The 230,686-nt window shown below is 56.8% G+C and carries 206 protein-coding genes, 3 tRNA genes, 4 pseudogenes and 2 riboswitches (1 of these 215 cut by a window edge); of the genes and pseudogenes, 103 read left to right on the top strand and 110 right to left on the bottom strand.

The window, feature by feature from the left end; genetic code table 11:
* Positions 1–325: 325 nt before the first annotated feature.
* The 11 genes from AO242_RS28045 to AO242_RS28090 all read right to left on the bottom strand — a co-directional run bounded on the left by AO242_RS28045 (position 326) and on the right by AO242_RS28090 (position 12,802).
* On the bottom strand, positions 326–1,096 hold the full coding sequence (locus tag AO242_RS28045; protein ID WP_099271250.1) for a 3-hydroxybutyrate dehydrogenase: 771 nt from the start codon (positions 1,094–1,096) through the stop codon (positions 326–328).
* A 10-nt stretch (positions 1,097–1,106) separates the two neighbouring features.
* Complete coding sequence (locus tag AO242_RS28050; protein ID WP_099271251.1) at positions 1,107–2,498, bottom strand: GntP family permease; 1,392 nt, start codon at positions 2,496–2,498, stop codon at positions 1,107–1,109.
* Between the two features lie 564 nt (positions 2,499–3,062).
* Complete coding sequence (locus tag AO242_RS28055; RefSeq protein ID WP_099271252.1) at positions 3,063–4,478, bottom strand: sigma-54 interaction domain-containing protein; 1,416 nt, start codon at positions 4,476–4,478, stop codon at positions 3,063–3,065.
* Positions 4,479–4,531: 53 nt separating this feature from the next.
* Positions 4,532–6,115 (bottom strand): ABC transporter ATP-binding protein, encoded by a 1,584-nt coding sequence (locus tag AO242_RS28060; protein WP_099271253.1) that lies wholly within the window; start codon positions 6,113–6,115, stop codon positions 4,532–4,534.
* Position 6,116: 1 nt separating this feature from the next.
* A complete protein-coding gene (locus tag AO242_RS28065) occupies positions 6,117–7,139 on the bottom strand; it encodes an ABC transporter permease (protein ID WP_099271254.1) in 1,023 nt (340 codons plus the stop codon).
* On the bottom strand, positions 7,139–8,209 hold the full coding sequence (locus tag AO242_RS28070; RefSeq protein WP_099271255.1) for a microcin C ABC transporter permease YejB: 1,071 nt from the start codon (positions 8,207–8,209) through the stop codon (positions 7,139–7,141). The genes AO242_RS28065 and AO242_RS28070 overlap by 1 nt, the downstream gene beginning before the upstream one ends.
* Positions 8,210–10,078 (bottom strand): extracellular solute-binding protein, encoded by a 1,869-nt coding sequence (locus AO242_RS28075; RefSeq protein ID WP_099271256.1) that lies wholly within the window; start codon positions 10,076–10,078, stop codon positions 8,210–8,212. It abuts the gene before it with no gap.
* A 301-nt stretch (positions 10,079–10,379) separates the two neighbouring features.
* Positions 10,380–10,661, bottom strand: a complete 282-nt coding sequence (locus AO242_RS28080) for a peptidylprolyl isomerase (RefSeq protein ID WP_027898593.1) — start codon at positions 10,659–10,661, stop codon at positions 10,380–10,382.
* A 126-nt stretch (positions 10,662–10,787) separates the two neighbouring features.
* Entirely contained in the window at positions 10,788–11,870 is a 1,083-nt protein-coding gene (locus tag AO242_RS28085; RefSeq protein ID WP_099271257.1) for a 3-deoxy-7-phosphoheptulonate synthase, read from the bottom strand.
* A 318-nt stretch (positions 11,871–12,188) separates the two neighbouring features.
* Positions 12,189–12,332 (bottom strand): hypothetical protein, encoded by a 144-nt coding sequence (locus tag AO242_RS29510; RefSeq protein ID WP_176560712.1) that lies wholly within the window; start codon positions 12,330–12,332, stop codon positions 12,189–12,191.
* Between the two features lie 236 nt (positions 12,333–12,568).
* Complete coding sequence (locus AO242_RS28090) at positions 12,569–12,802, bottom strand: DNA-binding protein (protein WP_027898591.1); 234 nt, start codon at positions 12,800–12,802, stop codon at positions 12,569–12,571.
* Positions 12,803–12,883: 81 nt separating this feature from the next.
* Here AO242_RS28090 and AO242_RS28095 point away from each other — a divergent pair, with 81 nt between their 5' ends.
* The 6 genes from AO242_RS28095 to AO242_RS28120 all read left to right on the top strand — a co-directional run bounded on the left by AO242_RS28095 (position 12,884) and on the right by AO242_RS28120 (position 16,757).
* Positions 12,884–13,237, top strand: coding sequence for a helix-turn-helix domain-containing protein (locus AO242_RS28095; RefSeq protein WP_027898590.1), 354 nt, complete (start codon positions 12,884–12,886; stop codon positions 13,235–13,237).
* Positions 13,238–13,435: 198 nt separating this feature from the next.
* Positions 13,436–14,080: a response regulator transcription factor GacA gene (gacA, locus tag AO242_RS28100; protein ID WP_176560713.1), complete on the top strand. Its 645-nt coding sequence runs from the start codon at positions 13,436–13,438 to the stop codon at positions 14,078–14,080.
* A gap of 1 nt (position 14,081) precedes the next feature.
* A complete protein-coding gene (gene uvrC / locus AO242_RS28105; protein WP_099271428.1) occupies positions 14,082–15,905 on the top strand; it encodes an excinuclease ABC subunit UvrC in 1,824 nt (607 codons plus the stop codon).
* Positions 15,906–15,937: 32 nt separating this feature from the next.
* Positions 15,938–16,498 (top strand): CDP-diacylglycerol--glycerol-3-phosphate 3-phosphatidyltransferase, encoded by a 561-nt coding sequence (gene pgsA / locus AO242_RS28110; RefSeq protein WP_027898587.1) that lies wholly within the window; start codon positions 15,938–15,940, stop codon positions 16,496–16,498.
* A 63-nt stretch (positions 16,499–16,561) separates the two neighbouring features.
* Positions 16,562–16,637, top strand: a tRNA-Gly gene (locus AO242_RS28115).
* 46 nt (positions 16,638–16,683) lie between these two features.
* Positions 16,684–16,757, top strand: a tRNA-Cys gene (locus tag AO242_RS28120).
* Positions 16,758–16,911: 154 nt separating this feature from the next.
* Here the strand turns inward: AO242_RS28120 and AO242_RS28125 are convergent.
* Positions 16,912–17,214 carry a hypothetical protein gene (locus AO242_RS28125; RefSeq protein WP_164706066.1) on the bottom strand — a complete coding sequence of 101 codons (303 nt, stop codon included), beginning with the start codon at positions 17,212–17,214 and terminating at the stop codon, positions 16,912–16,914.
* Positions 17,215–17,299: 85 nt separating this feature from the next.
* Positions 17,300–17,590, bottom strand: a complete 291-nt coding sequence (locus AO242_RS28130; RefSeq protein ID WP_099271259.1) for a hypothetical protein — start codon at positions 17,588–17,590, stop codon at positions 17,300–17,302.
* A gap of 131 nt (positions 17,591–17,721) precedes the next feature.
* Here AO242_RS28130 and AO242_RS28135 point away from each other — a divergent pair, with 131 nt between their 5' ends.
* Both AO242_RS28135 and AO242_RS28140 read left to right on the top strand, forming a co-directional pair.
* Entirely contained in the window at positions 17,722–18,036 is a 315-nt protein-coding gene (locus AO242_RS28135; RefSeq protein ID WP_141562250.1) for a hypothetical protein, read from the top strand.
* 364 nt (positions 18,037–18,400) lie between these two features.
* A complete protein-coding gene (locus AO242_RS28140) occupies positions 18,401–19,114 on the top strand; it encodes a hypothetical protein (RefSeq protein ID WP_373562268.1) in 714 nt (237 codons plus the stop codon).
* A gap of 31 nt (positions 19,115–19,145) precedes the next feature.
* Here AO242_RS28140 and AO242_RS28145 read toward each other — a convergent pair whose 3' ends face one another.
* Positions 19,146–19,580, bottom strand: coding sequence for an Sbal_3080 family lipoprotein (locus tag AO242_RS28145; protein ID WP_099271260.1), 435 nt, complete (start codon positions 19,578–19,580; stop codon positions 19,146–19,148).
* Between the two features lie 219 nt (positions 19,581–19,799).
* Here AO242_RS28145 and AO242_RS28150 point away from each other — a divergent pair, with 219 nt between their 5' ends.
* Positions 19,800–20,432 (top strand): LysE family translocator, encoded by a 633-nt coding sequence (locus tag AO242_RS28150; protein WP_027898582.1) that lies wholly within the window; start codon positions 19,800–19,802, stop codon positions 20,430–20,432.
* A 49-nt stretch (positions 20,433–20,481) separates the two neighbouring features.
* Here the strand turns inward: AO242_RS28150 and AO242_RS28155 are convergent, their stop codons facing one another.
* A complete protein-coding gene (locus tag AO242_RS28155; protein WP_099271261.1) occupies positions 20,482–21,381 on the bottom strand; it encodes an SDR family oxidoreductase in 900 nt (299 codons plus the stop codon).
* A gap of 97 nt (positions 21,382–21,478) precedes the next feature.
* On the opposite strand from AO242_RS28155, the gene AO242_RS28160 reads away from it, so the two are divergent.
* Complete coding sequence (locus AO242_RS28160) at positions 21,479–22,312, top strand: helix-turn-helix transcriptional regulator (protein ID WP_099271262.1); 834 nt, start codon at positions 21,479–21,481, stop codon at positions 22,310–22,312.
* A 273-nt stretch (positions 22,313–22,585) separates the two neighbouring features.
* Here the strand turns inward: AO242_RS28160 and AO242_RS28170 are convergent, their stop codons facing one another.
* The gene (locus AO242_RS28170) at positions 22,586–22,828 is read right to left on the bottom strand and encodes a hypothetical protein (protein ID WP_099271263.1); all 243 of its coding nucleotides are present in this window, start codon (positions 22,826–22,828) and stop codon (positions 22,586–22,588) included.
* A 350-nt stretch (positions 22,829–23,178) separates the two neighbouring features.
* Positions 23,179–23,442: a hypothetical protein gene (locus AO242_RS28175; RefSeq protein ID WP_099271264.1), complete on the bottom strand. Its 264-nt coding sequence runs from the start codon at positions 23,440–23,442 to the stop codon at positions 23,179–23,181.
* 234 nt (positions 23,443–23,676) lie between these two features.
* On the opposite strand from AO242_RS28175, the gene AO242_RS28180 reads away from it, so the two are divergent.
* Positions 23,677–23,859, top strand: coding sequence for a hypothetical protein (locus tag AO242_RS28180; protein WP_027898577.1), 183 nt, complete (start codon positions 23,677–23,679; stop codon positions 23,857–23,859).
* 141 nt (positions 23,860–24,000) lie between these two features.
* Here the strand turns inward: AO242_RS28180 and AO242_RS28185 are convergent, their stop codons facing one another.
* Entirely contained in the window at positions 24,001–24,270 is a 270-nt protein-coding gene (locus AO242_RS28185; protein WP_027898576.1) for a superinfection immunity protein, read from the bottom strand.
* 215 nt (positions 24,271–24,485) lie between these two features.
* On the opposite strand from AO242_RS28185, the gene AO242_RS28190 reads away from it, so the two are divergent.
* On the top strand, positions 24,486–24,743 hold the full coding sequence (locus tag AO242_RS28190) for a DUF1652 domain-containing protein (protein WP_099271265.1): 258 nt from the start codon (positions 24,486–24,488) through the stop codon (positions 24,741–24,743).
* A gap of 31 nt (positions 24,744–24,774) precedes the next feature.
* Here AO242_RS28190 and AO242_RS29350 read toward each other — a convergent pair whose 3' ends face one another.
* The 4 genes from AO242_RS29350 to AO242_RS29910 form a co-directional block, all read right to left on the bottom strand.
* The gene (locus AO242_RS29350) at positions 24,775–25,077 is read right to left on the bottom strand and encodes a DUF2388 domain-containing protein (protein ID WP_141562251.1); all 303 of its coding nucleotides are present in this window, start codon (positions 25,075–25,077) and stop codon (positions 24,775–24,777) included.
* Between the two features lie 523 nt (positions 25,078–25,600).
* A complete protein-coding gene (locus AO242_RS28200; RefSeq protein WP_099271267.1) occupies positions 25,601–26,512 on the bottom strand; it encodes a PhzF family phenazine biosynthesis protein in 912 nt (303 codons plus the stop codon).
* Positions 26,513–26,746: 234 nt separating this feature from the next.
* Positions 26,747–27,634, bottom strand: coding sequence for a T6SS immunity protein Tli4 family protein (locus tag AO242_RS28205; RefSeq protein WP_257153532.1), 888 nt, complete (start codon positions 27,632–27,634; stop codon positions 26,747–26,749).
* Between the two features lie 234 nt (positions 27,635–27,868).
* A complete protein-coding gene (locus tag AO242_RS29910) occupies positions 27,869–27,997 on the bottom strand; it encodes a hypothetical protein (RefSeq protein ID WP_257153533.1) in 129 nt (42 codons plus the stop codon).
* A gap of 429 nt (positions 27,998–28,426) precedes the next feature.
* Here AO242_RS29910 and AO242_RS28210 point away from each other — a divergent pair, with 429 nt between their 5' ends.
* Positions 28,427–29,260, top strand: a complete 834-nt coding sequence (locus AO242_RS28210) for a putative phage abortive infection protein (protein ID WP_141562252.1) — start codon at positions 28,427–28,429, stop codon at positions 29,258–29,260.
* Positions 29,261–29,278: 18 nt separating this feature from the next.
* On the opposite strand, the gene AO242_RS28215 is transcribed toward AO242_RS28210, so the two are convergent.
* A complete protein-coding gene (locus AO242_RS28215) occupies positions 29,279–30,010 on the bottom strand; it encodes a LexA family protein (protein WP_099271430.1) in 732 nt (243 codons plus the stop codon).
* A 375-nt stretch (positions 30,011–30,385) separates the two neighbouring features.
* On the opposite strand from AO242_RS28215, the pseudogene AO242_RS28220 reads away from it, so the two are divergent.
* From AO242_RS28220 to AO242_RS28230, 3 genes and pseudogenes are all read left to right on the top strand, one after another.
* A pseudogene (locus tag AO242_RS28220) lies at positions 30,386–31,117 on the top strand (phage tail protein).
* Positions 31,092–31,298: a tail protein X gene (locus AO242_RS28225; RefSeq protein ID WP_099271270.1), complete on the top strand. Its 207-nt coding sequence runs from the start codon at positions 31,092–31,094 to the stop codon at positions 31,296–31,298. Before AO242_RS28220 ends, AO242_RS28225 begins: the two are co-directional and overlap by 26 nt.
* A 63-nt stretch (positions 31,299–31,361) precedes the next feature.
* Positions 31,362–32,018 carry a hypothetical protein gene (locus tag AO242_RS28230; RefSeq protein WP_099271271.1) on the top strand — a complete coding sequence of 219 codons (657 nt, stop codon included), beginning with the start codon at positions 31,362–31,364 and terminating at the stop codon, positions 32,016–32,018.
* A gap of 457 nt (positions 32,019–32,475) precedes the next feature.
* On the opposite strand, the gene AO242_RS28235 is transcribed toward AO242_RS28230, so the two are convergent.
* The 3 genes from AO242_RS28235 to AO242_RS28245 form a co-directional block, all read right to left on the bottom strand.
* Positions 32,476–32,561, bottom strand: a tRNA-Leu gene (locus AO242_RS28235).
* A gap of 162 nt (positions 32,562–32,723) precedes the next feature.
* Positions 32,724–35,279 (bottom strand): excinuclease ABC subunit UvrA, encoded by a 2,556-nt coding sequence (locus AO242_RS28240; protein ID WP_099271272.1) that lies wholly within the window; start codon positions 35,277–35,279, stop codon positions 32,724–32,726.
* A 60-nt stretch (positions 35,280–35,339) separates the two neighbouring features.
* Positions 35,340–35,537, bottom strand: coding sequence for a hypothetical protein (locus AO242_RS28245; protein ID WP_099271273.1), 198 nt, complete (start codon positions 35,535–35,537; stop codon positions 35,340–35,342).
* Between the two features lie 425 nt (positions 35,538–35,962).
* Here AO242_RS28245 and AO242_RS28250 point away from each other — a divergent pair, with 425 nt between their 5' ends.
* Complete coding sequence (locus AO242_RS28250; protein WP_099271274.1) at positions 35,963–36,337, top strand: helix-turn-helix domain-containing protein; 375 nt, start codon at positions 35,963–35,965, stop codon at positions 36,335–36,337.
* 52 nt (positions 36,338–36,389) lie between these two features.
* Here the strand turns inward: AO242_RS28250 and AO242_RS28255 are convergent, their stop codons facing one another.
* The 6 genes from AO242_RS28255 to AO242_RS29515 form a co-directional block, all read right to left on the bottom strand.
* A complete protein-coding gene (locus AO242_RS28255) occupies positions 36,390–37,442 on the bottom strand; it encodes a DNA topoisomerase IB (protein WP_099271275.1) in 1,053 nt (350 codons plus the stop codon).
* 68 nt (positions 37,443–37,510) lie between these two features.
* Positions 37,511–38,599 carry a molybdenum ABC transporter ATP-binding protein gene (gene modC / locus AO242_RS28260; RefSeq protein ID WP_099271276.1) on the bottom strand — a complete coding sequence of 363 codons (1,089 nt, stop codon included), beginning with the start codon at positions 38,597–38,599 and terminating at the stop codon, positions 37,511–37,513.
* A gap of 3 nt (positions 38,600–38,602) precedes the next feature.
* The gene (gene modB, locus AO242_RS28265; protein ID WP_099271277.1) at positions 38,603–39,283 is read right to left on the bottom strand and encodes a molybdate ABC transporter permease subunit; all 681 of its coding nucleotides are present in this window, start codon (positions 39,281–39,283) and stop codon (positions 38,603–38,605) included.
* Between the two features lies 1 nt (position 39,284).
* Positions 39,285–39,989, bottom strand: coding sequence for a molybdate ABC transporter substrate-binding protein (gene modA, locus AO242_RS28270; RefSeq protein WP_373562269.1), 705 nt, complete (start codon positions 39,987–39,989; stop codon positions 39,285–39,287).
* A gap of 164 nt (positions 39,990–40,153) precedes the next feature.
* The gene (locus tag AO242_RS28275; protein ID WP_099271279.1) at positions 40,154–41,230 is read right to left on the bottom strand and encodes an NAD(P)H-dependent flavin oxidoreductase; all 1,077 of its coding nucleotides are present in this window, start codon (positions 41,228–41,230) and stop codon (positions 40,154–40,156) included.
* Complete coding sequence (locus tag AO242_RS29515; protein ID WP_164706067.1) at positions 41,214–41,369, bottom strand: hypothetical protein; 156 nt, start codon at positions 41,367–41,369, stop codon at positions 41,214–41,216. The genes AO242_RS28275 and AO242_RS29515 overlap by 17 nt, the downstream gene beginning before the upstream one ends.
* On the opposite strand from AO242_RS29515, the gene acuR reads away from it, so the two are divergent.
* Positions 41,368–42,000: an acrylate utilization transcriptional regulator AcuR gene (gene acuR, locus AO242_RS28280; protein ID WP_099271280.1), complete on the top strand. Its 633-nt coding sequence runs from the start codon at positions 41,368–41,370 to the stop codon at positions 41,998–42,000. The two genes, AO242_RS29515 and acuR, sit on opposite strands and share 2 nt — an antisense overlap.
* A gap of 46 nt (positions 42,001–42,046) precedes the next feature.
* Positions 42,047–43,030: an acrylyl-CoA reductase (NADPH) gene (gene acuI / locus AO242_RS28285; protein ID WP_099271281.1), complete on the top strand. Its 984-nt coding sequence runs from the start codon at positions 42,047–42,049 to the stop codon at positions 43,028–43,030.
* Positions 43,031–43,202: 172 nt separating this feature from the next.
* On the opposite strand, the gene ada is transcribed toward acuI, so the two are convergent.
* The 3 genes from ada to copC all read right to left on the bottom strand — a co-directional run bounded on the left by ada (position 43,203) and on the right by copC (position 45,668).
* Entirely contained in the window at positions 43,203–44,315 is a 1,113-nt protein-coding gene (gene ada / locus AO242_RS28290; protein WP_099271282.1) for a bifunctional DNA-binding transcriptional regulator/O6-methylguanine-DNA methyltransferase Ada, read from the bottom strand.
* Positions 44,316–44,402: 87 nt separating this feature from the next.
* Positions 44,403–45,275, bottom strand: a complete 873-nt coding sequence (copD, locus tag AO242_RS28295; RefSeq protein WP_099271283.1) for a copper homeostasis membrane protein CopD — start codon at positions 45,273–45,275, stop codon at positions 44,403–44,405.
* Between the two features lie 3 nt (positions 45,276–45,278).
* Positions 45,279–45,668 carry a copper homeostasis periplasmic binding protein CopC gene (gene copC, locus AO242_RS28300; protein WP_099271284.1) on the bottom strand — a complete coding sequence of 130 codons (390 nt, stop codon included), beginning with the start codon at positions 45,666–45,668 and terminating at the stop codon, positions 45,279–45,281.
* 912 nt (positions 45,669–46,580) lie between these two features.
* On the opposite strand from copC, the gene AO242_RS28305 reads away from it, so the two are divergent.
* From AO242_RS28305 to AO242_RS28355, 10 genes are all read left to right on the top strand, one after another.
* Positions 46,581–46,973 carry a cupin domain-containing protein gene (locus AO242_RS28305; RefSeq protein ID WP_099271285.1) on the top strand — a complete coding sequence of 131 codons (393 nt, stop codon included), beginning with the start codon at positions 46,581–46,583 and terminating at the stop codon, positions 46,971–46,973.
* Entirely contained in the window at positions 46,966–48,465 is a 1,500-nt protein-coding gene (locus AO242_RS28310) for a methionine--tRNA ligase (RefSeq protein WP_099271286.1), read from the top strand. Before AO242_RS28305 ends, AO242_RS28310 begins: the two co-directional genes overlap by 8 nt.
* A 15-nt stretch (positions 48,466–48,480) precedes the next feature.
* Positions 48,481–49,617 carry an NAD(P)/FAD-dependent oxidoreductase gene (locus AO242_RS28315; RefSeq protein ID WP_099271287.1) on the top strand — a complete coding sequence of 379 codons (1,137 nt, stop codon included), beginning with the start codon at positions 48,481–48,483 and terminating at the stop codon, positions 49,615–49,617.
* Positions 49,614–50,582 (top strand): ABC transporter substrate-binding protein, encoded by a 969-nt coding sequence (locus AO242_RS28320; RefSeq protein WP_099271288.1) that lies wholly within the window; start codon positions 49,614–49,616, stop codon positions 50,580–50,582. The genes AO242_RS28315 and AO242_RS28320 overlap by 4 nt, the downstream gene beginning before the upstream one ends.
* A 32-nt stretch (positions 50,583–50,614) precedes the next feature.
* Entirely contained in the window at positions 50,615–51,931 is a 1,317-nt protein-coding gene (locus AO242_RS28325) for a SidA/IucD/PvdA family monooxygenase (protein WP_099271289.1), read from the top strand.
* A gap of 10 nt (positions 51,932–51,941) precedes the next feature.
* Positions 51,942–53,951, top strand: a complete 2,010-nt coding sequence (sbnB, locus tag AO242_RS28330; protein WP_099271290.1) for a 2,3-diaminopropionate biosynthesis protein SbnB — start codon at positions 51,942–51,944, stop codon at positions 53,949–53,951.
* 11 nt (positions 53,952–53,962) lie between these two features.
* Positions 53,963–55,699 carry an FAD/NAD(P)-binding protein gene (locus AO242_RS28335; RefSeq protein ID WP_099271431.1) on the top strand — a complete coding sequence of 579 codons (1,737 nt, stop codon included), beginning with the start codon at positions 53,963–53,965 and terminating at the stop codon, positions 55,697–55,699.
* 46 nt (positions 55,700–55,745) lie between these two features.
* Positions 55,746–56,378, top strand: coding sequence for a LysE family transporter (locus tag AO242_RS28340; RefSeq protein WP_099271291.1), 633 nt, complete (start codon positions 55,746–55,748; stop codon positions 56,376–56,378).
* Between the two features lie 229 nt (positions 56,379–56,607).
* Positions 56,608–57,762: an iron-containing alcohol dehydrogenase gene (locus AO242_RS28350; RefSeq protein WP_099271292.1), complete on the top strand. Its 1,155-nt coding sequence runs from the start codon at positions 56,608–56,610 to the stop codon at positions 57,760–57,762.
* On the top strand, positions 57,759–58,901 hold the full coding sequence (locus AO242_RS28355) for a serine hydrolase domain-containing protein (protein ID WP_099271293.1): 1,143 nt from the start codon (positions 57,759–57,761) through the stop codon (positions 58,899–58,901). The genes AO242_RS28350 and AO242_RS28355 overlap by 4 nt, the downstream gene beginning before the upstream one ends.
* Before the next feature lie 4 nt (positions 58,902–58,905).
* Here the strand turns inward: AO242_RS28355 and ftrA are convergent, their stop codons facing one another.
* Positions 58,906–59,859 carry a transcriptional regulator FtrA gene (ftrA, locus tag AO242_RS28360; RefSeq protein WP_027902353.1) on the bottom strand — a complete coding sequence of 318 codons (954 nt, stop codon included), beginning with the start codon at positions 59,857–59,859 and terminating at the stop codon, positions 58,906–58,908.
* 133 nt (positions 59,860–59,992) lie between these two features.
* On the opposite strand from ftrA, the gene AO242_RS28365 reads away from it, so the two are divergent.
* The 4 genes and pseudogenes from AO242_RS28365 (at position 59,993) to AO242_RS30360 (ending at position 62,660) form a co-directional block, all read left to right on the top strand.
* Positions 59,993–60,598, top strand: a complete 606-nt coding sequence (locus AO242_RS28365; RefSeq protein ID WP_027902354.1) for a DJ-1/PfpI family protein — start codon at positions 59,993–59,995, stop codon at positions 60,596–60,598.
* A 361-nt stretch (positions 60,599–60,959) separates the two neighbouring features.
* Positions 60,960–61,271 carry a helix-turn-helix domain-containing protein gene (locus AO242_RS28370; protein ID WP_049827161.1) on the top strand — a complete coding sequence of 104 codons (312 nt, stop codon included), beginning with the start codon at positions 60,960–60,962 and terminating at the stop codon, positions 61,269–61,271.
* Positions 61,241–61,813 carry a LysR family transcriptional regulator substrate-binding protein gene (locus tag AO242_RS28375; RefSeq protein WP_080238320.1) on the top strand — a complete coding sequence of 191 codons (573 nt, stop codon included), beginning with the start codon at positions 61,241–61,243 and terminating at the stop codon, positions 61,811–61,813. The genes AO242_RS28370 and AO242_RS28375 overlap by 31 nt, the downstream gene beginning before the upstream one ends.
* 602 nt (positions 61,814–62,415) lie before the next feature.
* Positions 62,416–62,660: pseudogene (locus tag AO242_RS30360) on the top strand (hypothetical protein).
* Between the two features lie 259 nt (positions 62,661–62,919).
* Here the strand turns inward: AO242_RS30360 and AO242_RS28390 are convergent.
* From AO242_RS28390 to AO242_RS28400, 3 genes are all read right to left on the bottom strand, one after another.
* Positions 62,920–63,819, bottom strand: coding sequence for a hydroxymethylglutaryl-CoA lyase (locus tag AO242_RS28390; protein ID WP_099271294.1), 900 nt, complete (start codon positions 63,817–63,819; stop codon positions 62,920–62,922).
* A 40-nt stretch (positions 63,820–63,859) separates the two neighbouring features.
* Positions 63,860–64,249: a MerR family transcriptional regulator gene (locus tag AO242_RS28395; protein WP_027899355.1), complete on the bottom strand. Its 390-nt coding sequence runs from the start codon at positions 64,247–64,249 to the stop codon at positions 63,860–63,862.
* 256 nt (positions 64,250–64,505) lie between these two features.
* Positions 64,506–65,435 (bottom strand): LysR family transcriptional regulator, encoded by a 930-nt coding sequence (locus AO242_RS28400; RefSeq protein WP_099271295.1) that lies wholly within the window; start codon positions 65,433–65,435, stop codon positions 64,506–64,508.
* Positions 65,436–65,606: 171 nt separating this feature from the next.
* Between AO242_RS28400 and AO242_RS28405 the strand changes: the two genes are divergently transcribed.
* Complete coding sequence (locus AO242_RS28405; protein WP_099271296.1) at positions 65,607–66,830, top strand: acyl-CoA dehydrogenase; 1,224 nt, start codon at positions 65,607–65,609, stop codon at positions 66,828–66,830.
* An 883-nt stretch (positions 66,831–67,713) separates the two neighbouring features.
* Here AO242_RS28405 and metH read toward each other — a convergent pair.
* On the bottom strand, positions 67,714–71,421 hold the full coding sequence (gene metH / locus AO242_RS28410) for a methionine synthase (RefSeq protein WP_099271297.1): 3,708 nt from the start codon (positions 71,419–71,421) through the stop codon (positions 67,714–67,716).
* A 165-nt stretch (positions 71,422–71,586) separates the two neighbouring features.
* On the opposite strand from metH, the gene AO242_RS28415 reads away from it, so the two are divergent.
* From AO242_RS28415 to nfuA, 3 genes are all read left to right on the top strand, one after another.
* Positions 71,587–73,890, top strand: coding sequence for a fatty acid cis/trans isomerase (locus AO242_RS28415; RefSeq protein WP_099271298.1), 2,304 nt, complete (start codon positions 71,587–71,589; stop codon positions 73,888–73,890).
* 378 nt (positions 73,891–74,268) lie between these two features.
* Entirely contained in the window at positions 74,269–75,294 is a 1,026-nt protein-coding gene (locus AO242_RS28420) for an acyltransferase family protein (RefSeq protein WP_099271299.1), read from the top strand.
* Between the two features lie 70 nt (positions 75,295–75,364).
* A complete protein-coding gene (gene nfuA / locus AO242_RS28425; protein ID WP_027902653.1) occupies positions 75,365–75,958 on the top strand; it encodes a Fe-S biogenesis protein NfuA in 594 nt (197 codons plus the stop codon).
* Between the two features lie 232 nt (positions 75,959–76,190).
* Here the strand turns inward: nfuA and cobM are convergent, their stop codons facing one another.
* From cobM to AO242_RS28445, 4 genes are all read right to left on the bottom strand, one after another.
* Positions 76,191–76,937: a precorrin-4 C(11)-methyltransferase gene (gene cobM / locus AO242_RS28430; protein ID WP_099271300.1), complete on the bottom strand. Its 747-nt coding sequence runs from the start codon at positions 76,935–76,937 to the stop codon at positions 76,191–76,193.
* A 37-nt stretch (positions 76,938–76,974) separates the two neighbouring features.
* On the bottom strand, positions 76,975–77,388 hold the full coding sequence (locus tag AO242_RS28435; protein WP_241154092.1) for a cobalamin biosynthesis protein: 414 nt from the start codon (positions 77,386–77,388) through the stop codon (positions 76,975–76,977).
* 209 nt (positions 77,389–77,597) lie between these two features.
* On the bottom strand, positions 77,598–78,305 hold the full coding sequence (locus AO242_RS28440; protein WP_099271301.1) for a CbtA family protein: 708 nt from the start codon (positions 78,303–78,305) through the stop codon (positions 77,598–77,600).
* A gap of 11 nt (positions 78,306–78,316) precedes the next feature.
* Complete coding sequence (locus AO242_RS28445) at positions 78,317–78,502, bottom strand: CbtB domain-containing protein (RefSeq protein ID WP_027897887.1); 186 nt, start codon at positions 78,500–78,502, stop codon at positions 78,317–78,319.
* 97 nt (positions 78,503–78,599) lie between these two features.
* Positions 78,600–78,823: riboswitch (cobalamin riboswitch) on the bottom strand.
* Positions 78,824–78,880: 57 nt separating this feature from the next.
* A riboswitch (cobalamin riboswitch) is annotated at positions 78,881–79,119 on the top strand.
* A 111-nt stretch (positions 79,120–79,230) separates the two neighbouring features.
* On the opposite strand from AO242_RS28445, the gene cobW reads away from it, so the two are divergent.
* From cobW to AO242_RS28465, 4 genes are read left to right on the top strand one after another with little or no spacing between them, the layout of a single operon-like run.
* Positions 79,231–80,295 (top strand): cobalamin biosynthesis protein CobW, encoded by a 1,065-nt coding sequence (gene cobW / locus AO242_RS28450; RefSeq protein ID WP_099271302.1) that lies wholly within the window; start codon positions 79,231–79,233, stop codon positions 80,293–80,295.
* 3 nt (positions 80,296–80,298) lie between these two features.
* Entirely contained in the window at positions 80,299–84,060 is a 3,762-nt protein-coding gene (cobN, locus tag AO242_RS28455) for a cobaltochelatase subunit CobN (RefSeq protein ID WP_099271303.1), read from the top strand.
* A 20-nt stretch (positions 84,061–84,080) separates the two neighbouring features.
* On the top strand, positions 84,081–85,115 hold the full coding sequence (locus AO242_RS28460; protein ID WP_373562270.1) for an ATP-binding protein: 1,035 nt from the start codon (positions 84,081–84,083) through the stop codon (positions 85,113–85,115).
* Between the two features lie 26 nt (positions 85,116–85,141).
* Positions 85,142–85,780, top strand: coding sequence for a vWA domain-containing protein (locus AO242_RS28465; protein ID WP_099271305.1), 639 nt, complete (start codon positions 85,142–85,144; stop codon positions 85,778–85,780).
* Positions 85,781–85,935: 155 nt separating this feature from the next.
* Here the strand turns inward: AO242_RS28465 and AO242_RS28470 are convergent, their stop codons facing one another.
* Positions 85,936–86,202 (bottom strand): hypothetical protein, encoded by a 267-nt coding sequence (locus AO242_RS28470; RefSeq protein WP_027901210.1) that lies wholly within the window; start codon positions 86,200–86,202, stop codon positions 85,936–85,938.
* Between the two features lie 378 nt (positions 86,203–86,580).
* Between AO242_RS28470 and AO242_RS28475 the strand changes: the two genes are divergently transcribed.
* The gene (locus tag AO242_RS28475) at positions 86,581–87,909 is read left to right on the top strand and encodes a sigma-54 dependent transcriptional regulator (protein WP_099271306.1); all 1,329 of its coding nucleotides are present in this window, start codon (positions 86,581–86,583) and stop codon (positions 87,907–87,909) included.
* An 11-nt stretch (positions 87,910–87,920) separates the two neighbouring features.
* Here the strand turns inward: AO242_RS28475 and AO242_RS28480 are convergent, their stop codons facing one another.
* On the bottom strand, positions 87,921–88,448 hold the full coding sequence (locus tag AO242_RS28480) for an AAA family ATPase (RefSeq protein WP_099271307.1): 528 nt from the start codon (positions 88,446–88,448) through the stop codon (positions 87,921–87,923).
* A 377-nt stretch (positions 88,449–88,825) separates the two neighbouring features.
* Between AO242_RS28480 and AO242_RS28485 the strand changes: the two genes are divergently transcribed.
* Together AO242_RS28485 and AO242_RS28490 are read left to right on the top strand one after the other, a co-directional pair.
* Entirely contained in the window at positions 88,826–89,656 is an 831-nt protein-coding gene (locus tag AO242_RS28485) for an undecaprenyl-diphosphate phosphatase (protein ID WP_099271433.1), read from the top strand.
* A 5-nt stretch (positions 89,657–89,661) separates the two neighbouring features.
* Positions 89,662–90,093 carry a DUF1294 domain-containing protein gene (locus AO242_RS28490; protein ID WP_099271308.1) on the top strand — a complete coding sequence of 144 codons (432 nt, stop codon included), beginning with the start codon at positions 89,662–89,664 and terminating at the stop codon, positions 90,091–90,093.
* A 20-nt stretch (positions 90,094–90,113) separates the two neighbouring features.
* Here the strand turns inward: AO242_RS28490 and AO242_RS28495 are convergent, their stop codons facing one another.
* Positions 90,114–90,458 (bottom strand): MmcQ/YjbR family DNA-binding protein, encoded by a 345-nt coding sequence (locus tag AO242_RS28495; protein WP_099271309.1) that lies wholly within the window; start codon positions 90,456–90,458, stop codon positions 90,114–90,116.
* Positions 90,448–91,389, bottom strand: coding sequence for a LysR substrate-binding domain-containing protein (locus AO242_RS28500; RefSeq protein ID WP_099271310.1), 942 nt, complete (start codon positions 91,387–91,389; stop codon positions 90,448–90,450). The genes AO242_RS28495 and AO242_RS28500 overlap by 11 nt, the downstream gene beginning before the upstream one ends.
* A 129-nt stretch (positions 91,390–91,518) precedes the next feature.
* Between AO242_RS28500 and AO242_RS28505 the strand changes: the two genes are divergently transcribed.
* The 5 genes from AO242_RS28505 to AO242_RS28525 all read left to right on the top strand — a co-directional run bounded on the left by AO242_RS28505 (position 91,519) and on the right by AO242_RS28525 (position 97,401).
* Positions 91,519–92,130 (top strand): FMN-dependent NADH-azoreductase, encoded by a 612-nt coding sequence (locus tag AO242_RS28505; protein ID WP_099271311.1) that lies wholly within the window; start codon positions 91,519–91,521, stop codon positions 92,128–92,130.
* A 225-nt stretch (positions 92,131–92,355) separates the two neighbouring features.
* Positions 92,356–94,422 carry a maltose alpha-D-glucosyltransferase gene (gene treS / locus AO242_RS28510; protein ID WP_027901217.1) on the top strand — a complete coding sequence of 689 codons (2,067 nt, stop codon included), beginning with the start codon at positions 92,356–92,358 and terminating at the stop codon, positions 94,420–94,422.
* A 95-nt stretch (positions 94,423–94,517) separates the two neighbouring features.
* On the top strand, positions 94,518–95,852 hold the full coding sequence (locus tag AO242_RS28515) for a sensor histidine kinase (RefSeq protein ID WP_099271312.1): 1,335 nt from the start codon (positions 94,518–94,520) through the stop codon (positions 95,850–95,852).
* A 57-nt stretch (positions 95,853–95,909) separates the two neighbouring features.
* Positions 95,910–96,335: a DUF3830 family protein gene (locus AO242_RS28520; RefSeq protein WP_027901218.1), complete on the top strand. Its 426-nt coding sequence runs from the start codon at positions 95,910–95,912 to the stop codon at positions 96,333–96,335.
* Between the two features lie 10 nt (positions 96,336–96,345).
* A complete protein-coding gene (locus AO242_RS28525; RefSeq protein ID WP_257153534.1) occupies positions 96,346–97,401 on the top strand; it encodes an aminoglycoside phosphotransferase family protein in 1,056 nt (351 codons plus the stop codon).
* Positions 97,402–97,423: 22 nt separating this feature from the next.
* Here AO242_RS28525 and AO242_RS28530 read toward each other — a convergent pair whose 3' ends face one another.
* The 5 genes from AO242_RS28530 to AO242_RS28555 all read right to left on the bottom strand — a co-directional run bounded on the left by AO242_RS28530 (position 97,424) and on the right by AO242_RS28555 (position 103,547).
* Positions 97,424–97,816: a YkvA family protein gene (locus AO242_RS28530; RefSeq protein WP_099271313.1), complete on the bottom strand. Its 393-nt coding sequence runs from the start codon at positions 97,814–97,816 to the stop codon at positions 97,424–97,426.
* A gap of 98 nt (positions 97,817–97,914) precedes the next feature.
* On the bottom strand, positions 97,915–99,069 hold the full coding sequence (locus AO242_RS28535) for an ABC transporter substrate-binding protein (RefSeq protein WP_164706177.1): 1,155 nt from the start codon (positions 99,067–99,069) through the stop codon (positions 97,915–97,917).
* 262 nt (positions 99,070–99,331) lie between these two features.
* The gene (locus tag AO242_RS28545; protein WP_099271315.1) at positions 99,332–100,114 is read right to left on the bottom strand and encodes an ABC transporter ATP-binding protein; all 783 of its coding nucleotides are present in this window, start codon (positions 100,112–100,114) and stop codon (positions 99,332–99,334) included.
* Positions 100,111–101,148, bottom strand: a complete 1,038-nt coding sequence (locus tag AO242_RS28550; RefSeq protein ID WP_176560719.1) for a FecCD family ABC transporter permease — start codon at positions 101,146–101,148, stop codon at positions 100,111–100,113. The genes AO242_RS28545 and AO242_RS28550 overlap by 4 nt, the downstream gene beginning before the upstream one ends.
* Before the next feature lie 17 nt (positions 101,149–101,165).
* Positions 101,166–103,547: a TonB-dependent siderophore receptor gene (locus AO242_RS28555; RefSeq protein ID WP_099271317.1), complete on the bottom strand. Its 2,382-nt coding sequence runs from the start codon at positions 103,545–103,547 to the stop codon at positions 101,166–101,168.
* Positions 103,548–103,887: 340 nt separating this feature from the next.
* Between AO242_RS28555 and AO242_RS28560 the strand changes: the two genes are divergently transcribed.
* The gene (locus AO242_RS28560) at positions 103,888–104,838 is read left to right on the top strand and encodes a LysR family transcriptional regulator (RefSeq protein WP_099271318.1); all 951 of its coding nucleotides are present in this window, start codon (positions 103,888–103,890) and stop codon (positions 104,836–104,838) included.
* A complete protein-coding gene (locus AO242_RS28565; protein ID WP_099271319.1) occupies positions 104,835–105,845 on the top strand; it encodes a GlxA family transcriptional regulator in 1,011 nt (336 codons plus the stop codon). The genes AO242_RS28560 and AO242_RS28565 overlap by 4 nt, the downstream gene beginning before the upstream one ends.
* Before the next feature lie 318 nt (positions 105,846–106,163).
* On the opposite strand, the gene AO242_RS28570 is transcribed toward AO242_RS28565, so the two are convergent.
* From AO242_RS28570 to AO242_RS28585, 4 genes are read right to left on the bottom strand one after another with little or no spacing between them, the layout of a single operon-like run.
* Entirely contained in the window at positions 106,164–107,393 is a 1,230-nt protein-coding gene (locus AO242_RS28570; RefSeq protein ID WP_099271320.1) for a Zn-dependent hydrolase, read from the bottom strand.
* A 23-nt stretch (positions 107,394–107,416) separates the two neighbouring features.
* Positions 107,417–108,346, bottom strand: a complete 930-nt coding sequence (locus AO242_RS28575; protein ID WP_099271321.1) for a 2-hydroxyacid dehydrogenase — start codon at positions 108,344–108,346, stop codon at positions 107,417–107,419.
* A complete protein-coding gene (locus AO242_RS28580; RefSeq protein ID WP_099271322.1) occupies positions 108,343–109,098 on the bottom strand; it encodes a class II aldolase/adducin family protein in 756 nt (251 codons plus the stop codon). The genes AO242_RS28575 and AO242_RS28580 overlap by 4 nt, the downstream gene beginning before the upstream one ends.
* A complete protein-coding gene (locus tag AO242_RS28585) occupies positions 109,095–110,405 on the bottom strand; it encodes an MFS transporter (RefSeq protein WP_099271323.1) in 1,311 nt (436 codons plus the stop codon). The genes AO242_RS28580 and AO242_RS28585 overlap by 4 nt, the downstream gene beginning before the upstream one ends.
* 152 nt (positions 110,406–110,557) lie before the next feature.
* Between AO242_RS28585 and AO242_RS28590 the strand changes: the two genes are divergently transcribed.
* Entirely contained in the window at positions 110,558–111,523 is a 966-nt protein-coding gene (locus tag AO242_RS28590; protein WP_099271324.1) for a LysR family transcriptional regulator, read from the top strand.
* A gap of 11 nt (positions 111,524–111,534) precedes the next feature.
* Here AO242_RS28590 and kdgR read toward each other — a convergent pair whose 3' ends face one another.
* Entirely contained in the window at positions 111,535–112,314 is a 780-nt protein-coding gene (gene kdgR / locus AO242_RS28595) for a DNA-binding transcriptional regulator KdgR (RefSeq protein WP_099271325.1), read from the bottom strand.
* Between the two features lie 150 nt (positions 112,315–112,464).
* Here kdgR and AO242_RS28600 point away from each other — a divergent pair, with 150 nt between their 5' ends.
* The 6 genes from AO242_RS28600 to uxuA all read left to right on the top strand — a co-directional run bounded on the left by AO242_RS28600 (position 112,465) and on the right by uxuA (position 119,804).
* Complete coding sequence (locus tag AO242_RS28600; protein WP_099271326.1) at positions 112,465–113,472, top strand: sugar kinase; 1,008 nt, start codon at positions 112,465–112,467, stop codon at positions 113,470–113,472.
* Positions 113,472–114,683 carry a D-mannonate dehydratase ManD gene (gene manD, locus AO242_RS28605; RefSeq protein WP_027901233.1) on the top strand — a complete coding sequence of 404 codons (1,212 nt, stop codon included), beginning with the start codon at positions 113,472–113,474 and terminating at the stop codon, positions 114,681–114,683. Before AO242_RS28600 ends, manD begins: the two co-directional genes overlap by 1 nt.
* Before the next feature lie 60 nt (positions 114,684–114,743).
* Positions 114,744–115,775, top strand: a complete 1,032-nt coding sequence (locus AO242_RS28610; RefSeq protein WP_099271327.1) for a Zn-dependent oxidoreductase — start codon at positions 114,744–114,746, stop codon at positions 115,773–115,775.
* Positions 115,776–115,842: 67 nt separating this feature from the next.
* Positions 115,843–117,141, top strand: a complete 1,299-nt coding sequence (locus AO242_RS28615; protein WP_099271328.1) for an MFS transporter — start codon at positions 115,843–115,845, stop codon at positions 117,139–117,141.
* Between the two features lie 11 nt (positions 117,142–117,152).
* Positions 117,153–118,610: a mannitol dehydrogenase family protein gene (locus AO242_RS28620; RefSeq protein ID WP_099271329.1), complete on the top strand. Its 1,458-nt coding sequence runs from the start codon at positions 117,153–117,155 to the stop codon at positions 118,608–118,610.
* A gap of 18 nt (positions 118,611–118,628) precedes the next feature.
* Entirely contained in the window at positions 118,629–119,804 is a 1,176-nt protein-coding gene (uxuA, locus tag AO242_RS28625; RefSeq protein WP_099271330.1) for a mannonate dehydratase, read from the top strand.
* A gap of 178 nt (positions 119,805–119,982) precedes the next feature.
* Here the strand turns inward: uxuA and AO242_RS28630 are convergent, their stop codons facing one another.
* From AO242_RS28630 to AO242_RS28640, 3 genes are all read right to left on the bottom strand, one after another.
* Complete coding sequence (locus AO242_RS28630; protein WP_099271435.1) at positions 119,983–120,696, bottom strand: FadR/GntR family transcriptional regulator; 714 nt, start codon at positions 120,694–120,696, stop codon at positions 119,983–119,985.
* 98 nt (positions 120,697–120,794) lie between these two features.
* Positions 120,795–122,318 (bottom strand): UxaA family hydrolase, encoded by a 1,524-nt coding sequence (locus tag AO242_RS28635; RefSeq protein ID WP_099271331.1) that lies wholly within the window; start codon positions 122,316–122,318, stop codon positions 120,795–120,797.
* Between the two features lie 23 nt (positions 122,319–122,341).
* The gene (locus AO242_RS28640) at positions 122,342–123,352 is read right to left on the bottom strand and encodes a zinc-binding alcohol dehydrogenase family protein (protein ID WP_027900911.1); all 1,011 of its coding nucleotides are present in this window, start codon (positions 123,350–123,352) and stop codon (positions 122,342–122,344) included.
* 316 nt (positions 123,353–123,668) lie between these two features.
* Between AO242_RS28640 and AO242_RS28645 the strand changes: the two genes are divergently transcribed.
* Both AO242_RS28645 and AO242_RS28650 read left to right on the top strand, forming a co-directional pair.
* The gene (locus tag AO242_RS28645; RefSeq protein WP_099271332.1) at positions 123,669–124,811 is read left to right on the top strand and encodes a glycerate kinase; all 1,143 of its coding nucleotides are present in this window, start codon (positions 123,669–123,671) and stop codon (positions 124,809–124,811) included.
* 369 nt (positions 124,812–125,180) lie between these two features.
* Complete coding sequence (locus AO242_RS28650; RefSeq protein ID WP_099271333.1) at positions 125,181–126,521, top strand: MFS transporter; 1,341 nt, start codon at positions 125,181–125,183, stop codon at positions 126,519–126,521.
* A 109-nt stretch (positions 126,522–126,630) separates the two neighbouring features.
* Here the strand turns inward: AO242_RS28650 and AO242_RS28655 are convergent, their stop codons facing one another.
* The 3 genes from AO242_RS28655 to AO242_RS28665 all read right to left on the bottom strand — a co-directional run bounded on the left by AO242_RS28655 (position 126,631) and on the right by AO242_RS28665 (position 130,086).
* A complete protein-coding gene (locus AO242_RS28655) occupies positions 126,631–127,962 on the bottom strand; it encodes an MFS transporter (RefSeq protein ID WP_099271334.1) in 1,332 nt (443 codons plus the stop codon).
* A 100-nt stretch (positions 127,963–128,062) separates the two neighbouring features.
* Complete coding sequence (locus AO242_RS28660) at positions 128,063–129,403, bottom strand: amidase (RefSeq protein WP_099271436.1); 1,341 nt, start codon at positions 129,401–129,403, stop codon at positions 128,063–128,065.
* A 5-nt stretch (positions 129,404–129,408) separates the two neighbouring features.
* Positions 129,409–130,086, bottom strand: a complete 678-nt coding sequence (locus AO242_RS28665; protein WP_027900361.1) for a DUF2848 domain-containing protein — start codon at positions 130,084–130,086, stop codon at positions 129,409–129,411.
* A 323-nt stretch (positions 130,087–130,409) separates the two neighbouring features.
* On the opposite strand from AO242_RS28665, the gene AO242_RS28670 reads away from it, so the two are divergent.
* From AO242_RS28670 to AO242_RS28680, 3 genes are all read left to right on the top strand, one after another.
* Positions 130,410–131,099 (top strand): GntR family transcriptional regulator, encoded by a 690-nt coding sequence (locus AO242_RS28670; RefSeq protein WP_241154090.1) that lies wholly within the window; start codon positions 130,410–130,412, stop codon positions 131,097–131,099.
* 114 nt (positions 131,100–131,213) lie between these two features.
* Positions 131,214–132,149: a LysR family transcriptional regulator gene (locus AO242_RS28675; protein ID WP_099271336.1), complete on the top strand. Its 936-nt coding sequence runs from the start codon at positions 131,214–131,216 to the stop codon at positions 132,147–132,149.
* A 129-nt stretch (positions 132,150–132,278) separates the two neighbouring features.
* On the top strand, positions 132,279–132,842 hold the full coding sequence (locus AO242_RS28680; protein ID WP_099271337.1) for a hypothetical protein: 564 nt from the start codon (positions 132,279–132,281) through the stop codon (positions 132,840–132,842).
* A gap of 49 nt (positions 132,843–132,891) precedes the next feature.
* Here AO242_RS28680 and AO242_RS28685 read toward each other — a convergent pair whose 3' ends face one another.
* Positions 132,892–133,548: a DUF2625 domain-containing protein gene (locus tag AO242_RS28685; RefSeq protein ID WP_099271338.1), complete on the bottom strand. Its 657-nt coding sequence runs from the start codon at positions 133,546–133,548 to the stop codon at positions 132,892–132,894.
* A 380-nt stretch (positions 133,549–133,928) separates the two neighbouring features.
* Positions 133,929–134,873, bottom strand: a complete 945-nt coding sequence (locus AO242_RS28690; RefSeq protein ID WP_099271339.1) for a LysR family transcriptional regulator — start codon at positions 134,871–134,873, stop codon at positions 133,929–133,931.
* A gap of 476 nt (positions 134,874–135,349) precedes the next feature.
* Here AO242_RS28690 and AO242_RS28695 point away from each other — a divergent pair, with 476 nt between their 5' ends.
* The 8 genes from AO242_RS28695 to argE all read left to right on the top strand — a co-directional run bounded on the left by AO242_RS28695 (position 135,350) and on the right by argE (position 143,281).
* On the top strand, positions 135,350–136,870 hold the full coding sequence (locus AO242_RS28695) for an amino acid ABC transporter permease/ATP-binding protein (protein ID WP_099271340.1): 1,521 nt from the start codon (positions 135,350–135,352) through the stop codon (positions 136,868–136,870).
* 32 nt (positions 136,871–136,902) lie between these two features.
* Complete coding sequence (locus AO242_RS28700; protein ID WP_099271341.1) at positions 136,903–137,775, top strand: phytanoyl-CoA dioxygenase family protein; 873 nt, start codon at positions 136,903–136,905, stop codon at positions 137,773–137,775.
* 49 nt (positions 137,776–137,824) lie between these two features.
* On the top strand, positions 137,825–138,658 hold the full coding sequence (locus AO242_RS28705; protein ID WP_099271342.1) for an ABC transporter substrate-binding protein: 834 nt from the start codon (positions 137,825–137,827) through the stop codon (positions 138,656–138,658).
* Between the two features lie 162 nt (positions 138,659–138,820).
* Positions 138,821–139,552 (top strand): class II aldolase and adducin N-terminal domain-containing protein, encoded by a 732-nt coding sequence (locus AO242_RS28710; RefSeq protein ID WP_027900369.1) that lies wholly within the window; start codon positions 138,821–138,823, stop codon positions 139,550–139,552.
* Between the two features lie 127 nt (positions 139,553–139,679).
* The gene (locus tag AO242_RS28715; RefSeq protein WP_099271343.1) at positions 139,680–140,969 is read left to right on the top strand and encodes a flavin-containing monooxygenase; all 1,290 of its coding nucleotides are present in this window, start codon (positions 139,680–139,682) and stop codon (positions 140,967–140,969) included.
* 55 nt (positions 140,970–141,024) lie between these two features.
* Positions 141,025–141,441: a RidA family protein gene (locus tag AO242_RS28720; protein WP_027900371.1), complete on the top strand. Its 417-nt coding sequence runs from the start codon at positions 141,025–141,027 to the stop codon at positions 141,439–141,441.
* Between the two features lie 11 nt (positions 141,442–141,452).
* Positions 141,453–142,130 (top strand): DUF1028 domain-containing protein, encoded by a 678-nt coding sequence (locus AO242_RS28725; protein WP_099271344.1) that lies wholly within the window; start codon positions 141,453–141,455, stop codon positions 142,128–142,130.
* The gene (gene argE, locus AO242_RS28730) at positions 142,127–143,281 is read left to right on the top strand and encodes an acetylornithine deacetylase (RefSeq protein WP_099271345.1); all 1,155 of its coding nucleotides are present in this window, start codon (positions 142,127–142,129) and stop codon (positions 143,279–143,281) included. The genes AO242_RS28725 and argE overlap by 4 nt, the downstream gene beginning before the upstream one ends.
* 24 nt (positions 143,282–143,305) lie before the next feature.
* Here argE and AO242_RS28735 read toward each other — a convergent pair whose 3' ends face one another.
* Together AO242_RS28735 and AO242_RS28740 are read right to left on the bottom strand one after the other, a co-directional pair.
* On the bottom strand, positions 143,306–143,599 hold the full coding sequence (locus AO242_RS28735) for a hypothetical protein (protein WP_099271346.1): 294 nt from the start codon (positions 143,597–143,599) through the stop codon (positions 143,306–143,308).
* Positions 143,600–143,853: 254 nt separating this feature from the next.
* Positions 143,854–144,228, bottom strand: a complete 375-nt coding sequence (locus tag AO242_RS28740) for a winged helix-turn-helix transcriptional regulator (RefSeq protein ID WP_099271347.1) — start codon at positions 144,226–144,228, stop codon at positions 143,854–143,856.
* A 108-nt stretch (positions 144,229–144,336) separates the two neighbouring features.
* Here AO242_RS28740 and AO242_RS28745 point away from each other — a divergent pair, with 108 nt between their 5' ends.
* The 5 genes from AO242_RS28745 (at position 144,337) to AO242_RS28760 (ending at position 150,127) form a co-directional block, all read left to right on the top strand.
* On the top strand, positions 144,337–145,086 hold the full coding sequence (locus tag AO242_RS28745) for an SDR family NAD(P)-dependent oxidoreductase (RefSeq protein ID WP_027900375.1): 750 nt from the start codon (positions 144,337–144,339) through the stop codon (positions 145,084–145,086).
* A gap of 251 nt (positions 145,087–145,337) precedes the next feature.
* Positions 145,338–145,499, top strand: coding sequence for a hypothetical protein (locus tag AO242_RS29520; RefSeq protein ID WP_161628588.1), 162 nt, complete (start codon positions 145,338–145,340; stop codon positions 145,497–145,499).
* Between the two features lie 108 nt (positions 145,500–145,607).
* Entirely contained in the window at positions 145,608–147,011 is a 1,404-nt protein-coding gene (locus AO242_RS28750; RefSeq protein ID WP_099271348.1) for an MFS transporter, read from the top strand.
* A 543-nt stretch (positions 147,012–147,554) separates the two neighbouring features.
* Positions 147,555–149,540, top strand: coding sequence for a glycoside hydrolase family 3 protein (locus AO242_RS28755; RefSeq protein ID WP_099271349.1), 1,986 nt, complete (start codon positions 147,555–147,557; stop codon positions 149,538–149,540).
* Between the two features lie 182 nt (positions 149,541–149,722).
* Positions 149,723–150,127 (top strand): DUF2251 domain-containing protein, encoded by a 405-nt coding sequence (locus tag AO242_RS28760; RefSeq protein WP_099271350.1) that lies wholly within the window; start codon positions 149,723–149,725, stop codon positions 150,125–150,127.
* Between the two features lie 6 nt (positions 150,128–150,133).
* Here the strand turns inward: AO242_RS28760 and AO242_RS28765 are convergent.
* Positions 150,134–150,265, bottom strand: a pseudogene (locus tag AO242_RS28765) (monooxygenase); the annotation flags it as partial.
* A 238-nt stretch (positions 150,266–150,503) separates the two neighbouring features.
* Between AO242_RS28765 and sfnG the strand changes: the two are divergent.
* Entirely contained in the window at positions 150,504–151,604 is a 1,101-nt protein-coding gene (sfnG, locus tag AO242_RS28770; protein ID WP_099271351.1) for a dimethylsulfone monooxygenase SfnG, read from the top strand.
* A gap of 713 nt (positions 151,605–152,317) precedes the next feature.
* Here sfnG and AO242_RS28775 read toward each other — a convergent pair.
* The 4 genes from AO242_RS28775 to AO242_RS28790 all read right to left on the bottom strand — a co-directional run bounded on the left by AO242_RS28775 (position 152,318) and on the right by AO242_RS28790 (position 164,573).
* The gene (locus AO242_RS28775) at positions 152,318–158,944 is read right to left on the bottom strand and encodes a DUF3320 domain-containing protein (RefSeq protein ID WP_099271352.1); all 6,627 of its coding nucleotides are present in this window, start codon (positions 158,942–158,944) and stop codon (positions 152,318–152,320) included.
* A gap of 201 nt (positions 158,945–159,145) precedes the next feature.
* The gene (locus AO242_RS28780; RefSeq protein WP_099271353.1) at positions 159,146–160,150 is read right to left on the bottom strand and encodes a hypothetical protein; all 1,005 of its coding nucleotides are present in this window, start codon (positions 160,148–160,150) and stop codon (positions 159,146–159,148) included.
* A 622-nt stretch (positions 160,151–160,772) separates the two neighbouring features.
* On the bottom strand, positions 160,773–162,548 hold the full coding sequence (locus tag AO242_RS28785) for a DUF262 domain-containing protein (protein WP_099271354.1): 1,776 nt from the start codon (positions 162,546–162,548) through the stop codon (positions 160,773–160,775).
* 570 nt (positions 162,549–163,118) lie between these two features.
* Positions 163,119–164,573: a toxin-antitoxin system YwqK family antitoxin gene (locus AO242_RS28790; RefSeq protein WP_099271355.1), complete on the bottom strand. Its 1,455-nt coding sequence runs from the start codon at positions 164,571–164,573 to the stop codon at positions 163,119–163,121.
* 556 nt (positions 164,574–165,129) lie between these two features.
* Between AO242_RS28790 and AO242_RS28795 the strand changes: the two genes are divergently transcribed.
* Positions 165,130–166,191 (top strand): SDR family oxidoreductase, encoded by a 1,062-nt coding sequence (locus tag AO242_RS28795; RefSeq protein ID WP_099271356.1) that lies wholly within the window; start codon positions 165,130–165,132, stop codon positions 166,189–166,191.
* A 446-nt stretch (positions 166,192–166,637) separates the two neighbouring features.
* Complete coding sequence (locus AO242_RS28800; protein ID WP_099271357.1) at positions 166,638–167,609, top strand: carbon-nitrogen hydrolase family protein; 972 nt, start codon at positions 166,638–166,640, stop codon at positions 167,607–167,609.
* A 114-nt stretch (positions 167,610–167,723) separates the two neighbouring features.
* On the opposite strand, the gene AO242_RS28805 is transcribed toward AO242_RS28800, so the two are convergent.
* The 6 genes from AO242_RS28805 to AO242_RS28830 all read right to left on the bottom strand — a co-directional run bounded on the left by AO242_RS28805 (position 167,724) and on the right by AO242_RS28830 (position 172,170).
* On the bottom strand, positions 167,724–168,488 hold the full coding sequence (locus AO242_RS28805) for an IclR family transcriptional regulator (RefSeq protein WP_099271437.1): 765 nt from the start codon (positions 168,486–168,488) through the stop codon (positions 167,724–167,726).
* Positions 168,489–168,698: 210 nt separating this feature from the next.
* Complete coding sequence (locus AO242_RS28810; protein ID WP_099271358.1) at positions 168,699–169,088, bottom strand: RidA family protein; 390 nt, start codon at positions 169,086–169,088, stop codon at positions 168,699–168,701.
* 45 nt (positions 169,089–169,133) lie between these two features.
* Entirely contained in the window at positions 169,134–169,940 is an 807-nt protein-coding gene (locus tag AO242_RS28815) for an amino acid ABC transporter ATP-binding protein (protein ID WP_099271359.1), read from the bottom strand.
* Positions 169,937–170,599, bottom strand: a complete 663-nt coding sequence (locus tag AO242_RS28820; protein WP_099271360.1) for an amino acid ABC transporter permease — start codon at positions 170,597–170,599, stop codon at positions 169,937–169,939. The genes AO242_RS28815 and AO242_RS28820 overlap by 4 nt, the downstream gene beginning before the upstream one ends.
* Before the next feature lie 8 nt (positions 170,600–170,607).
* On the bottom strand, positions 170,608–171,270 hold the full coding sequence (locus AO242_RS28825) for an amino acid ABC transporter permease (protein ID WP_027900389.1): 663 nt from the start codon (positions 171,268–171,270) through the stop codon (positions 170,608–170,610).
* Positions 171,271–171,321: 51 nt separating this feature from the next.
* Positions 171,322–172,170 carry a transporter substrate-binding domain-containing protein gene (locus AO242_RS28830; protein ID WP_099271361.1) on the bottom strand — a complete coding sequence of 283 codons (849 nt, stop codon included), beginning with the start codon at positions 172,168–172,170 and terminating at the stop codon, positions 171,322–171,324.
* Positions 172,171–172,779: 609 nt separating this feature from the next.
* Here AO242_RS28830 and AO242_RS28835 point away from each other — a divergent pair.
* Positions 172,780–173,250 (top strand): SMI1/KNR4 family protein, encoded by a 471-nt coding sequence (locus AO242_RS28835; RefSeq protein ID WP_099271362.1) that lies wholly within the window; start codon positions 172,780–172,782, stop codon positions 173,248–173,250.
* A 124-nt stretch (positions 173,251–173,374) separates the two neighbouring features.
* On the opposite strand, the gene AO242_RS28840 is transcribed toward AO242_RS28835, so the two are convergent.
* Positions 173,375–174,319 carry a GlxA family transcriptional regulator gene (locus AO242_RS28840; protein WP_099271438.1) on the bottom strand — a complete coding sequence of 315 codons (945 nt, stop codon included), beginning with the start codon at positions 174,317–174,319 and terminating at the stop codon, positions 173,375–173,377.
* 194 nt (positions 174,320–174,513) lie between these two features.
* Here AO242_RS28840 and AO242_RS28845 point away from each other — a divergent pair, with 194 nt between their 5' ends.
* From AO242_RS28845 to AO242_RS28860, 4 genes are all read left to right on the top strand, one after another.
* Positions 174,514–175,458 (top strand): choline ABC transporter substrate-binding protein, encoded by a 945-nt coding sequence (locus AO242_RS28845; RefSeq protein WP_099271363.1) that lies wholly within the window; start codon positions 174,514–174,516, stop codon positions 175,456–175,458.
* Positions 175,459–175,531: 73 nt separating this feature from the next.
* Positions 175,532–176,419 (top strand): 3-keto-5-aminohexanoate cleavage protein, encoded by an 888-nt coding sequence (locus AO242_RS28850; protein ID WP_099271364.1) that lies wholly within the window; start codon positions 175,532–175,534, stop codon positions 176,417–176,419.
* Between the two features lie 182 nt (positions 176,420–176,601).
* Positions 176,602–177,567 (top strand): L-carnitine dehydrogenase, encoded by a 966-nt coding sequence (locus AO242_RS28855; RefSeq protein ID WP_099271365.1) that lies wholly within the window; start codon positions 176,602–176,604, stop codon positions 177,565–177,567.
* 162 nt (positions 177,568–177,729) lie between these two features.
* Positions 177,730–178,206, top strand: coding sequence for a thioesterase family protein (locus AO242_RS28860; RefSeq protein WP_099271366.1), 477 nt, complete (start codon positions 177,730–177,732; stop codon positions 178,204–178,206).
* A gap of 31 nt (positions 178,207–178,237) precedes the next feature.
* On the opposite strand, the gene AO242_RS28865 is transcribed toward AO242_RS28860, so the two are convergent.
* The 9 genes from AO242_RS28865 to AO242_RS28905 all read right to left on the bottom strand — a co-directional run bounded on the left by AO242_RS28865 (position 178,238) and on the right by AO242_RS28905 (position 186,413).
* Positions 178,238–178,654 carry an immunity 22 family protein gene (locus AO242_RS28865; protein WP_099271439.1) on the bottom strand — a complete coding sequence of 139 codons (417 nt, stop codon included), beginning with the start codon at positions 178,652–178,654 and terminating at the stop codon, positions 178,238–178,240.
* 57 nt (positions 178,655–178,711) lie between these two features.
* On the bottom strand, positions 178,712–179,578 hold the full coding sequence (locus AO242_RS29525; protein ID WP_176560714.1) for a hypothetical protein: 867 nt from the start codon (positions 179,576–179,578) through the stop codon (positions 178,712–178,714).
* Positions 179,579–179,603: 25 nt separating this feature from the next.
* Positions 179,604–180,560 (bottom strand): DKNYY domain-containing protein, encoded by a 957-nt coding sequence (locus tag AO242_RS28875; RefSeq protein WP_099271367.1) that lies wholly within the window; start codon positions 180,558–180,560, stop codon positions 179,604–179,606.
* A gap of 42 nt (positions 180,561–180,602) precedes the next feature.
* Positions 180,603–183,068, bottom strand: a complete 2,466-nt coding sequence (locus AO242_RS28880) for an alpha/beta fold hydrolase (RefSeq protein WP_099271368.1) — start codon at positions 183,066–183,068, stop codon at positions 180,603–180,605.
* Between the two features lie 42 nt (positions 183,069–183,110).
* Positions 183,111–183,593, bottom strand: coding sequence for a cell division protein (locus AO242_RS28885; RefSeq protein WP_099271369.1), 483 nt, complete (start codon positions 183,591–183,593; stop codon positions 183,111–183,113).
* A gap of 127 nt (positions 183,594–183,720) precedes the next feature.
* A complete protein-coding gene (locus AO242_RS28890; RefSeq protein ID WP_141562253.1) occupies positions 183,721–184,542 on the bottom strand; it encodes a hypothetical protein in 822 nt (273 codons plus the stop codon).
* A gap of 85 nt (positions 184,543–184,627) precedes the next feature.
* Positions 184,628–185,059, bottom strand: coding sequence for a hypothetical protein (locus tag AO242_RS28895; protein ID WP_049826948.1), 432 nt, complete (start codon positions 185,057–185,059; stop codon positions 184,628–184,630).
* Positions 185,060–185,112: 53 nt separating this feature from the next.
* Complete coding sequence (locus AO242_RS28900; protein WP_257153535.1) at positions 185,113–185,805, bottom strand: DUF6891 domain-containing protein; 693 nt, start codon at positions 185,803–185,805, stop codon at positions 185,113–185,115.
* Between the two features lie 77 nt (positions 185,806–185,882).
* Positions 185,883–186,413, bottom strand: a complete 531-nt coding sequence (locus AO242_RS28905; RefSeq protein WP_257153536.1) for a hypothetical protein — start codon at positions 186,411–186,413, stop codon at positions 185,883–185,885.
* Between the two features lie 358 nt (positions 186,414–186,771).
* On the opposite strand from AO242_RS28905, the gene AO242_RS28910 reads away from it, so the two are divergent.
* Positions 186,772–188,466, top strand: a complete 1,695-nt coding sequence (locus AO242_RS28910; protein WP_099271372.1) for a molecular chaperone HscC — start codon at positions 186,772–186,774, stop codon at positions 188,464–188,466.
* Positions 188,467–188,469: 3 nt separating this feature from the next.
* Complete coding sequence (locus tag AO242_RS28915; RefSeq protein WP_099271373.1) at positions 188,470–190,065, top strand: J domain-containing protein; 1,596 nt, start codon at positions 188,470–188,472, stop codon at positions 190,063–190,065.
* A gap of 10 nt (positions 190,066–190,075) precedes the next feature.
* Here the strand turns inward: AO242_RS28915 and AO242_RS28920 are convergent, their stop codons facing one another.
* A complete protein-coding gene (locus AO242_RS28920; RefSeq protein WP_257153537.1) occupies positions 190,076–190,462 on the bottom strand; it encodes a hypothetical protein in 387 nt (128 codons plus the stop codon).
* A 165-nt stretch (positions 190,463–190,627) separates the two neighbouring features.
* On the opposite strand from AO242_RS28920, the gene AO242_RS28925 reads away from it, so the two are divergent.
* The 8 genes from AO242_RS28925 (at position 190,628) to AO242_RS28960 (ending at position 194,980) form a co-directional block, all read left to right on the top strand.
* Entirely contained in the window at positions 190,628–191,077 is a 450-nt protein-coding gene (locus AO242_RS28925) for a DUF7832 domain-containing protein (protein ID WP_099271374.1), read from the top strand.
* A gap of 63 nt (positions 191,078–191,140) precedes the next feature.
* Positions 191,141–191,722, top strand: a complete 582-nt coding sequence (locus AO242_RS28930) for a hypothetical protein (protein ID WP_099271375.1) — start codon at positions 191,141–191,143, stop codon at positions 191,720–191,722.
* Positions 191,723–191,786: 64 nt separating this feature from the next.
* A complete protein-coding gene (locus AO242_RS28935) occupies positions 191,787–192,161 on the top strand; it encodes a hypothetical protein (RefSeq protein WP_099271376.1) in 375 nt (124 codons plus the stop codon).
* A gap of 10 nt (positions 192,162–192,171) precedes the next feature.
* A complete protein-coding gene (locus tag AO242_RS28940) occupies positions 192,172–192,717 on the top strand; it encodes a hypothetical protein (RefSeq protein ID WP_099271377.1) in 546 nt (181 codons plus the stop codon).
* A 61-nt stretch (positions 192,718–192,778) separates the two neighbouring features.
* Positions 192,779–193,108 (top strand): DUF7716 domain-containing protein, encoded by a 330-nt coding sequence (locus AO242_RS28945; protein ID WP_099271378.1) that lies wholly within the window; start codon positions 192,779–192,781, stop codon positions 193,106–193,108.
* 40 nt (positions 193,109–193,148) lie between these two features.
* A complete protein-coding gene (locus AO242_RS28950) occupies positions 193,149–193,667 on the top strand; it encodes a DUF4303 domain-containing protein (RefSeq protein WP_099271379.1) in 519 nt (172 codons plus the stop codon).
* Between the two features lie 46 nt (positions 193,668–193,713).
* Positions 193,714–194,304 carry an SMI1/KNR4 family protein gene (locus AO242_RS28955; protein WP_099271380.1) on the top strand — a complete coding sequence of 197 codons (591 nt, stop codon included), beginning with the start codon at positions 193,714–193,716 and terminating at the stop codon, positions 194,302–194,304.
* Positions 194,305–194,392: 88 nt separating this feature from the next.
* A complete protein-coding gene (locus AO242_RS28960; protein WP_099271381.1) occupies positions 194,393–194,980 on the top strand; it encodes an SMI1/KNR4 family protein in 588 nt (195 codons plus the stop codon).
* Between the two features lie 7 nt (positions 194,981–194,987).
* Here AO242_RS28960 and AO242_RS28965 read toward each other — a convergent pair whose 3' ends face one another.
* Positions 194,988–195,611: a DUF7716 domain-containing protein gene (locus AO242_RS28965; protein ID WP_099271382.1), complete on the bottom strand. Its 624-nt coding sequence runs from the start codon at positions 195,609–195,611 to the stop codon at positions 194,988–194,990.
* Positions 195,612–195,835: 224 nt separating this feature from the next.
* On the opposite strand from AO242_RS28965, the gene tspO reads away from it, so the two are divergent.
* On the top strand, positions 195,836–196,276 hold the full coding sequence (gene tspO / locus AO242_RS28970) for a tryptophan-rich sensory protein TspO (RefSeq protein ID WP_099271383.1): 441 nt from the start codon (positions 195,836–195,838) through the stop codon (positions 196,274–196,276).
* Positions 196,277–196,411: 135 nt separating this feature from the next.
* Here tspO and AO242_RS30005 read toward each other — a convergent pair whose 3' ends face one another.
* Entirely contained in the window at positions 196,412–198,436 is a 2,025-nt protein-coding gene (locus AO242_RS30005) for a M10 family metallopeptidase C-terminal domain-containing protein (RefSeq protein WP_099271384.1), read from the bottom strand.
* 537 nt (positions 198,437–198,973) lie between these two features.
* Here AO242_RS30005 and paoC point away from each other — a divergent pair.
* The 3 genes from paoC (at position 198,974) to AO242_RS28990 (ending at position 203,992) form a co-directional block, all read left to right on the top strand.
* Entirely contained in the window at positions 198,974–201,184 is a 2,211-nt protein-coding gene (gene paoC / locus AO242_RS28980; protein WP_099271385.1) for an aldehyde oxidoreductase molybdenum-binding subunit PaoC, read from the top strand.
* Positions 201,185–201,220: 36 nt separating this feature from the next.
* On the top strand, positions 201,221–202,135 hold the full coding sequence (locus AO242_RS28985; RefSeq protein ID WP_099271386.1) for a LysR family transcriptional regulator: 915 nt from the start codon (positions 201,221–201,223) through the stop codon (positions 202,133–202,135).
* Between the two features lie 537 nt (positions 202,136–202,672).
* The gene (locus AO242_RS28990) at positions 202,673–203,992 is read left to right on the top strand and encodes an ammonium transporter (RefSeq protein ID WP_099271387.1); all 1,320 of its coding nucleotides are present in this window, start codon (positions 202,673–202,675) and stop codon (positions 203,990–203,992) included.
* Between the two features lie 715 nt (positions 203,993–204,707).
* Here the strand turns inward: AO242_RS28990 and AO242_RS28995 are convergent.
* The 7 genes from AO242_RS28995 to AO242_RS29025 form a co-directional block, all read right to left on the bottom strand.
* Complete coding sequence (locus AO242_RS28995) at positions 204,708–207,053, bottom strand: DUF1989 domain-containing protein (protein ID WP_099271442.1); 2,346 nt, start codon at positions 207,051–207,053, stop codon at positions 204,708–204,710.
* A gap of 7 nt (positions 207,054–207,060) precedes the next feature.
* Positions 207,061–208,443 (bottom strand): flavin-containing monooxygenase, encoded by a 1,383-nt coding sequence (locus tag AO242_RS29000; protein ID WP_099271388.1) that lies wholly within the window; start codon positions 208,441–208,443, stop codon positions 207,061–207,063.
* A 101-nt stretch (positions 208,444–208,544) separates the two neighbouring features.
* Entirely contained in the window at positions 208,545–209,405 is an 861-nt protein-coding gene (gene purU / locus AO242_RS29005; protein WP_099271389.1) for a formyltetrahydrofolate deformylase, read from the bottom strand.
* A 33-nt stretch (positions 209,406–209,438) separates the two neighbouring features.
* Positions 209,439–210,569, bottom strand: coding sequence for an aminomethyltransferase family protein (locus tag AO242_RS29010; RefSeq protein WP_099271390.1), 1,131 nt, complete (start codon positions 210,567–210,569; stop codon positions 209,439–209,441).
* Between the two features lie 60 nt (positions 210,570–210,629).
* The gene (locus AO242_RS29015) at positions 210,630–211,646 is read right to left on the bottom strand and encodes a heme-dependent oxidative N-demethylase family protein (RefSeq protein WP_099271391.1); all 1,017 of its coding nucleotides are present in this window, start codon (positions 211,644–211,646) and stop codon (positions 210,630–210,632) included.
* A gap of 15 nt (positions 211,647–211,661) precedes the next feature.
* Entirely contained in the window at positions 211,662–212,591 is a 930-nt protein-coding gene (locus AO242_RS29020) for a PDR/VanB family oxidoreductase (protein ID WP_099271392.1), read from the bottom strand.
* Positions 212,588–213,133, bottom strand: a complete 546-nt coding sequence (locus tag AO242_RS29025) for a dimethylamine monooxygenase subunit DmmA family protein (RefSeq protein WP_099271393.1) — start codon at positions 213,131–213,133, stop codon at positions 212,588–212,590. The genes AO242_RS29020 and AO242_RS29025 overlap by 4 nt, the downstream gene beginning before the upstream one ends.
* Positions 213,134–213,315: 182 nt before the next feature.
* Between AO242_RS29025 and AO242_RS29030 the strand changes: the two genes are divergently transcribed.
* On the top strand, positions 213,316–213,957 hold the full coding sequence (locus AO242_RS29030; protein WP_099271394.1) for a LuxR C-terminal-related transcriptional regulator: 642 nt from the start codon (positions 213,316–213,318) through the stop codon (positions 213,955–213,957).
* A 600-nt stretch (positions 213,958–214,557) separates the two neighbouring features.
* Here AO242_RS29030 and AO242_RS29035 read toward each other — a convergent pair.
* Complete coding sequence (locus tag AO242_RS29035; protein WP_099271395.1) at positions 214,558–215,052, bottom strand: DUF2269 family protein; 495 nt, start codon at positions 215,050–215,052, stop codon at positions 214,558–214,560.
* Between the two features lie 3 nt (positions 215,053–215,055).
* Entirely contained in the window at positions 215,056–216,183 is a 1,128-nt protein-coding gene (locus tag AO242_RS29040; protein WP_099271396.1) for a saccharopine dehydrogenase family protein, read from the bottom strand.
* A gap of 234 nt (positions 216,184–216,417) precedes the next feature.
* On the opposite strand from AO242_RS29040, the gene AO242_RS29045 reads away from it, so the two are divergent.
* The 3 genes from AO242_RS29045 (at position 216,418) to AO242_RS29055 (ending at position 219,010) form a co-directional block, all read left to right on the top strand.
* Complete coding sequence (locus tag AO242_RS29045; RefSeq protein ID WP_099271397.1) at positions 216,418–217,200, top strand: hypothetical protein; 783 nt, start codon at positions 216,418–216,420, stop codon at positions 217,198–217,200.
* 236 nt (positions 217,201–217,436) lie between these two features.
* Positions 217,437–218,567 carry a metallophosphoesterase gene (locus AO242_RS29050; protein ID WP_099271398.1) on the top strand — a complete coding sequence of 377 codons (1,131 nt, stop codon included), beginning with the start codon at positions 217,437–217,439 and terminating at the stop codon, positions 218,565–218,567.
* 2 nt (positions 218,568–218,569) lie between these two features.
* Complete coding sequence (locus AO242_RS29055) at positions 218,570–219,010, top strand: thiol-disulfide oxidoreductase DCC family protein (protein ID WP_164706178.1); 441 nt, start codon at positions 218,570–218,572, stop codon at positions 219,008–219,010.
* Between the two features lie 44 nt (positions 219,011–219,054).
* Here AO242_RS29055 and AO242_RS29060 read toward each other — a convergent pair whose 3' ends face one another.
* The 5 genes from AO242_RS29060 to AO242_RS29080 all read right to left on the bottom strand — a co-directional run bounded on the left by AO242_RS29060 (position 219,055) and on the right by AO242_RS29080 (position 223,830).
* Positions 219,055–219,453: a RidA family protein gene (locus AO242_RS29060; RefSeq protein ID WP_099271400.1), complete on the bottom strand. Its 399-nt coding sequence runs from the start codon at positions 219,451–219,453 to the stop codon at positions 219,055–219,057.
* A gap of 119 nt (positions 219,454–219,572) precedes the next feature.
* The gene (locus tag AO242_RS29065) at positions 219,573–220,658 is read right to left on the bottom strand and encodes an aromatic ring-hydroxylating dioxygenase subunit alpha (RefSeq protein WP_099271401.1); all 1,086 of its coding nucleotides are present in this window, start codon (positions 220,656–220,658) and stop codon (positions 219,573–219,575) included.
* Between the two features lie 122 nt (positions 220,659–220,780).
* The gene (locus tag AO242_RS29070; RefSeq protein ID WP_099271402.1) at positions 220,781–221,893 is read right to left on the bottom strand and encodes a DUF2817 domain-containing protein; all 1,113 of its coding nucleotides are present in this window, start codon (positions 221,891–221,893) and stop codon (positions 220,781–220,783) included.
* Positions 221,894–221,916: 23 nt separating this feature from the next.
* A complete protein-coding gene (locus AO242_RS29075; RefSeq protein ID WP_099271403.1) occupies positions 221,917–222,690 on the bottom strand; it encodes an ABC transporter substrate-binding protein in 774 nt (257 codons plus the stop codon).
* 207 nt (positions 222,691–222,897) lie between these two features.
* On the bottom strand, positions 222,898–223,830 hold the full coding sequence (locus AO242_RS29080; protein WP_099271404.1) for a LysR substrate-binding domain-containing protein: 933 nt from the start codon (positions 223,828–223,830) through the stop codon (positions 222,898–222,900).
* A gap of 298 nt (positions 223,831–224,128) precedes the next feature.
* On the opposite strand from AO242_RS29080, the gene AO242_RS29085 reads away from it, so the two are divergent.
* Entirely contained in the window at positions 224,129–224,755 is a 627-nt protein-coding gene (locus AO242_RS29085) for a pyridoxamine 5'-phosphate oxidase family protein (protein WP_099271405.1), read from the top strand.
* An 80-nt stretch (positions 224,756–224,835) separates the two neighbouring features.
* Here the strand turns inward: AO242_RS29085 and AO242_RS30415 are convergent, their stop codons facing one another.
* The 4 genes and pseudogenes from AO242_RS30415 to AO242_RS29100 all read right to left on the bottom strand — a co-directional run.
* Positions 224,836–225,699: a methyl-accepting chemotaxis protein gene (locus AO242_RS30415; protein WP_406643937.1), complete on the bottom strand. Its 864-nt coding sequence runs from the start codon at positions 225,697–225,699 to the stop codon at positions 224,836–224,838.
* Positions 225,694–226,476 (bottom strand): annotated as a pseudogene (locus AO242_RS30420) (MCP four helix bundle domain-containing protein); the annotation flags it as partial. The gene AO242_RS30415 and the pseudogene AO242_RS30420, both read right to left, overlap by 6 nt.
* Before the next feature lie 180 nt (positions 226,477–226,656).
* Positions 226,657–229,557: a bpX6 domain-containing protein gene (locus AO242_RS29095; protein ID WP_099271407.1), complete on the bottom strand. Its 2,901-nt coding sequence runs from the start codon at positions 229,555–229,557 to the stop codon at positions 226,657–226,659.
* A protein-coding gene (locus AO242_RS29100) for a hypothetical protein (RefSeq protein WP_099271408.1) crosses the window boundary here: on the bottom strand, positions 229,550–230,686 show its 3' portion. Its footprint extends 702 nt past the window's final position; the window shows 1,137 of its 1,839 coding nt (coding positions 703–1,839); its start codon lies off the right edge, out of view; the stop codon is at positions 229,550–229,552. Before AO242_RS29100 ends, AO242_RS29095 begins: the two co-directional genes overlap by 8 nt.

Consider the following 230,686-nt stretch of genomic DNA (forward strand, 5'->3'; position numbering starts at 1 on the left):
CTGCCACCCAGGCGTAAGCGAGCTTACCCCCGAGTGGTCAAACCAAGGCCGGTCAAATATCCAAAGAAAAAACCAACGGAGCTTAACTGACAGGCATTAGGGCAAGCCCAGCTCCCACAGGGTTATGTGCTGGCAGCGAGATAGCCTCTCTGAAGTCAGCTGTCGCGGCCAGCGTTGCTTTGACAGGCGAGCGCTTTCTCCTGTGGGCGCCGGGCTTGCCCGCGATGCAGACGCCGCGATTTTGCAGTGGAACCGAGTTGCCTTTTACGCGGGCAAGCACCGCTCCCACAGGACTGCATTTCAAGTTTTGAGTGGCCTGATTACCTCACCGCGCCAGCCACCCGCCATCCACATTCCACGCCGCGCCACGCACTTGGCTGCCGGCCTCGCTGGACAGGAACAATACCAGTTCGCCCAGCTGTGACGGTGTGACGAACTCAAGCGACGGCTGTTTCTCGGCCAGCAGGTCATGTTTGGCCTGATCGGCATCGCCACTGGCCGCTGCCCGGTCATCAATCTGCTGTTGCACCAGCGGCGTCAGCACCCAGCCTGGGCAAATCGCATTGCAGGTGACATTCGTCGTGGCGGTTTCCAGGCCCACGACTTTGGTCAGCCCGATCACGCCATGCTTGGCGGCAACATAGGCCGCTTTACCGGTGGACCCCACCAGACCATGCACCGAAGCAATGTTAATGATTCGCCCCCAGTTTTTACTGCGCATGCCCGGCAGGCACAGGCGCGTGCCGTGAAAGACCGAGGACAGGTTGATCGCAATGATCGAATCCCAGCGCTCAACGGGGAAGTCTTCGACAGCATCAACGTGCTGAATGCCTGCGTTGTTGACCAGAATGTCGACCCCACCAAACTCGCACTCGGCGTAATCGATCATCTGCGCGATCTGCTCGGGTTTGCTGACGTCGGCGGGATGATGACCCACCTTGCCGCCGAACTTCGCAACTTCGGCAATGACTGCCGATGCATCGCCGAAACCATTGAGGATCAAGTCAGCGCCAGCCCTGGCAAGCGACAGAGCGATGCCCAGCCCGATACCGCTGGTAGAACCGGTGACCAATGCCGTTTTACCTTTAAGACTCATACGTTGCGCCTCACACAATGCCAGTAGCGTAAAAAGTGCCGATCACCACAAACACCGCCAGTGTCTTGATGATGGTGATACCGAAAATATCTTTGTAAGCCTCGCGATGGGTCAATCCGGTGACGGCCAGCAAGGTAATCACCGCGCCGTTATGCGGCAGCGTGTCCATGCCGCCGCTGGCCATGGCCGCGACCCGATGCAGCACCTCCAACGGGATGTTGGCGGCATGAGCTGCATTGATGAAAGTTTCCGACATGGCCGCCAGTGCGATGCTCATACCGCCTGACGCCGAGCCGGTGATCCCGGCCAGCAACGTCACGGTGATGGCTTCGTTGACCAGCGGATCTGGAATGCCTTTGAGCCAGTCAGCCAGCACCAGAAAGCCTGGCAGGGAGGCGATGACTGCGCCAAAGCCATATTCCGAAGCTGTATTCATCGCCGCGAGTAGCGCACCGTTAACCGCACTTTTGCTGCCTTCCGCCAGACGACTTCGAATGGCCGTGAAGCCGAACGCGAGCACCATCAGAATCCCGATCAACAACGCGGCTTCGACTGCCCAGATGGCGGTGAGCTTGGCAATCTCGGTCTGGACCGGTGTCGCCATGCCCGGCAGGGCGAGGGTATGCGTCTTGCCGTACCACTGAGGGATCCACCAGGTGAACAGCAGGTTCATCACGCCAACCAGCAGCAAGGGCGAAATCGCGATCCACGGATTCGGCAGCTTGATGTCTTCCGGCGTATCCGGTTCGTTGCGCAGCTCAGTGCCGTAACCTTCACCGGCGCGCTGGGCTCTATTGCGCTGGCGCTGCAGGTAAAGCATGCCTGCGCAGAATACGAAAATAGTGCCAATCACACCCAGCCACGGCGCGGCCCACGCGGTGGTATTGAAGAACGTGGTGGGAATGATGTTCTGGATCTGCGGGGTGCCGGGCAGGGCGTCCATGGTGAACGAAAACGCACCGAGGGCGATGGTCGCCGGTATCAAACGCTTGGGGATGTCGCTCTGGCGGAACATCTCAGCAGCAAATGGATAGACTGCGAATACCACGACGAACAGCGAAACGCCGCCGTAAGTGAGCAGGGCGCAGACCAGTACGATGACCAGGATGGCCTGGCGCGTACCCAGCACGCCGATGGCTGCCGCGACGATAGCCCGGGAAAATCCGGACAACTCGATCAGCTTGCCAAACACGGCACCCAGCAGAAACACCGGAAAGTACAGCTTGATGAAGCCGACCATCTTGTCCATGAACACCCCGGTAAAGGCCGGGGCGACGGCGGACGGATCTGTCAGCAGCACTGCGCCTAGGGCGGCTATGGGGGCAAAGAGGATAACGCTGTAACCGCGATAGGCAGCAAGCATCAACAGCCCGAGGGCTGCCAGGGCGATGATTACACTCATTGAGTGTCTCCTGGCCTGGGAATCCGGCGAACTCAGAGGCTGCCGATAGCGCTCTGCATGGCTCGGTGGATCCTGTCGGCATATTGTTATTGTTTTCGGCTGCGGGAGTGCCGCTTGAGTGATTTAGCGGGAATCGTGCCAGCTCTTCAATGCATTGATTTTTATGATCTTTATGTGAATCAGTTGAGGCGAGGATTAGATTCCGTCTCCGAATCGAGACTTTTTATTTTCTCTGGCAACATTCGATCTATGTAGGAGCTGCCGAAGGCTGCGAATCGGTCATTCCTGACACGCCGCAAAGATGGATCTGCAGGAGCGCGCTTGCCCGCGATAGCGTCAGCACAGCCGATAAATTTTTCACTGATAGACCGGATCGCGGGCAAGCGCGCTCCAACGGGTTCTATGTCATTCCGTAGGACCGGCCGGGCGGCGTTCCGCTTTAGCCGGGAGGGCGTCGGGACATTCACCAAACTTTCTTCGCTAGAAACACCGCTCTCCCGGCTAAAGCCGGTCCTACGGGATTGCAAGTCAGAACAGAGTCTCCATCCAGAGACGCAAGTCTCTCTATTGAGACTCGGCAATCCCCAGCGCCGCCATTTTCTTGTAGAGCGTCGAGCGGCCGAGTCCCAGTTGACTCGCGGCTTCCACGACATTCCCTGCGCATTGCACCAGTGCCTGCTCAATCAACTGCCGATCAAAGCGTTGTCGGGCCTGGCTGAAGGTTTCGAAGCACGCAGGATCAGACGATTCACTTGCCAGGCTATTGACCGGGACCAGGCTGCCAATCGAGGCTCTGATCTCTTTAGCATTGAGCACGAGGTCATCACTGAGCAAGGCTGCACGCTCCAGAACGTTGCGCAGCTCGCGAATATTGCCCGGCCACGCATGCTGGGCGAGCAGCGCCTGTGCGCCCGGTTCGAGTTCGTGCTGGCTGCGCAGCTCTTCGAGGATCGATTCGCTGAGCGCTGGCAGGTCATCCAGCCGATCGCGCAACGGCGGCACCTGAATGGGCAAAACGCTCAAGCGGTAATAAAGGTCCGCGCGAAACTGGCCACGTTTGATGGCCGCTTCAAGGTCAGTAGAAGTCGCAGCAATCAGGCGGATATCGCTCTTGTGCACTTGATTGGAACCGACAGGCTCGTACTCTTTTTCCTGCAGGACGCGCAGCAGTTTGCTTTGCAAGGGCAGTGGCATATCGCCGATTTCATCGAGAAACAACGTGCCACCCTGGGCGATCTGCAGTTTGCCCGGTCGCCCTTTGCGGTCAGCGCCGGTGAAGGCACCCGGCGCAGTGCCGAAAAACTCCGCTTCCAGCAATGTTTCCGGAATGGCCGCGCTGTTGATGCTGACAAATGCTTTGTGTGCCCGTGGTGACGCGTTGTGAATCGCGTGGGCCAGCAGTTCCTTGCCGGTGCCCGTTTCACCCAGCAGCAGAACAGGGGATTCAGCACTGGCGCTGCGTCGCGCCCGGCGTTTGACTTCCAGGCTGGCCGCGCTGGTGCCAATGAAATGCGCAAAACTGTATTTGGCCTGACGGGCACGCAACAAGGAACGGGTAGAGGCCAGTTCCTCTTGCATGCTCAGGTAACGCTTGAGTAGCGGCGAAAGCGCCTGAAGCTCATCAAACAGAGCGAAACCAATGGCCCCGATCAAATCACCGGTGTCATCGTGAATCGGCAAGCGCATGACCACCAGCGGGTCCTTGGCGGTATCCATCATGTCCAACAGAATCGGCCGTCCATTAGTGGCGACCTGGCGCAGCAGACTCCCGGGGATGACCTTTTCGCAGGGTTGGCCCAGCGCCAGACTGGAGTCCTGCAGCCCGAAGCGGCGGGCATAACGTTCGTTGATCCAGACAATCTTTGCGTCTTTGTCGACAATCACGGTGCCCTCGCTCGACTGCTCGATGATTTCGAACAGCGAGCGAATCGCCAGTTGGCGAACCCTGCGGTAATCGTTGAGGCTATGGCTCTCTTTCATGGGGTGTTCCGTTGTGCGTCACCGGCGTCTGGCCGTACAGAATGCCCTTTTTTTCAACTGAATCCAGGGTGTGCCGCCGCCAGCAATTCCTTGGTGTAAGGATGTTGGGGGGCGTCGAACAGATCGTGACTGGCGCCACGTTCGACAACCTTGCCGTCTTTGACCACGATCACGTCGTGGGCCAGTGCTTTGACCACGGCCAGATCGTGACTGATGAACAAATACGTGAGCCCGTGCTTTTCCTGCAACTGACGTAGCAAGGCCACGACTTGTTTCTGCACCGTTCGGTCCAGCGCCGAGGTCGGTTCATCCAGCAGTATCAATGCCGGCTTGAGGACCAGGGCCCTGGCGATGGCTATCCGCTGGCGCTGGCCGCCGGAAAACTCATGGGGGTAACGATGCCTGCTTTGCGGGTCGATACCGACTTCTTCCAGCACGCGAATGACTTCGACCTCACATTGCGTCGCGTCCATTTCGCTATGAACTTCAAGCCCTTCACTGATGATTTGCGCCACGGACATACGCGGGCTGAGGCTGCCATAAGGGTCCTGGAAAACCACCTGCATCTGCTTGCGCCAGGGACGCATTTGCTTCTGATTCAGGTTGTTCAGGCTTTGCCCCTGAAAACGGATACTGCCACGCGATTCAAGCAGGCGCAGGATTGCCTGACCAAGTGTCGATTTTCCCGAGCCCGACTCACCCACGATGCCGAGGGTTTTACCGCGCTCGATGCTCAGGCTGATGTCATCCACCGCCTTGAGGTATTCCTTGTGCTGACGGAAGATCCCGCCACCCAACGAGAACCAGACACGCAGGTTCTCCACCTCCAGCACTTTCTCTCGACTGTCCCGGGGCAGCGGTTCGCCAGCAGGCTCTGCGTCGAGCAGCAGTTTGCTGTAGGGGTGCTGTGGTTGTTTGAACAATGAGTGGCAATTGGATTGCTCGACGATTTCCCCGGCGCGCATCACGCAGACACGCTGGGCAATGCTATGCACCAGATTGAGGTCATGACTTATCAGCAGCAGCGACATGTTCAAGCGCTGTTGCAACTCTTTGAGCAGCAGCAGGATCTTGCGCTGCACCGTCACATCCAGGGCCGTGGTCGGCTCGTCGGCGATCAGCAATTCCGGCTCGCAGGCCAGCGCCATGGCGATCATCACCCGCTGGCGCTGACCACCTGACAATTCGTGGGGATAGGCTTTGAGACGCTTCTCCGGTTGCTGGATACCCACCAGTTCGAGCAGTTCAACAATGCGTTTTTGCGCGGCCCGGCCTGTCAGGCCCTTGTGCAGCAGAAGAGTTTCACCGATTTGTTTGGAGACCGTGTGCAGCGGGTTCAGCGAGGTCATCGGTTCCTGGAAAATCATCCCGATCTGATGACCCCGCAAGCGGCGCAAGGTACGGCTGTCTGCGCCAAGCAACTGCTGGTCTCGATAGAGAATGCTGCCGGTGCTAACCGTGCCTTTGGCGGGCAGCAATTGCAGGATCGAATGGGCGGTGACTGACTTGCCGGAGCCGGATTCGCCCACCAGCGCCAGGCATTCACCGGCGCGGATATCCAGGCTCAGGTTCTTGACCACCGTTTGACCGCTGAAGGCGACACTGAGGTCACGGATTTCAATCAGGTTGTCCGACATATCAAGACCTCGGGTCGAAGGCATCACGCAGCGCCTCGCCAATGAATACGAGCAGTGACAGGATCAGCGCCAGGGTGAAGAACGCGGTCAGCCCCAGCCAGGGTGCTTGCAGGTTCTGTTTGCCCTGGGCGATCAGCTCCCCAAGCGAAGCGCTGCCAGCGGGCATGCCGAAGCCCAGAAAATCCAGCGCGGTCAGGGTGGAAATCGCACCGGTAAGGATAAACGGCAGGTAACTCAGGGTCGCATTCATCGCGTTGGGCAGGATATGCCGGGTGATGATCTTGCGGTCGCTCATGCCCAGTGCGCGAGCCGCCTTGACGTACTCAAGGTTGCGGCCGCGTAGAAACTCGGCGCGCACCACATCCACCAGGGCGAGCCATGAAAACAGCGCCATGATCCCCAGCAACCACCAGAAATTGGGTTCGACGAAGCCGGACAAAATGATCAGCAGATAAAGCACCGGCAACCCTGACCAGACTTCCAGCAAGCGCTGACCGATCAGGTCGACCCAGCCGCCGTAATAGCCTTGCAGCGCACCCGCTGCGATACCAATCAGGGCACTGATGGTCGTCAATACCAGGGCGAAGAGAATCGACACCCGGGCACCGAATATCACTCGGGCCAACACGTCCCGCGCCTGATCGTCAGTGCCCAGCCAGTTTTGCGCTGTCGGCGGGCTGGGGGCAGGGCGATTGAGGTCGTAATTGGGGGTGTTGTCGCTGAACGGAATGGGCGGAAACAGCATCCAGCCATCACCCTTTTTGATCAGATCCCGAACGTAGTCACTGCGATAGTCCGGCTGGAACGGCAATTGGCCGCCGAACTCTTGCTCGGTGTAACGCTTGAGTGCCGGGAAATACAGCGAGTTCTGATAACTGAGGACCAGCGGCTTGTCATTGGCGATCAACTCGCCACCCAGCGTCAGCAGGAACAGACCGCAGAACAGCCACAGTGACCACCAGCCTCGGCGATTCTTGCGAAAGCGGTCGAGCCGTCGTTGGGCCAGCGGAGAAAGTCTGCTCATCAGGCATTCCTCGCGCTGAAGTCGATTCGCGGATCGACCAGGGTGTAGCAGATATCTCCGACCAGTTTTATCAGCAAGCCAAACAGGGTGAAGATGAACAGCGAGCCGAATACCACGGGATAGTCCCGTGAAACCGCAGCTTCATAGCTCATGCGACCCAGACCATCGAGGGAGAAAATGACTTCGATGAGCAGCGATCCCGCAAAAAACACGCTGATGAATGCCTGCGGAATACCCGCTACCACCAGCAGCATGGCGTTGCGAAACACATGGCCGTACAACACGCGGCGCTCGCTCAAGCCTTTGGCCCTGGCCGTTACTACGTACTGGCGGGTGATTTCATTCAGAAACGAGTTCTTGGTCAGAATCGTCAGCGTGGCGAAACCACCAATGACCAATGACGAAACAGGCAGCACCAGATGCCAGAAGTAGTCCGCAATCTTGCCCACCGTGCTCATCTGCTCGAAGTCTTCGGACACCAGCCCGCGTACCGGGAACCAGTTGAGTGACGTGCCCCCGGCGAAGAGCACCACCAGCAGCATCGCAAACAGAAACGCCGGCATTGCGTAGCCAATGATGATGGCGGTGCTGCTCCAGATGTCGAACTGACTGCCGTGCCTGACTGCCTTGCGAATGCCCAGAGGGATCGAAACCAGATACGTGATCAGCGTTGCCCAAAGCCCCAGCGAAATGGACACTGGCATCTTTTGCAGAATCAGGTCAGTGACCGTCGCGCCCCGGAAGAAGCTGTTACCGAAGTCCAGCCGCGCATAGCTTTTCAGCATCAGCCACAGGCGCTCGTGCAGGGGCTTGTCGAAACCATACTGGTGTTCGATGTCCTTGATCAATTTGGGATCGAGGCCGCGAGACGCACGTGACGGGTTGGCATTGATTGACTCGCTCGCTGCGCTGCCCGCACTGGAACTGGCACCGCCGATACCTTGCAAGCGGGCAATGGCCTGTTCAACAGGGCCCCCGGGGGCTGCCTGAACAATGAAGAAGTTGACCAGCAAAATGCACAACAGCGTGGGAATGATCAGCAACAGACGTCGCAATAAATAGCCGAGCATTCACTTCATCTCCGAGGCGACGGCGGAAGCGCCGCGTTTTTCAGCGAACTGCTCGTTGGTCAGCGGAACAGGGCTGACCTCCCACCAGGTTTCAATCGCCTCCCCATTACTGGCCTGTACTTTAGGAATGCCGAAACGATTCCACCACAACGTCGAGGCACCCGGCGGGTAATAGTTGGGAATCCAGTAATAGCCCCATTGCAGCACCCGATCCAGGCAACGGGCGTAATCCACCATGGTAGATTTCTGATCGGCGCTAACCAGTCCGGCGATCAGGGTGTCCACGGCAGGGTCCTGCAGCACCATGTAGTTACTGGAGCCGGGGTCGCGGGCGCCTTTGGAGCCGAAACTGTTATACAACTCCATCCCGGGCGAGGTTGAGACCGGGTAGCCGGTCACGATCATGTCGTAATCACGGGCCATGACCCGATTCAGAAACTGCGCCGAGTCAATGCGGCGGATCTCGAAGTCGATACCTATCTGCGCCAGCGTGCGCTTGTACGGCAGCAGGATTTTTTCAAACCCGGCCTGGCCGTTGAGAAACGTAAAGGTAAACGGCTCACCTTTGGCGTTGACCAGATGATCGCCCTTGGGCGTCCAGCCAGCGTCTTCCATCAGCTTCAGCGCCTCAAGCTGCTTATCCCGGATGTATCCCGTGCCATCTGTTTTCGGGGTGTGGAATACCTTGTCGAACACTTCCGGCGGCACGTTGGCACGCAAAGGCTCAAGAATTTTCAGTTCGGCTGGGGTCGGCAGCTCAGTGGCGGCCAGTGATGAGTTGGAGAAGTAGCTGTTCTGGCGGATGTACATGTTGCGCATCATCTGCCGGTTGGTCCATTCGAAGTCCCAAAGCATGGATAGCGCCTGACGCACCCGGCGATCCTGAAAAATGGGGCGATCCAGGTTGAAGACAAAACCTTGAGAACTCTGCACGGCGCCTTTGGCCAGATGGGCCTTTTGCAGGCGGCCGTCGGTCAGCGCCGGGCTGTCGTAGAGAATCGAATAGGCCGTGGCGGAGTACTCGCGGTTGTAGTCGTAAGCGCCGCCCTTGAGGACTTGCCGGGCCACGTCAATGTCGCCGAAGTACTCGACGCTGAAGGTGTCGAAGTTATAGGAACCGCGGTTTACCGGCAGATCCCTGGCCCACCAGTCCGGGTCACGGGCGAAGGTGATGCTGCGTCCTGGGTCCACCTTGGCGACTTTGTAGGGGCCGCTGCCCACCGGAATCTCAAAGCCGCCACCGCCAGCGAAGTCGCGACTCTTCCACCAGTGTTCCGGAAAAACCGGAAGGGAAGTGAGGTCCAGCGGCAACGTTCGACTTTCACTGGACTTGAAGTCAAAGCGGATCCGGGTTGGGGATTCAACCTCAATGCCTTTGACGTCCTGAAATTGTGTCCGGTATGACAGGCTGCCCTGCGTCATCAGCAGGTCGTAGGTGTAGCGCACGTCTTCTGCGGTAATAGGCACGCCGTCTGCGAAGCGGGCTTTCGGATTGATATAGAAGCGCAGTGACAGGCCATCATCGCTGCGCTCGATGCGCTCAGCCACCAGACCATAAACGGTGTAAGGCTCGTCCAGCGATCGTACAGCGAGAGGTGAATAGAGCATGCCATTGATTTGCGATACGCCGGTGCCTTTGTCGAGATAGGGCATCAGGTGGTCGAACTGACCAATTTCCTGAGCCGAGCGACGCATGCTGCCACCTTTTGGCGCGTCCGGATTTACGTAGTCGAAATGCTTGAAATCCGCAGGGTAACGAGGCGCTTCGCCATAAACCGTCAGAGCGTGTTGCGGCGCAGCGGACAATAGTTGAGGGCCAGAGAGCAGGGCCAGCAGTGCCACGATCAGCGATGAAGAAACAAAACGCATTACTGGGATCCTGACTGACGTCGGCGGGCGAACATCAGGGTTAAGGGTGGCGATGATTAAAGTCATACGACAGGCACGGTCAGGCAACGTTCTTGACCGGTCAATGCAGGCTTCAACAAGGTACCGGAACCCGGGCTGGTTTGTAACTGGATGATGCGCGGTGCAAGTAGGGGTTATGCGCTAAACCCCAGCCTCGCGGGGCTCGTGCGCTCCTACAGGGAGGCATGGCGGTTTCTCTAGCGCCATAAACACAAACGGCCCGCCTTGAGGCGAGCCGTTTGTGAGCATCAGCAGCGAGGAATCAATCCTGGCGGCTGGTCACTTCCAGCAGGTGGTAACCGAACTGGGTTTTCACCGGGCCTTGCACGACGTTAACGGGCGCGCTGAACACGACAGTGTCGAATTCCTTGACCATCTGGCCTGGGCCGAAAGAACCCAGATCACCGCCTTGGCGGCTGGAAGGGCAGCTGGAGTTGGATTTGGCGACTTCCGCAAAATCAGCACCGCCTTCGATCTGCGCTTTGAGCTCGTTGCATTTCTCTTCGCTGGATACAAGGATGTGGCGGGCAGTGGCTTTAGCCATGGGGAATTACTCCTGTGAAAAAAAAAGAAAGAGCCTACCGGATTAAGGAAGGCATTTCTCGATAAAGTTCAGAGCATTAACCATCAAGCGAGTTGAGCGGCGTTGTCCGCCGCTCTTTTTCGCTTGTTACCTGTAACGCAGTTTGCGGACGGCTTCGCGCAGCAGATGCTCTGTGGCGTCCCAACCCAGACACCCGTCGGTAACCGAGACACCGTAACGCATCGAGCCGCTGAGCGGCTGGCAGCCTTCAAACAGATGACTTTCGATCATCATGCCAACCAGTGATGAGTCACCCTGCAAGCGCTGCGCGAGTACATCGTTGAATACTTCCGGCTGGCGCAACGGGTCTTTGCCACTGTTCGCGTGACTGCAGTCGACCATGATGCGTTCGGCAATTTGCTGTTTCGCGAGGCTCTCACGTACTTGCGCCACGCTACTACGATCGTAGTTAGGACCTTGGTGTCCACCGCGAAGTACGATGTGAGTGTCGGAGTTGCCCTGGGTTTCGATGATCGCCGGATGCCCCTGGCGATCCATGCCGAAGTGACGATGCCCATGAGCAGCCGAACGCATGGCGTCACAGGCAATGGCGACGCCCCCGTCAGTCCCGTTCTTGAAGCCCACTGGCATAGGCAGACCGCTGGCCATCTCCCGGTGGATCTGCGATTCAGTGGTGCGAGCACCAATGGCGACCCAACTGAGCAGGTCGTCAAAATAACCGGCTGCCATGGGTTGCAGGATCTCTGTCGCAACAGGCAGACCCAGGCGCAGCATCTCGCGCATCAGATGACGTGAGAGTGTGAGGCCTGCGGCCATGTCATCACTGCCGTCGAGTTGTGGATCATAAGCCAGGCCCTTCCAGCCAACCGTGGTGCGGGGCTTCTCTACGTAGGCGCGCATCACCAGCAGCATCTGATCGCTGACTTCACCGGCAAGGGCCGCCAGGCGTTCGGCGTATTCAATGGCTGATTGTGGATCATGGATGGAGCAGGGGCCTACCACCACCAGCAGGCGAGAGTCCTGGCCATTGAGGATGGCGCGAACGGCGCGGCGTTGTGCGGCAACCTGTTCAGTGAGGGCAAGATCCAGCGGCAACTGCGATTTCAGTTGCAGGGTACTTGGCAGGCGTTGCGGGGCGGGAATGCTGTCGAGCACGGTCAGGTTGCGGGACGACAGGTCAGACGGTTTTACGGCGATAGACGAATTCATGGTTCTGCTTCCTGGGCCGGCGGGTGTGGCCCGCTCGAGCCCTACTGGGGTGTTCGACAATTTGCCGGGTTGGCGTTCTGTAACGGGTTGCCACCTGTCAGTGACCGAACGGAGGCGGCTTGCTGTCCCGAACGGAGGCTGCTAAATCGCCAGGCAGTGCAAATGTCGGTGCGGTAATAAGTGCTGTAGGTCATGTCGTAATCCTCGATTCAATTAAATTTTCAGGGGCGCTAAAAAACAAAACCCCCGGTCGGGTAGCCGACCGGGGGTAGAGAATTCTCTGGTTGGCGTCCCCTTGATGTGGGCGCCGGATGGGTATCAGGCGCGCCAGTGGCTAAACCAATACCCAAAATAAGAAGTGTTTTGCGGAGCAACGTCTGCCAACTGACCACACACGGCCGCGCGCGCTACCAGGCGATCAACGCTGGTCTGCAACAGTGGCTGTGAAGTGGATGGCAACATGATACGTCTCCGTTAAGTGCAGCGAGCTTACTTCAGCCGTGCTGAGCATTTCAATCAGAAATATCAATGGCAGGCATAGGCGGGCCAAGCAAAATCAGTCGAGTGGAATCGCGCTTTTTTCGTTCGACGAGTTCGAAACAAGATGTTTAAGGCGAGGGATGAATGGAGAAAGCTCCTACAGGCGACTGTCCATTAATCCCGTGTATTCCATCCGCAATTTCTCACCTGGAAGAATCTCAATCAGCTGCTGCTTCAACTTGACGTTGTGGCTCGGCGGGAATGATGCCGTCCTTCATGCCCAGTAAAACCGCCACTTTATGGGCCTCTCCGCGCCGACCTTTCTTGCGGCCAGCCAAAACCTGATAAGTGGTTGCCGGATCAATGCTGTGCTCGCGGGCAAACTCTTGAACAGATTTACCTTGATGTTCAAGCCATGCTTTGGCTTGTGCGGCGGTACGTATTCCGGGCATAGTTCAAAACCGTTCAAATCAGTTTAATTTAACTCGATTCTACCATTCGTAAGGATGGGGTCAACAGGATTACGCATTCAAATGAGTGGAATAGGTTCCCGACTGAGAAAAGAAAGAGAACGCCTGGGTTTATCTCAGCGTGCTTTTGGAGAAATCGGAGGCGTGGAGGCCAACGCTCAGGGCAAATATGAAAGTGGTGATCGTGCCCCCAAGGCCGATTACCTCGCAGCCATCGCCGCAAAGGGCGTGGATGTATTGTTTGTTCTGACCGGAAGCGCTACGCCTATCCTTGTCGAAAATCTAAGCAATGCTGAGGAGAAAGTTCTGGGTAGCTACCGTACCCTTACCAAGGAAGATCAGGATGCCATCAGGCGATTGACCATCACCATGGCTGAGCTGTCAGCTTCATATGCGATCCAGAGCAAGGCGCGTTAATCGCAGGGAAGGCTGAAACTCCACTGCGTTAACGATTAGCGGCGCAAATAATTTCATCATTTGAGGGCATCGGTGATAGCGTGTCCTCAGCGCCATATCAAAATCATTGTGGGCCAGACCTTGCGTGACGCTAGGTCTGGCCCTTTGTTTTTGCTATGGTGATCCGTATTCGTTATGACCGTTTTGCGAGGTGTCTGCTTGATTAAGGTGCTAGTTGTCGATGACCATGATCTTGTCCGGACAGGCATTACGCGCATGTTGTCTGATATAGACGGTCTTCAGGTGGTCGGCCAGGCGGACTCCGGCGAAGAATCGCTCAAGAAAGCGCGCGAGCTGAAGCCTGATGTGGTGCTGATGGATGTCAAGATGCCCGGCATCGGCGGCCTCGAAGCGACTCGCAAAATGCTGCGCAGCCATCCTGAAATCAAGGTTGTGGCGGTTACGGTTTGTGAGGAAGATCCTTTTCCAACTCGGCTGTTGCAAGCCGGTGCTGCGGGTTACATGACCAAAGGTGCTGGCCTGGCAGAGATGGTGCAGGCCATTCGTCTGGTCTTTGCCGGACAGCGTTACATCAGTCCGCAGATTGCGCAGCAACTGGCCCTCAAGTCTTTCCAGCCGCAAGTCAACAACTCGCCCTTCGATCTGCTGTCGGAGCGTGAGATCCAGATTGCCCTGATGATCGTTGGCTGCCAGAAAGTCCAGACCATCTCCGATAAGCTGTGTCTGTCCCCGAAAACCGTAAATACCTACCGTTACCGTATCTTTGAGAAGCTGTCGATTGGCAGCGATGTCGAGCTGGCTTTGCTGGCGGTACGTCACGGCATGGTCGATGCCAGCGCCTGAAATGAACCCATCGTTTGACCCGAGTGCCTTTCTTGCAACCTGTAGTGGCCGTCCTGGCGTGTATCGCATGTTCGATACCGAGGCGCGGCTACTGTACGTCGGCAAAGCCAAGAATCTGAAAAACCGCCTGGCGAGTTACTTTCGCAAGACCGGCCACGCGCCAAAGACCAGTGCATTGGTCTCGCGGATCGCCCAGATTGAAACCACGATCACCGCCAACGAAACCGAGGCGCTGCTGCTTGAGCAGACGCTGATCAAAGAATGGCGTCCGCCTTACAATATTCTGCTGCGCGATGATAAGTCCTATCCCTACGTCTATCTGTCGGATGGCGACTTTCCTCGCCTGAGTATTCATCGCGGCGCGAAGAAACCAAAAGGTCGTTACTTCGGCCCTTACCCCAGTGCCGGAGCGGTGCGGGAAAGCCTGAGCCTGATGCAGAAGACCTTTCTGGTTCGTCAGTGTGAAGACAGTTTCTACAAGAACCGCACCCGACCGTGCCTGCAATACCAGATCAAGCGCTGCAAGGGGCCGTGCGTCGGTCTCGTCGAGCCTGAGGTTTACGCGGAAGATGTGCGCCACTCGGTGATGTTCCTCGAAGGTCGCAGTAACACGCTGACTGACGAGTTGAACGCACTGATGGAAAAAGCCGCCATGAGTCTGGATTTTGAACAGGCTGCCGAGTTGCGTGACCAGATTGCGTTGCTGCGCCGGGTTCAGGATCAACAGAGCATGGAAGGCGGCACGGGTGACGTCGACGTCGTCGCTGCCTTCGTCAACCCCGGCGGCGCTTGTGTGCATCTGATCAGCGTGCGCGGGGGCAGGGTGCTGGGTAGCAAGAACTTCTTCCCTCAGGTCGGTATCGAGGAGGAGGTGGGCGAGGTCATGTCGGCCTTCCTGTCGCAGTATTTCCTTGGCGGCGTTGATCGTGAGTTGCCAGCTGAAATCATCGTCAATGTGCTGCATGACGACTTCCCGACCCTGATCGACGCCATTGAAGAGTCTCGAGGTCGTGAACTGGTGATCAGCCACCGGGTTCGTGGCACACGTGCCCGCTGGCAGCAGATGGCAGTGACCAACGCGGAACAGGCATTGGCGGCGCGGCTCGCCAATCGTCAGCATGTAGCAGCTCGATTCGATGCACTGCAGAAGGTTCTGAAACTCGATGAGCCGCCGCTGCGCCTTGAGTGCTATGACATCAGCCACTCCAGTGGTGAAGCTACAGTGGCTTCCTGCGTGGTATTTGGTCCTGAAGGGCCGATCAAGTCGGATTATCGCCGCTACAACATTGAGGGCGTTACGGCGGGGGACGACTACGCTGCCATGCACCAGGCATTGACCCGACGTTTCAGCAAGCTGAAAGACGGCGAGGGCAAGTTGCCGGATATTCTGCTGGTTGACGGCGGTAAAGGGCAGATGTCCATGGCCCGGGATGTATTGAATGAGCTGGCAGTGCCTGATCTGATCCTGTTGGGTGTTGCCAAAGGTACGACCCGTAAGGCAGGCTTTGAAACCCTGTATCTCAACGATTCCGCTCACGAATTTACCCTGCCGGGGGATTCCCCGGCGCTGCACCTGATTCAACAGATTCGCGACGAAGCTCACCGTTTTGCAATTACTGGACACCGGGCACGACGCGGCAAGACACGGCGCACTTCTAGTCTTGAAGGCGTTGCCGGAGTAGGGCCGACACGGCGTCGGGACCTGCTCAAGCACTTTGGTGGTTTGCAGGAATTGTCCCGCGCCAGCATCGAAGAAATCGCAAAAGCGCCCGGAATAAGTAAAAAGCTTGCAGAGTCGATTTATGCGAACCTGCACAGCGAGTAGAATGCCCGCTCACCTCGTAGCAAGTTGTGCCGATGAATATCCCTAATCTGATCACCGTTCTACGTGTCCTCCTGATTCCGATCTTCATTCTGCTGTTTTATCTGCCTTACCACTGGAGCTACATGGCAGCCAGTAGCGTCTTCGCTTTTGCAGCGGCGACCGACTGGCTCGATGGTTATCTGGCTCGCCGTCTGGAGCAGAGCACGCCGTTTGGCGCGTTTCTCGATCCCGTCGCGGACAAACTGATGGTTGCAGTGGCGCTCGTGTTGCTGGTTCAGGCCCACGCCAATCTATGGCTGACGTTGCCTGCGGCGGTGATTATCGGCCGTGAGATCGTTATTTCCGCTTTGCGCGAATGGATGGCCGAATTGGGTGCCAGGGCACAGGTGGCGGTGTCAAACCTGGGCAAATGGAAGACTGCCGCGCAAATGCTGGCGCTGGTCATCCTGCTGGCTAATCCACCCGCGTTCACATTCTGGGTGGTGCTGGGTTACGTGTTGCTGATTCTCGCTGCAGGCCTGACTTTGTGGTCGATGCTGCAATACCTGAGAGCTGCATGGCCGCATCTGAAAACCACCGCTGATAAAAAATAAGTTTTTAAAACAAAGGGTTGACGGCGCGGTTTGAATGTATAGAATAGCGCCCGTCACCAAGATGCGGGAATAGCTCAGTTGGTAGAGCACGACCTTGCCAAGGTCGGGGTCGCGAGTTCGAGTCTCGTTTCCCGCTCCAAGTTTGTACACATTGAGTGTTTGTTGTTTGAGCACTGGATGTTTGAGGCCGAGTAGCAAAATGGTTATGCCGCGGATTGCAAATCCGCTTACGCCGGTTCGATTCCGACCTCGGCCTCCACTATTAAAGAACCCGAAGATTAACGTCTTCGGGTTTTTTATTGTGTGCGAATTGGCGAACCCATCACCGCCACCAGAGCTGGTTTCTCTATCTCGCCGTCATCGACCTGATCGTGGTGCCCCAGGGCACGTTCAGTATGATGTCTCTGCCGTCTTTATCTTTCGAGTTTGTCGAGCGCTTCGTTGAGGCCCGAGATTGCAGATAGCGCCCACACGTGGTGCTGCTCTGTACTGTGCCCGACAGTGATGTCGTATCCGAGCATCGCTGATGCGTGAGCGCGCAGCCGTTCGATGTTTTCGGCAGCGTATGGAGCGCGCTCCTTAAAATACTCATCCAGTCCTTTCGTGAGGATAGATATCGCGCTGAATGCCGCAGCATGCAGAAACAGGTCGTCTGTCCCGCGTGCAGCGCTGAGAAGATCCTCTATTTTGTTGAGAGCCTGTTTCGGGTTAATCATCAGTAACCTCGATCAATAAGGATTGGGTGAAGCCAGAAGCTGCTACTCGACCTGCATGACTGCCACTGGCATTCCGTCCCTATGTTTAGTGCCAGGAGGCCTGAATGGCTGCGTCGAACAGAGGGCCCGTGATCCGGCGGTCACTGTATTCGCTGACGAAATAATTGATTCGGTTAGCCAGGTGCTGAATGGATAGCCAGCCCAGGCCATGGTAGTCCCGCAATTCCTCGTCGTTGAGCTTAATCAGGGATTCGTAACTCAAGAAGGACGCCTCGCAGTTGACGAGGACATAGATTGAGCCATCTCCCGCGCGAAGAAGCTGCCAGTAGCCATCCGTAATGTGATGTGTCGCAGGCGTCAGGTGAATCAGATCCATGTTTGATTTTCGTCCGTTACCTTGTAGCGACTCACCATAACATGGCTGCGAGCGACGATCCTGTAGTGTCCGCTCCTGGCCCGAAGGTGGACGTTTTTTAACCTGTTCATCGCTCGAAATGTGCTCGCGCCATGACCAGTCGTCTGAATCTAAGAAATTCGAGTGCAGAGTCCGTTTTTTGTGGTCTCAGTTGTTTCATTTTTAAGAAAAAACCAAAAATGGTCCTTAAAAGAAAATTTGCTGAAGACAGCCGGGACCTTTTATCCCAGCTCAACCTTGCCACGGCGGAAATGATGTCATTGCCGATCAGTAGCATTGGCAGCTGCGAGTGGCGGATTGCTCAATCACGCCAGGAGCAGGCGTTTTTGAGGTGGCACTGCTACATAAGCAATGAAAATGTAGTGAGGCTCAAAGAGCCTCGCTTAGCCACCGCATGCGTGGCCTGATTTTAAAAACGGCTCTGATGCGCACAAGCATTTCTGCATCTGGTACGCGCTGATGGCGTGCGCCGGACTGGCGCGAATGCTGAGGCGGTCCGAGAGGTATAACTCCACCGTAGCGGCCTTTGGATTGGTTACCGCTGGGTAGGGTGGTCACGTCTCTCAGATGCATTTTTTGCAGAAAGTGCATTTCAATCGTTTCAGGCGCACGCCTGATTCGCGGGGTTGTTCCAAGAATCTCGCCCCCATATCGCACTTTTCTTGATTTTCCCGATCTATGTCTGTCCCGACCGCGCTGATTTCCCGCGCGGACAGCGAATCAGACCTGGTGCCGATGGATCGCACGTTACCTGCATGTTTCATTCGATGGATGCGCCAGCCGCTCGTGCTGGCGGTGGTTTTTCTGCTGGGTGTCTGCGGTTGTAGCCAGCAGCAGGGCCGCGATATCGCAAATCAATTCAGCAAAGGCAAACCTGACGAGATCTTCCAGACCAGCGTTGACCGTATGGCTACGTTAGGCATGCACGATAATCTGCAAAGTCTGTATTTGCTGATGAACAAGCTTTACATGCGCAATCCTGCCCAGTGGCGTCAATCGGGCTATACCGATGAGGTCAGTGCTGCGCGGGCGATTCGTCAGGCCATCGAACAGCGTCAGCCGTTGCCGGCTCTTGGGGATCGCCGTGACTTGGCGGCGCTGAGTTATTCCTTGAGTCCGGAGTTTCGCGGCGACCGTGTGGGCGCATTCATCTACGCCATTGGCAGCATGCTGATCACCGCGCACGGTGGTCGCACCGAGTTTTATGTGACGGACTCCATCAATCCGCAGTTTGTCAGCAATGCCGCGCGCAATATCGAAAAAGCCACCTGGCTGCTCAGCCAGCGTCAGGATGCCAATGGCGTCCTGTTGCTGTTTTCCAACGAGATATCCGACCAGACCAGTAACCTGAGTTTCGCCGTGGAGTTTGGCAAGATAGTCGCCCGGCTGGATTTGCTGGCGCAGATTCTGGATGAGCGTTACCGGCGTATCGGTCTCAATTACGCGCAAAGTTTATTGCTGATGAACTTTCTGCCGGTGCAGTAGTGATCCGGGCTGTTATGCAGCCCGGCAATACTTACTTGGCAGGCATATTTTTCAATAGCTCATCAAGCACGGGCGCCATCTTGGTTTCCGTCCCTTGCCACTTCATCATCGACAAGCCGCCTTTCCCCCGCAGGTAGTAATGCGCGGCCCCCAATCGACGTTTTTCGCTGTCCCATATCTCCAGATCTGCGCTGGACAGATACGGCACGATATCCCAGGTGCGATACGCGACATACGTCAGCCGGTAGGCGCAGCTGGCTGGCACCTGGGTATAGACCTCGGAGCTGATACCGCGGTCCGAGAGCCCGCGTTGCACCACCGGGACAAAATCCGTAACCAGCACTTTGGGATTCTGCTCAATGCAGATATTCGTCGGGCGCACCGTAAGCGGCTCGACTTCAATCGACGTGCAGCCACTCAATACGCCCAGTCCTGCGAGTACAAAACCACTTGCCAATGCCTTCATCAAAACCGGTTCCTTCCTGGAGTGCAAACCCCTATTGGTGGGGTGCTTCAAAGTAATACGCCGCATGAGTTCGCGGCGGGGCGGCATAGTGCCATGTCTGCTCTGGGTAGAATAGGGCGGCGAGGTTAAATAGACATTTCGTGTAAACGTGAACCTGACAATCCAGTAATATGCGCACTGCTTGTAGGCCGCCAACCTTGCCCCATGGAATGGACCCTTATGATCGACTTTTCGGTAGCGTTACTTTTTGCAGGTGCTTGCCTTGCGCTCACCCTGACACCCGGCCCGGACATGTTGTTGATCGCATCCCGGAGCATGAGTCAGGGCAGGGCATCGGGATTTGTTTCGCTGGCGGGCATTCAGGCAGGGACTTATTGTCATGCGCTGGCAGCGGCCTTGGGACTGTCACAGTTACTGATTGCTGTGCCCACTGCTTACGATGTTGTCCGATTCGCAGGTGCCGCCTATCTGGCATTTCTCGCATGGAAGGCTTTTACCAGTACCGCCTCGCCGCTTGTGGCCAGCGGAAGTCTCGCGTCGACACCGCTTGCCCGCATCTTTCGTCAAGGATTATTCACCAATCTGCTTAATCCCAAAATGGCACTGTTCGTTCTGGCTCTGTTTCCACAATTCGTCGATCCAACTAAAGGATCGGTGATTGCCCAGATGCTGATATTCGCGACCATCCTGAACGTCATTGGTTTGTTCGTGAACGGTTCCGTGATCGTCCTGGCGAGTAAGTTAGGGAGCAAACTTTCAGCAAATGCCCGGATTGCGAAGGCGCTTAATCAACTTCTGGGCGCCGTGTTTATCGGCCTGGCTTGTCGATTGGCGCTGGTGTCCGACAAGTAAGCGATATGCGCATATACCTATAACCCGGCTAAATCGAGGGGCGACAGCGCTAGTTTGCCAGGCTGTCGTCCCGCATATTCTCCACGTCAGTCAGAAGCGTTGGCCCTTGTGGATTCCATTGCAAGACCTCTCTGGTCCGGGTGCTGGAAGCGGACATGTCTTTACTGACGAAAGGGTTTAGCCAGCCAAAATGAGCGGCTGCGTTTTCGGCTTGCACAGCAACTAACGGCAGCCGCCACTTATGGGCGATCATCTCCGCGATACTTCTGAACGAAACAGACTCTTCAGCGGTGGCGTGATAGCGCGACCCTGATTCCTGCCTTTCCAGGGAAAGCCGATATAGCTGCGCCGTGTCGTCGATATGCGTTGCGGACCAGCTATTGAGTGCGCCTTCGATATAGGCAGATATTCCAGTCTTGCGGGCTAACTCAATGACTTCCGTTACCAGGCCCTGCTTTCTGGTGTCGTGAATCTGGGAAAGGCGCATGACTGAGACATTAACCCCGCGCTGATACAGTTCAAGTCCCGCCAGTTCCGAGGCCACCCTTGGGTTGGGATGGTCAGGATTAAAACAGTGCTCGAGCGCTTTTTGCCCGGGCACTGCCGAACCCATTGCCGTGCTTGAGGTAATGATCAGCGGGCGGTCGCTGCCTTCGAGCGCTGCACCGAGAGCAAGGATTGCACGTCGATCTTTCTGGCAGTTTTCCACGAAGTTCGCAAAGTTGTGATCGAAGGCGGTATGGATTACGCCATCGCATTCACCAGCGGCATGTTGCAAGCTGTGCAGGTCTTCGATATCTCCCCTGTAAGCCTGCGCACCTATTGCTGTCAGCGCTTGCCTGCCTGACTCGGAACGCGTCAGCCCTATTACCTGATGCCCTGATGCAATGAGATCCGCAGCGACATGGGAGCCAATAAACCCTGTTGAACCGGTTATAAAAATACGCATGATCGAATTCTCTATGTGCTGATTCGATACAGTGCGCTTAAGCTGCATCCTGTAAAAGCAGGGACATTATCAGGGTATAAATACTACTGGGATAAATATGCCGGACCCGTCGAATAAGGCGCTTGGACTTTACTTGAAAGATTGCCGGGGTCGTATTGATCCCTCAGCTCTTGGATTACCGACAGGCCGACGCCGTACGCCCGGTCTACGTCGTGAGGAAGTCGCGGCCCGGGCAAACATCAGCCCAACCTGGTATACGTGGCTTGAGCAAGGGCGGGGCGGTAGCCCGTCTGCCCAGGTGTTGAACCGGATTGTCGAAAGTCTTTTGTTAACCGACTCCGAGCGAGAGCACGTTTTCCTGCTCGCTTTCGGACACCCGCCAGAAGTGGTTTACAAACCATCTGAGGGTGTTACACCCCGGCTGCAACGTCTGTTGGACAGTTTCGAGACCAGCCCGGCCATTATCAAAAGCGCGACATGGGATGTGCTTGCCTGGAACCGTGCCGCAGCGACAGTACTCACCGACTACGGGACATTGCCGGTTGAACAGCGCAATATCCTGCGGCTGATTTTCTGCAGCCCGAAGATCCGCGCGGGTCAACTTGACTGGGAAGCAACGGCCAGGTTTGTGGTCGGTGCATTCAGGGCAGATGCGATTCGTGCCGGTGCCCATTCCGAAGTCATCAGGCTTGTAGAGGAGCTCTGTGCACTAAGCCCTGAGTTTGCTTCGTTCTGGCGTGACAATGATGTGCGTGTCCATGGCGACGGAATCAAACGCCTGCGCCACGAAACCCTCGGATTGATCGAGCTCGAATATTCCGGCTTTGCTGTAGAAGGGCGCCCAGACCTGGGCATGATTGTTTACAGCCCTATGACGACGGCGGATGCCGACCGGATCCGTGCACTTATTCAAGCTTCGGGAGCCAACTGATCCGCTGGCGCTGTGACCAACAATTTGAACTGCCGCGCCCTCAAGCTGCCAAAACAGCACCCACCATGAGGACAGTGAAATGACTGACGAAAAGAAAGAACCGCCAAAGGATGACACACCCGCGCATTCCACCAAGGAAGAGCGTGAGCGTCTGAAGGATTTCAATAAGGGTGGTATTCCGCCAGGCGCTTGTTGAGAGACCAGCGCTTAATCGCTATTCGCGACTGTCTCCGGGCGCGCGAATAGCGATGGTCTGATGATCTTCGTGTGGGACTAACGAGGCTCTTCGACAGGTTCCCGAGTAATTCGGCCGGCTTTTACCTCATCTGCAAAGCTGAGAAGGTTCGCTTCGGAAGCTTCATAGTTATTGACGATTTCCCTTATGGCATCAGCTTCCGTCTGATTGCCGGTAGCCTCTAAATCCTGAGCTTTTTTGTGCAGGTCTGCGGAAGACCACTTGAGCAGAAACGCTGCCGATATAAGTGCATCCCGAAGTTCCTGATTATCCTTGGTCATGCCTGTCTGGTCCTTTCAAAGTCGACCTCTATGGTTAAGAGGGCGGAGACGCGCCGAATTGTATTTTGAATAGGCGCTCGATATTTAGTGAGAAAAGGCTGAGTCGCGGCTGAGGTCGGATCGATGCAATTCAGCCTGGATACCGTATTGGATCAACAAGGTCGTCGAGGCCCGGAAACAATAAGGGCTCACGCCAGAAACCTGTGTAAGCCCTTGATTTAAAATGCTGTCCCGAGCTGTTGTCGTATCGGCAGCCCGGGTCGAGGCATTCTAAGTCCCGGTCTAATCGTTTGACAATCATAATGAAAAATATAAATAAACCCGAGTGATGGCGGGGTTCCGCCTCTGGTTCAGAGGTCCTTTTTGATCTCTTTGTCGATGTGCTTGTCGGCCTTGTGCCGCTCTTTGTCATCATGTTTGGCGCCTTTATCTACCTCGTCGGCGTCGTGCTTCACACCTTTATCCAGTTCCTTTCCATCGTGCTCGACGCCCTTGTCCAGTTCACGATTATCATGCCGAATGCCTTTTTCCAGTTCGCTCTCAGCGAAGGCGAGCGGTACTGCCGTGCCCACCAGGAAGACAGCCGTTATTGCCGACAGAATGAATTTGCTCATTATCTTTCCCCTAAGCGTGAAAAACTGATCCCTCATGGATCATCAGTTTCGAGCATAGGCCAGGGATATAGGGCCTTCAAGTTGCGCGACCAAGCGTTCGGCGTGACTACCAAGCAGTGGATCTGTAGAAGAAAGGAGCAGCAGTCCCCGCCACTCTGGCTGTCAGAATCAAGCCAGGCCGGTTGAATTGTCGGCGGCTCTCCCTGTCAGTTTTTCTTTTAGGGAGGAACGCTCATGGCAGTCACACTGAAAATGCTCAAAGGCGAGGAAATCCCAAGCGAGCATCGCCGCCCGGATCTAGAGGCCCTGATCGAAGTGAAAAGTCACGACGGATCGCTTCATTATCTGGAGTCAGAAGAAGAGGCGGCGAATCTGGTTGTGGATTTGCACAAGGAAGATCAAGAGGAGGGCGGCTGACAAAGACGCTAAATGCCAGGCAAAGAAAAGCCCGCGATGGGGGAAAGCGGGCCAAGGCCTGATAGAGCCTGCGATTAGATTACGAGGCTCTATGTGAAAACGTTGTGAAGAATGACTGGTTCAGCGCAAGAATTTGCTGTTTTATCTGCTCTCCATGTTGAAAACCAAAACACGATAATAAGCCGCCAGCCAGCCAATTCCGGTCCATCCCGACAGCAGATTAAGCTTGAAGATTGAATTGCTGATTTCAAGCCTGTGAGAGATGGCGTAGAGGTAAGGGTAGAAATACAGCCCGACAGCGCTGGTGATGAACAAAAGGTTTGCGGTAGTAGCCCCCAGGCCTTCGCCATTTCGACACAAGTAGCTGAGCGTAAGTAGAAGTATCAGCAGGGCCAAGTTGAAGATATGCATCCAAAGCGCCTTATAAAGTGATCGTCGCACAGGTAGAGGCGTTATGACATCACTATGGGCGTGCGGTGCAGATAACCCGGCTCTAAAAGAATCTATCGGGTCGATAGACTGAATGAAAAAGCCCGGTGCTTGGCGGGTCTACTTGAAGACGGGAAATAAATCGGCGTTGGATTGTCTACTCTTGACCAAACTACTGAGCCAGTGGAGTACGCACGATGTATCTAAAACCAGACATCCAGCGAATTTTTGAAACAGCGTTCTTGCCCTCGAGGTGCGAATGCGTCATCGGTGCAAACGACTGCTTCTCGTTGAAGCTCATCAATCCCCAATCGGGCGATATCGAGTTGTATCTTGCGGCGGTGCCTTTGGCTGAGCTTTCCACCAGCAGATCCATCGCCAGGTTGGTGCTCTCATTGAGAGAGCAAAGAGACCTTATGGGCAAGATGGACCTGTCCATGAAGCGACTGGCGTAGAGCAGGCACGAAAAGCCCGCCGGAGGGCCAATCAGTAGTTTGCAGCAATGGCCTGAGCCAGTTGAAGGTCAGACATCAGAGTCAGAGGCTGGCTGGCAGTCGAGCGGTAGTGCTGAACAGCCTGTTCAAACTGCGCACCACGGATATCGCCATCTGAGCCAATAAAAGCCAGAGCGTCGTCACGGGCAGGCGTGAAAAAATCAGCGATTTTTTCGGATGACATTAAGGTCACCAAAGACGTCCCGACCGTACTTAAACGGATGTATTCAGCGGCCTCTACCTGAGCGCCGGTCAAGGTTGCCAGAGCTATTACCACAGCCTTCCATGAGTTCATTCTTCAATACGTCCATTGCATTTTTTTGGGATGGCACAATAGCATGAGGTGGTAATTACAAGATACGAAAAGCCTGGTGCCTGGCTGGGCCCACAGACACACACTTTACAACTCGTATCATTGCGCTGGAGGGACCACCTTGATCATGAAACCGGCGAGAAAGCGCGGTGTAGCACTGGCATGGTGAGTTGTATGATCGTGCAAGCGCATCCTGGCTGACCAGTTTCACTTGCCTGAGCACACGGCTTTCAAAGGTCAGGGCGACTCATTCGGGGAGGGTGCCGGGCTATGAGGTGTGTCACCTCGAATTGATCACTACGTGCTGAGGCTATTTGCAGGTTTGCAGGTTTGCAGGTTTGCAGGTTTGCGGAGAGCTTTGAGCTTGGGAGATTAAGGTGCTGCGACCGCTTGGAGATACTCGGCACTATCACCCTGACCTACGCAGCTCACGATTGAGGTTTGAAAGTTTGGCCGTATGTCTGACTGCACAAGACATGTCCGGCGCAAGCTCAGGATCATTTGGCTAGTCATCGCCCTTGAGCGAAAATTTACCTTGCATGATAGTGACGCACTCGCCGGAAATTCTGACCTCTTCCGTACCATCGTCGATGTATCGCACATTGATAACGCTCGGCCGTCCTACACTTACTCCTTGCACTACACGAGCTGTCATTTTCTTCCTGGAGTACAAGCTCGCGAGCAACGCAACGGTTGCAGCCGTTGCGCTACCTGTTCCAGGATCTTCGGTCATACGATTAGTGAAAGTCCGAGCCTCCAGATTGACATCGGAGGTGTCATCCAAGCCTCCCGAGACTTTCGTATACGCGTAAATCGAGGTAGCTCCGCTCACAGGCACTGTAAGCCTGAACTCCGCGAGATTCGGGACGCATTGCCTTAACGCTTCCTGGCTCTTTAGCTCGACAATAATGAATGGCAAGCCTACGGATGCAACTTGTGGGACATGAGTGGCGATCTCTATTTGATCAGGACTCAAAGACAGGCACGCTGCTATTTGCTTTAGATCGACTGTCTCAAGCCTGGATAGCTGCTCTGGCGCAACCAGCTCAGCGCCGACAGGCTTGCCTGCTTCAAACAGGATCCGTATGCGAACCAGCCCCGCAGCCTCTTCGAAAACCATGGTTTCAGGAGGCAACCTCCCAGCGTTATACATCTCCGTAGCCAGGACGTACGCAGTTCCGATATTGGGGTGTCCGGCGAAAGGAAACTCCTTTGACGGGGAAAAGATGCGTACCCATGCTAAGTTTTCGGGATTTCTCGGCGCCAACACAAAAGTAGTTTCGCTGTAACCGAATTCAGCTGCAATACGCTGCATTTGCTCGCTCGAAAGACTCTCTGCATCCAACACAACAGCCACTGGATTGCCCTGAAACGCTGTTGATGAGAAAACATCCGCAGTTACGTATCGACGCTCCATCTGAAAGATCTCGCCTTAAAATTTTGATAATACTTCGTTGTTGCGCCAGAGAGGAACATGCGTTACGCAGTCAGTCAGGCGTCCACTGCATTTGCAACTGTTGCCAGTCGCGCACCCATGGCCCAGGGTAACCGTAAATAGGAGGGCGACGCAGAGGTTCGGGAGATGCCTTGTCCGGACGTTTACCAGTGTTGTGCCCGACAGCTCAGCCATGATGAGGTGCAAGCCCATAATTCAAGGCAGGGGCTTTAGACTGTCCACTACACGATCCCAGAATGCGAGGGCTTCTTCGTCTGACTTGAAGTCGCTTCCAGTCTCGTGTGTACCCAACTCGAGATCTATAAACGGTTTTGTGTTGGACTCTACAGTGCCTTTATATTCAACCTGAAAGGTATAAAAGCGTTTTCCATTAACGACCGCAGTAACTGCGACTTCTTCCGCTTTGACAGTCCCGATCATGCGCTCTCGCTTCCTGAGTGTTTTTGTCTGCCTCATCAGTTCAGCGCTACCGGGAGCAAAGTCATCTTCTTTATTGCTGTTAAATCGTTCTATCAGGCTATTTTTGTGCTCAGCTATTTGTTGTGTCAATAAGCTCACATACGTACCAGGGTGTGTTGAAATTTGTGCGCCCATGTAAACGCCTTCCAATGCTTGCTCAGGATCAAGCTGGAGGTAGCCTGATTCCAACGCGAATCCGCCCGCAGGAGGTGCTTCTTGAGGTGCCCTGAAAAATATAGATTCACTCATCATTCGAATTTTATGGATAGCTCCATCCAGGCCTTTGGCAGAAATCGCGTCGGCCTTCATGCGATATAATGTGTTTTTTGTAGTCAGAAGGTAAGCATTGAGCGTATAAAATTCTTTCAGTCTGGAGACCACTAAAATGCTGCCGTTGCCGAGCGGAACTGTCTTTTGGTATTCGCTTGATGTCCCTTTTGCTGTTCCTTTTTTAAGATCCTCAATATAGCCTTCGACAATCGATTTTATTTGAGACTTCCCGTTTTTTTCGATGAGCTCAACGTCTTCATTGTATATTTTGTAGTCGGCTAACATTTTAGAGTTCGTGGGGAGTTCCAATTTGAATCTTCCCAAGTAATGCGCCTCCCACTTTTCGGTAGTCATGTAGCTCGTTCTATTTTCTTGCGCTGAGGCTGGCTCGCTATGTGCAGTCGTCAATAGGGCTGCGCATGCGCAAAAATTTATGAATTTTAATAGACCTTTCATGCCGTCTCGATGCGCCAGGTTGTAAGATAGAGTCTAACTAGGCTCATTGTCCAATACCAGCTTGCTGTCAGGACAGCAACCTTGCGACGATCTTGAGTAATTGTTTGAGCTTACTGGTCGTATGCCCGGAGTTCAGCCACGCAGGTGCAGAGGTGGGGCGACGTACGCGCAGCCTGAATCACGCTCTTGGCGGCGAATTTCGAAGATGCGGAATGGATCAGCCGCCGCCGGATGGATGTGCAGGGTGGCAGTGGTGTGCATGGTGTGGCCTCGCTCTGTGGTGGAAGAGTGAGGCAAATATCAACCAGCGGTTGGTAAATATCAACCGCTGGTTGATATTTGGTTTTTTTTATGAATATATACTCGGTGGTGGCTAGTGGATAGCATTGTGATTACATACTTGGAGTCATATGGATGGATTCAACGTTGAGAAAAAAAACCAAAAAAATCAGCTTGCGTAAAAAAGGAGATAGCTGGGAATCCGTTAAAGTATTCCTCTACCATCAAGGCGTATTTCTGAATGGAAACGGATTCAGTACTCTGCTAATGTTAGGTAGCGTTACACTCATACTATGTGTAGGAGCGTTTATCGTTTTGAAGGTAAGTGTTGGGGTGGACTTGCCATTTGTAGCATTGAATCATCTGGGCTAGCTCGAAAAATTTGGGCAGATTGGGGATTTTTTTGGGGGGGTGTTAAATCCTCTGTTTAGTTTTATGGCATTGTTGGGTGTTCTTTACACCATACGTACTCAGGGAAAGGAGCTGAGAGAAGCACGAGAGGAAACTCGGATTGCAAATAGAATTCAAGACAAACAAACAGCAGTTTTCGAACGCCAAAACTTTGAGTCCGTATTCTTCAGATTGATTGATGTCCATGCTAGGACCGCTGAACGAATTCGGTCCGATGGTGATAGCAAGTCGGGATTGAATGGATTTGAGGTGATAGTCAGGGCGGTGCTAGAAGCCTACGGCGATAACCAGTTCCACGCTGAGTTGAATAAACGTACTCCCAAGCCTCAATACGAGGTTGAGGGTGAGGCTGAAGAACAAGATTGGGGTTACATGGAGCAGGCGGTTAAGTACGGCATCCAGTCGTCAGATAAAGTCCAGTTATCCCAGTACTATCGTAATATCTATCAGATTCTAAAGTTGATTGATGGTTTTAAGCTCAGCTCAGGTGATGAGCACATCGGTGGAAAAACTCGCCGACAGCTACGACTGGAATACTTTCAGCGGAGGCAGTATTGTAATTTTTTGCGGGCTCAATTATCTGATGATGAATTGAAGTTGTTATTTTTTAACTGTATAACGGATTCAGGGGCAGGGCTTAAGTTGTATGTTGAAAGATATTCGTTGCTGAAGCATTTGCATATGTCTGAATTCGTGGGGGGCAAAAAGCATCTGGTTGATATGTATGATGCTGTTGCATATGCCGACTACGAGGATATTAGCGATGATCAAATACAGCAATTCGCTAACGTTCATTCGCGTGCGCAATACAGAGCTGTGTTTCCATCGAGATAGCTTTTAGGTGTGCTGGGGTCATTCCGGAATGAATGACCCCACTACCTTTCCACAGATGTGGGTTTCTTCCGTAATATCGATAATAGGGTATTGCGGATTGATGGGTCTCAAAAAAACTCTACCTGCATCCTCTGCGAGAACTTTGAAAGTCGCTTCGTTAGTGCGTGGGACCCTAGCTATTACCCTGTCCCCTGTGTGGTATTCGACCTCAGGGTCAACAAAGATAATGCATCCCGCTGGATAGCTCCTTCCGGGACCATGGTTAGTCATGGAATCACCTCTTACCTGGAGCGCATACCCACTGGCGCTTATCGCTACGGGGCAGGACAACCAAGAGTCTGCGTGGTAGGGCTCAAAGTTGGATATGGCCTCGCACCAAGCCCCCGCCTGTACCCATGAAATGAGTGGTACCTTTCCAAATCTCTCCAGCATGGGGCTGACGTTGTGTTCACCACCTGATTCGATCTGACGAGTTACATCCTTAGCTAATGCCGACTTCGGTAATACGCCGTACTCCAGCCACTCACGTCTGACATTCAGCCATGAGCAAAGGGCAGCCATACTGTCGGCTTCCGCCATAGCTTCACCGTTCAACCATTTGCTTATTGCCTGCGTTGTCTTATCGACCCCGACACCCCTTAGCTGCTTATGGATGTCCACGCCACGTCCGCGACTCTGAACTCCGGCATCGTCTAGGGCTTCATGTAGGCGTGCGCTGAATGCTGCACGAATTTCGTTTTTATCAACCATGGGTTGAGAGTGACATAATGGTTGCGCAATAGTCAGTTGATGTTTGACGTCAATCGCGAGTCGATAGAGGAGACCCTCCGTGCTGGACCCCACAGATTTCCCGAACGCCATCGCATTTGCATTCGAAGCAGTAGGCGGCCGGGTTGGTTGCCAGAAGCGTCAGCACCTCAAAAAGCAGCAGCATAATTAGAAAAAAGGCGACCCTTAGGCCACCCAGTTCCTCCCAGCTCGCCCCACCACAGTGCTGTCGGGTCGCAATGAAGATAGGCGGGCAGACCACATGCAAACCGTCGACTTTCATAGCGCTTTCCAAGGCATGGATGCTTTGGTGTTGCTGCCTCTTCCACCACAGAGCAGGCAGCTGTTGCGCCAGAGGTGAACGACGGATCGTTTACCTCGGCACGGTGCCGGTTTCGGTCTTGCGGACCTGGGGCGAAGTTACAGCGGACTATGCGCGCGATTAGCGCTGCCTAGGCCAAAGTGGGTCAGGTCGCGGCCATGTACAGTCGGACAACCCGGGGTTTTTCACAAGTGCAGGACTGCATCTGCAGGCTCAAGGAGCAGGCCGCCAAAGCGGGAGCCGCAGTCAATCGCATTGCGGGCAGCGTCAGTCCTTCGCTGGGCACCATTGTCCCCACCAGTAGCTTGGCAACTGACAAGACACCCGTTCCAGAGGCCGTGAAGCCGTTCCCCCATCTACTGATCATTCAACCGCTTAAGGCCAACTCGAAGCCGTACTACTTCAACCTGGATACGGCCGCGTTTAATGAATTCCGTCGGCAGATGGGGTTTCGCTGGGCTGGCCAGGAAAGGCTGACGCGAAGTGTTGCCCAGCAGGCGGTTGGGCAGGGCGAGGACAAGCTGAGTCTCAAGGGCGTGATCTTTCCCGGCTTCAAAGGAGGGCTTAAGCAACTGGATACCTTGCGCAGTATGGGACGCGCCCTGCAGCCGCTGAGCATCACAACAGGCTACGGCGAGGTCTTAGGCAACTGGTGCCTGCTTAATGTCGATGAGGAACAGAGCAGCTTGCTGGCCGGGGGCATCCCCCGCAAGCAGGGCTTTTCACTGGAGTTTGTGAGTTATGGCGACGACCTGCAGAACGTCTGACGGTGACCTGTTGGATACCCTGTGCCAGCAGTATTACGGGCACCTGAATGGCTCGGTTGAGGCGGTCCTAGATGCCAATCAGGGCTTGGCAGATGAGCCTCAACCGTTCCTTGCCGGGGTGCTGATCGTGCTACCGGATATGCCGGTAACGACTGAGGAGATCATTCAACTGTGGGATTGAGCAAGACAGGTCAGAATCAGGCTGGTAGCCTACCGCCATTAATCGAATCTACCGGATGGAACCATGCGTAAGATAATAGGGGCTTTACTGCTGTTAGCTGCAGGTATGACCAATATGAATGCGGCTTGGGCTGCAGATAATCTGTTCAAAGATTATGCGTACGGCACCGATAAAAAAACCTATGCAACTGTGAAAGGGTTTTACAACTGTACGAAGTCTGTCGGTCAAGACGCGTTATGCCGAAACAAGGTCGACTTCCTCGGTAGACAATTCACGCTATCGCTCTTATTTTCCGATGCGAAGTTGACGATGGTCAGTCTGATGACGGCCTTTAGCCAAGCTGCGTATTCTGATGTTCGTGCTGCACTTAATAAGACGTTCACCATAGTTCGTATGAGTGATGACAAAACGGTGGTGGACATCGCTGAGCTCTTTGATACGCCTTCAGATCAAGATTTGGAGGCAATGGTTAACCGTTATGAATCTCTTGGCCTCAGCTCTGGGAAATTCACTTATACCTTTCTGGAAGGCAAGTTTGATCTCCAGGGGAGCGAGAATCTGGTAGGCGTCCTCGCATCCCAACCTGACAACATTCGCGCAGCAGATATGGTGGTTGCGAGTATGCCGCCTTTCAACGCTCTAGTGATTCGTTTCTCATTCCCCAAATTCGATTCTAAGAGGATTGATGAGAAGCAGGCCAAGCCAGTTGAAGCTTTCTAGCCTCAATCAGATAAATCATGACCTCGCCTTGGCGAGGTTTTTTTTGCACGAGATTTTATGAAGCCGACCTTTCGAGTTATTGCTCATCAAAGCCACCTCGTTGGGGCGTTTTGGCGCCCTCCGGACACCAGAACCCTTTCCGTCGGTCGCCATGGCGGAGCTTGGCTTTTAGGCTAAGTGCGCCTGTCGACCAAGCAGATATCGTTCCGAAAAGGGTTCAAAGGTAGGGGAATGCGCTGGGGGAGGGCACTGTTAGAGTTATGGTTTAGGAACGCGTAAATCTGTACAAGAATACCTACCTCTCGTGCAGACCACGTAGACCAGCGCCTGAGTCAAGAGTGGGCCCAGTCCATCATAGGTAGGGTGGAAATAGAGAATTGCGAAGCAACCCGCCGAATTGCAGAGCACAAACAACAAGGGCCTACGCCAGAAACCAGCGTAAGCCCTTGATCAGAAATGGTGCCCCGAGCCGGGGTCGAACCGGCACGTCCAAAGGACGAGGGATTTTAAGTCCCTTGCGTCTACCAATTTCGCCATCGGGGCGGTAGCGCTGAAGAGCAGGGAATATATACACCCAACCCATCTGAAGCAAGCCCGCAAGATATTGAAATAAGACAAGATCTTGCGTTTCGGGCCAGAAAAAACAGGCGGGCCTTGTCTGTTCGTGACCAAGGCCCTTGGTCCGCTCGCAGTATGCGCACCGAATTAGCCGTTCAGAACCTGCCTCAAAAACGGCGCTGTTTTGCTGGCTGCAACCTTAACAACTTGCTCTGGTGTCCCGGCAGCGACAATCTCGCCTCCCTGATCACCCGCGCCAGGACCGATGTCGATGACCCAGTCACTTTGCGCCACGACGCGCATTTCGTGTTCGACAACCACGACGCTGTTGCCGGCATCCACCAGCAGGTTGAGTTGTTTCAGCAAGCGATCGACGTCGGTGGGATGCAGCCCAGTGGTGGGTTCATCCAGAACGTACAACGTTGCGCCGCGCTGAGTGCGTTGCAGTTCGGTGGCGAGTTTGATGCGTTGCGCTTCGCCGCCCGACAGCTCTGTCGCGGGCTGCCCGAGGCGCAGATAACCCAGGCCGATATCGCGTAGCACGGTCAGCGGCCTTAGTACCGCGGGTTCGTCTTTGAACAGCGCTACCGCGTCATCCACAGTGAGTCGAAGCACTTCGGCGATGTTCAATCCTTGCCAGGTGATGGTCAGGGTTTCAGGGTTGTAGCGTGCGCCTTGGCAGGTAGAGCAGGGCGCGTACACGCTGGGCATGAAGAGCAATTCAACACTGACGAAACCTTCGCCTTCACAGACCGGGCATCGGCCTTTGGCGACGTTGAATGAGAACTGACCTGCGTCGTAGCCTTTCTTGCGGGACGCTGGCGTAGCCGCGAACAGCTTGCGCACCTGATCGAAGAGGCCCGTGTAAGTGGCGAGGTTGGAACGTGGGGTTCGGCCGATGGGCTTCTGGTCGACCTTGACGAGTCTGCGAATGGCGTCCAGTCCGCTGGCAACCTTGCCGCTGGCGGATTGCGGAGCGTCATCCTCCAGGCTTGGCGCATCGGTTTCGGTATTTTCAGTAGCATGCCCCAGATGCAAGCCGACCAGTTCCAGCAACGCATGGCTGACCAGACTGGATTTTCCCGAGCCGGAAATACCCGTGACCGAGGTAAAACAGCCCAACGGAAATGCAGCGTTGAGGTTGTTCAGGTTATTACGGGTGACGCCTTCGAGCTTCAGCCAGTCGGTTGCTTTGCGTCGCTTGGGCTTGCCTGTTTTGTGCTCGGCAAACAGGTGCAACCGGGTTTGCGACTCTTTGACTTTGGCAAGCCCGGCAGGCGGACCGCTGTAGAGAATACGCCCGCCGTGCTCGCCTGCCGCCGGGCCGACATCGATCAACCAGTCGGCGCGGCGCATGGTTTCCAGATCGTGTTCGACCACAAACAGCGAGTTACCAGCAGCTTTGAGGCGTTGCAGGGCGCTGAATAGCGCTTCGCCGTCAGCGGGATGCAGCCCGGCAGAGGGTTCGTCCAGGACGTAGATCACGCCGAACAACTGCGAGCCGAGCTGGGTGGCCAGGCGCAGTCGTTGCAGTTCCCCGGACGACAGGGTGGGCGTACTGCGTTCCAGCGCCAGATAGCCAAGACCCAGATCGGTCAGGGTACTGACTCTCGCCAAAAGATCCTGAGCGATCCGTTGCGCAGCAATGCGTTTCTCGACGGACAGGTCGTCTTCAAGTGGCGCATCGGAGGCAGCCACAGGACGTAGCACCTCAGCCAGTTGCAGCAGAGACATCTGGCCCAGTTCACCGATATCGAAACCGGCAAACTTCACTGACAGCGCTGCCTGCGTCAGGCGCTTGCCGTCACACAGGGCACACGGGCTGCCGATCATGAATTGGGCGACGCGCTTCTTCATCAGGGCGCTTTGCGAGTGGGTGAAGGTGTGCAGCACGTAGCGACGCGCTCCGGTGAAAGTGCCTTGATAGCTGGGTTCAAGTTTCTGTTTCAGAGCCTTGCGGGTTTCCGCAGGTGTCAGCCCACCGTACACCGGCACGGTGGGCTGTTCGTCGGTGAACAGAATCCAGTCACGCTGCTTCTTCGGCAGATCGCGCCATGGAATGTCCACGTCGTAGCCAAGGGTGACGAGAATATCCCGCAGATTCTGGCCCTGCCATGCCGTGGGCCACGAGGCGACGGCTCGCTGGCGAATGGTCAGCGAATCATCGGGGACCATCGATTGCTCAGTCACCTCATAGACCCGACCCAAACCATGACACTGCGGGCACGCGCCCTGGGGCATATTGGGTGAGAAGTCCTCGGCATAGAGCATCGACTGTCCGGCGGGATAACTCCCCGCGCGGGAGTACAGCATGCGGATCAGGCTCGAGAGCGTCGTTACACTGCCCACCGAGGAGCGGGTGCTTGGCGTGCCACGTTGCTGTTGCAGGGCTACCGCCGGTGGCAGGCCCTCGATGGAGTCCACATCGGGCACGCCAACCTGATCGATCAGTCTTCTCGCATAAGGCGCGACCGATTCGAAGTAACGACGCTGTGCCTCGGCATACAGCGTCGAGAACGCCAGCGAAGACTTGCCGGAACCGGACACGCCGGTGAACACCACCAGCGCATCACGCGGCACATCCACGTCAACGTTTTTCAGGTTGTGTTCGCGTGCGCCGCGTACTCGCACGAAACCGTTGTGCTGCTGAGGTGCAGCGACGGAGAGGGTCTTTTTGTCGGGAGGGGTGTGCTGTGAAGTCATCGTCCAGCCTTGTCATTGAATAAAGGCGACGGCACGGCCCACGCCTGTTGCTTGAGTTGATTAATCGGTGTCTTTCGGCGCGTGGGCGTTTGCGCCAGGGACCTTTGGCGCATGCCCCTGATCGTCCTGCTGACCACCGGTCTGCGCCTGTTCTTCGCGGGTTTCTTCAGTGCGCTCCTGATGGTCAGCAATGTCCGCCGGGTGCTGCTGGGGATCGTTGAGATTGTTGCCTGGGAGGTCGCGTTTGTCTTGAGGCATTTGGGTCGTCCAGAGTTTGAGGCTAAAAGTCACAGGATTACGATCAGGGTGGGCTACTGATCGTTCCATCCAATGCATCCATGTGTCGATTCATACGCTTCGTCGGCTAATGATCATTCAGTTCAAACCCGCTGGCCGCTTTCACGGTCATCCATTTGAGTCGTGCGATGTCGCGAGGCAGATGCTCGATCTGTAGGAGCTGCCGAAGGCTGCGATGGATGTTGGTATGGCAAAGCATCCGCCTCGCAGCCTTCGGCAGCTCCTACAGAAAGTGCATTCAATACCTTTTGTTTAATAGGGCATTTCGGTGAATCACGTAGGAATGGTCTTACAGTCTCCTGGCCTGTTGTGTGGGCTTTGAGATTGGCTGTTTAATCCGTTTTTTCATGACCCACTCACAAGCTTGACAGGGAGCAAGCAGATCCATGATCGAAATCGGTAGGAGACTAAGGCAGGAGCGCAAGCGTCTGGGGCTGTCCCAAAAAGAAATGGGTGAGCTGGGTGGAGTCGCCGCCAATGCGCAGGGCAAGTATGAAAGCGGAGAGCGTGCGCCCAGAGCCGACTATCTCGCGGCCCTGGCGAAGGCGGGGGTAGACGTCTTGTTCGTGCTCACCAGCCGTCGTTCAGCGCGGGTCCAGATTGACAGCGCCTTCAGTAAAGTTGACGCCGTGCCCATCAATTCGGAGTTGCTGTTGGTCGAAATCCAGCAGGCGGTGCGGCACTTTGTGTCGACTATAGAAGGGCTGTCCAGCGCCAGCGAAGCACAGCGGGAAAGCCCGAACGTTGAAGAGAAAAGATAGCGCGCTATCGAGGTTGTCGTTCAAGAGCGCAGGTGCAGCAGGAGCTGAAACATCAGGCGCTGCCTGAGGATTCCGCCAGCACTTTTTCCGCGAGGCTCTGGAGATAAATGGCCAGCGCTACCTCTTCATGGCGCAAGCCTTTACGTTGTCGGGACTTCGGTATCAGCGCAAGCTCTCCCAGCAAAAAGCCTTCCAGCACAGCAGGATGGATGTAGCACTTGCGGCAGACAGCCGGGGTATTGCCCAGTTGCCTGGCGACCTGCTTCACCATATCGACAATGTGTTTTTTTGCGTCGGCCTCCGGTTCCCAGTGCAGTTTGCGTAGGGTGGCGAGTGCCAGCGCGCTGCCTGCCCAGGTTCGGTAGTCCTTCGCTGTGAAATCCGAGCCCGTGAGCTTTTGCAGGTACGCGTTGATATCTGAAGAACTCACGGTATGGCGCTCGCCGTTGTCATCCAGGTACTGGAACAGGTTCTGACCGGGCAATTCCATGCAGCGTTTGATGACCTTGGCCAGGCGTCGGTCAGTCACATTGATCTGGTGCTCGACGCCGCTTTTGCCGCGAAACTGGAACAGGATGTCGTTGCCGTGTACTTCGACGTGCTTGTTGCGCAGCGTGGTCAATCCGTAGGAACGGTTATCCCGTGCGTACTGGCTGTTACCAATACGGATCAGCGTGGCATCAAGCAACGAGACAACCGTGGCCATGACCTTGTCCCGGCCAATCCCGGGTTCGGCGAGCTGAGCTTCGATCTTCTTGCGGACCTTGGGCAAAGCCAGACCGAATTCGATCATGCGTGAGTATTTGTTCTGATCGCGAACTTCCCGCCACCGTGCGTGATAGCGGTATTGCTTGCGTCCGCGCGCGTCGCGACCCGTGGCCTGCAAGTGCCCGCGCGGATCGGGACAAATCCATACATCGGTATAAGCCGGGGGGATGACCAGTGAGTTGATTCGTTTGATTTCCGCTTCGTCACGAATCCGTTGGCCGTCTTTGTCGAAGTAAACGAACTTGCCCCGCAGGATCTTTCGGCTGAAACCCGCCTGGGTATCCTCAACGTAATGCAGGTCCGGCGGCAGTTGGTCGATAACGGTCGAGTCAGGCATGGGTTCAATCCACAGGGCAGGTAATTGGATTGACCGCGCTGTTTCTCAAGGGTGCCCAGTATTTACGCTCAGGCCAGCACCGCTACCGATTTGATCTGCGCCCAGAGCTGTCGCCCCGGCGCGAGCTGCAACTGATCGCGGGAATAGCGGGTGATACGTGCCAGCAACGGCGTACCGGCTGCGTCGAGACGGACCAGCACATGCGCGGCATTGTCTGCGGGAATCTCGCTGACAACCGTGACCGGCAAGCGATTGAGAATGCTGCTTTGGTGGTCGGGTTCCAGACTGAGGCTGATGTCCCGGGCTTGAACCTTGAAGCGCAGCGCTTTACCTGATGGCAGTGGCGTATGGGCAAGACGCATTTGCAGGTCGCTGTGGGGCAGGGCGACGCTGAGTAATTGATACTCGGCATTGTGGGCAATCACCGTGCCTTCAATCACTACGCCCGCGTCGTCGCCCATGGCCATGGGCAGATCCAGCCGCGCCAGGGTTTCACCAATCGGGCCGCTGGCCAACGCCTTGCCGTCGCTCATCAGCACCAGATGATCAGCCAGCCGCGCCACTTCGTCCTGCGAGTGGCTGACGTAGAGCATGGGGATGTCCAGCTCATCGTGCAGGCGTTCCAGATAAGGCAGGATTTCGCTTTTGCGCTTGCTGTCCAGGGCTGCCAGCGGCTCATCGAGGAGCAGCAGGCGCGGGCTGGTCAGCAGCGCCCGGGCAATACCGATCCGTTGCCGCTCACCGCCGGAAAGTTTGTCGGGGCGTCGTTCGAGCAAGTGCTCGATACCCAGCAACTGCGTCGCATGCTGCAGATCCACATGACGCTGATCGGCGGGAATGCGCCGCAGGCCAAACTCCAGATTGCCGCGCACGGACAAATGCGGGAACAGGCTGGCTTCCTGAAAGACATAGCCCAGGGCGCGTTTGTGTGGCGGGACGAACAGACCGTTGGCCGTGTCCTGCCAGACCTCGTCGTTGATCTGGATAAAACCCTGTTCAGGCTTTTCCAAGCCTGCGATGCAGCGCAGGCAGGTGGTCTTGCCGGAACCCGAGTGTCCGTAAAGCGCTGTCACGCCGCGGCCGGGTAAAACCAGATCGACGTCCACGCTGAATTCCGGGTACTTCACCTGCAGACGGACCTGAATCTCTGAACTCATGAATCAGCTCCAGGCCGTTTTGGTCTTGCCGCTGGAATAGAGCGCCAGAAGAACCAGGAATGAGAACACCACCATTGAGCCAGCGAGCCAGTGGGCTTGCAGGTACTCCATGGACTCTACGTGATCGAAAATCTGCACTGACACGACGCGGGTTTTCTCGGGGATATTGCCGCCGATCATCAGTACCACGCCAAATTCACCCACGGTATGCGCGAAGCCAAGAATCGCACCGGTAATAAAACCGGGTTTTGCCAAGGGCAATACCACGCTGAAGAAGGTGTCCCAGGGATTGGCTCGCAAGGTTGCGGCCACTTGAAGTGGACGCGTGCCGATGGCAGCAAAAGCGTTGTGCAGCGGCTGCACAACGAAGGGCATGGAGTACAGCACCGAACCGATGACCAGACCAGGAAAGCTGAACGTCAGCGTTCCCAGGCCCAGACTTTGAGTCAACTGACCGACAGTACCGTTGGGGCCGAGCAGCAACAGCAGGTAAAACCCGATCACCGTCGGCGGCAACACCAGAGGCAGGGCGACAATGGCGCCGACAGGGCCTTTGAGCCATGAGCGAGTGTGTGCCAGCCACAGGGCGATGGGCGTGCCGATGACCAGAAGAATCAAGGTGGTCAGCGACGCCAGTTTCAGGGTCAACCAGATTGCAGCAAAGTCGGTACTGTCGAGCGGCATTTTACAGTTGGTATCCGAAGGACTTGATCACGGCAGCCGCTTTAGGACCTTTGAGGTATTCAATCAGCGACTTGGCAGCGGCGTTGTCTTTGCCTTTGTTGAGGATCACAGCGTCCTGTTTGATCGGATCGTGCATCTCGGCCGGTACGATCCACGCGGAACCGCCGGTCACTTTACCGTCTTTGTAGATCTGCGACAGCGCCACGAAACCCAGCTCGGCATTGCCCGTGGAAACGAATTGATAGGCCTGAGTGATGCTTTGGCCTTCAACGATTTTCGGTTTGGTTGCATCAGTCAGGCCCAGCTTGGCCAGTACCTGGGTAGCAGCGAGGCCGTAAGGCGCGGCTTTCGGGTTGGCGATGGACAGATGCTGGTATTGATTTTTCTTGAGGACGTCGCCTTTGGCGTCCACGTAGCCTTCCTTCGCGGACCACAAGGCAAGGGTGCCAACGGCGTAGGTGAAGCGTGAGCCTTTGACGATGTCGCCCTCGTTTTCCAGCTTGGCCGGGGTGCTGTCGTCGGCGGAGAGGAACACTTCGAACGGCGCGCCGTTCTTGATCTGGGTGTAGATCTGGCCGGTGGAGCCGAATGACGCCAACAGCTTATGTCCGGTGTCAGCCTCGAAATCCTTGGCGATGGCCTGAATCGGCGCGGTGAAGTTTGCGGCAACTGCGACCTGGACTTCGTCAGCGAAGGCGGGGCCCATCGCCAGTGCGACGATGACACCCGTCAGGGATTTGAAGGCGAGGCTTTTGTGAAACGTGCGCATTGAAAAGCTCCATGGCTTAGTCGTTATCCGAAAGACCTCGATATTGGCCGTTCGCTATATAACGGAATATATAGCGAGGCCGGGCACCATGGAAGCTAAGTTTATAAACGGGTCAGTTTTTCCAGCGCCTGATTGGCAATCAGTCGGGTCAGATCTTCCGCACCTTGTTCATGCTTGATCCCGACCGCCTGGCCAGCCCAGAGGTTCATGAAATCGCCGTTGCCCTGCGGTTCGGCAATCGCTCGCAATGGCATGAGGGCGCCTCCGGCCAGAGGGAAGGCCGGTGCCAAAGGGCTCATCGGGCCCAGCTCCGACATGATCCGATTGACAATGCCCCGGGCCGGGCGGCCGGTAAAAATATTGGTCAGCGCGGTCTGGCTTTCGTCAGCGGTCCGCAGCGCCTGATAGTGAGGCTTGCTGACCTTGGTTTCCGCGCAAAACAGGTAAGCCGTACCGACCTGTACGGCTGATGCGCCCAACATGAAGGCGGCGGCGATCCCTCGCCCGTCAGCGATTCCCCCGGCGGCAATCACCGGCACGCTGACCGCATCGACGATCTGCGGTACCAGGGCCATGGTCCCCACCTGTGTGTCCAATTCAGTGCTGAGGAACATCCCGCGGTGCCCGCCAGCCTCGTAGCCCATGGCAATGATTGCGTCGCAGCCTTGTGTCTCCAGCCAGACGGCTTCTGCGACAGTGGTGGCGCACGCAATGACCTTGGCTCCGGTGGCCTTGACCCGCAAAAGCAAGGCGGTTTCGGGCAGGCCGAAGTGAAAACTGACCACTTCAGGTTTCAATGCTTCGACCAGCTCACAACTGACACCATCGAAAGGCGCTCGGCTGGAGACAGGTGTCGGTGCGTCATAATCTGCGCCGAGCTCCTGGTAGTAAGGCTGCAGCGCTTCCTTCCAGCGTACGTGGCTTTGCGGGTCATCCTGCGGTGGCTGGTGGCAGAAGAAATTGAGGTTCAGCGGGGCAGTGCTGTGCTGACGGATGAGGGCCACTTCATCGCGAATCTGCTGCGGGCCCAGCATCGCACAGGCAAGGGAGGCCAGGCCGCCCGCGTTGCCTACCGCAATGGCTAGTGCCGAACCGCCAGCACCCGCCATGGGCCCAAGAAGAATCGGCAGTTGAATGCCAAACAGGTCGAGGATACGGGTATCAGGCCAGGCGCTCATAGACGGCTCCATGCGATGTGGTTGAAGGGCTTTTTGAATAGCTGTTCGAGGCGCTATTGAGCGTCGGCGCGGGGCGTTTGGCAACCACCGGGGTAAGCGTATTGACATAAAAGACGATCGGTCTAATATTGCGCATCATGAATGCACCTGAATTGAAACGCCGTCCAGGCCGCCCGCCCAAGGTCGACAGAGAGAACTTCGAGACCCGTGAAGCGCTGATTCGCTGCGGCACCGAAGTGCTCACCGAACAGGGCTTCACGGCCACTGGCATCGACTACATCCTCAAGCGGGTTGGCGTGCCCAAGGGCTCGTTCTATCACTACTTTCCCAGCAAAGAAGCCTTCGGCCATGCGGTGCTGAACAACTACGCCGGTTACTTCTCGCAAAGGCTTGATCGCTGGCTGCTGGATGAAACCCTGACTCCACTTGAGCGTCTGGTCGGCTTCGTGCAAAACGCCAAGATCGGTATGGCGCGTCATGATTATCGCCGCGGCTGTCTGGTGGGCAACCTGGGGCAGGAAGTCTGTCTGTTGCCGGAAGGCTTCCGGGACATCCTGGAAGGCATCTTTCTCGACTGGCAAGCGCGCTTGAGCGCGTGTTTTCGGGCTGCTCAAGCCCATGGCGAACTGGCTCGCGGTGCTGACTGCGACGAGCTGGCGGCGTTCTTCTGGATTGGTTGGGAAGGTGCGGTGTTGCGGGCGCGTCTGGTTGCCAGCGATGCGCCACTCAACACCTTCATCACGGGGTTTCTGCGCGGGCTACCGCAATGAACCTTTTTCGCTATTAAAAGACGATCGGTCTAAATTGGAGGCACCCATGTTCAAAGGCATCCTCATCGAAAAAGACGACAACGGCTATCGTTCAAGGCTGGCTGAGTTGAGCGAGGATTCGCTGCCCGAAGGCGACGTGACAGTGGACGTCGCCTACAGCACGCTCAATTACAAAGACGGGCTGGCAATTACCGGTGATGGGCCAATTGTGCGCAGTTTTCCGATGGTGCCGGGTGTCGATCTGGCTGGCACCGTCACTGCCAGCAGTGACCCTGATTTTGCAGTGGGCGACCAAGTGGTGCTCAACGGCTGGGGAGTCGGTGAAGGGCATTGGGGCGGGCTGGCGCAGAAAGCCCGCTTGCAGGGCAAATGGCTGATCAAACTGCCCGACACGTTCAGTGCTGCACGAGCAATGGCCATCGGCACCGCCGGTTACACGGCAATGCTCGCAGTGATGGCGCTGGAGAGTAACGGCGTAACCCCTGACAAGGGTGATGTGCTGGTCACCGGGGCCAACGGCGGCGTGGGCAGCTTTGCGGTGGCGATCCTGTCCCGACTGGGATATCGGGTGGTGGCATCCACCGGGCGTTTGAACGAAACCGCTTACCTTGAACAATTGGGTGCGGCTGAGGTGATTGATCGCAAGACCCTGTCCGGGCCGGGTCGTCCGTTGAGCAAGGAGCGTTGGGCAGGCGCCATTGATTCGATCGGCAGCCACACCCTTGCCAATATCTGCGCCGCCACGCGCTATCGCGGCACCGTCGCTGCGTGCGGGCTGGCCCAAGGCATGGACTTTCCGGCGTCTGTGGCGCCATTCATTCTGCGTGGGATCACCCTCGCGGGCATCGACAGCGTCACCCGTCCTCGTGCCGACCGGATCGCCGCGTGGGAGAGGCTGGCGACCGACCTGGATCTATCGTTGCTGCCACTGATCAGTCGTGAAATCGGCTTGAGCGAGGTGGTCGATACTGCGCCGAAGTTACTGGCGGGTGAGGTCAGGGGCAGGGTGGTGGTGGATGTGAACCGGTAGGAGGTGTCCCCGACACAGCGCTGTCGTGCAGCAAATATGCCCCCCTGTAGGAGTGAGCTTGCTCGCGATAGCGTCAGGCGGGCGGTAATTTCTCAACGGGTCTACCGCTATCGCGAGCAAGCTCACTCCTACAGGGGCCGGTGTTTGGAGCGCAATAGCGGTGTCCTGCGGATCACTGGCTTTCTTTGAGCGGCAGCGCAACGCCGGGCTCTCGTGCCAGTTCAATCTCCCGATCCAGCAACTGCTGCTTGCGCTCAACGCCCCATCGATACCCTGAAAGACCGCCGTCGCTGCGCACTACTCGATGGCAGGGAATGGCCACTGCCAGTTGGTTGGCACCGCAGGCCATTGCCACTGCACGGAAGGATTTCGGGGCGCCGATGCGCTGAGCGATTTGCGCATAACTGGCGGTGCTGCCAGGCGGAATGTCTTTGAGCGCCAGCCAGACCCGTTGTTGAAACGCCGTGCCCCGCATGTCCAGCGGAAGGTCCAGGCCCAGGTTCGGCGACTCGATGAAGCCCACCACGTTGGCGATCATCTGCTCGAAGTCATCGTCAGCCCCGACCAATGTGGCCTGGCGAAATTGATCCTGAAAGTCCCGCACCAGCACTTCGGGGTCATCGCCGAGCAGAATGGCGCAAACGCCGCGCTGACTTTGAGCCACCAGAATCGAGCCTAATGAGCACTCACCGATGGCGAAGCGAATCTCTGTGTCGTTACCGCCCTGACGATACTGGGCCGGTTTCATGCCGAGCAGCGCATCCGATGCAGCGTAAAAACGGCTGCTGGAGTTGAAACCTGCATCGTACAGCGCGTCGGTGATCGAGCCGCCCGAGCTCAGTTGCTGGCGTATCCTTTTTGCTCGATGCGCATCGGCGTAAGCCTTGGGTGTCAGGCCGGTGACGGTTTTGAACACCCTGTGGAAGTGGTACGGACTTAGCCCCGCATCCTGCGCCAGCGCCTTGAGGCTGGGCGCCGACTCAGCCTGTTCAATGCAGCGACAAGCGCTGGCCACCAAGGCGGCATGCTGTTGAGCAACGTGGCTTTGGTCGGCGGCTATGCGTTTGCTGGGCCGATAACCGGCCGCTTCCGCCTGCTCCGGGTTATCAAAAAACACCACATTGTCCGGGTTGGGCAGTCGCGACAGGCTGCTCGGGCGGCAATACACGCCGGTTGTCCGCACGCCATAGACAAACTGCCCGTCAGCCGACGCATCCCGGGCCAGCACTGAGAGCCAGCGCGGATCATTTTCAGTGGCCGAAGAGGACGATCTGTTGCGAGTCATGAGCCGATACCTTGCACCGATACAATGAGTTCCAGCTTATGCAGTGGCCGAAGAGGCTGCACTCCGAGTCTTGCGGTCAAACTCGACCTATTCGGCAAGCATCGGCGGCAATGTTCCCAGCAGTGACACCGCCGCCAGTGCAGCCATGCTAAACAGGCATTCGACCACGATGCTGACTCGCACAATGTCGAGGCGTAAGACGTGGCGACTGAGCATCAACCTGTTGAACAGGGCCAGCGCCAACATGCACAACACCATGCTCACTTTGACGGCGAGTACCAGACCGAAGCCGGAAAAAGCTGGCGCAGGCCACGGCGCGCCACTCATGACACGGACGTTGATCAGCCCGGTCACGATGATCAGCGCCACCATGAAGTACCCAAACCCGCCAAAACGTAGCAGGACGGCCCGCATATCAATCTCTGCGTGGCGGCCCTGCACCAATAGCAACATCAGCAACAGGCAAAGGCCACCCAGCCAGGCGCCGACCGAGAGCAGGTGAACGAACTGATTAAGGATCAACATCCCGCCATAGATGCCGTCGAACATCGCCACATGCCCAACAGGGGCCAACGTAGCCAGAAGCAGGGTTGCGAGTAGCAGGCGCAATGTGGGAGGCGGGCTACCCGGCCTGATTAGCAGCAACAGCAACAGCAGATTCAGGCCCATATGCCAGGCCCAGAACTTGCCGAATGATGTGTGGCTCAGCACCAGAAGCAGGGTCTGTGGGTCAACGCTCTGCACCCAACTGCCTGCCATGCTCGCGGCGGTCAGCATCAACCAGGCAATGGCGCTGATCAGCGCTGACCCGGCAAGCCAGCGCATTACCCCATCGGGCAGCAGATGTCTGCCGCGCGCGAGTCGTGATCGCAGCAACAGGTCGTGGGACAGGTACATTCCGAACAGCGTCAACAGCACCCAGAAGTGCACAAAACGACACAGGATGAGTGCGGTCTGCATGGATCAGGGGCTGACAGTAAAACTGTAGCTGCCTTCGCTTTTATGGGTATCAACCGAGACGGCGTGCCATTCAACTTTGTAGTCGCCTGCAGCCAAAGGTGCTGCGGGTGTCACGATCAGGGTTTTCTTGTCCGCCGGGTCGGTTGCGATCGCCGGAACCGGTTCAACCATGTTTTTTCCGCTTTTCGCGGTTGAAGTGATGGTGACCTTGGTGAATTTCTCTTCGACACCTTCCGAGAATTGCAGGCGCAGCTCTTTTGGGCTGGTGACAGTGCTTTTAGCCGCGGGCAGTTGACTCTCAAGATGCGCGTGAGCGGAAGCGTTTGCAGTCACGGTCAGGGATGCGAGAACGGTAAAGGTTGTGAGGATGTGCTTGAAGCGTTGGGCAGACATCAAAAAATTACCTGTATGCGGAAGCTGAATGTGCGCTTTGAATCGGCAGTCGATGGGCTAATAGACCAGAAACTGCCGTGCGACTCCAGTGCTGAGCACCACATCGGGGCAAAACCCCCAAAAAAAAGCCACCGCACAATAAAGTGGGGTGGCTGAAAGTCTTAACCAAAGGAGTGATGAAGCGGGAGCATCAATCTGGCGCTTTCTGATGCGGAGTCAGAAAGCGATTGAAACATGTTCTTCATCGCCACCAACACTAACACCGGCCGGAAGATTTGGACTATTACGAAAGTTGATAGTGACTATTATCGGTTTTGCATGATGGCTCTTCGGCGTGATTTATTGCAGTTTCGATTATTTAAGAGTAACTCTTCGATGAAATTCTTTCATGTCAATAACGCGGTTTTTCGTTGTATTTCGTGGTGTTTCTAAATGGGTAGTCCTGCCGCCACATAAAAGTCGTACGTGCCCAGTCATTATATGTTGTTGAGAAGGCTTCGCTCCCCGAAGCAACTGAGACCTGTAGGTGCTGTTGCGCTCTCATCAAACTTAAGATAACTAACTTGATTTAAATGCGTTTTCTGTTGGAGCGAGGCTTGCCCGCGAACCAGTCGACTCGTTAGCCAAGCGCACCGCGTTAACGTTCTTCGCGGGCAAGCCTCGCTCCAACAGATCCCGTGTTTGCTACGAAAAAACCGGGACTGCTCCCGCAGAAAAGCTTTCTGATAGATGCATTGGTTTATAAGAGCTAACCCATGTAGATAACGATAAAAACCTCGCTCGAAGCGCGACCCTGCCGCCCTGAAAATCTAAAAATTCGATACGCAGCTGCTGTTATATCAATGGATCAGATAGCCACTTTTCGTCGTCGATAGCATGCTCCTGGCCATCAATTAGCCACGGAGGCTGAACATGCAGAAGTTCGAAATACTTCGACAAACCCGCTTCGATAATCTCGTCCATGAGTACGGCCTGGATGGCAGTCGTTTACTGCCATGGGAGGGCTATCCCATGCCGTTCGCCGGGGGCTGGTGCGTCGTCCGGCCTGGAACCAGCAGTGAAGCGCATACCCAGATCGATCAGGAAATCTTCATCGCCATCAAAGGCCGGTGCCGACTGATCGTGGGCGAGCGTGAGCTGGAGTTCGGCGTGGGCGATATCGCGGCGATTCCGAAACACACCAATCACTACATCATCAATGACTCGCAAGAGGACTTTCACTTCTACGTGGTCTGGTGGGACATGAACTACGTCAATGACTTCGTCGCTCAGCACAGCGAAACCACGGGGTACCTGAATGACTAGGTTCGTTGTCACCATCACGCCGCCGACCCCTAATGGCGACCTGCATATCGGGCACATCGCCGGGCCTTTTCTGGGGGCGGATGTGTTCACCCGGGTCCAGCGCCAAAAGGGTCACGATTGCGTACTGGTTTCCTACTCCGACGATTACCAGTCGTACATGCTGCGCAAAGGGCTGGAGCAGGGCATGGATCCGGTGGAACTGGCCGGCCGCAATTCCGACCGGATTGAAGCGTCGCTGGCGGCGATCAATATCAGACCCGACAACTGGATGCGGCCCCACGGTAACGCGTTCTTCGCTGATGCGGTGCGAGAGGTTTTCGACAAGGCCCGTGAGGCGGGTGTTATCGAATTTCGTGACTCCAGCGAAGCGTACTGCCCGGATTGTGACGTCTGGGGCTATGAAGCATTCGCTCGTGGTATGTGTAACTACTGCGGTGCCGAGTCCGATGCCAGCCAGTGTGAAAACTGCGCTCAGGCTCCCGACTCCGAACTGATGACCGGACTGCGTTGCAAGCTCTGCAGTGAGCCGGTTCAGTGGCGCAACAGCCATCGGGCATTCCTCAAGCTGGCGCAGTTCAAGCCCGCGTTACGCGACAGCCTGCTCAATCGCAAATGGCGCAAACCGCTGGACAGCTGGCTGCCCGAGACGCTCGAACATCTGCACGACTGGGGCGTGACACGACCCGGCGACGCGGGGCTGGATCTGGCCGAAGGTGATTCGTGCCGGGTACACACCTGGTTTATGGGGCTGGCCGGTTACATGGCCGCGTTCCGCGAACATGCCGCTCAGACAGCCGAACCTCAACTGTTCCAGCAGTACTGGCAATCGGGGCAGGGCACGCTGGTGCATTTTCTCGGTTTCGACTGTGTGTTCAGCCACGCGGTGGTCTACCCGGCCTTATTGTCGGTGCTGGACGATCTGCAAATCCGCCAACATTTCATGCCCAACCAGTTCCTCAAGCTTGATGGCCTGAATCTATCCACCAGCCGCAACCATGCGATCTGGGTAGCCGATCTGGCACGGCAGGCCTGTGCCGACAGCGCCCGGCTGTATCTGGCGAGCATTGCGCCGGAGGAATGCGAAGGCGATTTCCGTCTGCAGCATTTCCTGCTCTGGCGCGAAGCTCTGTTTGGCGATTTTTTCCCTGCTTTGCTTGAGACAGGTGCGCAGCAACGCGGCAGTTGGTGGAGCGGCATGTGTGGACCTGACGCCGGATTGCTCGAAGCGCTGCGGCTGCAATGGATCAAGGCCACCCAGCCGGAACAGTTCTCCATGAAAACCATGGCGAGCGTGCTCCTCGACGTTATTGCCATCGCCCGTATCCGTCTGGGCGAAGGGCGCCCGGTCAGCCACTTCGCGGCGTTCATCGCGGTCACCGGTGAGGCGCTGATCCCCGACACCGCAGCACGCATCGTCGAGTCATTCGAGCTGCCGCTGGACAGGGTCAGCGCAACGATTCTCACCGGCTCGGCCGCTGAATACTGCATTTGAACGGACGCACACCTCATGTTGATGGACTATGACGTCGCAGTAATCGGCGCGGGCATTGTCGGCGCCAGTATTGCGGCCCGGCTAAGCACCGCCGGGCTGGCTGTGGCCTTGATCGATAAGGGCGCCGCAGGCGCTGGCGGAGCGAGTGCGCTTTCCGGCGGACTGGTGCGGCTGTATGACCCTGATCCACTGTTGATGGACCTGGCTGCGTTTTCCATCGACCTGATGGACGACGGTATTTTCGCCAACACATACGCCCGGGCCTTGCGGCGCAGCGGCGCCATTTACCGCGCTGCGCCTGAGCAAATGGACAACCTTTGCCGAGCCATCGAGCAACATGCCAGCCCTCGTTATCCCATGCGCCTGATTGCCAGTCGCGAACTGGATGGCGTGCAGCTTCCACGTTGCCCGGATCAGGCGCGGGTCAATCTGTACGAGCCGCATGCCTGCATCGGCAATGTGCGGCTGGCGACTCAACTGCTTGCAGATGTCGTGCGGCGCAATAGCCTGTTGCTGGAGCATTGCGAAGTACGCGCCATTGATTGCAAATCACCTCGCGAGGTCCATATACGGCTGGACGAAAGCAGTCTGCGCTGTCGTGCGGTAGTTGTGGCGGCCGGTGGCTGGAGTCGGCAATGGATACCGGGTCTGCAACTGCAAACCCGCTCCATTCCGCTGGCCCGGGTGCTGACCGACACAGAATGCCGCATGCCGCTGATTGATGCAGTCAGCCAGAGTTACCTGATCCCTCTGACCCGTCAGGTGGTGCAGACCGGCTGTGGCTTTCGCGACACGCAGCAATCCCCGGATGATCTGCCACCCACCGACCTGCGCAATCGGCAAAACGCTGTTGAGCGGGTGCGCCAGCTCACCGGCTGCATCCACCCTCAGGTGCTTGACGTGCTGCCGGGGTTTGACAGCTACAGCCTTGACGGTCGCCCGCTGCTGGGCTTTGTCGGGGAAGACAGTCCGGTGTTCCTTGCCAGTGGCATGTCCGGCCTGGGCTTCAAGTTCGCTCCGGGCATCGCTCAGATAGCTTTTGAGCAGATGCAAAGCCGCCTGCTGGGTCAGGAAGCCAGCGCCGGCTGGTCGGCACTTTCCTCGAGGCGTGCCATGCAACATGCAGACGTTGTCGCTGGAGTGCAGCCATGACGATGTTCAAAGTCGGTGTGTCGGCCTTGTTTAACCCTGCGGACACCCCCCACGCCAGAACTTTTCTACGGGCGATGTGCGTAGCGCGAAACTTCATACCTGCGCTGGCTCAGGTGCAGTGGCATTTTCTTGATGACGGCGCCAATCGTGTGCGTGCCGAGCAGGTCGCGGAGCAGATGGTGGCCGCCGACGTCGATCTGATGATCGGCCATTTTTCATCCGACGCGGCGGTCAGCGCGGCACCTGTTTATCGGCAAGCGGGCATTCCGCTGCTGACCCCGGCGGCGACCATTGATTGCCTGACGCAAGACCATCACAACGTGTTCCGTTTTTGCCCCTCGGACCGGCAGCTTGCCAGGGATCTGCTTGGCTGGATCGCGGTTAAAGGCTGGCAGACCGTGCACATCAGCGCCGATCACAGTGCTCACGGACAAGCCCTTGCCAAGGGTATTGCCCGGGCCGCGAGGGATTACGGCATACACCAGACCGACGAGCGCGAGCAGGCGCAGGTGGAAGTATTTGCCGGACGCCTGCGCAGCAGTCGCGAGCACTGGCAGCGACGTCGCGCCCAGGGCAGTCAGCGGCCGCTGATCCTGACCGATGACGCCGCTTCGCCCTATCTGGGCAACGCCGCTGCGGACGATTGCAACACCTGGGTAATCGGCTTCGGCAATGCCGAAACCGAAGCGCAGCCATGTCCGGGCACCTTGCAGTACACGGCGCTGTTCGGAACAGCCGCTGAAACTGCTCCTGAAACCTACTACCGCGAAAGCCTGCTGCTGTTCCACGTGCTGGGCGTATTGGCCAGCCGCAATTGGCGTCGAGCCGAGCTGCTTCATGCGCTCAATCACACCACCTTCAACACGCCGTTGGGCGAGGTCAGTTTCGACCAGGGTGAGCGCCGGGGCGCATTTAACACCCTCTGGCGGGTTGGCCCTCAAGGGCTGCTAGCCATTTCCGAATAGCAACGCCTTTCAACACTATGGATGGGACGCAAATGAGTGCATCAACAACAGGGGGCGTGCATGCAGACGCCGTGTGTATCGGCTTCGGCCCGGCAGGTATCGCGCTGTCGTGTGTCTTCGAAGACGCCCGCGATGCGGGTTCGCCGCTGGGTGAGCTTTCCATACGATTTCTGGAAGCTGCCCATGACACACAGTGGCATCGCGAACTGCTGCTCAGCGGCACCGACATCAATCATCACGTGTTCCGTGATCTGGTCACGCCGCGCAATCCGCGCAGCCGCTTTTCGTTTGCCATGTACCTCAAGGATAAGGGCCGCCTGTTCGATTTCGGCCTGCTGGGTCGCCCGGCCAGCCGCCATGAATGGTCGGATTACCTGCGCTGGGTCTCGGCCCAGGTGGATGGTCAAACGCAGTTCAACGCGCCAGTCAGCGAAATCCTGCCGGTGATGGAGGAGGGACGCCTGAGCGCTGTGTGCGTCGAGACGCCGAATGGCCGTGTCGAAACCCGCAATATCGTGCTGTCCAGCGGCAGCGCGCCTGCCATCCCGGAACTGTTTCAAGGCCTGCTCGGCCCTACGCTGTTCCACACCTCGCAGTTTCTGACCCGCTTGCAGGCGTTCGGTGATTCATTGCCCAAACGCTGGCTGGTAGTCGGCTCCGGGCAGAGCGCCAGTGAGTCGGTACTGGAGCTGATCGCCCGTGAGCGAAACCTCCTTGTGCATTCGGCCCATCGTTCTGCGGGCTTCAAACTGACCCAGCTCGGGCAGTTCCCCAATCGGGTGTTCGCGCCGGATCACGTTGATTACTTCCACAGCCTGGACCCGGCCGCGCGCCAGCGTTTTCTGGGCTGGAGCCGTTCGACCAATTACGCCGGTATTGACCCGGACGAAAGCCAGAAGCTGTTCTCGTTGATCTACGAAGACGCCATCGCCGGTCACCAACGCCTGCGTACCCATGGCTACAGCGAGATCCGCCAGGTGGAAAAAACCACTGATGGCTACCGGGTCACGCTGACGGACACCTTCACCCTGCGCAGTCAGGTGCTAGAGGTAGACGTCATCGTACTGGGCACTGGTTATCTGCAACCTGTCATACCGCCGCTGTTGAGCAATTTGCAGCCGTGGCTCAAAGCCGATGTGGATGGAGGACTGGTGATTGATCGCGATTACCGCGTCGCCACCCAGGGCCAGTGCGACGTGAATGTGTGGGTCAACGGACTCTCCGAGCGCAGCCACGGTATCAGCGACAGTCAGTCGTTTTCGCTGATGGCATTGCGTGCCGAGCGTATCGCGCTGAGCCTCGAAAGCGCCGTGCAGGCGCAAACCCTTGAACCGCTGCTGACTGAATGACGTGACCCTCATGTACAACAATATTTCCGAAATCGTTCACGACCAGACGTTTCTCAAAGTAGCGGGGATCGGGCCTGAGTTCTTTTTAAAAATGGAGTCGCTGAATCCTGCGGGCTCGATCAAGCTCAAGACGGCCGTCGGCCTGGTCGATGATTTGCAGAGCCGGGGCCAGATTAACGCGGACACCGTGCTGATCGAATCCTCGTCGGGCAATCTGGGGGTGGCGCTGGCGATGATCTGTGCCGAGCGCGGCATCAGGTTCACGTGTGTAGTAGATCCCAACAGCTCCAATCACAACATCCGCCTGATGCAGACCTATGGGGCGGAGGTCATCCAGGTCGATGCGCTGGACGCCAACGGCGGATATCTCGGTACGCGCATCGCGCTGATCCGCCAGAAAGTCGCGGCTGACCCGCGCTACGTGTGGCTCAACCAATACGAAAACGCTGCCAATCCGCGCGCTCATGCCCGAACGACTGCGCAGTCCATCGGCCGCCACTTCGGCCATGTGGATTACCTGTTTGTTGGCGCGGGGACCACCGGCACCCTGATGGGCTGCGTGCAGTATTTTCGGCGTCACCACCCTGCGACGACGATTGTGGCGGTGGACAGCGTGGGCTCGGTGACCTTTGATACGCCGCCGGGCAAGCGTTTCATTCCAGGCCTTGGGACGAGTCAGCGGCCGCCGATTTTCAATGCCGAAGGCATTCACTATCTGGAAATGGTCCCGGAAGAGCGGACCATTGCCATGTGCCGTTTATTGGCGCGCAGTAAAGGTCTGCTGGTGGGCGGTTCCACCGCGACGGTCATCGCGGCGGTGCATGCCTGGCGTGAGCGCATTGAACCGGGCTCGGTGGTCGTTGCGTTGTCGCCGGACTGGGGCGAGCGTTACCTCGATACCCTCTACGACGATCACTGGGTCGAGCAGCGTTTTGGCCGTCAGGTGTTGCAGATGACCCTGGATGACATGCCCATCGAGCCGTCCAGGACCACCGATTTGCACAGTGCACGTCTGAAGCAATCGGCCTTTCATGTGGTGGATGGCAAGACCGTTGCGCGGATTCTTGCCGAGGATCCAGTGGCTTGCATCGACGATGTCCAGCAGGCCTATCTGGAGCATCACGCCGGGCGCAGCATCAACCCCGACAGTTACTTTCTGCGCTTTCCCCTCGCACCGGCCAATCGCATTATCGCCCTGCCTGCCAGCCTGTCCGGTGAGCAACCGGTCAGTGGCATCAAGTGGATCTCCAGTTTCCCCGGCAACATTGAGTCCGGCCTGCAACGTGCCTCAGCGGTATTGATCCTCAATGATGCGCGCAGCGGTTATGCCTATGCCTGCCTGGAAGCGTCGCGGATCAGCGCCATGCGCACTGCGGCTTCAGCGGTGCTGGCGGCGCGCTGGCTGAACAGGCAGCAGCGCAGGATCGGGCGTTTGTCGGTGGTAGGGGCCGGGTTCATTGCCCGAACCATTCTCGACATGTTCGTCAGCGATGGCTGGCAGATCGACGCGTTGGAGGTGTTCGATCTGCACAGTGATTCAGCCGCCGCACTTGTCGGTCACGCCACCGTGCAGCATGAGCTGGTCTGCCAGGCGGTGGACCTCGATAGCGCTTTGCAGGCCGACGTCGTGGTGTTCGCCACCACAGCACCGAGCCCATATGTCATTGAGCAGCGCTTTCGGCCTGAGCAGATCCTGCTCAATATTTCCCTGCGGGATCTGGGGACGGACATCATCGCCCAGGCCAATAACATTCTTGACGACGTCGAGCATTGCCTCAAAGCCCAGACCTCGCCGGATCTGGCCGTGCAGCGTTATCAGCATCGCGCGTTCATCACCGGCACCCTGGCGCAACTGATGCTGGGCGAAGTGGAAGTCAGCCCGGACCGGCCGACGATTTTCTCGCCGTTTGGCCTGGGGGTACTCGATCTGGCGGTGGGCAAGCGGGTCTATGACCGCGCTGTTGAGCAGGGCGCGGCGTTGCCGGTGCCGGAGTTTTTCTTTGAATCGAAGCGCTGGTGATGCCCGTGCCAATGTTCATCGACGCTCAACGCATTGTCATCATCGGCATGGGCTCTCGCGGCCTCAGCGTGCTGGAGCAACTGATCGGTGCGGCCCGACGGGATTCGCACACGCCGCTGATGATCGATCTGTTCGACCCACAACTGCCCGGCAGCGGTCTGCATCTGCCGGAGCAGCCTGACTACTTGATGCTCAACACTATGGCGGGCCAGTTGTCCGGATTTTCATCGGCGTACCCGGCCTGGGAGCCTGGTGAAACGCCGGGCCTGACCTTTCTGCAATGGTGCATCGCCGAGGGACTGCGTCTGGATGAGCGCGGTCATGTAAGCCTCAGCGGGAGCGGGCGGGCCATCGAGTTTGCTGACTTTGTGCCGCGCAAGCTGCTCAGCCGTTACCTGCGCGATTGCTATCGGTATCTGCTGACGCTTTGTCCGGCGCATGTGCAGGTCAAACATCGTCGCGACCGTGTCATTGGCTGTCGCCCGAATCCTGACGATCAAGGCTTTCACCTGGATACCGCTGACGGACTGCACCTTGAAGCCGAGGCAGTGTTTCTAACCACCGGACATGCGCCTCAACCGGAGGCAAGTTGCGATGCTAAACGCGTAGCGATTGAAGGCCTTGGCTTGAGCGCCATGGATCAGATCGCTCACCTGACCGAAGGCCGGGGTGGCCGTTTCATTCGTGACGACAGCCAGAGTGCCTGGCGTTATCAGCCTTCGGGGCGGGAGCCGCAGATTTATCTGTTTTCCCGTTCGGGCCTGCCATTTCATTGCCGGCCTCAAGGCAGGCCGTCCGCTTCGGTGACGCAACGGTTGTTCTTCACGGCGCAGGCCATTGTCGAACTGCGCAAAAATACCCCGGATGGGCGACTGGATTTCGCTGAACAGATTTTGCCGCTGATCGAAGACGAGATGTGCGCCGTTTTCTATCTGGCGAAGGTGCGCCTGCAACAACCTGGGCAACTGGAGCGCGTTAGCCAATCACTGCAAAGCGCGAGGGAAGCCAAAGCGCTGCGGGACGTTTATGCGGCATTGGCTGAGGAGTTTGGCCCGTTCGAGCCGCAGGACTATCTGAGCATTCGCGGTTGGCAAGGTGATCCGCAGCACTACCCGCAATGGTTTCGGCAGTGGATTTCCTGCGATCTCGCACGCGGTTGCCTGGGTGTTGATGCCAGTCCTCTCACACAAGCGCTGGAGGTCTGGCGTGATTGCCGAGACCTATTGCGCCTGACCGCCGATCATGACGGCCTGAATGTTCGTTCAACCCTTGAGTTCTACGGCGCATGGGCGGGCCTTGGCAATCGTCTGGTCGGTGGGCCGCAGAAAGAACGTTACGAAGATTTGCTGGCGCTGTTGGATGCAGGCGTGGTCACGCCTTTAGCACCTGACAGCATCCACGCTATTGAAATCGACGGCCTGATCAATGCCCGAAACCCCCATAGCGGCCTGAGCCAGAGCCATTCGCCTTTGATCAACGACATGCTGGCACAGGGGCTGATCATGGCCGCGCATCCATACCCGGCTGACGGTATCGCGGTTGATGCCCAAAGCCGGGCGTTACGTCGTGACGGTTCAACCCACCAGCGCCTTTGGGTGCTTGGACCCGGCGTCGAAGGCAGCACCTTTTACAACCATTACGTGCCGACGCCGGATCCAGCCTGCAAAGCGCCGTTGCAGGCGCGAATTGCGGTGCAGGCATGCCTTGCTGCGCTGCATGCCGGGGTCGAGAACCTGGCGGTGTATTAATCCGAAGCATCCACCTCTGTCCCATCACTGAAAAAGGATTATCTCCATGGTCGAGATCACTTTGCTGACCGCGCTCGCCGGCGCTTTTATCGTGCTGATCATCAGCCCCGGACCGAACTTTCTGGTCATCACCCAGTTGTCCATCAGCCAGTCCCGGCAGCAGGGCATCTGCGCCGGGCTAGGCGTCGCGTCGGGCAGCATCATCTGGGCGTTGCTGGCCTGCACGGGGCTGGGGCTGATGTTCCAGCAACTGCCTTGGGCGCAACCCGCTTTGCAGTTGCTGGGAGGCGCCTACCTGATCTGGCTGGGCAGCAAAAGCCTGCGCAATGCCGGGGCGCAACCCAAACCGCGCAACATCGGTGAGTTGGGTATTGGCAGCCTGGGGCGGGCGTACCGCTTCGGTCTGCTGACCAACATGACCAATCCCAAGGCACTGGCGTTCTACACCAGTGTGTTCACCACCGTATCGACTCCAGGCTTGCCGATGTGGGTGCGCACCGCCGGCGTTTCGATCATTGCCGTGCTGGCCATCTCCTGGTTCGTGTTGCTCGCTACCCTGTTTTCCATTCCCGCGGTGCAGGCGCGTTACCAGCGCATGAAAAAGGCCATCGACCTCACTACGGGTGTGTGCATGGTCGCGTTTGGCCTGCGCTTGTTGATCGGGTTGTGGCCTGTCTGAGCGGCTGATCTGCGCAACCTCTTATCAAACTACATACAACAAACGGATACGCCTGGGTTTTCTGTTGGAGCGAGGCTTGCCCGCGAAAGACGATAACGCGGTACGTCTGACTTACCGAATCGACTGCTTCGCGGGCAAGCCTCGCTCCAACAGGACTGTGTTTGCTGCGCGACAGTGCGGTGTCAGGGGCACGGGGCAACTCTTATTGATTTGAACAAGGATGAACACCATGCAAAGCAATGATTGGCACTACCCGACCTCAATCCGGGTAGGGGCAGGACGGGTTCGGGAATTGGCCAGTGCCTGCGAAGCCAGCGGTATCCGTCGGCCCCTGCTTGTGACCGACCGTTTTCTCGGGGGTACTGACATGATCCAGCGTGCGCTGGCCGATTGCCGCAAGGCGCTTGGCATCTGCGGTCTGTTCGATCAGGTCAAAGGCAACCCGACCGGGACCAACGTCGCCGAAGGGCTGCAAGCCTACAAAGCAGGCAGCCATGACGGCGTGATTGCCTTCGGGGGCGGTTCGGCGCTGGATGCTGCCAAGGCCATCGCGTTGATGTCCGGTCAGACTCGCCCGCTGTGGGACTTTGAGGACATCGGTGAAAACCATCGGCGTGCTGATCCTGAGGGCATCGCTCCGATTATCGCCTTGCCTACCACGGCCGGGACCGGCTCGGAAGTCGGCCGGGCCTCGGTAATCACGGACGAACAGGCACGGGTCAAACGTACCATCCTGCACATCCGGATGATGCCGCGAGTAGCCATTCTCGATGCCAACCTGACACTGGGCTTGCCCGCTGACCTGACCGCAGCAACCGGTGTCGATGCCTTGACCCACTGCATGGAAGCCTATTGCTCGCCGGTGTATCACCCCATGGCGGAAGCCGTTGCGGTAAAGGGCATGCAGATGATCAAGCAGTTCCTTCCCCGCGCGGTTGCCGATGGCAGCGACCTGCAGGCCCGGCAGGAAATGCTCGTCGCTTCCAGCCTCGGCGCGGCCGCCTTTCAGCGTGGGTTGGGCGGTGTACATGCGATCGCTCAGACGCTTGGCGCCCTGTATGACCATCATCACGGGCTGCTCAACGCAATCCTGTTGCCCTACGTGTTGCAAGCGAATCAATCGGTGCTGGGGCCGCAGATGGATGAATTGGCGGTGGCGCTGGGTTTGACCCGGCCGGGCTTTAACGGGGTGATGGAGTGGCTGCTGACGCTGCGTGAGCAAATCGGTATTCCCCATACTCTTGGCGCGTTGGGTATAGACGAGCGTGACGCCGCGCTGGTGGGGCAGATGGCCTTTGCCGATGGCTGCTCGCACACCAATCCGATCCGCCATTCGGCGCAGATGTACACGCAGATTTTCTGCAATGCGGTGCGGGGCCGGTGATTGTCGATCAGGCAACGATCAAGCGCATTGACGACGTCTGGCATGGCGTCGTTGATGAGGGCCGGATTGTCGGTGGGGTGTTGCTGCTGGCGCAGGCTGGCGAAATTCGTTATGTCTGCGTCCGGGGTTGGGCGGATCGTGAAGCTCTGAGGCCTATCACTCGCGATGAGCGTTTCAGGTTGGCGTCGCTGACAAAGCTGATCACGTCGGTCTGCATCCTGCGCTTACAGGAGCATGGCCTGTTGAGCATTGATGATGCAGTGACCCGCTGGCTGCCGGACTTCACGCCAAAACTGGCGGACGGCTCGATGCCGATTATCACGCTGCGCCATCTGCTATCCCACACGTCGGGGCTGGCCTATGGATTCGAGTTGCCCGTCGGTAATGCCTACGAGCAGGCCGGCGTCAGCGACGGGCTGGACCGTGTGGCTTTCGATCAGGCTGAGAACCTGCGACGGCTGGCGAGTATTCCTTTGCTGTTCAAACCAGGCGGTGCGTGGCGGTATTCAATCGCCACCGACGTGCTGGGAGCGGTGATTCAGCGTGCTACCGGCATGACGTTACCTGAGGCCATTGAGCATTGGGTCACCGGGCCGCTGGGAATGAGCGCTACCGGGTTTCAGGAGGGTAATCCGCAAACCCTGGCGTGTGCTTACAAGGACGATGCTTGTCTGCCGGTGTTAATCAACAGCACTGATGAACTGCGTCTGGAAACCGGTCTAGCCAGCGTATCGGCTTGTCGCGGCAGCGATCCAAATGCCTGGCCATCGGCCGGGGCCGGGATGATCGGCAGCGCTGATGACTATCTGCGTTTGCTGGAATGCTTGCGGTTAGGCGGCGCGCCCTTACTGACCAAGGCTGCCACGTCCAGTCTGTTAAGTAATGCGATTGGTGAAGTGCAGATCGAGGGCAGGGGGCCGGGCTGGAAGTTTGGCCTCGGGCCTATGCTGTTGACCGATCCGCTTCAGGCCCGGCAGTTACAGGGCCCCGAAAGCTGGTCGTGGTGTGGGATTTACGGCTGCCATTATTGGGTCGACCCGCAAGCCGCGATCAGTCTGGTGGCGATGACCAACACTGCGGTGGCGGGTGCCTGGGGAGCATTTCCTGACGCTTTGATTGAAGCGATTTATTCGCAGTGAGTCATCAAGCCCTTGTGAATTGCTTGCGATAGCTGCTGGGGCTGACGCCTACGATGTTGCGGAAGTGGCGACGGAAAGATTCTTCGGAACCGAACCCGGCCACCTCCACGACTTCAGTCAGGCGCATGTTCGAGGACTCGAGCAGTTCCTTCGCGTAGGCAATGCGTTCGCCCAGCAGCCAGTCGTTGGGGGTCAGACCGGTGCTTTCCATGAAACTGCGATGCAACGTGCGGGTGCTGACGGCGGCGTGATCCGCCATGTCCTTGATGCTGTGCTGGCGCTGCAGGTCGCTGCGGATCCAGTCCATCAGCTTTGAAATCGGCCCTTCGCTGGCTGACACCAACTGGCGCGAGGCATATTGCGATTGACCGCCTTCACGGTGGGGCGGGATGACCATGCGCTGCGCGACCATGTTTGCCACTTTCGCGCCGTGATCGTTACGCACCAGGTGCAACATCATGTCCAGGCCCGCCGCAGAACCCGCAGCGGTAACGATCTGACCCTGATCGACATACAGCTCGTTGGGCTGGATGGTCAGCTCCGGGTACATGCTGGCCAGCAGATCGGTATAGCGCCAGTGAGTCGTGACACGCTTGCCTTCGAGCAAACCCGCCGCCGCCAGGACAAATGCACCGGTACAGATCGAGCAGATGCGTGCGCCACGAGCATGCGCCGCCTGCAACTGAGCGATCAGCTTGGGAGGAACCTCGGATTCAACCCCGCGCCAGCCTGGCACGATGATGGTATCGGCGTTCTCCAGCAACACTTCGCCGGGCGTCGGCACGATGGTAATGCCGCCTGCTGCCGTGATCTGGCCTTCATCCACCGGGAAGGTGGCGAACTCATACCAGGTAACACCCAGCTCGGGTCTTTTCAGGGCGAATACTTCAACCGTGCAGCCGAATTCGAAGGTGCACAGCTGGTTGTAGATGAGCGCGACGACAAGATGATTTTTCATGGCACGATGTTACCGGATATTGGCATTTCCGCCAGTAGTCCGGTGCAAATGTACTGGTTAACCTGAAGCCCTGAAATCAGGCGGTTGCCTAAACATTTGCCAGCGGTCGCCGGTGCGATCCAGGAGTACGTTCGTGTCTATCAACATCGGTATCTACGTCTACGACGACGTCGAAGTTCTCGATTTCGCAGGTCCTTACGAAGTCTTCACCACCGCGACGCGCATGCACTTGCGTAAAAGCCGCGATGACCGGGCGTTGTTCAACGTATTCACCATCGGCCGTACCCTCGACCCGATCCGCGCCCGTGCCGGGCTGAAAGTCGATCCCGATTTCTCCATCGATGACCACCCGGTGATGGATTGCCTGATCGTGCCGGGCGGTGTGGTCAATGCCGAGCTGGAAAAGGCTGACGTGATCCACTGGATCAGCGGCCAGTCCGTACCGGAGCGCGTGGTGGCGGCAGTCTGCACCGGTGCCTTTCTGCTGGTCAAGACCGGCAAGCTGGCCGGTAAGCAAGTGACCACGCACTGGGAAGACATTGATGACCTTAAAGAGATGTTTCCGTCGGTCGATGTGCTTAGCACGTTGCGTTGGGTAGACGAGGGCGCTTTCGTGACCTCGGCGGGGATTTCTGCCGGCATCGACATGAGTCTGCACCTTGTTGAGCGCCTGCACAGCCGAGAGCTGGCCGAGCGTACTGCGTTGCAGCTGGATTTCGACTGGACCGAGAACGATTGATCTGATTGCGTTGGGCATCTGGTCGACAGGGTCGGCCAGATCCATCCTTGCTTAGAGTTTTCCTGTCAAACAAGACACATGAATCACTGAGTTCAAGTGCCCCCCTGTAGGAGTGAGCTTGCTCGCGATAACGTCAGCTCAGCCGATAAATCCGGCGGTCACGAAACCGAATCGCGAGCAAGCTCACTCCTACATGTCCGTATTTGCTGCGCGATAGCGCGGTGCCATGTACACCGGGGCAGCTCCTGTATTTTCTATCCCCGCCTTTTTCCGCAACAAGCTGGCATAGCAGGTTTGTTGCACGCCACTATCTCCTCAACGCGCAGTCCAGAGCCTTCAACGCTTACAGAGTGCAAGAAAAATGAATACCCACTTCTTCAAAATCGTCCAGACCGTTGCTTCCCATGGCTCGTTTTCGGAAGCCGCTGCGATTCTGGGTTGCAGTCAATCGAACATCAGTTACGCCATCAAGGAAGTGGAAGACTATTTCAACAAGCGGCTTTTCATTCGCAGCCGGGCCGGGTGCGTCCTGACGCCGGAGGGCCAGGTCATCAGCCGTACGCTGGACAGTCTGTTGGCGACGCTTGAGCAGCTAAAAAAAGTCAGCTCAGCGGCAGTGTCACGATTCATTACTGTAACTATATGGACGAGACGTCTCTGGCGGCATGCGTAGAGGCGATGACCCGGCTGCATCCGGGGGTGCATTTGAATGTGGTGCATGGGAGTGAGCAGCATCCGACGCTGGATGTGTTGCGACGGGAGTTGGCGGATATTCTGATCCTGCCCACGACGACGCTTGATGAGTATCACGTTGAGCATGTGCGCTGGTCGGATGCTTATGTGTTGGTCGCTGCCCGAAGTCGTTTGCTGACTCCGCGGCCGTTTCACGAGTTGTGCGAGGGCGTGAGGTATGTGTCCTGGCGTCATGCGGGGGTGGAGCGGTTGCATGGGCAGTTGGCTGCCGCTCAGGTGCGCCTTAGTCATCGTGGGGAGTTGAGTTGTGTGGCGACGTTGCTGGATCTGGTCGGGAAGGGGCAATGTATGACGATTTTGCCCAGTCGACTGGTTCCGGACGATGGTCGTTTGTTCGAATGTGTCCGGTTGCCGGTGCAGGTGGAGCGCAGTATCAGTGTTATCGCCCGGCCGGGGTCGTTGTTGTCCAATGCGGCGAATGAGGTGATTGAGGTGCTGAAGCGGCTGCCGGTGGGGGATTAGGCTCCACCGAGTCGTAGCCCCATTATTGACGCTCGATTGCCCGGTAAACACTGGTTTCCCGTGGAGCGAATTCATTCGCGAAGGCCTTTACATGGGGGCCTATGATTTTGGTGTGTACATATCCGTTTTTGCGGTAGAGGCTGATATTGGTTGCGCTTTTACAGCGCGTCACTTTCGAAAAGCGCGAAAGTAACCAAAGCGCTCTTGCCCCGCCACTCGGCACCTCGCTAATGCTCGTTGTACCCGCCCGCAGATCCTGAACCGTGGGCCGCCGCAACGGGCCATCCATGGCCCAATGCGGCTAACCCGGCGTCCTGCCGGGTTGCCCACGCTTCAGGATCTGCGTTCGGCCAGCGTGGTTTAACGGGGCGCCTCAGATCAAAATCCAAAGCGCGGCGGCCTGAAAGCCGACCTGTTTTCTTGGGTTTGCCGACATTCTGTAGGAGCTGCCGAAGGCTGCGATGCTCTGTGTCAGACGATGTATTCACTGGCAAGAGCAAATCGAGAGCGGAGCATGGGTTTGTTGAACGGTTTGGTGTCTGTACTCACCAAACCCCAGAAAGCACGAAGGGGAGCCTGGGCTCCCCTTCAAGGTTTTTTCGATGCTCTTTTTTGTTGTTGGGCGGCCTGTTGTTGTTTTTGGTGGCCGTACCCTTGTCGCTGTTTTTAAGCGATCCCATTGGGGATCAAGAGCAAACGTATTTTTTTGAGCGCTGATGCGGCTTTTATCGTGTTGATCCAACCAGGTCTGGAGCTACCTCAGGGTAGTTTTGTTGTTCTCTGTCCGGTTGCGAGGGTCTTTTGCAAGGTCCTCAGAAAAGCTATCCACTCCAAAAAAATCTGTTAGCTGCGCCTCTGTCCGTGTTGTTCTTGTTATGTCAGAGCCGATACGTCTTGTTTTTATTGGGTTACTGCGCATTGTTATTTTTGTTGTACTGAAGATATAGCAGGAGGCGTGCCAGTTTTTTAAAGGCCTTTGAAATCAGGGGTATGGAGGAATTTGGGCGCTTTGGATTGAGTGAAAATCCTTGGCGACTGTTTCCGTGTTACCCGTTTCCTCCTGCGTACTGAGGTCAGGGTAACACTCTGTGACAACATGTCGCACCTTATGCCGACAGGCGTGCCTTGGCGACTTTCGAGCCGTTGACCTTTCCAAGGGCGTCGCAGATGCCTTGCCCGGCGCTGATCAGCCGGTCCAGATTGACTCCGGTTTCGATCCCAAGCCCATCAAGCAGGTAGAGAACATCCTCGCTGGCGACGTTGCCACTGGCACCTTTCGCGTAGGGGCAACCACCCAGCCCGGCGACGGAGCTGTCGAATACGTGGATGCCTTCCAGCAGGCTGGCGTAGATGTTGGCCAGCGCCTGGCCGTAGGTGTCGTGAAAATGCCCGGCAAGTTTGCCCCGGGCGATGCGCCCCGCGACGACATCGAACAGCTCACGGGTTTTATCAGGAGTGCCGACTCCAATGGTATCGCCGAGGGATATTTCGTAGCAGCCCATGCCAAGCAGCTCATTGGCGACTGCTGCGACTTGTGCGGGCGCGATTCGGCCTTCATACGGACAGCCCAATACGCAGGAGACATAGCCGCGGACCTGCACGCCGTGCAGGCGGGCGGCTTCCATGATCGGGGCGAAGCGTTCCAGGCTTTCACTGATTGAACAGTTGATGTTGCGTTGCGAGAAGGTTTCGGACGCAGAGGCGAACACGGCAACTTCTCTGACGCCAGCGGCTAGGGCATCTTCAAAGCCGCGATAGTTTGGGGTCAGTGCGGCGTAGGTCACCTTGTCATTGCGCTGAATGCCGGCGAAGACTTCTGCCGAGCCCGCCATTTGCGGTACCCACTTGGGTGACACAAAGCTACCGACTTCGATGTAGGTCAGTCCGGTCGCTGACAGCTCATCCACCAGTTTTACTTTGTCCGTGACGCTGACAGGCCGCGATTCGTTCTGCAATCCGTCGCGAGGTCCCACCTCTACCAGGCGCACTTTTTCAGGTAATGGCATGTCTGGCTCCTTCTCGAATGACTCGAGAATAATTCTGCAATTATTTGATTTTTATTGTTTTACTCAACTCCAGCTTGCAGCGTTCTTCAGCGGTATCCAGCTCCAGTTGCATGTGCTGGATATCCAGCAGTTGCTGTTCCAGCTGAATGCGACGTTCGCTGATTTTGCCGAGCATGGTCTGCAGTTGTTTGTGGTTGCCGCCGGTAGGGTCGTACAGCTCGATCAGTTCTCTGCATTCGGCCAAGGAAAAACCGATGCGCTTGCCACGCAGAATGAGCTTGAGAGTGACTTTGTCTCTGGCCGAGTAGATACGCTCCAGACCACGTCTTTCGGGGGCTAGCATGCCTTGCTCTTCGTAGAAACGGATCGCCCGGGTGGTGATGTCCAGCTCGCGGGCGAGGTCGGAGATGCTGTAGGTCTGGCTGGTCATGTACGCGCTCGGCGGGGAAACAGAGGCTTAACCTAAGGTTCCCTTTACGTATACGTCAAGCAGGAAATACTGCAGGGACTACACAGATCAAGGGCTTGGAATGCATTTCTGTGGGAGCTGGGCTTGCCCGCGATAAACGATGACGCGGTGTGCCTTGCAACCGCGTCTCATGCATCGCGGGCAAGCACCGCTCCCACAGGAGATCGGCTTCTATGATTAAAAAATGTTTAAAAAACAAATGATTACAGTCTTATATTCAAGCCATCTCTAGCTTGTTCTCATGTGCCGTGACCTGCTGACACAGCTCGATGATCTGCTCGCGCATCCAGCGATTTGCCGGGTCCTGGTCAGTGCTTTCATGCCAGTACAGGTGCGTTTCCACCGCCGGAACGTCACATACCGGCAGCGGGAAGTAGCGCAGTTCATGACGTTTGGCGAAGCGTTCCGGCACGGTCATGACCATGTCGGTCTGCTGCAGTACTTGTGAAGCCATCAGGTAATGCTGGGAGCGCAGGGCCACTTTGCGCTGGATGCCCATTTTCCCCAACGCCAGGTCGACATAACCGAGCCCGCTGCGACGGCTGGAAATATGAATGTGCGACGACGACAGGTAGTCATCCAGCTTGAAGGCTTCCTTGCTCGCCAAGGGATGCCCCTGGCGCATGGCACAGACGTATTTATCAGCCATCAGCTTGACGTGGCGTACCTGCGGGTCGGTGTTGAGCGGCGCATCTACGGCGAAATCAAGGCGACCGGCAGCCAGTTCTTTGGTCATCTCCCGACGCTTCGACAAGAAGCTTTCGATGGTCACCTGCGGTGCCTGACGGCGCAGACGCTGAAACAGGGCGGGCAGGATCACCGCTTCAGTCAGGTCAGTCATGCTGATCCGGTAGTTTTTTACGGCCTGCAGCGGGTTAAATATCCGGCTTTCCTGCACCGAGACTCTCAAGAGCGACAGCGCATTGCGCACCGGGCCAATGATGTTCTGGGCCATCGGCGTGGGCACCATGCCCTGTGCGGTGCGGACGAACAGCGGATCGTTGAAGGTTTCGCGAAGGCGGGCCAGCGCATTGGATACCGCAGGCTGAGTGATGCCGACGATTTGTCCGGCGCGGGTCAGGTTGGCTTCTGTGTAGATCGCGTCAAAGACAATGAAAAGGTTGAGATCGACCTTGCTCAGGTTCATTCCGTGCGCCTCTTGTGTTGTTCTTATTGTGTCGCTGCCTCAGGGGAGCGTTGCCCGATCATATATCGGTTATGAATGTTTATACACGCGGAGAATAGATTAGATAAATGTTGGGGGGCGGCCTAGCATCGTCACATGACCTTACAAACCTCACTCAGAAGGTAGTTGCCCATGGATTTTGCCTACTCCCCGAAGGTTCAGGAATTGCGCGAGCGTGTCGCGGCGTTCATGGATAACCATGTTTATCCCGCTGAGCCGATATTCGAGCAGCAAGTGGCTGAGGGCGACCGTTGGCAGCCTACGGCGATCATGGAAGAGCTCAAAAGCAGGGCCAAATCCGAGGGTTTGTGGAATCTGTTCTTGCCAGAGTCTGAACTGGGGGCGGGTCTGACCAATCTGGAATACGCGCCATTGGCAGAGATCATGGGGCGTTCATTGCTGGGGCCGGAGCCTTTCAATTGCTCGGCGCCTGATACCGGCAACATGGAGGTGCTGGTGCGCTATGCCAGCGAGGCGCAGAAAAAACAATGGCTGGAACCGTTGCTGCGCGGGGAGATTCGCTCGGCTTTCGCCATGACCGAGCCTGATGTTGCCTCGTCGGATGCCACCAATATGGCCGCTCTTGCTGAGCGCCAGGGTGATGAATGGGTCATCAACGGGCGCAAGTGGTGGACGTCGGGTGCCTGCGATCCGCGCTGCAAGATTCTGATCTTCATGGGCCTGAGCAATCCCGATGGGCCGCGCCATGAGCAGCATTCGATGATCCTTGTACCGACCGACACGCCCGGCTTGAAAATTGTCCGTCCGTTACCCGTATTCGGTTACGACGATGCGCCTCATGGGCACGCTGAAGTCGTCTTCGAAGATGTTCGGGTGCCTTATGAGAACGTGCTGCTCGGGGAAGGGCGCGGCTTTGAAATCGCCCAGGGGCGGCTAGGACCGGGGCGTATCCACCACTGCATGCGCTCGATAGGCATGGCTGAACGTGCGCTGGAATTGATGTGTAAACGAGCAATCAGCCGGGAGGCTTTCGGGCGGCCGTTGGCGCGGTTGGGCGGCAATGTCGACAAGATTGCCGACTCGCGGATGGAGATCGACATGGCGCGCCTGCTGACATTGAAGGTGGCCTACATGATGGACACGGTAGGTAATAAGGTCGCAAAAAGCGAAATCGCCCAGATCAAGGTGGTGGCGCCGAACGTGGCGTTGAGGGTGATTGACCGGGCAATCCAGATTCATGGCGGTGCAGGGGTTTCCAACGACTTTCCGCTGGCTTATATGTACGCCATGCAGCGCACGCTACGCCTGGCCGACGGCCCGGATGAGGTCCACCGGGCGGCGATTGGCAAGTTCGAGATTGGCAAGTACGTGCCGAAGGAAATGCTGCGGGGCTGAGCTGTCTATGATAGGTATGTACACAACTTTCATGCCGCTATTCTTGTGTGCATATCCGTTGCCGCGTTAATGGCTTCTATTGGTTGCGCTTTTACAGCGCCTCACTTTTGAAAGGAGCCCAAAAGTAAGCAAAAGGCTCTTGCCCCACCACTCGGTCCCTCGCCTAGGCTCGGGATGCCCGCCCGCAGATCCTGAACCGTGGGCCGCCGCAACGGGCCATCCATGGCCCAATGCGGCTAACCCGGCGTCCTGCCGGGTTGCCCACGGTTCAGAATCTGCGTTCGGCCAGCGTGTTTAACGGGGCGCCCAAGATCAAAATCAAAAGCGCGGCGGCCTGATAGCCGACCTGATTGTGTGGGTTTGCTGGGTATCTGTAGGAGCTGCCGAAGGCTGCGAAGCGGAGTGTCAGGCAACGAATGCGTTGGATGTGGTGGCGTCTCGCGAACAAGTTCGCTCCTACCGGTCCGCGGTGTTACCTCTGGATCGCTTTGCTTTTGATCTCCTTTTGATTTTGATCTTAAGCGCCCCGTTAAACCACGCCGGCCGGAATTCGACATTGCTGTGTGGGGCAAACCGGCAGGGATGCCGGTTTAGCCGCCTCAGGCCATGGATGGCCGGTGGCGGCGGCCCCACGCAGCAATGTCGGATTACGGGTATGCCGAGCGACAGCGAGGCACCCAGTGGTGGGGTAAGAGCGTTTTGCTTACTTTTGCGCCCAAAAAGTGAGGCGCCGTAAGGGCGCAACCAATATCAGCCGTGACAGCGGTAACGGATATGTACACAAGAATCGCGGCATGAAAGTGCAGTAGATACCTATGCTTATCGCGGGCAAGCCCAGCTCCCAAAGGACTGCATTATCAATTCAATCCCTCAGGATTGCAGCTCACTCGTCATACCCCAGATTCGGCGCCAGCCAGCGCTCGGTCACGCTTAGCTCCTGACCTTTGCGCGCGGTGTAGCTTTCCACCTGATCCTTGTCGACCTTGCCCACGGCGAAGTACTGCGCCTGTGGGTGGGCGAAGTACCAGCCGCTGACCGCTGCCGCCGGGAACATGGCGTAGTGTTCGGTGAGGAACACGCCGCTTTTGCCTGGCTTGCCATCCGGCATCGGGTCCAGCAACTGGAACAGGGTGCCTTTCTCGGTGTGATCCGGGCAGGCTGGATAGCCGGGAGCAGGGCGGATGCCCGCGTATTGCTCTTTGATCAGAGCATCGTTGTCCAGTTGCTCATCCTTGGCATAACCCCAGTGCTCTTTACGCACTTGCTGGTGCAGCCACTCTGCGCAGGCTTCGGCGAGACGGTCGGCGAGGGCTTTGACCATAATCGCGTTGTAGTCATCGCCCGCGTCCTGATAAGCCTTGGAAACTTCTTCAGCGCCAATACCCGCAGTGGTGATGAAACCGCCCACGTAGTCAGTGATGCCGCTGTCTTTAGGTGCAACGAAGTCGGCCAGCGAGAAGTTCGGCTTGCCGTCGGTCTTAATGATCTGCTGGCGCAGGTGATGAAGCTTCGCCAATGGCTGGCCGTCGTCGCCATAGACTTCCAGGTCGTCGTCATTCACCTGATTGGCGGGCCAGAAGCCAAATACGGCACGTGCGCTGATCAGCTTTTCGTCGATCAACTTGCGCAGCATTTGCTGAGCATCGGCGAACAATGACGTGGCGGCCTCGCCTACGACTTCGTCAGTGAGGATGCGCGGGTACTTGCCTGCCAGATCCCAGGAGATAAAGAACGGCGTCCAGTCGATGTATTCGGCCAGCACGTCCAGGTCGATATTTTCCAGCACCCTGGCGCCGGTAAACGTCGGTTTGACCGGGTCGTAGGTTGTCCAGTCAAATTGCGGCTTCTTGGCGACGGCAGCGCCATAGCTCAGGCGCTCGGTGCGAGCGCTGCGAGCCGAAGTACGCTCACGCACTTCGATGTATTCGAGACGGGTTTTCTCGATGAAGGCCGGTTTCAGCTCTTTGGACAGCAACTGTGTGGCCACGCCGACGGCACGAGAGGCGTCCGTTACGTAGATCACCGCGTCGTTGCTGTACTTGGGTTCGATCTTCACTGCGGTGTGGGCTTTGGAGGTGGTCGCACCGCCGATCATCAACGGCAGGTGGAAGTCCTGACGCTGCATTTCCCGGGCAACGTGGACCATTTCATCCAGCGAAGGGGTAATCAGACCCGACAGGCCAATGATGTCGCACTTCTGTTCTTTTGCCACCTGCAGAATCTTCTCTGCAGGGACCATCACGCCCAGGTCGACGATGTCGTAGCCGTTACAGCCCAGCACCACGCCCACGATGTTCTTGCCGATGTCGTGCACGTCGCCCTTGACCGTGGCCATGAGGATTTTGCCCTTGGCTTCTGGCTTGTCGCCTTTCTCCAGTTCGATGAACGGGATCAGGTGAGCAACTGCCTGCTTCATCACACGAGCGGACTTGACTACTTGCGGCAGGAACATTTTCCCCGAACCGAACAAGTCGCCGACGATGTTCATGCCGGACATCAGCGGGCCTTCAATCACTTCGATCGGGCGGGCGAAGGACTGGCGGGACTCTTCAGTGTCTTCAACGATGTGCGTAGTGATGCCTTTGACCAGCGCATGCTCCAGACGCTTATTCACCGGCCAGCCGCGCCACTCTTCGGTTTCCGCCTCTTTAACGCTGCCATCGCCCTTGAACTTGTCGGCAATTGCCAGCAAAGCGTCGGTGCCGTCAGTTGTGCGGTTGAGTACTACGTCTTCGACACAGTCACGCAACTCGGCCGGGATCTGGTCGTAGATCTCCAGCTGCCCGGCGTTGACGATGCCCATGCTCAGGCCGTTACGGATCGCGTACAGCAGGAACACGGAGTGAATTGCTTCCCGCACCGGGTTATTGCCGCGGAACGAGAACGATACGTTGGACACACCGCCCGAGGTCAGCGCGTAAGGCAGTTCATCGCGGATGTAGGCACAGGCATTGATGAAATCGACTGCGTAGTTGTTGTGCTCTTCGATACCGGTGGCGATAGCGAAGATGTTCGGGTCGAAAATAATGTCTTCCGGCGGGAAGCCCACTTCATTGACCAGAATGTCGTAAGAGCGTTTGCAGATTTCCTTCTTGCGGGCTTCGGTATCGGCCTGACCGGCTTCGTCGAACGCCATGACCACAACCGCAGCACCATAGCGCTTGCAGAGTTTTGCGTGATGAATGAACTGCTCGACGCCTTCTTTCATGCTGATCGAGTTGACGATGCCTTTGCCCTGGATGCACTTGAGGCCAGCTTCGATCACTTCCCACTTGGAGGAGTCGATCATGATCGGCACCCGGGAAATGTCTGGTTCACCGGCAATCAGGTTGAGGAAGGTCACCATGGCCTTCTTCGAGTCCAGCATGCCTTCGTCCATGTTGATGTCGATCACCTGGGCGCCGGCTTCGACCTGCTGCAGGGCGACTTCGAGGGCTTCGGTGTAGTTATCTTCACGGATCAGGCGGGCGAAGCGGGCGGAACCGGTAATGTTGGTCCGCTCGCCGACGTTGACGAACAGCGAGTTGCGGTCAATGGTGAACGGTTCAAGGCCCGACAGGCGACAGGCTTTCGGGATGTCCGGAATCTGCCGCGGCGCATAACCGGCGACGGCTTCGGCGATGGCCTTGATGTGGCCCGGTGTGGTGCCGCAGCAACCGCCGACAATGTTCAGGAAGCCGCTTTGAGCAAATTCTTCAATGATTTTTGCCGTCTGACTCGGCAGTTCGTCGTACTCGCCGAATTCGTTAGGCAGACCCGCGTTAGGGTGCGCGGAAACGTAGGTGCTGGCTTTGTTCGACAGCTCTTGCAGATAAGGGCGCAGATCGCTGGCACCCAGCGCGCAGTTCAGGCCGACCGAAATCGGCTTGGCGTGGCTCACCGAGTTCCAGAACGCTTCAGTGGTCTGACCGGATAAGGTACGGCCGGAGGCGTCGGTGATGGTCCCGGAAATCATGATCGGCAATTCAAAACCGATCTCTTCGAAAACACCTTGCACAGCAAAGATCGCGGCCTTGGCGTTCAGGGTATCGAAAATGGTTTCGATCAGGATCAGGTCCGCGCCGCCCTCGATCAGGCCACGTGTCGCTTCGGTGTAGTTTTCCACCAGCTCATCGAACGTGACGTTGCGATAACCAGGGTTGTTAACGTCCGGTGAGAGCGAGCATGTGCGGCTGGTCGGGCCGAGAACACCCGCGACGAAACGCGGCTTGTCTGGCGTTTCCAGGGTCTTGGCATCGGCGACTTTACGCGCCAGTCGAGCGCCTTCGACGTTCAGCTCATAGACGATCTCTTCCATGCCGTAGTCGGCCTGGGAAACCTGAGTCGCGTTGAAGGTGTTGGTCTCCAGAATATCGGCACCGGCATCCAGATAGGCCTTTTCGATAGCGCCGATCACGTCCGGGCGGGTCAGCACCAGCAGGTCGTTGTTACCCTTGACGTCGCTGGGCCAGTCGGCAAAGCGCTTGCCGCGATAGTCTTCTTCCTCAAGGCGATAGCTCTGGATCATGGTGCCCATGCCGCCGTCGAGGATCAGGATCCTCTGCCGAAGAGCTTGCTGGAGAGCATGAAGACGGGCGCTGCGATCAGACATAGGGCTACCTGGAAAAGATCGATACAGAAAGGTCGAAATGATAGCAAACCCGAACGGTTTTGGTGTTGATAAGACTTTGGTATGAATATCGCTCATGTTGGGCCGCAATAACCTCTGTAGAATTACGGCGTTTTTTCATCTTTTCACACCCTTTGGACGCTGGATATGCCGTATCGCTTGGTTGTAAGCATCGCAGTGTTGTCGATGTGCGGCATATTTCAGGTTCAAGCGGGCGACAAGCCCGTGCAGCCGAACATTTCCTATGTTCGGGATATCCAGCCAATCCTTACCGAGAAGTGCGTTGCCTGTCATGCCTGCAACGATGCGCCGTGCCAGTTGAATCTGGGCGCCGGGGAGGGCGTCGCTCGGGGTGCCAGCAAGATTCCGGTCTACGAAGGCGATCGCAGCGTGGCTCAAGCGCCCACCCGTTTGTTCATTGATGCCAGCGGACCGAAAGCCTGGGAGAGCAAGGGTTTCTACTCGGTGCTCGATGCGCAGGGCAGCCAGGCTGCGTTGATGAGCAGAATGCTGGACCTGGGGCGTAATGCGCCGCTGGAACCGAACGCGAAGATTCCGCCTGAAATCGTGCTGGGCCTCAATCGGGAAAATCTTTGCGCTCAGCCGGGAGAGTTCAATGCCTACGCTCAGGCTCATCCCAAGGAAGGCATGCCCCTTGCCGTTGCCGGGTTGAGCGACGCTGAGTACGAGACCCTGCAACGCTGGTTCGCCGTGGGTGCTCCGGTGGATGACAAGGCGCAAAGCCCCTCAATCAGTGAACTGGCGCAGATTACTGAGTGGGAAACCTTGCTCAATCAGCCCGGTTCAACTCAGGCACTGGTGGGCCGCTGGCTGTACGAGCACCTGTTCCTGGCGCACATCTATTTTGCAGGCGGTGAGCCGGGGCATTTCTTTCAATGGGTACGTTCGCGGACGCCAAGCGGTCAGCCCATTGATGTGATTGCCACCCGCAGGCCGGACGATGATCCCGGCAGCGACTTTTATTACCGCCTTGCGCAAGTCAAAGGTGTGATCGTCCACAAGACGCACATTACTTATGCGCTGGGTCCGCAGAAGATGGCACGGGTCAAACAGCTGTTCTATGGCAACGACTGGCGTGTGGATTCGCTGCCGGGCTATGGCCCCGGACGTCGTGCCAATCCGTTTGAAACCTTTGAAGCGATTCCTGCCGCCGCGCGTTATCAGTTCATGCTGGATAACGCCGAGTACTTTGTCCGTACTTTTATTCGCGGGCCTGTGTGTCGGGGGCAGATCGCAACGGACGTGATTCGCGACCAGTTCTGGGTGACGTTTCAGGATCCGGCCCATGATCGCTATATCGTCGATGCCCGCTATCGGGGGCTGGCCACGCCACTGCTGGCGATGCCGGGGCAGAACGATGATGTCGGCAGTGTGCTTGGTCTGTGGCACGCCTATCGGGACAAACGCAACGAATACGAAGATCTGCGCCGTGACAGCTACGCGCATATGCCGCCGCCGGGCTGGGCCACGTTGTGGGCGGGTAACGATAACTCGCTGCTGACAGTCTTCCGTCACTTCGACAGTGCTTCGGTCAATAAAGGCCTGATCGGTGACGTGCCACAGACTTTCTGGCTGTTCGACTACCCGCTGCTGGAGCGCACGTATTATCAACTGGCGGTGAATTTCGATGTTTACGGAAACGTGTCCCATCAGGTGCAGACGCGGCTGTATTTCGACCTGATCCGTAACGGCGCCGAAGTTAACTTTTTGCGGCTGATGCCCGCAGACAAACGCGACGACCTGTTGAGCGACTGGTACCGCAACGGCGGCAAACTGAAGATGTGGCTGGATTATCAGGACATCGACGATGACACGCCGAGTGGCATACCGCTGGATGAAAAAGATCCGAAGCGCGATTTCGCCTTGAAGCTGATAGAGCGGTCCGGCACGTTGAATGCTGCGCCGGATCCGATCAATCGTTGTTCCGGCGCTTATTGTTCCCGAGCGGGTATCAGTGACAGTTTCGCTCAGGTCGAGCAGTCCTTGAGCCATTTGACGTCCCGCCCCGCGGCGGGCTTGAAAGTGATCGATTATTTACCTGAAGCGACGATGCTGCGGATCGAGGACAGCAGCGGCAAGCGGATGATGTACAGCATGCTGCGTAACCGGGCGCATACGAACGTGGCGTTTTTACTGGGTGAGTCGCACCGCTATGAGCCGGGACTGGACTCGCTGACGATTTACCCCGGTGTATTGGCCAGCTATCCAAACTTCATGTTCAACGTACCTGCCAGCGAGGTGCCAGAATTTGTTCAGCTCATGCAGCAAGCCAGGCATCAGGCAGAGTTCGAGAAGATTGTGGAACGCTGGGGCGTGCGGCGCAGCAATCCGCAGTTCTGGACGTACTTCCATGACCTGACTCGCTATATCCAGGAAACGGACCCTGCTGAGGCGGGGGTGATGGACATGAATCGGTACGAGAATCTGTAGATTTGCGTCGCCCTTATTGTCGGAATGCCGCCCAGGCCAAGCCTCAAACAGAGACCTGATGCCCTGTTGGAGCGAGGCTTGCCCGCGAAGAACGAATACGCGGTGTACCTGAATAATCTCATCGGCCGATTCGCGGGCAAGCCTCGCTCCAACAACGAAAATCCGCTCGGCGCATCGGGCACGATGTACGCTAATTCAATTCCATAAAACCCGGCCAAGCCACACCCCACATGGCCCGCAGCCATCTACCGCTGACCGGAAAACTCATTTTTTCATGACCTTTTGTGAACTATCACGGTCCGACCCCGTGAGTGTCCTTGTGCGTGCGGGTGTATTCGCGGCCATGGATTGTTGTTTAAAGAGGCAATGAGGTTTGTGATGTTGATTTCCGTTCAAGCCCTGCGGGCACTCGCCGCGTGGGTCGTTGTATGTCATCACTTTATGCAGATTTTCTTCAACTTCCACGCCAGTGGCCCGATTGGCGACTTTTTCGTGACGAAGGGGGCAGTGGGGGTTGATATCTTTTTCGTCATCAGTGGCCTGGTGATCTTTCTCTCTACTCAGAACAGCGAAATGCCGGCCAGGCGCTTCATGCTCAATCGTATTATCCGGATCGTCCCCGCTTATTGGTTTTACACGGCAGCCATGGGGCTTTTACTGGTATTTGCTGCGCCGTTGCTTCCACATCAGGTGATTAACTGGCAGACGTTCATGCTGTCGTTGTTTTTCATCCCTGCGGAAAATCCGGGTGGTTATGGCTTGTACCCCACACTCAACGTGGGCTGGACGCTTAACTACGAGATGTTCTTCTATCTATTGTTCTCTACGGTCTTCCTGTTCAAGCAGCGCCATCGGCCATTGATAGTGGCTGCGGCGCTGTTCGCAGTATGTGAAGTGTTGGCGCGTTCCGGGCTGATCAGCCGTTTTTATGGCAACGACATTATTTATGAGTTCTTGCTGGGTATTGGCATCGGTATCATTTATCGCCGAGGCTGGATCAAGGAAGGGTTCTGGCTACCGTTGCTGGGTATCGCCACGGGGCTGGTGGTCATTTATCACGTTGGCGGCGATCAGCAACGGTTGCTCAACTGGGGCCTGCCAAGCGCGTTGATCGTGCTGTCGTGTATCGCCATGGAGCCAGTATTCCGGGGCAATAAGCTGCTTAAAGTGCTGGGCGACTGTTCCTATTCGGTTTATCTGCTCCACGTGTTGGTACTGTACGGCGGCTGGCTTGCTTCGCAGCATTACGACCTTAACCCTTATCTGGTATTCGCCATTTGTGTGCCTGTCATCGCGCTTGGCGCATGGATAAGTTACGAATGGCTGGAGAAGGGTTTATACCGTCGCATGAAGGGTTGGCTCGACGACCGACGGGCCAGAAACGCTTCTCAAGCGCTTTCCTGACAAAAATACTAGGACTTTGTGCGAAGCTGGCGATTGGCGTAAACTGCCCGCACGTCTGCGAGGAATTTTCATGACCGCTATTACAATTACCGATGCTGCCCACGATTACCTGGCCGATCTGCTGGAAAAGCAGAACACCCCGGGCATTGGCATCCGCGTGTTTATTACCCAGCCTGGCACCCAGTACGCTGAAACCTGCATTGCCTACTGCAAGCCCGGCGAAGAAAAACCGGAAGACAAGGCCATCGGCCTGAAGAGCTTCACCGCCTGGATTGATGGTTTCAGCGAAAACTTTCTGGACGATGCCGTTGTTGATTACGCCACCGACCGCATGGGCGGCCAGTTGACGATCAAGGCACCCAACGCAAAAGTACCGATGGTCAACGCTGATAGCCCGATCAACGAGCGCATCAACTACTACCTGCAAACCGAGATCAACCCTGGATTGGCCAGCCACGGCGGCCAGGTCACGTTGATCGATGTTGTTGAAGAGCAGGAGCAGCACATCGCTGTTCTGCAATTCGGCGGCGGTTGCCAGGGTTGCGGTCAGGCTGACGTAACGCTGAAGGAAGGTATCGAGCGTACCTTGCTTGAGCGCATCCCAGAACTGCACGGCGTACGCGACGTGACTGACCACACGCAGAAAGAAAACGCTTACTACTAAGCAGTTTGCTGCGCCGTGTTAAAAAGCCCCGACGTGTTCGGGGTTTTTTATTGGAGTGTTATTTTTCTGATGGGAGATTCTATGTTGGCCTGCAATCCCGTAGGACCGGCTTTAGCCGGGAGGGCGGTATTCCTGCTGCAAGGGATTTAGCGAATGGCTCGACGTCCTCCCGGCTAAAGCCGGTCCTACGGATGGCGTAGAACCCAGGGTGTTGCGTCGTAGCCGAAGCAACTTACCTCCTGAACAAATGCGCATGCCCGGCGCGGTATAGCGATGACTCGCTGAATGCATCACTGGATAGCACACGGCCTACCAGAATCAATGCCGTGCGGCGAAAGCCTTTTTCTTCGACCCTGGTTTCAATATCCGCCAGCGTGCCAATCACCCAGTCCTGATCCGGCCAACTGGCGCGATGCACCACTGCGATCGGGCAATCTGCTCCGTAGTGCGGTATCAGTTCAGCAACTATTTTCGGCAAGTTGTTGACCCCCAGATGAATCGCCATGGTCGCCTTGTGGCGGGCCAGATCGGCCAGGGCTTCGCCTTCTGGCATTGACGTCTTGTCCGCGTAACGGGTCAGGATCACCGTTTGGGAAATATCCGGCAGCGTCAGCTCGGTCTCCAGCAGCGCAGCGCAGGCCGCAGTAGCTGTGACGCCCGGGATGATCTCGAACGGAATGCCCAACTCACGCAAGTGACGAATCTGCTCGCCAATTGCGCCATACAGGCTCGGGTCACCGGAGTGTACACGGGCCACATCCTGGCCTTGTTCATGAGCCGCTTTCATCAAGGCAATGATCTGCTCCAGGTGCAGTTCCGCACTGTTGCTCACTTGAACCGCCTGATGACCTTCCAGAACGGCAGCAGGCACCAGCGAACCTGCATAGATGATCACCGGGCAACTGCGGATCAATCGTTGGCCCTTGACCGTGATCAGCTCAGGATCGCCGGGGCCTGCGCCGATGAAAAAGACCGTCATGAAGACTCCAGATGTGTAGGGGCAAAAATCGCGATTATCAGCGAATTGACAGGCTGATGGCCAAAGCAAACGTGGCTTGAGAAGATTTCTGGCGGGGGATCAGCAGCTCGGCCGTCCCTGATTGGCTTGCCAGCGCCAGCGCTGAGCTTTCTGCGATGCCATAGCAGCCGGTGTGATCATAGGCGATTTGGGAGCGATGGCTAAGCTGCGGTTCGTAAGCGGCCAATTGTTCGGCGTTGAAGAAACTCAACGGCAAATCAAGCTGATTCGCGAGCTCCAGCAGTCCTGGCTCTCGGCTTTTCAAATCTATGGAAGCGAGGGCGCTGATGTCTTTAAGGCGCAGATTATGACTTTCAAGGCTGCGCTCGATCAGTTCCAGCAGTGCGCCCGCAGAGCAGTCGCGCTGGCAACCGAGGCCGACCACCAGGGTCGGACGCTTGTTATCAAGCAAAATATTACTCACTGAATTGAAATGATTTTCTGCAGGCGGTCGCCCGGTGTCTCTGACACAGCGCTGTCGAGCAGCAAAAGGGTGACCCTGGAGCCAGGTTGTTGGCGAGACGTCGGACCTGCATCGTCAGAAATTCCGCTTCGCCAACAAGTTAGCTCCTACCGGTCCAATGTTTGCTGCGCGACAGCATATGTCAAAGTTGCTCAAGATCAGGCTTGGTCCAACTCAGGATTGTTACGGCGGAACAGCCACGTGCTGATCAGCCCCATGGCGATCCAGAATACTGCGTTGGTCAGCAGCGAAGCCATCACGAATTGCGACTCCAGCGCCTCAGGTGCCAGGCTCTCGTGGGTTTCAGGCTGAGGCGCGCCAATAAGATGAGGCACTACCAGAATCGCCACCCCCAAGGCTTTCAATAACCAGTTCTGCGCAAACACGATCAACGCGAGCGCGACAGCCGTCGAGGCCGCGGTGCCAATCCACCAGATTTGTCGCTGATTGAGGTCCGCTGCAGCGGTGCCCGGCAGCTCGGGCGGCAGGCCCAAAGTTGGCGCCAGAGTAAACACAGCAAAGCCGGCCAGCCCCCAGAACAGGCCTTGCGAAGTCTTGCCGGGCGCTCGCAACGTGTACAACGCGGCCAGCATTAGTGCGAAACCGACTGCGACCACCAGATTGCCACCGGTGGTCGAGACGATGCGCTGCCAGCCGTCTTCCGGCGACCAGGCTTCATCATCATGCACGTGACCAGCGGGTGCGGCTTCGCCATGTGAATGCTCATGAACCTGCTCGGCAGGCGCGTTCTCGTAGGTTTCGGCTTGCAGGATCAACGGCGTGATCCAGAAACTTTGCAGCAGGGTCAACAGCAGGGCGGCGAACAGGCCGGTGAACCCGGCCGTTTGAGCGATTCGCTTGAACATGGCGTCAGGTCTCAATGGCAAGGGAAGGCGGCGCTGTGCCGGGTGTCGTGAGCGGCATTGTGGACCGCTTCGATATGCGAGAACCCGGCGAAATAGACCAGGCAGGCGCCAAGAATGGCTGCGCTGATGGCGGCGGTCAGGCGTTGGGTCTGGGTAGTTGCGGTACTGGCGGAATGGCTGGTAGTACTGATCGACATGGCGCTTCCCTCTTGATGTCGGCAAGCAGGCATGCGCAGCACTATCCCGCTGACGAATATCAGGGGAGTGCAACTGCGCCCGCCCACCGCGGGTTCGTTATTTGTTTCATGTCGGGCCGGTCTCCGGGCTTGCGAGGGGTTGAGCGCTGAATGGCGCCAACCTGCAAGAATCGCCTTCCCATGCCGTGATGCGCACAGTGGATCTGATTCTTCGCTCGCTTACCGTTGCGGGGGCAGCGCCGGACTTGCACAGACCAGAGGTCTGAACTCACCGGTTTCCCGTTTCACCCCGTGAGGGGCACCCGTAACAAGGCGTGTAGGAGAGCATGCGCCTGCGTGGAACGTCAATCAGTTGATTGACCTGCCCGCAGTCACTGCGTAGCCTTGCGGGTTCGAGGTTCTCCAGTCTATCTGCGGGTCAGACGATTTGGAGCTAAGACGGGAACGCGGTAATGCCGCGGCTGCCCCCGCAACTGTAAGCGGTGCTGATTTATCGCACGGTCATTGCATTCTCTGTACAGCCACTGCCCGTCAAGGGCGGGAAGGCGCAATGACTGCCCTGGAAGCTTTCCATGGGTACCGCAAGCCAGGAGACCTGCCTCGATTCGGGCCTTGAGCCCGACGAATTCTCACTACAACCGGGCGGGGTGATCCGGTGGCGAATCGTATCTCTGTGGCTACACAGGGTTTTCGTCCCGCTTGCCCGCCGTACTGCCAAAGGGCATCCGATGAAAACACTGGCCAAACTTCCCGTCACTATCGTTACCGGCTTCCTCGGTTCGGGCAAAACCACCTTGCTGCGCCATATGCTGGATAACGCGGAAGGTCGACGGATTGCGGTTATCGTCAATGAGTTCGGCGAGCTGGGCATCGACGGCGAAATCCTCAAACAATGCACCATTGGCTGCACCGAAGAAGAGGCGGTTGGCCGCGTTTATGAGCTGGCCAACGGCTGTCTGTGCTGCACCGTTCAAGAAGAGTTCTTCCCGGTCATGCGTGAACTGGTTGCGCGTCGTGGCGATCTGGATCACATCCTCATCGAAACATCGGGTCTGGCCCTGCCAAAACCACTGGTACAAGCCTTCCAGTGGCCGGAAATTCGCAATGCCTGCACCGTCGATGCGGTAATTACTGTTGTCGACAGTCCGGCAGTACTTGCAGGTACGTTTGCTGCATTCCCTGATCAGGTCGACGCTCAGCGCAAGCTCGATCCGAACCTGGATCATGAGTCGCCATTGCATGAGCTGTTCGCCGATCAACTGGCCAGCGCCGATCTGGTCATCCTCAACAAGTCCGACATGATCGACGCGGCCGGTCTGGCTGCGGTGCGCGCTGAAGTCTCCGAAGAGCTGCCGCCTGCGGTCAAAGTCATCGAAGCCAGCAGCGGTCGTCTGCCGATCAATGTCTTGCTGGGGTTGGGGGCTGAATCCGAGCAGCATATCGATGGCCGCAAGACCCATCACGATCACCACGAAGGCGATGATCATGATGACCACGACCATGACGCGTTCGACTCCATTTCGATCAAGCTGCCTCAATCCGAAGAAACCCTGCTGCTTGCCGCGCTGACCCAACTGGTCGTGCAGCACGGCATCTTGCGGGTCAAGGGTTTCGCGGCCATTGCCGGCAAACCGATGCGCTTGCTGATTCAGGGTGTAGGCACGCGTTTCGACAAACACTTCGACCGCGCCTGGAGTGTTGATGAAGAGCGTGCCACTCACCTGGTGCTGATCGGTCAGAAGCTTGATGCTGCGGCACTTGAATCCCAACTGCGCGCTGCGCTAGCGGACTGACCCATGCACCTGTTGAGAACCCAGCCCGGTGGTTTTGTACCGGACGACAGCATTGCCGACCTCGGACAAACCCCCGCCGAGCTGGTGATTCTCTGCAGTGGCGATTCCAGCCTGGCATTGCTCGCCGAAGCGGCGCAGCAACTGCCGGACGATTACCCGAGCTTGCGTCTGGCTAACCCGATGCAGGTTCAGAACCATGCTTCCGTCGACCTCTATTTCGATGAAGTGCTGCGCCACGCCAAGGTCATTCTGATTTCTCTGCACGGCGGGATAGGCTATTGGCGCTACGGTGCTGAGCGACTCATGGAGCTCGCAGCCCGCGGCGTGCAGGTGATCATGGTGCCGGGCTGTGATCGCCATGACCCCGAGCTGACTGAGCGCAGCACCGCACCCGCTGAGGATTGCCACCGGTTATGGCAGTTTCTGCGTCAGGGTGGCATGCACAACGCGCTGGAGTTCTACCGTTGCATCGCGAATCGTCTGCTGGATCGGGATTACGCCTGGTCCGAGCCCAAAGCATTGCCGCGTACTGCGGTTTACCACCCGAAAGGCGTCAGCGCCGATCCTGAAATATGGTTCGCCGACTGGGTGCCGAATCAACCAGTCGCAGCGCTGCTGTTCTATCGATCGCACCTGCAGGCTGCCAATACCGCGTTCATCGATGTGTTTTGCGCCCGTTTGCAGGCCCAAGGCTTGAATCCTTTGCCCATCGCCGTGGCCAGCCTGAAGGAAGCAGGCTGCATGACGGTGGTTGAAGACTGGCTGGACGAGGTTGGGGTTGAGCTGATCCTCAACACCACCGGTTTTGCTCAGTCCAGCCCGGAAACGCCGCATTTGCGGCCATTCCGGCGCAACGTCCCGGTGATTCAGGCGATTTGCGCTCAGGATAACGAACCTGGCTGGCGGGCCAGCGAACAAGGTCTGGGTGCTCGGGATCTGGCGATGCACATCGCGTTGCCCGAACTGGACGGGCGAATCATCAGTCGGCCGGTCAGCTTCAAGGATCTGGCCTGGCACAGTGAGCGCAGTCAGTCGGATGTGGTCTGCTATCGCCCGCAACCCGAGCGCATGGATTTTGTTGCCGAACTGGCGCGTCGCTGGATATTGCTCGGGCGTTTGCCCAATGCCGACAAGCGCGTTGCATTGATTCTCGCCAATTACCCCACGCGTGACGGACGAATCGGCAATGGTGTCGGCCTCGATACGCCAGCGGCGGCGCTGAACATCCTGCGAGCCATGCAGGGGGAGGGTTATCCGGTTGCCGAATTGCCGGACACCGGTACTGAGTTGATCCACCAGTTGCTCGGTGGCGTCACCAATGATCTGGACAGCATCGACCTGCGTCCCTGCCACCAAAGCATGGCGCTCGACGAGTACGCCGCTGCGTTTGAGCAACTGCCTCTGGCCAACCGTGAAGCGGTGATTGCCCGCTGGGGCGCGCCGGATAAAGACCCGATGTTCCGCAGTGGGCGGATGATGATTGCCGGGATCAGGTTTGGCCTGACCTTCGTCGGCATTCAGCCGGCACGGGGTTATCAGGTGGACGCCAGTGCGGTTTATCACGACCCGGATCTTGTCCCGCCCCATGGTTATCTGGCCTTCTATTTCTGGCTGCGCAAAGCCTATGGCGCCCATGCCGTGGTGCATGTGGGCAAACACGGCAATCTGGAATGGCTGCCGGGCAAAGGCGTCGGTCTGTCGGAGACCTGCTGGCCGGATGCGATTCTCGGCGCGATGCCTAATATCTACCCGTTCATCGTCAACGATCCGGGCGAGGGCGCCCAGGCCAAGCGCCGCACCCAGGCCGTGATCATCGATCACCTGATGCCGCCCCTGACCCGTGCTGAAACCTATGGGCCGTTGCGTAACCTGGAGTTGCTGGCGGACGAGTACTACGAAGCCCAACTGCTCGATCCGCGTCGTGCCCTGGAGCTGCAACGCGACATCCTCAAACTGGTCCGCGAAACTCAAATCGATCGTGAGCTGGCGCTGGGTGATGCCTTAAAGGATGACGATGCGGCGACATGGTTGCCACGGCTGGACACCTATCTGTGTGATTTGAAGGAATCGCAGATTCGCAACGGTCTGCATATCTTTGGTGAGTCTCCCGCCGGCCGTCTGCGCATCGATACCTTGCTGGCGTTGTTGCGCATCCCGCGAGGTGACGGTCGCGGTGCGCAGTCGAGTCTGCTGCGTGCCTTGAGCAAAGCCTTCGAGCTGGGTTTTGATCCACTGGATTGCGAACTTGCCGAACCCTGGCTGTCTGCCAGACCTGAAGCGCTGCTCGCTGTCAGCACTGATCCATGGCGCACGGCGGGTGATACCCGTGAGCGTCTTGAGCTTTACGCTGCGTGGTTGATCGAACAGGTTGTCAGTAATACTGAATTTAGTATTCCCTTTGAAAACAAAGATCTACTGGATATTGTTAATAATCTTAAAGAGGTTGTGGCGCCGCGACTCGACGCCTGCGGCCCGGGAGAAATCCACGGCTTGCTGGACGCCTTAAGCGGACGTTTCGTGCCAGCGGGCCCAAGCGGCGCGCCGAGTCGCGGGCGTATAGACGTGCTGCCCACCGGGCGAAACTTCTTCTCGGTCGATGTACGAAATCTGCCTACTACCACAGCGTGGCGCATCGGGTTCCAGTCAGCAAACCTGTTGCTGGAGAGGCACTTACAAGACAATGGTGATCATTTACGTCAGCTTGGTCTGTCGGTGTGGGGCACCGCCACCATGCGTACTGGCGGAGACGATATTGCCCAGGCCATGGCGTTGATGGGTGTCAGGCCGGTCTGGGCGACGGGCAGTCAGCGCGTTGATGACTTCGAAATTCTGCCGTTGAGCTTGCTGGATCGGCCGCGGGTTGACGTGACGCTGCGAGTCTCCGGTTTTTTCCGCGATGCTTTCGCCAATCTGATCCGGCTGTTCGACGCTGCGGTACAAGCCGTGGCGGCACTGGACGAGCCCGACGATATGAATCCGTTGGCCGCGAAGGTTCGCGAAGAGCGTGCCGCCTTGTTGAGCACTGGCGTCACCGATGATGACGCTGCGCGTCAGGCAGGCTGGCGTATCTTCGGTGCCAAGCCTGGGGCTTACGGTGCGGGTGTGCAGGGCGCGATCGACGGTCGCCTCTGGCAGAGTCGGGATGATCTGGCCGAGGTTTATCTGAATTGGGGCGGTTACGCCTATGGTGCCGCCGATGAGGGCACGCCTGCCCGGGAGCGCTTTGCAAAACGCTTGTCGCAAGTTCAGGCGGTAGTGCAGAACCAGGACAACCGCGAGCACGACCTGCTCGACTCGAACGATTACTACCAGTTTCAAGGTGGCATGCTTGCGGCCGCCGAGAGCCTCAGCGGCCAGAAGACTGCCAGCTACCATGGCGATCATAGCCAGCCAGATCTGCCGAAGATCCGGACGCTGAAGGAAGAGCTGAACCGGGTCATCCGCTCCCGCGCGGCTAATCCGAAATGGATCGACGGCGTCAAACGCCATGGTTACAAAGGTGCCTTCGAGATGGCGGCCACCGTGGACTTCCTGTTCGCGTTCGACGCCACCACCGAACTGATTGACGATCACCAATACGCACTGTTGGCCGATGCCTATTTGCTGGACGCGTCGACCCGGGAATTCATTCAGCAGCACAACCCTGACGCCTTGCGGGACATAACCGAACGCATGCTTGAAGCGCAACAGCGCGGCTTATGGCAGGAACCGGGTAATTACCGTGACGCGCTGGAAAGCCTGTTGCTGGACATAGAAGAGAGCTGATGACGTTGCCTGACGAGACTTTGAGCGATACCCCGCATTTCCCGCTGGCCGCCGTTGTGGGGGCTGACGAACTGAAATTGGCGCTGTGCCTGACCTCCATCGACCCGAAAATCGGCGGTGTGCTGATCGAGGGGCCGCGTGGCATGGCGAAGTCGACACTGGCGCGTGGTCTGGCCGATTTGCTGGCCAGCGGTCAGTTCGTCACCTTGCCGCTCGGCGCCACTGAAGAGCGGCTGGTGGGCACGCTGGATCTTGACGCCGCGTTGGGCGCAGGCCGAGCCGAGTTTTCACCTGGCGTGCTGGCCAAGGCCGACGGCGGCGTGCTGTATGTCGATGAAGTGAATCTGTTGGCGGATCACCTGGTTGACCTGCTGCTGGACGTTGCGGCCAGTGGCGTCAATCAGGTAGAGCGTGACGGTATTTCCCATCGCCACCCAGCGCGATTCGTGTTGATTGGCACCATGAACCCGGAGGAAGGCGAACTGCGTCCTCAACTGCTGGATCGCTTTGGCCTGAACGTGGCATTGAGCGGGCAGACCTTGCCGACCGAGCGCGGGCAGATCATCCGTCGTCGTCTGGACTTCGACAGCGACCCGCAGGCCTTTTGCGCGCAGTGGAGTGAGCAACAACAGGCGCTAAAGCTGCGCTGCGAACAGGCACGCAAGGTTCTGGGCAACATCGAGCTGGATGATCAGTCACTCACGATCATCACCGAGCGCTGTTTTGCGGCGGGTGTCGATGGCATGCGCGCTGATCTGGTCTGGTTACGCGCCGCCCGCGCCCATGCGGCATGGCGCGGTGTGTCAGCGATTGAAAAGCAGGACATTGACGCCGTGGCGGAGTTTGCCTTGCGTCACCGTCGCCGTAATACCTCTCAAGAACAGCCGCCTCCCCAGGATCAGCAGCCGCAACAACCTGCATCGCAGCAAAATCCGTCAACTCCCGAACCACAGTCCGCGCCGGATCAGGGGCAGGGCAGTTGGGGGGAATTGCCTGCGCAGGCCATGCAGACAGGCGCTCGTCGCGAAGTGCCGAGCTGGCCAAAAAAGCCCTAGGCATCCGTCCTCGCACTGTTCCGGGGATGGATGCCAAGCCCCGGCGCGGTAAAGCTCCCGGTGGTCGAACTGGCGCGTTGCGCAGCGGTGCCGACGGAGCCATTGCCTGGTTGCCGACGCTGTTACGCGGGCGGCCCAAGGTTCGCGCCGATCTGATCCGTCAACCCAGAAGTCAGCAGCCCGGTGAGTTGTGGCTGGTGATCGTCGACGCTTCGGCCTCGACCAGGCGCCATCAGGCCTTGGGCCGGGCTAAAGGGTTGTTGGCTCAACTGTTCGACGACGCTTACCGTCGTCGTGTACGTCTGGCGTTGCTGACGGCGAACGGCAACACGCCGCGCTGGCAACATCAGGGCCTCAAGGCATCCCGTGCATTACAGCCCTGGCTGGACGAACTGGGCGCGGGTGGTGGCACGCCATTAATCGATGCGTTTGATCAGGCACGCCAGTGGCTGGATAGACGCAAGAAGCAGCATCCTGCCGAGAAGCAGCACCTTCTGGTCATGACGGACGGACGGGTCAAGGATTCAGGCGGGTTACCGCCATTCAACTGCCCGGGCCTGCTGATCGATATCGAAAGCGGACCGATCCGCCTGGGAAGGGCACAGCAGATGGCACAGAGCCTGGGCGTTGAGTATCAGCACATTGATGAGCTGAAGGCTCGTTAGGCCCGTAGGACTGGCTTTAGCCGGGAGGGCGTCGGGATATTCTCTAAATCCCCCTCGGCAGAAACACCGCTCTCCCGGCTAAAGCCGGTCCTACATGATCAACGTCCAGCTTGCAGGCCAACACCGAGTTTCCCACAAGGTCCAGCATTTACAACTCAAGCAGGCATGGTCCACGGCTCAAGGCGGTGGCCCTCGTTGCTGATTTCAGCACGGGCCAGTTCGAGCTCGTTGGCCAGGCGCTTGGCATCGGAGTAAGTGCTGCGCGCGATCTGGCGGCGGCCAATACGATTGCTGGTACGGTCGATGACCGTCAGGCTCAGCTCGCCATTGCCGTCTTGCGGTGCCCAGGCGACGCATTGGAAAGGTTCGAAAGCGTGTCCAGCGATCAAGAGTGCATCGTTGAAGCGCAGTGGGGCGTTCATGGTTATTTCCTCAAGTGCCCATATCAAAATTGTGCGCTGTCGGTTGGGCTTACCGTTCAGCGGGTTACTTGTGTTGATGACACTCGATAGCTGTCAAGTCACACAGGTCGCCGATTATTTTCAGATTTTTTTGACTGCCCCCTGTGTTGACCGTGCGCAAAGCTGAAGTTCGACGAATATTCCAGCACAGCCGCACGGTCCGGAAATATCCACTCTGCGGACCATCAACGGCTAATTACCTTTCGATCTGGCCCCTATAGTCAATCGGTCCAAGCGACTGTCAAAAATTTGCTAACGTTCAAATCAATATCCTCAACTGACTGTTTATAAAATGATTTTATAAACGTGATTGTCAAACCGCAGCGCCAAGGAATCCCCATGCATGAATCGGCACCACCACTGCGACGTTTGTTAATTGTTGATCCTTGTGATGATTGTCATCAGCTCATTCCCGTTCTGCGCGCCGCTGGCTGGGATGTAGACAGCAGTACCGTTGAAGCCGCGGTCAGTCGCAGCTGCGATGTAGGTCTGATTCGCCTGATGCCTTATCACTTTGAGCACCCGGAAGTGGTCAAGGAGCTGATCACGCGCAGCCACACCGAATGGATCGCCGTATTGACCCCGGATGACCTGCGCCGGGAGAAGATCGGCGATTTTGTCTGCGAATGGTTTTTTGACTTCCATACCTTGCCGTTCGATGTTGCACGTATGCAGGTCACGCTGGGGCGCGCCTATGGCATGGCGCGCTTGAGGGCTCAGGGGGCGGTTTATGTATCAGGGCCCGATCACGAGATGCTCGGCGAAAGTCGCCCCATCCGTGAGTTACGCAGGCTGCTGAGTAAACTGGCGCCTACCGAATCGCCAGTGCTGATACGTGGCGAGCCCGGTACTGGCAAGGAGCTGGTGGCGCGCACTCTGCATACCCAGTCCCATCGGCGCAGCAAGCCATTCATTGCGATCAACTGCGCGACGACCCCCGAGCACCTGCTTCAGGGCGAATTATTCGGCTACGAGAAAGGCGCGTTCGAAGGGGCCAATGAACTGAAAATTGGCTGCATTGAGGCGGCCGATGGCGGCACGTTGTTTCTCGATGAAATCGGGGACTTGCCGATGGAGCTGCAGGCCAGTCTGCTGCGCTTTCTTCAGGACAAACAGGTTGAGCGCGTCGGAGGCAGAGAAGCCATCGTTGTGGATGTCAGGGTGCTGGCCGCCACCCACGTTGATCTTGAGTCCGCCATTCGCAAAAAGCGCTTCCGCGAAGACCTGTATTACCGCCTGAATGTGCTTCAGGTTGGCACGGCACCGTTACGCGAGCGACACGGTGATCTGGCATTGCTGGCCAATCATTTTGCGCATTTCTACAGTCAGGAAACCGGTCGGCGGGTGCGTAACTTCAGTCAGGATGCATTGGTTGCAATGGGCAAGCATGACTGGCCGGGTAATGTCCGGGAGCTGGCCAACCGGGTTCGCCGGGGGCTGGTGCTCGCTGAGGGGCGACAGATTGAGGCCGCTGATCTGGGGTTACTCGGTGACGACGACGTCGTCAGTACGATGGGTACCCTGGATGATTACAAATCCCGGGCAGAGCGGCAGGCGTTGTGTGATGTATTGACTCGCCATAGCGACAATTTGAGCGTTGCTGCCAAGGTGTTGGGGATTTCCCGGCCGACATTCTATCGATTGCTGCACAAGCACCAGATTCGTTGAGCTGCTGCGCTTCAGGCGTGTTGGAGCAACTGTTCAACTGCCGCGAAGACCCGCTCACGACGTTGCGTCCAGTCACCGCCGATCACCTGAAAGGGTTGGTGATGCGTCTCAAGCCAGTGCCGGGTGTCGCGGAAGAATGCCTGTCGTGAACTTGGCTCGGGTTGGCAGCGCTGACCATCGCCGATCCAGTCGACGCCGTCAGGATCGAGCAACAAGTGCAGATCGTACTGACGAGCCAGCAGTGCAGGCTCGATCCACGCCGGACAATCCCCGAATAGTGTCTGACTCCACAGAATATTGCTCAGCAGATGGGTATCAAGAATCAGCAACCCGGGTTGAGAGGCACGAGCAGCATCCTCGCTGTCCACTTGGCCTTGAGCGATTGCGGGAATATCTGCGTAGGTGGTGTCCCGCTGGTTCTGTTCGATGAAAAGCCGTACATATTCCCCTACCAGAAGCCCGCCGAAGCAGCGCTGTATTTCGCCTGCCAGCCAGCTTTTACCGCTGGACTCAGGACCTGTCAGCACAACAACTTTCATCAAGCCGCTACCTTTTCCGGAGCTAAAATGGCACCCGTTGCCGGTGCGATTGTTCTGAGTGCGGGCATTGCGATTCCTGGGAGGCCGAAAGCGGCGGCGATTGTAAGCGTATACACCGGTTAGCGCAGCGATTAAGCGAAAAAACGCTGATAGCGGCCACTGAAAACAGCTTCCATTACGTCAAGGGGTTGCATGTCAGGTGTCAATGGCAGCGTACTGCCTGAAGGTCTGATAGGATCGCCACGCCTCGCGTTGGTTGACGGTGTAAGCGTCCGTTTTTAACGGACTTTTCACCTTTCGACGGGCATATTTGCGCGCTGTTTGAACATGACAATATCAAGAAGCCTGCTTCGAGCAATGCTTCACTTGGGGGAATGATGGATCTTTGGACCGCCGCTCAGGCATTGATTCTCGGGATTGTGGAGGGGCTGACGGAGTTCCTGCCCATTTCCAGTACCGGACACCAGATCATCGTCGCGGACTTGATCGATTTCGGTGGCGAAAGGGCGATGGCCTTCAACATCATCATTCAGCTCGGCGCGATCCTCGCGGTGGTCTGGGAGTTTCGGCGCAAGATCCTTGATGTCGTGACTGGCCTGCCAAAGCAGCGTCAGGCGCAACGTTTCACTATCAATCTGCTGATCGCGTTTCTCCCGGCTGTTGTGCTGGGTGTGATGTTTGCCGACTTGATTCACGAATACCTGTTCAACCCCATCACCGTGGCGACAGCCTTGGTCATTGGCGGTGTCATCATGCTCTGGGCTGAACGCCGCGATCACGTGGTGCATGCTGAAAGCGTGGATGACATGACCTGGCGTGATGCCCTGAAAGTCGGCTGCGCCCAATGTCTGGCGATGATTCCGGGGACTTCTCGTTCCGGCTCGACGATCATTGGCGGCCTGCTGTTTGGTTTGTCGCGCAAGACCGCTACCGAATTCTCTTTCTTCCTGGCGATGCCGACCATGGTGGGCGCTGCGGTGTATTCGGGCTTCAAGTACCGGCACCTGTTCCAGCCTGCGGACTTCCCGGTATTCGCGCTGGGTTTCGTGGTCTCCTTTATCTTTGCGATGATCGCCGTGCGTGGGCTGCTCAGGTTCATTGCCACCCACAGCTATGCCGTGTTCGCCTGGTATCGCATCGTCTTCGGTATCCTGATTCTGGCGACCTGGCAGTTCGGCTGGATTGACTGGACCAGCGTGAACGGCTGACGAACATGGATCAGCGTATAAAATCGAACAAATCCGCAACGGCGAAACAGCATCCGTCGCGGTATCCGCGGGTGAAACTGGCGGTCTTTCTCGCCATTTGTGCGTTACCGGTGGCGGGCTTCACCTCGTTGCTGCTCAACGGGGTGTGGTTGCCCGGTGCGATCTATCTAGCGATGAGTCTGCTGGCCTTCTTTCTGTACTGGCGCGACAAGCGCCATGCCAGAGCAAATGAATGGCGAACGCCGGAGAAGATCCTGCACGCAGTGGAGCTGCTGGGTGGCTGGCCGGGCGCGTTGGTGGCGCAACAGGCATTGCGTCATAAAACCCGCAAGCTGTCCTTTCAACTGGTGTTCTGGCTGATCGTTGTGTTGCACGAGGTGGTCTGGATTGACCGCCTGCTTCTCGGCGGTAATTACCTGAGCAGGCATTTCTATTAAAAAGTCACAGCTTCAAGCCGTCACAGCTTGAGAGCAACCTGCTGTTTCTTCGGCAGCTTGCTGACGACCAGTTGATGGGAGCGTGTCAGCAAGTCGCGCAATTCCCCATCGCTCAGGGAGTAGGGCGTGGCGACGCTGATCCAGTAAGCCCGCGCCAGATACGGCGCGGGACGAACGCCTGGCCTGTCGACATAGCCAAGGAACAGATCGGGTCCCACCTTGAATGACAAGCCTTTGCCAGCCAGGTCCATCACCGCAAACATCTTGTTGCCAGCGACCGAAAACACCCGTGTGCCGCCCCATTTGTAATCTTCCCGAGCGCCCGGCAGTTGCAGGCAAAACCCGGCGACATCTTCAGTGTTCATTGGTCTGCTCCGTTGTCTTCAGAACATCGCTCCAGAGCGGTTCGTTCTTGAATGCAAGGCTGACATGTTCGATCCACGCGCGCACGGCGGGGAGCATGCCTCGGCGCTGCGTGTACGCGGCCTGAACATTGCCGCTAGGCAGCGACCAGTCGGGTAACAGGCGGATCAACTGACCACTCGCAAGTTCTTCATGGCAGTTCATCAGCGGCAGCAATGTGATGCCCAGGCCCTGTACGGCTGCATTCTTGCGAATAGGAAAGTCATCCACCACCAGACGCGGCTCAATGGCCACCTCGCAACGCTCGCCATGGCTGTGCAGCAACTGAAAATGCACTTTGCGATCCGCCTCGATGGCGCCTAATGCCAGCAAGCTGCCAAGGTCCTGAGGGTGCGTGATGCTGCGTCCGCTGATTAATGCAGGGGAAGCTACCAGTACGGTGCGGGCGGGGTACAGCTGCCGGACAATCAGGCTCGGATCTTCATCGCCAATGTCGCGGACCCGCAGCGCTACATCAATGCCCTCATTCACCAGATCAACCCGGCGATTCACCAGAATCAACTCCAGTTGCACCAGCGGGTGGCGGATCAGGAATTCATTGACCACCCCGGACAGGTTCCAGTGTGTCATCCCCACCGGGCAAGACACCCGCAAACGCCCTCGGGGCTCAGCCGAAAGCGACGCAACGGCTTCGTCGGCCATTTCCGCTTCTAGCAACATCGCCTGACAGTGGCTCAGGTAACGTTCACCCACAGCGGTCAACGCCAGTTTGCGCGTAGTGCGCTGCAGCAGGCTCACGCCCAGACGCAGCTCAAGCTCGGCAATGCGCCGGGACAGGCGGGATTTAGGGATGCCCAGCAGACGTCCGGCAGCCGCGAAACCGCCGAATTCCACCACTTTGGCGAAGTAATAAAGATCGTTGAGGTCTTGCATGCTTAAACTGATTGTCCTGTGTGTAGAACGAACTATCGCATTTGTGCCGACTAATCAGCGATTGGATTGCGCTGTAGGATTATCCCCACTTGATCGCCAGCTGGCGACTTTTCAATTGGGAAGCACGTTATGAAACTTTTGCACATCGATTCCAGCATCCTCGGCGATCACTCCGCGTCTCGACAGCTCAGCCGTAAAGTTGTTGAAGCATTCACCGCTGTAGAGCAGAACGCACAGGTAACTTACCGCGATCTGGCCAGCGATTCACTGAGCCACTTTTCCCCGGCAACACTTGCCGCTGCGGGCACCCCTGAAGAAGGCCGTGATGCCGCGCAGAAGCAGGAAGTGGCTAACAACGAGCAAATTCTGCAGGAATTCCTCGACGCTGACGTGGTTGTGATTGGTGCGCCGGTTTACAACTTCACACTGCCTACGCAGCTTAAAGCCTGGATTGATCGTATCGCAGTTGCCGGTCGTACGTTCCGCTATACCGAAACCGGCCCTGAAGGTCTGGCTGGCGGCAAGCAGGTGATCATCGTTTCCACTGCCGGTGGCGTGCACGTTGGCCAGCCGACCAGCGTGGGTCATGAGGACTACCTCAAGGTTCTGTTCGGTTTCATTGGCGTGACTGATTTGAAATTCGTCTTCGCTCATGGTCTGGCTTACGGCGACGAACCACGTGCCAATGCGCTGACTGCTGCGCAAAAGCAGATCAAAGAAGAGCTGTTCGCGACGGCCTGATGGCGTCGGCGGGTCTGACGACTGCGCCTGCCACAGGCTTGCAAAAAAACTCCGGCGTCCATTGGGCGCTGGAGTTTTTTGCGTTATAGACCACGCTGATCAAACAAAAATGCAACGTTTGCCGCCCGCGAGGCTCTTACAGCGGGTAATACATGACTCAATCGGAACAGTTGAATCTTCTCCGATCGTTTCGCCCGATTCACGAGAAACGGATGATTGGAATTTATGACGACACCGGACAAGCAGTACGTAGAGTGGCTGGTTGAACAATCAATGCTCAATGCCGCACGCCAGCGCGCCAGGTTGTACTCGGGGCAGGGCAGGTTGTGGCAGCGCCCGTTCGCCGAATCCCGGCCCAGAGACGCGTCGGCGATCGCCTCCGTCTGGTTTACTGCTTATCCGGCGTCAATCATCACCCGTCCGGGTGGCTCGGTCCTTGAAGCCCTGGGCGATGAGACCCTGTGGCATGCCATGTCGGAAATCGGCATTCAAGGCATCCACAACGGCCCGCTGAAAACCTCCGGTGGCCTTCAGGGTCGGCAACACACGCCGACCATCGACGGTAACTTCGACCGCATCAGTTTCGGCATCGACCCTGAATTGGGCACCGATGCGCAATTGCTCAGCCTGAGTCGCATTGCGGCTGCGCATAACGCGGTGGTGATCGATGACGTGATTCCGTCCCACACCGGCAAAGGCTCTGATTTCCGTTTGGCAGAAATGGCTTACGAGGATTATCCGGGCCTCTATCACATGGTGGAAATCCGTGAGGAAGACTGGCAGTTGCTGCCGGACATTCCGGCAGGTCGCGATGCGGTGAACCTGATGCCTGAGGTGGTGGATGCCCTCAAAGACAAGCACTACATCGTGGGTCAGTTACAGCGGGTCATTTTCTTCGAGCCAGGCGTCAAGGAAACCGACTGGAGCGCCACGGGTATTGTCCAGGGCGTGGACGGCAAGGCGCGGCGCTGGGTTTATCTGCATTACTTCAAGGAAGGTCAGCCTTCGCTGAACTGGCTGGACCCGAGCTTCGCCGCTCAGCAAATGATCATTGGGGATGCGCTGCACTCCATCGACGTCATGGGCGCGCGGGTTTTGCGTCTGGATGCCAATGGCTTCCTCGGCGTGGAGCGCAAGGCTGAAGGCAATGCCTGGTCCGAGAGTCACCCGTTGTCGATTACGGGTAACCAGCTATTGGGGGGCGCGATTCGCAAGGCGGGCGGTTTCAGTTTCCAGGAACTGAACCTGACCCTGGATGACATCGCGTCGATGTCCCACGGCGGCGCCGATCTGTCCTACGACTTCATCTCGCGCCCGGCCTATCAGCACGCACTGTTGACGGGCACAACCGAGTTCCTGCGGTTGATGCTGCGTCAGGTTCACGCGTTTGGTATCGATCCGGCGTCGCTGATTCATGCGCTGCAGAACCATGACGAATTGACACTGGAACTGGTGCATTTCTGGACGCTGCACGCCCATGACACGTACCACTATCAGGGCCAGACGCTGCCGGGCAACATCTTGCGCGAACACATTCGCGAGGAAATGTACGAGAAGCTGACAGGCGAGCACGCTCCGTACAACATGAAGTTCGTCACCAACGGCGTGTCCTGCACCACCGCCAGCATCATTACGGCTGCGTTGGGTATCCGCGATCTGGACGCCATCACGGAAGAAGACATTCAGAAAATTCAGCACATTCATTTGCTTCTGGTGATGTTCAACGCGATGCAGCCCGGCGTATTTGCATTGTCCGGGTGGGATCTGGTCGGTGCATTACCGGTGCCTGCCGAGCAGGTTCAGCACCTGATGCAGGATGGCGACACCCGCTGGATCCATCGTGGCGCTTACGACCTGGTCGATCTGGACCCTGACGCGGAGTTCTCTGCGGGTAACATGCCGCGCTCCCGCACCCTTTACGGCAGTATCATCAGCCAGCTACAGCGCCCGGATTCATTTGCCTCGCAACTCAAGAAGATTCTTGCTGTGCGTCGGGCTTATGACATCGCTGCGAGCAAGCAGATTCTGATTCCGGACGTTGAACACCCAGGCTTGCTGATCATGGTCCACGAGCTGCCAGCCGGGAAGGGCACGCAGATTACTGCGCTGAACTTCAGCTCGGAGCCGATTGTGGAAACTTTGCATCTGCCAGACATCGCGCCCGGCCCGGTGGTAGACATCATCAACGAACGGGTCGAAGGGGATCTGACTGAACAGGGCGAATTCACCATCACTCTGGATGCCTACGAAGGCCTGGCATTGCGGGTGGTGAGCGCATTACCGGCGTTCTGATTGTCGGTTTCTGTACAGACTTTGCGGCTCCGTTGACGAAATGACGACATATCTGGCCTGATAATGCCCGGATGTAAACCGTCAACGGAAGCTGCATGGATATCAAACACAGTCTCAAACAGCGCATCGTCATCGTTTTCACGCTGATGAGTACTCTGGTTGCCTTGATCTTTGCGGCAGGCATTGTCGTTACCGTTCACCTGGTAGGCAAAAAGTTGACCGCACTTTCAATGAATGGCGACCTGCACAGGTTGCTGTTGATGGACGACGTCGCCAACTGGACTCACCGTCCGGAGAAGGATTCGTTTTTCTACATACAGGACGCGTCCGGCCTTTTCGCAATGCCCGAAAGCCTCAAGCCATTGAAACCCGGCTTTCACCGGATCAAAAAAGACAATGTCGATTATTACGCCATGGTGGATATGGTCGACGGTCGTCAGTACGTATTGCTGCGGGATCAGACCGCAACCATTCAGCGCGAGCGTATTTTGTTCGCTATCGTGCTGGTCGGGTTCGTTCTCAGCGTCTTGTTGGCGCTATTGCTGGGTCGACTGTTGGCGCAACGTGTCATGGCACCGGTGGTGAAGCTGGCGGGCGAGGTGCGTGATCGTGACCAGGCCATGGATGCGGCGCCGGCACTGGCAACGAATTATGCTCATGACGAAGTCGGCGAGCTGGCGGTGTCTTTTGATGAAACCCTGGGCCGTCTGCGTGCTGCCTTGACCCGGGAAAAGATGTTCACCAGTGACGTCAGCCACGAACTGCGCACACCGTTAATGGTGCTCGCCAGCTCTTGTGAGCTGCTGCTGGAAAATCCTGCCGTTGATCCGCGCTCCCGTAATCAGGTGTTAAGAATATCCCGCGCCAGTGAGGGGATGCGCCAACTGGTGGAAACCTTCCTGTTGCTGGCGCGGATCGACACCGAAGTACCCGGCCACGGTCCACGCGCAACGCTGGTTGCGGTCGCCGACGAGTTGGTGGACATGTGGCGCAAACCCATTGAAGAAAAAGGCCTGACCCTGCGTTATGAGCCGGGTGTCGGTTCGGATCGTTTATATAACGCAACGCTGCTGCACTCGGTCATGAGCAATCTGCTGCGCAATGCCTGGCATTACACCGACGAAGGTTTCATCTTTTTGAACTTGAAAGGTGATCGCTTTTCCGTGGAGGACAGCGGCATCGGTATACCCCTGGAAAAACAACAGGCCATGTTCCAGCCTTTTGTCCGGGGCGATGAGCAGCGCGGCGAAGGGCTCGGCCTCGGCCTTTCCCTGGTGCAGCGCATCTGCGTCCACCAGGGCTGGTCGGTCAACCTTGAAAGCCGGATACCGCAGGGATGCTGTTTCGAGGTGAGCTTGTCTGCCTCCGCAGTGTCCGCAGATAGACCCGATAGCGTCCGCAAGCCGGCTTCAGCAAGCCAGCCCGCCTAGGTACTGATACGTAACGTCGCAACCTGAACAACCTATTTATCTTGAGAGCAGCTCTGCATGACCACTCTGAAAATCACTGCCGGCGGATACGAGTTTCTCGCTGAAACTCATCCTGATGCGCCGCACACCGTTGCTGCGTTTCTGAAGTTGCTGCCTTACCGGCAGAAGCTGATCCATGTGCGCTGGAGCGGCGAGGGCTGCTGGGTTCCACTGGGTGAGTATCAGTTGCTGCTGAACGATCAGCCGATTGGTTTCGAAAATCACACCAGCCACCCTTCAGTGGGCGACATTCTTTTTTATCCGGGCCCTTACAGTGAGACTGAAATCCTCATCGCCTACGGCTCGTGCTGCTTTGCCAGCAAAATGGGCCAGTTGGCCGGTAACCATTTCCTGACCATCGTGCAAGGCAAGGAAAACCTGCGTGCCCTGGGCGTGAAAACCCTGTGGGAAGGCGCGCAGGACGTGCTCTTTGAGCAGGTCTGAGTCGCCCGGCATGATGACTCAACTCGCTGAATCAATACCCAACGCACAGGACAGCCGCGCCTGTGCGCGCGCCACCTTTCTCGCTAATGCCGGATTTGCCGATGCCGTTCTGGAGGCATTGCCCGCAGATGCGTCGGCGCGACGTTATTTCCGCCTGCAAGGTGCCGGGCTGTTGCTGATGGATTCGCCGCCACGCAGCGAACCTATCGCGCCCTTTGTGCAGGTGGCCGGTTATCTGCACAGCATCGGGCTGTCAGCCCCGGGCTTGCGTCAGGTAGATGAACAGACCGGGCTCGCGTTGATCGAGGATTTTGGCAACGCCACGTACACTCGGCTGCTGGCTTCAGGGCATGCGGAAGAAGCCTTGTACGGTCTGGCCGTCGATGCGCTGGTGGCTTTGCATCGGGCGCCCGCCAGCACCGGGTTGCCAGTCTACGATGCGCAGAAATTGAGCGCTGAATGTGCACTGTTCATCGATTGGTATGCACCGTTGTTGATCGGCAAAGAGGCCGCTCTGGCGCTGCGTGGACGCTATCTCGAACTGTTTGCCGAAGCCTGCCGTGACGTGGCCGAACGTCGTGAAACTCTGGTGCTGCGTGACTTTCACGTGGACAACCTGATGCTGCTCGACAGTCGCCAGGGCGTGGCGGCTTGCGGCCTTCTGGATTTTCAGGACGCGTTGGTGGGTTCAGCAACTTATGACCTGATGTCGTTGCTGGAGGATGCGCGTCGCGACATGTCCGAGCCGCTGCGCGCAGCATTGTTCAGCCATTACCTGATGCAGCGCCCGGAACTCAATGTGCCGCTGTTCGTTGATGATTACCGGCGGCTCGCTGCGCAACGGCATGCCAAAGTACTGGGAATTTTCGTGCGTCTGGCGGGGCGCGACGGCAAGCATGGCTACCTGGCGCACCTGCCGCGAACCCTGCGCCTGTTTGTGCAAGCGCTGAGGGCGCCCGCGTTCAATGAACTGCGGGAGTGGCTGGACCTGAACGTGCCAGGCTGGCGCGATGACTTGTCTGCCCAGACTCTGGATGAGTTGCGAACCACGCCTTATCGTCAGTGACAGGCTTTCGATTGTCCGGGTCCTAGCCTGCAAAGGCACGCCACAGGGCCCAGGCAATCAGCAGCCATATCAGCACAATGCAGGTGATGGTCAGCCATTGGCCTTTGAGCTGGATTCGCTTACCGGCCATGGCTTCAGCTTCAGGTCGGCAGCGCTGTTGCAGATCATCCGGAATGAGCCGCAGGGCGAGGGCGATGCCCAGCGGTAAAAGAATCACATCATCCAGAAAGCCCAGTACCGGGATGAAATCCGGAATCAGGTCGATAGGGCTCACAGCGTAGGCCACCGTCACCAATGCGACGATTTTTGGTAGCCAAGGCATGTCGGGTTGACGGCAGCAGAGCCAGAGCAGAATCAGATTGGCTTTGAGGCGGCGGGCCCATAGTTTCAGGTGTTTGACGGTGTTGCTGATCATCAAGGGGGCTCTTCGTGCGGGATGTTATGACCTTCTGAATTGATCCAGATCCTGTAGGCGCTCACGAGCACCTACAGACGGTATTCTTCAATTCAGATTCAAAGGCTACCGAAACAAACCTGCTCATGAAACACAAAGGGCAGGTCCGGTAGCGACGTGAATTCGCGGATCAATGTTCGATATTCTGCATCAGGGTCCAGATCAGCGAACTGTTCTGGCCAGAAGATTTTCGCCAGCCATTGTGCCCCGACGATGTTGAAAACGCTGTTGTAAAACTGGTGATTGAGGCCCTGTACGCATGATTTTGGCGACTTCGTAGTGGCGGCAAAGCCGGGGCGGGACATCAAACGCTGCATTTCACTGTTGATGCGTTCGGTATTGGCACCGTAGCCAAAAGGTATCGCGGTGACGCCGTTGCGCAAACGCTGTGTGCCCGTCATCAAGTAAACGTCGGGTTTGCTCAGGATCAGGGTTTCCAGTGCCACATCGGCTGATTCGCTGCGCAGGTAGCGGGAGCCAAGGTTTATTGCACCGATGTCCTCGATCAGCAATCCCCAACCGGCACGGGCCTGAGTGTGGCAACAGCCGCCAGATCCGGCTTGCCCGGCTCGGGCTTCGACGAACACTTTAGGCGCCGGCAGACCAGCGGTTTTCTCGCGCAGCTCTGCCAGTTGGCGACGATAAACCTGCAAATACGCTTCGGCGTTGTCTTCTTTACCCAATACACGCCCCAGCAATTCCAGACTAAGGGGCACGTTCACTAATGGGTCCAGCTCGTTGTCGACGTAGATCAGCGGAATGTCCAATCGCTCAAGTACGCTGTTGAGTACCGTGTTTTCGATGGCTGCCCGACCACTGAGCCGGGCAATGATCAGGTCCGGGTGGGTGCGCAACAGGCTTTCAATGTCCAGCTGGCCAGTGTCAGGGAAATCCAGATCCTTGATCCGTGCAGCGTGAGGCCAGCGTTGACTGACCACATTCCACAGCCCCGGGTCGGAACTGGCGAGATTGTTATCCCAGGCAATCACCCGGGCCAGCGGGTTGTCTCGTTCCAGCAGGGCCAGCGACAAAAGGGTATTGCTGTCCTGCAACACGATACGTTGCGGAGCGTGGGCCAAAGTGACGCTGCGCCCGGCAAGATCGATGACGGTGAGAGGGTAGTTGGCGGCTTGAGCTGGGGAGCAAAGTAAAAACAGCAGGCCCAGGGTCCCCAATGCCACGTCCTTCAAAAAACCGCACGAAGTCACTGACACCCCCCAATACCCCTGTGGGAGCTGGTCTTGCCCGCGATAAGGCTGGACACGATATACCTGATATCTGCGGTGCACTTATCGCGGGCAAGCCCAGCTCCCACAGATTTCGCGTCATCCGGCTTAAGGGCCTTGAGAAATAGAAGCAGTTGTTGGAGCGAGGCTTGCCCGCGAAGAACGATAACGCGGTATGCCCGTTTAACCGCGCCGCCTGATTCGCGGGCAAGCCTCGCTCCAACGGCCTGCAATGGAACCTCTGAAAAGTTCATGCCACAGACCCATCCACATGAATCTGCACCCGGCCCTGGCTGCAGCGCTCGACCCGTGCCTGGACCCGATAGACCTGCTCCAGCATGGTCGGCGTCAGGGTATGTTCGGGTGTGCCCGCTACATTCAGGCGGCCACGCTCAAGCACCATGATCTGATCGGCCCAGCGCGCTGCCAGGCCCAGGTCATGGAGGACAACCACCACGATCCGGCCTTGATCGGCCAGTTGGCGGACCATGCTCATCACGTCGTTTTGATAGCGCAAATCCAGCGCACTGGTGGGTTCGTCGAGCAGCAACAAACGTGGCTGGCGAATCACCGCTTGAGCGAGGCTGACCATTTGCCGTTGTCCACCGGACAGACTGTCCAGGGGTTGCAGGGCCAGATGCAGGATGCCCAATTGTTCAAGAACGGCGCAGGCCTTGTTTTGTTGTTCCCGGGCGCTGCCGACTGTGGCCAGTGAGTCGCCCCCGCGCAAGGCGCCGAGCAGGGTTTCCAATACGCTCAAGGCAATGCCATCGGGCAAGGTCTGGGGCATGAAACCCAGAACAGCAGCGCGTTCGCGACGCTTGCAGCGCAGCAGATCGAGATCACCCAGACGAATCTCGCCCGTCGCCGACAACAGTCCTGCAAGGCTGCGCAGCAGGGTCGACTTGCCTGCACCGTTAGGGCCCACCAGCGCTACGACTTGCCCCGGCGCAATATGCGGCAGGTCAATGCCATGTAGCACCGTGCTGCGTTTGTAACCAACAGTCAGATTACGTACCGTCAACTGGCTCATGTCCGGCCTCGCTTGAGAATCAGGCTCATGAACAACGGTACGCCGACCACCGCGGTCACAATGCCGATGGGCAGCACCACGCCCGGGATCAGCTGTTTGCTGACGATGGCCGACAGCGACATGATCAACGCGCCCATCAAGGCGCTGACTGGCAGAAAGAAACGATGATCTTCGCCAATCAGCATGCGGGCAATGTGCGGCCCCACCAGCCCGATAAAGCCGATGGTCCCTACGAATGCCACCGCGGTTGCGGCCAGCAGACTGATACGCAGCAACGCCCCTAACCGCAAGCGGGCAACATCAATACCCAGCGTCTCGGCACGCTCGTCGCCCAGTCGCAGCGTAGTCATCTGCCACGACGCGCGCAGGCTGAATGGCAACACCAGAAAAAACACCACGGCCAGGGTCTGCACTGCAGGCCAATTGGCGCGGCTCAGGCTGCCCATGCTCCAGAACACCAGTTGTTGCAAAGCATCTGCCGAGGCCAGGTATTGCAGCAGCGCAACCATGGCGTTGAAGCTGAACACCAGCGCAATGCCAAACAGCACCAGAGACTGCACGCCGCCAGTGAGGCTGGCGACGGCCTGCAACAACAGCACCGACGCAAACGCGAAGATGAACGCATTGGCGGTAATCAGCCAACTGCCGGGCACACCGGGAATTCCCAGATCCAGCACAATGGCCAGCGCCGCGCCAAAGGATGCTGCCGATGACACGCCCAGGGTAAACGGACTGGCCAGCGGGTTATTGAGGATGGTCTGCATCTCGGCCCCGGCCAACGAAAGCGCCGCGCCCACCAGCACGGCCATCAGCGCGAACGGCAGGCGCAATTCGCGGACGATCACCTGAGTATCCGGATCAACGCTGACCGGATCGAATATTGCCAGCAAGACTTCACTGGCAGCGAACCGGGTAGTGCCCAGCGTGATGTCCGCCACCAGACACGCCAGTAACGTGAAAACAAGAGCGCCACAGATCCACAGGCGTTTACGCAGGATTTTGTTGTAGGCGACCTGCAGTGTTTCGGCGTTCAGGGCAGGTTGGGAACGACTCAAAACTTCGCACTCACGCTGGCGATGAACGAGGCGGGCGCGCCCGCGTAGTTACCGTCGGTATTGGCTGCGGTTTCGATATATTTGCGATCCGTCAGGTTGCGGCCTTTGAGTGAAACCCGGATGTTTTCGTCGATGTCGTAGAACACGCTGGCGTCGATCCTGGCGTAGCCGCTCACGTCGTAGCTGTTGTCGATATCGCCCTGCCGTTCGCCCACTGCAATGACGCCCGCGCCGAAGCCGAGACCTTTCATGGGGCCGTCTTGCAGTTGGTAGCTGGACCAGATCGAACCGCTGAGGATCGGTACGCCGTCCAGGCGGTTGCCGGTTTCGATTGTCGTGTCCTTGGTGACTTTGGCGTCCAGTGCGCTGACGTTACCGATGATTTCCCAGCCATCCAGTGGAGTGCCGCTGACATCGAGTTCAGCCCCGCGCACGCGCTGTTCGCCAGTCTGTACCGAGTAGTTGTCGTCTGTGGGGTCGGTTGCCGCTACGTTCTGCCGGGTGATCTCGAATACCGACAAGGTGGCGCTCAGGCGGTCAGGGATCAGGTCGAACTTGGCGCCGACCTCATATTGCTCACCTTCCTCAGGATCCAGAGGGCTGCCGTTGCGCTGGGTGTCACTCTGCGGAGTGAATGAAGTGCTGTAGCTGGCGTAGAGTGCCAGCCAGTCAGTGGGCTGATACACCAGGCCCAGTCGGGGTGAAACTTTCGACGGGTTCAGATTGGTTGGGGTCGACACACGACTCAGGCCCGTGATGGGATTGACGACGATCGTCGTATTACGCTGCCGCGTATCGTCATATCGTGCACCCACGATCAGCTTCCACTGTTCGCTCAGGTCGATCTGATCCTGCAGGTAAAAGCTGTAGGCTTCCAGTTGATAATCGGTTTCTTCGTTGAATGAGAACGCGCCGGGCCGGGCGCCATAAACCGGATTGAAAATACCGATCGAACCCAATGTTGCTCGATCCGTAGCCACGTTGCGCTTGCCGTCGATGTACTCGAAACCTGCCAAGGCTGTGTGTTTCAGGCCACCGGTGGCGAAGCGGGCAATGGCTTCGAACTGCATGTCCAGCGTCTTTATGCGCTCGTCGCCATCGGTTGCACGACGAGCAAGGGTGCGGTTGTCGTCCTCCAGTCCGCGCAAATCCACCACATAACGATTCTTGTGGGACTGATCCCAGCGGGTCATCTGGCGAAGGGTCAGCCAGTCATTTACATCGTGCTCGGCGCGATACCAGACCGACACCTTGTCCGCCTTGTCCCGCGACCAGGGTTCATGCAGATAGCGATCGGCATTCATGTTGATCTTGCCGTTGACCGGGATTAGCCCTCGATCAAAAGGACTGGTCTGGTTGATGTATTCCAGGCCCGCATCCACACGCGTGACATCGCTGGGTTCCCAGCGCAGGGTCGGGGCAACGTAGATGCGTTTGCTGTCGCGGAAGGTGTCGCGAAAACCGCGTTCGGTCTGGGTGGCGACTGTCATGCGCCCAGCCAGGGTTTTGGCTTCGTCCAGAGGGCCGCTGGCGTTGGCTTCAAGCCGATAGAAGTCATAAGAACCTGCCTGCGCCTTGACCTCGGCTTCCGGGGTGAAGCTCGGCTGGCGGGTCACCAGGTTGATCAGCCCACCCGGATTGCCACGGCCATAGAGCACCGACGCGGGCCCCTTGAGGACTTCGACCCGCTCGACGTTGGCCAGATCGCGCAACGCTTCCGGGCGCGACACCAAGGGGTTGATCAACATGCCATCCACCGCATAAGTGGTGGCTTTGAACCCGCGGATGATGAAGTTTTCGGAAGAACCGCCATGGCTGTTGCCACGTTGCACGCTGCTGACGTTGGTCAGGGCATCGCCGAGGTTATTGACCTGCTGGTCTTCAAGCACCTGGCGGGAGACCACCTGAATGGATTGCGGAACGTCGCGCAGGGCGGTGTCCGTCTTGGTCCCGGTGGCGCTGCGGGTTGCGCGATAGCCCTGCACCGGGCCGTTCGCATGTTCGATAAAACGGTTGGAGGTAATGGTCGACGGCGCAAGGTTGATTGAGCCGCTGGCAGGCTGCGCAAACAGCAGAAGAGTGCGGTCTTCAGTCAGCGACCAGCCCAAACCTGAATCCCTGAGCAACCGGGTCAACGCTTCTCGCTCACTAAGCTCGCCGTTGACTGCTGGTGCGGTTTTGCCGGTCGCCAGTGCGGCGTCAAAACTCAGCTGTAACCGGTTCTGTCTGGCGAATTGCGCCAGCGCCGAAGCCAGCGGTTGTGCGCTCATGCTGTAACGGGCAGTACCCGGACGCTCAGAAGCTTCGGCAGCCCAACCGTTGCCCATCGGCAGCATGATGAGCAGGGCAAGAGACGGCAATGCAGGTAGGCGTGGCATCAATACGATCCTTCATACGTCTTGATTACGTTTGCGAAAAATTCTCAAACAGATGATCAAAGACGTAGCCCTTCGGGATTTTTTTCAAGGACGGGCGAAAAAAACAAAAAAACCTGATGGTGCACGTTTATTGAGGGATATTTGACCTGTAGGAGCGCACGAGCACCGCGAGGCCGCGATGGCGGTCTGTCTGATACACCGCTATCGCGGGCTCGCGGTGCTCGTGCGCTCCTACAGGATAGGGAAAACACCATAGTCACTTGCATCTGCACGATTAACGCGCAACCTTAGCCGCTACTGTTTGTGATCTCCAAACAATCCTTCTGATAGCGGGGCAGGAATGGACCGTTTTGATGCAATGCTGGCATTCGCCCGGGTCGTTGAAGCGGGGAGCTTTACCAGGGCGGCTGACACGCTGCACATGAGCAAGACCACGGTGACCCAACTGGTTCAACAACTGGAAGCCAGGCTGCGGGTCAAACTGCTTAACCGCACTACGCGCAAGGTCAATGTCACTGCTGACGGCGCGGTTTACTACGAACGCGTGGTACGGCTGCTGGCGGATCTGGATGACGCAGAGACCAGTCTCTCCAGCGCAGCGTCATTGCCCCGAGGTCGGTTGCGAGTGGATGTACCCAGCCCGCTGGCCAGAATGATCCTGATGCCGGCACTGCCCGGTTTCCATGCCAGATACCCGGATATCCAGATCGATATGGGCGTCAGCGATCGCAAGGTCGATCTGATTGGCGAAAATGTCGATTGCGTGGTCCGCGGCGGTGAACTCAGCGACCTGTCACTCATGGCTCGCCGGGTGGGTGATTTGCAGCTTGGGGTGTACGCCGCGCCAGCTTATCTGCAGCGTCTCGGCATTCCAGTTCACCCTCGCGAGCTTGAAGAGTCTGAGCACCGGATCATCGGTTTCCTGTGGGCGCGCACAGGTAAAGCCTTACCCTATGCCATGCACAACGGCACCGAACGTCTGACGATTAATGGCCGTTACGTGTTGGCGGTGGACGACGGCAATGCGTATCTTGCGGCAGGGCTGGCAGGCATGGGCGTGCTCTGGCTACCGGACTATATGGCAAAACAACACCTGGCAAGCGGTGAATTGGTCCCGTTGTTCGAACGCTGGCGAATGGAACCCATGCCGCTGTATGTAGCGTTTCCACCAAACCGGCATATCAGTATTAAAGTCCGGGTATTCATCGACTGGGTTGCAGAGCTGATGGCGCAACACGGCCCGGTCGCCGATCGATACGCGATTGATGACGCGGAGAACCGCACGACATGACTGAGCGACGTCAATTCAGCGGTGGCATGAAGGGCAAGAATCTTCGCTATCTTGGAGATGAGTCAACAGCTTCCCGTCAGGCAAAAGCCGGATTTTTGCTGCTCGAACATTTCTCGCTTCCTGCATTCACCCAGGCGCTGGACACCATCATTACCGCAAATCTGCTGCGTCCCGGCTTGTTCGCGACCTGTACCTTTGCCTTGCAGGAGGGCGAAGTGGTCAGTGATCTGGGGCTGGTCATTCGACCTGATCTGCAGCTGACAGCTGCCGGGATAAACGGTCTGGACTTGCTGGTTGTCTGCGGTGGCTACCGGACCGAACTCAAGCATTATCCCGAGCTGACAGCATTACTGAATACGGCGGCAGAGCAGGGTACGGCGCTGGCGGGGTTGTGGAATGGTGCGTGGTTTCTGGGTGTTGCGGGTTTACTCGACAGCTACCGTTGCGCGATCCACCCGGAACACCGTCCCGCGCTGGCTGAAATCTGCAAGATTACCCATGTCACCAGCGAGCCGTTCGTGGTGGACCGGGATCGTCTGACCGCCGCAAGCCCGTCGGGGGCTTTCCACATGGCGTTGGAGTGGATCAAGACCCTGCATGACAAAGCGCTGGTCGAAGGCATCGAGGACATTCTGTCTTTTGAAGAGTCACGTTATCGGCGTATCAAGAACTCTGCGCATCTATCGGTCAGCGCGCCATTGCGTGAGGTGGTGAAGCTGATGGACGCCAACCTCGAAGAACCACTGGAAATGGAGCAACTGGTGAAGTACTCCGGTCGCTCCCGTCGTCAGGTCGAACGCTTGTTCCGGGAACAGCTGGGCACCACGCCGCAGCGCTATTACCTGGAATTGCGCATCACCGAAGCCCGGCGTTTGTTGCAGCACACTGAGATGTCCCAGGTTGAGGTGCTGGTCGCCTGCGGATTCGTCTCGCCCAGTCATTTCAGCAAGTGCTACAGCGCGTTCTTCGGTTACCGGCCATCGAAAGAGAAGCGGCTGGTTCGTTAGTGTCTTTTCATGAGCGCAGTTTTGGTAGACGGTGCCTCAGTGTCCAGGGCACCGCGCTGTCTCGCGGCAAGCATAAGGCCTGTAGGAGCTGCCGAAGGCTGCGATCGCGGTGTGTCAGGATAAATGTTTCGCAGCCTTCGGCAGCTCCTACAGAAAATGCACTTCAATCCAGCGTTTGCATGTTGTTTGATGAGATTGAACTTGTTCACGAAAGAGCAGGTACATCCACAGCACATGTATGGCCTGAAATACCGCCTTCCCGAATGAACTCGCTCCCACCGCTCCAACAGGTGCTACGGGCGGCTGAAGGCTCAGGAGCTAACGCTGAATCCGCTCAACGATGGCATTCAGCAGCACATCGCAGCCCATGCGGGCATCTTCAGGGAAAACGTCCTCGGCTTCGTTGTGGCTCAGCCCGTCAACACAGGGGATGAACACCATCGTGGTTGGGCAATGTCGGGCTAGCAGGATGGCGTCGTGACCTGCGCCGCTGACGATGTCCTGATGCGGATAACCTAGCGCTTCGACGGCACGGCGTACCGCCGCGACGCAATCCTTGTCGAACGGGGTGGCCGGGCTTAGCCAGTGGCGCTGTATGTCCAGGGTCAATCCGCGGACGTCCGCTACCTGCTGAAAACGCTGTCGGACCAGCTCCTCCATCAGCGCAATCTGCCCGTCTTCGTGGTGACGCAAATCCACCGTGAAGTTCACGCTGCCGGCAATGGTGTTGCGCGATGATTTGGCGATGCTCAACTGGCCAATCGTGACCAGTCCCTTGGGCGCGAACTCTTCAGCCAGGGCTTCAAGTTTCGCAGCCATTTGCGCCACGCCAAACAAAGCGTCCTTGCGCAGTTTCATCGGTGTGGTCCCGGCGTGGGCGCTCTGGCCTTTGACCTGCACGTCGAGCCAGCAAATGGCCTGACCGCCCGTCACCACGCCCACCGGGATGCCGTTGTCTTCAAGGATCGGCCCCTGCTCGATGTGCGCTTCGAAATACGAATCGAAAGGACGCTTGAAGGGTTGCTCACCCACGTGCCCGGTGGCGTCCAGCGCCTGAGCGACGCTGATACCGTCGGCATCGCGTGCATCCAGCGCAGTCTGGAGTTCCAGAGTGCCGGTGAAAACTGCAGAGCCAAACATGGCTGGCGTGAAGCGCGCGCCTTCTTCGTTGGTCCACACCGCGATTTCAATAGGCCGTTGGCTCTGGATGCCTTGTTCGTTCAGACAGCGAACCACTTCCAGGCCGCTCAGGACTCCGTAGATGCCATCGAAACGACCGCCTTTGGGCTGAGTGTCGAGATGACTGCCCATCACGATCGGCTCAAGCTTTTCGTTCAGCCCGGCACGGCGGGCGAACAGGTTGCCGATGGCATCGAAGCTGAGGGTCATGCCTGCTTCCCGACACCAGCTCATGAACAGCTCACGGCCTGCTTTGTCTTCCGCAGACAGGGCCAGACGGCAGTTGCCGCCCTTGGCGGTGGCACCGATTTGGGCCATGTCCATCAGGCTGGCCCAGAGGCGATCGCCGTTGGATTCAAGTACATTCATCGCTCAACCTCTTGCGTGTCGCTTCAGTAGCCCAGCGTTGGGTCCACCAGATTATTCAGGGGTTCGCCATTGAGCAGTCGGCGGGCGTTTTCCGCGACCTGCAGTGCAATGCAATCGTCGGAGGCGGCGGAGGCTATGTGCGGAGTGATGATCACCCCCGGCATCTGCCACAAACGATCGTCCACCGGCAGCGGTTCCTGATCGAATACATCCAGCACCGCGCCGCGCAAATGCCCGCTGGCCAGGCCCTGTTGCAGGTCATCGACGATCAGGTGTTGCCCGCGTCCGGCATTCACCACTACCGCGCCGGGAGCCAGGGCGGCAAAGGTCTTGCTGCACAGAATGCCTCGGGTGGCGTCGGTCAGGGGCAGCAGGTTGACCAGCATGTCCAGGCCGTCGAGGAACCCATCGAACTGCTCGTCACCGTGATGACAGATCACTCCGGGAATTTCTCGCGGGCTACGTGCCCAGCCACTCACCGCATAGCCAGCACCGGCCAGATCACTGGCGATTGCCGCACCCAGCGAACCCAGGCCCATGACACCCACTCTGAACTGCCCGGCAGGACGTTGTGGGTGACGCTGCCACGCGCTTTGACGCTGCTGTGCGGCCACGCGATCAAAATCACGGTGAAAATGCAGCACCGCCCAGCGCACGTATTCGGTCATCCCACGTCGATGATCAGGGTCCACCACGCGGCAGGCGGGAAGGTCCGCCCGACTCGGGTCCGTGCGCAAATGATCGACCCCGGCAGCCACCGAGTGCACCAGTTGCAGGTTGGGCAGGCTTGCCATGCTGCCCGCCGGTGGATACCAGCAGGCCGCGATTTGCGCCTCGGCGGCGGCCGGGTCATCAGGCAATACCACCTTGAGTTCAGGCGCGTTACGGGCGAAAGCGATTTGCAGTTCGCTGTTCAGAACGGTGTCATTGGTCAACAGGACGACGGTGGTCATGAGCAGTAGGACTCGCGTTGGTCTTCGATCAGGGTAAGCGCGGCGTTCCAGCTCAACTGAATGATCTCTGCGGCTTCATCGCGATCAAACTGTTGGGCGGTCAAACGGCATACTTCCTCGCTGGGTTGCACGAGTTTACTGTTCCCGGACAGTGCTTGAACCTGTGCCTGACACGCCCGCTCCAGAAAATGGATTTCATGGAACGCCTGGGCCACGCTGCCACCGCCCGCCAACAAGCCGTGATTGCGCAGGATCATCGCCTTATGGGGGCCAAGATCCGCCACCAGGCGTTCACGTTCTTCCAGCGAAAGGGCGATGCCCTCATAGGTGTGATAACCCAGCTTGCCGTAGAACTTGAGCGCATGTTGAGTGATCGGCAACAGGCCATGCTCTTGCGCGGCGACTGCCATACCGGCTGCGGTATGGGTATGGATTACGCAGTTCAGGTCTTCCCGAGCCATGTGGATCGCGGAGTGGACAACGAAACCTGCGGCGTTTACCCGGCTGTTTTCCACGTCGCCATTGACCACCTGGCCATGCCGATCGATCCGCACCAGATCACTGGCTTTCATCCGGTCGAAGATCACCCCGTAACGGTTGATCAGGAAGTGATGTTCGGGACCAGGGATGCGCAGGCTGATGTGCGTGTCGATCAAATCAGTCATGCGAAAGTGCGCCACCAGTCGATACAGCGCGGCCAGTTCACAGCGGGCCTGCCATTCCACAGCATCGATAGAATCCGGGGTGTTCATGAAAGCTCCTTGTTGAACGCTGACTGTTGTGTGGTGCTGCCGTCACCGCGCAGACGCGCCAGACCACAGACGCCAAACAGCGAAATGCCTGCCAGCACGCTGAAGAAAATAGCCAGAGGCAGCCATTGCCCGGCGTAGTGAGTGGCCAGCAACGTGCCGATGATGGGCGTGCTGCCACCGGCAATTGCACAGATCAGTTGGTAAGCGATAGAAATCCCGCTGTAACGCAGATGCGCCGGGAATGCCTGAGCCATGTAACCGGCAATCACTGCGTAAAGCGCTGACAAGGTGATCACAGCCATGGCGATGCCCAAGGTCATCAACGCGAGGTTCTGGGTGCCGACCAGCAGAAACATCGGGTAAGGCATGAACATCGAGAGCAGGGCGGTCAGCATCAGGAACCGGCCTTCGCCGATACGCTCGGCCAGCAATGCGCTAATGGGTTGGGAAATGAATTGCAGGACGGTCACGATAAACAGGCAATCCAGAATGGTCGCCCGGGAGATGCCCTGATACTGGGTCACGTAAGTGATCATGAAGGTGTTAGTGAAGAAGAAGCCCGCCGAACCGATGGTCACCGCACAGGCGGCGAAGAAAATCTGCCGCCAGCAGGTGCGCAGCACGTCCAGCACCGGGTACTTGGCGGTTTCGCCTTTCTCCGCGACTTCTTTGAATTCCGGTGACTCCTCAACGCCAAAGCGGATCGCCAGGCCAATCAGCATCAGTACGCCACTGGCGAGGAACGGCAAACGCCAGCCCCAGTCGGCAAATTCAGCGGGCTCCAGAGACGTCACCAGTCGAAAGGCAATCAACGCCAGCAGCAAGCCTGCGGGGCTGCCCAGTTGCGCGAAGGAGGCGTAGAACGTCTTGCGGCCCTTGGGCGCATGTTCGCTGGCCATCAGTACCGCGCCGCCCCATTCGCCACCGACCGAGATGCCTTGCACGATGCGCAGCGCCACCAGACCAATGGGTGCCCAGATACCGGCGCTGGCGTAGCTCGGCAACAAGCCTATTCCGGTGGTTGCCAACCCCATCAGCAGCATGGTGAACAGCAACATCTTTTTACGCCCAAGCCGATCTCCCAAGTGACCGAACACCATCCCGGCCATGGGCCGTGCGATGAAGCCGACCGCGAAGGTGCCAAAGGCGGCGAGGGTGCTCAGGCCTGGCGTATCGCTGGGGAAGAACACCTGGCCGAGGATCAGCGCGGCGGCTGTGGCGTAGATGTAGAAGTCGTAAAACTCGATGGTGGTGCCGATGAATGCCGCGGCAGCCGCGCGACGAGGCTGGTTGGACGAGGTTCGCATGCAAGGCCCTTTTAGTTTTGGCGTTATGGCAGGGATTGAGGCTGATCACGTAGCGCTCTGTGGCGCTTCCCTGCTTTATCGCTCGCTGCCTATAATTAATCAATTTGCTAATACTTATTTTATGTATTAGTCAGGCTACTAATGGTGCATTGATGAACGACGACGAATTAGTCGAAGCACAGGGCAAGTGGCAAGGTCGCCGTTTTCTCAATGATCGACTGGACTGGAACCTGCTGCGCACTTACCTGGCTATCGGTCAGGAACGCAGTATCAGCCGTGCGGCAGCCAGGCTCTTCGTCACGCAATCAGCGGTCAGTCAGTCGCTCAAACGGCTTGAGGAACAGCTCGATTGCGCGTTGATTGTGCGCAAGGGGCCGCGCTTCGACCTGACGCAGGCCGGGGAAGAGGTGTTTGGCATTGCCCAGGAAATGTATGGCAATGTGTCCCGCCTGGGCACGGCGGTTGAGGGCGCCGAGGAAGAAGTCGTTGGCAAAGTGCGTGTGCTGTCCATCAGTCATGTGCAGTCACCGCTCTATGACGACTTTCTTGCGGACTTCCATCTGCTGCATCCGCGGGTCGAGCTGGAACTTGAAGTCATGCGCAGTTCAGATATTCAGAGCTCGCTGAACCAGAAAACCGCCAGCCTCGGCATCGGCCTGTGCCGCTTTCCCCAGGCAAAACTGGAGCGAGTGCTGTTGATGCGCCAGCGCTATGCATTCTTCTGTGGCAAACGACACAGGCTGTTCGGCAAACGCGGACTGGCACTGGATGCGTTACAGGGCGAAAACTTTGTCAGTTTCACCAGCGACCAGTTGGGCGGCAATCTATCGCCGCTGACGGTGTTCCGCGATCAGCAGGGTTTCACCGGAAAAATCGTTGCATCATCGCCCAGCTTTGAAGAAATTCGCCGGTTGATCATCGCCGGATACGGCATCGGTTGTTTGCCTGAACACCTGGTGGATAACGATTTGCACAACGGGCTGATCTGGCGTTTACCACCGGCTGACGGCGTCGTGGATGTCGATATGTTTTTGATGTGGAACCGCGATCAGCGGATGAACCGCGCCGAAACGGTTTTTATCGAGTCGTTTCGGCAGGTCATCGAAGGGGCGCTTTGATCAGCAGGTTATTACGCGTGCCAGCCTAACTGGCGGGAAATACGCTGCGTAGCTTCCACCAGTTGCTTGACGTAATCCTGCTTGAGTTCTTCACGAAAGCGGAAGCAGGGAAAAGACACGCTCATGCCGCCGATCACATGCCCGAAACGGTCGCGTATCGGCGCCGCCAGGCAGCGCATGTTGTCTTCGAACTCTTCATGGTCTTCTGCATAACCCTGTTCGCGAACCACCTGAAGTTCCTGCAAATAAGCGTCGACTGTGGTCAGGGTGTTGACCGTGCGGCGCTCGAAGCTCTCTTCCTGCAGGTGTGCCAGCAGCTCCGGTTGCTCAAGCCACGCCATCAACACTTTGCCGATCCCGGTGCAATACAGCGGCGCTCGTCGACCGATGCGCGAGTACATGCGCAGGTTGTATTTGGAATCGATCTTGTGCACGTAGACGATGCTGCCTTCGTCGAGAATCCCCAGATGCACGGTCTCGCCGGTCAGCTCATTGATACGGCGCATGCCCGGTTCAGCCTCGCGGACGATGTCCAGATGAGGCAGGGCTTGCGCGCCCAGTTCAAACAGCCGAACGCTGAGCCGGTAGCGTTCTTCGGCATCCTGCACGACATAGCCACGAGCCTTGAGCGACTGCAAAAAGCGGTAAACCGTGCTTTTGGACATGTCCAGTTTCTGGGCGATTTCCGATACGCCGCTTTCCTCGGGATGTTCTGCCAATGCCTCTAGTACCGCCATGGTCCGGCCCACTGCGGAGACCAGTTCATTGTTCTGGAGAGTGCTGTTGTCCATGAAGGCTCCAACGGGAACGGAAAACCCAAGGATATACGCTGGCGAGTCAAAACGCTGTTTCATTTTGCTTGACGAGGTGAAAAATCTGATCGAAACTCCGCCACAACTTGCAAGTGAAACGCCGTTTTAAAAATAATAAGGCGCGTAATGATGAAAGTGATTTCAAGACAACAGCCGCAATCCGTTTCACACAAACCCGTCAAAGTCGCGATGGTGGGTGAGTGCATGATTGAGATGAGAGCCGAGTCAGCCTCAGACTTCAGTCAGACGTTTGGGGGCGACACGCTCAACACGGCCGTTTATCTGGCCCGATTGAATTCAGCTGCGCACATCGCCGTGGAATACGTTACCGCCATTGGCGCGGACAGCTTCAGCGATGCCATGCGCCAGTTGTGGTGTGACGAAGGCGTCGGCAACCAGCACGTGCGAGTGATCAAGGACGCATTGCCGGGCCTCTACGTTATCCAGACCGATACTCGTGGTGAACGACGCTTCGTGTATTGGCGTGGTCAGGCCGCAGCGCGGCGCATGTTCGACGGGCCTGAAGCAGACACCATGCTGATGGCTCTGGCCGATTACGACTACCTCTACCTGAGCGGCATCAGCCTGGCGATCCTCACGCCCGATGGCCGCGCACGCCTGTTGAAGGCTGTAGCTCAAGCCCGCAAATCCGGCACCCGGATCGTCTTCGATAACAACTTCCGTCCCCACCTGTGGCCCGACGCCAACGCTGCGCGGCAGGCCTATAGCGACATTCTGCGCCTGACTGATCTGGCCCTGATCACCTGGGATGACGACGAAGCCCTGTTTGGTTACCCAGACGTAGAGGCCTTGTTCAGCGCCTACAAAAGCTTCGGTGTGGGCGAAGTGGTAATCAAGCGAGGCGCGGCGTCATGCCTGATCGACTGCGACGGCGAACGCTTCGAAGTGCCCGCCGAACTCGTCAGCAACATCGTCGACACCACGGCGGCAGGCGACTCGTTCAGCGCCGGGTATCTCTCTTGTCGCTTACAAGGCGGCGGGCCTGATCTCGCTGCTCAGTGGGGGCACCGACTGGCCGCCCAAGTGGTTCAGCATCGGGGAGCACTGATCCCCAGCGCCGCCATGCCCATCCTGAATATGCCTACATTTTCTTTTGCCGCAGAGGCCCGCAACTGATGAAAATCATTGAAGCTCGCGTGATCGTTACCTGTCCGGGTCGCAATCTGATCACTCTTAAGATCGTCACCGATGCCGGCATTTACGGTATCGGCGATGCGACCCTGAATGGTCGCGAACTTGCGGTGGTCGCCTACCTTGAAGAGCACGTGTTGCCTGCGCTTATCGGTCGCGACGCCCATCGCATCGAGGACATCTGGCAATACCTGTATCGCGGGGCTTACTGGCGCCGTGGCCCGGTGACCATGACCGCGATTGCTGCAGTGGACATCGCGCTGTGGGATATCAAGGCCAAGGCCGCCAACATGCCGCTGTATCAGTTGCTGGGTGGCAAGAGCCGCGAGCGGGTGATGGTCTACGGGCATGCCACGGGCAAAGACATCGAAGGTTGCCTGGACGAAGTCGCTCGCCATGTCGAACTGGGTTACAAGGCGGTGCGCGTGCAATGCGGGATTCCCGGCATCGCCACCACTTATGGCGTCGCCAAGCGCAGTGGCGAACGCTATGAACCGGCCGACAGCGACCTGCCTGCCGAACATATGTGGGACACCGCCAAGTACCTTAACTATGTGCCCAAACTGTTTGCGGCCGTTCGTGAGCGTTTTGGTGATGACCTGCACATTCTCCATGACGTTCACCATCGCCTTACACCGATCGAAGCGGGGCGCCTGGGCAAATCCGTAGAGCCGTACAACCTTTTCTGGCTGGAGGACTGCACCCCGGCTGAAAATCAGGAGGCTTTTCGTCTGATCCGTCAGCACACCACCACGCCACTGGCGGTGGGTGAGGTCTTCAACTCGATTCATGACTGCCGCGAGCTGATTCAGGAACAGTTGATCGACTATATCCGTGCCACCCTGGTTCACGCAGGTGGCATTACCCATGTGCGACGGATTGCCGATTTTGCTGCGCTGTTTCAGGTGCGGACCGGCTTTCACGGCGCCACCGACCTGTCGCCGGTGTGCATGGGCGCTGCCCTGCATTTCGATACCTGGGTGCCCAACTTCGGCATTCAGGAGCACATGCCTCATGACGAACGCATCGACGAAGTCTTTCCTCATGCCTATCGCTTTGAAGACGGCCATTTCACCCCAGGCGAAACCCCGGGCCATGGCGTCGACATCGACGAAACCCTCGCAGCGAAATATCCGTACAAACGCGCCAGCCTGCCGGTCAATCGCCTGGAAGACGGCACGCTCTGGCACTGGTAAGACAATCAAATCATCACAACAAGAACATCAGGCGGCGGCCGCCCTGACAGGAGTTACCCGATGAAAGCCTTTCAAGTAAGAGCACCTTTTGAGTTCGGCCTGGCCCAGGTCGAGGTGCCGCAAATCGCACCCGGCGAAGTCAAGGTGGACGTGGCCTACGCCGGTATCTGCGGCTCGGACATGCACATCATCCACGGCCAGAACGCTTTCGTGCGTTTCCCTCGAGTAACCGGCCATGAGTTCTCTGGCGTGGTGCGCGAAGTGGGTGAAGGCGTCGAACACCTCAAGGCTGGCGACCGCGTGTGCATCGACCCGGTAATCAGCTGCGGGACTTGCTACCCGTGCCGGATCAATCGCCCCAACGTCTGCACCAAACTGCAAGTGATTGGCGTGCACCGCGACGGTGGTTTCAGCGAGCAGGTCTGCGTCCCGGCCAGCAACGCCCATCGTCTTCCTGACTCGATGTCCCTGAGTCACGCGGCGCTGGTGGAGCCTTACTCCATTGCGCTCAACGTGCTGGATCGCATGCACGTGCATCCGGGAGACAGTCTGCTGATCTATGGGGCTGGCGTGATTGGCCTGACCCTGGTGCAGATGGCTCGGGCGCTGGGTTTGACCGACATTACCGTCACCGACGTGATTGATGCGCGTCTGGAAACCGCCAAAGCCCTGGGCGCCAGCCGTACCCTCAACGGTCAGGCTGTCGACGTTGAAGCCACGATGCGTGAGTTGACCCACGGCGAAGGCGTGCCGCTGATTGTCGACGCGGCGTGCATTCCGTCCTTGATGCCGCAAATGGTCCGCCTGGCCTCACCAGCCGGGCGTATCGGCTTGCTGGGCTTCAATGCAACCCCGAGTGATCTGGTGCAACTGGAGATGATCAAGAAGGAGCTGACGCTGGTGGGCTCACGCCTGAACAACCGCAAGTTTCCCAAGGTGATCGAGCTGATTGCCAGCGGCAAATTGCAGGTTCAGGAGCTGGTCAGCCATCAAGTGTCTTTCGACGAGATGCCAGCAGCCATCGACCTGATCGAAAACCACCCTGAGCAGACCCGCAAGGTGCTGGTGCAGTTGGGTGAAGCGCGTCACTAGTCCGATGTAGATACGAGTGCCCATCTGGGCACCCTCACCGAATAAACATAAAAAGCGGGAGGTTCCAATGTTTGGTCAAGGTCGTACGTTAATTATCATCATGCTGTTCCTGGCAGGCGTCATTAACTACCTGGATCGCTCGGCATTGTCCGTGGCAGCCCCTTTCATCCAGAAGGACTACGGTCTGACGACGGGTGAGATGGGCATGATCTTCAGTAGTTTTTTCGTCGGCTACGCGGCGTTCAACTTTATCGGTGGCTGGGCGGCTGACCGCTACGGCGCGAAAACCACACTGCTGTTGGCGATGGTGCTGTGGTCTCTGTTCAGCGGCCTTACCGTGCTGACTGTAGGTTTCGCCTCGTTGGTGCTGATCCGCATCCTGTTCGGCATGGGTGAAGGGCCGTTGAGCGTCACCACCAGCAAGATGGTCAACAACTGGTATACGCCAAAACAGCGTGCCAGGGCGCTGGGGTCGTCGATGTCCGGTACACCTCTGGGCGGCGCGATTTCCGGGCCGGTAGTGGGCTTCATCGCCATCAGCTACGGCTGGAAAGTGTCGTTCATTATCATCATGGTGGTAGGGCTGATCTGGGCGGCAGTGTGGTTCAAGTTCGTCAAGGACAAGCCTGAAGGCAAGGTGTCCGAGGAAATCCAGCGCGCCGAAGGCACCAGCGAAGTGGCTTCGTTGCCGGTGCATCCGCTGCGTTATTACCTCAAACAACCTACCGTGCTGTTCACTTCACTGGCGTTCTTTTCCTATAACTACACGCTGTTCTTCTTCCTGACCTGGTTCCCCAGCTACCTGACCATGGCTCACGGTCTGAACGTCAAGGACATGAGTATCGCCACCGTGATTCCGTGGCTGCTGGGTTTCCTCGGTCTGGCCTTGGGCGGTTTCATCTCCGACTTCGTGTTCAAGAAGACCGGGCGGATGATGTTCTCCCGCAAAGTCGTACTGGTCACGTGCCTGCTGGCTTGCGCAGGCTGTATTGCACTGGCTGGTATTGTCAAAACCCTTTATCCGGCGGTCATTCTCGTCGCACTGGCGGTGTTCTTCCTGTACCTGACCGGCGCCATTTACTGGGCGATCATTCAGGACACCGTGCCTGCTGCCCGGGTGGGTGGCGTCAGCGGCTTCATGCATTTCCTGGCGAACACCTCGGGGATCATTGGTCCGACCCTGACCGGTTTTCTGGTGCAGTTCACCGGCTCGTTCACCAGCGCATTCCTGCTGGCAGGGCTGTTGACCGTGATCGGCGCGGTCTGTGTGGCGCGCTACGTAAAACCGCTAAGCGCTGCAGACACCGGTGAAGCGGCTGTCCCGGTTCCGCAACATGATTCGGCCTTGAGCCATCCCAGAACATAAGGAGTGTGTCGATGCCGACTGTTAACCGCGTGCCCGCTACCGGCACTGCTTCAGAGTCAGAACCGGTCATTGGAATTGTCCATCTGGGCCTGGGGGCGTTTCATCGCGCCCATCAGGCGGTCTACCTGCAACGTAACCTCAATCGTCATGGCCAGAGCGACTGGGGTCTGTCCAGCGCCAACCTGCGTTCCAATCGAGCAGTGGTTGATCTGCTGCGTGCGCAGGATGGTCGCTACCATGTGGCTGAGTACAGCGACCGCGAACAGGTGACGCTGCGCGAAATTGCTGTCGTGCGCGAAGCGCTGTATACGGGTGAGGGCGGTGATGAGCTGGAGTTGCTGTTGCAGCGTATGGCCGCGCCGCAAACGAAGATTGTCACGCTCACCGTCACCGAAAAAGGCTACTGCCTGAGTCCTTCCACGGGGCAATTGCGCCTCGAAGACCCGACGATTACCCATGACATTGCTCATCCGCAAACGCCGCGTTCAGCACCAGGCATCGTCCTCGAAGCCTTGCGCCGCCGTCGCGCTGCTGGCATCCCGGCGTTCACCGTCCTGTGCTGCGACAACATGCCTGACAACGGTCAGCGTACCCGGCAGGCGGTACGCGGTCTGGCAGCAGAACAGGATGAAGAACTGGCTCAGTGGTTAGACCAGCAAGTCGCGTTCCCAAGCTGCATGGTCGACCGGATTGTCCCGGCCATGACGGCAGAGTCTTTCAGTCGTCTGGAGCAGCAACTGGACTGCCACGACCCTGCGGCGGTGGTGTGTGAAAGCTTCAGCCAGTGGGTCATCGAGGACAACTTTCCGCTGGGTCGCCCTGACTGGGAGGTGGAAGGCGTACAGATGGTCGAGGACGTGCAGCCCTTCGAAACGATGAAGCTGCGCATGCTTAACGGCAGCCATTCGCTGTTGGCTTACGTGGGCGTGCTGGCAGGTCATGAGTTGGTATTCGAGGCGGTCAATGATGCCCGGATGGCAGGTCTCATTGAGCATTACATGGCCCATGAGGCCGCACCCACGCTGGACATGCCGCCTGGCATCGATCTTTCGCTCTATGCCCGGGATCTGATCGCGCGCTTTGCCAATGACAGCCTGCAACATCGTCTGCGGCAGATTGCCATGGACGGCTCGCAAAAACTGCCGCAACGCTGGTTGCTCGGTGCACAGCAGTTGCTCGACGAAGGTCGCGATATCGCTTGTACGGCGTTGGGTATTGCAGCCTGGATTCGCTACTGCACACAAACCACGACCCAAGTCGTAGACGACCCGTTGAATGCCACCTTTGCCGATCTGGCGGGACGCTTTGACGGCGCGCCTCTGGTGGATGCGTTTTTGGAACTGGATGAAGTATTCCCGACCGCACTGGCGAAGCGACCGGCGTTTCGCGACGCGGTGCAACAGGCTTATGGCTCGCTGGTTGGCGAAGGCATCAGCAGCGTGTTGCAACGCTTCGCTGGGCACAACTAACAAGAAAAGGAGAAGCATATGGAACAGACATGGCGCTGGTTTGGCCCCAAAGACCCGATTTCTCTGGCGGACGTCCGGCAAACCGGTGCGACCGGCATCGTCACCGCACTGCATGAAATCCCCAACGGCGAAGTGTGGCCGGTAGAGGCCATTGCGGCGCGCAAGCAGATGATCGAAGCCGCAGGCCTGACCTGGTCAGTGGTGGAGAGCATCCCGGTACACGAAGACATCAAGCGCGGTTGCGGTCGCCGTGACGAGTACATCGCCAACTATCAGCAGAGCGTGCGTAACCTGGCCAGCTGCGGCATTGATATCGTCTGCTACAACTTCATGCCGGTGCTGGACTGGACACGTACCGACCTGGCCTGGGAACTGGCGGATGGTGGCTGGGCGCTGCGGTTTGATCAGACTGCATTTGCTGCATTCGACCTGTTCATCCTCCAGCGTCCGGGGGCAGAGGCGGAGTACAGTGCCGAGGATATAAAGCAGGCCAAAGCCTGTTTCGAGGGGCTGACCGCCAGCCAGAGTCAGGCGTTGGTCAATACCCTGATTGCAGGTTTACCGGGTGCTGAAGAGCATTACACCCTGGAAGATTTTCGCGCTTTGCTACGCACTTACGCGGATATCGACGAAGCCAGATTGCGTGAGCATCTGGGCTATTTTCTGCGTGCATTGATTCCGGTGGCAGAAGAAGTCGGTGTGCGGATGGCGATCCATCCGGATGATCCACCCCGGGCGCTGCTGGGCCTGCCACGTATTCTCTCTACCGCCGCCGATGCCCAGTGGTTACTGGACGCCGCGCCAAGCCGGGCCAATGGTCTGACGTTCTGTACCGGTTCTTATGGCGTGCGCGAAGACAACGATCTTGTGGCGATGGCGAAGCACTTTGCACCTTACATCTACTTCACGCATTTGCGCTCGACCCGCCGAGAGGCCGATCCGCGAAGCTTCCACGAGGCTCATCATCTGGACGGCGATGTGGACATGGTCGGGGTTATCCGCGAGCTGGTCACCGAGGAGCGCAGACGCGAACGCGAAGGCGGCCCGCGATTACCACTGCGTCCGGATCACGGCCATCAATTACTCGACGACCAGCACCGCAAGAGCAATCCTGGTTACTCGCTGATTGGTCGGCTCAAAGGCCTGGCAGAAATCCGCGGGGTGGAACTGGCAGTGCGGCAGCAGTTGAGTTGATGTTTGTCTGCAAGCTTGCTCCGATTGTGACCTTGTAGGACTGGCTTTAGCCGGGAGGGCGGTGTCTCTGGCGAAGGATATTCAGCGAATGTCCCGACGTCCTCCCGGCTAAAGCCGGTCCTACGGAATTGCGTGGAGCCTTTGAGAGGCGGGCTTGGTCTGGGCCTCATCCGTCAAACTAACCCCCAACATCCTCAGGCTCCAGCGCCTGCAGCCAGCGGCCTTCCGAGCGGCTCAAATGCTGGCGCATCGAGGTCTGCGCGCCGAGCACGTCTTTGTTGGCAACGGCGCGAAGAATCGCCTCGTGCTCAATCACCGCCGCCTCCCAGGTCGACCTATTCTCTGAATGCTTGCTGAGGTGAGCCGAAATCGGGTTATGTCGCTCATCGAACAGCGCAGTGATGATCCGCACCAGAGCCGAGTTGCCACTCATTTTGGCCAGGCGATGATGAAACTTGCGGTCGTCTTCCAGCGGCGGCACGCCATTGGCAATGCTTTCACGCATCGCGTCGATACAGTCCTGCAAATAACGGTAGTCACTTTTCTTGCCGTGCATACAAGCCAGAATCACACTCTCGCCTTCGATCAACGCACGGGCCTGCATCAGTTCTGAAGGGCTCTCGCCCAAGGTCACCGGCTTACTGGTGCCGTCCTTGTGGCTTGCGCGCACATAGACACCTGAGCCCATCTTGATTTCAACGGCGCCTTCGATTTCCAGCGCGATCAGCGCCTCGCGCAGCGAAGGTCGGGACACCCCCAGCAGCCGCGTCAGATCCCGTTCAGGGGGAAGCCGGGCACCGGTTTTGAAGTCCGCCTGCGCGATGTAGTTGCGCAATTGATCGGCAATTTTCTGGTACGGCTTTCGTTCAGCGGCGTTGATCGGTGAAACCATGGTTATGGCGTCCATCGGAAAGTTGGCGAAGGCTACCATAGCGACCGATAGCTTCGCCGTTGGTGAACGCGTCCATGCTTTGTGAACTCAAGCCGTCATCACATCACCGCGCCGATCTGCCATGGCAGGAACTCGTTATCACCCAGACCATTTTCTTCACTGCAGGTCTGCCGCCCGGAAGCAGTGTCGAGCATCAACTGGAACAACCTTTGGCCCGACTCAGCCACTGATTCCAGACCCTCGACAATCCCTCCGGCGTTGAAGTCCATATCCAGTTCCATGCGTTGAAACAACCCCGTATTGGTGGCGATCTTCAGGGACGGTGTGGGTTTGCAACCGTAAGTCGAACCCCGGCCGGTGGTGAAACAGATGAGGTTCGCGCCTCCTGCCACCTGGCCTGTCGCCGACACCGGGTCGTAGCCGGGCGTGTCCATGAACACTAACCCACGGGCTTCAATGGTTTCTGCGTACTGATAAACCCCCATCAAGCCGGTAGCACCTGCTTTGGCGACAGCCCCCAGAGACTTTTCCAGAATGGTAGTGATGCCACCGGCTTTATTGCCCGGCGAGGGATTGTTGTTCATGTCGCCGTCGTTGTGGCGCACGTAGGCTTCCCACCAGTGAATCCGCGCCATCAATTTCGCTGCAATGTCGGGGGAGGCGGCGCGGGCCGTGAGCAGGTGTTCAGCGCCATAGATTTCCGGGGTTTCCGAAAGAATCGCGGTGCCGCCTTGTTGCACCAACAGATCCACCGCCGCGCCCAGTGCCGGATTGGCGGTAATGCCCGAGTAACCGTCCGAGCCACCGCATTGCAAACCAACGCACAGATGACTGGCGAGGACGGTTGTGCGCTTGAAGCTGTTGATGACCGGCAACATCGCTTCTATATGAGCGATGCCGCGCTGCACGGTTTCCCGCGTGCCGCCCGCATCTTGAATGATCAGACTGGCCTTGAGCAGGGCCGAGCGATCGTCAAGCTCATCCAGCAACGGCGTCAGCTGGTTGACCTCACACCCCAAACCGATCAACAGCACACCGGCGAAGTTGGCATGATTGGCATAGCCACTCAGCGTCCGCTTGAGAATGTCGATGCCTTCACCTTTAGCCCCCATGCCGCAGCCGCTGCCGTGGGTGATAGCAACCACGCCGTCGACATTGGGGAAGTCCTTCAAACGTTCGGCAGAGAACGCATGAGCGATGTGTTTGCAGACCGTCGCAGAGCAATTGACGCTGGAAATAATACCGATGTAATTGCGCGTGCCGACCCGACCATCGTCACGCACGTAACCTTCGAATGTGACCGGTTCGTGGCTAAGGGACGTGGGCACATAAGCGTCCCGCACGCTGTATTCGGTACTGACTGTCGGCATCGCCAGGTTGTGGACATGGACATAGTCGCCGGGCTCGATACTTTGGGTGGCCTGGCCGATGGTCTGGCCATATTTGAGCACCTGTTGCCCGGTCGACACGCCGCGCAGGGCAATCTTGTGGCCGGACGGAATTGGCTGCCGGGCGATCAGCTCAATGCCGTCAGCGCTCAGCCTTTGGCCTTCGGCAATATCGCCACGGGCTACCGCTACATCATCTCCGGGTGACAAAACAAGCAAGGAGGGCAGGTTCATGGTGCGTCCTCTATAGGCGTTTTTCAGCACTCGATGATGGCTTTGACCACGCCCTGTTTCGGGTCGAGCAGTGTGGTGAACGACTCGGCGACATCCTTGAGTGTCAGCCGATGGGTGTTCAGCGCGGCATCTGGAATCAAACCGTTGCGCAAGCATTCCTCCACATAGTGGAAGTCTTCTTTGGTGGCGTTCCGGCTGCCCATCAAGGTGGCTTCACGTTTGTGAAACTCAGGGTCGGAGAAGGTGATGGAGTCCCGTACTACCGAAATCATCACGTAGGTGCCGCCGTGCGCGATGAATTCAAAGCCCCGTTCCATGGCCCGGGCATTGCCGGTGGCGTCGAACACGACGTCGAAAAAATCATCGCCGGTGAGGTCGGCCAGAGCCTGCTTGTCGCCTTCGCCGATTTGCACGGCCGCTTGAATGTTCAGGTGTTGGCTACAGAAGGCCAGACGGTCTTCGCGGGTATCCAGCACAGTGACCTTCGCGCCGCGCAGGCTGGCGAAGATCGCAGCGGCCATCCCGATAGGACCCGTACCGACCACCAGCACCTGCTTGTCCGCCTGCACATTCGAGCGACGTACCGCGTGAGCACCGATCGAGAGAAATTCGATCATTGCGGCCTGATCAAGTGAAACGCCTTCGGCCTTGTGGACGAAGGCCTGAGGAATGCTCAGGTATTCGGTAAAAGCCCCATCGCAGTGAACCCCCAGCACCTGAATTCGGGTGCAACAGTTGGTTTTGCCTTGGCGGCAAGCGATGCATGTCCCGCAGGAAAGGTACGGCATCACGTAAACCACATCGCCTACGGCCAGCTTGCTGTCGCTGTCGGCGTCTTCGACGACCCCGGAAAACTCATGGCCCATCACTCGTGGGTAATCGAGGTAAGGCTGGTTGCCGGTGAAGATATGCAGGTCGGTGCCGCAGACTCCGACGCGTTTGACGCGGATCAGGACTTCTCCGGTTTGCCTGAGCGGTTTATCGCGTTCGATAGCGGTTAACGAGCCGGGTTCGTTACAGATGACGGTCAGCATGCTGATGCTCCTTGTTGAGGGGAAGGGCACCGAGCGCGCTGCAGGCGGGATATCTACACATCAGGAGGCTCTCTTTGTTGATCTCTTTTTGTTGTAGTCGGGCAGGTGCCCGCTCGGATGATCACGCCTGAAAAACTACACGCCGGGAATTTTATTGGCAAGACCAATATTCATAATCATGAATTGGACCGACCAATTAAAATTTTTTAATTTGCCTGAGGGCTGCGGGCACTCGCTTGTGCAAACCGTGACCTGACCTTCATTATGCTTCGCGAGTAGTCACTATTTTGTGCGCAGTCAGATCGCCGGAGCGTTAATGAAGATCGTTATTGCACCTGATTCGTTTAAAGACAGCCTGAGTGCGGCCGGTGCTGCCCAGGCCATTGCACTGGGTCTGGCTGAAGTCTTTCCTTGCGCAGAACTTGTTCAATGCCCCATGGCCGATGGCGGTGAGGGCACCGTGGATGCGATCCTCGCAGTGCTCGACGGCGAACGACGTCAAACCGTCGTCAGCGGGCCACTGGGCACTGACGTGACTGCTCATTGGGGATGGTTGCCCAATTCGCGAACCGCAATCATCGAAATGGCTGAAGCCAGTGGTTTGCAGTTGGTGGCGGTGGACCAGCGCAATGCTTGCATCACGTCCACCTACGGGACTGGCCAATTGATTGTCGCAGCCCTTGATGCTGGCGCTGAGAAAGTCGTGTTGACCATCGGCGGCAGTGCAACCAATGACGGCGGGGCGGGCATGCTCACTGCATTGGGCGTGCAGTTTTATGATGAGCACGACTCTCCATTGGCCCCCGGAGGTCTGGCACTTGCCGGTCTGGCGCGTATCGACCTGAGCGCCATGGACCCCCGTTTGCAGTCCGTCAGCTTCGAAATCGCAGCCGATGTCGATAACCCGTTATGCGGACCACACGGCGCCTCATTCACCTTTGGCCGGCAAAAGGGCGCGAGCCCCGAGCAGATACAATCGCTGGATCACGCCTTGGTGCGTTATGCCGACCGTTGCGCTGCGGTCCTTGATCGCGATGTGCGAGACGAACCCGGTGCGGGCGCCGCTGGAGGCATGGGCTTTGCCGCGAAAGCGTTCTTGAAAGCGGGCTTCCGTCCAGGCGTTGAAGTCGTAGCCGAGCTGGTCGATCTGGCACAAAAAGTCCAGGGCGCGGATTTGGTGATAACCGGGGAGGGCAGTTGCGACTTCCAGACCCTGAGAGGCAAAACTCCCATGGGTGTGACCCGTGTCGCGCAGAAGAATGGCGTGCCGGTAGTCATCCTCGCTGGTACTTTAGGCGAAGGCTATGAAGCGCTATACGAGCATGGTATTGCCGCCGCGTTCTCGGTGGTTTCCGGCCCGATGGCCCTGTCAGAAGCCTGTGAAGATGCACCGCGTTTATTGCAGGAACGGGCGAGGGATGTGGCCCGGGTCTGGCAACTGGGACGAGCAAAACGTTAGTGTCTACCGGGAAGACGGCATTCCAGACGAAGATGATGTTGCGGATGCACTGGCCTCTTCCCGAATAAATTCGGTCCCACCGGCTCTTTGTGAACTCAGATAGTTACGTGTTGTTAGATGAGAGCCGCCGAAGGCAGCGAAAGCGTTCATCCTGAAACACCGCGATCGCAGCCTTCTGCAGTTCCTGCAAAGTAGGTGTTTTCCATACACACGACTGCCATTTGCGCCAGCGTGGTTCATCGGCGGCACTTGATTGGTGCGCGGGCCATTTTGCACAAGAAAAACTGATCGTTGCTGTGTAAAAAACCCGTTTGTCAGCCATAACGTGCCGACAGATCATTTCTTCATTGTTGATTAATGGAGAACATGATGAGTACGACGCAAAACACACCGGCGCTGTCTGACTCCGCACCTGTTGCCTCTTCAGCGCCCGTGGCTTCGGGCAAGAAGATGAGTCGCCTCGCGGCCGCCAGCACCATCGGCACGACACTGGAGTGGTATGACTTCACGGTCTATAACCTGATGGCAGCATTGGTCTTCAACGCGATCTTCTTCCCGTCGTTTGATCCGTTGACCGGCACCATTCTCGCGTTTTCGACTTACGCTGTTGGTTATATCTCCCGGCCTCTGGGGGGCATCGTGTTTGGCCATCTGGGCGATAAACTTGGCCGCCGGTTTGTGCTGGTTACCACGCTGGTATTGATGGGTGTCGCAACCGGGCTTATGGGCCTGTTGCCGACCTACGCTGCATTGGGTATCTGGAGTCCGATTCTGCTGGTGGCGTTGCGCTTCGTGCAGGGCGCGGCGATTGGCGGCGAATGGGCGGGCGCGGTTTTGCTGTCCATGGAGCACGGTGCGCAGCATCAGCGCGGTCGTAACGCCTCGTTCACTCAGGTAGGCCCTTCCTGCGGTACGTTGCTGGGCACGGGTTTCATCGCGCTGGTTTCCTGGGGGCTGAGCCCTGAAGACTTCCAGTCGTGGGGCTGGCGCATTCCGTTTCTGTCCAGCGTCGCGCTGGTGATCTTCGGTCTTTGGTTGCGTCGCGGCGTTGAGGAAACCCCGGTGTTCAAGGAAATCGAGGCACACAACGCAACTGCGAAAACCCCGATCAAGGAAGTCTTCAGCAATCACTGGCGTCGGTTATTACTCGCGGGCGGCGCACGTGTGGGTTCGGATGTGCTTTATGCACTGGTCGTGGTGTTCACCCTGACGTATGTAACTACCGTCTTGCACTTGCCAAGGCCTTTGGCACTCACCGCGACGATGATCGGCGCGGGGCTAAACGCGATCTGTGTGCCGCTGTTCGGAATTCTCTCGGACAAGATCGGCCGCAAACCGGTTTACATCGGCGGCGCGCTGTGTGCGATGGTCTGGGCGTTTGTGTTCTTCAAACTCATGGACACCGCTCAGCCGCTGTCGATTTGCATCGCTGTAGTAGTGGGTCTTGTTATTCACGCCGCGATGTATGGCCCGCAAGCCGCTTTCGTTACCGAGCAGTTCCCGACTCGGGTGCGTTATGCAGGTTCGTCGCTGGCTTATACGTTGGCGGGGATTATCGGCGGTGGTTTTGCGCCGCTGATTGTTGCCTCGTTGTATAAATCCTATGGTTCGACACTGGCTGTTTCGTTGTACGTGTGCGCAGCGTTGAGTATTACTTTGATCGCGCTGATCTGTGCCAGGGAGACAGCGGGCAAGCCGTTGGAGAAATAGTTTGTAGTGGGATCAGAATAAAAAAAGCCCCCGACCTAATGGAACGGGGGCTTCTTTATGGGCGGTAGCGCGATCAACCGCAACCCTTTGTGGGCCCAGATCCCACAGCTCATTTCGTACGGCTGACTTTCACATCCTTGAACAGAAAGAACACCAACACGGCAGCAAGAATCTCCAGTGCCGCTACGAAATAGAGGCCCGCCGCAAGGCTGCCGGTGAGTGTGCGCAGCCAACCAATCATGTAAGGCGCGATGAAGCCTGCGAGGTTACCGATGCAATTGATCAGTGCGATGCCGCCCGCTGCCGCAGTACCCGCGAGGAAGGCGCCAGGGATTGACCAGAAAACCGGGAAGGCAGCAAGAATCCCGGCTGCTGCAATGGTCAGGGCGATCAAGGCCATGGTTGCATTGCCCAGGCACAGACCGGTTGCGATCAAACCCAGTCCTGCGAGCAAGGCTGCCATTGAGCAGTGAATACGACGTTCGGCGGTTTTATCGGAATGGTGACCATTCCACAGCATGGCCAGAGTGCCCACGATAAAAGGAATCGCTGCCAGCAAACCGATGCTCATGGTGTCGTTTACACCCAGTGACTTGATCACCGAAGGCGTCCAGAACGCGATGGTGGCGTTCCCCGAAACGATGCAGAAATACACCAGCGTACACAGCCAGACTTTGGGGTTGCGAACCAGGGCTTTCAGGTCGCTGTGTTTTTCCGGCTCTGCATCTTCCTTGGCAATCACCGCGCTGACCATCTGCTGTTCGGCAGGGCTCAACCATTTGGCATTAACGGGTTTCTCCGGCAGATAGCGCAGCACGGCAAAACCTGCCAGCACCGAAGGAACGCCTTCGATGATAAACAGCCACTGCCAGTTCGCCAGGCTCCCGACGCCCACCATGCGACTCATGATAAAACCGGCAATCGGGCCGCCAACCACGCCGGCAATGGCGAACGAGGTCATGAACATACCGTTGATGCGTGCCCGTTGCGCGGCAGGAAACCAGTAGGTGAGGTACAGCACGACGCCTGGAAAGAACCCGGCCTCAAACACGCCAAGCAGAAACCGCAAAATGTAGAACGACATCGGACTTGAGACGTAGGCCATGGCCATTGACGTCAGGCCCCAGAGGATCGTGATCCTGGCGAGCGTGCGACGAGCACCGATCTTTTCCAGCAGGAGGTTACTGGGCACCTCGAACAGAAAATAACCGATGAAGAAGATACCTGCGCCGAGTCCGTAGACCGCTTCGCTGAAGCCCAGGTCGTCGAGCATCGCCAGTTTGGCAAAGCCGACGTTGACCCGGTCGATCCAGGCCAGCACGAACAGGAACACCAGAAACGGCAACAGACGCCAGGCGATCTTGCGATAGGTCGCGGCAGTTGCGGCCTGATCAGGCACGACGTCAGTAGCGCCGCCGGTCAGGGAGGGATTGTGGTTCATGTTGCATCTCCATCGATCAAGAGATGGCAGCCTGAAAGCGGCCGCCATAGCGGTTCGCTCGCGGCAAAGGCCACGAGCGCAACGACAATCACGCTCAGGTTTACGGTTTGCGCAGCAGGGCTTCGACACTGCGGGCGATTTGCAGTACCCGGGCGTCCTGACCCTTCAGACCGGCAATGGACAAGCCCACCGGTAATTCACCAGACACATGGCAGGGCAGGCTGATTGCGCAGCCGTCCAGGAAATTGATCACGCTGGTGTTGCGCAGAACCAGGCCGTTGGTGGCGAAGAAATGCGCGTCGTCCTGCTCCAGCGGTGCCAACTCTGGCGGGACCACGGCAACGCTCGGCATCAGCCAGGCATCGGCATCGCCCAGTCGTTGGGTGGCGAGGGCAATCATGGTCTGACGCTGGGCGAGCAGATGCAGGTAATCAGCGGCACTCAACGCTTCACCCCGACGAATACGCTGTGCCACGCGTGGATCGTAGTCAGCTGCTTGCTCACCACTCAGCCAGCCCTGATGCAAATACCAGGCTTCTGCAGCCGTCAGGCCACCCGCAGCATTGATCTTTGGCAGCTCGTGCAACTCGGGGAAGTCAAACCAACGAATCGATGCACCCGCGTCAGTCAGGCGTTGCACGCTGCGCTCGAAAGCGGCTGCGACGGTCGCATCAACATTGTCCATGACAAAGTCCCGCGTCACCGCAAGACGCAGGCCTTTAAGTGAGGCCGGCCGCGTATCAAAAGTTTCGCCTGACAAAACGCTGTCCAGCAGGATGCTGTCGTCGACGTTGGCAGTCAGCGCGCCGATGGAGTCCAGGCTGGTCGCGAGTGGGAATGCGCCTTGGGCAGACACGCGGCTGGCAGTAGGTTTAAAACCAACCAATGCGCAGAACGCTGCCGGAATGCGCAGAGAACCACCTGTGTCCGTACCCAATCCGGCCACCGCCATCCCTTCGGCAACGCTCACCGCTGCGCCAGAACTGGAGCCGCCCGCAATGCGTCCGGTCGCTGCCGGGCTGGTCGGAGAGCCAAAGTGCGGGTTCAGGCCAAGGCCAGAGAAGGCAAACTCACTCATGTTGGTACGGCCCAGCAGGATCGCGCCCGCAGCTTTCAGGCGCGCAACAACAGGCGCATCCATTTCAGCAGGCGCGTTACCGGCCAGCACTTTGGAACCAGCGGCCGTGACCTGTCCCGTCACGTCGAACAGGTCCTTTATCGAAACCGGCAGGCCCGCCAACGGGGAGGGCACATAGCCTGCTGCACGGGCCAGGTCGCTGGCACGTGCAGCTTGTAAAGCACTTTCAGCATCCACCGACAGGTATGCATTGCCGCCTTCCGCTCGGTGCGCACTGATACGCTCCAGCGCTGCAGTGACCAAGGCCTCGCTGGTGGTCGCGCCGCTGGCGAGATCCTCGGCAAGCTCTTTGATTGGCTTCATCTGCATCACTCCGCGACTGGCAACGGTTCTACGCTGTAGGCATGGCGCAGGCTGCGATCGAGCACCGGGTCGAACAATTCCATCTCGAACGCTTCGCCATAACCCAACTCGCCAATGACCGGCTGGGTGCCGCAGAACATCGCGGTGCCTTGTGCGAGGCTGGCACTGTCGTTGAGTTTGGCCAGGAGCGTGTCGGGTGCCAGCAGGCTGGTAACCGGGCCTTCCTGATAAAGGCTGCGAACACCATCGCGGGTGCGCCAGGTGCGCATCACCAGTTGATCCCAGTGGCCCTGGACTTCATCGAAACGCCAGGCTGTGGCGGCAATCGGTTTGTCGCACATTTGCTTGGAAACGGTCACGTCGAAGGCTTCGACCTTGCGGTCGGTGTGGTCAGAGCCGAGGCCGACCAGCAAGCCGATGCTGCTTGGGATCAACACAAACTCGGTTTCCCCGGACGAGTCCTTGCCTGGCACCTGAATGCTTTCGTCCGGGTTCAGCAGGCTTGCGGCAACCCGATAGAAACAGGGGATCGTCGTTGGACGACGGACCCCAAGGGCTTCCAGCTCGGCAATATGGTGCTCCACGGCAGCACTGTTACGGCCAGCCCAGCCAGCGATGATCAGGTGATCGATTTCTACGACTACTGCGCCGTGGTTGGCGACCTGGAGAGTTAGCTGAGTCAATGCGGTGTCCTCGTTACGGATAAGAAGAAAGTCAGTGATTTGTGAAGTTACACTGATATATCACAGGATTATCAACACGCAATTGATATGCCAGACACCGTGGGACGAGGTAAAAAACCATTTTTATCAAAGAGTTATATGGATGATAAAAGTCGTGACAGAACGTACGAAATGGCCATGTGTTACCAAAACGCACCACTTTTGGGCGGACGATGCGTTCTGACGGCGCGTTTTCGTTACCGGATTGGGGAGAGGGGAAAGCGACAATCCAGACGATATGAAATACAGTGATATATCAGCAGCGCCCCATGAGGATTTCCGGATTGCCCGATTCAACTGACCTGCCCACCGCCGATCTCGTTGGCAAACCCGCTGCCAAGAGTGGTGCAAGCCTGCGCGAGCTGGCGTATGTACAGATCAAGCAACGCATCATTTCCTGCCAGCTACGTCCCGGTGAAGCCATCAACGAGGCGCAATTGACCCAGATGCTTGGGCTGGGCCGGACGCCGGTGCATCAGGCGCTGCACCGTCTGGAAATGGAAGGCATGGTGACCATCCTGCCGCGCAAGGGCGTGATGGTGACGCCTATCTCATTGAACGACATTCTCGACATGATCGAAGTGCGCAGAACCAATGAGGAGCTGTGCGTGAAGCTCGCCGTCGAGCGTGCTCAGGAAGATGACTTCATCCACATGCGCGAAATCATCGGGCGCACACAGCCGCTGCTGGAGCGCCGGGATGTGAAGGGTCTGATGGAAGTTGATCTGCAGTTTCACCTGGCCATTTCCGCCGCTGCGCGCAATCGGGTACTGGCTGAACTGCTCCGTACGTTGCATGAAAAGCAGGCGCGCTTCTGGTTTCTGACATTGTCCGAAATGCACCACAGTGAGCGCATCTACGATGAGCACTTACAGATACTCACCGCGATGGAGAATCGCGACAGCGCGGCCGCCATCAAGGCCATTCGTCACCACATCGATGACTTCCGCAGAGCCATCATGCGTACTCTTTAAGAGCGCTCGGCAACCCCTGCCTTTGAAAATTCTGGCGTACAACTTGCGTGTGGATCCTGCTTGCTGACGCTCTTTGCGTAAGTCGATCCATCATTTCTGTACAGGCTGTTACGCATGAACCTGAAGTTTCTGGAAACCTTTGTCTGGGTGGCAAGGCTGAAAAGCTTTCGCCTGACTGCGGAGAAAATGTTCACCACCCAGGCTTCCATCTCCAATCGCATTGCCGCGCTGGAGGATGAGCTCGGCGCCAAATTGTTCTTGCGTGACTCCAAACGTGTGTCGCTGACGCCTGAAGGTGAGCGCGTGCTCAACTATGCCGAACAGATGATCGACACGATGCATGCGCTCCAGCAGTCCATCAGCGCCACCAGCGATCTCAAAGGCTGTATACGACTCGGGGTAATGGATACGGTCATCCATACGTGGTTGAGCCCGTTCATATCGACGTTGATGGAGTGTTACCCAGCGGTTGAAATCGAGCTGACTGTCGACACATCAATCAACCTGTGTGACCAATTGCAGAAGGGCTATCTCGACCTGATCGTGCAGACCGACATGGTGCGCAGTGATGCGGTCCGCAACCAGCATCTGGCCGTATTGCCGGTTGAGTGGATTGTGCAAGCCGGGTCCATCTACCAGCGCAGTTACACGTCTATCGACGAACTGGCTGCCGAACGCATCATCACCTTTTCCCGCAACTCCCGTCCGCATCAGGACATTCTTAATTTGCTGCACGCAGACGGTGTGGACAGCCCGCGAATCAGTTGCGTCAACTCCGTAGCCGCCATGACCCTGCTGGTGAGCGACGGCTTTGGCATCGGTGCGCTGCCGGCTGCTCTGGTCAGTAAGGAGCTGGCGGAGGGCAAACTCTTCATTCTGGAAAACGTGACGCGGCCTCAACCGCTGGACATCATCGCCTGCTGGCGCGCCGGGGTCGGTCTGGAGCTGACTGAGCAAGTGGTCAGCATCGCCCGCCATGCTCTGGAGCAATATGCCAGGCAGATGGGGCCGGAAATGGTGGTTCTCAGCGTAAGCGGCGCACAGGTTTGAAGTGTCCTCATTAGCAACGCCGAGTACCCCCAAGAACATGTAACAATGCCGCACGTTTAAACCCGGGTGCGTTAAAGGAAAATGCACGGCCGTCCGGGATGGAATCCTTCATAGAAGACCACACCACACATGAAAGCACTGCCCCTATTGGCCACGATGGCCCTGTTGACACTGTCTTTGAACGGATGTAGCCCGGTCGCGAACGGGGTTCGAATGCGCGAGCCTATGCACCTCACTTTGCGCGTGGTCGGTGACAACGGCGAACCGCTTGCCAACACGTCAGTAAAAATCCACCAGATCGTACTCGGCGCCGACAGATTTTTCTGCATGGGCAGCATAGGGGTACCCGGCTATGGTGGAGGGGGTTGCGGGGGAGGCCAGATAAGAGTCCCTGTTTACAAAGGTGAATTTCCTGCTAGCGGATCACTCGACTTCACCCTTGAGTATGGGGGCAAGCTGTATATCGAGGTGGCGGAGTCATGCGACAACACGGCCCCCAACGCCATGCGTCGGTATTTCAGGCGCGAGATGGCCACCTGGCTAGTCAAGGATGGGGAGACCATCACGGCGGCTCCCCTTGTTGTTAAGGAAGGTTTTTCGTACTACACCCGATACGAACCGTGCACGACCCGCAAGCCTTCCCTTGAAAACTGGGACGATCATTATTACAGCGCACTAAAGCGGCGGTCATAAGCTCTGCGCTCCTGAAGGGGCTGCGTGTTAAATCAATGGTTGAGGCATGCTAGCTCGATGGGTTCTCCAACTTGCTGGCAAAGCCGATGTTCAACTCATAGTGTTCTGCGACGTCCACAACCCTGCGGCTGCTTGTCTCCAGCGATCCCTCTTGCGTCCACAAGAAAGGATAGAACGTCATGCATTGATCCGCGTTCATCTTCTCCAGGTCCTCTTGCCATGTCGGCCACTTGAGGTCTTTGTAGAACATGAGCATCTGGTCGCTGAGTGCCCATTCCAGAAAGTCTGTATAGCCAATTTCCAATGGCTCCCATTCCAGAGTGTCCGGTGCCCAGTAATACATTGAGCCAACGTCTTCTCCGAAACGTCCGCCATTGATTGAAAAGAAACCGCCTGCCGCGTCGTCAGCCACCAACAGATGACCACCACCGTCGTGCAGATGGGTCCAGTCAAGGATGTTTCTGGACAGCTGCTCGTGTCCCGATCCCAGAAAACGTAGCCAGCCTCCATCAACGAGGATGCCTCCGGTTTCGTAGGCAACCGCGCCTAAAGTTGATCGCGTAGTGACCTGGAGCCCCAGCAATACTCTGGCGTTTTCCTCTGAGGGAGGCAGCAACTGGCAGCTTCGTTGCGCATTGCTCAGCAGCTCCTTTAACAAGGGCAGGGCAGGTTCATCGTGTTCGATCAGATCTTCAAGGTGCTTCATTTAACCGGTCCTCGGGGAAAGTCTCCTTATGGTACCGGCATGCGCGTCAAAGTTAAGCATTTGATGGGCGCACCTTGCCTCGGGTCAAACATCGGACGTGCAGGAGTGAGCGTGCTCGCGATTACGTCAGGCCAGACGTTAATTTCTCAATAGGTCTAACGTTATCGCGAGCAAGCTCACTCCTACAAAGTCCAGTTTGCTTCGCGACAGCGTGGTGTCATTGACACAGCGAAACGGGTGACCAGTAACTGCCCCGGTTTTCAGGGCACCGCGCTGTCTCGCAGCAAACATAGGGCCTGTAGGAGCTGCCGAAGGCTGCGATCGCGGTGTGTCAGGAGAAACGCTTCGCAGCCTTCGGCAGCTCCTGCAGAAGATGCATTTCAATCCAGCTGATAAGAAACTTGCGGCCTCAAACTTGATGGCGGCGCCAGCTCGACGGTGCGGCAGTAATCCATGAACAGTCGGGTCGCGCGGGATGGCTGGTTATTGCGCAGATACGCCATTACCAGGGTCGAGGCAGGCATGTCATCTTCGATATCAAGCTGCGCCAGAAGCTCACCGTCGTAGGTCATGTTGGTGCAAGGCCGCGTGACCAGTACCGAAAAGCCCAGCCCCTGGCCGACCATGCAGCGCACCATTTCAATCGAAGGAGAGCTGTAAGCCACCACGGGCGCGTAACCTTTCTCGGTAAAGATATCCATGAAGTAGGTTCTGCTGGGTACGGCGTCCAGCAGGATCATGGGCTCCTGGCTCAATTCGCGCAGTGTCACCGTTTTCTGTTGAGCAAGGGGGTGCCCGGCTGGCAGTAACGCATAGGGTTTGTGTGGGGCGTTCAATGCTTCTTTGTGGATCGTCGCACCCAATTCCAGATCGTAAAGAAAGGCCAGGTCGAAACGGCCGCGATGCAGCCCGTGCATCAACTCATGTTGCTCCCCGTCGCAGAGCTGAATGGTGACGTCAGGGTAGAGCTGCTTGAAACCTGCGACAAGCCTGGGCATATACAGCGGCGCGGCTGATTCAAAACAGCCCAGTGCGATAGTGCCCGATACATTCTTGCTCTCGGCGCGAGAGTCTTGTTCCAGTTCTTCCGAGAGCCGTAATAACTCTTTAGCTTTTTCGTACACCTTTCCGCCACCAGACGTCAGAGAAACGCCTTGCGCGTGGTGCCGTACAAACAGTGGCTGATTAAACGCCTCTTCCAGATTTTTTATGGCCACGGAAATAGAAGGTTGGGAGATATGCAGTTGTCGTGACGCCTCGGCAATGCTGTCCATTTCAACGGCGGTGACGAAGTACTTGAGCTGTTTCAACGTGAAGTGAGTCACTGATTACCTCGTCAGTACACGGGCCATGATCGGAGTCGTCTGAATAGCTTTTGCCTATGCTTAGCGAGGAGCATGCCAGCTGCCAGAATTCCTGGTTATTCGGTTGCTCAACCGATAGCTGATCTTTTTATCAGCGATTAGCGCGTGCCGACCAACTTAATCCATTGGCCTACACGGCCCGCAGGCTGTGGGTTTCGCACTGAAAGTGAGCGAATCAAGGCAGGTTAAACAGTGATCGCCCTAAAAATGTGCGCGATGTTCTGCGCAAGGTGAATAGTTTCGCCATCCGGCTGCATTGGATATCTCTTCCGCCTGGTCTGCTTAGGATTTTCCTACGCTATGAGCCAAAACTTACTATTGGGTCGTTCGACAAAACTTCGCTCATGATGGCTTCAGAAGGGAGAGCGGGGCAGCGCTCAGCATTCAACTTCGGTTGCATATCCCCGCCACTGTTTAATTAGCCGAGCGAGCCAACGATGACGTTTGACTGGAAATACATGTTCAGCCTGTTCAGCGATACCGAGTTCTGGATGGCAACGTGGACCGTCATACAGCTTAGTACATTGACTTGGCTGATCAGCATTGTTCTGGGCTTCGTTGTGGCGCTGGCCAAACAATCTTCCAACCCGCTGATCAACTTGCCTGCCCGTGGCTATATCTGGTTGTTTCGTAGCGTGCCGTTGCTGGTTCTGCTGATATTTGTCTACAACCTGCCACAGGCGCTGCCCGCTACATCCGCCGTGTTGGCCAACCCGTTCTGGGCAGGTTTGATTGCCCTGGTGCTGTGTGAAACCGCTTACGTCGCGGAAATTCATCGCGGCGGTCTGTTGTCGATTGCCAAAGGGCAAAGTGAAGCGGCAAGAGCATTGGGGTTGCGCTTTGTCGGTACGCAATGGCGGATTGTGATCCCGCAGGCGCTGCGGGTGGCTTTACCGTCGCTGACCAACGAATACATTTCAATTGTAAAACTCAGCTCGCTGGTGTCGGTGATCTCGCTGACCGAAATCCTGATGGTCGGGCAGCGCCTGTATTCACAGAACTTTCTGGTCATGGAAACCATGGCGGCAGTCGCGTTTTATTACGTGTTGATCGTTACCGTGTTCGACTTTTTGCTCAAGCGGCTGGAGCGATATCTGGATGTCACCCAGCGCAAAGTGGTGCGTGAGCCTGACGCTGAAATGCTCAAACTCGCCACTCAGGAGCGCGCCGTAATAGCCCGTCCTGCCTCCGATTGCACAGGCCCGGCACTTCAGGCCACGAAATTGCACAAGGCCTACAACGATATCGAAGTGCTGGGCGCTGTCAGCCTGCAAATTCATACTGGCGAAGTGGTGTCTGTAATCGGGCCGTCCGGCTCGGGCAAGACCACTTTGATTCGTCTGCTCAACGGCCTTGAGCAAATCGATAACGGCGATATCAGGATCAACGGCCAGCCGTTCATTCACCTCGTCCGTCAGGGGGCGCAACCGCCGCGCTATGTCGAGCATACGGAGCATCGAATGAACATCGGCATGGTGTTCCAGAGCTTCAATCTGTTTCCGCACCTGACTGTGCTCAATAACTTGCTGCTGGCGCCGCGTTACCACCGTCTCGCTTCAGCACAGGAACTCAAACAGCAGGCATACGAGCTGCTGCATAAGGTCGGCATGCTGGAGCACGCCTGGAAATATCCGCATCAGTTGTCCGGCGGGCAACAGCAGCGCGTAGCGATTGCTCGTGCATTGATGATGCGTCCGCAAATCATGCTGTTCGATGAGCCGACATCAGCCCTCGATCCGGAGAAGGTCAACGAGGTGCTACAGGTGATCGAAACACTGGCGAAAGAGGGCATCACCATGGTCATCGTGACCCATGAGATGAACTTCGCCTTCAAGGTCTCTGACCGAATCGTATTCATGGAGAAGGGCCGGGTGGTCTGCGATGACAGCCCGCAGGCACTGCGCGATGGACAGCACCCGCGAGTGGAAGCTTTTCTGAAAGATGTTTCGTTGGCTTGAAACCTTAACGCTTGTTTGCAGGGGAGAAGAACATGATCGAGCAATGGCAGATCGACCAGTTTCACGCGCAGGGTTTTCTGGTCGTGGAGGACGTGCTGGCAGCCGACGAAGTGGCGGCGCTGCAGCACGACTTCGACCAGTGGGTGGAAGACAGCCGCACTCAAAACTGCGCCTGGGGGCAGACGCTAGATGGTCGGCCGCGATTTGATATTGAAGGCGACCATCGCCCGGATCATCCGTCATTGCGCCGCGTGACCTCGCCAACGGAAATCTCAAAGGCTTACCAACAGGCTGCTTTTCAGTCGCGCATGGCAACTATTGCTGCGCAGTTGATCGGCGGCAACGGCACACGCTTTCATCACAGCAAAATCAACTCAAAATTGCCGCACACCGCCACCCAGGTGAAGTGGCATCAGGATTTTCTGTTTACGCCGCACAGCAACGACGACTTGGTCACTGCATTGCTGATGGTCAGTGAGGTGACGCCCGAAAATGGCCCGCTGAATGTGGCACCGGGCAGCCATAAGGGCGAGCTTTGGTCGCATTGGCAGAACGGGCGTTTCACTGGTGCTGTGGAAGACGCAGTTGTTGAAGCGCACTGCCAGCAACCGGTGGCCTGTTACGGACCTTCGGGTTCGGTGTGCTTCATGCACACCCGCTTGTTGCACGCCTCAAGCCCGAATGAAACCGAATTCCCGCGTACGTTATTCATCAGCGTATACGCCGCCGAAGATGCGTTGCCCTTCGGGGAAAACCCGCTGCCCAGCGAACACACTGGTTTGATGGTCGCGGGACATGAAAGCGGTCTGGTCCGCAGCACCGCGAACCAGATCCGTCTGCCGCAGAAACCCAAGGGGGCTTCGTTTTTTGTGCAGCAGGCCGGAAACGACATGGCCACTGCCTGAGACCTGAACAGCAATTGCCTGAACCTTACTGACTCCACGAGGAATACTTATGAAGCTATCCCGTCTGTTCGTTCGTCCCGCTGCGATGGTTGTATTAGGCGCTGCGGTTGCCATGGCGTCATCAATGGCCTCGGCCTTCCAGCAGCCAGGCAAGATCATTGCCGGTTCCGACATGACGTTCTATCCGTATGAGTACATGGACAAAAACCAGCCGGCAGGCTTCGACATCGAGTTCCTGGATGGCCTGGCGAAGGTCATGGGGATGAAGGCCGAGAATCTCGACACCCGTTTCCCTAACCTGATCGGCGGGTTGCAGGGCGGCCGGTTTGATATCACCAACTCGTCGATGTACATCACTGCTGAACGCCTGAAAGTCATCGACATGATTCCTTACCTGAAAAGCGGAGAGTCGATTCTGGCGGTCAAGGGCAGCGCGTATCAGCCAAAGACCCCGGAAGACTTTTGTGGCCACAAGATCGGCTCCATGGCCGCGACGTCCTGGCTACAACAACTGCAGAAACTCTCTACGGATTACTGCGTGAAGAACGGCCTGCCGCCTATCGCGATCAGTGAATACGGGACTGATCCGCAAACCACCCAGGCCATGCTCGCGCATGCGGTTGAAGCGCAGATCACTGACGCTGCTGTGGCGCGGGGCGTGGTTGAAAAGCTCGGTAACCGGGTGGTGATTTCATCCGAAACCCTGATCTATCCGGTGCTCAACGGCTTCGGCGTGAAGAAAGGCAACGATGTCGTCCGCAATGCGTTGATCGAAGGGCTCGAGAAGTACAGCAAGACGCCGGAATACAAGGCTTTGCTGGACAAGTACAAGTTCCAGGCACCGACGGCGGATGACATCGCGGCGCTGATGCCCAAGCCCTAAAAGCGTTTGTCGTTAAAAAAACACGGACCTGGTAGGAGCCAACTTGTTGGCGAGACGTCGGGCCTGCATAGCCTGATGATCCGCCTCGCCAACAAGTTGGCTCCTACCGGGGATGTATTTCAACCCGATGATTTATGCGTTGTAGGCAGGAGTATTTTAAACATGGCCCTTAACTTCGAGGAACAGACGCGTCTGGATCTGGCCGCGACCTTTCGCATCATCGCGCACTTGGGCATGCATGAGGCGGTGGCCAACCATTTCAGCGCGGCGATTTCAGCTGACGGAAAGCAGTTCCTGCTGAACCCGAAGTGGAAACATTTCTCGCGCTTGCGTGCCAGTGATCTGCTGTTGCTCGATGCCGATGATCAAGACGCCGCGCAAAGACCGGATGTGGATACAACGGCGTGGTCCATCCATGGGCAAATGCACCAGCGTCTGCCTGAAGCACGGGTGGTTCTGCATCTGCACCCGGTCTACACCACAGCGGTGGCGTGCCTGGCAAAGCCGCATATTCCCGCGATTGATCAGAATACGGCGCGCTACTTCAACCGGGTTGCGATAGATGAGCTTTACGGCGGCATGGCTGACACCACTGCTGAAGGGGCTCGGCTGGTCGGTCTGCTGGACGGCAAAAGTCGTCTATTGATGGGTAACCATGGCGTGATGGTGACCGCTCCAACGGTAGGTGAAGCATTCGACGATATCTGGACCCTGGAAAGGTCCTGCCAGATTCTGGTGACTGCCTGGTCCACGGGGCAGCCTTTGAAGACGCTGCCGGACGATGTCGCTGAAAAAACAGCGCGCGACTGGGAAAAGATCACTGATTTTTCGCAGCAGCATTTTGAAGAAATGAAGTGGCTGATGCTTCAGGCGGACCCTTCACTGGCCGACTGATCCGAACACGTTACTGACTGTATACGCGTCTGAAGATGCCGTAGGGCTTGTTGCGCCTGCGCGCTGACATTTTCGTTATTTTTTACTGCGTCAACCCGTCACAAAGGGCGTGTTGAAGGATGCCAGGATGACTGAACACATCACAGAAATTGACACGCTCGTCGTGGGTGCAGGGCAGGCCGGTGTGGCCATGAGTGAACACCTGAGCCGACTGGGCATTGGGCACCTTGTGCTGGAAAAACACCGGGTTGCCGAAGCGTGGCGCAGCGGTCGATGGGATTCGCTGGTCGCCAATGGACCGGCCTGGCATGACCGGTTTCCGGGTCTCGAATTCGATATGGACCCGGACGGATTTGCCGGTAAAGAACAGGTCGCCGACTACTTCGAACGCTACGCACGTAAATTCAACGCGCCGATCAAGACCGGTGTCGAGGTGAAGCGGGTGACCCGCAATGTCGAGCGAGCAGGCTTTACTGTGGAGACGAGTGCTGGCACCTACGTGGTCAATCACCTGGTGTCTGCGACCGGCCCGTTTCAGAAACCTGTCATTCCATCGATTGCGCCCGGGGATGACGCGTTGCATCAGATCCACTCGGCGCAGTACTTCAACCCTCAGCAATTGCCTGACGGCGCGGTTCTGGTGGTTGGAGCCGGTTCGTCCGGTGTACAGATCGCCGATGAATTGCAGCGCTCCGGCCGTCAGGTCTACTTGTCGGTAGGTCCTCATGATCGTCCACCGCGAGCCTACCGTGGTCGTGACTTCTGCTGGTGGCTTGGCGTTCTCGGGCTGTGGGACAGCGAGACCATGCAGCCTGGAAAAGAGCACGTGACCATTGCCGTCAGTGGCGCGCGAGGCGGCCATACCGTTGACTTCCGCCGGCTGGCGCAAGCGGGCATGACACTGGTCGGCCTGACTGAAAGCTTTGCCGAGGGCAAGGTGCGTTTCCAGAATGACCTCGTCGAAAATCTCGACCGCGGTGACGAGAACTACCTGTCACTACTCGATGCCGCCGATGCGTATGCCCGTCGAAATGGTCTGGATTTACCGCTGGAGCCAGCGGCCCGCGAACGTGTGGCGGATGCCGCCTGTATCACTGATCCGTTGCGTGAGCTGGACCTGGCTGCAGCCGGTGTCCGTTCCATCATCTGGGCCACGGGTTATTCCCAGGACTACAGCTGGTTGCAGGTCGATGCTTTCGACGCCAAGGGCAAACCAATTCATCAGCGTGGGGTGTCCAGAGAGCAAGGTCTGTATTTCGTAGGTCTGCCGTGGCTGTCGCGACGCGGTTCGGCGTTTATCTGGGGTGTGTGGCATGACGCCAAACATGTCGCTGATCAGATCGCCACCCAGCACAAGTACCGGTCGTATGACCAAGGCAAGCGCGCATCCCCCGCAGTCCGGTTGCGCAACGTTTAAACGTTGATCGTCTTTGATTGGGCGTAACTCGCCCCAGTGTTCACAGGAGATTTACATGGCTACCCCGACCCACACCCGTATTCGCATGTTCAATACCAAAGATACTTACCCGAACCAGAGTCTGGACAACGACCTGTGTCAGGCAGTGCGTGCCGGCAATACCGTGTACGTACGGGGTCAGGTCGGCACCGACTTCGATGGCAATCTGGTCGGCCTTGGTGATCCCGGCGCTCAAGCGCATCAGGCCATGAAGAACGTCAAACAACTGCTGGAGGAGGCGGGCAGCGATTTGTCGCACATCGTCAAGACCACCACCTACATCATCGACCCGCGTTATCGCGAGCCGGTTTATCACGAAGTGGGCAAGTGGCTTAAAGGGGTATTCCCCATTTCCACCGGGCTGGTGGTCTCTGCTTTGGGTCAGCCGCAGTGGTTGATGGAAATCGACGTGATCGCTGTCATTCCCGATTAAGGACTTTCGTCATGACATTTTCCATTGCTGCACGTTGCGCCAAAACAGGCCAGTTGGGTATCGCCATCAGTTCCTCAAGCATCGCCGTGGGTGCACGTTGCCCCTGGCTGCGCGCCGGGGTTGGGGCGGTGTCTTCGCAAAACATCACGCTGCCAGCGCTGGGGCCGCAAGCCCTGGACCTGATAGAGCAGGGTGCGCCACCCGCACAGGCGCTTGAACAGCTATGGGCGGATCAAACGTTCAGTGAGTATCGGCAGATCACTGCGATTGATTACCTTGGACGCGTTGCGCATTTCAGCGGCAGCAAAACCCTTGGGATTCACAATGCCGTCAGCGGGGAACAGTGCGTCGCAGCTGGCAACATGCTGGCTAACCCCGAAGTGATCAGCGCGATGGTCCAGGCTTTTGAGCAGGCCTCAGGTCACCTCGCCGAGCGTTTGCTGCAAGCCATGCATGCAGGGCAGGCGGCGGGCGGAGAAGCCGGGCCCGTGCATTCAGCAGCACTGAAAGTGGTGGCCGATCTGCCTTGGCCGATTGTTGATTTACGAGTGGATTGGGCTGAGCACAACCCGATCAACGTGCTGGATGGCTTGTGGCAAGCCTATCAGCCACAGATGCAGGATTATCTCGACCGTGCGCTAAACCCCGCCGGAGCACCAAGCTATGGCGTACCGGGAGATGACCGATGAGCGCCAGCCGCGAGCTGTTGGCTCGTCTGGTTGCGTTCGACACCACCAGCCGCGAGTCGAATCTGGCGCTAATCGAATTTGTGCGTGAATACCTCGATGGCCATGGGGTTTCCTGCGAGCTGATCTACAACGCGCAAAAGACCAAGGCCAATCTCTTCGCGACGATCGGCCCGGCTGAAGTGCCCGGCATCGTCCTGTCTGGCCATACGGATGTAGTTCCGGTAGACGGCCAGTCCTGGACTTTTCCGCCGTTCGAGCTGAGTGAGAAGGAGGGGAGGTTATACGGCCGTGGTACTGCCGACATGAAAGGCTACATAGCCTGTGTCATGGCGCTGGTTCCGGAGTTGACCCGGAACACATTGCGTATGCCGGTGCACATTGCGCTTTCCTACGATGAGGAAGTTGGCTGTCTGGGCGTCCGCTCACTGCTGGAAGTGCTGGGTTCAAAGCCGGTTAAACCGTTGCTCTGTGTGATCGGTGAGCCCACGGAGCTGAAACCGGTGCTCGGGCACAAAGGCAAAGTAGCCATGCGTTGTGATGTGCACGGCCTGGCTTGCCATTCGGCTCACGCGCCCAGTGGCGTCAACGCCATTGAGTACGCTGCGCAGTTGATCAACGAGCTTGGAAGGCTCGGGAAAGCGTTGCAGGCCGAAGAACGGCAGGACGCGCGCTTTGATCCGCCGTTCTCGACCGTGCAGATTGGGGTAATCGGCGGTGGCGTAGCGTTAAACATTGTTCCTGAACATTGTCGCTTTGACTTTGAAGTGCGCTCGCTTCCGGTAGAAGACCCGCGCCACGTCATCTCTGCATTGCACGCTTACGCACAAAATGAGTTGCTGCCTGCCATGCGGGCTGTCAGCGGGCAGAGCGATATTCGCCTTACGGAGCTGTCGAGTTACCCGGGACTGGATATCTCGATGCAAAGCCAGGCCGCAGAGTTGATCGCGGAGTTTTGCGGCTCACGATCATTCGGCACGGTGGCTTTTGGCACTGAGGGCGGATTGTTCGATCAGTCAGGGATCCCGGCCGTAGTCTGCGGCCCCGGCAGCATGGCGCAAGGGCACAAACCGGATGAGTTCATCAGCGTCGAGCAACTTGGTGCATGTGACCGGATGCTGGGGCAGGTATTGGCGTTTGTCAGGGGCCGCTGAAGTAATCGGGCCCAGTACTTCATCTCACAGGCCTTTCATACATTTGCGTACGTCATCATCAATAACGTTCCCGGGTTTTATGCAGTCCTTCAAAGGTTTCGCATCCTGAATACCTTCAAATTCGGCTTTCTCCCGGTTTCGGCACTGCTTGTTCATGGCGATGCCAATCGGTGACGTGCTGCCTTTGTAAGACTCGCACATGGCGGCATTTGCCGTTTTCTGCATCTGTACGACCATGGGCAGCATCACTGGATCGACCGCAAAAGCTGGGAGGCTTGGGCAGATGAATAAAAAAAGCGCGGCCAGGCGTTTCATGATTCTTCCTTGAAGTTAGGTAAATCGGGAAGTGCAGGACCCGTTATGCGTGGCCCTAGGCAGGCGTGTTATTGAAGCGTTATCGGCATTGAGGGGCAGGGCTGCAGTGTTTTTGATGGACACTGAAGCTGTACGGCACACATGGACCTGTAGGAGCGCACGAACACCGCGATGCTGCGAAAGCGGTGTATCAGGCAGAAGCGCCATCGCGGTGCTCGTCAGCTCCTGCAGAAAAGCATCCCAAGAAAGCGCAGATATCAGTGGGTAGGGCTAAGAGGCTGAGCAAGCGCGGATGCCCGTCGTTCGCTGATGCGCTCTACGGTCTGCATATGTTCTGTACCCCATACGCATAGCGCACCCAGCGCTGTCGCCAGGGATTGTCCGAAAGGTGTCAGGGAATACTCGACCTTTGGCGGTATTTCCTGAAAGTCCATGCGCGAAACGATCTCATCGCGCTCCAGTTCCTTGAGTTGCTGGATCAATACCTTGTCGGTCACACCGCCAATCGCACGTTTCAGTTCCCCGTAGCGGTGAACATTGCGCGTCAGGTTATAGAGAATCAGTGGCTTCCATTTGCCGCCAAGCACCGCCAGCGCAGCTTCGAGCCCACATTTAAAGGTGTTGTCTGCCATGATTCGGGCCGCTCCATACCTTACTTAAGAGTACTTACCAAAAGGTGCATACTATTCAACTTGATAGCACGGATCTACAGTTGCGCCTCATATTTCGAGGACATCAACATGAGCAGGCTCAACGGAAAGATCGCAGTCATCACTGGCGGAAATAGCGGCATCGGCCTGGCCAGCGCCATACGCTTTGCGGCAGAGGGTGCGCAGGTCATCATCGTCGGTCGTCGGCAAGAGCAATTGAACGCCGCATTGCAACAGATTGGGCATGACGCGATAGCGATCCAGGCTGACATTTCGAGTCTGGACGACCTGGACCGCGTTTACGCCGAGGTCAAAGCCACCAAAGGCCGGATTGACGTGCTGTTCGCAAACGCCGGGCTGGGCGATTTCCAGCCGCTCGGGGCGATCACCGAAGAATCCTTCGATCGCACTTTTGGCATTAACGTCAAAGGGACGCTGTTCACTGTGCAGAAGGCGCTGCCACTGATGAGCACAGGCGGTTCGGTCATCCTCACCGGTTCGACAACAGGGACCATGGGCACACCGGCATTCAGCGTTTACAGCGCGACCAAAGCCGCGCTACGTAATTTCGCCAGAAGCTGGGCGCTGGACCTGAAAGGTACGGGCATTCGCGTCAACGTCATTTCGCCGGGGCCGATTTCCACCCCAGGGCTCGACCTGGCCCTTGCACCCACTGGCCAGGCAGAGGCCATTGTTGACGGCATGGTTGCCCAGTTGCCGGTGGGCCGTATCGGGCAGCCCGAAGACGTTGCGGCAGCGGCCTTGTTCCTGGCGTCGGACGAAAGCAGCTTCATGACGGGAAGCGAGATGTTTGTTGATGGTGGATTTGCACAGGTTTGAGGTGAAGAGGAGGGCAGTCGAATCTGGCTGGATGTTGGCTTTGCGAGTCAATGCGGCGCTGACTGACGATCCAGGGTATTTGTGTCAACCAGCCAGATAATTCCCCGTGCGCAGGGTGCTTTTCGAGTCTCGCTGTATGCGCGATGTACCGATGGTCATGCACTCGATAAAAAAATACATTTCTGAATGTTTCGGATTGACATCGAGGTGCCACCCTCGATATAAAGCAGATGTTGTACGACGACAGACGAATGTCGTCGGCCAAAGCTAAAAATAAAAACAGAGTGTCGTCCATCATGAATCCAGATCGCTTGAATATCTCGCTGATTGCCGTCGTTGCCGGCTCAGGTTTTAGTGCGCACCTGCAGGCGCAATCAAGCCCGTCGCTGCTCAACTTTCCGAACACCCGATAACTTCAGCTTTACATTCAACTCCAGCCATCGGGCATGGAGGGCGTACACCTGCGCTCTCGAAATGTTGTCGAGAGAACCATCCGCATAATCCAATAATAAAGTGATGCTATGAACGTTAATGAAGCGGTCCACGTGCAAAGCGTTAGCCACGCCATAGGCAAATATCGGTGGACGATCTGTGCACTGCTGTTCTTTGCGACCACGGTCAATTATCTGGATCGTCAGGTACTTAGCCTGTTGGCTCCAAGCCTCTCAACCCAATTCGGCTGGAGCAATACGGACTACGCCAACATCGCCTCGGTCTTTCAGTTCGTTTATGCGATTTCCATGCTTTTCGCGGGTCGTTTCGTCGACAAGATCGGCACCAAGGCTGCCTTCATGGTCGCCATTGGGGTGTGGTCGACGGGTGCAGTCATGCATGCCTTTGCAGTACCGCTGGGAGAGGGAATCGCCTCAATATCCAGTGCGCTAGGCTTCGCAGTTATTCCGGTATCCATCGCAGGGTTCATGCTGGCACGCGCAGTACTGGCAATCGGCGAGTCGGGTAACTTCCCTATTGCGATCAAGGCCACAGCTGAATACTTCCCGAAAAAAGAGCGTTCCTTCGCAACGGGGATTTTTAACTCGGGTGCCAATGTGGGCGCAATTCTGGCACCGATTTCTGTTCCACTGATCGCTGCCGCCTGGGGCTGGGAATCAGCATTCATCGTGATTGGGATGCTGGGTTTCATCTGGCTCGGCGCGTGGATTTTCCTGTATGAAAAACCGGAGAACCAGACTCGGCTCACGCCGGAAGAATTGGCGTATATACGCGCCGATGAGGCTGTATCGGTAAACACTGCCGACGCCTCGGTCGCAGGAGGCAAGAAAGTATCGTGGTTCAAATTGCTGACCTACCGCCAGACCTGGGCGTTTGCGTTCGGCAAGTTCATGACTGATGGCGTGTGGTGGTTCTTCCTGTTCTGGTTGCCGACTTATCTCGGCGCACAGTACGGCATGAAGGGCCAGGCAATTGTATTGCCGCTGGCCGTGCTCTACAGCATGACCATGGTGGGCAGTATTGGAGGAGGGTGGTTCCCAAGCTATTTCATGTCCCGCGGCGACAAGCCGTACGACGGCCGCATGAAAGCCATGTTCGTGATCGCGCTTTTCCCGTTGCTCGTGTTACTCGCTCAGCCGCTGGGCTATATCAGCTTCTGGATACCCGTGTTGCTCATCGGTATCGGGGCATCGGCGCATCAGGCCTGGTCGTGCAATATCTTCACAACGGTATCCGACATGTTTCCTCAGAAATCCATTGCGTCGGTGGTCGGTATCGGTGGCATGGCGGGCGGATTAGGCGGCGTCGTCATGACCAAGATCGGTGGATGGGTTTTTGATTACTACAAAACCATCAACGATATCCACACCGGCTACATGATCATGTTTTCCATCTGTGCGCTTGCATACCTGGTGGCGTGGTGCGTGATGAAGGCATTGGTGCCGCGGCATAAGGAAATTACGGATCTGTAAGCAGCGCCCACGGTAAGTTTACATTTTGGCGAGCCTCGACTCAGCCCTTTATGAATGCCTAAACCATCAGTGCGCGTGGCTTCCCGCAACGCGCACTGATGGTCTTTAACCCGCTTCAATCAGCAGCAATAACGTCGACCGACGATTCGAGTTAAATCCTCTTCTTTGACAGCCATGTCTGTTTCTCCTGAATAACGCCCAACGTATGCACCTCCTTGGAGCAATGCGCTGTTTAGTGGTGCGGTTTATTAGCGTATACGCTTTATGCGGGAAGTGCTTTGTCAAAATCGGGGGGGTTTTAGCAAAGTGCGAGCCATGTTGCTTATTCAGATTTACGGTGATTTACCTTGTATATACGAAGAAATAATCGGGCTTATGAAATGTCAGGAAATATTCCATCAGGGTCTTCCCATCGAAAATAAATAGTGCATACACTGCAATTGAATTCCGAATTCGCGTTTGTAGATCGTCCGCCGAGTGTCTCCAGTGGCAGCGCTATCGCTGGTGCGCTCTGATATCTAACGCCCAAAAACGGTCACTTACATGAAAAAATCTATCTCCGGGACAGCTGCGGTCGTTGTTGCTTCTTGCTGCATAAGCGCCTGCAGTAACAGCACTACGACTGCGCCACACGTCAACCAGCCCGCACTCAAGACTGTTTCAAGTCCGCTGCTACATAAAGACGGTCAGACCTTCAAAGACCTTGATCACAATGGTCAACTGGACGCTTATGAAGACTGGCGCCTGACACCCGAGGTACGTACCAGGGACCTGGTGCAGCGCATGACTGTGGAAGAAAAGATCGGTCTGATGATGCACAGCACCGCTCCCTACGTAGCAACAGGTGCAGACGCCGGTTATAACCTCGAAAAGCTGTCGCCACTGATTGCTGACAAGCACATCAACCATTTCATCTCGCGTCTCAGCATCACCCCGGTGGAGATGGTCAACAGCTACAACCAGTTGCAGGGCCTGGCAGAGAAAACCCGCCTTGGAATTCCCATCAGCTTCAGCACCGATCCGCGCAATCACTTCCAGTACACCCTGGGCGCGAGCGTAAGCTCCGGTAGCTTTTCCCAGTGGCCAGAGACGCTAGGGCTAGCTGCGACAGGCGACGAAAAACTGGTGCAACGATTCGGCGACATTGCACGTCAGGAATACCGTGCCATGGGCATTCAGATTGCGCTGTCGCCACAGGCAGACCTGGCCACGGAGCCACGCTGGTCACGTATCAACGGCACCTTTGGTGAGGACGTCGACCTGGTCAGCAAGATGACCGCGGCTTACATCGTCGGCTTCCAGCACGGAACCCAGGGGTTGCAATCGGATGGCGTCGCGGCAACCGTCAAGCACTGGGCTGGTTATGGCGCGGCAAACAAAGGCTTTGATGCAATGAACGCCTATGGCCGAGATCTGGCCTACAGCGCTGAGGACTTCAAGACGCAATTGAGCCCGTTCAAGGCGGCATTTGCTGTCAACGCTGCCGAGATTATTCCTACCTACGGCGTGCCGCCTGACGGGGTTGACGTCAATGGCAAGCCTTTGGAGCGCGTCGGGGCAAGTTTCAGCAAGCAAATGCTCACCGAGTTACTGCGTACCGAATACGGTTTCAAAGGCATCATCCTCACCGATTGGCTGATCACCAACAGCTGCACAGACGAATGCCTGACCGGGAGTAAGCCAGGTGAAGATCCAAACAAGGCATATCCCAAATACGGAATGCCATGGGGCGTTGAGGGGCTGACTGAAAAACAACGTTTCGTCAAGGCGGTGGACGCGGGTGTTGACCAGTTTGGCGGCACATTCAATACCGAGCCTCTCATTGAGGCCGTGAAGGAGGGCGCTCTTACCCTGGCCCGGATAGACGAGTCAGTAACGCGATTGCTACTGCAGAAATTCCAGCTGGGCCTGTTCGAAACGCCTTATGCGGACGCCGCAGAAGCCGAGCGTATTGTCGGCAATCCGCAATTCAAGGAAGAAGGACTAGAGGCACAACGTCGTTCGTTGGTCATGCTGCAGAACAAGCAAAACGTGCTTCCGCTCAAGCCTGGCGCCAAGGTCTATCTGGTCGGAGTTTCGAATACTCAGGCTCAGCAGCACGGCTTGACCGTGGTATCCGCTCCGGAAGACGCCGATGTGGCGCTGGTACGCATGAGCGCGCCGTTCGAGACCCATGCGACCTATGCGTTTGGATCGGGGCTGCACGAAGGCGATCTGGACTTCAAACAGGATAACGCCGAGTACAAAGAGTTGTTGAAGATCAGTGCGAAAGTGCCGGTCATCACGACAGTTTACCTGGACCGACCAGCCATCCTGAGTAACGTCGCAAAAGCCAGCCAGGCGCTCGTTGCAAACTTTGGAGTGAGCGACCAAGCACTGCTTGATGTATTGACCGGCAAGCACTCGCCAGAAGGCAGGCTGCCATTCGAGTTACCGTCGTCAATGGCATCTGTCGAGGCACAGCAATCAGGCAAGGCCGCCGACAGCAAATTACCTTTGTATCCTGTGCATTTCGGTTTGAAGTATTAAGCAGTTGCGCTGTGACAATGTGGGCTGTGTTCGTGTGAGGGAAAACCGGCTGACGGTCTATGGCTTCTGGTGCGAAGCTGTGGGCCATAAGCCGGTTGATTCGCGGATATGGCAATTAATTTATGCTGCGGTTGTCTGTAACCTACAGCATTTAATAGCCAAAAAGGTCGGGGATTGCCAGGATGCCAATTTATCTAGCTGCTGAAAATGAACTCAAAGTCGGCCAGGCTCTGGTTCTGGAAGCTCCCGCAGCAGATGGCTCTTTCGTCGTGGTTTTTGAAGATGATGGTTACACAGGTTATTTCTATGCACTGGATACTTCGGCTGCCGATAACCCGATTCGCGATGCGATGCATATATACAACGTCGCTGATGTTTCTGACCGCGACAAGCCATCGGTTGTCAAAATCGGCTGGTCGATCGATCACAGCAAGGCGGTACTCCTGATTAATGATTATCCCCATGCAGTGTTTGATTTCGCTGCCAGGCAGGGATACTGCAGATCAGGCTTTCCACCGCAGACGGGCAATGGCTGGTCCGAGAGCGGGCATGAATGGGATGAGAGCGTCCTTGATCTGTTTGCGTAAGAAAATCTCACTTAGCCAGGCAATCGGCTCATAGGGCAGGGTGCGGGCTATCTCGCGCCCCACGTTACCCGCGCTTATCTCACGAAAAATCGGCCGAAAGCTCTTGGCCAGGGTTTCGTAATCGGTTCCAGGGGACAGTGGGTTTGCGGCTGTATATTGATTTCAATAGACCTTTTCGGGAGGCCCGAAATGCATCTGTTGCCTGGCAGACAGTTGCTCAACAGCTTGTCAGCAAACAGTACAGCACGATGTTTTGTGAGTTATACGTAAGTGCTTGATCTGGATTGACTTATGGCAATGGCATGTTTGCTGCTCCGGTGAAGAAAGTCGATCCCGGATGCAATGACGTTCGGGGTTTCCAACCGAGGAGTTCTCCATGAGTCAGCAGCCCATCAAATTTGCCTACTGGGTGCCCAATGTCAGCGGCGGCCTGGTCGTCAGCAAAATCGAACAGCGCACCAACTGGACCATCGATTACAACCGCAAACTGGCGCAAATTGCCGAGCAATCCGGTTTCGAGTACGCCTTGACCCAGATCCGCTTCACTGCAGGTTACGGTGCCGAGTTCCAGCATGAGTCAGTCGCTTTCAGCCATGCGCTGCTGGCTGCCACTGAAAAGCTGAAGGTCATTGCAGCGATCTTGCCAGGGCCGTGGAATCCTGTGCTGGCCGCCAAGCAACTGGCGACCATCGATCAGCTCACGGCCGGTCGGGTGGCAGTTAACATTGTCAGCGGGTGGTTCAAGGGTGAGTTCACGGCTATCGGCGAGCACTGGCTGGAGCACGACGAGCGCTATCGCCGCTCCGAGGAATTTATTCGCGCCCTCAAGGGCATCTGGACCACTGAAAACTTCACCTTCAAAGGCGATTTCTATCGCTTTCATGATTACAACCTCAAGCCCAAGCCTATCCAGCAGCCTCATCCGGAAATCTTCCAGGGCGGCAGTTCACGGGCCGCCCGGGACATGGCGGCGCGGGTCTCCGACTGGTATTTCACCAACGGTAATACCGTGGAAGGAATCAAGGCTCAGGTCGATGACATTCGTGCCAAGGCGGCGAAAAACGGGCATTCAGTGAAGGTCGGCGTCAATGCTTTCATCATTGCGCGGGACACCGAAGAAGAGGCGCGCGCGGTATTGGCCGAGATTATCGACAAGGCTGACCCGGAAGCGGTCAATGCGTTTGGTGATGCAGCCAGACAGGCCGGCAAGGCCAGCCCCGAAGGTGAGGGAAACTGGGCCAAATCGACCTTTCAGGACCTCGTGCAATACAACGACGGTTTCAAGACCAACCTGATTGGTACGCCGCAGCAGATTGCCGAGCGCATCGTGGAGTTGAAGTCAGTGGGTGTGGATTTGGTGCTGTCGGCATTCCTGCATTTCCAGGAGGAAGTCTCTTACTTCGGCGAGCGCGTGTTGCCGTTGGTCCGCGAACTGGAAGCTTCCAGGCAGGAACAGGGTGCAAGCGTCCCCGCATGATGCTGCCGGCTGCCGTGGACTTTGAGATTTACGGCAGCTGTTGGTGGCGCCACAGATGTTCACGGTTTGCGATCTCTATCCAGGTAGCTCCAACGGGTGCTGTCATGATCTGAGCTAGAAGCTTCGCGCTTGCGGCTCGGTCACGTTTCCTTTGAGCTTTATCAAAGCTCCAGATAATCAGTGCGATTTCTCCGTCAACTGGTGAGACAAGTTTGTCGGGCGGCATTCAAGCATGTAGTGGCAAGCATCGCCAAGCTGAAAGCAGGAGACGCCGCTAGTAGGCTCTAAATCTGTCCAGTAACGACCCTCAAGGGTAAACACGTGGGTACGCATAATGTATATTATGTTAAATTAAGTGCTAGGTTAGATATGTTCATAAGTGTCCATTTTCACGATCCTATGACAATTTCCCAAGAACCTGTGTCGCGTTGAAATTCATGATTTACCCTGCATTCCTGTCGGCTAGCCTAGACTAACCGTCCAGTGACCAGTGTCGCGTACCGCATACCATTTAACGTCTACACTCACTGCTCAGCAATCCAATATGCGGTAGTGTGACGATCGGTCAAGTCGGATGTGGGGAATAGACCTTATTGCGTGGGCATGGCTTTGACTCGCCCTCCAGTTCGTGATGTTTGCTTGGGGCCGCAATTAGTAAAGGCCCCAAGCTGCGAGCAAGAAGTGTCTCCCTGCCGTTTCTCGTAGCCACCTACCTACTCTGCGCCGGAGAACGCCAAAGCCTTCTCCAGCCGTGTTCGACTGGACGCCGTCAGCTTCTGAAACCCTAACTCTCGGGACATCGCGTAGAGAAGGTCTTCATCACCTACCCTCCCCGTAGCTCTCAGCTCATTGGCCAGCGCAGCAAGCTCCACCAGACTGATTTCATCCGCCGGGCGAATGCTCTCCTCGTCACTGGGGCGCCGAAATACAGCGTTGACGTTAGAAAGTCCGGCGGGCCAGTAAAACTCACCGATGTCCTCAGCTGTGAAGCGATGATGGAGTCGAGCAACGCTGGCGACCCTGTCACCAATTTTTGACCCAGTCCGAACCCAGCCGTGAGCGCGAGCAATACGCCGAGCCAGATTCGTCTCCAGAATCGGCCCCTCTTCGGAGATGACGTGAGCAATCATTGCCATCAAGGTTTGCGCATAGCTTTCATCAAAAAATGAATCAGGATCTACGCCTTCAACGGCCACAGCAGGGTTTGACTTTCTATAAACCGTGATCGTCGTGACTGACGTCATAGCGGATGCCGACATGACAGGAAGGCTTACGGCTACACCCGCATACACCTTTTCTGGCTGAGGCTCATCAACGTGCGGCGTCTGGAGAACAACTTCAGTTTCGACGGGTTCAACCACTGCGGTTACGGACTCAACGATTTCTACGACCTCTACCACAGTACTCGCTAGCAAGCGAGCAGCTTCTTCAGCTGCTTCTTGCTCAGCTCTTCGCGCGCGGCTGGCAGCGAGAAGATCATTGAGGCGAGTGTGAATGCGCTCTGCCGTTCCTGCTGCGTCGATCCACCAATCAGTCGACCATATACGCAAAATCTCCCAACCCAGGCCGCGTAAGACATACTCTCGTAGCTTGTCGCGGTCACGAGCGGTGGCGCTCCGGTGGTAGGTCGCTCCGTCGCACTCCACTCCAGAAAGGTAGCGCCCGGGAGCATCAGGATCGACGACACCCAGGTCAATACGGAATGATGAAACCCCAACTTGTGTGTGAACCTGCCAGCCCTTTTTAACCAAGGCAGCGGACACCGCTTCTTCAAACGGGCTATCAAAACCTCCCAGACTGCCAGGAGTCGCTTCGGCCAACGCACGAGTCCCCCGCTCCGCAAATTCAAGGAAGTGCTTTAGGTCGCGTACACCGATAGCTTGTGTCCTCGCCAGATCCATCTGCTCGGGTTTCAGGCTGGCGAATACACACAGCTCATGACGCGCACGCGTGACGGCAACGTTCAGTCGACGCTCACCACCCTGCCTGTTCAATGGGCCGAAGTTCATGGAAACAACACCTGCGGCATCACGACCATAGGTGATCGAGAAGTAGATGATGTCCCGCTCATCGCCTTGTACGCTTTCAAGGTTTTTAACGAATAGCGGCTCAATCTGGCTATCCGCAAAATACGCTTCAAGCGCCGGTTCTTTCCTGCGTGCGTCGTCGAGCAAATCCTCGATCAGCTTCTGCTGCTCTCCGTTAAAAGTAACGACGCCGATGGTTAACTTGCTCTCACGAAATCCCGGCGAACGTAACCGCGCGACGACATCGGCGACCAAAGCCCGCGCTTCAATGGGATTTGTTCTGGAACCACCTTTCTCGTACACCCCAGCAATGGCTCGCAGCTTTACTGCCCGGTCAGTGGTCACAGGAGATGGAAAGGTAACGAGTTTGGAATCGTAATATTTCTGGTTAGAGAACGCGATTAGGCTTTCGTGACGGCTGCGGTAGTGCCAATTCAAATGACGTGTTGGTAAATTCGCGCTGATGCATTCGTCGAGAATGCTTTCTAGATCGGCCTCAACTTCTTCGTCATCGGCCGTTGACTCGGCACGATCAAAGAATGAGGTCGGTGGGAGCTGCTTCGGATCTCCGACCATCACAACCTGACGACCTCTGGCCATGGCACCAACGGCATCCCATACGGGGATTTGGGACGCTTCGTCGAAAATCACCAAGTCAAAAGCGCTCGCGCCTGCTGCCAGATACTGTGCAATCGAAAGAGGACTCATCAGCAGGCAAGGTGTCAGCTTGGTGAGCGCCTCCGGGATTCGAGACATCAATTCACGAAGCGGGAGGTGGCGAGTTTTTTTGCTCATCTCATGGCGCAGCACACCCCACTCTGATGATTTACTGATGCTTTCAGGATTCGGCAGATCAGCACACAAACGTGCGCGTAGCCAATCACGTGTCAAGGCAGTGAAGCGATCATCCAGCGCTCTGAAATCACGAATGCGCTGCTCATGCTCCACACTGACAAAGCTTCGAATGATAGGCTCGTTATCCACCACTGCATTGAGCCACCAACGAGCGTAGTCCGTTTCAAATGCTTTGCGCACCTCACCCGGCTGGATATGACCAGCCTCCATGGCGGCGACTAAGTGTGACAACCCCGCAGCCATGGCCTGGTCGCGGACTTTGCACCACGCACACCATGCACGAAGGCCATGCTCGGAGCGCACAATGGCTTCGCATCGCTGGATCAGGGACTCCAAGTCGATATCGTGGATGGCAGCCTGCCCATCATCGGTAAAGTGTCCCAAGGCTGCCGTTGAGCTGACAAGCTGATGGATAACCTTGAACGATTCCCTGAGTTGCAAACCCGCCTGCGCGATTAGCCCTTCGGGCTCAAGCAGTGCGTTAGCGTCGCCTAACAATTGATGAAGCGAAGTCTTGTAGGCCGTGATTTGCTCAGGCGTCGTTGCCAATAAGGCGATCGCAGAAGCGAGCCGGCTTTGAAATGATGCTGCCGACGCTGCCACGTCAAGCTTGGTTTTGATCCCAGACCAAACGCCAGCACTCAGCTCGCGCAGATCGTCAAAATCAACGAGCGTTCTCTCAAGCTCAGCCCTTCTCTGCAGTGCTTTCAGATCAGTTTGCATCAGCGGCCCACAAAGGCCTTGAGCAACAAGCGCATGCTCGTCCTTCAACCGTCCGGAGTCTGGTACAGCATGACGATCTCGCTGGTAGGCGATAGCAGCCTTAAGAAGCTCGGTTTTTGACGACAAACCTTGCCATAGATCGTCGATTGAAGGGCCGAGATCAGCTAGAGGCGAAAGTTCTATATCCAGACGGCTGATAGCTCTTAGCCGAACAAGGTCTTCTTTCAGATCGTCGCCGCATTCACCGCCTGCGACATCTTCCAAATCACTGTCTGTCCACACGCCGTTTGCCAGCACTGACGTCAGCGCCAATTGAATGCGGACGGCGCCATCTATATGACTTGGGTTTGATTCAATGCCAGCCCAGACAGGTATTGCATCGCCGGGTTGCAACGCTTCCAAGCTTTCCCGAAGCTCGCGAATCTCGATCCATGCACAGAGATCCTTGACCACGTCTGGTTCGCGATCGTCGCTAACTGTTGCTGCCAAGGCTGCAGTAACGCGCTTGGTGCCTAACCAGGATTTTGGCCAAAACGATTTCTCAGCCTGCTGCCATTCACTCAGCAGTTCCCGGACATTCAGCTGCTCAACCGCTTCGCCATATTGAGCTGATAATTGCGCCTTAAGACTCTGGATATCTTTTAGTACTTCACTCGCTTTCGCGAGGCACGCAAGTGTTTCAGATGACCAAGGGGAGCTCAGTTCAGCAATGAATTGGGCGCGCTGAGAAAGCAGCGACAGACCTACCTCGGCAGAGCTGAGCGCTGAGGTCGACCAGGATGGGGTAAGACCCAGATTTATCTTGCGGTGTTGATCTACAAGCAAACAACCCTCTTGTAGCCGCTGCGCGATGACACGTGCATCTGGGCGCAGAACAAATCGCCAATCGTGCCCGGCAGCCATTGGTAGCAGTTCGGACAATGCTGTTAGCCCATTGCGCCCAGCATTTGAAAGCGATCCTAGCGGCAGCCCTGCTGCCCGCACAAACGTCTCTGCGGCGCGCATACCCGCTTGTGCAGCAGGAATCACTTCGCGAGCGGACTGTATGAGCTGCTGCTGCCATGAAGGTGACCATTCACCTTGCGTCACTGCGCCTAATGGGTGAGTGGCTAATGCACCATATCCCAGAGCCTGGGCATTCACCTCAAGTCGATCTGCCAACTCGCGAAACGCTATAAGGTCTTCACGGCTGTGAGCATGCGGCGATGCCCACGATAGATTGATGGTAACCACATCCCGTGCGCTACACACCAGACCGATTGCATGAAAGATACTGTACTCATTCTGATAGCGCTTATGGAGGCGCTCGACGTAAATATTCAGCCCGTCACGCAACGCTTGTAAGCGATCAGCTTCAGCGTGCCATATCGCTGAATCTGTCAAGCCCTTCGCATCCCAAGCTGATTGAAGTTGAGCTAGCACGTCGGTTTTTTTGGCCTTGCTTGAGTGAACCTCAAGGCAAAACTCGCCGAGCCCAATTTCAAGTAGGCGGCGATAAACGACATCCAGCGCGGCGATTTTTTCGGAAACGAACAGTACGCGCTTACCCTGCGCGATGGACTGAGCAATTAGGTTTGCAATCGTCTGGCTCTTGCCGGTACCTGGAGGGCCAATGAGGACGAAATCCTTGCCCTTCGATGCAGCCATGACGGCAGAAAGCTGGGAAGAATCAGCCGGCAACGGACAGAACACTTCCCGAGGGTTGAACAGGGTGTCGAGCTGTCGATCTTCCGGAAAGTTTATACCTGATGGGAAAGCTTCTCTTGGCGTATCAAGCAAGTGCCTGACCACTGGACTTTCACGAAGCTTGTCGGCGTTTTCGGCGAGGTCTTTCCACATCAGGTACTTGGCAAACGAAAACATCGACAGCACAACATCCTCGTTAACCTCCCAGCCAGGGATGTCCTTGATTGCGTGCGCGACCGTTTTCCAAATGGTTTCGATATCTAGGCCAGAAGCATCGCGAGGAAGCTCGCCCTCAAGATTGCCAAGGTTCAGCTCAAAATCCTGACGAAGCATTTCAACCAGCGTTGGATTGAAAAGAGGCTCTTCATCATGCAAAACGATGCTGAAGCCAGAACGCGCACTTTTACGCTCAAGGCTCACAGGAATGAGTATCAGGGGTGCCCGGTATTTTTGACCGCCCTTGTCATCTCGTCCCCAAGAGAGAAAACCCAAGGCAAGATAAAGGGTGTTGGATCCACCTTCTTGAAGAGCCGTGCGAGCGCCTCGATACAGTTCGGTCAGTCGGCTATCCATATCTAAAGTAGGCAGCGCTACAAAAACCTCACGCCGTTTGAGCGCGTCCAACGCATGCAATCGGCGAACGTCTTCACGTTCGCGGGCCTCGTAAAGGGCTTGATCCCGTGGATCGGCACCGTCCATCAAATCCGGGCGTGTGAGCAGTTTTATTGCCTGTCCGCCCCCGAGAATATCCTCTAGCGCGGCTGGATCTGGCGCCTCAAACTTCAGCGATTTTTTACCCTGTTTGAAATTGAGCAAATTGTTGCGCAGAGACAAATCCAACAGCTTACGCTGCCAGCGACCCAAGCGATCTTTAGGATCAAGTGACGCGAGATCCGCATTAACGATCCGGTCATCCGGCAGAGACGGCGCGTCTTCGACCGACAGCTCGGTACCCGCTTCTAATGCTGCATCAATCTGCTGCTTAGCGAATTGAGACTCCGCACTTGCCAGTGGTTTGATTCGCTGCAGTCGAGCACGGCGAATATCCAAAAGCATATGGAATTTTTCGTCTTGGTCTTCTGCGAGTTGCTGCGCGCCCCGCTCTGTCGCGTAGGTGAATGAAGGCACAGGGTGCTGCGTCACGAGGGTGGTTTCAAACAACACCAGCTCTTTGAGCTTCATGCGTTTACGTAGCGAGGTGATGTCGTCCACAACCGTGGTCGTGAACTCCTCAGCTTTAAGCCAAAGCCCGGCAAATGCATGGCCTTCAGTGAACACCACCACAGGATTTAGTCCTGCTTGCTCCAAAGCCGCACTGAAAAACATAGCCAGGTCGAAACAGGTGGCTAGACCGCTGTCAGTGATCTGACTAGGACTGCGAACCTTTTGCCCCGACAGTTCGAAACTGGCAGGTGGCAATGCGTAGTGAAGATTCATGCGAGCAACTGCTGCCCAGATCGCGGAAGCCAATTCCCACGCTCGCTGCGTACCACCGCTGTAACCATCCAGAGATGAACTTCTTTCACTTTTACGAAGCAGATCGGCCGCCTGTTTGAGTAGACGGTCTACCGCAAGATCATTGGGTTGAACGAAGGCAGCTGTCATGTCGGGAAGATGCGACAGACCGCCCCACTGATTACGGGGTAGCAATTCCAGTGAGATTTCTTGCCTGGCCAGCTCAACAGTACGCTGCTCTGCTGACGGCTGTGCCTTGGTTAGAACGAACGTAACCGTCGCGTTCTCAGCTTCAGTGAGCCGCCCCAGCAATGCCCCGTCCAGAATAAGGTCTAACCCCGGTACCGGCATGAACGCGCCCGGGATTAGCGCATCAATCCGCCAACTCCTAGGTCTGAACGCTTCAGGGAGGGACGTGAGGGTTAAGGTTACATCTGAATGCTTTTCGTCGGTTTCGTTGATCACCCGTAACTCACGGATGACCGGTACCGCATTCTGGAAGTCCGCGAGGTTTAGTTTGGAAACTATCGTGCTCTGGATACGAATGGTCTTGATAGCTTCTGCCTCAACGACCGACTCTACAGCGTCGTCCATGTGCCTTCTCCGGTACTACAAAAAGATAGCGTATGACAGCGCGTAGCGACTCCATTCAGAGCAGGTGTGCGTTGCAAGTACCGCCAATAATATGTCGCCATCCTAAACGGGATACAACGCGCAGTCCTGATCAATTCGACCAAAGGCCGCCCAGAGCCGCGTGGCCCGGAGACATCAAAACCGAATCGAGTAATTCCGACTTCAGCCGCCGACTCGGGCGTGCGGTGGAGAGACCCGCTGAACTGGCGAGAAGCCCGTGGTCTTCTTGAAGACCATGTTATGAAGGAAGTTTTTCATCGCTTCTGAAGGATCCAAGGAATCTAGATTCAATCGTTCCAGCGTTTGCGCGGAAAAAACGACGCTCAGAACAGGTAAGTCTTCGACATGACCAGTCGCCGGATTCAACAGTGCGTCAACAGCTGTCACCACCACGATGTCGTCTGGAAGCAACGAAAGCAACTCCCGGCCAACCCTCATCACACAGCTACAGATGTAGTCCTGCAAGAGCTCGTTGTATTTACCGACAGGCATTTTTTTGCTGGAAAGCTTGCCGCTCTGCAGCAGCGATTTCATTTCTGACGGAATGACATGTGAGCCGTGGACGTTCAACGTCGCTTCGACGATGCCAGAGGTACCGATGGAAAAGCCAATCAAGGTTCCCAAGTGGGCTATGTCTGAGAACGGATCCAGTAGTTTGATGGCATCGAGCTTTGCCTGAAAGTCACCGGCAATGACCCTGGATGCCAAACTGTACTCTTCTAGCCAGTCTTGATGAGCAGATTGCCAGTCTCTAGTTTCTTGGACGAATCGGTCTTTATCTTGGCGCTTGGCGATCTCGATATCATCGAGTAGTTTTTTACGCTGGCGACCTTCCAACTTGAATAGTTTGGCGAAGAAATTAGGTGTGTAGGCCTGCTCCCGGTTTTTGGCCTCGACTTCAGCATCATCAGTTGCTGCTGGTTCGGCAGGCTCAACCCGATTGATAAAGGATGACCAATCGATTTCATCGCCACACTCCTTATGAACAGACAGCAAAACCTCGATCTGATTGTCGTAAACCTCGACCTCGTAAGCAGCCTGCTCCAGCGCTTCCATTTTCGCGTACTGCGCTTGACGCTTCTGAAGCTCCCGCTGACGGCGCTGAGAATTACGCTCTGAGCGCCGAGCTGATGCCTGCATCGACCGCAACGTCCCTTTCCAACTCATCCTTCAATCCCTCGACTCAATTTGCTCTGCATGCGAACCGCCATAAAGGCGCTAAGGCTGATAATGGCACTTTAATCGCTACTGACACGTACTGCCATGAATACCTTCGCTTGAAGCCTTCGTTTGCTGACAGGCCCTCTACACTTTTAGCCAGCGCCCTCTGCGCTAAACGACGTACAGGCTAGGGTTGGCTGTTCGATTGTTAACTCCCAGACATACAAGGACGACAGCATGACTGACAGACGGCCTCTTAATCCAAACGTTACCGTTCCAAAACCGGGGGGCGGAGTACAACCCCGCTCTAGAAACCAAGATGGGCAAGTGCGCGACAAACGCGATGATGCTGGAAAACCCAGAAAGAAATAGCTTGGACGGTGAGCAAGAGGGTCCGCTCTGATGAGCGACACCCTTCTACGTGAGATCAGCATGGACGAGGCGGTCTACCACCTGCAGAGTCTGAAAATGCCCCTAATTGCGCACTCCTCAATAAGGGATCGGAAGAAATCAGTAGAATTACCTGATTGACCAGTACCTTAGCAGCCGAAAGACCAACCTCAGGTTCTCCTAGCCTCAGGTTGGTGTCTCACCTTTCATTGACTCACGGCGATCCACATAGCCTGTGTCACCCTTCCATTGGGGTCAACGGCCAGTGCTGTACCGCAAAAGCAGCAATATCAGCGCTACGTCCTACAATACCTTTTTTGTTGAAAGCTTGGCTTTCACCCGTTCGAGAGGCGGCCAAGGCACGTACGGATTGGAATTTAGACTTTCGATAAAGCTTTTCGTTGGTGATCTTCGCTTCAGGTGAATTATTGCTGCAGGCACTGTTTATTTTGGTTTCGAGCATCAACAGGTTGCCAATCAAGTGAACGTTGTCGTAGTAAGACTCTTCACTATGGAAACCGTACGGTTTGACTCCGAATGACGGCTGCTGGGGGATGATGTGCTCGATCGTCACTCCGTCGGCAATCAAACTCGCTAGCTCGTCGATCGCATAAACCGCACGTCCGAGATCCTTCCTCGCACCTTCTTCTTGGGCCAGCAGAATCCGCAGAGTGCCAGCGTTACCGTACATATCCTCAACCAAGCGTCCTTCGAATTTTGCACATGGCATAAATCGTTGGCAAACGTTCATGAGTTCGTCCGCAATTTCCTTGATATCGGCCTGCGCAAGCCTGCGGACAAGGTGTGCGACTGCCGCTTGTGGGTTAGTGCCTTGAATTTTGTAGACCCGAAGATCAGTAACCTCAATGAGCTGCAGAAGACTCCTCCCTAGGTGACCAGGAATTTTGAAATCAAGTCTACCTTGGAGCTGCAAGCGGGTCAGGAGAGGATAGAGAGTAGTGGAGACATCCTGGATAACGAACAACATATAAAGATCGCGACGCTCTCGAGTGCCCTTGACGAGCTGCATCAACCCCTCGAAGAAATCCGCCAAATCCTTCACGTACGCGGTAATGAAGTCGCGTAGCCGAGCTGGGTCAGTACGCATCCCCTTAAGCGAGGGCTTCAAGAAATGCTCCAAGACAGTTTCTGACGACGCGTTGTAATCTAACCCCGCCTGGGCTTGGAAGGGCTGACCATCAAACGCAAGGTAGTGATAACGAAATATGTCGTCTTCGCGGAACGGATCACGATTAATCACGCGTATTTGGTAGCCGACTTCTGCTGCTAAAGACTTGAGCCTACTGAAGCACCTGAATGCATGGCCGAATTTCTCCGCTACCATAGTGTCGAGCTCACCATCCAAAAATCGATTGGAGTAGTAAATTAGTAAGCTTTTGGCAATATCCATCTTCGCCAGTGGCACCCCCCTGTCATTGACTGACTGGAACATCCGGATGGCCTTACCTTCATTGCTTTCGGTAAATTCTAAAACCTCGAGCGTACCAATGTTTAACAACCATTCTTTAAGTACAGCATCTCCACCTTTGGTGGCGATCGAATTGACCCTTTCACGGATCCACTGATCAGCCTCTTGGAGCCGTATCTGGCCGTCAGAGATGGGAGCTGGAGATTCGCCTTTCAGCAACTGCTCAAAAAATTCTTGGTTTTCCCCTTGCACCACAAATTTAGAGCCGTGAACTGGATGGCATAAGTAGGTGCTGTAGTAGAAGCTGCGAATGCTTTCATCTTTGACGCAGTTTATGAGTGCATTCAATAGCAATGTGAGCGTCGTCAGCCGTTGCTGTCCGTCAACGACATTGACTGGGCCTTTTTTGTCAGGCTGGCAAAGAATAAATGTTCCTAAGTAGTGGCCGCCACCAAGCTCTATCGCCTCTTCAATGTCCTCAAAAAGATCGTCAACGTTCGGGCGCGTCCAAGCATAATCTCGCTGATAGGCCGGTATGAAAAGCGTTTTCCCGGTGAAAAATTGTTCAAGAGATTGTGTACTCACTGCGACATTTCCTTATTGGTCGATCCATGACACCGCAGCGCGGTTGTCGAGATTTGGGAGCTATGGCTGGCGGGTTAGAGGATCTTTGGGCCGAGAGGATCGCAGCTGGAACTGAACAGCTTTTTGCCTTTGCCCACCTGCGGTTAAATTCTCTTGGCGCAAACGCGACGACGTAGGGGACTGGCCCTGCGTTTGCACCTAGTGCAAATACCAGAGTCATGAGAGCACCCTGACATCTCTGAAACCACGGAGTTATTCCCGCAGATTGATGATATCAAATCGTCATCACAAGGCTAAGGGAATCTCCAGCTCTACCCACCACCTATAGACCAGCAGGCGCCAATCTAGTAATGCATTGAGCGTTCATATGCTAACCATTTACCCTTCCTTGAGATTGACCCACCCAGCCATGTTCCTACAGATACATCTAGGAGGTGATTATTCTTAGATCAGGTTTCTTCGGATTGTCAGCTGCGGCCCTAACAGCTAGGGTTGTGGCAAATTTCCATTGCCACAACCTTTGGCTCCTTAGCAACGAAACAGCTGTAGCCCTGAATCCGAGCACCTCGATTACTTACAGTCCTGCTCAAACTCTTCGAGCATGTCCGCACGGATCAGTGCGTCAGGATCTTCTTCGTGAACCGCGTCGACCTTCAACTGGACACAGGTGTCCGACTCCCCGCTTATAACTGGTATCGCAACTGTAGGCTCTGGAGATGCGAATACGGCCCCAATAGCAGATGCATTACCAGGGGCTGGGATATTAACGAGCTGAAGGTTTTCTCCGCGCATACCCTCTCCTGAGAAACGACTAGGCACTTCAAAATCGGGAATGCTGGTGACGCCGTTTCTGTACTGGTCATCATCTACTAGAGCCATTTTCCCCGGATACTGAGCGCTAAGGCGCGGAGCCAGGGCTGCAAGGATCTGGGTTGGCTTACCGTTGCTCCAAAAGATCACGGTCTGCAGCTCGCCTTTATCGCTGAACACCCTCTCCTGCCCATGCTTGACCACGCTCTGGGTAGGTAGCGTTGTGCTGATCCCAATACCTTTAAACTGGCTGTCTTGCGTGTTGCCGGCCCACACCGTGGCAACGGCGCTCTCCAAGACGCCTTTGCTCCATTGCAGCTCACGAACCAAATGGCCTTGATCATCCCAGTATTGTTCAGCGCCATCCTTGCTGAGGTCGCTTGCCATGTATCGGTTTGCATCAGGAGTGATGGCGAGACCCGTGTAGTGGTGGACATGCTCTCCGCCGTAGGTGTATTTATCGAAGGTGCGCGAGCGGATCTTGTCGTGGTCGAAGACACTCAGCTCTGTGACGTTGCCTCGGGCATCCATTTGCTTCTGGACGCCATCCATCACATCGTTGTCGTAATTATTCTCAGTGGCCAAGTACCAGCGATTGCCGTCGAGGCCGTACTCCTTCTGCAAGCCTTGCTTTTTACCGTTTAAGTAATTGCGATGCTGGGTGCCCCGGTTGTCAAACCCACTTTGCAAACCATTTTTCCATTCAAGGTCTGCGATTTTTTCCTTACCTGCACTATCCCAGGCACGCTCACGGCCGTCTTTGCGGCCATCGGTGTAATTTACTTCAAGGGTTTTCTCGCCGGTTTGGGCATCGTACTGCTCCTGAACGCCATCTTGGCGGCCATTTTTCCAATGCTCAACGACCACCTTCTTAGTGGTCTTGGGATCGAAGCGCTCGACCTTTCCGTCCTTCTTACCGCCTTTGAACTCACCAGTACCAACGACAGTGCCAGCGTTGTCCGCACACTTCATGTCGCCGTCAGGAAGCCCTTTTTTGAAGTCAACAGTGCATGTGCCCACGTTGAAGAGGCCTAGAACTGAAATTGGGTAATTCGTGACACGACCAGTGAACGGATCAGTGGCATGGATCTTATACAGCAGGCCTTGTATTTCTTGAGTTTGACGAGCGTCAATCTCTGCATTGCAGCCTGTAAGCATGAAGGTGGCCAATCCAATGGCACCAAACGCGAAAGCTCTACCTGCGATAAATCTCACCTGAAACTCCTGTTTGGTATGCGACGGCCCAATGACCGCGATGGGCGTGTGTAGCCCGTGTTTGCGCAGCCTTGGTTCTGTTGGAACTCTGCGTACCACCCTTAACGTCAGTGAAGGCGAAACCTTGAGGACAGATGCCAGTAAGTACGTGTTGCGTGAGCGAAAGGGGGATCCCAGGCCTACAGACTTTTGCTGAGCGGACTTCAGGGTTTGGGCTTAAGCACGACACGATGCAGCGCGACCATATCCCTCTCAAATACCTCCCGGCTTGAACCATGTGCGGGTGTCGCGTGGTCTTCCAGCTTGAATATATGGAGCCAAAAAAGATGTGTGGGGATGTTGAGGGCGAGATATCCGCACTATGGCCACAATGCAGTAGAACGAGCGTAATCTGACCACTTCTCCTAATACCCTTGGCTTCAGATGCCGCGTCTATGACCATGCCACGTGGATTCAGATGATCTCCTCGTCAGCCCCATACCACCAATGCGAATCCAATTCAGGTTGAACCTCTGCTGCTCATAAGGACTCCCAAACCTAAATCCAGGAGAAAACTATGACCCAGACAGCTTTGGTTGTGGGCGCCAGCGGCATTGTCGGCAGCGCTATCACGCAGTTACTGATCGAAAACAACTGGCAGGTCGCCGCGTTATCGAGGAACCCGTCGCAAGTGCAAGGCGTGATCCCTGTCGCGGCAGATCTTCAGGATCCTGCTTCGCTGGAACATGCGCTGGCGGATTTGAAGCCCACTCACGTATTCATTACCACATGGTCAAGGCAAGCTACGGAAGCCGAGAACATTCGCGTTAATGCCGCCATGGTACGTAACGTACTCGCCGCGATTCGCCCAGCAAAAAGCGTTAAGCACGTAGCACTGGTTACCGGGCTGAAACACTACCTCGGCCCATTCGAGGCGTATGGTAAAGGTAGCCTTCCGCAAACACCGTTCCGCGAGGAACAGGGTCGGCTGGATGTCGAAAATTTCTACTACGCCCAGGAAGACGAACTCTTCGCCGCTGCCGAGAAAGACGGCCTCAGCTGGAGCGTTCATCGCCCGCACACCGTCACCGGGGTTGCCGTAGGCAACGCGATGAACATGGCAACCACCCTCGCCGTCTATGCGTCGATTTGTAAAAAAACCAATCGCTCTTTTGTGTTTCCCGGATCAAGAGTTCAGTGGGACAGCCTCACCGATATGACGGACGCACGGCAGTTGGCGAAACAACAGCTTTGGGCGGCCACCACACCGGCTGCGGCCAATCAGGCATTCAACATCACTAATGGCGATGTGTTCCGCTGGAAATGGATGTGGAGCAGGATCGCCGAATACTTCGACTTGTCTGCTGCCGATTATCCCGCTTCACTTTCTCCCCTTGAGGAGCAAATGGCCGAAGACCAGGCCGTATGGACGCAGATAGTCGCAGAGCATGGCCTGAAAGAATCCGATATTGGTCGCCTGATATCCCCATGGCATACCGATGCAGACCTCGGTCGCCCCATCGAAGTTGTAACGGACATGTCGAAAAGCCGTGCATTGGGCTTCACTGCTCACCAAGCAAGCGATCAAGCCTTTTTCGACGTGTTCGACAAACTACGCGAGATGCGCTTGATACCTTAAGTCGTTTCAAAAACGCATATCTTGAAAAGGGGCCTTCGTGGCCCCTTTTCAATCTCTCCCAAATTTGGTCAGCCGCGACTCCACTACATCAGCGGCACGCCCACCGATTCCGCCTTGATCGGAGACTTGCATAATCTTGCGCATTTGATTTGTGGGGGGCTGGCACCTGCCGCTGCACCGGGTAGGATATGCTCGTAGACAGTAACTCCATAGCAACTGTTGCACTGCCAGATATCAAACAGTTTGTTAATAACTGATCGATGCTCAATTAGCACCTTCAGAATTTACATATCCATTTAAACCTGGATCACTAAACAGGCGAGAGCAACTCCCCCCTGAGCACCACAGTATTATCTTGTACTAACAACCTCCCACCCCGGGTGAATTATTTATCAAGCGAATCTCTCTCGCGTGCGAGTTGCTTTACTTCATTAAGGAAATAACCGATGTCATCCAGTCACACTCAAAATCCGGATCTATTAACTGTTGGGCTGGCACAGATTGCGCCCATCTGGCTTAACCGTGAAGCAACGCTTGAGAAAATAGTTGATTACATCGGACGTGCTGCAGAGCAACAGTGCCAGTTCGTCACGTTCGGCGAAGCCCTATTGCCCGGCTATCCTTTCTGGCTGGAACTGGCCGATGGAGCGCGCTTCAACTGCTCGATACAAAAAGATATCCACGCTTACTACCTAAAGCAGGCAGTACAGATTGAGGCCGGGCATCTGGATGCCGTCTGTGCTGCCGCTGCCAAACACAACATCGCTGTCATGCTGGGTTGTATAGAGCGGGCAGCAGATCGTGGCGGCTACAGCGTGTATTGTTCGCGGGTTCATATCGGCGCCGATGGCGTGATTGGTTCAGTACATCGCAAGTTGATGCCTACTTACGAAGAACGCCTGACATGGTCACCGGGTGACGGGCATGGTTTGCAAGTCCACCCGGTCGGGTCATTTACCGTCGGCGGTCTCAACTGCTTTGAAAACTGGATGCCCCTCTCGCGTGCCGCACTGTATGCCCAAGGCGAAGATCTGCATGTCGCTCTATGGCCCGGCAACCTGCGCAATACCGACGACATCACTCGCTTCATCGCCAAAGAGGGGCGTTGCTTCACCATCTCGGTATCGGCGCTGATGCGGCGTGAAGATTTTCCATCCGATACGCCGCACCTGGACTTGATCCTCGCAAATTGCCCAGAGATCCTCGCAAACGGCGGCTCATGTATTGCTGCACCAAATGGTGACTGGGTCATTCCACCCGCCGTCGGTGAAGAGTGCTTGTTGGTCGCGACGCTGGACCGTAATGAAGTACGCCGCGAGCGGCAGAACCTTGATCAGGTTGGGCATTATTCCCGACCAGACGTGACGCGACTTGTCGTTGACCGGCGCCGTCAAAATGTTGTGACGTTTGAGGATTGATGTGAGCTAAAACAAGCAAGGCAAGCGGGAGTCCTGCTTTACGCGACATTCTGTTAATACCCCACAAGACAAGCCCGCCTTAGCGGGCTTTTTTGCGAGCGCAGACAGCCGCGGTTATTCGTTGATACGCCGGCCAAGGCTATTGGCGCTGTCGATCAGTACCCGGCGATATTGGTCATAATTGCTCTTCGCATCGGCACGTGGCGCGACGATGCACAGGGTCGCGATGGCGATGCCGTTCGGGTTTTTGACCGGCGCGGCGAAGCAATGGGTGAAGGTGTCGGCGACGCTATCGAAGGAGAAGAAGCCATCAATGCCCGCTTGACGGATCTCACCCAGAAACTGCTCCAGCGGCAATCGCTCGCCGTTGGGCAGGATGAAGTCATCGTGGTCGATCAAGTCGATGATTGCCTGGTCGCTCAAATGCGCCAGCAACAGGCGCCCGGACGCGGTCCACGGGATCGGAGCGTTTTCACCGATGTCCGAGGAGATGCGAAAATGCCGCTCGCCCTCCTTCATCAGAGCCACTGTGTATTTGCGCCCGTTGAGCAGACACATCTGCGCGGTTTCATGTGTTTGGCTGACGATTTCCTGCAGGGCATGATCGGCCTCGCGGGTCAGGTCGAAATGACGCAAATGCGCTTGTCCGAGGAAGTAAAGCTGACGACCGAGGTAGACGTGACCCTCCTTGCCAACCGGTTCAAGGATGCGCCGCTCCAGCAGCGAGGCTACCAGTTCGTAGACCGTGGACTTGGGGCTGCCGATGCCGCTGGCGATTTCATTCGGACGCAACGGCTGGCCGATTTCCTTGAGGAAATCGAGGATATCGAACGCCCGGTCCAGACCGCGTGCCCGGCGCTTGATGGTGTCTTCGGTCATGTCGGTGTTTTCCCAATCAAATTCGTCCTGTAGAAGCGCCCTCGTCGTCCAGGCGCCGCGCTGTCGCGCAGCACACATGGATCTGCTGGCGAGGCTCGCCCGCGAATAAGACAAGGCGGTAAGTCAGCCCTACTGCGTCATCGTTCTTCGCGGGCAAGCCTCGCTCCAACAGCAACCAGCCTGCTGCTCCTACCAAAACGAGCGCAGTGTTCAGGCCTTTTTCTTGTAAGCGATGCAGTCGATTTCAACCTTGCAATCGACCATCATGTTCGCCTGCACACAAGCCCGTGCCGGCGCATGCTCACTTTTAAAGTACTCCGAGAATACCTTGTTGAAACTCGTGAAATCCCTTGGATCTTCCAACCATACACCGGCACGCACCACATCTTCGAGGCCATAACCGGCCTCTTCGAGAATCGCGATCAGGTTCTTCATGGTCTGGTGGGTCTGCTCGACGATACCACCCAAAATGATCTCGCCCTCTACTGCAGGCACCTGGCCAGAAACGTGCAGCCAGCCATCGGCTTCAACGGCGCGTGCAAAAGGACGAGGCGTACCGCCAGCGGCGGAGCTGCCGGTGCCGTAACGAGTAATGCTCATGAATGTTTTTCCTGTTTGAAATGTGAAGAATGGTTTTGAATAAAATCAGAACCGCGTGTTCTTTAGAAACTCGGCCAGACGCGGTGATTGCGGACGTTCGAACAACTCCTTGGGTGGCCCCTGCTCTTCGATACGCCCCTGATTCATGAAAACGATCTTGTCCGAAACCTCGAAAGCGAATCGCATTTCGTGGGTCACGAGCAGCATGGTCATGCCCTCGTCTGCCAGACCCTTGATCACGCTCAGTACTTCACCGACCAGTTCCGGGTCAAGGGCCGAAGTAACTTCGTCGAACAGCATCAGGCTCGGGTTCATCGCAATCGCCCGGGCGATCGCCACACGCTGTTGCTGGCCGCCGGACAGCTGGCCGGGAAAGTGATCGCGGCGCTCCAGCAAGCCGACGCGCTCCAGCCATTTCTCGGCCAGGGCCACGGCTTGATCCTTGTGCAGTTTCTTCACCTTCAACAGACCCAGCGTGACGTTTTGCAGCGCCGTTAGGTGCGGGAACAGGTTGAACTGCTGGAACGCCATGCCGGTCATCGCGCGGTGGCGGGCAATGACTTTATCTGAGTGCCGGACGCGCTTGCCGTTGACTTCGTCATAGCCGATGGACTCGCCATCGAGCACGATCTGCCCGCCCTGGAACTCTTCAAGCATGTTCACGCAACGCAGCAGCGTGGTCTTGCCCGAACCGCTGGAACCGATCAACGTAACCACGTTGCCGCGTTGCATGGTCAGGTCGACGCCCTTGAGCACTTCGAGCTTGCCGTATTGTTTGTGAAGACCGCGAATGTCCAGCAGCGCCTGGCCGTGTTGAGGGTCTTTTACGTTAGAGAGCGAAGGTTGAGTCATGGCAAGGCCACCCGCTTTTCAATGTGCCGGCCGAGTAATTCGATGGCGTAGTTGATGACGAAAAACAGAAATCCGGCGAACAGGTAAAACTCAAGCGTCATGAACGTCCGGGCGATGATCTGTTGGGTACTTAGCAGCAACTCGGCGACACCGATCACTGACAACAGCGTTGAAGCCTTGACGATCTCGGTGGACGAGTTGACCCAGGTCGGCAAAATCTGCCGCATCGCCTGAGGTAAAAGCACGTAGCCGAGGGATTGATAAAACGTCAGACCGATCGCCTTGCTCGCTTCCATCTGACCGCTTGGCAATGCTTGCAATGCACCGCGCACGATTTCGGCGACATGTGAGCCGCAGAACAGGGTCAGCCCCAATGCGCCAGCCTGAAATGCGCTGATCTGCCAGCCCAGTGTCGGAGCCATATAGAAGCAGGCCAACACGAGTACAAACACCGGCGTGCCGCGAATGATGTCCACGTATAAACGGAACGGCGCACGCATCCAGACATTGCCGTAGGTCAGCACCAGGCCGGCGACAATACCTACCATCGTGCCCAGCAAAATCGCCAGTGCCGACACTTGCACACTGGTTAAAAAGCCTTGCCACAGTACTTCGCGGGCAACCCACAACTCATGCAACCAACTGGGGGATTCGTACATGGGACCTCCTATCGGCGGATCGCCAGACGCTGCTCGAAATAACGCAGCACCATGGCAATGAGGTAACAGGCCGCAACATAGAGCGCCGTGGTCACCATCCAGGTTTCAATCACCCGGTAGCTCTCGACATTGATCTTGCGCGCGTAATAGGTCAGCTCCGGCACGGCAATCGCAGCCGCCAGTGACGTGTCCTTGAACAGCGAAATGAAATTGTTCGACAGAGCTGGCAGCACGTTGCGCAGCATCACTGGGACGGTGACGTAGGCTTTGACTTGCCATTCGCCGAGACCGATGGCAAGTCCGGCTTCACGCTGGCCCTTGGGAATGCTCAACAGACCGCCACGGAACACCTCGGTCAGATACGCTCCGGCGTACAGCGACAGAGTAATGATGAACGACGGGATTTTATCCAGACGAATCCCGAGGCCTGGCAAAGCAAAGTAAATCAACAGGATCAACACCAGAATCGGCGTGTTACGAACCACCGTCACATATATCGACGCCAGCACCCGCAACGCGCGATGCTTTGACAGCAAAGCGAACGCCATCATCAGGCCGATCACGCAACCGATGGCGATCGACACCAGCGCCAGCTCCAGGCCCAGTCCGAGCCCCGCCAGCAAGGTATCGAAATCGCGCCACACGGCGGCAAAGTTCAACTGATAGTTCATGTCAGCAGTACCTTGAACGGGGCGACTCATCACCGCCCCGCTCTCTCGGGATCATTTAAATTCAACAGGGAAACCGATAGCTGGCGTAGGCAGGTCCACACCGAACCACTGCTTGAAGGACGCCGCGTAGGCCGGGAACTCAACGCCGGTCATGGCTTCATGCAAGGTGGTGTTGACGAAGTTCAGCCAGTCCTGATCGCCGCGTTTGACCGCACAGGCGTAGGTTTGCGGACTCCAGGCGTAGGTCGGGCTGCGATAGCGTCCCGGGTTCTGCACCATCAGGTATTTCACCGACGATTGATCGGTGGCCGCGGCATCGGCACGGCCGGAGTTCACGGCCTGGTACATCAAGTCCACGCTGTCGTATTGATCGACCTTGGCTTTCGGCAGCGCCTGATGCACCAGTTCTTCGGCGTACACGTTCTGCAACACAGCCACGATCACCTCGTCACCGGCCGCTTTCAGGTCTTCGATTTCCTTGTACTTGCTTTTGGCGGGCAGCAGCAGGCCGACCCCTTCACGGTAGTAAGGCAGCGTGAACGCCACCTGCTGCGCACGGCTGGCGGTCACGGTGATGAACTGGCAACTGATGTCGACCTTGTCAGTCAGCAGATTGGGAATCCGCGCATCGGAGGACTGCACCACGTACTCGACCTTGCTCGGGTCGTTGAACAAACCCTTGGCAATCATGTGCCCGATGTCGATATCAAAACCCTGCAACTTGCCATCCGCACCCTGAAAGTGCCACGGCGCATTGGTACTGCCCGTCCCCACGATCAATTTCCCGCGGGCCAGCACGCTATCGAGCTTGCTATCCGCCGCCTGGGCCACGCCCATGGCAGCAGCCGAAGCCGCACAGAGAAAAACACACGCTTTAAACAAGGAAGGTCGGCGATGCATGGCAAGCACTCCAGGATGATGTTCGTTCCGCTATAGTGGAACGTGGCATGTAACAACGGAATGAACAGCAGAAAGCGTGCCATCGGCCATAAGGAGAATGCAGCGAGGGATTGAAAAGTGTTTTGAATCAGAGGGATGGGAGAAATTGTGAAAATCGGGGTGACGCAAGTGCACATCGGGAACCGCTACCAATCGCTACGGTAAATGGGGAGTGTGTTCATATTGGGTGCGGATGTGCTCATTTGTGCGGCGTTCGCTGGGGTCAGTTGTCGAAAGTGCGACCGGCTTCTCGAGCAGGCTCGCTCGGGCCAAAATCCAAGCAAGCGGATCCTGTCATACAGGCAGCGGATGAGAGGTTCTAGAAAACCGGCAAGACCGAACCAACCTTAGGTTCAAAGCGGTTGCTGATCGCAAGTGTGGCAAACAGGCCCCTAGAGCGCCTGAGACGGCCGCCGTGAGAACAGGTTAAGCGGCCTTTGACGTGGCTAAACAAATCGCCAATGGCAGTAGAATGCTCCGCGCCAGTGCGACCTAAAGCATGAATCGCGTTATCTTCCAATACTTGAAAACTATTGAGAATAACGAGCACTGACTTTCCAAGAGGCACGCATGAATTACCTGGACCTTATTGAATCTGAAATAAACGCAAGTGGAGAAGAGTTGATATGCGCCGGAAGCGCGAATGAAAGCCTGATCCTGGCTTTCGAGAAAGAAATGGGTTTAGCTTTTCCTTTCTCGTACAAGCTTTTTCTCAAGAGATTTGGCGCATTATCGTTCGGCGGTGATACCTATTACGGCATCACAAAAAGTGGATTGGAGGCGGACTCCATACCCAGCGTATTGTTTGCGACAATGAGCGCTCGCTCGCAAGGCGATGCTGATTCACAAATGATTGTCATCCAGTCGTCTGGATATGGACCAATCTACTCCATAGACACATCAATCAGCAGCGGTTCTGGCGAACATCCAATAATAGAAACAGAGCTATCATTCAAAAGAGAAGCCAGCAAAAAGATAATCTTCGAAAGCTACGAAGACTTTTTCCTGTCCACTGTTAGAAACGCTATCAAAGATCTTTGACTGTAATGAGCCTGGCCCGCGGATTACCGCCGAAATAGCTGTCAACGTTAACCTGAGCCAGGCTCCCTGCCGCATTACCCAAGCCAGGTCGCGATCGGAAAGGGATCGCTCGAAGGAACGATATTCAAACCACCTCCCGCCTCCGATCCTCCCTCGGGCATTTCGAAAACCTTGCTCGATAACTGCGCGTGAAATACGACGGTGATTCAAACCCGCAGGCGATGCTCACTTCCAGCACACTCAGACCACTTTGACGCAGCAGTTGCCGAGCCTTCTCCAGGCGCAGGCCCAGATAGAAGTTGCTCGGCGTGTCGTTCAGATGCAGACGAAACAGGCGCTCCAGCTGGCGTCGGGTGACTTTGATCGCATCGGCCAACGCCAACGTGCTCAGGGGCGGTTCGGTGTACTGCTCCATCTCGCCGATCACGTGAACCAGTTTCTTGTTGGTGATGCCGTAGCGCGTGGCGATCTGCATCCTTTGGTGGTCTTTGCGCGGCCGGATGCGGCCAAGGACGAATTGTTCGGACACCTGAATCGCCAACTCTGGGCCGTGGGCCTGAGCGATCAGATCAAGCATCAGGTCTATGGACGCGGTGCCCCCAGCGCAGGTGATGCGACGACGGTCGATCTCGAACAGCTCTTGGGTCACGGTGAGCCGTGGATAGGATTCTTTAAACGCGTCGATGGCCTCCCAGTGCAGGGTCAGTCGATAGCCTTCGAGCAAGCCGATTTTGGCGAGCACGCAGGCACCTGTGTCGATGGCACCGAGGGTCACGCCTTCATGGTCGAGCCGACGCAGCCACTGCTCCAGGGCCGGGGTGACGAACTGCAGCGGTTCAAAGCCGGCCACCACCAGCAAGGTTGTGTCTTTTTCCAGCGGCACCAGCGCCGCGTCAGCGTTCACCGACATGCCATTGCTCGCCAGTACCGCCCCGCCGTCGGCGCTCAAGACGTGCCAGCGATATAGCTCGCCACCAAAGCGGTTGGCCACCCGCAGCGGCTCCAGAGCGGAGATAAAGCCGATGGCCGAAAAGCCCGGCATCAACAAAAAATAGAAATCCTGGGCCATGTGGCGCTCTCGTCGGACCGGCATCGTGACGCTGTGATACTTCCGGTTATGGGCGGATTCAAGGGGTGGCAGGTCGCCGTAGTGCAAAAGCCGGTCGCCGCCGTGCGCTTCGTCGCCTGTCAGGCCGCGTAACTTGATCTCACGGCGCACGAAGACGCCGAAATCCATAATAACAATCTGCCCAGGGCCCCACCATGAACCGACTGATCAGCCGTAACGTACTTGCACTCAGCGTCACCGCTATTTTGAGCTCCAACGTGATGGCAGCGGATGCCGCATCCTGTCAGAACGTGCGCATGGGCGTGGTGAACTGGACCGATGTCATCGCCACCAGCGCCATGACCCAAGTGTTGCTCGACGGCCTCGGCTACAAGACCAAACAGACCAGCGCTTCCCAGCAGATCATCTTCGCAGGCATCCGCGACCAGCGCCTGGACCTGTTCCTGGGCTACTGGAATCCGCTGATGACCCAGACCATCACCCCGTTCGTTGAGGCGAAGACAGTCAAGGTCCTCGACAAACCAAGTCTGGAAGACGCCCGCGCCACCCTCGCCGTCCCTGACTATCTTGCAGAAAAGGGCCTGAAGACCTTTGCCGATATTGCCAGATTCGAGAAGGAGCTGGGCGGCAAGATTTACGGCATCGAGCCGGGTTCAGGCGCCAATACGCAGATCAAGGCGATGATCGCCAAAAACCAGTTCGGCCTGGGCAAGTTCCAGCTGGTGGAATCCAGCGAAGCCGGCATGCTCGCCGCCGTAGACCGCGCCGTGCGTCGTAAGGAAGCCGTGGTATTTTTCGGCTGGGCGCCGCACCCGATGAACGTCAATTTGAAAATGACGTACCTGAACGGCAGTGACGGCGCTCTGGGACCCAACGAGGGCATGGCCACCGTGTGGACCGTCACTTCGCCGACTTATGCCGAACAGTGCCCCAACGTGCACAAATTGCTGACCAACCTGACGTTCACTTCCGCGGACGAGAGCCGGATGATGCAGCCGATACTGGATCACAAGGACGCACTCGAGTCCGCCAGGCAGTGGCTCAAGGACAATCCGAAAGATCTGGCGCGCTGGCTGGAAGGCGTCACCACCTTCGACGGTAAACCGGCAGCGGCGAACCTTCAATTGAGCAGTAAATAACCTGATTTGAACCCCCGTTTCGCGGTCATCCCTGACCGCGAACGGCATCTCCACGTCTGTAAGGAGCCAACCCATGAACCACGACGTCATCATCACCTGCGCACTCACCGGTGCTGGCGACACGACCGCCAGAAGCCCTCACGTACCGGTCACGCCCAAACAAATCGCTGCAGCCGCAGTCGAGGCCGCCAAGGCAGGTGCGACGGTGGTGCACTGCCATGTGCGCGACCCGCACACCGGCAAATTCAGTCGCGACGTGGCCTTGTACCGCGAAGTGATGGAGCGTATCCGGGAGGCCGATATCGACATTATCGTCAACCTCACCGCTGGTATGGGTGGCGATCTGGAGATTGGCAGCGGCGAGCACCCGATGGAGTTTGGTCCCAACACCGATCTTGTCGGGCCGCTGACGCGTCTGGCCCACGTCGAGGAACTGCTGCCGGAAATCTGCACCCTCGACTGCGGCACCCTGAACTTTGGTGATGGCGACACTATTTATGTGTCCACTCCGTCGCAATTGCGTGCCGGTGCCAAGCGTATCCAGGCACTGGGCGTGAAGGCTGAGCTGGAAATTTTCGATACCGGCCACCTGTGGTTCGCCAAGCAGATGATCAAGGAAGGGCTGCTCGATAACCCGCTGTTCCAGCTGTGCCTGGGTATTCCATGGGGCGCACCGGCCGACACCACCACCATGAAAGCCATGGTCGATAACCTGCCCGCCGACGCGGTGTGGGCCGGTTTTGGCATCGGCCGCATGCAGATGCCGATGGCCGCGCAAGCGGTGTTGCTGGGCGGCAACGTGCGGGTCGGCCTGGAGGACAACCTGTGGCTGGACAAGGGCGTGCTTGCCACCAATGGCCAACTCGTGGAACGCGCCAGTGAAATTCTCAGCCGCCTTGGCGCGCGGGTCATGACCCCGGCGGAAGGCCGCATCAAGATGGGCCTTACCAAGCGCTGCTAACGCCTGCACGACTCCAACGTCATAGGACCGGCTTTAGCCGGGAGGGAGGTATTTCTGATGAAAAAATGCAGCGTACGCATTGCCCTCCTCCCGGCTAAAGCCGGTCCTACAAATGCGCTTTAAAAGATCCCGCAAGGGACCGGCTTGTACATCGAATCACAGCACTCTTCAGGAACGTCGCCATGAGCTTTATCACTGAAATCAAAACCTTCGCCGCGCTCGGCAGCGGCGTCATCGGCAGCGGCTGGGTGTCCCGCGCCCTCGCCCATGGCCTGGATGTGGTCGCCTGGGACCCTGCGCCCGGTGCCGAAGCCGCGCTGCGCAAACGTGTTGCCAATGCCTGGGGCGCCCTGGAGCAACAGGGCCTGGCGCCCGGTGCATCCCAGACCCGCTTGCGCTTTGTCGCCACTATCGAAGAATGTGTCAGAGACGCCGACTTCATCCAGGAAAGCGCCCCGGAACGCCTGGAATTGAAACTGGATTTGCACAGCAGGATCAGCGCGGCAGCCAGGCCGAATGTATTGATTGGTTCAAGTACGTCCGGGCTGCTGCCAAGTGCATTCTACGAAGGTTCCGTGAATCCGGAGCGCTGCGTGGTCGGCCATCCGTTCAATCCGGTGTACCTGCTGCCATTGGTTGAAGTGGTGGGCGGCAAAAACACCGCTCCGGAGGCTATTCAAGCGGCGATCAAGGTGTATGAATCCCTCGGCATGCGCCCGCTGCATGTGCGTAAGGAAGTCCCCGGCTTTATCGCTGATCGCTTGCTCGAAGCGCTATGGCGCGAGGCGCTGCACCTAGTCAATGACGGCGTGGCGACCACCGGCGAAATCGATGACGCGATTCGCTTCGGTGCCGGGTTGCGCTGGTCGTTCATGGGCACCTTTCTCACCTACACATTGGCAGGTGGCGACGCGGGCATGCGTCACTTCATGGCGCAGTTCGGCCCGGCGTTGCAGTTGCCGTGGACCTACCTGACTGCGCCGGATCTGACCGAAAAACTGATCGACGATGTGGTCGACGGCACGAGTGATCAGCTAGGTGAACGCAGTATTTCAGAGCTGGAGCGCTACCGTGATGATTGTTTGCTCGCCGTGCTGGAGGCGGTGAAAACTACCAAAATCAAGCACGGCATGACCTTTGCCGAATAACCCTCGGGAGCTGGCGGCGGTGAGTTGTGCACCCATAGTTTCGCGCCCCCCCCTTCCACGTAGGACCGGCTTTAGCCGGGAGGGCGCCGGGAAATACGTTAAATATCTTTCGCAAGAAATATCGCCCTCCCGGCTAAAGCCGGTCCTACAGGAATCGCCAAAATGCCAGCACTGACTACCTATACCACCCAAGTTGAACCCGCCTGGGTCGACTATAACGGCCACCTTCGCGACGCGTTCTACCTGCTGATCTTCAGCTACGCCACTGACGGGCTGATGGATGCTCTGGGCCTGGACAGTGATAACCGCGAAGTCAGCGGTCACTCGCTGTTCACTCTGGAATTGCACCTGAATTATCTGCACGAAGTCAAACTCGGCGCCGAGGTTGAGGTGCATACCCAATTGATTGCCTTCGACGCCAAGCGCCTGCACCTCTATCACAGCCTGCATCTGGTCGGCGATGACATGGAACTGGCTGGTAATGAGCAGATGTTGTTACACGTAGACCTGGCCGGCCCGCACGCAACCGTTTTTACCGAGGCCACACGGGAAAAACTTGATGCGATAAGCGCTGAACAATCCGAGCTGCCAAGGCCCGCCCTGCTCGGCCGAGTCATTGGTTTGCACGCAAAAGTTTGAGGAGGTTTGCATGCAAACCACAGCCCGATAATCAGCTCCCTTCGAACAACCCAAGATAGCGTAAACCGTTATAACTATTTTCAGGTGGGACGCTGATTACCCCATCACCGTCGGTGTACCAGAAAATCGCGTTGGCTTCGGTGATGCCTAAGGCTGCGCAGGCAGCCTTGGCTCTATCCCAATCACTTGCATCAATCGGAGCGTCCTGCAGGATTTCATCAACCGTGACCAGGTTGTCGCGCCGCGGGATGATGCCGATAAAATCTTCGTCATACCATTTGATGCCCACATCCTTGCAGAACCCGCAGATCCGGTAGTCAGGATCATCAAAGCCATCCTCCGTGGAGTAATCCAGTTCAAAATATCTTTGATATTCGCTTTCGGGCGCAAAGCTAGTGCCTATCCACACATGGACCTTGTCATAATTATCGAAATCGTACGTGATCATTGACGCACCCTTGTATGTTTGGCGCCAGGGCTTTTCGAACATTGAACCGCCCCGCCGCTACCAGTCGCCCCGCCACTGTTCAAGAAACTCAGTGTCTCTGGACAGGCCGACTCTTTCCCCTAATTGGTACAGCACCTCCATCAGGGACTCGCGCTCTACCGTTTCAATCTCATCTTCAAACTGATTGATGTGCAGCACTGCTTTTTCGAACAGCGGCAGCGCGCGATCAGCCGCATCGGCGCCCTGTAATTTCAGCACTTCAGCATAAAGTGCAGAGACCACAGGATAAATTTTAGCCAGAAGCTCTTCATCCCCTTCCAGCAACTGAAGTCCCGTTTTTACATCCGGTTCAGGCATCAAAGCCTCGGCGCTTTTCTTGCGAGACAAAAGCAGCGCCTCTGGAGTTTTTAGTGCCGGAAAAATAAATTGCTTGCTGTCATCCCAGTTGATCGCCGTGTCGTAAAAAAACCGCAGCCTTTCCTGCAGTTTGACCGGGTCGCCGGCAACGCCGCAGAAGTCATGACTTTCAATGATCTCAAGGTCTTTCTCAGGGCATAGATCAGACTTCAGCACCCTCGCCCCGATACTCGAGTAACGGTCGCTCAGTTCTATGAGGTCAGCGGTGTATGTGTCCTCTGAGACCCATCTGAAACTCAGCATTTTTTTGAGTATCGGGCGTTCATTGACCTTCACTTCACCTGCGGCTAAAAAACGCAGGAAAAGTTTCTTGACCGGCTTGGAGGCAATAAAGAGGCAGAACAGAATGGGACTGTTATTTAAATCAACGCCCTCCCATTCATCGACCGTTCTGAAGGTGTCAAAAAACTCCATCAAGCCATGTTCTCGCATCTGGGCAAGGGTATAAACACCCTCAGCCACTTCAACAACGAGCACGGCATCATCAACCCACTTGATTGTTTTCACTGTTTAGACGCCTCTTTTCTTAGGTTCAACCTTGCGGTTGAGCAACCAACTTAGCTTCTTCCATGAACCCGTGTTCAATCAGGTAGCGCTTCCCACCACTGATGACATAGCTCTTGAAACCTTCCCGCGACAATTCAAAATCTGCAGTAGCGAGGTTACGAAAAAGCGTAGGACGCGCGCTCTTGTAAAGAAACAGGATGTCGTTCCCGACTTTACCTACCAGTGGCTTGGCGTAGGTGGTGTTCTGGCACTCCATTATTTCCCCGGTGCAGTGCCCGCTCAGCCATTCAACCTTGGTGAGATCGATGGGTGGGAGCGACCATTCACCAATGAAAAGATGCTGGTTATCCCTGGCATACGAGTAGCGCTGCAACTTATCTTTGGCATTGAGATTGACCGCTGAATAGTCACCGAAAGGAAAAATGACTTCAAAACTCTTGGGGTCGGCGCCTTCAATCCGGGTAGCACCGAGATATACCGTGGTGCTGTCCATTGAGTAAGCAGCGACTTGATTCGCCTGATCAGGCGTCAAGCCAGCCTGACTGGAGCGTGCGACTCGAAAGTGTGCCGCATCGGTACTGAGCAACCAGAATGTGCGTCGTTCGAACGTTTCGTGGATTTGCAACCTGGCAGGCAGGTAACACACCGGGTTGAGCCCCTGCGCTACTGATCCAACGCCTGTACCGCTGCAGGGGCTTTCGCGCTCGCGGGACACTGCACCCAAGTACACGCGGCCATCAACGATCTGGAAACTGTCTTTTCGCACAGCATCTTTCTCCTTCGAACAGTCGCGCTCCCGATCAGGTGGGCGAGGGTTCGCGAAGGTCTCGGCAAAGGTCGTATCAAACCAGCTTTCGGTACAGCTGAACGTCTCAAACGCCTGACTCGTCAGCGGCAGCCAACACGTAAAACACAGCACCACTATTTGCGCCGTCGAACAGCGTTCCAGGGCACGACTTCTGTTTGGCATTTCCTGCTCCATGCACAGCAACCTGTTGACGCCGCCAAGGGGTGGCGCGCCTGTTCACTCGACCAGCGTTAACGCACCATCGACATACCGCACCTCGCGCCCCAGCCACGCGGGGTCTACATCGGGCATCACCGCCGAGGGCTTACGAAGCTCACGCAGCAGGGTCGAGCCATGTGACAGACGCCCTCCCATGCGTGCAATCACCGCACGGGCATTCTGATAATGAGCGTGACGCCCGGGGTCCAGAGTGTCCTCGAGCAAAATATCCTCACCCAGAACACCCTGCACTTGCCCCGGATAAATCATGAACCCGGCGGCGTGTTCGGTTCCCTCACTGCCGTCCTGCCAAAAACTGCCAGCACGGTTGCGAACATCCGCGTGCGGCTCAAACCAGTAAGCTCGTTCAGTCATTGGCATGGCGTGATGCAGACGAAAAAACACCCTCATCAGATTGTCGCGATACCACTCTCGCACTTGCAGATAATAGCCACGCAGACCGGGCAAACCGGCGCAATGCGCCAGTTTTATAGCGCTCGACCATGTCGGGAATGGCTGCAACGGCAGGTCTGTCAAAGGCGGACGAGCAGTAGCCGGATCAGTTTCCCACGGCAAGCGATGAGGACAGTGCTCAAGGTCATGGTAAGCGGTCGGCGGGCGGCCAAAGAGGTCGCCGCCACTGCTGGCAAGTGCGGTTGCAATGCACAGGTTGCCCTGCACCACGAACACATAAAAACGGGTGAACCAGTCGGCAAACTGCCTGCCATCAGCATCTTGTGCCTGGAGGGCGCTGAGTTCCCGGTCAAAACGCTGCAATTGCTTTTCCAGCGTCAGCAAATGCCCGCGCGCGATGCGTTGCATGCGCAGGAACAGTGGCAGCGAACGCAGCAATCGCATGGGCCGCCAAGGCAGGTGCGGCGTTGCGCCGCCGACTTCACCGGCGTAGCTGCTGGAGGCAACGCCCCAGTCGGCCAGGCGAGCGAGAAACAGATCATTGTTGATATAGGAAGCACCGCCGAACAAGGCGGTAAACGGTTCGTTGTCCTGCAACACCCGAGGATCCCAGCGCGCCATGATTGCCGGAATACTGCCAGCAGCGCGGCGCTGAGCGTACTCCACCAGACGGCTGGGCTGAGGCGGCAGGATCTCGGCGATGTTGGCCGCGGTCAAGTGACGACGCCAGCCGTAATCACTGATCGGTCGATACTGCAGCAGCCACAGTTGTCGGCCGTCCCACGCCCACTCGACATCGCCCGGCACATAGTGAAAGACCCGCAGTACACCTTGCAGAAAGTCCCAGAGTTTTTCCTGGGTCAAACCGTGAGCTGACTTGAACGCGTGACTGCTCCAGGACTCACCCAGACGGGAAATAACAGCGCGCTCAGGGCTTGCCTGGCCGTCAGCCAGAGATTCAAGGTGGCCCTCGACCCACTCCAGCTCGACGGCCAGGTGGCGAACGAAAGCAATTCCGGAAAGCACCGGCGTGATGAACCGCTGCACAACCACTTCTTCAACACCCGCGTCGTGCAGCTCGGCGATACGCGCAGATACGTTAAGCGCAGGTTCGCGCAGGAAAGTAGTGCTCAGGCCCGCGTTCGCAGAGTCGGCCTGGTCCTCGCCAAAACTGGAGGAGCGCACCGCCCAAGTGGCATCCGGCTGGCTGGAAAGAAATGCAGACAGACCGTGATCGTCTCCCTTTACCAGTGACAACGCCGGCGGTACCGGTTGCCCGGCGCAGGCGGCCAGACGCAAGCGTCCACCTTTGGTATGGGCGACAAACCCGCGCTGCTTCGATTCCAGCCATTGTACAAATGCGGCTGGCGAATCGATCCACGGATAATGGCCCCAGCCCGGCTGCAAACTGATGGTCAGGTCAGCGCGGGCCAGAATAGCCGACCATGCCGCTGCCTGCTCAATGCCCAACACTCCATCCTGATCGCCCCACACCAGCTCGATCGGGTCTTGCACCCACTCCAGCAAAGGCAGCGCGGTGTCGGCCCGCAACAAGTCCCAATACGGCATGAACGCACGGCAGCGGGCATACCCGTCACCCATGCGCTGATAGTGACTGGCGGGCCAGGGCTGCCGGGGGAACTTGCGGGCAAACAATGNCTGCCGGGAGAACTTGCGGGCAAACAATGTGGGCTTGTTGGCCAATAGCCAATGGATGGTTTTGCGAATCGGCAGTGGCGACATCAATGCAGGCAAACGACGTTGCCAGAGAAACGCACCCACCGGCGCCAGCAAGACGCTCCTGCAGAAATGCCCAGGCCGACGTTGCAGCGCATGCATCACCAGCAGAGCATTGACCCCCACCGCCACGATAGCGCTGCCGCTCACGGTCGCGGCTAACAGTGCCTCGGAGTAGCTCGCCAGGTCTTCGCAAGGCGGCTCAGGGTTGCTGCCAAAGCCTGGCAGCTCCAGGGCGGTAACCTGATAGTGCTCGAAGTAAGGCAGCGCGTCGTCCCACCATTCGGCGCTACTGCCGTTGCCCGCCAACAGATACAGAAGTGGCTTGCTCATGCGCGCGCCTCAAGTAAAGTCGCCATGCTCAGAAGCATTCGGTCAGACATTGCTGGGTCCCTGCCCTATGGCGCCACGTTGATGCTTACGGTCAAGGCGATACAGCCACACCAAAGGTGGCAGCAGCATGAGCAGTGCAAAAGTGTCGAGCCACAGATGCGACCAGACCCCGACTTGAATTGAGAGCAGTATGTCCTGAGGCGCCCAGAGCACCAGACCTGCAATCAACCAACCCCAGACCATCGGCGTTTTCTGGCGATTGCCAATGTGCACCAGGGCCAGCATGTATAACGAATAGCTTTGCAGCGTCGCGCCAAACAAGGCGAGCCACCACGTCTGTTGAGCCCGGGCAGACGTCGGCGCCGCGCCAGTCCAGAAAACCTCTTCAAGGGAGCTCAGGTAATTATCGAACAGGCCTGACTGAGCGGTCCATGTGAGTACCATGCTCGCCAGCAAATGCCCTGACACCATCACATAAAGCCACATCACCAACGAGCGTCGGCGAGTAAGAAATGAGTACGACATTCTGCGTCCTGCAGCGTCCGTTGAAGACGCCATTTAAAGGTTTGCTAACGGGCTAAGTACATTAACCCTCGCCCGCACGGGGGCTGATCGAGAAACCTTGCGACGTAACCGCTTCACCATTAGGGCATCAGGTTTTGGTCGAAGCCCTTTTAGCAGCCTCGGCTTTGAGCGCTTTGGTTTTACCGTGCTCTGCCAGCAACTCCAGCGTTTGTTTGCTGGCCCTGGGATGATTGAGCAGGTACTCGTGGAAGAGTTTGTTGCCGGCCCGAATGAGCTGCAAAACAACCGTAGGTTCGTTGTAGTCTTCTTCAAAGCGCATCATCTGGCTTTCCAGCCGATAGTGCCCTTCAGCGGTTTGCTCCGAAGTGTCCTGAGCGAAAAGCTGCACCCGTAATTCATCCTGCTCCAGCACGTGTACAAATAAAAACACGGTGGTAACAAAGGTCAGGGATTTACGATTGGTCGCGGTTTGCGGAAGGTACACCTGTGAACAGAAATGGAACATTTGTCCGTTACAGGCCGGGATGCTGGCCTCGGACGCATTCCATCTGGGTGGGCGACGCAGAAAGAGAATGTCTTTCTTTTTGATCATGTCAACGCAAACAGGCCGCGTGGCCTCCCCTTTGCGGCTGTACGTCACTTCTCCATTTTGTGAGAGTGGGTGGTAAATCAGCGTTCCACTGTTCAGTTGTTTCTCTATGACCAGGTAATGAACCGAGAACAATTCACCATATTCAGGGTGGACTTCACCGGTACTGACTTTGCCGCCAAACAGATAGAGTTCCCTTTCAATCTGGCTGCCCAGAATCTCCAGGTCTGCTTGCTCGAGTTTAATCCGCTCGATAAATACAGCCTGGTTGCCTTGTATCTCTGGCCAGGGAATGTCCAGCATCGGATCCTTGCCGTTCATGTCTACGCAGATCATGGCTGCTTCAGGTGCATTGTTCACGCTGTCGACCTTTCCCAATGAACAGGATCTCCTGATATTGACAGGCCCGAGCGCACATGCGATGCGATCAGGCCAGACAACAACCTTACTTCTGGTCAAGGAACTCTGTCAGGAACCACTGCGGACGGCCGGTCATGGACAACTCGTCGTTGTAGCTGACACGCAGTTCATGGCTTTCACCAGGCAGGTAAAGCTCGCCATTATCTCGATCAAGTCGCAGTACTTCGTAGGGCTTGCCGTCCCTCTGAACGGAATAACGAGTGTCCTTGTTGGTGTTCTCGACTTTCATCTTCTGAATGCGCAAGTTCCACTCGTGATCGACACCCGCCACCTGCACCAATGCTTCATTGGCAGACCGATCGCCGATGCGCAGGACCCAGACCTTGACGCCCTTCTCGCCACTGTAAGCGAAAATTTTATCAGCGACTTCCGGGCGGGCCTCTTCGGCCATTGCAACGGATGAACCCAACAGGCAGATACTGAAAAGCACTGCCCAAACACTCCTGATGACTGACATCGATTGTCTTCCTTAGCGAGAAAAAGTCCGGGGATAATACATAAATAAAAACATTAATGAAGCGTGGATAACGCATCCAGTCCGCTGTCAGTCACTGGACTTCTGCGTTGCCACTTGAAGTTGTGAACTTCCACACACCGCTCGACGGTTTCATTCCAGACGACTTCAAACCCAGCAGCTTTCAACACTGTGGCCAACCGTTGCCCCACCTTGAGAGCCTGTGCAGGATCATCGTTGATCGCCCCAAAGGCGATGTACAGAACATCACTCTTAACCACGCATTCAACGTCTTGCCCATGATAAAAGCAAAAGCCGTGGTAATGATCATCGGGGGCTTCGTCAAGCACTTCAGCCACTTCCGTAAAACCATCCGACGTCTCATAGCCCGCATTCTGGAGGGCACAGATACCGTCTTCATGGAGGTGATAGAACACATCATCGAGTCGATCGCAGGCAGTTACCTGCGGCCAGTTACGCTCTGCGTCGAGCTTGCGTTGCAGCTCCGGCAGGATCAACGCCTTCAGCGCGGGAACATCACAGTCGCCGTCAATAATGTCATCGATCATCGCGTGCATTTCTTCAGCCGTGTAGAAGCCAGACGACACCCACATCCGTATGCTGTCCGCAACGTACTCATTACTGTCTGCCATTGACACCTCGCCAGCGTAAACAATCAATACTGATACTGTTGTCTCTGGTGACTGATCAGCCAATAAAAACTGCACATCCTTGCATGCGCCTGTCATGGACTCATGAATCGGGTTGTAGTTCTCTATGCATGTTTTTTACTCAGGAAAAACCTCCTGCTGGCGCGAAAACTTGTTTATGCCCGATTGATCCTGAAATCCCATTGATCAAAATTTGCCTCATCACGCACAACCGGCAACGACTCGACAGTCGTGATGCCCAACTCATACACGCTGCTTGGGAAGCCTTCATTCAATTCGCTGAAGCCAGTGATGCTCAATGCGTAGAGCCCCGGCGAAATATCCAGATAGTCACTGTTCGCCAGGCGGTCCGAGAGCCGGGCTTTGTAATTCAGAAAGAACTCAGGCTCCCAATCCGTCAAGGCATTCAGATCGGCAACAATCAACAGGCCACTGATGATATTCAATGGTATATCCGTGTATCGAAAAACCGCCTCGCTGCATTGTTCAAAGGGAAACGTGAGCTCATCACGCAAACGAAATACATAGTCTTCTTCGGGCAGCGGATACAAGGGCACCACCGCACCGCTCTGCACAGCCAACCGCCCTGTTTCGCTTTTTTCGACGAACACCTCAAAGAGGTTTGAAGCATCAGGACACTGCTCAGCGATAAAACGGTGCAACACGACGGGGTCGAAAATCACCACACCGGGGCTGAAGGTTTCTATGTTTGCCTCAGTTTTCATTCGTCACTTCCACAAAATTTACGCAGTCTGTAGGACCGGCTTTAGCCGGGAGGTCGTCAGAGTATTCGCCAGATTTTATTCGGCAAAAATACGGCTCTCCCGGCTAAAGCCAGTCCTACAAGATCAGGATCAACGACAGGATGCACCAGCCTCTTCGCGAGAATTGTCATTGCAGGGAGATATCGAATCTCTCACCGATTACTCGAGCGTGCCAGTATTGAACCAACATTTCAAAAGGTGATCTCAAATGGCTACGTTCAGCCCTCAGGCTAATTAATTAACAGTAACGCGCCGTCAACCAGGGATAGGGAATAGATTAATGATTGTCGGAATTGACCTGGGCACCACTAACAGTCTGGTTGCCGTCTGGCATAACGATGCCAGCGTGCTGGTGCCCAATGTACTGGGCCATGTCCTGACCCCTTCGGTCGTAGGGCTGGATGAGGAAGGCCGGATACTGGTTGGCCAGGCTGCACGCGAGCGCCTGCATACTCATCCCGGCCAGACCGCAGCGTTGTTCAAACGACACATGGGCAGCGCCCATACCGTTCAATTGGGTTCACGGTCATTTCGCCCCGAGGAATTGTCGGCGCTGGTACTGCGCAGTCTCAAGGAAGATGTTGAGCGCGCTTACGGCGAACCGGTGACCGAGGCTGTCATCAGCGTCCCGGCCTATTTCAGTGATGCCCAGCGCAAGGCCACCCGCATCGCGGGTGAACTGGCCGGGCTGAAAGTCGACAAACTGATCAACGAACCGACCGCAGCCGCATTGGCCTATGGCTTGCCTCAGCGCGACAAAGAGACTTCGTTCCTGGTCTTCGACCTGGGCGGCGGCACCTTTGATGTGTCAATTCTTGAGCTCTTCGACGGCGTCGTGGAGGTCCGTGCCAGCGCCGGCGACAACTACCTGGGCGGTGAAGACTTCGACCATTTGCTGGCCGAGCGCTTCATCCAGACCCAACGCGATCAGCCTGATTTTCCGGCACCACAGTCGATCATCCAGCCGCTACGCCGCGAAGCCGAACGCGTGCGCCAGGCACTGGGGCAGGATAACGACAGCGAGTTCGTTTTGCGGGTAGATGGCAAAGAGTGGAAGCACGTTTTCACCCAGGACGATATGAGCACCTTGTTTGCGCCCTTGCTTGAACGTCTGCGCAACCCCATCGAACGCGCGTTGCGTGATGCCAAAATCCGCATCAACGAACTCGACGAAGTATTGCTGGTGGGCGGCACCACACGTATGCCGCTGGTTCGTAAACTTGCCGCCGGCCTGTTCGGTCGTTTTCCTTCGATTCATCTCAACCCTGACGAAGCCGTGGCTCACGGCGCAGCCATACAGGCTGCGTTGAAATCACGCAGTGCTGCACTTGAGGAAGTGATACTTACGGACGTCTGCTCTTACACCATGGGCATCGAGATTTCGCAAAGAGTCGGCAGGGAGCGTGAGGGCGGCCACTATTTACCGATCATTGAACGCAACAGCACGGTCCCGGTGAGCCGGGTTAAAACTGTGTCGACGGTTGATGATTTTCAGGACAGTGTGATGGTCTGCATTTACCAGGGCGAAAGTCGTCTGGTGCGCGACAACATTGCCTTGGGTGAACTGGATATTCCCGTCCCACCACAAAAAGGCCCCGTGGACCTCGACGTACGCTTTACCTACGACAACAATGGCATTCTGGAATGTCAGGTCAGCATTCCCCTGACCGGCGAGCAGCATGTACTGGTCATCGAAAATAACCCGGGCGTATTGAGCAGCAAAGAAATTGCCGAGCGTCTGCAAGCGCTTGCCGAACTGAAAGTGCATCCCCGTGATCAGCAAATCAATACGCTGCTGGTCGCCCGTCTTGAGCGCATGTATCAGGAGAGCCTGGGCGATCTTCGTGAGGAGATTGACCGCTGTGCGAATCGGTTTCAGCAGGCATTGGCAACCCAGGACGAACACATCATTCGTCAGGCCCGTAGTGACCTGAGCGAGCGCATCGCGCGGCTGGAAAGAGGCGGCGGGTACTGAGCCATGGTGTCGACTTTCGATTGCTGGGAAGTACTGGGCCTGCCCGCCGGATCCGATGAGCGCAGCATCAAGCGCCAATACGCCAGACAGCTAAAGACCACGCGCCCGGACGAAGATCCGGTCGCCTTCCAGCGACTGCGTGAAGCGTATGAGCAAGCCTTGCAGATCATGCGTGATGGCGGCCTGGACGAGAGCGAGCAAGCTGCTGCTGACTTCATGGCTGAACCCTTTGTTGTCAGAAGCCACCCCCATGAGCCTCTAAACCCGACACCTTCACCCTACGAGCAAGCCGTCGAGCTGTTGTCCGGATTTGATGACGCAGACGTTGAGCAGTATTGGGATAAAGCCTCGGCCAAAGGCTGTGGGCCTGAGTTCGAGCGTCTTCTGTTCCAGCGATGTGCAGACCACCCTGAAGCGCACACTGCGCTATTGACGTGGGGTCTGGAAAAACGTCAATGGCTGACGCCGTGGCAGCAGATCATTGGTGGCGAGTTTCAGCAACAACGGCTTGCCTTTGCTCTCACCACAGTGCTTTATAACCGCCTTGATCAGCACATGGCTGCAGGCGAAGACGCGTATTTTTTCGACTGCCTGGAGCAGCACAGCCGTCAAGGCTGGCTCAGTGATTTTTCACGCCGCCAGGCACTGCAGGTGCACGTCCTGAATCTGTTCCTCAACACTGAAAGCTGGTCGCCCGCACTGTTCCAGCGCGTCTGCCAGTTGTTCGGCTGGGATGATGAAGCGGCAGTGGTGCCCATTGCGGATAAGTCATGGCAATACCTGCGTCGGCGCTGCGAGCAACAAGCCTGGCTTAACGAGTTACGTAGCCTCATGCAACTGCGCGAACAACAACCCAGTGCGCGCGCCAATGCCGCGACTCTGTTTCTGCTCTGCACCGCCCCTGCACAGCAAGCGCAACTGGCTGCTGATTTTGGCGAGGAAGACTGGCACGCCTGCGAACAACTGTCAGGGATTTTTGCCAGTCAGTACCCTGACCTGCTGGGAATATTCCCTAACCACAACCCCAGGTTCTGGGAGGCACTTGTCGTACACAAGGCGCCGCCCTACGGGCTGAAACGCAGCGCCTGCGTCATCACCCTCGGCCTGATACTGAACAGCATGGATCAACCCGACTTCATGTTCACGGTCACAATAATCCTGCTGCCACTCTATATCGCGGGCGGTGTGTTGGCGGCTTATGTCGGTAAATGGTTGCTGACCCATTGGGCCTCGCTGACGCAATACCTGTATGACGTGGATCTGCAAATCAGCCTATGGTGTGTGCGACACAAGCTGATCAAGGATCGTCGTTATCTGGTGATTCGTAACAGCGGCGGTTATTTAGCACTCGGATTTCTAATCTGGAAGTTGCTCGGGATACTCGGCCTCGCAACTTACGTGTTGACCGGGGCCATAGGCCTGCTGCGGTTTACCGGCTCCGCGCCGACAGACCGTCAGTACCGCTGGCGAAAGCCGTTGCAGGCGATCTATCGGATTGCCGGACTCAGCCCGTTGCAATGGCTGTTTGGTGTTTCAATGCTGTGTGTCATCGGCTATGTGCAACTGCACATGCCCGGCACCGTGCTGACTAAAAGTTGATGGCTGCGCATCAAGGGCTGTGGGGGAACTGGTTGTGGACATAAGCATCCAGTAGCCCCGTTACCCACGCAGAGTCCGTATTGCTTTCGAGGTGATAAGCAATCAGACCGAAATCATCGCTGACATAGCCTGCAAGCTCGGCATTGTCCGAGACTGAAAAAACATTTTTGAATACCCACTCTCTCAACAGGGTGATGTTTTCAATCACCTCACCGGTCAGTGGAGTGCTTTGCACAATGAGGCGATGCTGGGTCCATTGCTCATCAAACCCCGCCTCATCGCGGGCATCAAGCATAGAGTCCCAGTCAGGGTTGCCTGCACACAACGCTTCAAAAAAACCGTCTGCGCGAACGAGACTCCACAATGCATTCAAATCTCGAACAATCATGAAAAACATCTCCGGAAATCCACAACTGAGGACACGCAGCACTCAGTGCCCCCATTACAAAACTGTTGCACGACGTCTTTAGGGCATGAGCATATCGCACTGAGATCGACTTTGGTCATCACCTGCATGACTTGCTCTTCGTGACTCATATGTACCTTCTGAATGGAGCAACACATGAAATACGACGATGCTGCCTGGCACTACCTGGGCACCTTCCCCAAGCATCTGCCAAAAGCGGCTGGCGCCACTCATATCGGTATGTTTCTCGCGTGGATGCTGATGAATAACCTGGCCAGCGAAGAACTGGAAGATGACGCCGAGAGCGAACTTGCCCAACTCAAGGCTCGCACCCTCACCGGCGCACAGTTTCTAATGACCGTACTGGACGAAAAGCTGACCGACCAGGAGTTCTCTGAAACCGGCAATGCATTTGCCGTTGCCTATTACGAAGGTTTGAACAACGACAGTCGTTACGTCGATGACTACTTGCTGACCTTTGGCGTCAGCATTAAAACCCTCTACAGCGTAGAGGACAGCTGGGCCCATTACGACCAACTGTCTGCCGCCATGGATTCAAGATTTACGGCCTGGAATGCAGCCGGGCGGCCCGAACATATTATTTGAACGAGCCTGGCGACGAGCATTACGCTTTTCTTCAACATCAACGTACGGTCAGAGGGAAATAGCATGGATGAGTCGTTGCAGGCATTTGAACGGTTTGTAGCGCAATTCAATGCTTGGCCTGGCTCGCTCGGGGCCCTCACCTTTAACGCCGCCCCGGCTAATCTTCCGGCCATCGCCGAGATGCCGCAAGCGGGCCTGATGCGCAGGTATTTCGAGCACATAGACCTCTCGGCCGACCCCATGATTGGCGCAGACTTCGGCCTGGAACTTTATGGCCCACTGAGGCTGGAACAAGCACAGCAAGGTTGGCATGTCACAGACGATGAAGACCCTGCGTGGGGCTGGAAAGAAGGCTTCACCGTTTTCGCAGATCGCAATGGCGATGTGCTGGTTTATGACCGCCACGATGCCTGTTCTGCCATTTACGGATCGATTCAGAAAAGGTCGTTCAAGGTCGCTTCAGATATCGTTTCATTGCTCAACGCCTTACAAGCCGGGATCACGGTGCAATTGCAGGAATTCAACGATGACACCCTCGACGACGACCTGAATCCCAAACCTGCCTTTCTGGATAGAGTCAGGGACGTAGTAGGCAACGTTGAGGGCGCCGACGTGGATGGCTTTATGAAGTTCTTTTTTGAATGAACACGTGGAGTTAATCTCCTATTCAGTAGCCGCCTCAGGCTTTTAATTCAATGGGTGTACTCCAATGAGCTTGCGCTACGACTACAAAAATCCGCCTGCGAGTGCCGAAGACATCGCTATGGCCATGCAGCAGTGCGATATAAAACCGGAGGCATGGATAACCGGGTTCTGGGCACAGTGCAACGGCGCGATGATCGAAGACCTTGTGCTCATTTATTCCACGGACCACATCGCTGAACGGCAAGAGACCTACGACATAGCGACGTCTTTTCCTGATCACCTGCTCATTGGTGACGACTCTGGCGGTCGCTTTGTATTACTGGAGCGCTCGGCAGAGCCTCGGTTTTACCTGCAGGACTCGGGAAATCCTTTCATCGATGACGCAGAGGTTTTTTCATCCCTTGAGGCATTGATCAAAGCTGTCGTTGAAGAGGACTGAGCGTAATCAAATGGAAGACATCGACCCCGTACACGACCTAATCCACCAGCCTGACTATCAGGCGCTATCCGCGCAGCAACAAAGACTGGTGATCGCCAGCTATACGCTCAGAAGTCTGCGTCTGGTCGAGATGTTTGATCGTCGTTATAACCAATGTCTGGCAGATCTTTTTTGCCACGGTTTATCGGTCTACATCGCCGGACGAGCCAGCGAGAGCAGCGACCTGCACGCAAATATCGAGGCCCACATACCTGATACTGATGAGTTCAGTGAGCAGGAAGCGAGCTATGCACAAAACGCGTTTATCGCCCTGTTTTATCTGATAGAAGCGACAGCCACCGGCGACGCTGCTCTATTGCAGCGTAGTATCAACATGACCCTGGAAAACGTTGATTTGCTGTACTACGAGCGCGACCCTGACTACCTACAAATGGAACTGACGGCCGCAGAGCAGCATGTTCTCGCTAACTTGCTGGAGCAGGCAGCAGCCACTTCTTCGGCAGAGCCCGCCACCTTTGAATTAATCGAAGCAATGACTTCACCCCATAGGCTGTGATTGTTTTTCAACCTGATGGAATGATTAGATACCGCTGCTTGAACAGCCTGAGTGAGGCCTGATGAAAACTTACAGCATTCGCGAAGTACTGCAGAATATCGCAGACATGCCTGACAGCTGGTTCTACTTGCCAGCGACTCAATGGACGCTGGACACCCGCGGCGCGTTCTCATTGGACAGCCGGGATTTCGCTCCGGATTCCACCGATTACCTGCCCCCGCAGGTGGCCAGCGAAGGTTGGGTAGCGGCACTGGAAAAGGCCATGATTGAGGACGTCATCTTCAACGCCGACCAGCAATTGACTCACGCATCGCTGGAGAACTACTTCCAGGCGTTCGAATTCTTTTACCAAAACGATGCGTTCATGGAATTTCAGCCAGACCCGCGCTGATGAACGATGATCGTTAGCCATAAGCCGTCACGAGAACCCCATGTCGACTTTGAACATTGAGCAGTTTCAACGGGATGTCCTGAAGGCGTCCATGAGCGCCATCGAACAGTTTCGAGCGGACTTCCCGAACGCAAAGGTCTGCGGATTCGCGCTGTATTCCGATGGCGATGCACGAACGCTGGTACCCGCCTTTAACACTCAAGACCATTTGGAACGTGTCAAAGCTGAATATCCCGAGGAATGGCAATACCTCAAGTGGTATCCCGCCGAATGGAGCCACGAAGCCTACGCCGGGGATTACTTCAACGATCTGTGCAAAATGCTCTGGAACCTTGCCGACGCGACCACCGAGGACAATTTCGTGGCACATCGCAAACATGTATTCGAGCAATCTGTCATCGCCCTGAAAAAGCTGACAACGACCTTCGACAATGCCATTTACGTGTTTGCGGTTTCGGACTTTGAGTGCCCGGAAGACGAGATTGCCTGGGTTACCGCTCTCAACACTCCAGACCAGGCCGACGAATTCAGGACATGGATGGAGTCACCCTCCAGCTGAAACCGCGAATACCGGGATATCCAATAGTTATACAAGGACTTGAATCATGAGCATCGTCGATACCTACCTCGCCGGCCTGCACAAAGCCTTACCAGCCGAACAACTCAATGAGCTGAAACGTGCACACGGCGCTTCAGCGGCTGACCTGCAGCGGCTCACCGATCGTTATCCGTTGTGCCCGGCAAGCCTTCTTGAATTGCTCGGCCAGATCGACGGCACGCATTACCGGGATTATCCGGACGGCAGAGTCATGGTCCTGATACTGGGCTCCGATGTATTCGAGTACCCCTACTACCTCAGTTCGGTCGATCAGATCCTTGAAGAAATTGAGACTTACACCCGAAGCATTGAACAAATTTATGCAGGCTATCTTGACGAACCCGACCTCGTCGGCCCCGGGATCGACATAACGCTGGGCATGCATGAGCGTCTGTGTTTCTCGCACTGCATGAACAATGGCGGCAGTTCCAGACTGTATATCGACTTTAATCCAGGGCCCGGCGGCAATGTGGGTCAGGTCGTGCGCTTTCTTCACGATCCTGACAGTTACAAGGTGATTGCGCCGAGCTTCGATCAGTACCTGCAACAGTTGATTGACGATAATTACGCCTTCGTTTTCGAGGATGAAGACTACTGACGTTTTGTAAGTCCAGGGTTTTACAGCTCAGCCTGGACGATAAACGTGGCAACCTGAATCCAGTTTTTCTTTTTAAAGGCACCCCATCATGAGCCTCGTCGAAACTTATCTTGCCGGTCTGCGCGAGGTGTTACCGGCCGAAGATCTCGATCTACTGAAGCACGCACACGGTGCTTCTGCGGCAGACTTGCAGCGGCTCACCGAACGTTATCCGTTGTGCCCGGCTAGCCTGTTGCAACTGCTTGGCCATTTCGACGGCACGCATTGGGAATACCCGGACGACGAGTCCGTAGTACTGATGCTGGGCTCCGATCTGGCGGGTTTGCCTTACTACCTGAATTCGGTAGAAGACATCCTTGCCGAGGCTGACGGCTTTTGTACCGAAAGCATCGACGAAATTTATGAAGGCTGGCCGGATGAGGAAGGCGAGCTGGCCGGAGAAGGCATTGATCGCACGGTGGGCATGAACGAGCGGCTTTGCTTTTCAAATTGCCTCAACAACGGGGGCACTTCCAGACTGTATATTGATTTCAATCCGTCACCGGGCGGGACAGTGGGTCAGATCATGCGCTTTCTGCATGACCCGGATAACTATGAAGTGATTGCGCCCAGCTTCGATCATTACCTGCAACTACTGATTGATTACGACTACCCGTTCATTCGCCGGGAGGCCTGACGCCTGCTTACTGCCAGGGAAATGAGCGATGGGTCACTCGCTGCAACGGAATCGAGAGCGCGGAAAAACGCGCCTCGATCTGCATACACTGATCGCCGTTTATGCGCTCTCCCAGACACAAGGGCAACGCCCGACATCCCGCTAGCGCACTGGCAACGTTGATTTCAAGTACCGCGCTGACCTCTCTCGCCGCGACACTCAACCGCTCAGGCGCGCATTCAGCCAGAAAAAGATCGTACTCGGCGTACAAGTCCCGCGCCAAACCAGGTTCTGCTGCCTTTGGGTCATCACCGCCGGGCACCTCCAGAAAGGCATCCCGCTCAGAGTAGTGCTCAAGGGCGATGGCGTAGTCCTCCAGGCTAGAGTGCGGCTGCTGGCGCTTCTGTACAGACAACACGTCTGCAAAAGTAGCCGCTTCCAGGCACGAGGACAGGTCATGCTGGGCGCCAAATTCCGAAACGCGACGCTCATCCTCGTCCTCATCGTCGCGCGAAACCAGGTAAAAGCGGCTATCCAGCAATGCTGTGTCGCCCTGAACGTAGACCCAGACGTATCGGTTCCATAAAGCCCGATCATCAGAGCATGCAGCAATAGCCTCGACGGTTTCGCGAAACGACTTGAGCTTGAACATCCTGCAACGTCTCCTTGCGCGTAATGAGCGGTGACTATACCAAGGCTTCAGGAAAACGGGTCTGATGAGCAGGTCCTGAGTGCATGCCAAGAAGGGGCAATGGTATCGAACACCGAACGCCGCTGATTGTTGAATCCCGCACGGACTTTTTCATCACATAAGTATCCAATTCCGATACAGGCACTGCCTTTTCAGAATCACACGTTCTCCGTTCAGGGATACCTATGACCTTCTACATTTATCTACTCGCATGCTGTGCTGCAGCCGCAACGGGCATCATCTTCAAACCCGGGGCCTGGTACGAGTCACTTCAAAAGCCAGGCTTCACCCCACCGAACTGGGCCTTCCCGGTGGCGTGGACGACGATCTATCTGCTGATCGCATGGGCAGGGTATCGCTTGACCCTGATCCCCGGCAGCGAGATCGTGCTCGCGCTTTGGGCTGCACAAATAGCGCTGAACACGTTGTGGACACCGGTATTCTTTGGCGCGCACCGCATCGCCATTGCGATGGTAGTGCTTGCGCTGCTTTGGGCAGTGGTCGCCACCATGGTCGTGATGTCTTTTCAGCTGGACATCGTTACGGGGCTCATTTTACTGCCCTATCTGGCGTGGCTCTCCGTAGCGGCAGCGCTGAATTTTTATATTCTTCGGCACAACCGTTAACGTTAATTCTGTGCGCACGGACATCACTAAAGAGCCCCGGTAGCCTGCAAAGCTACCGGGGCTCTTTGTTTCACAAGTGCTAGAAAGAGCAGCTCAGGCTCTATAACTCAGCCTTTCTAACTCAGGCTCTATAACTCAGGAGAACGCCCAATCCTGCGCAGGTTCTGATTGAGCGCCCACCAACTCCACCTCTACAGATGCGGCGGCGACGCTCTGCGGCGCGAAGATTACGGTGTCTTGCAGCTCCGTCAACGGCCAGCGTTCGTCCAGGGTTAACTCAAAGCGCTGGCCCAGATCGTTGGTCTCGTAGTTCTTGAGGTAAGTGCGGCCCAACTCTGCGTTGTAACTGAGTTTAAGCGTGTCGCCAGTACCATCTCCGAACCCGGTAAAGCCCAGTGCCGAGACATCGATGTGATCAAACCTCTTGTCGAAGTTTTCAATGACGTCGGAGAAGCTGTCCGTGGCTGTGCGGTAGCTATCGCGGATGGAGGTGTAGAGGAAGGTATCTGCGCCCTCTCCGCCGTCCAGGATGTCGCGACCGGCACCACTCTGGATAACGTCATCTCCCCCGCCGCCATTGATATGGTCGTTACCGCCCAGTCCCTGGATTATCTCGGCGATGGCCGAGCCGTTGATCACGTCAGCGCCTGCGGTGCCTTTGATGTTCACCGGTTCGAATACCAGGTTGTCGGTGTTCAACTGATCGAGGTAATTCCCCTCAAGCACCAGTTCGAAGCGTTGCCCTTGAGCGTTGGTTTCAAAGTTTTTCAGGTAGGTACGCGTACCCTCTGCGTTCACCTGAAGTGAAAGCGTGCCGTCCAGACCATTACCCAGGCCTGTAAAACCCATGCCAATCAGGTCGATACGATCTTGAGTCGCGTCGAAATCAACAATACGGTCACTGCCAGTAGTGGTGCCGGTACGGAAGCTGTCGCCCACCGCGTCGAACCTGAAAATGTCAGCGCCGGTGCCGCCGATCAGGACGTCCCGCCCGCCGTTACCCTGCAATACGTCATCGCCGCCCAGACCCTTTATGATTTCAGCCTGATCGTTGCCAATCAGGTTGTCCGCGCCGGTCCAGCCATCAATGTGGCGATTACCGTCCTGACTACCGAACGTAGTATCCAGAGATCCGTCAGCATTAAGGCGGGTAATAGCGTAACCAGCCTGGCCGACAACCACGATTTTTCCGTCTTCCTGCACCGTTACGCCGCGCGCAGAGTAGCCTTCATTAGCACCCAATGCCGGGTGTACAACACCGTTGTCGCCAAAGCTGGTATCAAAGCTGCCATCCGCGTTGAGGCGCACTACCGTAGCGGCGTCGTAAGTCGTGCTGGTACCTGCAACGATGATCTTGCCATCGGGCTGCACAGTGACAGCAGATTGCCCTTGTAGCCCAAACGACTGTTCGAACACCAGGGTGCCGTTGTCAGCAAAGCTGGTGTCCAGTTCGCCGTCAGCAGAGACCCTGGCGATGCTGTAGGAGTAGTCACTCATTGCCGAGTAGTTGCCGCCGAACAGAAAGCTGCCGTCGGGTTGTACTGTCGTCGAATTGTAAACCCCGATGAATTCACCTCCACCGGTGAAGGTGAACTTGCCGTTCTCACCAAACTCAGTGGCCAGGGAACCGTCAGCGTTGAGCTTGGCCACGGCAGGGTAGTCACCCTCCATGCCCGTGATGTAGAGGGTCCCGTCCGGGTTCACCGTAATATGTCCGCCGTTGTCGGCGGGCGGGATATCGACGTCAACAACCCCCGCGCCACCAAAGGAGGTATCCGGTACGCCGTCCTCATTGAAGCGCTGAACACGTACGCCCAACGGCCCGGCGACGGCTGACAGGATATGGCCGTCCGGCTGTACCGTCATATAGATACCCTGGTCCTGGTCTACGCTAGCCTGAACCATCACCACGCCGTCTTCTCCAAAGGTGGTGTCCAGCGTACCGTCCGTATTGAGGCGAATCACCGAATAGTTGTCGCGTGTTTCGTGCTCTTCATAAGAATCGCCCAAACGCCCCAGAACATAGGTACTGAAGCCGGCAACCAGTATCTTGCCATCCGCCTGCATGGCGACGCTGCTGGCCTTATCACCCAAGTTTGTGGGGTCTACATAAACCTGCCCAGGGGCTGTAATCACGGTATGCGTGCGTTGCTCTTCCATGTTGCCAATCCTTTAAACGTCATGGGATCCACGTCAAAGTGGAGTACGGGCGCTCGCCGAGATGTCGGACGACCGAGCAAAACTCTGACCTCGAATGATGCAACATGTGCCAGAAATCTGTTCAGCAATGGATTTGGGCGGTTTTTAGGTGATGTACGGGCGATGCATTTTCTGTAGGAGCTGCCAAAGGCTGCGAAGCCTTTCTCCTGACACGCCGCGATCGCAGCCTTCGGCAGCTCCTACAGGCCCTATGTTTGCCGCGAGGCTGGTAGGACCGGATTCATCCGGGAAGACGGCATTCCAGACAGCAATGATGTGGCGGATGTACCGATCTCTTCCCGAATAAATTCGGTCCTACAGACTGCATGAAGTTCACGTAGTACTGCTGAGCCCTGCTCATGGATTCATGTTGTAAAGCCCTGTTATCAGCGCAAGCCTGGTGCCATAGGCTCCAGCCATGGAAAAGTCCATCACACCTGTTTTCATTCAGTGCACCTGCGACGCAAGACGGCGGTCGATTGACAAGGAGTAAGCCCCATGAAGTTTGAGACGCCTGCGAGCACCAACCCCATCGATCAGATGAAAGTGATTGGTCACCCCAAGGATCGTGTTGAAGGCAGACTGAAAACAACTGGCACGGCGACCTATGCTTACGAACAGCAGGCCACTGCCAGCGCGCCCGCCTATGGCTATGTATTAGGTGCATCCATTGGCAAAGGCCGGATCTCCTCAATTGACTCGAGCGAAGCACGCCAGGCCAGCGGCGTTATTGCAATCGTCACCTATGAGAATGCCGGGCATTTGGACAGGGGTGAATTTTACGTTGATCGCGCACTCGCCGGTCCTGAGGTGGATCACTATCACCAGGCAGTAGCAATCGTCGTTGCGCACACGTTCGAACAAGCCCGGGCTGCCTCGGCATTGCTTCGCATCGATTACGTCAAAGAGGCTGGTGCCTATGACCTTGCAGCGCAGCTCGAGTCGGCCAGGACACCCCCACCGGGTGCGTTCGGCCCTCCTCCACAAACCGCTATCGGGGATTTCGAAGGCACGTTTAAGCAAGCAGCTTTCACCCTCGACGGTCACTACACCACCCCGGATCATGCCCACGCGATGATGGAACCCCATGCCACCATTGCTCAATGGCAAGGAGACAAACTGACGCTATGGACGTCCATTCAGCAAATGAACTGGGGCGTCAGAGATCTGGCCAAGACACTGGGAATCCCCAAAGACAACATTCACTTGATCTCGCCTTACATTGGCGGCGGTTTTGGCGGAAAAGGCACCATTTTGTGTGACGCCGTGTTGGCCTCTCTTGCGGCCAGAGAAGCCGGGCGGCCGGTAAAAGTAGCGCTTCCCCGCCCGCTGATGTTCAACAACCTGACCCATAGGCCAGCGACGATTCAAAGAATACGGCTGGGTGCCAATCCGGACGGCACACTCACCGCCATTGGCCATGAGAGTTGGTCCGGCAATCTGCGCGGTGGTCGTACTGAAGCCGCCACCGCATCAACCCGAACGTTGTACGCGGGCGCGAACCGCATGACCCGTTTGTACCTGGCCAAACTTGACCTGGCTGAAGGCAGCGCCATGCGAGCGCCCGGTGAGGCTCCAGGCATGATGGCGCTGGAAATTGCCATGGACGAAATGGCTGAGAAACTGGGCATCGATCCTGTGAAGTTTCGCGTCATCAACGACACTCAGGTAGATCCGGAGCAGCCAGATCGCCCATTTTCGCAGCGCCAGTTAGTCGAGTGCCTGAATACGGGAGCTGATCGTTTCGGCTGGGCTCGACGCAACCCCCTTCCAGCCAAGGAGCTGCATGACGGCTGGTGGACCGGCATCGGCATGGCATCTGCCATCCGTGGAGCGCCCACCACGAAATCCGCCGCTCGCGTCCGGCTGGATCGCGATGGCATCGTCACGGTAGAAACCGACATGACAGACATCGGAACTGGCTCCTACACAATCATTGCCCAGACTGCAGCGGAAATGATGGGTGTGGGCATGGACAAGGTAAACGTGCATTTAGGGGATTCACGCTTCCCGGAGTCCTCCGGGTCAGGCGGCCAATGGGGTGCAGCCTCATCCACGGCGGGCGTCTACGCTGCCTGTGTGAAACTCAGGGAAGCCATCGCGACGAAGTTGGGACTGGACCCAACCACAGCGGAATTTATCGATGGCCAGATTCGTGATGGTCTGAAAAGCATGCCATTGGCACAAGCGGCAATGGACGGCGACGTAATGGCCGAGGACGTCATGGAGTTCGGCAACCTGGCAAAACAGTATGCCCAGCAAACCTTTGGCGCTCATTTTGTCGAGGTCGGCGTCCATGCCGCCACAGGAGAAATTCGCATTCGCCGCCAGTTGGCGGTCTGTGCAGCAGGACGGATACTCAACCCCAAAACAGCCCGCAGCCAGATCATTGGCGGGATGACCATGGGCGCTGGTGCAGCGCTTATGGAAGAAATGATTGTGGATCATCGCCTGGGATTTTTTGTTAATCACGATCTTGCCAGCTACGAGGTACCGGTGCATGCCGACATCCCTCATCAAGAGGTTATTTTTCTGGATGAAGTAGACCCTTACGCAACACCTCTCAAGGCCAAGGGTGTCGGCGAGCTTGGTATTTCCGGAGCCGCTGCGGCGATTGCCAACGCTGTCTACAACGCGACCGGCATAAGGGTTCGCGATTACCCCATCACGCTCGATAAGCTCATTGATCATTTGCCCGCTCTGGGCTGACCTTACCCTTCAACTCACTTGGCTACGGAGTCATCGATGCAGCTCAGCCGGACGAATTTGGCCGATATTGTTTATTTCCTCGCCATCGCTCGGCATCAGAGCTTCAGAAAGGCGGGCCTGGAGGTGGGCATCAGTGCGTCAGCGCTGAGCCATGCCATGAAAGGCCTTGAAGCGCGGCTTGGTGTTCGGCTGCTTAATCGCACAACCCGAAGCGTGACGCTCACGGCTGCCGGTGAGGAGTTGCAGGGCCTCATCAGCTCTCCGATAGAGGATATCGGGCAAGCGCTTGAGTCTCTGAACCGCTTACGTGATGAGCCCGCCGGGCGTATTCGTCTGAACGTCTTGAGTGACGGAGCCAAATTGCTGTTGGGGCCTGTGCTGCCGGTATTCGTCGATCGCTATCCGAACATCGAGGTCGACCTGACCGTGACCAACCGGATGGTCGATATCATCGGCGACGGCCACGATGCAGGCATTCGTTTTGGCGGTACGGTCCCCGAAGACATGATCGCTCAACGCCTGTCTCCCGATGTAGCATGGGCCGTTGTTGGAGCGCCTGATTACCTTGAGCGATTCGGTACCCCGAAACATCCGGAAGATCTATACCAACACCGTTGTCTACGCGTACGCCTGGGTAACGCACGCATCTATCACTGGCAATTCTCGAAAGAGGATCAACAGATGGAGATTGACGCGCCCGGCACCATAACGATTGATGAAACCCGCGTCGGTGTAGCAATGGCGATGCGTGGCGCCGGCTTGATGTACGTTCCCGCGACGGTCGTTGAACGACAGATTGCGGAAGGCTCGCTGCAGCGAGTTCTGGAGGACTGGACTCATTACGATCCGGGTTTTCACATTTACTACTCAAGCTTCAGGCTGGTTCCTGTAGGCCTTCGCCTGCTCATTGACCTCATCCGCGAACTCGAACCGATGGGTCCCCTTCCATAGCGTTGGCATGCCCCATCCGAATGGTGACAAAAACTGTCCACATCCCGCTATAGATTCAACTCCGAAGCCAGCTCAACTATAGGACCAGGTTCGGAGACGTATCATGAAACGCATTCAATATCACACGTACGGCGGGCCGGAAGTTTGGCTAAGTCGTTACACGCTGGCAGGCGCTCGACACTTAATTACGTCTTGGCAATACCCCATTATGCATATAGCCATAAAAGCGCTCGACTCGAGAAAGTGTGCAGTAACAGTGCATATTCCCAACCTGCATAATTGCCGTTGTTAGCAACCAGCACCCACCGCAAACAAAAAGCTTTCCTCGCAACAGGCAAACGCGTCGTTCTGGGCAATAACGGCGATCCACGCCACTGACCAAGACGGAAATGGCAAGCAAATTGCTATTCCTTACAGGAAACTAATTTACTCAAAGGGAATGAATAATTTCACCCTGAGGCGTAAATCCAAGCGCTGACGCACTCTGCCCCGCAGGGTCGTGCCAGCGAAATTCCTGACCTCTGGAGATACTCAGCCATGATACGCCTTACTCGCACAGGCCGCGCCATCTGCGGCCTCCCTCTTGTTGTGGCTTGCTCTTCAGGGTATGCCGATGAAGCTACGCCAGTGATCAACACGGGTGACACAGCGTTTGTGGCGCTGTGTTCGCTGGTCGTGTTGTTGATGACGTTGCCCGGCCTTGCGCTGTTCTACGGTGGTATGGCCAGAACCAAGAATGTGCTGTCGGTGATGATGCAGGTGTTCTGCACGGCGGCCTTGATGTCGGTCATTTTTGCGGTGTATGGCTACAGTCTGGTGTTTGGCGACGGCGGCTCGCTGAATGCAATCATTGGCAACTTCGACAAGTTGTTTTTGCAGGGCGTAACCATTCATACAGTGGTGGGGACCATTCCTGAGTATTTGTACTTTCTGTTCATGTTGCTGTTTGCCGCCATTACCCCGGCAATTATTGTCGGTGCATTTGCCGAGCGCATGAAGTTTGCAGCGGTGATGGTGTTCATGGCGGTGTGGATCACCGTTAATTACATTCCCATGGCGCACATGGCATGGGGTGGTGGCTGGGTGTTCAGTCTGGGCGTGCAGGATTTTGCCGGCGGTAACGTCGTGCATCTCAACGTCGGTATTGCCTCGCTGGTCGGTGCCTGGCTGATCGGTCGGCGACGCGGTTTCGGCACCTCAGCGCTGGCACCGCACAACATGACGATGACCATGACCGGCGGTTCGCTGTTGTGGGTTGGCTGGCTGGGTTTCTGCGGTGGCTGTGTGCTGGCGGTCAATGGTTTCGCCATGCTGGTGATGGTCAATACCATGCTGGCCAGCTGTGCCGGTGCGCTGGGCTGGATGCTTGTGGAATGGAAACACCGTGGCCGACCAAGCCTGTTCGGTGCGGTATCAGGCTCTATCGCGGGTCTGGTGGCAATTACCCCGGCATGCGGTTTCGTCGGGCCCATGGGCGCCATCGTCCTTGGCTTCATCGCAGGCCCTCTGTGTGTCTGGTCGGTGGAAAAACTCAAACCTATGCTGGGCCTGGACGACGCTTTCGACGTATTTGGCGTACACGGTGTCGCGGGCATTCTGGGTGGGCTTTTGACCCCGGTCTTCGCCATGACAGCGTTGGGTGGTCAAGGATTTGCTGAAGGCCGTGATCTCATCAGTCAGTTGATGGTCAATGGCGGCGCGTTGCTGTTCAGCATCGTGTTCTCGGCGGTGAGCAGCCTGGTGGCGTTCAAGATCGCCGCGATGCTGTGCGGTGGCTTGCGCGTCGATGAGGATGCTGAAGTGGATGGTCTGGATCTGGCCGCCCACGGCGAGGTCGGGTACAAATACTCGAACTGAGTTTCAGGATTATTCGGGGTTGATCGTCGGGCTGAAGGTGTTCAGCCCGACTGCTGATTTGCGCCAACCAAATCCACCGCAATCTTGTAGGACTGGCTTTAGCCGGGAGGACGTCGGGGCATTCACTAAACCCTGTTCAGCAGAAATACCGCCCTCCCGGCTAAAGCCGATCCTACGCAGTTGCTGGCAAACATAGAATCTCCCACGAGATTTGCGCCAACCTCAGATCCACCGCGATCCTGTGGGACCGGATTCATCCGGGAAGGCGGTAGTTCAGTCGATACAAAGGGTGCGGGTATACCGGCCCTTTCAAATGAATTCGCTTCCACCGAATCACCGCCAACCTCTAACCGTCGCAAAGCCTGTGGGACCGGAAACCGCACACAGGATCTACCCAATCTTGTAGGACTGGCTTTAGCCGGGAGGACGTCGGGACATTCACTAAACCCTGTTCAGCAGAAATACCGCCCTCCCGGCTAAAGCCGGTCCTACGCAGTTGCTGGCAAACATAGAATCTCCCACGAGATTTGCGCCAACCTCAGATCCACCGCGATCCTTTGGGACCGGATTCATCCGGGAAGACGGCATTTCTGACGATGAAGAAGCTATGGCTCTGAGGGGGATTCAGCTGCACGCCCCCTCCTTTCCAATTAAAAGAAAAAAGCGCCAGTGCAAGATACATCCTGCACTGGCGCCTTTAACCGATGGAAAGATTTCAGCTACGAACCCTGAGTTTGTCTGGATCGTATGCCACGGTACTGGCAGCCACCTGCGCGCGAATACGCTTTTGCTGGCCATCGAGCTTGCCGACTTCCACGGTGGTCCCCGGTTCGCAATACCCAACGTCCAGTCGGCATAGCGCGATGTTGCGCCCCAGCACCGCAGAGCGCGTCGCGCTGGTGATCACCCCGACCTGAGCGCGTCCCACCCGCACGCAATCGCCATGTGCCGCCACTTCATTGCCTTCCAGCACCAATCCCACCAGCTTGTGCCGGGGCTGTGCATTACGCCGCAACAGCGCTTCACGGCCAATAAAATCGGCGGTTTTGCTTTTGAGTGGCACGCAGAACCCAATCCCTGCTTCAAACGGATCGGTCTGGTCGTCGAATTCGTAACCAGCAAATACCAGCCCGGCCTCGATTCGCAGCATGTCCAGGGCTTCAAGCCCCAGTGGCACCAACCCCAGGGGTTTGCCAAGCGCCCAGAGCCGTTCCCAGACTTGCATCGCGTGATCGGGGTGGCACCAGATTTCAAAACCCAGTTCGCCGGTGTAACCGGTGCGTGAAACCATCAGCGCCGGGCCGTTATGGTCATCAAGGCGTCCAGTCAGAAAACGGAACCAGCCAAGTTCTTCCAGGGCAGGCTGGGTGCCTGGCGTCCAGATCATCTGCTTGAGCAGTTCGCGGCTCAGCGGGCCTTGTACTGCGATGTTACTGATCTGTTCGGAAGCGCTCTTGATCCACACTTTCATGCCGAGTTTTTCGGCCTGCTCCCGCAGCCATACACCAGCATGGTCTTCGCCGCCGATCCAGCGAAACGCATCCTGGCCCAGGCGCAGTAAAGTGCCGTCATCGAGCATGCCGCCATGCTCGTAACACATCGCTGAATAGACCACCTGGCCGATGGCAAGTTTGCGCACGTCACGGGTCAGGCAATAGTCGAGCAACGCTTCGGCATCCGGGCCAAGCACTTCGAATTTGCGCAGCGCCGAAAGGTCCATCACGGCTACCCGTTCACGGCAGCCGTGGTATTCCTCAAGGGCGCCGTAGCCATCAAAGCGGCTTGGGGTCCAGAAGCCACGATAGTCGGTGAACTGTCGGGTCAGGCTTGAAGTGCCCGCATGAAAACCGCTTTCGCGGGTCAGCACCGGGTCGGCGTCAGCTGTCTGTCGTGTGGTCATGGCGATACTGAAACGCTCCTTTTCGGAATACACGCGAACGTGGATATCGGTGGGCTGCCAGCCATTGGCCGGGTCGATGTCATCCGGGCAACTGCTGCTGGCGCAGAGCAGATCGGTCATGGCCTTGAGTAACACGTAATCACCGGGACGAGACCATGGCTCATCGAGGGTCAGGTGCTGATGGGCATCGATGCCGGTATTGAAGAAGAAGTTGATCGCAGGCCACCCCGCCCGCCCCTGTACACCATGCGCGGCCAGCACGCGGCTGATGTTATCGCTGCAGTTTTCGTGGCCAAAGTAGCCCTGGGATTCGTAATAGCGTGCGGTGCAGGCCAAGGCAAAGGTGTCATGGCGGCCAACCGTGTCACGGACCACTTCCAGCATTGGCTGCAGGTTGCGGTCGAAGAAACGGCTGAACAGGCCTGGTCCCGGATAGGCGCTGCCGTTCAGGGTGCGGGTGACCGTGGGGTCCAGGTCAATTTCTCGGCCGACATCCAGCCCGCGCCGATCGAAGGCAACAAAGTCAGAGCACTGGCGTCCGGCGACGTCAATTACCTGAATGAACTGACCCGCGCCCACTCGATAGTCCCGCGCGCTACCGGGCGTAATGGTGAACTCGTCAATGACCTCACCCAAAGGCGCTGGCAGCGGTGGCACCCACAATGCTGTCGGATTGGCCCGTTCAATGATCAGACGCAACTCGCTGGCCCTGCCCTGTTCATCCACCGATGTGCGCCCACCGGGTGCGGCGACCACCACCAACAGATCGGCACTGGCGGTCATTGCGCGGCTGAAGCCTGCCGGTGTGGCGCTCGGCCAGAGGCTGCACGCATCAGCGAGATGACGGCAATCCACCCCGCGCTGCGTCAGCCCCGCCACAACATGCTGCACCTCACGACTGGCCTGGCCAAGGCTCTGGCCGATAAAGCGTGCCCCGGGGGTACGTTGCAAACCCAACGCCGAGAGCGCTTCGCGGCCATCGGCGAGAAAGGCCAGCAATTCAACGGCCTGGTCACCTTCCAGATCAATGACCTGCAAGCGATCCCCGGCCTGCAAGGCAATCACCGTCAACCCACCCGGCGCAACCCGGTGGCGTTCATAGCCGGGGGTGCGGGCAAACAAGGCCGGCTCCAGAGGCCGGCTTGTGACAGGAAGATTCATGGCAACCTCAACCTGCAGATTTGAGGCGATCAAAACCATCGCTGGCCAGATAGGTCTCTAACGAATCGTCCAGCGCGTCGAGCCACGGGGTGTGGTGAACGGTGGCCAGCGTACCGGTGATCAGCGAGCGATAGCAGTTGTTGCGATAGCCCATGATGTCTTCGTACTTGTCTTTCTTCCATTTCAGGAACGTCTGATTCACCTGCGAAATATCGAAACTGGGGTAGTCAGTGGCTCCAATCAATTGGCGGATGTATTCGCCCTGAAATTCGAACATCTGTTGCGCGGTTTCAAGGGTTTCTTCCTCACGGCGCCAAGCCAGGTTTTCCGCCTCCATGTGGGCTTTATCCGGTAAATCGATGCAGCCCAGAATGACGTCGCGGGCGTACCAGGCCTGGGCGTCGAACATATTGAAGCTGTACCACTGGTCCTGCATGCCCAGGTAGATCAGCCGCGGGTTGGCTTCCCAGAAAATGCCTTTGTACAGGTTCAGCGGCCACAGGCGGTTGCCCGTTTTGAGGCGCAGCTCTTCGGGCAGAAAAGCAAAATGATGTTTGTAGCCGGTGCACAGAATCACCGCATCGACTGCTTTACTCGTGCCGTCGACAAAGAACGCCCGATTGCCCTGCACATGAGTCAGCAGTGGCTTCTCTTCCCAATTCTCCGGCCAGTGATAGCCCATAGGAGCGCTGCGATAGCTGCTGGTGATGGTCCGCGCGCCGTACTTGTAGCACTGCGAGCCAATGTCTTCGGCCGAATAACTGCTACCGACGATCAAGACGTCCTTGTCTTTGAATTCCAGTGCATCGCGGAAGTCATGCGCATGCAGCACGCGCCCGGCGAAGCTTTCGAAACCCGGAAAATGCGGCACATTGGGCGTGGAAAAATGCCCACTCGCGACCACCACATAATCGAAGACTTCGCTGCTGGTCAGGTCGCTGCCGTGATCATGAACGGTGACCGTGAACTGCTCCTGTACCTCGTCAAAACTCACGCTGCGCACCACCGTGTTGAAACGGATGTAGTCACGCACACCGGCTTTTTCGACCCGGCCCTTGATGTAATCCCAGAGCACCTCGCGCGGCGGATAAGAGCCGATGGGTCGGCCAAAATGCTCGTCGAAACTGTAGTCGGCAAACTCCAGGCACTCTTTTGGGCCGTTCGACCACAGATAGCGATACATGCTGCCGTGAACCGGCTCACCATGCTCATCCAGCCCGGTGCGCCAGGTGTAATTCCACATGCCGCCCCAGTCAGCCTGTTTCTCGTAGCAGACCAGTTCGGGGGCCTGTTCCGACGTGCATGCACCCGACTCCACGGCCGACTGAAAGGCCCGCAACTGAGCCAGTCCGCAGGGGCCCGCACCAATAATCGCGACTCGTTTTTTCATGTTCGATTCTCCGCAATGAGAAAAGCTCGATGCCTCACAGGCAGTACAAGCGGCTGGCAACCAAGGCGTTGCGTATCAGGCAGGTGACGAACATCGGGGGCTCATCGGAAGATCACCGTCTTGTCGTGGTTGATGAACACGCGATGTTCCAGGTGGTATTTCAGGGCCCGCGACAGCGCCACGGTCTCGGTATCCCGGCCGATGGCGACGAGATCGTCCGGGCTATGGTCATGCTCGACCCGTTGCACCTGCTGCTCGATGATCGGCCCCTCGTCGAGGTCGCCGGTGACGTAATGCGCCGTTGCGCCGATCAGTTTGACGCCCCGTGCATAGGCCTGGTGATAGGGCCTGGCGCCCTTGAAGCCGGGTAAAAACGAGTGGTGAATATTGATCGCCCGCCCCGCGAGCTTGTGACACAAATCATCGGACAGAATCTGCATATAGCGCGCAAGCACCACCAGGTCGGTCCCGGTCTGCTCGATGATGCTCATCAACTCGGCTTCCTGCTGCGCCTTGGTGTCAGGCGTGACGGGCAGATACACGAAGCGGATGCCCTCGCGCTCAGCCATCGGCCGCAGGTCCAGGTGGTTTGAAACTATGGCGGTGATGTGCATGCTCAGCTCGCCCTTGTGGTGGCGATACAGCAGGTCTGTCAGGCAATGGTCGAACTTGCTGACCATCAGCAGCACCCGCAGCGGTTTATCACCCGCGTGCAGCGCCCATTGCATGTCGAAGGGCATGGCAACATCGTCGAAGCCCTGGCGCAACGACTCAATATCGCCAGTGGTGCCCGCATTGAAGCGAAACACCGCCCGCATGAAAAAGCGCCCGGTGTGCTCGTCGTCGAACTGCGCCAGTTCGCTCAGGTAACAGTCGCGCTCGGCCAGGTATGTGGTCACGGCGCTGACAATGCCCGAGGTCGCCGGGCACTGGACGTTGAGTATGTAGTGGGAGGTGGGCATGGCATGTTCTCTTGTCATGAAAAAATCGCGTACTCAGCCCTTGGCCGTGCGTTTTTTCTTCTCGGGGTCATCGAACGGCAGGCTGTGACTGATTGCCTTGACGCTCAGGCTGCCCCGCACTTCCAGGGCTACGCCCTGCTCGGCAATGTGCGGCTGGACCCGGGCGATGGCCATGGATTTGCCGGCCAGGCGCGAGTACATGCCGCAGGTGATCAAGCCCACCTCACGGCCCTCGAACCACAGGGTGTCGCCCGCCTGAGCCGCCACCTGACCGTCGAGCAGCACACCGAATATCTTGAAGCGCTCAGAGCCCTGGCGTCGGTAATGCTCCTCAGCACCCCGAAACCCCTGTTTGCCGGGCGACACGGTGAAATCCAGGCCCAGTTCCCAGAGGCTGTCGCCGGCCTTCTGATCGGCGAAGGGATACATCTGCGAGTTGTCGTAGGGGAAAAACAGCAGTGAGCTTTCGACACGCAGCCAGTCCAGTGCGGTAAAAGCGCACGGGATAATGCCCAGGTCGCGGCCCTGCTCAAGAATGCCGTCCCAGATCAGCGGGGCATCGGCAGCCTTGCAGAAAATTTCGTAACCGCGCTCCCCTGTGTAGCCAGTGCGCGAGATCATCACCGGGCGGTCGAACAAGCGGGTTTGCAGATGGTGGAAATACGCCAGATCACGAATACCCGGTACGTGACTGGCGAGGAAATCCACGGCCTTCGGTCCTTGCAGTGAAAGATCGTGCAGGTCGTCATCGAACAACACCGCGACCTGACGGCCCAGTGCCGAACGCACCAGCAACTCATGGCCGCTGCCCGCTCCATGCACAACCATGAATGCATTGGGGCCGGTGCGGTACACAATGCAGTCGTCGGCAAAATTTCCGTCTTCATCGAGCATGCAGGCGTATACCGATTTGCCCGGATACAGCTTGGCGATGTCGCGAGTAGTGGCCTGCTGAAGCAGGTTTTCGGCGTGCGGCCCGACGTAATGCACCTTCTTCAGGCCCGACACGTCCATCAAACCGGCGCGAGTGCGAATGGCCTCATGGTGGTCAGCCAGGTCGCTGGCGTAGGTCCAGGCGGTGGGCATGCCGTTCCAGTCTTCCAGCTGTGAGCCAAGGGCCAGATGCCGTTCGCGAAGCGCAGGGGTGCGCCATGAATGAGTCATGGAGTATTCCTCTTGGATTGAGTGAGGGTTTGAGGTCAGAGCTGGAGGTCAGGCCTGATCTCAGGTATCGAAATCAAAGCGTCGCAGCCAGTCGATCAGGACCTGCCGATAACGGGTCATGCCCTTGTAGTCGGCAATGGCCTCGGGCAAATCGCGAATCACCCGATGCATGCGCTGCGCCCAGGCCGGATTGGTGACGAGTTCGTCCATGCTGATCAGGTAGGTGCGAATGCCGAACATCAGCGCATTGGAGCGCGGCAGGCGCATCATCAGTTGCATCTCGACGCGCAGATGAACCAGCCGCCCTGCGTTTTCGGCGGTGACCTTGCCACGGTCGTTGCCCCATTCATGAAAGGTTTCCGGCGACGAATCCAGTCGCGGATTGATCGTCAACGTCCAGTTCAGGCGACGCACCGGCTGGCCGACCTGCACATTCAGCAAGTATTTCAGCGCCCGGTCGAAGATGCCCATCTGGTGCGCCATCGGTACCGGCGAGTGCCATTGTTTGAAGCTCATGCCAGCGTCGAAACGCAATGACCAGTCGGCCGGACAGGTGACCATGCCCGCGTCCATGAACAGGTCGCCATCGCGCTGGTCGAGCACAGCGAAGTCGCCCTGTAACTGGCGGGTGATGTACTCCAGTGGCTCGCACGGCAGGCTCGCCGGATCACCGAAGGTGAAGCGCTGATCAATACGCATCGGCAGGTTCTGCCAGTGCCAGGCGTCGCCGTCGCGCTGCAGTTGAAAGTGCTGCGGATAGTCTTCAGACAGATGCTCCATCAGCACCTGCACCATGTCCCAGGCGGCCAGCGTCATATGCGGCATGACCAGACAGCGCCCGGGGTCGCGTTCCAGTACCCGGGCTCGTTCGGCGGTCTCGGACAGGTAATGTTCGTCGATGTCGAACGGGTGCTCGAAGATCGAGCCCGGATCACGGGAAATCGCAGGCTCGATGTTCACTGAATACATGTACTGGTCTTCAGGAAACGGAAACGGGAAGCGCGCGATGGCCTGCGGGCTATTGCGAAAGCTGAAGTCGTCGCAGTAGGTTTGCGGCGCTTTGAAGGCTAGGGTCATGACAAAACTCCACAATCAGATATCGAGTACCAGCGCTCCGCCGCAACTGCGCGACACACAGGGCATCAAGTGAGTGGTGCGTTCGTGGTCGCTGAGAAACAGATCCCGATGCTCGACCGCGCCGTCTATATAGGCTGTCTGGCACTGCCCACAGACCCCGCCGCGACAGAGGTTGGGCACCTCGATGCCAGCCGCTTCCAAGGCTTCTAGCAGGCTGTCTTCGGCATTGACCTTTAACTGTCGACCGCTACGTGCGAGGTGCACATCGAAGGGATTACCAGGCTCCGGCGCGGCGAACGCCTCCCAGTGCACGCGACTGGCCGGCCAGCCCAGCGCCTGGCTCTGCTCGCGCAAGGCATCGATCAACGTTTGCGGGCCACAGGCGTAAACATGTGTGCCCAGTGGGCGCTGGCTCAGCAGCGTGTTCAGATTCAGTCGTCGCGTGGGGCTGGCATACACATGCAGGCGTGGCCCCAACTGCTCCCGCAACGTGTCCAGATAGGCATCGCTGATGCCGGGACGGCAGGCGTAATGCAGCTCGAAATCCTGGCCCTGACGCGTTAGCTCCGCGCAATACGCCATGAACGGCGTAATGCCGATGCCTGCGGCAATCAACAGGTGCAGGCGCGCTTTGCTGTGTACCGGAAACAGATTGGCCGGTGCCGAAATAGTCAGCCGGTCACCGACGTCCAGTTCGTCATGGATAAAGTGCGAGCCACCCCGCGACTGAGACTGACGACGCACGGCGATGCGGTAATGGCCCGTCTGAGCGGGATCACCCAGCAGCGAATAGGCATTGCGCCGACCATTGGGCAAGTGCACTTGCACATGGCTGCCCGCTGAAAACGCCGGCAAAGAACCGCTCAGCGGCTCCAGCAACAGTTCGCGCACCGTTGGCGTCAGCAAGTGGGTTTGCGCCACTCGAACGGCAATCGTTTGGCTCATGCGCAGGCCTCCCCGTATGGTCGGTCGGCATCGGCGCAGACTCCGATATACGCGCCCAAACGCTGGGAAAAGTGCTGGCGAACTTCAAGCACTACAGCGCACTGGCAACAGGTGTGCAGTGCGGCATCAGTAGCGTCCTGCAATGTGGCACAGTGCACGCAGAACACCGAACGGTTACCGCCCTCGCCCGGTCCCGAGTTCAGGCTCAACGTGATTTCATCGGTCAGTAGCCCTGCGTCAACGGCTACCGAGCGGACCTTCCAGAGAAACGACTCATCGCCCTGCACATACACCTGCACACCGACATGGCTGCTGCGTAAATGCTCGGCCAGTACCCGCTGTAACGTGGGCAGATCTTCCAGTTCGGGCAAGGCCAGGTGCGTCAGGCGGCGGGCTTGTGAAACCCGGTCTTGTAGCTCGGCATGAAGTTCAAGGCCTCGCGTCTGGGTGACCAGCAAGTAGTCACGGCACAACTGCGTGGGTGGTACGGCGTCATAGGTCGGCAGGCTGACAGGGCGCGACGCTGCAATCGGATTGTTCATGTCGATCCTCGTGCTGACGAGGGCGGAATTGCCCTGAGGTGTTTCCTCATGGGCAAGATAATTTCCTATGCGGCATGCATGCTCAATCCTCACGATGAGCTACTCCCAAAGGGGTAGTTGACAGTCAGAGGCATGGAATTTGCTGTCTTACAGCATTCATATCGACAAGACGGGAGGAAAAAATGCACACAATCAGCCCCGCGCCTTCGCCGTTATCGACCACCCATTCGCTGACCGAACGCGAAACGCAAACCCTCAGCCTGATCAGGGACGGCCTCAACAACAAGCAGATCGCCCGGGAGCTGGGCATCAGCGACGGCACGGTAAAGATTTATGTGCGCAACCTCCTGCGCAAGTTTGACCTGCACTCACGCCTGGAGCTGGCGTCCTGGATGCATCGTCATGAAGCGCAGCCCCAAGGGCATGACCCGATAACGCTCACTGAACCGGCCCCGCAGGCCACCACTACGATAAGTGTCAGCGGCTTGGTCAACGACTTGCCGGCGCTGATTTACAAGGGTGAAAACGCGCGCGCCTGGCGCATGCAGTACGTCAGTGAAGGCTGCCTGCACCTCACCGGCTACTCCGCCGAACAACTGACTCGCGAACAAAGCTATGGCGCATTGATTCTTGAGGAATACAGCGACTATGTCTGGTACTGCGTGCAATGCGCACTGCTAAAGCGGGAACCGTTTCAGCTGAAATACCGGATATGTTGTGCCGATGGGCGCATCAAGGAAGTGTGCGAAACCGGCGTCGGGCTGTACTCGAGTAGCGGCGAGATCCTGGGCCTTGAAGGTGTGATATTCGAGGTAGGTGCATAAGGTCTGTACCCTTCGATATTTCAGGTGTTCCGTAATTTATTCGGCGCCTTCCACGTCTCTCATCTAACATCACGTCAATAATGGATTTGAAACGCATACCTGGTAGGAGCCAACTTGTTGGCGAAGCGGAATTTCCGCCGATGCAGGTCCGACGTCTCGCCAACAAGTTGGCTCCTACAAGGTTCACCTGTTTGGTTTGCAATAGCGCGGCGTCTGAACGACGTATAAATCAATGGCACACCTGTGCTATCGAAAATGATCTGCAGGTCAATTACTGTTTTTTAGCTGAACCAGGTTTGCAGGTTCATTGAATAGCCCACATCGTTTGCACCGGCAATTATTCCCAGAGTCGCTGACGACAAGAACGAACAAACGTTGAGTCGACCCTGATATCCCATGCCCTCTTTAGCATTCAATAGCACACCTGTACCATTCAACACGACAAGTCCGGAACCTAGCGTTAAGGTGTCGAAAATATCATTGCAGGAATTGAAAAGTATGCTCAACACCCTTTTCAATCGTCCGCTGTTGATGACGCCTGTGAGTCTTTACCCGGTCAGTTACCGGGTCGATAGGTTCCCGACGGCCGAGCGTAAATGATCAGGCCATCAGCATTACAAACCACTGCCACGGGGTCAGTTTCGTCACCATCATCAGCACCACAACGAACATGCCGAGAAAACCGCAAACACCCATCCAGAACCATTTCTGGTAGAGGTTATGGTATCGATCATCCAGTGTCAGGCCCTGTTCAACAGCGCTCAATGCCAGCCCATGCATCCGCTTTTGCAGGACAAGGACCGGCAGCCAGAGGGCACCAACGCCAATGAAGATCGCCACCGAAGTCATCAACCAGGGTGAAGTCAAAGGCAGCCCCGCAAGCGTCACCAGCAGGTAGCCCGTACCTAGCTGAAGAAAGCCTGCGGGCGTGGTAATCCAGGTATCGAAACGCACCACCATCTCACAAACATGGGCGATGACTTGTGGGTTGCGAGTGCGACTGGCTGCGATCAGATAGAGAAACGAGCCCATGCCGAATCCGAACAGGAAGATCGCCGCGATCACATGCAAATACTTCATCGCCAGATAAAGCATCGATCAACCTTTCTCATCCGAGAACCGTACGGCCAGCTGTATATTCTTCGGATCGTTCATGGCTGCCAGATACTCTTCAACGCTGACCTCCCCCACACAGGGTCGGGCGCCTGGCTGCGGACGATACTGCTGAGCGACTTTCGCCATTAGCGCTACCGCGGCACAACTGGGAATCTCCGGACCTTTGTCGTTGTCCGCCGTTAACTGGGCATTCATGGTCAGGGCTTTACCATCCACGCCGACACCCTCGACATCGATGTACATGGCACTGAGACCGTCACCGAAGCGCTCGAATAGCGTCCCCCAGCGATGCAGTCGTGCGGCCCACCCCATCCGGTCCTTGACCAGCCCTGCGCGCAAGCCGGCTGCCAACAGGTAATTGGCTACGCCCCCAAGCTTGAGGCCCGAGCCTGCCTTGAAACTCAGAGTATGCGCACCATAGCGGTCGCCAAAAATGTCGATATCCGGCACGTCGACGTTGGCCAGCACGCGCGTCCCCAGATGCTGCATTTTGCGTAACGTCAAATCCTGCCAGCCCGATACTTCGTGGACCTGCCCGTCTCGCAGCTGTTTGATCGGCTTGCCCGCGTAAGCGAGTACACCTTCAACGGTGGACAATCCGGGCATTTTTGCCGAGGAAGAGATGCCGTGTTCAATGACGTCAATACGGCTGAAGCGGTGACGGTACTGATCAATGATGGCTGACGACAGCGTGGGCACCGAGCTGCAGCCGCTGAGCAGGGTTACGCCTGCTTGCCTGGCCGCTGCGTCGAGAATGCCAATACCGTTGACGAAAGCGCGGCAGTCCGCCAGGTCACAGTAGTTGACCCCGGCGTCGATACACGCCTGGGCCACGGCATAGGACTGGCCTTGGAATGGCCCGCCTGTATGGATGACCCATTGGATATCCAGCGCGCGCAATGCCGGACCGAACTCCGCTCCCATGGCATTACCACACCAACTCTCACACACAATGCCCGATTGGCCGTGTAGCGCGCTGACACTGTCAGCCAGCCTTTCAGGGTTGCGCCCTGCAATCACAAGTACAACGTTGGGCATGTTGATCAGGTGTCGGCAAACAATTGTGCCGAAATTTCCATACCCGCCAACCACCATGACTCTCAGCGACATCCAATGCTTCCCTGTCTTTAATACCGTTTACGTTAATAAGAGACTATTTGCCGGTAAGCTTATCAGGCTCGTTCCGCAGGCTCCTCACACATCGACAAGGGTGAGCGCTGAGGGCCCTAACCCGGCGGCTGGTACACTGGATGAGTCAATGTAGTAGCGCGGTGACAACGCCCTGACGTCATTCACCGTAGAACATTAACCGGATAGAACTTCATCCTCTGTGAAGAAACCTGAATGAATCCCTTAAAGATCCTGACAACGTCATTTCGGCTGCTTTTCCGAAACGTCGGAAGCATCGCGTTGCTGTGCGTGCCACTTCTAGCGGTAGAGATGTTTATAAGAAATATCAGTAGAGGCCTGCTTAGCAGCGGTAACGATCTGGCGTGGCAAGCGATAATCGGCACAGTCATCCCGCCGCTGTACACTGGTTTGCTGCTGCTCATTCTTGATGCCCGCAGCCGAGACGAGCCAGTGGCCACAGGTGACTTCCTGTCTAAAGTGCTACGCCTGTGGCCAGCGTTGGCTGTGCTGTCTGCGCTCGACCAGTTGCTGATCGTCGTTGTCGATATGTCGTTGCTTTCTGCCGATACGTGGCTAACGATCATACTTTCCACCGTTCAGGTCATCCCTCCCGTGGTATGGGCGATGCTCAGGTGGGCCGTGTTTTTCCTGGCACTGTGGATGATGATGCGACTGATGTTTAACCAGTGCCTGGTGCTATTGCGAGGGCTCTCGATAGCAGCAGCCACACGCGAAAGTTTCATCCTGTCCAGAGGGCAACTATGGCAAGTAGTGGCTTGCCTTGCGTTGTTACTCACCCCGCTGTTGCTGGTTATCGCCGTCATTTCCAGTCTGCAGCCCCACTGGTTAGGATTCTTCAGTATTGCCTTTGATCTAAACAATCCAGGTAGCGCCGCCGCAAATTCGATAGTCGCGGGTTTTATCCGGTTGTTTACGACCATTGTGATATTTCGCCTTTTCACAGCGGTCGCCGGGCGGTCAGTCATTGAGGAGTGATCTTTATGGTCCTTATTGGCATCGCTATGAATGGCTGACCTGAAGCGCACGATCTCCTACAGGATTCATTTCAATCCAGTTGCATGCCTGTAACAGGCTTAACAACGCCCTACGGTTTTCGGCTGGAACTGATAAGGTGCGTTGCCTGTAAAAATAGCTTTGGATGACGCTGCCGGGGTCACCACGCAATGGCGACCTGCATCCAGCAACGATCACCGTCAAAGGAAACGCGTTTAATGTTTCATGTCATGTTCAGCCTGCCGTGCCTTTATGTCATCGTCCGTTTCATCCTGCCAATGCCCTGGAAATTGCAGGCAAGAATCGCCGTCGCGTTGCTGCTGGTGCTCGCCTCGCAATATCACCTCTATTCCCGGTTTTCCTCAGGCAGCGTGTTCTCCCCGGAATTTCCGCGAACTGTCGTGATGCTGTTCAACTGGGCCTTTGGCTCGATTCTGCTCATCGCGGTGGGGCAAATCATTGTTGACCTGATTACGCTGGTAACGATGCTGGTTCGGCGGCAAAGGCTGACTATTCCAGCCAACCTGCGTTATGGATTCGGTATTGCGGCGCTCTTGCTGGCCGCACTCGGTGTGAACCAGGCGATACGGGTTCCGCCCGTCAAGGACATCGAAATAGCGATCAACAACCTGCCCCCACAATTTGATGGCTACCAGATTCTGCAACTGACGGATTTGCATATCAGTCGTCTGTTTGATGAGCCGTGGACAAGAGCGGTGGTGAAGGACTCGAACAATCTGGGTGTCGATCTGATCGTCGTCACCGGCGACCTGATTGACGGTTCGATCCGTGACCGGACCCGAGACATTGACGCCCTGCGTGATCTTCGCGCTCCTGACGGCGTGTACGTCATTCCCGGCAACCATGAGTACTTCTTCGACAATGCAGCCTGGATGCAGCATTTCGTTTCGTTGGGGATGATCCCTCTGGCGAACAGCCACACGCTGATCAAGCGTGACGGCGCGCAGATTGTGTTGGCGGGCGTTACGGATGTAACAGCACCCAAAACCGGCTTCCCCGCGCCTGACCTGAAGCAAGCGCTGCAAGGCGCGCCAAAAGACACACCCATCATCTTGCTCGACCACCAGCCCAGAAACGCAGAATTCTCCGCAAGCCAGGGCGTGGCGGTTCAGTTGTCCGGTCATACCCACGGCGGCATGATTCTGGGGCTTGAGCGAGTGATCGCCTTGGCGAATGAGGGCTTTGTCTCCGGCTTTTATGACGTCGACGGGATGCAGCTGTATGTCAACAACGGCACCGCTCTGTGGCCCGGATTTGCCCTGCGATTGGGCATACCGTCGGAGCTGACCCGCATAACGCTTCGAACAGCGAAGCAGCAGGCTCAATGAGTATGCAAGCGAGCACCCCTGCCCCGTTCCTGAATCCAGACGACGCGGTGGTGCTGTTCGACGGCACCTGCAAACTGTGCAACGGTTGGGCACGATTCGTTATCCGTCATGATCAGGCTCGTCGAATTCAGCTAGCCACGGTGCAATCACCGGCAGGCCAGGCATTGCTGGGGTGGGCCGGGCTGCCTCAGGACAAATTCAATACCATTGTGCTCATCTCGAACAACAAGGTGTTCATACGCTCGAAGGCAATGTTCGAGATACTCAGGCGCTTGAACGCGCCTTGGCGCTGGTTAACCGTTGCACGCGTTATCCCGCAAATCCTGCGGGACTGGATGTACGACAAAATCGCCCTGAATCGCTATCGATTGTTCGGCAGATACGACTCCAGCCGCGCCCCAGCCGCAGACCATGACCGCCGTTTTTTGAAAGCGGATCAGTAAGTCCGGTCTGCGGACAGGCGGCAAAGTCAGCGCAGAACTTCCTTTCAAGCGCCTTCGGGCAACCTGGCAATCACCTTGATCTCAAACTGAAAACCCGATAACCAGGTAACGCCCACCGCAGTAGCCGTCGGATACGGCGCTTCCCCCCAGTATTCCGCCACCACCGCCCAGGCACGTTCGAAATGGGTGTGCGGATCGACCATGAACACCGTCACATCGATCACGTCATTGAAGCTACAACCCGCCGCGGCAAGGATCGCGTTGAGGTTCTGAAACGCCAGGCGCACTTGAGCATCCAGTTCTGGCTCAGGTGAGCCATCGGCCCTGCTGCCGACCTGGCCGGATACGAACAGCAGGCCGTTGCTGCGGATCGCCGGGGAATAGCGATGCAGTTCGTAAAGTGCATGGCGATCAGGCGGGGTTACTACGTCGCGGACAGTCATTGGGTCTTTCCTTCAGTTGGCTTTGCAGGTGGCAACTGTAGGTTTGCGCGGGTGGCGGATAAACGGGCAGTTCGCTAAATGACTGTTTGCGTTAGCCAAACAATACAATGCCTGCCATATCACGAGGAAACGCTAAGCGTCTCGATCACCCTATGTTCTGTAGATGCGGGCCTGGGGCGCTCACTATCAGCACTTTCGGCACTGATCCGCCTGGCCAGTTCTCGCCGAAATTTTACCGGGCCTGCATCGCTGGGCAGATTGATTGGCGCAACGCGGGGATTAATCATGCCTTTGTGCACCGCTTCCAGCACAACGCGATCCTCGGCGAAAGCGTGTTGAACATCCTCATCGAAGCGACGGGATACCCCCTCATCGCCTGGCTCGAAGTTACGCATCTGGAACCAGTAATAACGGGTGCAATGCTCGTCTACAGGCGTCATGAAGTTGTAAGAGTTCATCAGAAAAACATCGGCATGCAGCGGACCTTCATCCCGCCCGGTACCTGCTGGCGTAAACAATGCTTTGATGATTGCCTGGCAAGGGTACTGGACTTCGTAATGCTGCAGACGATCGCATGGCCCGTCAAAGGTCACGAACTGTGCATAGAACGGTGCCACCTCAACGTTGCGCATCCACCGCGAGACAATAACGCCATTGGCCGTTTCAGTTGCGGTTACAGGCTCCGACGCGCAGGCGGCGTTGCCGAAAGAAGACTGATGCACCCATGCCACATGAGAGGGATCAAGCAAGTTATCGGTCATGTACAGGTAATTGCACTGCACCGTCATGCTCGCACCCCGGCTGAGTCCCCACTGCGGATCGCCCCACTCCGGCACCTCGCACACGCTTGAGACGTCTGCCAGGGAAGGTTCACCCATCCATAACCAGACCAGCCCGTAACGGACGTGAACGGGATAGCTATGCACTCGCGCCCGGGACGGGATTCTCCCGCTGGTAGGCGCTCGTGTGCAGGTCCCCTGGCCGTCAAAGGTAAGTCCGTGGTATCCGCATTCGATCTGGTTACCGTCCAGACGCCCCAGGGACAGCGGGAGCTTGCGATGAGGACAAGCGTCTTCGAGTGCAACGAGCTCGCCATCCGTTTTACGAAACAGCACCACCGGCTCACCCAGTAAAGTTGTGGGGTACAGGCTATGGCCAATGTCGCTGTCGCTGGCAGCCACATACCAGGCATTGCGTAAGTACATATGCGTTACTCCTCTTGGGCTTCGCGCTGTTGTTTAAGAGCCAGCGTATTGCTGACACCACGCTTTTCGAGGCGAACAGAGAACTGGCAGAACCGGATTTATCCGGGAAGAGGCCAGGACAGTCACAACACTTTTATTGTCGGAAACGCAGCCAGCGCTCGCTCCCAGATCTGTCGGGTTCGCAGCCATACGAGCTCCCGCCAGTCGCAATCGGCAGGATAAAACTGCTCCAGTAATGCCCGCTTGATGGTCTCGCCGGTTGCGTCGCAAGGGTCGCCGTGTAGATGAAGCCAGTGATCAGCACGCAGGCTGTCGTGAACATCAGGACCGGGCCACGTGCCGCATTCGATGACAAAGGGCATCAGGTGCACGTCAGGCAGCGCATCCAGCAGTGCTTGTGACGTATAGCCGGTGGAAGTCGCTGCGACCCCGGTGTCGCTCAGGGTATTGGCGCCGGTAATCAGCGTATAAAGCCACGGGCCAAACAGTGCCTGCGCGTCGGGGAGCGCCGGGTATTGAGATTGGGCAATGGTCATGAGCATAGGGTGACCGTAGTCTCCGGCGCCCGTGTGCAGGTCGAATGCCATCGCAACTTCTGCGCTACCCAGATGGGTTGCCAGGATATGGCGAAGCGTATTGTTCGACCAACTCGGGCCGTGACCGCCGAAGAACAACCCGTCGGGAAACTGATATTGCCCGGCGCCGACGATGCCCATGAGCCCGGGCCAGCCGTGCTCATCAATGAGCGAGTTGAATCGCGCATCGGCCTTTGCGCGCTCTTCTCCGTCGAGGTCAGTGCAGCTGTATACATCGTGTATCGCTGCATACGCCGCGTTGTCAGGCAGTGACTGTGTGAAATCGACGTAATTACGGTTGATGTCGATATTGTCTTCGTTGACCCGGCGCATCCACGCAGTGCCCCAAGGGTTGATCAGGTGAATCATCAGGATGGCGGTGTCGGCTGGCAGTTGCTGGGTGGCAAGCATATCCAGCCAGCGGCGTTGACAATCCGAACCGTAGTAACCCTCGATACCGTGAGTACCGCTGATGATAACCATCACGCGCTTGGCATTCGGCTGCCCGAGCAATGCCACGTCTGTGCTCAGCGGCTCCCCGAAAGGCCCGGGCAGCGGGTGGTCGTAGCGGGACAGGATCGCCCCGGCTTGTTTGGCGGACTGCACAAAACGCTCGCGCAGACCTCGATAGCTGGGATGAGTCGGAAATAGATTAGGCATGAGGATGGCTCGCAGACCGGCTGTCAGCCGTTATAAATATCGAAGCTGAAGTACTTCTTCTGAATAGCGTCGTAAGTGCCATTTTCGTGAATGGCACGCAATGCCGAGTTGATCGCGTCGATCATCTGTTTATTGGATTTGTTAATGCCTATACCCACGCCCTCGCCCAACAGCACTTTGTCCCTGATCGGGCCGCCAGCGAATGAGTAGCCCTTGCCTCGCGGGGTCTGCAGGAAACCAGAATCACCGACCACGGCGTCAGTCAGGGTCGCGTCGATACGGCCGTTGATCAACTCGGGGTAGATCAGGTCCTGATTCGTATAGCTCACCACGTTCACGCCATTGGGTGCCCATTTGGCTTTTGCATAGGCTTCCTGGGTGGAGCCTTGTGCGACGCCGACAGTTTTGCCAGTCAACGACTCAGCAGTAGGTAGCAAGGCACTTCCGGCTTTGGCAATCAACCGGGTTGGCGAGTTGTACAGCTTCTCGCTGAAAGTCACCTGTTTGGCTCGGGTTTCGTTGATGCTCATGGCCGAGAGAATCGCATCAAACTTACCCGCCTTGAGTGCGGGGATGATGCTGTCGAAACTGGTTTCCACCCACACGCATTTTGCTTTGAGCTGCGCACAGATAGCATTGCCGAGATCAATATCGAAGCCTTCAAGTGTTCCTTGAGGCGATTTTGATTCAAAGGGAGCGAACGTGGGGTCGACGCCAAAACGAATGGTCGTGATGTCTTTACTAAAGGCCGTGGATGACACGGCTGCGAGTAAAACGATGGCGATGAGTTTTTTCATGGAGGCGTTTCCCGGCTGGGCACTCGTGGCACAGGACGACTGTCAGCGGAAAATAGACGCTGCTGAAGTCCTGAGATGATTGGCAGACAATGGAAAAGCGATGGTGCCAGTACTGTTTTTATTTTTTATGTGTAACTCATGGCGTCAACATAACGGATTCTGTGAGCGTAGATAAGGCCAGAAAAACTGGCTCATGGTTTAGAAAAACTAAACCCCGAGGCATTGGTTCAAGTCATGCTGATCTTTGCCACGGGCAACCAGCCACCGATGAAAGTCTCGGCCCCAGGCCTTATCAAAGGCACTGCTGCTCCAGACCAGATAATAGGAAGACAACAGGAACAGCGGGCGTGCCAGCGGCATGAGCAAATACCCGGCCTCAATGTCCGCGCGAACCATGGAGTACTGCGCCAGGACAAAGCCGCGATTTTCGATTGCTGCCTGAATGGCCATGGACGACAGGGAAAACACTCGATGGCCATCCCGTAACTGCGGACATTCGACCTCCTGCGCAGTGAACCAGTCGTGCCAGGAAGGTGGTGATGCGAAGCTTGGCAGCCAGTCGACTGAAAGCAACGGGTAGTCAAGGATCTGTTCGGCACGGGTGATGGGCTCCCGGCCTTTGAGCAACTCAGGGCTGCACACTGGAACGATGCAATCGCGGAACAACTCGATAGCATTTCCACTGTCCGGAATCCGGTCGCCGTAGGTAATGCGAAAGTCTATGTCGTAGCCGCCAGTAGAAGGCTCGGCATGGCGAGCTTCCAGAAAAAGGTCAATTTCGGGATAGCGGTCTTGCCAGTCAAAAAGCTGCGGTGCGAGCCACTTGGACATCAGTGAAGGAAACGCGCTGACTCGCATGTTGCTGGTGTTTTTTGCCAACTCCACCTCGGCCCTTCCGACCTGCAAGCTCTCAAACGCCGCTGCACAGTTACGGTGATAACGTTCACCTACAGTGGTAAGCCGAATGCGCTTGCCGTCTTTGACCGTCAGGGTAATCCCGAGGCTTTCTTCCAGTAACTTCATCTGCTGACTGACGGCACCAGTCGATATACCAAGGCGTCGTGCGGCCTCGGCGATACCGCCGCAGCGACCGACGATGTTAAAAATCTGCAAGGCGCGCAGAGGGGGCAAATTATCCATGGGGTCTCCGCAGACGGGCTAATCCAGATTCTCAGTCGGGTGCGACATCGTGGGGACGAGTTTATACAAGAAGGCGGAGTCAGGTTCGAATCCAGATGCGGGCAGCAAATGCTGCCGCCCAATACAGGGTTTTACGGTAGTTGATTTCATGCAATGGTTTGAGGCTGACTGACTATGCAGCTCAACAACACGACTTTCAGCAGCGTATTTCCTTCATCAAAATAGCTCAAACTCAACACGGCTAACCCGCATCAGTGCAGGTATAACAACCAGAACAAGACGGTAGAAAGAAATGACTATGGAACTGGAAAGCAACGAGTACGTGACCACGACAGAGGCGCTGGAAAAGCTGTATGGCCCAATCGCCCGCCCCTCGATGGTCAAAGAGGTGGACCATATTCACCCCGTCTACCGGCCTTTCATCGAGTCAGCAACCTTTGCGATCCTTGCTTCGTCTGGCCCCGGTGGACTTGACGCATCGCCACGTGGCGACCAGGCAGGATTTGTCCATATCGAAGACAGCAAGACGCTTTATCTGCCCGATCGACGTGGTAACAACCGGATCGACACCCTGCGCAATATCGTGACTGATCCCCGGGTGGCACTCCTGTTTCTCATCCCCGGGGTCGGGGAAACGTTGCGAGTCAACGGGACAGCACAGATATCAGTGAACCCCGATTTACTGGCGCGTTTCGCCGTGAACGGTCAACTGCCCAAATCGGTGCTGCGCATCACCGTCACCAGCGTTTACTTCCAGTGCAGCCGGGCGGTCATCAGGGCCGGACTTTGGGGTGCAGCGCGCCACGTGGAGAGAAGTACGCTGCCGACTGCCGGGAAAATATTGAAGGAAATCTCGGCGGCCGAAATCGATGGCGATGCGTATGACAAGGCATTGCCGGGGCGTATTGCTGATACGTTGTATTGATCGACCTAGAAGAAATCGATGGTCGCAGGCGGCTCTGGCTGAGCCGCTGCGTTACCCATGCATATCCGGGTGCCAAGCCATCAAAGCTTGAACTTGCCCACCAACGTATTGAACGAAATCGCCAGACGCGACAGTTCCTGACTCGAGGCATTGGTCTGGTTCGCACCGGCGGATGTCTGGGTCGACAGGTCCTGGATGTTCACCAGGTTGCGGTCGACTTCACGGGCCACCTGAGCCTGTTCTTCTGCAGCGCTGGCGATCACCAGGTTGCGTTCATTGATCTCGCTGACTCCGGCGCTGATTCGCTCCAGTGCCAGGCCCGCTTCAGTTGCCAGCGACTGCGTGCTTTGAGCCATCGACTGGCTTTTGCTCATCGACTGTACGGCCTCGTCAGCGCCTGCGCGTACGACCTTGATCATCGCTTCGATTTCGCCAGTAGAGGCTTGCGTGCGATGGGCCAGGGCCCGGACTTCGTCGGCGACAACGGCGAAGCCTCGGCCCTGTTCACCGGCGCGAGCGGCTTCGATAGCGGCGTTGAGGGCCAATAGATTGGTCTGCTCAGCGATACCACGAATCACGTCCAGCACCTTGGTGATGTCACGAATCTGGCCGGCCAGGGTTTCGACACGCTGCGTGGAGTCGTTAATATCCACGGCCATGGTGTTCATAGCTGTCACTGCCTGCTGGACTTGATGCTGGCCTTTGATCGCATCTTCTGCGGTCTGGCTGGACACCTGTGAAGTGCTGACCGCATTGCGGGCAACCTCTTCCACTGCGGCGGTCATCTCGTTTACCGCAGTCGCGGCTTGCTGAATCTCGTCATTCTGACGAACCAGGCCACGTGTGCTGTCTTCAGTAACGGCGGTTAGCTCTTCGGCAGCTGAAGCCAACTGATCGGATGCATCGGCAATCTGCTGCACCGTGCCTTTAAGATCTTTCTGCATGTTGGACAGTGCTTTAAGCAGTTGTCCGGTTTCATCCTCGCTGTTCGAGGTGATCTCTTTGGTCAGGTCGCCCTGAGCGATGCGAGTAGCACTTTCCACGGACTGATAGAGCGGTCGGGTAATCATGCGGGTGACCACCAGACCCAGGGTGATGGCGGCAACGGCTGCAACAAGTCCGCCGATAATCAGCGCCCAGGTCACTTGTTGGTTGGTATCCTCCCCCGAGGTGGCAACGCCAATCGCTTGCCGGGCATTGGACTCGATCATGATTTTGACTTCGCCAATGGTCTTGCGATACGCGGGGGTTGCGACGGTATCAGCAAGCTTGGCGGCCTGATCAACATCGCCACTTTTCAACAGTGCGAAAACGTTTTCTGCGGCAGCGACATACGCGGGCCAGTCCCGCTCGAAGTCATTACCTGCAGCGCGCTCGTCAGCTTCCAGAGGAGTGGCGCGATAGACTTTGAATTGTTGTTCCGCCTCGCCCTGGTTGTCCCTGAAAGACAAAACGACAGCGTTAATGTCTTCTGGCGTGGCTTTGCGTAACCCAAGGTTGATAGCTCTGAACATGTCCCGGTGGGTGGCAATAACGTTGGCTTTAACCGAATCAGTTTTCTGAATCGATACCAGGTTGTTGCTGACCGTGTCCTGCAACATCCCGTAGATGGTCGAGATCCCGCTGTACCCCAGCGCCGCTACACCGACAGTGATGAGCGCACATAGACCAAAAGCGGACAGCAGCTTTGACTTGAGCTTCAGATTGAGGAACTGGGACATGGGGAGTACTCAGGCTTGTCGTTGTTAGAGTTGAGGGATTCGCGCATTGGAGCCCTCTCTAGCAGCGTTATCGACTGGAAATGGGCAAACTTTATCGCCCCTCAATACTCCAGCTTACTTCGCTCACAGACAGGCCTACCCAGAACTCCCGCCCAAGCCTTGTAAACACCCGATCCAATCTTAGTTGATCGTCAAATTGCGCTGAGTGCCCTCTTCCGCATTGATATGACTCAACCGCCCTTGATCGTCAAACATGAGCCAGTCGGCTCCTGACAGGCGTGTCCTCACTTCGGGTCGAGGCCATTGCAGCGTCGCGCAAAGGCGGTCGCTATTGCGGTGGATGAATTGCCAGCGGGTTTCATCATCAGAAACGAGATAACCAGTGAGCAGCCAGTGCTCAAGCAGGAGCACTTCAACAGGGTCGTCTTCAGGCCCTTCAATACACCCAGGCAAGCGATAGCCCTTGCGGCTGCCACGTTGCTCGATCACAAGGACGGGATCATCTTCTCTTTCACGCTTGATGCGGATTTCGACGACGTCACTGGATGCACTGAACAACTGACGGCCGTCATCAAAGACGGTCTTCGAGGCAGGTTCGCGGCTCATCAGGCGACGATCCGGCAGGCGGTAATGCCACAGCTCACTGCCCGACTCAGGGTCGTAAAGCCAGAGGTATTCGCCATGGGCATCATCCTTAAGGCCCAGGATGCGGCCTGGCAGATCACTGACATGCCACAACGTTTCAAGCCCTCGATCCACGTCGACCACCCGCAGTTGCCGGTTTTGCCCAATGGTCCAGGACGAACCGTTGAAGATCCTGGCGAATACGTCGAACTTATGTACGCCCAGATCCGTTGCGGTACGGTTAACCAGGTCCAGCTTGCTGATCCGCCAGGCTTCGCTTCGGCGAACCAGCACCAGCGCCACTTGTCGGCTGTGGGCCATCACGATGGCTTGCGCCGGCACTGAAAAGTGAAAAAGACGCTTGCCGGATGCGTCGACGACCACTGCACCCGCCTCGCCCAATGCCAGCAAGTAACGCGAGTCTTCCAGTGCCACGGCATCCAGTATGACCCTGCTCCCCATTGCGGGTGCCGACCATTCAAGCGTCGCCTCAACGCTATCCAGAGGCTGTTTACCCCGGCGAGGCAACGCTTTGCCAGGAAGGTCAGCCTGGAGCAGTTTGTCCTTGCTCATTATGACCAGCGCTTGCAACTGATTATGGGTCAGCCTCCCTTGCCCATTTGCTTCATCGGCAATGATCGCGTGTATCGTTGCGCCGGTCAGCCAGGCCAGCGCTTTTGCGTGACTCTGGTGCTGCAACAATGCCTCCGCCAGGGCAGCGCGCTCGGCGAAGCGCTGAGGATCATCGCGGAGCTGCTCCACCCATTCCCCATAGGCGGCCAGCGTGTCAGGTAACAGGATCGCTCGTTTGACGAGCGCTCTGATGGCAAGACGTCCACCAGCGGCCTCCGCATCAAGTAACCATTGAGCCGCCCGGGCGCGCTCGCCGGGCAAACTCCAGATGGCGTCGACGGCTTGCAACCACAGCCCTTTGCCGATAAGCGACTCTGCCCACTCAAGCCTCAACCGCCCGGCACTTTCAGGCTGTTTTTGCTCAAGCATCATCACGGCATCAGCAAACGCGTCGTCACGACGAGCTACCAGCACCGCTCGCTGCCAGTTACCGGCCAGGCACAGCAAGCGGACGATCACCGCTGGGGGCATGTCCCACGTCAGGGCCAGATCGGCGGCTTGTTGGTACCGCTCGTGCTTTTCCAGATAGTCGAGCGCTTCCTGGCGCTCTTTCAGCAGTTCGGCCAGAACGAACACTGCTTCTTCAACACGGCCTTCCCGGTCGAGCCTTTCAAACGACTTCCGGTATAAGTGCTTGAGGCGGTCTTTAAAGTCATCTTCAAAAAGCATCGCGTTAGCAGGTCCGGAACGCTCACCTACAACAAGCTCCTGGCGCCGTTGCGGAGTCCCAAATGCCTGCTCCCCCGTGCTCTGGCCACCTTCCAGTGGAATGGCGTGGCGCAGGGCTTCTTCCAGATCGCCGTCTTCGAACATTTCCATCATGCGCCGCATGTACTCTGCCTGGCGTTTGCCATAGAGCGCGGAAAGCGGTGAGCGAAGTGTCAGGCGTGTAAGCCAGCGACGCCATCGATTGACCCTGGGCTTCGTGGGCGTGGCGCGAGGTGCAATCCCCGGCTGGCTCTGGGATTGAGGCACCCCATACGCCCCGGAGGGCTGGCCAGCAAAAAAACGGCGAATCCACAGCAGCAACAGAGTAAACAACGTTGCGCTGATCAGGATTCCCAGAATCACTGCGCCGACATCCGGGGAATCTGCCGCCGGCGGCGACATGGTTTGGCCTTTCTTATCGTTGACAGCCATCCAGATAAAAGCGGCAACCAATATCCCGCTGATACCGAGCTTCAGCCAGGGTAGCGATGCCACCTCGGGGCTCTTCCACGGGTTATCCGCTGGTCTACCGGCAGCCTGATCAGGGATTTTTTCAGGCGCGCTGCCTTTGCGTTCCAGCAGCGCCTTCATCACATCTTCCCGCTCAGGGCTGACAGGCCGCAGAGCACCGCCGAGGATCTCCCGCACGTCGGACGCAATAGCAGGCGGTTCAACGACCGGCTCCGGCAATGCGCGCCGACAGTCATAGGTCTCCAGCAAGGTGTAGCCACTCACATCGAGCCATTGCGCTGGATTAATGAGCCTGGCATCGCGCAATTGCAACGCGCTGACGTGGCTGGCACGCACCAGCCAGACATCGGCTGCGGGCAGGCTGCGCGCTTCTTGCGGGGTCAGCAGAGCCGAGCACAGCGCGTCGCCCTGACGTATCAGCGGCCAGCCCACCTGGGTTTCACACATCACAGACAGGGGTTGGCCAAAACGCAGCAAGTCGCCGTCGGCAAAACGATAGGCGCTTGAACCCGTTTGCCATTGATCGAGGATCAGTCTCGCCCGTTCCTGCTCGTCAAACCTTTCGTGGGAGAACCATACCCCTTCGATGTGCTGATGACCGACCAGCACCGGACGGCGAATCAGTGTCGAGTCATGCTCAAGCATCCGTGCCCTCCCCGTGTTCGTCCGATGTTTCGTTGCAGAATATCTGCAGGCGCAGAGCATTGAGTGGCAACGAATAAACCAGTAATTCCCGGGTGGCACTGGTCAAGGCGGCGATAAGGCCGCTGACAGGGCAAAAGCTGATTTTGGCGATGGGGTTAGAGGTCGTGAACAACACACGCGATTGCCCATTACCACTTCGTAGCGTGACGGATTGCCGCCTGGAACTGTACACAACCATCGAGCAGTAATCATCGCCCTCTTGCTGCCACACACCGACTGCTTTCCAGCCACTGGACAGATGAAGAGTCTGCGTCGGCATCGAAGCATTCGGCGCAGCAACCACTTGCCAGCGCTCGCCCTCAGGCGTAACGGTAAGCAGCGCACAGCCGCCGAAACCGCTCTGCCATTGCTTGCCACCGGCAAACAGCACCTGAGTGACGCCTTTACCGTCGCCCACTACGTAAGCCGGTGAAACCACGCCTTCAGCATTGATCGAGTGAGCGTATAAACGTCCGGCGTCACTGCGAACATAGGCTGCCCGGTCCTTGTCGACTTTGGCCAGGCCCAGCACCTTGTCCGCCAGGTAATGAGTAACGCCTGACTTGGGTTTAGCGGGCGAACGCGCCGTTGCTATCGCCCAAAAAGCCAGATGCCCCTGGTTATCCAGCAGAAAAAGGCGGCCTGTAATGCTGTTGCGCAACCAGACGACGGGCAAAAAACTGGCCGTGCCTGGTGGTAATTTCAGCTCGTCGGGCTCCGGTTTAACGACAGAAACCAGTCCTGACATGTTCCAGAAGGACAGCTCCTGATGGTTACTCAGCACGCCGCCGAGTTTGTTGTGCATGAACGTGAGGCTGAGCGGCGTCCACGCCGGGTTCCACAGCTGACGGCGAATTTCGAGCGATTTTTTTTGCCCGGCTGCTGGTAGCTCGATCAACACCACACCAGGCGCATCAAGCATTTTCATCGCGATGTGAGTGCCCGCGCTAGCAATGACCGGCAGCGAGGTCAGCGATACCCGCGGCACGCTGCCTTTGAGTACGGGAGCCTCAATGGTTTCCCCGACGAATTGACCTTTCAGTAGCTGCAGGGCCAGTTGTTCGTCCGGGATGGGCAGCGACACACGACG

This window comes from Pseudomonas sp. ICMP 561 (genome assembly GCF_002699985.1).
Classification (GTDB): Bacteria; Pseudomonadota; Gammaproteobacteria; order Pseudomonadales; family Pseudomonadaceae; genus Aquipseudomonas; species Aquipseudomonas quasicaspiana.

Excerpts from the sequence above, each read along its gene's own strand:
- AO242_RS28675 (WP_099271336.1), top strand. The coding sequence starts at position 131,214 with ATGAACCTGAAGTTTCTGGAAACCTTTGTCTGGGTGGCAAGGCTGAAA.
- modB (WP_099271277.1), bottom strand. The coding sequence starts at position 39,283 with ATGCCGCTCGACAGTACCGACTTTGCTGCAATCTGGTTGACCCTGAAA.
- AO242_RS28080 (WP_027898593.1), bottom strand. The coding sequence starts at position 10,661 with ATGGCTAAAGCCACTGCCCGCCACATCCTTGTATCCAGCGAAGAGAAA.
- AO242_RS28855 (WP_099271365.1), top strand. The coding sequence starts at position 176,602 with ATGAGCTTTATCACTGAAATCAAAACCTTCGCCGCGCTCGGCAGCGGC.
- AO242_RS28500 (WP_099271310.1), bottom strand. The coding sequence starts at position 91,389 with ATGCAAGACCTCAACGATCTTTATTACTTCGCCAAAGTGGTGGAATTC.
- pgsA (WP_027898587.1), top strand. The coding sequence starts at position 15,938 with ATGAATATCCCTAATCTGATCACCGTTCTACGTGTCCTCCTGATTCCG.
- AO242_RS29095 (WP_099271407.1), bottom strand. The coding sequence starts at position 229,557 with ATGCTTGAGCATGACTCGACACTGATTCGCCGTCCGGTGCTGGTCGGT.
- AO242_RS28775 (WP_099271352.1), bottom strand. The coding sequence starts at position 158,944 with ATGGACGACGCTGTAGAGTCGGTCGTTGAGGCAGAAGCTATCAAGACC.
- AO242_RS28515 (WP_099271312.1), top strand. The coding sequence starts at position 94,518 with ATGGATATCAAACACAGTCTCAAACAGCGCATCGTCATCGTTTTCACG.
- AO242_RS28470 (WP_027901210.1), bottom strand. The coding sequence starts at position 86,202 with ATGAACGCCCCACTGCGCTTCAACGATGCACTCTTGATCGCTGGACAC.
- AO242_RS28705 (WP_099271342.1), top strand. The coding sequence starts at position 137,825 with ATGAAGCTATCCCGTCTGTTCGTTCGTCCCGCTGCGATGGTTGTATTA.
- manD (WP_027901233.1), top strand. The coding sequence starts at position 113,472 with ATGAAAATCATTGAAGCTCGCGTGATCGTTACCTGTCCGGGTCGCAAT.
- AO242_RS28590 (WP_099271324.1), top strand. The coding sequence starts at position 110,558 with ATGAACGACGACGAATTAGTCGAAGCACAGGGCAAGTGGCAAGGTCGC.
- AO242_RS28960 (WP_099271381.1), top strand. The coding sequence starts at position 194,393 with ATGAGCCTCGTCGAAACTTATCTTGCCGGTCTGCGCGAGGTGTTACCG.
- AO242_RS28250 (WP_099271274.1), top strand. The coding sequence starts at position 35,963 with ATGATCGAAATCGGTAGGAGACTAAGGCAGGAGCGCAAGCGTCTGGGG.
- AO242_RS28275 (WP_099271279.1), bottom strand. The coding sequence starts at position 41,230 with ATGAGCGCCTGGCCTGATACCCGTATCCTCGACCTGTTTGGCATTCAA.
- AO242_RS28405 (WP_099271296.1), top strand. The coding sequence starts at position 65,607 with ATGGATTTTGCCTACTCCCCGAAGGTTCAGGAATTGCGCGAGCGTGTC.
- AO242_RS28935 (WP_099271376.1), top strand. The coding sequence starts at position 191,787 with ATGAGCTTGCGCTACGACTACAAAAATCCGCCTGCGAGTGCCGAAGAC.
- treS (WP_027901217.1), top strand. The coding sequence starts at position 92,356 with ATGACGACACCGGACAAGCAGTACGTAGAGTGGCTGGTTGAACAATCA.
- AO242_RS28620 (WP_099271329.1), top strand. The coding sequence starts at position 117,153 with ATGCCGACTGTTAACCGCGTGCCCGCTACCGGCACTGCTTCAGAGTCA.
- AO242_RS28830 (WP_099271361.1), bottom strand. The coding sequence starts at position 172,170 with ATGCATCGCCGACCTTCCTTGTTTAAAGCGTGTGTTTTTCTCTGTGCG.
- AO242_RS28875 (WP_099271367.1), bottom strand. The coding sequence starts at position 180,560 with ATGGAGCAGGAAATGCCAAACAGAAGTCGTGCCCTGGAACGCTGTTCG.
- AO242_RS28135 (WP_141562250.1), top strand. The coding sequence starts at position 17,722 with ATGACCAGTCGTCTGAATCTAAGAAATTCGAGTGCAGAGTCCGTTTTT.
- AO242_RS28740 (WP_099271347.1), bottom strand. The coding sequence starts at position 144,228 with ATGGCAGACAACACCTTTAAATGTGGGCTCGAAGCTGCGCTGGCGGTG.
- AO242_RS29070 (WP_099271402.1), bottom strand. The coding sequence starts at position 221,893 with ATGCCTAATCTATTTCCGACTCATCCCAGCTATCGAGGTCTGCGCGAG.
- AO242_RS28600 (WP_099271326.1), top strand. The coding sequence starts at position 112,465 with ATGAAAGTGATTTCAAGACAACAGCCGCAATCCGTTTCACACAAACCC.
- AO242_RS28465 (WP_099271305.1), top strand. The coding sequence starts at position 85,142 with ATGGATGCCAAGCCCCGGCGCGGTAAAGCTCCCGGTGGTCGAACTGGC.
- AO242_RS28805 (WP_099271437.1), bottom strand. The coding sequence starts at position 168,488 with ATGACCGAAGACACCATCAAGCGCCGGGCACGCGGTCTGGACCGGGCG.
- AO242_RS28825 (WP_027900389.1), bottom strand. The coding sequence starts at position 171,270 with ATGAACTATCAGTTGAACTTTGCCGCCGTGTGGCGCGATTTCGATACC.
- argE (WP_099271345.1), top strand. The coding sequence starts at position 142,127 with ATGAGCGCCAGCCGCGAGCTGTTGGCTCGTCTGGTTGCGTTCGACACC.
- AO242_RS28485 (WP_099271433.1), top strand. The coding sequence starts at position 88,826 with ATGGATCTTTGGACCGCCGCTCAGGCATTGATTCTCGGGATTGTGGAG.
- AO242_RS28375 (WP_080238320.1), top strand. The coding sequence starts at position 61,241 with ATGGACGAGACGTCTCTGGCGGCATGCGTAGAGGCGATGACCCGGCTG.
- AO242_RS28955 (WP_099271380.1), top strand. The coding sequence starts at position 193,714 with ATGAGCATCGTCGATACCTACCTCGCCGGCCTGCACAAAGCCTTACCA.
- AO242_RS28350 (WP_099271292.1), top strand. The coding sequence starts at position 56,608 with ATGCAAAGCAATGATTGGCACTACCCGACCTCAATCCGGGTAGGGGCA.
- AO242_RS28780 (WP_099271353.1), bottom strand. The coding sequence starts at position 160,150 with ATGAGTTGGAAAGGGACGTTGCGGTCGATGCAGGCATCAGCTCGGCGC.
- AO242_RS28305 (WP_099271285.1), top strand. The coding sequence starts at position 46,581 with ATGCAGAAGTTCGAAATACTTCGACAAACCCGCTTCGATAATCTCGTC.
- AO242_RS28310 (WP_099271286.1), top strand. The coding sequence starts at position 46,966 with ATGACTAGGTTCGTTGTCACCATCACGCCGCCGACCCCTAATGGCGAC.
- AO242_RS28820 (WP_099271360.1), bottom strand. The coding sequence starts at position 170,599 with ATGTACGAATCCCCCAGTTGGTTGCATGAGTTGTGGGTTGCCCGCGAA.
- AO242_RS28925 (WP_099271374.1), top strand. The coding sequence starts at position 190,628 with ATGAAATACGACGATGCTGCCTGGCACTACCTGGGCACCTTCCCCAAG.
- uxuA (WP_099271330.1), top strand. The coding sequence starts at position 118,629 with ATGGAACAGACATGGCGCTGGTTTGGCCCCAAAGACCCGATTTCTCTG.
- AO242_RS28640 (WP_027900911.1), bottom strand. The coding sequence starts at position 123,352 with ATGCTGACCGTCATCTGTAACGAACCCGGCTCGTTAACCGCTATCGAA.
- AO242_RS28815 (WP_099271359.1), bottom strand. The coding sequence starts at position 169,940 with ATGACTCAACCTTCGCTCTCTAACGTAAAAGACCCTCAACACGGCCAG.
- cobW (WP_099271302.1), top strand. The coding sequence starts at position 79,231 with ATGAAAACACTGGCCAAACTTCCCGTCACTATCGTTACCGGCTTCCTC.
- AO242_RS28945 (WP_099271378.1), top strand. The coding sequence starts at position 192,779 with ATGAAAACTTACAGCATTCGCGAAGTACTGCAGAATATCGCAGACATG.
- AO242_RS28835 (WP_099271362.1), top strand. The coding sequence starts at position 172,780 with ATGAATTACCTGGACCTTATTGAATCTGAAATAAACGCAAGTGGAGAA.
- AO242_RS28175 (WP_099271264.1), bottom strand. The coding sequence starts at position 23,442 with ATGAGCAAATTCATTCTGTCGGCAATAACGGCTGTCTTCCTGGTGGGC.
- AO242_RS28145 (WP_099271260.1), bottom strand. The coding sequence starts at position 19,580 with ATGAAGGCATTGGCAAGTGGTTTTGTACTCGCAGGACTGGGCGTATTG.
- AO242_RS29035 (WP_099271395.1), bottom strand. The coding sequence starts at position 215,052 with ATGCTTTATCTGGCGATGAAGTATTTGCATGTGATCGCGGCGATCTTC.
- AO242_RS28240 (WP_099271272.1), bottom strand. The coding sequence starts at position 35,279 with ATGACTTCACAGCACACCCCTCCCGACAAAAAGACCCTCTCCGTCGCT.
- copC (WP_099271284.1), bottom strand. The coding sequence starts at position 45,668 with ATGTCTGCCCAACGCTTCAAGCACATCCTCACAACCTTTACCGTTCTC.
- modC (WP_099271276.1), bottom strand. The coding sequence starts at position 38,599 with ATGAGTTCAGAGATTCAGGTCCGTCTGCAGGTGAAGTACCCGGAATTC.
- cobM (WP_099271300.1), bottom strand. The coding sequence starts at position 76,937 with ATGACGGTCTTTTTCATCGGCGCAGGCCCCGGCGATCCTGAGCTGATC.
- AO242_RS29000 (WP_099271388.1), bottom strand. The coding sequence starts at position 208,443 with ATGAAAAAACGAGTCGCGATTATTGGTGCGGGCCCCTGCGGACTGGCT.
- AO242_RS28915 (WP_099271373.1), top strand. The coding sequence starts at position 188,470 with ATGGTGTCGACTTTCGATTGCTGGGAAGTACTGGGCCTGCCCGCCGGA.
- AO242_RS28900 (WP_257153535.1), bottom strand. The coding sequence starts at position 185,805 with ATGACAGGCGCATGCAAGGATGTGCAGTTTTTATTGGCTGATCAGTCA.
- AO242_RS28725 (WP_099271344.1), top strand. The coding sequence starts at position 141,453 with ATGACATTTTCCATTGCTGCACGTTGCGCCAAAACAGGCCAGTTGGGT.
- nfuA (WP_027902653.1), top strand. The coding sequence starts at position 75,365 with ATGACCGCTATTACAATTACCGATGCTGCCCACGATTACCTGGCCGAT.
- acuI (WP_099271281.1), top strand. The coding sequence starts at position 42,047 with ATGTTCAAAGGCATCCTCATCGAAAAAGACGACAACGGCTATCGTTCA.
- AO242_RS28390 (WP_099271294.1), bottom strand. The coding sequence starts at position 63,819 with ATGCCATTACCTGAAAAAGTGCGCCTGGTAGAGGTGGGACCTCGCGAC.
- AO242_RS28320 (WP_099271288.1), top strand. The coding sequence starts at position 49,614 with ATGACGATGTTCAAAGTCGGTGTGTCGGCCTTGTTTAACCCTGCGGAC.
- AO242_RS28185 (WP_027898576.1), bottom strand. The coding sequence starts at position 24,270 with ATGCATATCTTCAACTTGGCCCTGCTGATACTTCTACTTACGCTCAGC.
- AO242_RS28050 (WP_099271251.1), bottom strand. The coding sequence starts at position 2,498 with ATGAGTGTAATCATCGCCCTGGCAGCCCTCGGGCTGTTGATGCTTGCT.
- AO242_RS28075 (WP_099271256.1), bottom strand. The coding sequence starts at position 10,078 with ATGCGTTTTGTTTCTTCATCGCTGATCGTGGCACTGCTGGCCCTGCTC.
- AO242_RS29045 (WP_099271397.1), top strand. The coding sequence starts at position 216,418 with ATGAATCCCTTAAAGATCCTGACAACGTCATTTCGGCTGCTTTTCCGA.
- AO242_RS28635 (WP_099271331.1), bottom strand. The coding sequence starts at position 122,318 with ATGAACCTGCCCTCCTTGCTTGTTTTGTCACCCGGAGATGATGTAGCG.
- AO242_RS28755 (WP_099271349.1), top strand. The coding sequence starts at position 147,555 with ATGAAAAAATCTATCTCCGGGACAGCTGCGGTCGTTGTTGCTTCTTGC.
- uvrC (WP_099271428.1), top strand. The coding sequence starts at position 14,082 with ATGAACCCATCGTTTGACCCGAGTGCCTTTCTTGCAACCTGTAGTGGC.
- AO242_RS28520 (WP_027901218.1), top strand. The coding sequence starts at position 95,910 with ATGACCACTCTGAAAATCACTGCCGGCGGATACGAGTTTCTCGCTGAA.
- AO242_RS28155 (WP_099271261.1), bottom strand. The coding sequence starts at position 21,381 with ATGCGTATTTTTATAACCGGTTCAACAGGGTTTATTGGCTCCCATGTC.
- kdgR (WP_099271325.1), bottom strand. The coding sequence starts at position 112,314 with ATGGACAACAGCACTCTCCAGAACAATGAACTGGTCTCCGCAGTGGGC.
- AO242_RS28660 (WP_099271436.1), bottom strand. The coding sequence starts at position 129,403 with ATGAAGCCAATCAAAGAGCTTGCCGAGGATCTCGCCAGCGGCGCGACC.
- AO242_RS28715 (WP_099271343.1), top strand. The coding sequence starts at position 139,680 with ATGACTGAACACATCACAGAAATTGACACGCTCGTCGTGGGTGCAGGG.
- AO242_RS28750 (WP_099271348.1), top strand. The coding sequence starts at position 145,608 with ATGAACGTTAATGAAGCGGTCCACGTGCAAAGCGTTAGCCACGCCATA.
- AO242_RS28495 (WP_099271309.1), bottom strand. The coding sequence starts at position 90,458 with ATGAACACTGAAGATGTCGCCGGGTTTTGCCTGCAACTGCCGGGCGCT.
- AO242_RS29520 (WP_161628588.1), top strand. The coding sequence starts at position 145,338 with ATGTCGTCGGCCAAAGCTAAAAATAAAAACAGAGTGTCGTCCATCATG.
- AO242_RS28415 (WP_099271298.1), top strand. The coding sequence starts at position 71,587 with ATGCCGTATCGCTTGGTTGTAAGCATCGCAGTGTTGTCGATGTGCGGC.
- AO242_RS28985 (WP_099271386.1), top strand. The coding sequence starts at position 201,221 with ATGCAGCTCAGCCGGACGAATTTGGCCGATATTGTTTATTTCCTCGCC.
- AO242_RS28245 (WP_099271273.1), bottom strand. The coding sequence starts at position 35,537 with ATGCCTCAAGACAAACGCGACCTCCCAGGCAACAATCTCAACGATCCC.
- AO242_RS29050 (WP_099271398.1), top strand. The coding sequence starts at position 217,437 with ATGTTTCATGTCATGTTCAGCCTGCCGTGCCTTTATGTCATCGTCCGT.
- ftrA (WP_027902353.1), bottom strand. The coding sequence starts at position 59,859 with ATGAAAAATCATCTTGTCGTCGCGCTCATCTACAACCAGCTGTGCACC.
- AO242_RS28200 (WP_099271267.1), bottom strand. The coding sequence starts at position 26,512 with ATGGAGCGTCGATACGTAACTGCGGATGTTTTCTCATCAACAGCGTTT.
- AO242_RS28045 (WP_099271250.1), bottom strand. The coding sequence starts at position 1,096 with ATGAGTCTTAAAGGTAAAACGGCATTGGTCACCGGTTCTACCAGCGGT.
- AO242_RS28545 (WP_099271315.1), bottom strand. The coding sequence starts at position 100,114 with ATGAGCCAGTTGACGGTACGTAATCTGACTGTTGGTTACAAACGCAGC.
- AO242_RS30005 (WP_099271384.1), bottom strand. The coding sequence starts at position 198,436 with ATGGAAGAGCAACGCACGCATACCGTGATTACAGCCCCTGGGCAGGTT.
- sbnB (WP_099271290.1), top strand. The coding sequence starts at position 51,942 with ATGTACAACAATATTTCCGAAATCGTTCACGACCAGACGTTTCTCAAA.
- AO242_RS28745 (WP_027900375.1), top strand. The coding sequence starts at position 144,337 with ATGAGCAGGCTCAACGGAAAGATCGCAGTCATCACTGGCGGAAATAGC.
- AO242_RS29910 (WP_257153533.1), bottom strand. The coding sequence starts at position 27,997 with ATGCACACCACTGCCACCCTGCACATCCATCCGGCGGCGGCTGATCCA.
- AO242_RS28710 (WP_027900369.1), top strand. The coding sequence starts at position 138,821 with ATGGCCCTTAACTTCGAGGAACAGACGCGTCTGGATCTGGCCGCGACC.
- AO242_RS28340 (WP_099271291.1), top strand. The coding sequence starts at position 55,746 with ATGGTCGAGATCACTTTGCTGACCGCGCTCGCCGGCGCTTTTATCGTG.
- AO242_RS28845 (WP_099271363.1), top strand. The coding sequence starts at position 174,514 with ATGAACCGACTGATCAGCCGTAACGTACTTGCACTCAGCGTCACCGCT.
- AO242_RS28230 (WP_099271271.1), top strand. The coding sequence starts at position 31,362 with ATGCGTAAGATAATAGGGGCTTTACTGCTGTTAGCTGCAGGTATGACC.
- AO242_RS28180 (WP_027898577.1), top strand. The coding sequence starts at position 23,677 with ATGGCAGTCACACTGAAAATGCTCAAAGGCGAGGAAATCCCAAGCGAG.
- AO242_RS28525 (WP_257153534.1), top strand. The coding sequence starts at position 96,346 with ATGATGACTCAACTCGCTGAATCAATACCCAACGCACAGGACAGCCGC.
- AO242_RS28065 (WP_099271254.1), bottom strand. The coding sequence starts at position 7,139 with ATGAGCAGACTTTCTCCGCTGGCCCAACGACGGCTCGACCGCTTTCGC.
- AO242_RS30415 (WP_406643937.1), bottom strand. The coding sequence starts at position 225,699 with ATGCAGAAAGATCTTAAAGGCACGGTGCAGCAGATTGCCGATGCATCC.
- AO242_RS28070 (WP_099271255.1), bottom strand. The coding sequence starts at position 8,209 with ATGCTCGGCTATTTATTGCGACGTCTGTTGCTGATCATTCCCACGCTG.
- AO242_RS28400 (WP_099271295.1), bottom strand. The coding sequence starts at position 65,435 with ATGAACCTGAGCAAGGTCGATCTCAACCTTTTCATTGTCTTTGACGCG.
- AO242_RS28215 (WP_099271430.1), bottom strand. The coding sequence starts at position 30,010 with ATGGTTGATAAAAACGAAATTCGTGCAGCATTCAGCGCACGCCTACAT.
- AO242_RS28610 (WP_099271327.1), top strand. The coding sequence starts at position 114,744 with ATGAAAGCCTTTCAAGTAAGAGCACCTTTTGAGTTCGGCCTGGCCCAG.
- AO242_RS28160 (WP_099271262.1), top strand. The coding sequence starts at position 21,479 with ATGCCGGACCCGTCGAATAAGGCGCTTGGACTTTACTTGAAAGATTGC.
- AO242_RS28950 (WP_099271379.1), top strand. The coding sequence starts at position 193,149 with ATGTCGACTTTGAACATTGAGCAGTTTCAACGGGATGTCCTGAAGGCG.
- AO242_RS28810 (WP_099271358.1), bottom strand. The coding sequence starts at position 169,088 with ATGAGCATTACTCGTTACGGCACCGGCAGCTCCGCCGCTGGCGGTACG.
- AO242_RS28655 (WP_099271334.1), bottom strand. The coding sequence starts at position 127,962 with ATGAACCACAATCCCTCCCTGACCGGCGGCGCTACTGACGTCGTGCCT.
- AO242_RS28255 (WP_099271275.1), bottom strand. The coding sequence starts at position 37,442 with ATGCCTGACTCGACCGTTATCGACCAACTGCCGCCGGACCTGCATTAC.
- acuR (WP_099271280.1), top strand. The coding sequence starts at position 41,368 with ATGAATGCACCTGAATTGAAACGCCGTCCAGGCCGCCCGCCCAAGGTC.
- AO242_RS28965 (WP_099271382.1), bottom strand. The coding sequence starts at position 195,611 with ATGTTCAAGCTCAAGTCGTTTCGCGAAACCGTCGAGGCTATTGCTGCA.
- AO242_RS28860 (WP_099271366.1), top strand. The coding sequence starts at position 177,730 with ATGCCAGCACTGACTACCTATACCACCCAAGTTGAACCCGCCTGGGTC.
- AO242_RS29085 (WP_099271405.1), top strand. The coding sequence starts at position 224,129 with ATGGAACTGGAAAGCAACGAGTACGTGACCACGACAGAGGCGCTGGAA.
- AO242_RS29060 (WP_099271400.1), bottom strand. The coding sequence starts at position 219,453 with ATGACTGTCCGCGACGTAGTAACCCCGCCTGATCGCCATGCACTTTAC.
- AO242_RS28685 (WP_099271338.1), bottom strand. The coding sequence starts at position 133,548 with ATGAAGCACCTTGAAGATCTGATCGAACACGATGAACCTGCCCTGCCC.
- AO242_RS28395 (WP_027899355.1), bottom strand. The coding sequence starts at position 64,249 with ATGACCAGCCAGACCTACAGCATCTCCGACCTCGCCCGCGAGCTGGAC.
- AO242_RS28895 (WP_049826948.1), bottom strand. The coding sequence starts at position 185,059 with ATGTCAGTCATCAGGAGTGTTTGGGCAGTGCTTTTCAGTATCTGCCTG.
- AO242_RS28585 (WP_099271323.1), bottom strand. The coding sequence starts at position 110,405 with ATGCGAACCTCGTCCAACCAGCCTCGTCGCGCGGCTGCCGCGGCATTC.
- paoC (WP_099271385.1), top strand. The coding sequence starts at position 198,974 with ATGAAGTTTGAGACGCCTGCGAGCACCAACCCCATCGATCAGATGAAA.
- AO242_RS29065 (WP_099271401.1), bottom strand. The coding sequence starts at position 220,658 with ATGTACTTACGCAATGCCTGGTATGTGGCTGCCAGCGACAGCGACATT.
- AO242_RS29350 (WP_141562251.1), bottom strand. The coding sequence starts at position 25,077 with ATGAACTCATGGAAGGCTGTGGTAATAGCTCTGGCAACCTTGACCGGC.
- AO242_RS28505 (WP_099271311.1), top strand. The coding sequence starts at position 91,519 with ATGAAACTTTTGCACATCGATTCCAGCATCCTCGGCGATCACTCCGCG.
- AO242_RS28555 (WP_099271317.1), bottom strand. The coding sequence starts at position 103,547 with ATGCCACGCCTACCTGCATTGCCGTCTCTTGCCCTGCTCATCATGCTG.
- AO242_RS28095 (WP_027898590.1), top strand. The coding sequence starts at position 12,884 with ATGAGTGGAATAGGTTCCCGACTGAGAAAAGAAAGAGAACGCCTGGGT.
- AO242_RS28995 (WP_099271442.1), bottom strand. The coding sequence starts at position 207,053 with ATGAATCTTCCTGTCACAAGCCGGCCTCTGGAGCCGGCCTTGTTTGCC.
- AO242_RS28140 (WP_373562268.1), top strand. The coding sequence starts at position 18,401 with ATGCGCCAGCCGCTCGTGCTGGCGGTGGTTTTTCTGCTGGGTGTCTGC.
- purU (WP_099271389.1), bottom strand. The coding sequence starts at position 209,405 with ATGCCCACCTCCCACTACATACTCAACGTCCAGTGCCCGGCGACCTCG.
- AO242_RS28060 (WP_099271253.1), bottom strand. The coding sequence starts at position 6,115 with ATGTCGGACAACCTGATTGAAATCCGTGACCTCAGTGTCGCCTTCAGC.
- AO242_RS28490 (WP_099271308.1), top strand. The coding sequence starts at position 89,662 with ATGGATCAGCGTATAAAATCGAACAAATCCGCAACGGCGAAACAGCAT.
- AO242_RS28370 (WP_049827161.1), top strand. The coding sequence starts at position 60,960 with ATGAATACCCACTTCTTCAAAATCGTCCAGACCGTTGCTTCCCATGGC.
- AO242_RS29055 (WP_164706178.1), top strand. The coding sequence starts at position 218,570 with ATGCAAGCGAGCACCCCTGCCCCGTTCCTGAATCCAGACGACGCGGTG.
- copD (WP_099271283.1), bottom strand. The coding sequence starts at position 45,275 with ATGCAGACCGCACTCATCCTGTGTCGTTTTGTGCACTTCTGGGTGCTG.
- AO242_RS28570 (WP_099271320.1), bottom strand. The coding sequence starts at position 107,393 with ATGAATGTACTTGAATCCAACGGCGATCGCCTCTGGGCCAGCCTGATG.
- AO242_RS28700 (WP_099271341.1), top strand. The coding sequence starts at position 136,903 with ATGATCGAGCAATGGCAGATCGACCAGTTTCACGCGCAGGGTTTTCTG.
- AO242_RS28645 (WP_099271332.1), top strand. The coding sequence starts at position 123,669 with ATGAAGATCGTTATTGCACCTGATTCGTTTAAAGACAGCCTGAGTGCG.
- AO242_RS28910 (WP_099271372.1), top strand. The coding sequence starts at position 186,772 with ATGATTGTCGGAATTGACCTGGGCACCACTAACAGTCTGGTTGCCGTC.
- AO242_RS28680 (WP_099271337.1), top strand. The coding sequence starts at position 132,279 with ATGAAAGCACTGCCCCTATTGGCCACGATGGCCCTGTTGACACTGTCT.
- AO242_RS28335 (WP_099271431.1), top strand. The coding sequence starts at position 53,963 with ATGTTCATCGACGCTCAACGCATTGTCATCATCGGCATGGGCTCTCGC.
- AO242_RS28445 (WP_027897887.1), bottom strand. The coding sequence starts at position 78,502 with ATGTCGATCAGTACTACCAGCCATTCCGCCAGTACCGCAACTACCCAG.
- AO242_RS29080 (WP_099271404.1), bottom strand. The coding sequence starts at position 223,830 with ATGGATAATTTGCCCCCTCTGCGCGCCTTGCAGATTTTTAACATCGTC.
- AO242_RS28930 (WP_099271375.1), top strand. The coding sequence starts at position 191,141 with ATGGATGAGTCGTTGCAGGCATTTGAACGGTTTGTAGCGCAATTCAAT.
- AO242_RS28480 (WP_099271307.1), bottom strand. The coding sequence starts at position 88,448 with ATGAAAGTTGTTGTGCTGACAGGTCCTGAGTCCAGCGGTAAAAGCTGG.
- ada (WP_099271282.1), bottom strand. The coding sequence starts at position 44,315 with ATGACTCGCAACAGATCGTCCTCTTCGGCCACTGAAAATGATCCGCGC.
- AO242_RS28885 (WP_099271369.1), bottom strand. The coding sequence starts at position 183,593 with ATGTCGTACTCATTTCTTACTCGCCGACGCTCGTTGGTGATGTGGCTT.
- AO242_RS28940 (WP_099271377.1), top strand. The coding sequence starts at position 192,172 with ATGGAAGACATCGACCCCGTACACGACCTAATCCACCAGCCTGACTAT.
- AO242_RS28420 (WP_099271299.1), top strand. The coding sequence starts at position 74,269 with ATGTTGATTTCCGTTCAAGCCCTGCGGGCACTCGCCGCGTGGGTCGTT.
- modA (WP_373562269.1), bottom strand. The coding sequence starts at position 39,989 with ATGGGCCCCGCCTTCGCTGACGAAGTCCAGGTCGCAGTTGCCGCAAAC.
- cobN (WP_099271303.1), top strand. The coding sequence starts at position 80,299 with ATGCACCTGTTGAGAACCCAGCCCGGTGGTTTTGTACCGGACGACAGC.
- AO242_RS28800 (WP_099271357.1), top strand. The coding sequence starts at position 166,638 with ATGTCATCCAGTCACACTCAAAATCCGGATCTATTAACTGTTGGGCTG.
- AO242_RS28475 (WP_099271306.1), top strand. The coding sequence starts at position 86,581 with ATGCATGAATCGGCACCACCACTGCGACGTTTGTTAATTGTTGATCCT.
- AO242_RS28990 (WP_099271387.1), top strand. The coding sequence starts at position 202,673 with ATGATACGCCTTACTCGCACAGGCCGCGCCATCTGCGGCCTCCCTCTT.
- AO242_RS29015 (WP_099271391.1), bottom strand. The coding sequence starts at position 211,646 with ATGACCCTAGCCTTCAAAGCGCCGCAAACCTACTGCGACGACTTCAGC.
- AO242_RS29010 (WP_099271390.1), bottom strand. The coding sequence starts at position 210,569 with ATGACTCATTCATGGCGCACCCCTGCGCTTCGCGAACGGCATCTGGCC.
- AO242_RS28920 (WP_257153537.1), bottom strand. The coding sequence starts at position 190,462 with ATGTTTTTCATGATTGTTCGAGATTTGAATGCATTGTGGAGTCTCGTT.
- AO242_RS28695 (WP_099271340.1), top strand. The coding sequence starts at position 135,350 with ATGACGTTTGACTGGAAATACATGTTCAGCCTGTTCAGCGATACCGAG.
- AO242_RS28125 (WP_164706066.1), bottom strand. The coding sequence starts at position 17,214 with ATGATTAACCCGAAACAGGCTCTCAACAAAATAGAGGATCTTCTCAGC.
- AO242_RS28530 (WP_099271313.1), bottom strand. The coding sequence starts at position 97,816 with ATGATCAGCAACACCGTCAAACACCTGAAACTATGGGCCCGCCGCCTC.
- AO242_RS28090 (WP_027898591.1), bottom strand. The coding sequence starts at position 12,802 with ATGCCCGGAATACGTACCGCCGCACAAGCCAAAGCATGGCTTGAACAT.
- AO242_RS28190 (WP_099271265.1), top strand. The coding sequence starts at position 24,486 with ATGTATCTAAAACCAGACATCCAGCGAATTTTTGAAACAGCGTTCTTG.
- AO242_RS28840 (WP_099271438.1), bottom strand. The coding sequence starts at position 174,319 with ATGGCCCAGGATTTCTATTTTTTGTTGATGCCGGGCTTTTCGGCCATC.
- AO242_RS28575 (WP_099271321.1), bottom strand. The coding sequence starts at position 108,346 with ATGACCACCGTCGTCCTGTTGACCAATGACACCGTTCTGAACAGCGAA.
- AO242_RS28130 (WP_099271259.1), bottom strand. The coding sequence starts at position 17,590 with ATGGATCTGATTCACCTGACGCCTGCGACACATCACATTACGGATGGC.
- AO242_RS28440 (WP_099271301.1), bottom strand. The coding sequence starts at position 78,305 with ATGTTCAAGCGAATCGCTCAAACGGCCGGGTTCACCGGCCTGTTCGCC.
- AO242_RS28170 (WP_099271263.1), bottom strand. The coding sequence starts at position 22,828 with ATGACCAAGGATAATCAGGAACTTCGGGATGCACTTATATCGGCAGCG.
- AO242_RS28795 (WP_099271356.1), top strand. The coding sequence starts at position 165,130 with ATGACCCAGACAGCTTTGGTTGTGGGCGCCAGCGGCATTGTCGGCAGC.
- AO242_RS29025 (WP_099271393.1), bottom strand. The coding sequence starts at position 213,133 with ATGAACAATCCGATTGCAGCGTCGCGCCCTGTCAGCCTGCCGACCTAT.
- AO242_RS28615 (WP_099271328.1), top strand. The coding sequence starts at position 115,843 with ATGTTTGGTCAAGGTCGTACGTTAATTATCATCATGCTGTTCCTGGCA.
- metH (WP_099271297.1), bottom strand. The coding sequence starts at position 71,421 with ATGTCTGATCGCAGCGCCCGTCTTCATGCTCTCCAGCAAGCTCTTCGG.
- AO242_RS29510 (WP_176560712.1), bottom strand. The coding sequence starts at position 12,332 with ATGTTGCCATCCACTTCACAGCCACTGTTGCAGACCAGCGTTGATCGC.
- AO242_RS28055 (WP_099271252.1), bottom strand. The coding sequence starts at position 4,478 with ATGAAAGAGAGCCATAGCCTCAACGATTACCGCAGGGTTCGCCAACTG.
- AO242_RS29075 (WP_099271403.1), bottom strand. The coding sequence starts at position 222,690 with ATGAAAAAACTCATCGCCATCGTTTTACTCGCAGCCGTGTCATCCACG.
- AO242_RS28315 (WP_099271287.1), top strand. The coding sequence starts at position 48,481 with ATGTTGATGGACTATGACGTCGCAGTAATCGGCGCGGGCATTGTCGGC.
- tspO (WP_099271383.1), top strand. The coding sequence starts at position 195,836 with ATGACCTTCTACATTTATCTACTCGCATGCTGTGCTGCAGCCGCAACG.
- AO242_RS28560 (WP_099271318.1), top strand. The coding sequence starts at position 103,888 with ATGGACCGTTTTGATGCAATGCTGGCATTCGCCCGGGTCGTTGAAGCG.
- AO242_RS28325 (WP_099271289.1), top strand. The coding sequence starts at position 50,615 with ATGAGTGCATCAACAACAGGGGGCGTGCATGCAGACGCCGTGTGTATC.
- AO242_RS28150 (WP_027898582.1), top strand. The coding sequence starts at position 19,800 with ATGATCGACTTTTCGGTAGCGTTACTTTTTGCAGGTGCTTGCCTTGCG.
- AO242_RS29515 (WP_164706067.1), bottom strand. The coding sequence starts at position 41,369 with ATGATGCGCAATATTAGACCGATCGTCTTTTATGTCAATACGCTTACC.
- AO242_RS28720 (WP_027900371.1), top strand. The coding sequence starts at position 141,025 with ATGGCTACCCCGACCCACACCCGTATTCGCATGTTCAATACCAAAGAT.
- AO242_RS28085 (WP_099271257.1), bottom strand. The coding sequence starts at position 11,870 with ATGAATTCGTCTATCGCCGTAAAACCGTCTGACCTGTCGTCCCGCAAC.
- AO242_RS28650 (WP_099271333.1), top strand. The coding sequence starts at position 125,181 with ATGAGTACGACGCAAAACACACCGGCGCTGTCTGACTCCGCACCTGTT.
- sfnG (WP_099271351.1), top strand. The coding sequence starts at position 150,504 with ATGAGTCAGCAGCCCATCAAATTTGCCTACTGGGTGCCCAATGTCAGC.
- AO242_RS28850 (WP_099271364.1), top strand. The coding sequence starts at position 175,532 with ATGAACCACGACGTCATCATCACCTGCGCACTCACCGGTGCTGGCGAC.
- AO242_RS29020 (WP_099271392.1), bottom strand. The coding sequence starts at position 212,591 with ATGAGCCAAACGATTGCCGTTCGAGTGGCGCAAACCCACTTGCTGACG.
- AO242_RS28630 (WP_099271435.1), bottom strand. The coding sequence starts at position 120,696 with ATGGTTTCACCGATCAACGCCGCTGAACGAAAGCCGTACCAGAAAATT.
- AO242_RS29040 (WP_099271396.1), bottom strand. The coding sequence starts at position 216,183 with ATGTCGCTGAGAGTCATGGTGGTTGGCGGGTATGGAAATTTCGGCACA.
- AO242_RS28865 (WP_099271439.1), bottom strand. The coding sequence starts at position 178,654 with ATGATCACGTACGATTTCGATAATTATGACAAGGTCCATGTGTGGATA.
- AO242_RS28205 (WP_257153532.1), bottom strand. The coding sequence starts at position 27,634 with ATGACTACCGAAAAGTGGGAGGCGCATTACTTGGGAAGATTCAAATTG.
- AO242_RS28565 (WP_099271319.1), top strand. The coding sequence starts at position 104,835 with ATGACTGAGCGACGTCAATTCAGCGGTGGCATGAAGGGCAAGAATCTT.
- AO242_RS29030 (WP_099271394.1), top strand. The coding sequence starts at position 213,316 with ATGCACACAATCAGCCCCGCGCCTTCGCCGTTATCGACCACCCATTCG.
- AO242_RS28580 (WP_099271322.1), bottom strand. The coding sequence starts at position 109,098 with ATGAACACCCCGGATTCTATCGATGCTGTGGAATGGCAGGCCCGCTGT.
- AO242_RS28225 (WP_099271270.1), top strand. The coding sequence starts at position 31,092 with ATGGCGACGACCTGCAGAACGTCTGACGGTGACCTGTTGGATACCCTG.
- AO242_RS28760 (WP_099271350.1), top strand. The coding sequence starts at position 149,723 with ATGCCAATTTATCTAGCTGCTGAAAATGAACTCAAAGTCGGCCAGGCT.